The organism is Streptomyces sp. NPDC093598 (assembly GCF_044764825.1).
Classification (GTDB): domain Bacteria; phylum Actinomycetota; class Actinomycetes; order Streptomycetales; family Streptomycetaceae; genus Streptomyces.
On the sequence record NZ_JBIWIV010000001.1, the window covers coordinates 1 to 225037 of the forward strand.

The following is a 225037-nucleotide window of genomic DNA, read 5'->3' on the forward strand; positions in this document are numbered from 1 at the left end:
CGTGAATGTGTACCGGTAATCCGGTGCAACACCACGAGAGCGGAACAGTCAGGCGGAATAGGCCCGACCGTTCACAGCGTCCTCGCTGTGTTTTTCAAAGGAACCTCGACCATCGGTTGTCCGATGGACGGGGTATCAACATATCTGGCGTTGACTTTTGGCACGCTGTTGAGTTCTCAAGGAACGGTCGCTTCCTTTGTACTCACCCTCTCGGGCTTTCCTCCGGGCTTCCCTTCGGTCTTGCGTTTCCGACTCTATCAGATCCTTTTCGATCCGATTCCCTGTCGGCGGGATTTGCCGTTCGGCCCGGGCTTTCGCTCGTCGGCCTTTCGACATTCACTACGTTAGCCGATTCCCCGTCCAACTCATAATCGAGTCCGTCGGCGCCGAATTCAGGCATGCGGGCACGCCGAATTCGCCCCCGCTGAGGGGAGTCGCTAGGTAGTGGTTTGGCCGCTTCCGGTTGCTGGCGATCGCCATACCCGGCTCAGCGGCTCGGGCTACATTACGCACCTCGGTAGGGCGCGTCAACTTCGGCGGCGCCTCGGGACATGGGCTCGATAGGGGCTCACCGTCGGGTCGTTGGCCACCCAGAAGCGCCAGGGGTGCGCGGCCCCGTCGCCGCCGACACCGGTGCGGGGGCCGTTGAGTACCTGGTCGGAGGGCACGGGTGTGCCGGTCAGCATGCGCAGCGGGGTGTCCTCGGTCGTGCACGCGTCCGTGCCGTCCAGGGAGCGGTCGACGTTCAGGGCCGTGGCGAGACGGGCCGGGCCTTTGGCCAGTTCCTTGTCGTTACGGGCCGAGAGTCGACGGGTGCGGGCCAGTTCGGCGCCCTCGATGATCTCGCCGGCGCGGAGCAGGACCGCGCTCGCCTTTCCCTCGGGGCCGCAGACCAGGTTCATGCAGAACCACATCCCATAGGTGAAGTAGACGTACACGTGACCGGGCGGACCGAACATCACGCCGTTGCGGGCCGTACGGCCGCGATAGGCGTGGGAGCCGGGGTCGTCGGCACCGTCGTAGGCCTCGACCTCGGTGAGGCGGAGGGCGATCGGACCGTCCGGGGTGCTGCGTACCAGGATGCGGCCGAGCAGGTCGGGGGCGACATCGAGGACGGGCCGGTCGAAGAACTCCCTGGACAGGGGCGTACGGTCGGGGGTCGCGATCATGCCGTCCGAGGGTACTGGAGACGAGTGGTGCCGCGGGGTGGCCGTCGGGCACCGGTCTTGCCAGGGTGGGACATGGAACCGGCCACGGCCGGATCGCGTTTGTAGGGATCAAGGATCCACCCGTAGTGGGCGAGAGGGAGAGACATGGCGTTCAAGAAGCTGCTCGCGAGCCTGGGGGCCGGCGGGGCTTCGGTCGAGACCGTGCTGCACGAGGTCAACGTCGTCCCGGGCGGTGTCGTCCAGGGTGAGGTGCGGATCCAGGGCGGCTCCGTCAACCAGCAGATCGAGGGGCTCTCGGTCGGGCTGCAGGCCAAGGTCGAGGTGGAGAGCGGCGACCAGGAGTACAAGCAGGACATCGAATTCACGAAGTCGCGGCTGGGCGGGGCGTTCGAGCTTCAGGCGAACGCGGTGCACGCGGTGCAGTTCGGTCTCGAGATCCCGTGGGAGACGCCGATCACGACGATCGACGGTCAGACGCTGCGCGGCATGAACATCGGGGTCTCTACCGAGCTGGAGATCGCGCGTGCGGTGGACTCCGGTGACCTGGACCCGGTCAACGTGCACCCGCTGCCGGCGCAGAAGGCGATCCTCGACGCGTTCATCCAGCTGGGCTTCCGGTTCAAGAACGCGGACATGGAGCGCGGTGTGATCCGGGGTACGCGGCAGCGGCTGCCGTTCTACCAGGAGATCGAGTTCTACCCGCCGCAGCAGTACCGCGGGCTGAACCAGGTCGAGCTGAGCTTCGTGGCCGACGATCGGGCCATGGACGTGGTGCTGGAGATGGACAAGAAGCCCGGCCTGTTCAGCGAGGGCAGCGACACCTTCCGGTCCTTCCAGGTGGGTCTCAACGACTACCAGGGGACGGACTGGACCGCGTATCTGAACCAGTGGCTGTCGGAGGTCGGCAGCAAGCGCAACTGGTTCTAGGCTCGGGGGCGACTGCAAGAAACGATCAGGAGGTACCGAGGTGACCGAGCTCAAGCGGCGGCCGCTCCCCCACGACTTCCATCCGCCCGTCGCGTCGTTCACGGTGATGAGCAAGGACGTCGAGGAAGGTGCAACGCTCCAGGACGCTCAGGTCTACGCGGCCGGCAACACCTCGCCGCAGCTGCGGTGGGAGGGCTTCCCGCCCGAGACCAAGAGCTTCGCCGTGACCTGCTTCGACCCCGATGCTCCGACGGGCAGCGGGTTCTGGCACTGGGTGCTGTTCGACATCCCGGCGTCGGTGACCGAGCTGCCGGTGGGTGCGGGCAGCGGCAAGTTCGAGGGGCTGCCGGAAGGCGCGATCCACGCTCGTAACGACTACGGCGGCAAGGAGTTCGGCGGGGCCGCGCCGCCGCCCGGGGACGGGCCGCACCGGTATGTGTTCACGGTGTACGCCGTGGACCAGGAGAAGCTCGGCCCGGACGCGGACGCGTCGCCCGCCGCCGTCGGCTTCAACCTGCGGTTCCACACGATCGGGCGGGCCCAGCTGATCGGTGAGTACGAGGTGCCCGCCGAGGGCTGAGCCACCCGCCGGGCGATCCCGGCGTTCATGGAACGTTTGCCCGCTCCTGGTCTTGGAATTGATCAGGAGCGGGCATTTTTGTTGCCGGGGGTCGCGGGGGTCGCACCCCGTGGGAGCAGCAGATATTGCGTTGTCCATCTCGGCGTGCCCGGCCAGAGTTGATCCCAGCCCGCCAGGGGGTGGGCCGGTGCACACGGGAGGTGGGCTGGTATGCGGGACACGCTGGTGCTGAACGCGAGCTTCGAGCCGCTGTCGACGGTGACGTTGAACCGAGCCGTCGTTCTGGTGCTTCAGGACAAGGCCGTCGTCGAGCAGGCCCACCCCGAACTGCGGATGCGGGGAGCCGCGGTCGACATACCTGCGCCCCGTGTGATCAGGCTCTGCCAGTACGTACGGGTGCCGTTCCGAAGACGAGCGCCGTGGTCGCGGCGGGGTGTGCTGGTCAGGGACCGGCACCGGTGCGCGTACTGCGGGAGGCGGGCGACGACCGTCGACCACGTGGTGCCGCGGTCGCAGGGGGGCCAGGACACGTGGCTGAACACGGTGGCCTCGTGTGCGCAGGACAATCACCGTAAGGCGAACCGGACTCCGGAGGAGGCGGGGATGCCACTGCTGCGGCTGCCGTTCGAGCCGACGCCGGCGGACGCGATGCTGCTGGCGCTGGGGCAGGACGACTTCGACGCGCTGCCGGAGTGGCTGGGCCAGCCCGCGGCCTAGGGGGTGTCGTACGAAAGGGGCCCGCTTCCCTGGGAAGCGGGCCCCTTCGTGCGTGCCTGCCGGGTCAGTCGATGGACGGCTTCTCTCGGCGTTCCTGGGCGGGGACGCTGCCTCCGGACGTGCCGGAGTTGCCGCCGGAACCGCCGCCGATGCCACCGAAGTTGCCCATCGCGCCGGAGAGGCCCTTGAGGGCGTCGCCGATTTCGCTGGGGACGATCCAGAGCTTGTTGGCGTCGCCCTCGGCGATCTTGGGGAGCATCTGGAGGTACTGGTAGGAGAGGAGCTTCTGGTCCGGGTCGCCGGCGTGGATGGCTTCGAAGACCGTGCGGACGGCCTGGGCCTCGCCCTCGGCGCGCAGGGCGGCGGCCTTGGCCTCACCCTCGGCGCGCAGGATCTGGGACTGCTTCTCACCTTCGGCGCGCAGGATCTCGGACTGCCGGACACCTTCGGCCTGGAGGATCGCGGCGCGCTTGTCGCGGTCGGCGCGCATCTGCTTCTCCATCGAGTCCTGGATGGAGGTGGGTGGTTCGATCGCCTTGAGCTCGACGCGGTTGACGCGGATGCCCCACTTGCCGGTGGCCTCGTCGAGGACGCCGCGCAGGGCCGCGTTGATCTCCTCGCGGGAGGTCAGGGTCCGCTCCAGGTCCATGCCACCGATGATGTTGCGGAGGGTGGTGACGGTGAGCTGCTCGATCGCCTGGATGTAGCTGGCGACCTCGTACGTCGCGGCCCGCGCGTCGGTCACCTGGTAGTAGATGACGGTGTCGATGTTCACGACCAGGTTGTCCTGGGTGATCACCGGCTGCGGCGGGAAGGGCACGACCTGTTCACGCAGGTCGATGCGGTTGCGGATGGTGTCGATGAACGGGACGACGATGTTGAGGCCCGCGTTGAGTGTCCGTGTGTAGCGCCCGAAGCGCTCGACGATGGCCGCACTGGCCTGTGGGATGACTTGGATCGTCTTGATCAGGGCGATGAAGACCAACACCACCAGAATGATCAGGACGATGATGACCGGTTCCATCGTCGTTCCCCGTATCCCTTCTCCGCTTCGGCGCCTTCGGCAGATCTTATGGTTGTCGAAGATCGTGCTGGTCGAGTCTGACAGACCGTCGTGTGGCTGGCGAGGAGTTCACTCCAGTTACGTCCTGCGAGGTCACATGACGATCGCGGTGGCTCCCTCGATGTCCACGACATCCACTTCCTGGCCTACTTCGTAGGCACGGTCGGTGTCGAGGGCGCGGGCCGACCAGACCTCTCCGGCCAGCTTGATCCGGCCGCCGGAGGCGTCGACGCGTTCCAGGACGACGGCTTGTCTGCCCTTCAACGCGTCCACGCCGGTTGCGAATTGGGGGCGCTGGGCGCGATGCCGGTTCGCGATGGGCCGTACGACGGCGATGCCGGCGGTCGAGATGACGGCGAAGACCGCGACCTGGGCGACGGCTCCGCCGCCGAAGACGCCGGTGACCACCGCCGCGGCGATGGCGCCCACCGCCAGCATCGCGAGTTCGGGCATCGCGGTGACCACGAGCGCGATGCCGAGCGCTGCCGCGCCGATCAGCCACCACAGCCATGCGTCGATTTCCACATGGTCATGGTAGGTCCGCGGGCCCTGTCGCCGACAGGGCGCCCGTGTGTGAAATGCCGTTCTCGGTGGGGGATTTGTGCGGCGAGGGGCCGGGTCAGGAGAGCGGGAGACCCTGCGCGGTCCAGCGCTCGCCCGACTGTTCGACGACGAGCGGGAGGCCGAAGCAGAGGGAGAGGTTGCGGGAGGTGAGTTCGAGCTCCAGCGGGCCGGCGGCGAGGACCTTGCCCTGACGGATCATGAGGACGTGGGTGAAGCCCGGCGGGATCTCCTCGACGTGGTGGGTGACCATCAGCATCGAGGGGGCGATCGGGTCCAGGGCGAGGCGGCCGAGCCGGCGGACGAGGTCCTCGCGGCCGCCGAGGTCGAGGCCGGCGGCGGGCTCGTCGAGGAGGAGCAGCTCGGGGTCGGTCATCAGGGCGCGGGCGATCAGGGTGCGCTTGCGCTCGCCCTCGGAGAGCGTGCCGAACCTGCGCTCCAGGTACTCGCTCATACCGAGGCGGTCGAGGAAGGCGCGGGCGCGCTGCTCGTCGATGTCCTCGTAGTCCTCGTGCCAGGTGGCGGTCATGCCGTACGCGGCGGTCAGGACCGTCTCCAGGACCGTCTGGCGCTTGGGGAGCTTCTCGGTCATGGCGATGCCGGCCATGCCGATGCGCGGGCGCAGCTCGAAGACGTCGGTGCCGGGCCGGCCGAGGGTCTCGCCGAGGATGGCGGCGGTGCCCGAGCTGGGGAAGAGGTAGGTGGAAGCGAGGTTGAGGAGGGTGGTCTTGCCGGCGCCGTTCGGGCCGAGGATGACCCAGCGCTCGCCCTCCTTGACCGACCAGGAGACCTGGTCCACCAGAGCCCGGCCCTCACGGACCACGGATACGTCCTGAAGCTCCAGAACATCGCTCATGAGCGCGTTGTCTCCCCTTGCAGTGTGGCCGGTCTCGGCTGTCGCGTAAGCCTGTGGCTCGGTCCGCCGCGCCGGTGGGCGCAGCCCTCCATGAAATCTACGCCACCGGTCGGCCCGGACATTCCCTCGGTCCGGTCCTTGGAGGGTCCTAGGGTGGAGGCATGCTCTCGGAACCACGTGCTGGACGTCTCGCAGCTTGGGGAAATGCCCTTTTGGCCGGACATGTCTCGCCGGACGACGCGGTGCTCGCTGTCGTCGGCGAGGACGCGGTGCACCGGGTGGAGGGGCTGCCGGGTGAGTCGGGCCAGGTCGGTCTCACGCTCGCGCTGGGGCGGCTGCGGGCGCTCGGGGTGACCGGGCTGCGGGTCGCGCTGCCGGCGCCGGGGCATCCGCTGGGGCTGAGCGGACCGCCGGAGTTCAACGCGAGGGCGTTGGACGCCGAGCAGGCGGTGGTCTGCCACGGGGCCGCGTTGGGGCTGGTGCCGGAGGTGTCCGAGGCCGGGCCCGAGGGTGATGTGCACGTCGAGGTGGTGTGGAATGTGCTGCCCGTGCGGGAGGCGCCGCCCGCGGATGTGCCGTCGCTGGGCGAGGCGGAGCGGGAGCTGGCGGAGGCCCTGCGGGATGCCACGGAGGTGCTGACGCGGCTGGATGTGGCCGGGTCGGGGCCGATGGCTGAGGCGGCGATCGACGCGTACCGGGCGCGGGCCGAGCGGGGGCGGGAGGTGCTGGCGCCGGGGTATCCGCCGCGGGCGGTGCGGGTGCTGGAGCTGGCGCAGCGGGTGGGGACGCTGATCGCTGTGGCGACGGAGAGCGGGCACGGGGGCGCGGTGAGTTCGTCCGAGATCTTCGCGCGGCGGGAGGCGTTGCGGCCGGTGGAGCGGACGGCTCGGCGGGCGCAGGTCGCGGCGTACAACTCCGTTGTGGAGGAGCGGGAGCGGGGGGTTCGCTGACCGGGCCGTATATGACTGACCGGCCTCCCGGGCAGGACCGGGAGGCCGGTGTCACCTCCGGCTCGGAGACGGAGGTGGAGCGTCAGTGGTTGACGGCGGAGTTGCCGAAGGCCGGGTTCAGGATGCCCACGACGTTCACGCTGTTGCCGGACACGTTGACCGGGACGTGCACCGGGGCCTGGACGACGTTGCCCGAGCCGACGCCCGGGGAGCCCACGGCCTGGCCGTCGGCGTGCGCGCTGGTGGCGGAGGCCATGCCCGCGCCGGCGGCCAGCAGGCCACCCGTCACCATCGTCACGGCCGCTGCCTTCTTCAGGTTCTTCACTTCTGAGCCCTCCTTGCGATCGCCGCGGCAGGCGCCGCAGCACGCACTGGAGAACGGCGGAGATCCACTGAGGTTGCGCCATTCGGGGGACGTTCCCACGACAGTATGAATCTCGGTCCGGAACGCAACCTTCCGTGTTCCCGTGGGGTGAGCGTGTCAGCCGGTCACGCCATGGCGAACGGCCCACAGGGCGGCCTGCGTTCGGTCGGCCAGGTCGAGTTTCATGAGGATGTTCGAGACGTGGGTCTTGACGGTCTTCTCGGAGAGGACGAGCGCGCGGGCGATCTCCCGGTTCGAGCGGCCGTCCGCTATGAGCCCGAGGACCTCGCGCTCCCGCTCGGTGAGTGAACCGGCCCTTCCGGTACCCGAGTTGGTCTCCTCCTGCGCCAGCAGGGCGCCGGCGACCTCCGGCTGGAGGAGGATGTGCCCTGCGTGGACCGAGCGGATGGCTCCCGCGAGGGCGTCGGGGTCGACGTCCTTGTAGACGTAGCCGGCGGCGCCGGCGCGCAGGGCCGGGACCACCGTGCGCTGCTCGGTGAAGCTGGTGACGACCAGTACACGCGCGGGGTTGTCCAGCTCGCGGAGTCGGCGCAGGGCGTCCACGCCGTCCATGCCCGGCATCTTGACGTCCATGAGGATGACGTCGGGCTTCAGCTCCTGGGCGCGCTCGACTCCTTCGGCGCCGTCCGCCGCCTCGCCGACGACCTCGATGTCGTCCTGCACTTCGAGGAAGGTGCGCAGGCCCCGGCGGACGACCTGGTGGTCGTCGACGAGCAGCACCTTGATTGCGTCAGCCACCGGGGACCTCCATCTCGATCACGGTGCCCTTGCCGGGCGCCGATTCGACGGTCAGCGTGCCGCCGGCGCCGCTCGCCCGGTCCCGCATCGAGACCAGGCCGAGATGGCGTCCCGCGCGGCGGACCGCCTGCGGGTCGAAGCCGCCGCCGTCGTCCGTGACCCGCAGGACGGCTCCGCCGCCGCGGCGGTCCAGGGTCACGTCGACGTGGTCGGCGCCTGAGTGGCGCAGGGCGTTGTGCAGGGCCTCCTGGGCGACGCGCAGGAGGGCCTCCTCCTGGGAGGCGGGCAGGGCCTTCACGCCGTGGCCTGCGAAGGTGACGCGGGCGCTGTGGGCACGGTCGAGGACCTGGATCTGTGTCCGGAGCGTCGCCACGAGGCCGTCCTCGTCGAGGGCGGCGGGGCGCAACTCGACGACCGCCGCGCGCAGTTCGTCGGCGGCCTCGGCGGCGAGGGCCGCCACCTGCTGGAGTTCGCCCTTGGCGCGGGAGGGGTCCCGGTCCACCAGCCGGGCCGCGGCCTGGGCGGTCAGGCGCAGGGAGAACAGCTTCTGGCTGACCGCGTCGTGCAGTTCGTGGGCGAGGCGGGAGCGCTCCTCGGCGATCGTGAGTTCACGGCTGCGCTCGTAGAGGCGGGCGTTGGTGAGGGCGATCGCGGCGTGCTGGGCGAGGATGCCGAGCAGTTCCTCGTCGTCGGCCGTGAAGCCGCAACTGCCCTCCGCTCTCGGACAGTTCTTGTTGGCCAGGAAGAGGGCGCCGATGACCTCGTCGCCGTCGCGGATCGGCAGGCCCAGGAAGTCGACCAGGTCGGGGTGGGCCTTGGGCCAGCCCTCGAAGCGGGGGTCCTTGCGGACGTCCGCGAGGCGCTCGGCCCTGGCCTCGTGGAGCATCGCGGCGAGGACGCCGTGCTGGCGCGGGAGGGGGCCGATGGCCTTCCACTGCTCCTCGCTGACGCCGTCGACGACGAACTGGGCGAAGCCGCCGTGGTCATCCGGGACTCCGAGCGCGGCGTACTGCGCGTCGAGCAGCTCGCGGGCCGAGGCGACGATCGTCTTGAGGACGTCGCGCACCTCGAGATGCCTGCTCATGGCCAGCAACGCGGAGCTCACCGCGGCGAGGCCGGACCGGGGACCGTGACTCATGACCTCACGGTACCGGCGGGCTGTGACAGCGCGGATCGGACCGGTGGAGGCGGGTGCCCGGTCCGGTGGGCCTAGGTCGCGAGGCGGAGTCGGCCGGATGCCGAGGTGTAGGCCCGCGGGCGCCGGGCCCGCGGCGTAGGGCGAAGGGACCCGGCGGATTGCGGCCCGCGTCCGAGGCGGTGCCGGCGGCCCGTTTCTACGGTGAGGGCACTTCGATCACGTAGAGGGAGCTGATCATGGCCGTTGCGATCATCACCGGGGCCTCGAAGGGCCTGGGCCGGGCGCTGGCCGGGGCCCTGGCCGGGCGGGGCTGGGACCTGGTGCTCGACGCCAGGGGAGCCGAGGCGCTGGCGGACGCGGCCGCGGCGGCCTCCGTGCACGGCACGCGCGTGACCGCCCTGCCCGGGGACGTCACGGACGCCGCGCACCGGGCGGAGCTGGTGTCGGCGGCCTGGCGGCTGGGCGGCGTCGACCTGCTGGTGCACAACGCGAGTGCGCTGGGCGCCGAGCCGCTGGTGCGGCTGGAGGAGCTGTCCCTGGAGGGGCTGCGACGGGCGCTGGAGGTCAACCTGGTGGCCGGGCTGGGTCTGGTCCGGGAGGCGCTGCCGCTGCTGCGGGCCTCGCGGGCGGGCACCGTCGTCGCGGTCAGTTCGGACGCGGCCGCCGAGGCGTACGAGACCTGGGGCGGTTACGGGGCGTCCAAGGCGGCCCTGGACCAGCTGATGGCGGTGCTCGCCGTGGAGGAGCCGGGGCTGCGGGTCTGGGCGGTGGATCCCGGGGACATGGCCACGGACCTGTACGCGGCGGCCGTACCGGACGACCGGGAGCCGCGGCCCGAGCCGGCGGCCGTGGTGCCGGGATTCCTGAAGCTGCTGGACGAGCGTCCGGCGAGTGGGCGGTACGGCGCTCCGGCGCTGCTGGACGGGGCCCGATGACTCTGGCCGTGCGCGTACCGGAGGAGCTGTCCGCGCGGGTGCCCGTCGAGCAGCGGGGCCCGGGGCTGGAGCGGGACGCCGTACGGATGCTGGTGTCGCGGGGTGCCGAGGTGGCGCATCACACGTTCACGGAACTGCCGTCGCTGCTGCGGGCCGGGGATCTGCTCGTGGTCAACACCTCGGCCACGCTGGCGGCGGCGGTGGACGGGTGGACCGGGCACGCGCGCGTGGTGGTGCACTTCTCCACGCGCGGGGACGACGGTCGCTGGGCGGTGGAGCTGCGGGATCCCGACGGGCGGGGCACCACGCGCGCGCGTGCGGGCGGGCCTGCGGGGAGGGTGGTGTGCCTGCCGGGAGGCGTGCGGCTGGTGGTGGAGGAGCCGCTGAGCGGGCGGAGCGAGCGGCTGTGGTGGGCACGGGTGTCCGGGCCGGGGGTGCCGGGGCTGCTGCGGGAGCACGGGCGGCCCATCCGTTACGCCTACACGGAGCGGGACCAGCCGCTGTCCGTCTACCAGACGGTGTTCGCGCTGCCGTCGGCGGACGGGACGGGCAGTGCGGAGATGCCGAGCGCGGCGCGGCCCTTCACGGCACGCCTGGTGGCGGAGCTGGTGAGCCGCGGGGTGCAGTTCGCGCCGGTCACGCTGCACACGGGGGTGGCGTCGGTGGAGGCGCACGAGCCGCCGTACCCGGAGCGTTTCGCGGTGCCGGGGGCGTCCGCGCGGCTGATCAACGCCGCGAGGGCCGGTGGGGGCCGGGTCGTGGCGGTGGGGACGACGGCGGTGCGGGCGGTGGAGTCGGCCACGGGAGCCGACGGGGCCGTACGCGCGCGTGCAGGGTGGACGGATCTCGTCATCACGCCGGAGCGGGGCGTGCGGGTGGTGGACGGGCTGCTGACCGGGCTGCACGAGCCGGAGGCGTCGCATCTGCTGATGCTGGAGGCGGTCGCGGGGCGGGTGGCGATCGAGCGGGGGTACCAGGCCGCGCTGCAGGGCCGGTACCTGTGGCACGAGTTCGGGGATGTGCACCTCGTTCTGCCGTGAGCGCCCTCACATAGAGCATCGCTTGTGCAACGGGCGGTGAGATCGCCTGCCGCCCGGTGTGAGCCCGCGCATAGGGCGCACGTCACGTACGAAAGTGCGTAGGAGACAAAGCCCCACCTTTTGAGCGGCGAATACAGTCCAATCTGCCCCGATTTGCCCCTCCCTGATCCACTATCTCCTTTCGTACGTCACACCTTTGCCACGCCATTTTGCGGCCGCTAAGAATTGCTGACGTCGCTCAGCGCCGTGGGTTCACCTCCGCGGCGTTCGTGTCGGAAACACACCGAGTCCAACGCCGGACGCCGAGCGACTCCCGCGCTATTCGAAGAGGTCCACAGCAGCATGCCCAAGAACATCTTCAGCCGTGTTCAGAGTCGTAGCCTGACCCGTCACCACAAGATCGCCATGGCCGGTGTCGCCACCCTCGGCGCAGCCGCCATCGGGTTCTCCGCGGTGCCGAGCGGCGCCTCGACCAAGACCACGACCGAGGCCGCTCAGCCGGCTGCGGTGGCGTACAGCACCGAGCAGATCAAGGACGTCAAGGCGAGCGTCACGGACCAGATGGCCGGCGCCAGCCTGAAGGCCGAGCAGATCGCGGCGAAGAAGAAGGCCGACGCCGCGGCCGCCGCCAAGAAGAAGGCCGCCGCCGAGGCCGCGAAGAAGAAGGCCGAGGCCGCGCGCGAGGCGAAGGAGGCCGCGAGCCGCGCCGCCAAGCGCGCCGAGGCCAAGAAGGCCGCCAAGAAGACCTACCCGAACAACCTCGACGGCTGGATCCGCGAGTCGCTCGACGTCATGAAGAAGCACGGGATCCCCGGCTCCTACGACGGCATCAAGCGCAACATCATCCGCGAGTCCTCGGGTAACCCGAAGGCGATCAACAACTGGGACATCAACGCCATCAACGGCATCCCGTCGAAGGGTCTGCTGCAGGTCATCCCGCCGACCTTCAAGCACTGGCACGTCCCCGGCACCTCCTGGGACATCTACGACCCGGTAGCCAACATCACCGCCGCCTGCAACTACGCGGCCGACAAGTACGGCTCGATGGACAACGTCGACAGCGCGTACTGAGGCCGGCGCGGACCTCTGCTCGCTGCACGAACGCCGAAGGGCGGCACCCTCCTGACGAGGTGCCGCCCTTCGGGCGTCGTACAGCGGTGACTACTTGCGCATGACCTCGGGCTCGTGGCGGCGCAGGAAGCGGGCCACGAAGAAGCCGCAGATCACGCCGAGGACGAGGAGCGCGCCCATGTCCATGGCCCAGGCCCCGACCGTGTGCTCCCACAGCGGGTCGGTGTCGCCGGCCGTCTCGGGCGGGCTGATCTTGTTGAAGTCCAGCGTGGCACCGGAGGCGGCGACCGCCCAGCGCGACGGCATCAGGAACGAGAACTGGTTGACGCCGATCGAGCCGTGCAGCGTGAACAGGCAACCGGTGAAGACGACCTGGATGATCGCGAACATCACCAGCAGCGGCATGGTCTTCTCGGCGGTCTTCACCAGCGACGAGATGATCAGGCCGAACATCATCGACGTGAAGCCCAGCGCCATGATCGGCACGGACAGCTCCAGCAGCGTGGCACTGCCGAAGACCAGGCCCTCCTCGGGGATCTCCCGGCTGGAGAAGCCGATGACGCCGACCAGCAGGCCCTGGAGCACGGTGATCATGCCGAGCACGAACACCTTGGACATCAGGTACGCCGAGCGCGAGAGGCCGGTGGCGCGCTCCCGCTCGTAGATGACGCGTTCCTTGATCAGCTCCCGGACCGAGTTCGCCGCGCCCGCGAAGCAGGCGCCGACGGCGAGGATCAGCAGGACCGTGGTGGCCGTGCCGTTCGGGATGATCCGGCCGGTCTGCGGGTTGACGGGGTTCGGCAGCAGGCCCTTGTCGGCGTCGATGAGCAGGCTGACCGCGCCGAGCACGGCCGGCAGGATCACCATCAGGGCGAGGAAGCCCTTGTCGGACGCGATCACCGAGACGTAGCGCCGGACCAGCGTGACGAACTGGGACATCCAGCCCTGCGGCTTCGGCGGCTTCATCGCCTGCATGGGCGGAACCTGTACGGACTGCGGGGCGACCGCGTCGAGGTCCGCGGCGTACATCTGGTAGTGCTGCGAGCCCTTCCAGCGGCCCGCCCAGTCGTAGTCGCGGTAGTTCTCGAAGGCGGAGAAGACATCGGCCCAGGTGTCGTAGCCGAAGAAGTTCAGCGCCTCCTCGGGCGGACCGAAGTAGGCGACCGAGCCGCCCGGCGCCATCACCAGGAGCTTGTCGCAGATCGCCAGCTCGGCCACGGAGTGGGTGACGACGAGGACCGTGCGGCCGTCGTCGGCCAGGCCGCGCAGCAGCTGCATGACGTCGCGGTCCATGCCCGGGTCGAGGCCGGAGGTCGGCTCGTCCAGGAAGATCAGCGACGGCTTGGTGAGCAGCTCCAGGGCGACCGAGACGCGCTTGCGCTGGCCGCCGGAGAGGGACGTGACCTTCTTGTCCTTGTGGATGTCGAGCTTGAGCTCGCGCAGCACCTCGTCGATGCGGGCCTCGCGCTCGGCGCCCGTGGTGTCCGCCGGGAAGCGCAGCTTGGCCGCGTACTTGAGGGCCTTCTTGACGGTCAGCTCCTTGTGCAGGATGTCGTCCTGCGGGACCAGACCGATGCGCTGGCGCAGTTCGGCGAACTGCTTGTAGAGGTTCCGGTTGTCGTACAGCACCTCGCCCTGGTTGGCGGGGCGATAGCCCGTGAGCGCCTTGAGCAGGGTCGACTTGCCGGAGCCGGACGGGCCGATGACCGCGATCAGCGACTTCTCCGGGACGCCGAAGGAGACGTCCTTGAGGATCTGCTTGCCGCCGTCGACCGTGACGGTCAGGTGGCGGGCGGAGAAGGACACCTCACCGGTGTCGACGAACTCCTCGAGCCGGTCGCCGACGATGCGGAACGTCGAGTGACCGACGCCGACGACATCGGTCGGGCCGAGCAGCTGCGAACCGCCCTTGGCGATGGGCTGGCCGTTGACGTACGTGCCGTTGTGGGAGCCGAGGTCGCGGATCTCCATACGGCCGTCGGGCATGGCGTGGAACTCGGCGTGGTGCCGGGAGACCTGAAGGTCCGAGACGACCAGCTCGTTCTCCAGGGCACGGCCGATGCGCATCACGCGGCCGAGGGAGAACTGGTGGAACGTCGTCGGGCTGCGGTCGCCGTGGACCGGCGGTGCCCCCGCGACACCGCCGGGGCCCTGCTGCTGCGGGATGTGCGCCGCGGCCTGCTGCGGCTGCTGCCAGCCGGCCTGCGGGGCCTGCTGCTGTGGCGGCTGCTGGGCCGGGGCCTGCTGCCCCCAACCGGGGTTCGCGCCCTGCGCGGCGTACGGCTGCTGCTGGGGCTGGGCCTGCGGCGTGGCGACGGAGGCCGCGGCGCCGGACAGGTTCAGGCGCGGACCGTCGGTCGCGTTGCCCAGATTGACGGCCGAGCCGGGGCCGAGCTCCATCTGATGGATGCGCTGCCCCTGCACGAACGTGCCGTTGGTGCTGCCGTGGTCCTCGATGACCCAACTGCGGCCGTTGAAGCTGACCGTGGCGTGACGCCAGGAGACCCTGGCGTCGTCGAAGACGACGTCCCCCTGCGGATCACGTCCGAGGGTGTATGCCCTGGACGGATCGAGCGTCCAGGTACGTCCGTTTGATTCCAGTACGAGTTCCGGCACTCCATGCCCCACTGAGTTGTCCCCCGAGTTACCCCCGACATGGGGAGTCTAGGGATGTCGAACATCGGGGGGAACTATTTCAGGAGCGGCCCCCTGACCGAAAGTCGGGCCTTGTGATGACCGCGTCCGGACGCATCAGCCGATTCCGTTGACGGGGTTGAAACCGGGCCGGAGAGTGGTATTTCGACGCGAGGGGGACATGCGCGGTGTTCCCGCCGCGCAGCGGATCGGGGGGTCTGCCATGAGTGCTGCGACAGGTACCGAGGCCGCGAGGGACGATGCGCGCGTGCCGTGGGGGGACGTGCTGATGTCCGCCGTCGCCGCCGTGAGCTGGGCGTTGATCGGGATGGCGGGGACGGCGGCGCTGGGCCTGCGGCTGCTGGAGGCGGACAGGGCGGGGTCGTTGGGGCCGATGACCGCGGCGGTGGTGGCCCTCGGGGCGGGTGGTTCGGTCACGCCGTCCGGTGATGTGTCGGCGTTCGGCCTCACGGGCGCGGAGGCGGACACGGCCATCGAGATCACGCCACTGGGGGTGAGCCTGGTCGGGGCGGTGCTGCTGTCGTGGTTCTTCCTGCGGTCCTTGCGGGCGGCGGGAGTTGTGATCTCACCGGCCGAACTGCTCGCACGGGCGGGGACGGTGGTGGCGCTGTTCGTGGCGATGCTGGGCGGGCTGGCATGGGCGGGTCACGACGTCATCACGATCGACGGGGGCTCGCTCGGACTGGACGACGTGACCGGCGGGAGCGGGGGCGTCGAGATCCCCGGGCTCGGGGACATCGGGGGGCTGCTGCCGGACCGGCTCGGCGATTTGGTCGACGCGCAGGCCGCGGTCGGTTTCACGGTCGACACGGCGCCGACGCTGCTCGGCGGGCTCGGGTGGTCGGCCGGGATCCTCGTCATCGCCCTGCTGGCCTCGCGCCGTACGCCGTTGCCCCGGGGCTGGGAGGCGGTGCACCGGGTCGTACGGCCGGCCGTGTCCGCGGTGGTGACCGTGCTGCTGGTGGCGGTGGCGGCGGGGTTCGCCGCTGCGGCGTACGCGGCGACCGGCGACGACCATCCCCGGCGCATCGCCGGCGCGGCGCTGCTCGGGGCGCCCAACGGGGTGTGGCTGGGTGTGCCGATGGGCCTGTTCGTGCCGTGGGACGGGCGCGCGACGGGCGAACTGACCCGCTTCCTGCCGGACCCGCTGGACGACCTGCTCGGCGCCGGGTCCGGTCGGCCGGTGACGCTGGGCCGGCTGGCCGAGCTGGACGGGCGGGTGTGGCTGCTGGGGGTGGCGGTGGCGTTGCTGATGCTGCTGGCGGGGGTGTTGGCCGGGGTGCGGACGCCGGTCGGGGCGGCGGAAGGTGCGGTTCGTTTCGCGGGGCGGTGTGCGCTGCGGCTGGGGGCCGCGACCGCGCTCACCCTGCCGTCGCTGGTCTGGCTGACGGACGTCTCCGTGACCGCCTCCCTGTCCGTGCTCGGCTTCGACGCGTTCGGCGCGGGCATCGAACTGCACGGCCACGTCGGCACGGCCCTGCTGCTCGGCGCGGCGTGGGGCGCGGGGGCCGGGGCCGTGGGGGCGTCGCTCGCGTGGGCGTGCGGGGCGGCGGGGCGACGGGCTACGGCACCGGCCCGGGGGGATGCCCTGGCCGGGACCGGCGGGACAGAGGGCTTGGCGGGCGCCGGGTGGGCCGGGACCGTGGCGGGACGGTCCGGGCCCGGAACGGGTGCTTGGCGGGGCGGGTACGGGGCCGATGCCGGGCGGCAGGCCGGGACCCGGGGCGGCCCTGGCCCGGCGGGGTACGACGAGGGCAGCGGTCAGGCCTGGCCGGACACCGGCACCGAGCAGCCAGGGGGCAGCACCGGTGCCGGGCAGGCCGGGACCCGGGGCGGCCCAGGCCCGGCAGCGCACCACGAGGGCAGCGGACAGAACCGGCCTGACGCCGGCACCGAGCGGCCTGAGCGCGATGCCGGTCCCGGGCAGGCCCGGCCGGACGTGGGCACGGTGCGGCCACGGGGCGGCGCCGGTGTCGGGAGGTCCGGAGCTCAGGGCCGGGAGCGAGGCGCGTGGGCGTCGCGGGGTGAGGAAGCCGGGCCGTACGCACCGGGTAGGCCGTACCGGCCGCCGAACCCGGGCACCAACCCGTACCTCCGGGTGCCGGACGAACTGCGAGAGCCGGAGGACGCCCGGCCTGCGGGCGAGGAGCGGACATCGGACGGCCCACATGCGTACGGAGCGGGACGGCAGGGGGGCGGCGAGGAACAGCGGTCAGGGGGCCCGCGGCGGCGCCCCGGCAAGGAGCCCTGGCCGGACCAGCGTCACCCCGGCCCCGGCCACGCCCCGCGACCCGGGCCTCCACCGAGCAGCGGTGAACCCCACGAACCCTGCCCGCACCGCCCCGGCCAACCCCCGCAACCCGGCCGGCCGACGCCGCCGGACGACGAGCCCCCCGCCCCCGGTGACGTCTACGGCGCCCCCACCGTCGTGCGGCCGGTCGGGCCGCCCCCGCGTGGTCCCGGGCAGGCGCCCGGGCCGAGGAACGGGAACGGGCCGCCCGCGCGGCCGGACGACGGGCCACCGCCTCCGCCGCCGCCTCCCCCGCCGCCGCGGAAGCCGCGGGGCGGGAGGTGATCGGCGAGGGGCACGAGACGCCGTACCGGTACGCAATGTCCCCGCCACCGACGCGACATGCAGTGTTCGCTGTCCGCCAGACGGACCTCGAGGGCGGTATGCCCTGCCCGCCGGATACGGTGGAACCACCATGAGCGCTTCGCAGACCTCGTCTTCCGACGTCCCCACCCTCCTTGTGAAGATCTTCGGCAAGGACAGGCCGGGCATCACGGCCGGCCTCTTCGACACCCTCGCCGCCTACTCCGTCGACGTCGTCGACATCGAGCAGGTCGTCACCCGTGGCCGAATGGTGCTGTGCGCGCTCGTGACCGAGCCGCCCCCCGGGCTGGAGGGAGATCTGCGGGCGACGGTCCACAGCTGGGCCGAGTCGATGAAGATGCAGGCGGAGATCATCTCCGGCCTCGGCGACAACCGCCCGCGCGGGCTGGGCCGCTCCCTGGTCACCGTGCTCGGGCACCCGCTCACCGCCGAGGCGACAGCTGCGATCGCCGCGCGGATCACGAAGACCGGCGGCAACATCGACCGTATCTTCCGGCTCGCCAAGTACCCCGTGACCGCCGTCGAGTTCGCCGTCTCCGGCGTGGAGACCGAGCCGCTGCGCACCGCCCTGGTGACCGACGCGGCCAGGCTCGGCATCGATGTGGCGGTCGTCGGCGCCGGCCTGTACCGGCGTGCGCAGCGCCTGGTCGTCATGGACGTCGACTCGACGCTGATCCAGGACGAGGTCATCGAGCTGTTCGCCGCTCACGCGGGCTGCGAGGACAAGGTCGCCGAGGTGACGGCGGCCGCGATGCGCGGGGAGCTGGACTTCGAGCAGTCCCTGCACGCTCGCGTGGCGCTGCTGGAGGGGCTGGACGCCTCGGTCGTGGACAAGGTGCGCAGCGAGGTGCGGCTGACACCCGGCGCCCGCACGCTGATCCGTACGCTGAAGCGGCTCGGCTACCAAGTCGGTGTCGTCTCGGGCGGCTTCACCCAGGTCACCGACGATCTGAAGGAGCGGCTGGGGCTGGACTTCGCCCACGCCAACACCCTGGAGATCGTCGACGGCCGGCTGACGGGCAAGGTCACCGGCGAGATCGTCGACCGTGCGGGCAAGGCCCGGCTGCTGCGCCGGTTCGCCGCGGAGGCGGGTGTGCCGCTGTCGCAGACCGTGGCGATCGGTGACGGTGCGAACGATCTGGACATGCTGAACGCGGCCGGTCTCGGGGTCGCCTTCAACGCCAAGCCGGTGGTGCGCGAGGCCGCGCACGCCGCGGTGAACTTCCCCTTCCTGGACACCGTCCTGTACCTGCTGGGGATCACGCGTGAAGAGGTCGAGGCGGCGGACATCCTCGACATCGTCTGAACCGTGCGGGAGGGGCCCGGCACCGCACCGGCGCCGGGCCCCTGTCACACGGAGATCGTCACTCGGCCGGCGCCCAGTAGTCCCGCAGCGTGGCCACGCCCGGCTCCAGGCTCTTCCACGCGCCGCCGAACGACAGCACGGCGAAGGCCGCGGCCGGGAATCCACGGCGGGCCATTCGCTCCCGGGCCTCGTCCTCGCCCGAGCCCGCCAGGACTTCGGCGAGGCCCTGGATGCCCGGGTTGTGCCCGATCATGAGGACGTTCTGCGCGTCGTCGGGGGTCTCGTTCAGCAAGGCGATCAGCTCGCCCGGCGAGGCCTCGTAGATCCGCTCCTCGTAGACGGTTTTCGGCCGCTGCGGGAACTCCTGGACGGCGAGCTTCCAGGTTTCGCGAGTCCGGACCGCGGTGGAGCACAGGGCCAGGTCGAAGGCGATACCGGTGTCGGTCAGCCTGCGCCCGGCCTCCGCCGCGTCCATTCGGCCCCGGTCGGCGAGCGGACGCTCGTGATCGGTCACCTGCGGCCAGTCGGCTTTCGCATGGCGGAAGAGGACAATCCTGCGGGGTTCTGCGACGCTCATGAGATCCAGCTTCGCATGAAACACGCCATGGGGCGCAGGGAGTTGACCACGGGCTTCGGCCGTGATCAGTGGGCTATCAGCTGCTGCATGCGCTCGAAGAGGTGAGGGATGGCGGGGTCACCGGCGGCCGCGTGCGCGTCGGACGGGTTGAGGATCAGGGCGAGCAGCGCGGTGAAGGCGAGCACGGGCAGGGCGAGAGCCCACCAGGGCAGTCGGCCGGCGGCACCGGCCCGGGTCGCCGGGTGGGGCCGCGTGTGCGTAGGGGCCGACATGGGTGCCTCCGCTCTTCGAGTGGTCGGTGACCGTCTCGCGGTCACACACTCGAAGCTACGGAATCCGCGGCTGCCGACCCATCCGGTGATCCACCCACTTGACCCTGACCCTCACCCCCTAGGGGACAGGGGGGCTAACCCCACCATGGGCCGTGTGAGCGCCGGTCATGGCGAGGCGATGGTCGCGATGACGGCGATGACGATGAAGATCGCGAAGAAGGCGCCGAACACGAGCAGCATCTTCTTCTGACCGTGCTGGGGATTCGGGTCGAGCACTGGCATGGGGCAAGTCTCCCACCCGCCGCACGTGCCGGATGCCCCGGGGTGCCTGCCGGCCCCGGGGGCGGGTCTCAGCGGGCCGCCTCGTCCTCCACCGTGCGGTCGCGGCCGGCCAGGAAGCCGACGGCCATCTGCGGGATCATCAGGGCGCTCATCAGCGCGATCGGCAGGCCCCAGCCGCCGCTGTGCTGGTAGAGGACGCCCACCAGCAGCGGTCCGGGGATGGAGATCAGGTAGCCGGTGCTCTGCGCGAACGCCGACAGCTGGGCCACGCCCGGGCCGGTCCTGGCCCGCATGCCGACCAGGGTCAGGGCGAGCGGGAAGGCGCAGTTGGCGACGCCGAGCAGCAGGGCCCAGGCCCAGGCGCCGGCGGCGGGCGCGAGGTACAGCCCGGCGTAGCCGGCGAGGCCGCAGACGCCCAGGGCGAGCACGATCGGGCCCTGGTGGGGCAGCCGCGTGGCCACGCGGGGTATGACGAAGGCCAGGGGCACGCCCATCACCATGGTGACCGCCAGCAGCAGGCCCGCGGTGCCGGCGGGCACACCGGCGTCCCGGAAGATCTGCGCCATCCAGCCCATGGTGATGTAGGCGGCGGTGGCCTGGAGCCCGAAGAAGACGGCCAGGGCCCAGGCGGTACGGCTCCGGGCCATCCGCAGCCGAGGCGCCTCCACGCGCGCGTGCTCCGTCGAGGTCGAGGCCGGGCCCTGCGTCTGCGGCGCCGCGGCCTTGTCCCCCGCCCCGGGCGGCGTCGCGCGTCCCCGGACGAAGGGCAGCCACGGCAGGACGGCTGCCACGGCGAGCCCCGCCCACAGGGCCAGGCCCGTCTGCCAGCTGCCGCCTAGGGTGTCGGTCAGGGGCACCGTCACGGCGGCCGCGAGGGCCGTACCGAGGGCGAGGGCCATCGAGTACAGGCCGGTCATGGAACCCACGCGGTCGGGGAACCAGTGCTTGACGATGACCGGCATCAGGACGTTGCTGACCGCGATCCCCATGAGGGCGAGGGCGCTGCCGGCCAGGAAACCGGCCGTGCCGCCGGCGTAGGGCCGGACGAGCAGGCCGGTGGCGATGGCGGCCATGCCGGCGCACACCACGGCCCCGGCCCCGAAACGGCGGGCGAGCCGTGGAGCCATGACGCCGAAGACGGCGAAGCACAGCGGCGGCACGGAGGTGAGCAGCCCGGCCACGCTCCCGCTCATGCCCAGCCCGTCGCGGACCTCCTCCAGGAGGGCGCCGAGGCTGGTGATGGCGGGGCGGAGGTTCAGCGCGGCCAGCACGATGCCGAGGACGAGCAGCCGCATCGTCCACGCGCGCGTGGACGCGCCGCCCTCTTTCCCGGCGTCGTGCGCCGCTGCGCTGCGTACGGTCGGGGGCGTCATCGTCCGGGTTTCCTCACGGGGCATGAGGCCCATCATAGAATCATGGGATGATTGACTGTCCAGTCGTCGGCTGCCCTGCGGCGCCCCGGTCGTCGGAAGGTGAGCCATGCCCCTGAGCCATCCCCGTCGTTCGGCCCTGTCCGACCAGGTCATCGCCGCGCTGCGGGCCCAGATCACCTCGGGCGAGTGGCCGGTCGGCTCCCGGATCCCGACCGAGCCGGAACTGGTCGAGCAGCTGGGGGTCGCCCGCAACACGGTCCGTGAGGCCGTTCGCGCGCTGTCGCACAACGGCCTGCTGGACATCCGCCAGGGCTCCGGCACGTACGTCGTGGCGACCAGCGAGCTGGCGGGCGTGATGCAGCGCCGGTTCGCCGACGCCGATCCCCGGCACATCGCCGAGCTGCGCTCCACGCTGGAGTCGGCCGCCGCCCGGCTGGCCGCCGAGCGGCGTACGGAGAGGGACCTCAAGCAGCTCGACGCGCTGCTGCTGCGCCGCGAGGAGGCCTGGGAGTCGGGCGACAAGGAGGCGTTCGTGACCGCGGACGCCACCTTCCACCTGGCCGTCGTGTCCGCCTCCCACAACGACGTGATGACGGCCATGTACGCGGACCTGGGCGAGGTGCTGCGGGACTGGCTGCGCGAGGACGTCGGCGAGAAGCTGACCCCGGAGACGCACATGGACCACGGGCGGCTGCTCGAGGCGATCCGCGCGGGCGAGGCGGACGCGGCGGCGGCGGAGGCCGCCCGCTACCCGTTCCTGTGCCGGCTGGGCGGGATCAGCTCTCCCGCCGGTGACTGATCCACACGTGGCCGACCTCTTTCCAGCACCGGCCCGTCAGCCGCACGGTCTGCGCGGGCCCGGCCTCGACCGGTGAGCTGTCGGTGTCGATGTCCCACCAGCGGGCGCACTCCACGTGCAGGCTCACGCGGTCGGTCTCCGGGTAGGGGTTGTGGCAGTACACGGTCACCTTGGAGCCGGTCACGCTGATCCGGCAGGCGGCGCCGAAGGGATCGGCGGACTCGTGGTCGTCGGCGGGCACGCGCGCGCGGGGCACCGCCTCGTACGCCACGGTCAGGACGAGGGCGACGGCGAGGGACACTGAGGCCGTTCGGCGGGACAAGCGCACAAGGGGACCTCCTCGGCCGTGCTGGGGAGGGGCTCGCGTGGTGAACGCGTACTCCAGAGTGCCCAGTTGCGGGCCTCCCCCGCCCGGCCGGCTGAGCCGAACGGGTGACGCCCCGTTCCCCGCACGCCGCGGGGAACGGGGCGTCGAAGACGTAGCGGAGGTCAGGCTCCGATGGCGTGCAGACCGCCGTCCACGTGGACGATCTCGCCCGTGGTCTTCGGGAACCAGTCGCTCAGCAGCGCGACGACACCCCGGCCGGCCGGCTCGGGGTCCTTCAGGTCCCACTCCAGCGGGGAGCGGGAGTCCCACACGGACGCCAGCTCGCCGAAGCCCGGGATGGACTTGGCGGCCATGGAGCCGAGCGGACCGGCCGAGACCAGGTTGCAGCGGATGTTCTGCTTGCCCAGGTCGCGGGCCATGTAGCGGCTGGTGGCCTCCAGGGCGGCCTTGGCCGGGCCCATCCAGTCGTACTGCGGCCAGGCGAACTGCGCGTCGAACGTCAGACCGACGACGGAACCGCCGTTCTGCATCAGCGGCAGGCAGGCCATGGTGAGCGACTTCAGGGAGTACGCCGAGACGTGCATGGCCGTGGCGACCGACTCGAACGGCGTGTTCAGGAAGTTGCCGCCGAGAGCGTCCTGCGGGGCGAAGCCGATGGAGTGGACGACACCGTCGAGGCCCCCGAGCTCCTCGCCGACGATGTCGGCAAGGCGGCCGAGGTGCTCGTCGTTGGTGACGTCGAGCTCGATGACCTTGACGGGCTTCGGGAGCTTCTTGGCGATGCGCTCGGTCAGCGTGGGCCGCGGGAACGCCGTGAGGATGACCTCGGCGCCCTGCTCCTGGGCCAGTTTGGCCGTGTGGAAGGCGATGGAGGCCTCCGTCAGCACACCGGTGATCAGGACGCGCTTGCCCTCGAGAATTCCGCTCATGGTGATCAGTGACCCATTCCCAGTCCGCCGTCAACGGGAATGACGGCTCCAGTGATGTACGAGGCGTCGTCCGAGGCGAGGAACCGCACCGTCGCGGCGATCTCCTCCGGATGCGCGTACCGGCCGAGCGGCACCTGCTTCACGATGCCCTCGCGCTGCTCGTCGGTGAGCACCTTGGTCATGTCGGTGTCGACGAAGCCGGGCGCGACGACGTTGAAGGTGATGTTGCGCGAGCCCAGCTCACGGGCGAGGGAACGCGCGAAGCCGACCAGCGCGGCCTTGGAGGCGGCGTAGTTCGACTGACCGGGACCGCCGTACAGCCCGACGACCGACGAGATGAGCACCACGCGGCCCTTCTTGGCGCGCAGCATGCCGCGGTTGGAGCGCTTGACCACGCGGAAGGTGCCGGTGAGGTTGGTGTCGATGACCGAGGTGAAGTCCTCCTCGGACATGCGCATCAGGAGCTGGTCCTTGGTGATGCCGGCGTTGGCGACGAGGACCTCGACCGGGCCGTGGGCCTCCTCGATCTCCTTGTAGGCCTGCTCCACCTGCTCGGCGTCGGTGATGTCGCACTTGACGGCCAGGCAGCCCAATTCCGTCAGGGCGGCCGGCGGCTCACCCGAGCGGTATGTGATGGCGACCTTGTCGCCGGCATCGGCGAAAGCGCGGGCGATGGCGAGGCCGATGCCCCGGTTGCCTCCGGTGACGAGAACCGAGCGGCTCAACGGATCACCCTTTCGATAGCGGTCTGGTACCCCGCCCGGCACCTGGACGACAGGCGGCGATGACAGGCGGCTTCCTCGAAAACCTATCGGTCCGGGCAGCCCCTCGGACAATCGGGCACCCACAGTGGCGTACGGGACTCACTGTCGGATCCCTACAGAAAGCCGCGGGTCCGGCCCATCAAACTCATGGCCCGCGCGCGGGATGGGCGACATGATCGGAGCAGTCAGTCGCACGGCAACCACGGTCACCTCGACAGAAAGAGACGGCGGTGCCTCATACCATCGACGAGGCCTTCACGGCCCTCCCCCTACGCGCCCTCGCCGACGCGGCCCTCGCACGCGCGCGTGCGCTGGGCGCCGAGCACGCGGACTTCCGGTTCGAGCGGGTGCGGGGCGCCTCCTGGCGGTTCCGCGACGCCAAGCCCGCCGGGTCGTCGGACACCACCGACCTCGGGTACGCGGTGCGGGTGGTGCACGGCGGTGCATGGGGCTTCGCGTCCGGCGTCGACCTCAGCATGGACGCGGCCGCCAGGGTCGCCGGGCAGGCGGTGGCGATGGCCAAGCTGTCCGCCCAGGTGATCAGGGCGGCCGGCTCGGACGAGCGGGTGGAGCTGGCCGACGAGCCGGTGCACGCCGACAAGACGTGGATCTCGTCGTACGAGATCGACCCCTTCTCCGTGCCCGACGAGGAGAAGGCCGGTCTGATCGCGGAGTGGAGCGCGCGGCTGCTGGCGGCCGACGGGGTCGACCATGTCGATTCCTCGCTGCTCACGGTCCACGAGAACAAGTTCTACGCCGACACCGCGGGGACCGTGACCACCCAGCAGCGGGTGCGGCTGCACCCGGTGTTCAACGCGGTGTCGGTGGACGAGTCGAGTGGTGAGTTCGACTCGATGCGCACCCTCGCGCCGCCGGTGGGGCGCGGCTGGGAGTACCTGCGGGGCACCGGCTGGGACTGGGATGCCGAGCTGGAGCGGATCCCGGAGCTGCTCGCCGAGAAGATGCGCGCGCCGAGCGTCGAGCCGGGTCTGTACGACCTGGTCGTCGACCCGTCCAACCTGTGGCTGACCATCCACGAGTCCATCGGGCACGCCACCGAGCTCGACCGGGCACTCGGCTACGAGGCCGCCTACGCCGGCACGTCGTTCGCCACGTTCGACCAGTTGAACAGGCTGCGCTACGGCTCGGAGCTGATGAACGTCACCGGCGACCGCACCGCCGAGCACGGCCTGGCCACCATCGGGTACGACGACGAGGGCGTCGAGGGCCAGTCCTGGGACCTGGTCAGGGACGGCACGCTCGTCGGCTACCAGCTGGACCGGCGGATCGCGAAGCTGACCGGCTTCGAGCGGTCCAACGGCTGCGCCTACGCCGACTCCCCCGGGCACGTGCCGGTGCAGCGCATGGCCAACGTGTCGCTGCGGCCGGACCCTGCCGGGATGTCGACCGAGGACCTCATCGGGGGTGTGGAGCGCGGCATCTACGTCGTCGGCGACCGGTCCTGGTCGATCGACATGCAGCGCTACAACTTCCAGTTCACCGGTCAGCGCTTCTACCGCATCGAGAACGGGCGGCTCGCCGGGCAGCTGCGCGATGTCGCCTACCAGGCGACGACCACCGATTTCTGGGGCTCGATGTCGGCGGTGGGCGGCCCGCAGACCTATGTGCTCGGCGGCGCCTTCAACTGTGGCAAGGCCCAGCCGGGGCAGGTCGCGGCCGTCTCGCACGGCTGCCCTTCGGCCCTCTTCAAGGGCGTCAACATCCTCAACACGACCCAGGAGGCCGGTCGATGAGCGCGCGTTCCAGCAAGCCGCACGAGGTCGTCGAGCGCGCCCTCGAACTGTCCCGGGCGGACGGCTGTGTCGTCATCGCCGACGAGCAGTCCACCGCCAACCTGCGCTGGGCGGGCAACACGCTGACCACGAACGGCGTCACGCGCGGACGCACGCTCACCGTCGTCGCCACGGTCGACGGCAAGGAGGGCACGGCCTCGGGAGTCGTGTCGCGGTCCGCCGTGACCGCCGACGAACTGGAGCCCCTGGTGCGGGCCGCCGAGGCCGCCGCGCGCGGCGCCGGACCCGCCGAGGACGCGCAGCCGCTGGTCACGGGCGTGGAGCGGTCGCCGGAGTTCACGGAGGCGCCCGCCGAGACCTCCTCCACCGTGTTCGCCGACTTCGCTCCGGCGCTCGGCGAGGCCTTCGCACGCGCGCGTGCGGGCGGCCGCGAGCTGTACGGCTTCGCCAACCACGAGATGGTGTCGTCGTACGTCGGCACGTCCACGGGGCTGCGGCTGCGGCACGACCAGCCGAACGGGACGCTGGAGCTGAACGCCAAGTCCCCGGACCGGACCCGGTCCGCGTGGGCCGGGCGCTCCACGCGGGACTTCAAGGACGTCGACCCGGCGGCGCTGGACGCGGAGCTGGCCGTGCGCCTCGGGTGGGCCGAGCGGCGCGTGGAGCTGCCGGCGGGGCGCTACGAGACGCTGCTGCCGCCGACGGCCGTGGCGGACCTGCTGATCTACCAGATGTGGTCGGCGTCGGGCCGGGACGCGGTCGAGGGCCGCACGGTGTTCTCCAAGCCGGGCGGCGGCACGCGGGTCGGCGAGAAGCTGACCGGCCTGCCGCTGACCCTGCGCAGCGACCCGAACGAGCCGGGCCTGGAGTCGGCGCCCTTCGTGATCGCGCACTCCTCCGGGGGTGATCAGTCGGTGTTCGACAACGGGCTGCCGCTCGCGGCCACCGAGTGGATGCGCGAGGGCGAGCTGCGGCACCTGACGACCAGCAGGCACAGCGCGGGTCTGACCGGCCTGCCCGTCGCGCCGGGCATCGACAACATCGTCCTGGACGGCGGTGAGGACCGGTCCCTGGACGAGATGGTCGCGAACACCGGGCGCGGGCTGCTGCTGACCTGCCTGTGGTACATCCGCGAGGTCGATCCGGCGACGCTGCTGCTGACCGGCCTGACCCGGGACGGCGTCTACCTCGTCGAGAACGGCGAGGTGACGGGCGAGGTGAACAACTTCCGGTTCAACGAGTCGCCGGTCGGGGTGCTCGGCCGGGCCACGGAGGCGGGTCGGACCGAGAAGACGCTGCCGCGAGAATGGAGCGACTGGTTCACCAGGGCGGCGATGCCCCCGCTGCGCATCCCCGATTTCAACATGAGCTCTGTCAGTCAGGGCGTATAACCTCGTAGGCGGCTGTCACTCGACTGCCCGAAAGATCGTTCAAGGAGACACGAGAACCGTGACGGACATCGTCGACGAGCTGAAGTGGCGTGGGCTGTTCGCCCTGTCCACTGACGAGGACGCTTTGCGCAAGGCGCTCGCGGACGGTCCCGTCACGTTCTATTGCGGTTTCGACCCGACGGCGCCGTCGCTGCACGTGGGGCACCTGGTGCAGGTGCTCACCGTGCGCCGGCTCCAGCAGGCCGGTCACCGGCCGCTGGCGCTGGTCGGCGGTGCCACGGGCCTGATCGGCGACCCGCGCCCGACCGCCGAACGCACGCTGAACGACCCGGAGACGGTCACCGGCTGGGTCGCCAAGCTGCGCGCCCAGATCGAGCCGTTCCTGGACTTCCAGGGTGAGAACGCGGCCGTCATGGTCAACAACCTCGACTGGACGGAGAACCTCTCCGCGATCGAGTTCCTCCGGGACATCGGCAAGCACTTCCGCGTCAACAAGATGCTGACGAAGGACTCCGTGGCCCGCCGCCTGGAGTCCTCCGAGGGCATCAGCTACACGGAGTTCAGCTACCAGCTCCTGCAGGGCATGGACTTCCTCCAGCTCTACCGGCGCTACGGCTGCACGCTTCAGCAGGGCGGCAGCGACCAGTGGGGCAACCTCACCGCGGGCCTGGACCTGATCCACCGCCTGGAGCCCGACGCGACCGTGCACGCGCTGGCCACGCCGCTGATGACCAAGGCGGACGGCACCAAGTTCGGCAAGACCGAGGGCGGCGCCGTCTGGCTCGACCCGGAGATGACGACGCCGTACGCGTTCTACCAGTTCTGGCTGAACGTGGACGACCGGGACATCTCCCGGTACATGCGCATCCTGTCCTTCCGCTCCCGCGAGGAGCTGGAGGAGCTGGAGCGGCAGACGGAGGAGCGTCCGCAGGCCCGGGCCGCGCAGCGGGCCCTCGCCGAGGAGCTGACGACGCTGGTGCACGGCGCCGGCCAGACGGCCGCCGTGATCGCCGCGTCCAAGGCCCTCTTCGGGCAGGGCGAGCTGGCGGAGCTGGACGACAGGACGCTGGCCGCGGCCCTGTCCGAGGTGCCGCACATCCAGGTCGCCGAGCTCGGCCCGGCCGTCGACCTCTTCGCCGAGGTCGGCCTGGTGGCCAGCAAGTCGGCCGCGCGCCGCACGGTCAAGGAGGGCGGCGCCTACGTGAACAACGTCAAGGTCGCCGGCGAGGACGCCGTCCCCGCCGAGGAGGACTTGCTGCACGGCCGCTGGCTGGTGCTGCGCCGGGGCAAGAAGAACCTGGCGGCGGTCGAGGTCACGGGCGACTGAGCAGGCGTGGGAAGGGGGTGGTCTCCGGTGCGGAGACCACCCCCTTCGCCGTGCACCCCGTCATGCCCTGCGTCTGTCTCCCCTGGCCGCCGTCCAGGCCCTGTCGCCGAGGCCGACGAGGATGAGCGCGGCCACCAGCTGGAAGACATGCCGCCACCAGTCGATGCCCGATGTGGCGTCGACACCGGCCGCCCGGGCGATGGCGTTGCCGGCGATGCCGCCGATCATGCCCAGGATGACGGTCAGCCACAGGGGGATGTGCTGCTTGCCCGGAATGATGGCCTTGGCCAGCAGACCGAGTACCAGTCCCACGATGATCGCCCACAACCAGCCCATCGCTGCCTCCTCGTACGGCTCGACGTGAGCACTACGGCCAGTGTCGACCCAGACGCCCTGCGCCGCATGCCGACGAACGCCGTACGGGCTACGGCGCGGGCCGCTCGTGCGGGCAGGGGACGCAACCCGGTCTCGTGGCCGACGCGGACGCGGCGTAACGTGGGAGTTGTCCTGGCCTGGGTCCCCGGCCGGCCCGGGCGGCTACGGGGCGGGGAGAGTCCGATACGGGCGGATGGTGGAATGCGATGCGGAAGCAGCACGGCGGCGGCAACGTCCAGGTTTTCCGGATCACCGGCGCCCGGACGGGACTCCAGGAGGACGTACGCGGGCGGCAGCGCCGCTACGTGATCTCGATGACGGTCCGCACGATCTCCGTGATCCTCGCGGCCACGCTGTGGAACGTCGAACGGCATGTCGCCATCGTGGCGTTGGTGCTCGGGCTGGTGCTGCCGTACATCGCGGTGGTGATCGCGAACGCGGGGCGCGAGAACGCGCCGTCTCTGCCGTCGACGTTCGTGACGCCACCGGTGCGGCCGATGATCGCGCCGCCGGGGCCGCAGGACGGGCCGGCGGAATCCGTCGCGGAAGATGCCGTGTCGGGGACGGTGCCGGGGGCGCGGGCGGAGCCGCACGAGCGGTAGGGCACCCGGGAGGCGATCACAAACGGAAGTCAGCTTCCCGCCAAGCTCAAGAAAAGCTCAGATCAATCATGTTGTTCCAGTGCCGGGCCCGGGGTTACCCGTGACATACTTCGTACGCGCTCCGCATCCCCCGTCGGAGCGACGGACCGACGCCGGGCAGCTCCCCCCGTGGCTGCTCGGCGTCGCCTTTTCTGTGTGCAGTGGTGAGACGAGCCTGTGAGTGACGAGACGCCCATCTGTTCCGCCAAGGGCTGCCGTGTCGACGCGGTATGGGTGCTGGCGTGGAACAACCCGAAGGTGCATACGCCTGAGCGGCGCAAGACGTGGCTGGCCTGCGAGGAGCATCGCGAGCATCTGTCGCAGTTCCTCGGGGTGCGGGGGTTCTTGAAGGACGTGGTCCTTCTCCGGGAATGGGAAGAGACCGGCTAGTTCCTCAGCCGCCGATGGCCGACATCGGCCGGTCGGGCTGCACGAACGACGGGTCGTCCAGGCCCGCTCCCGCCTTCTTGCCCCACATCGCCAGACGCCAGATGCGGGCGATCTCCTCGTCCGGGGCGCCCGAGCGCAGGGCGGCGCGCAGGTCCGTCTCCTCCTGGGCGAACAGGCAGGTGCGGACCTGGCCGTCGGCCGTGAGGCGGGTGCGGTCGCAGGCCGAACAGAACGGGCGGGTGACGGAGGCGATGACGCCGACCACATGCGGGCCGCCGTCGACGAGCCAGCGCTCCGCGGGGGCCGAGCCGCGCTTCTCCTCGCCCTCGGCGGTCAGCTCGAAACGCGTGCGCAGGGAGGCCAGGATGTCGCCGGCCGTGATCATGCCGTCGCGCTTCCAGCCGTGCTGGGCGTCCAGGGGCATCTGCTCGATGAAGCGCAGCTCGTAGTCGTGCTCCACGGCCCAGGCCAGCAGGTCCGGGGCCTCGTCGTCGTTGAGCCCCGGCATCAGGACCGAGTTGACCTTGACCGGGGTCAGGCCCGCGTCGCGGGCGGCGTGCAGTCCCTCGATGACGTCCTTGTGGCGGTCGCGTCGGGTGAGGGTCTTGAAGACGTCCGGGCGGAGTGTGTCCAGGGAGACGTTGACGCGGTCCAGGCCCGCCTCCTTCAGAGCGGCCGCCGTGCGCTTGAGGCCGATGCCGTTGGTGGTCAACGACATCTGGGGGCGCGCGTCCAGGGCCGCGACGCGCTCGACGATGCCGACCAGGCCCGGGCGCAGCAGGGGCTCGCCGCCGGTGAAGCGGACCTCCTCGATCCCCAGGGAGGTGACCGCGATGTCGATCAGGCGGACGATCTCGTCGTCCGTGAGCAGGTCCGGCTTGGCCAGCCACTGCAAACCCTCCTCGGGCATGCAGTACGTACAGCGCAGGTTGCACCGGTCGGTCAGCGAGACCCTCAGGTCGGTGGCCACCCGGCCGTAGGTGTCGATGAGCACGTGGGCCCCCTCCCTCGTCGCGGATCGTGCGTGCGGCACTGTTTCTCCGACACCTGCGAGCCTACGTGACCGCGCCGACAACGCCACAGGCCCGATCCCACGACGCGGGACGCGGGCGCGCCGCAGGAACCTGGAGGTTCCTACGACGCGGCCGCGTGGAGAGGGTCGTGCTCAGTGGGCTCCGGTGCCGGTCAGGGACCGGACCTCCAGCTCAGCGAACTTCTTGGCGTCGGGCTCCTCCTTGGACAGGACCGTGCCGAGCCAGCCCATGAGGAAGCCGAACGGGATGGAGATGATGCCCGGGTTCTTCAGCGGGAACCAGGCGAAGTCGACCTCGGGGAACATCGCCTTGGGGTCGCCGGAGACCACGGGCGAGAACAGCACCAGGCCGACGGCGACGATCAGACCGCCGTAGATCGACCACAGCGCGCCCTGGGTGGTGAAGCGCTTCCAGAACAGGCTGTAGAGGATCGTCGGGAGGTTCGCGGAGGCGGCGACCGCGAAGGCGAGGGCGACCAGCCCGGCCACGTTCAGGTCGCGGGCGAGGGCGCCGAGGCCGATGGAGACGATGCCGATGGCGACGGTCGCCCAGCGGGCCGCGCGGACCTCCTCGGCGCCGGAGGCCTTCCCCTTGCGGATGACGTTGGCGTAGATGTCGTGCGCGAAGGAGGACGACGAGGCGAGGGTGAGGCCGGCGACGACGGCGAGGATCGTCGCGAAGGCCACCGCCGAGATCGTGGCGAGCAGGATCGCGCCCCAGGTCGAGTCGACGCCGCCCAGGTGCAGCGCGAGCAGGGGTGCCGCCGTGTTGCCGGAGGGGTTGGAGGCGATGATCTCTTCCTGCGAGATGAGCGCGGCGGCGCCGAAGCCGAGCGCGATCGTCATCAGGTAGAAGCCGCCGATGATGCCGATCGCCCAGTTCACGGACTTCCGGGCGGCCTTGGCGTCGGGCACCGTGTAGAAGCGGATCAGGATGTGCGGCAGACCGGCGGTGCCGAGCACCAGGGCGATGCCGAGGGAGATGAAGTCCAGCTTGGAGGTGCCGGTCGCGCCGTACTGGAGGCCGGGCTCCAGGAAGGCGGCGCCCTTGCCGCTGTTCTCGGCCGCCGTGCCGAGCAGGTCGGAGATGTTGAAGTTGAACTTCAGCAGCACCAGGAAGGTGATCAGGAGGGTGCCGCCGATGAGCAGCACGGCCTTGACCATCTGGACCCAGGTGGTGCCCTTCATGCCGCCGATGGAGACGTACACGATCATCAGGAGGCCGACCAGGGCGACGATGAGGATCTTGCCGGCGTCGGAGGTGATGCCGAGCAGCAGCGAGACGAGGACGCCCGCGCCGGCCATCTGCGCCAGCAGGTAGAAGATCGACACGACGATCGTGGAGGTGCCGGCGGCGGTACGGACCGGGCGCTGGCGCATGCGGTACGCGAGGACGTCGCCCATGGTGTAGCGGCCGGAGTTCCTGAGCGGCTCGGCGACCAGGAGCAGGGCGACCAGCCAGGCGACCAGGAAGCCGATGGAGTAGAGGAAGCCGTCGTAGCCGAAGATGGCGATCGCGCCGGCGATGCCGAGGAACGACGCGGCGGACATGTAGTCGCCGGAGACGGCGAGACCGTTCTGGAAGGCGCTGAACTGGCGGCCGCCGGCGTAGAAGTCGGCGGCGTCCTTGGTCTGGCGGCCCGCCCAGATGGTGATGCCGAGGGTCGCGAGGACGAACAGCGCGAACAGGGTGATGATCAGCGGGCGGTGCTCGCTGGCCTCGTTCGCGGCGAGGAAGGTCTGCTGTACGGGGCTCATGCGCCGCTCTCCATCCGGGTCTTGATGGCCTCGGCCTTGGGGTCGAGCTTCGCGGCGGCGTGCCGCGAGTACCACCAGGCGATGAGGAACGTGGTGACGAACTGGGCGACGCCGAGGACGAAGGCGACGTTGATGTTGCCGAACAGCTTGGTGCCCATGAAGCCGCCCGCGTAGTTCGAGAGCAGGACGTACAGCAGGTACCAGGTGATGAAGCCGACGGTCAGCGGAAAGGCGAAGGAGCGGTAGGAGCGGCGCAGTTCACCGAACTCCGCGCTCTCCTGCACCTCGGTGAACTCCTCCGGTGAGGGGAGCTTGTGTTGCTCTTTCGAGGGGGGCGGTGCGTCGGTGGCCACGGAGTCTCCTCGCAATGACGGAAGCGGTTGTGAACGGGGACGGGGGCGAGTGTCCTCGCGCTCCCTGTTCAACGTCACGGCGGCACGCGAGAACCGGTTCAACGGCCCGGCGTTCTTTCCGAAGTCGTTTCGACAAAGCGTTGCTGGCCAGCGAGAGGCCGGGATAACTTCACCCTGCACCACCACGTCATGTACCTGCCCGAGCACCACCTGTGCCTCGGGCCGGTTTCGTTTCCGGAGGATGTGGAGACCCCATGTCTCACTTGCGTTCCAGACGCCGGCTCGCCCTCGCCGTGCCCGTCGTGCTGTCCCTGACGGCCTCGCTGGGCTTCCTGCCGGCCGCCGCGTCGGCGGCCCCGCACACGGAGTCGGCCACCCGGACGGCGAACGCGCCGAAGCTGGCGTACGTCGTCAACACCAAGCTGGACCGCCACACGATCGCGTCGGTGAAGAAGGCGATCGGGAAGGCCGACGGATCGGTCGTGGCCACGTACGAGCGGATAGGCGTGATCGTCGTCCACTCCTCGAACCCCGACTTCGCCAAGACGATCCGCAAGGCCCGCGGGGTCCAGTCGGCGGGTGCGACGCGGACGGCGCCACTGACGGCCGCGGGGACGAAGGAGGAGGGCGCGGTCGAGTACCTGACGGCCGCCCAGGCGAAGCGCACCGAGGCCGCCTCGGCGAAGACGCCCGAGAGCGAGCCCCTCGAGGCGGACCAGTGGGACCTGCGCGCGATCGGCGCCGACCAGGCCGCGCGGATCAACCCGGGCAGCCGCAAGGTGACCGTCGCCGTGATCGACACCGGCGTGGACGACACCCACCCCGACATCGCCCCGAACTTCTCCGCGTCCCAGTCCGCCAACTGCGCCGGCGGCAAGCCCGACACCAGCGAGGGCGCCTGGCGGCCGTACACGCCCGAGGACTACCACGGCACGCATGTCGCGGGTGAGATAGCCGCCGCCCGCAACGGCGTGGGCGTCGCGGGCGTCGCTCCCGGTGTGAAGGTGTCCAGCATCAACGTGACCGACCGGGCGAACGGCCTCTTCTACCCGGAGAGCGTCGTCTGCGCGTTCGTGTTCGCCGCCGACCACGGCGTCGAGATCACCAACAACAGCTACTACGTCGACCCGTGGCTGTACAACTGCATGGACGACCCGGACCAGCGTGCCATCGTCGACGCGGTCAACCGGGCGCAGCTGTACGCCCAGAAGAAGGGCACGCTGAACGTCGCCGCGGCCGGCAACTCCAACCACGACCTGGACGCGGACGCGATCGTCGACGACTCCAGCCCGAACGACACGACGCCCGCCGAGCGCACCATCGACCCGCACGAGTGCTTCGACATACCGACCCAGCTGCCGGGTGTCGTCACGGTGAGCTCGACGGGCGTCGACAACGTCAAGTCGTACTTCTCGACGTACGGCAAGGGCGTCGTCGACGTCGCCGCGCCGGGTGGTGACCGCCGCTACCAGATCCCGGACACGCCCTCGAAGGACGGCCGCATCCTGTCCACCCTACCGAACGGCGCGTGGGGCTTCCTGCAAGGCACCTCCATGGCCTCGCCGCACGCCTCCGGGGTCGCCGCGCTGCTGAAGTCCAAGCACCCCTGGGCGTCCCCGGCCCAGCTCCAGGCGCTGCTGAAGGCGCAGGCCGACAAGACCGCCTGCCCCGCGTCCTACGACCAGGACGGCGACGGCACGCAGGACGCGGTCTGCGAGGGCGGCAAGCGCGTCAACGGCTTCTACGGGTACGGCATCGTCAACGCGCTGCGCGCGGTCAAGTGACCCGACCCGCCACCGAGACCCTCCGCAAGATCAGCTCGTACCGTGAACGAACTGGAGACACCATGACTGCGCCGTACGCGCGCTACCGTCGCGCCGTCGCGATCCCGGCCGGGATGGCCATGGCCACGGCCCTCGCGTTCCTGCCGAACACCGTGGCCACGGCCGCCGAGGACGCCCCGGCTCCCGCGGCGGCCCGCACCGACGCGACCCCGCTCAGCTATGTCGTCAACGTCAAGCCGGGGCACGGCACTTCGGCGTACGTGAAGAAGGCCGTCGTGAAGGCCGGCGGCACGATCGTGACGTCGTACGACCAGATCGGCGTCATCGTCGTCCACTCCTCGAACGCCGACTTCGCCAAGACCATCCGCACCGTGCGCGGCGTGCAGTCGGCGGGCGCCACCCGCACCGCGCCGCTGCCCTCGGCGTCGACGGGTGACCTGGGCGCGCCGAAGGTGCTGAGCGCGGCGGAGGTCGCCGAGGCCGAGGCTCCCGCCGGGCAGGACCCGCTGCAGCCCCAGCAGTGGGACCTGCCCGCCATCAAGGCGGACAAGGCGCACGAGAAGTCGCTGGGCAGCAAGAAGGTCACGGTCGCCGTGATCGACACCGGTGTCGACGACACGCATCCCGACATCGCGCCCAACTTCGACCGCGAGGCCTCGGTCAACTGCGTGTCGGGCAAGCCGGACACGGCCGACGGGGCCTGGCGGCCGAGCGCCGCGGAGAGCCCGCACGGCACGCACGTCGCCGGTGAGATCGCCGCCGCCAAGAACGGCGTCGGCATGACCGGTGTCGCGCCCGGGGTGAAGGTCTCCGGCATCAAGGTGTCCACCACGGCCGGCTTCTTCTACACGGAGGCCGTGGTGTGCGGCTTCGTGTGGGCGGCCGAGCACGGGGTCGACGTGACGAACAACAGCTATTACACCGACCCCTGGTACTTCAACTGCAAGAACGACCCGGACCAGAAGGCGCTCGTGGAGGCCGTCACCCGGGCCTCGCGGTACGCGGAGAAGAAGGGCGCGGTCAATGTCGCCGCGGCCGGCAACGAGAACTACGACCTCGCCGCCGACGAGATCACCGACCCGTCGTCCCCGAACGACACCACGCCGGGCGACCGGGTCGTCGACCCCTCGAAGTGCCTCGACATCCCGACCCAGCTGCCGGGTGTCGTCACGGTTGCCTCGACGGGCGCGAAGGGCATCAAGTCGTCCTTCTCCAACCACGGTCTGGGCGTCATAGACATAGCCGCCCCGGGCGGTGACTCGACCGCCTACCAGAAGCCGGACGCGCCGGCCACGAGCGGCCTCATCCTGGGCACGCTGCCGGGCGGCAAGTGGGGCTACATGGCCGGTACGTCGATGGCCTCCCCCCACGTCGCGGGCGTCGCCGCCCTCATCAAGTCGACGCACCCGTACGCCTCTCCGGCCCTGGTGAAGGCCCTGCTGTACGCGGAGGCCGACGCCACGCCGTGCACGGACCCGTACGACATCGACGCCGACGGCAAGATCGACGCGGTGTGCGAGGGCTCGAAGAACCGCAACGGTTTCTACGGCTGGGGCATCGCGGACGCGCTGGACGCGGTGACCAAGTAGAGCCCGTGTGATGGCGAAACGGGCCGGGCGGGGGTACCTGTCCGGCCCGTTCCGTGTCTTGAGTTCTGCCGACTTGCCCGGCCGTGTGGAGGTTGGTGAAGATCCTGGGGTGACTTTGACAAGACCCACACCCGGGGTGCCCGATCCGCAGGAGCCGGTGCCGCGCGCCGGTGCGGGGCGGGCCGTCGCCGTCCTGGTGCTGGTGGCACTGGCCGCGCTGATCCCGCTGCTCGGCCCGTCCGCCGCGCTGCACGGCACCGGGGAGGCCGGAGCGCCCGGCGCCGGTGGCACAGCCCTGCTGCGTACGGTGCTGTTCGCGGCGCTGTGCATACCCGTCGGTGAGCTGTTCGTGAACCGGCTGGCGCGTTCGCTGCCCGGCACGGAGGGGCACCCGGTGCCCCGCAGCTGGTCCCCCGTCGCGGCCGCCGCCGGTTTCGCCGCCGCCCTGGGGCTCGCCTCGGTCGTGGCCACCGGCAATCTCGTGCCGGACCACGTGGCGGACATCGACGCCGGCGGGCTCTACGCGTCCCGGGACGGCAAGCTCGCCCTGCTGGAGGTCAACGCGTTCCTCGTGGCGGGGCTGTGCACCCTGTCGCGCCGGCCGGTCACGCAGGTGTGGCCGCTGGCCGCCGTGGTCGTCGCCGAGGCCCTGCGCGCACACCCCCCGACCGAGCACGGCCCGCTGACCGGCTCCGCGCTGACGCTCGTCCATCTGACGTGCGCGGCGCTGTGGGCGGGCGGCCTGCTGCACGCCCTGCGCACCCTCCGGCTGTGGCCCCGCACGGCGGGCGCGGCCCTGCTGGGTCTCTACGCGCGCGTGGCGCTCGTGCTGCTCGCCGCCATCACCGCGACGGGCGTGTGGAGTTCGCTGCGCCGGATGCCGCCGGAGACGGTCCTGGAGCAGCTGACGGGGACGGCCTACGGGCGCGCACTGCTCGCCAAGGTGCTGCTCGTGGCGGTCGTCGCCGCACTCGCCGTGTGGGCCCGGCGGCGGCTGCGCCGGGCGGCCGACCCGCTGACCGCCTGTGCGCCGGCCCGGGCGGAGGTGGCCGTCCTGGGGCTGGCGGTCGCGGCGTCCGGACTGCTGACGGCGCTTCCGGTGCCCATCCGCTGGTGACAGCGGCGCGTCCCGTCCGGCCCGCAGCTCACCGGGCGGCCTCGGGTCCGTGGCGATCGACTGAGCATCGATCAGACGTACGCCCCGCGAACGGACAGACCGGACAACACGCCTGAGGGAGCATCGGAAGGGCGGGCGGGCACACCTGGCAGACGGTGGTGTCAGTCGTGGCCCGTATCCTCAGGGACCATGCTGGAAGACCTGACGACCGCAGTGTTCTCTGCCACGCCGTGGCCGACCGCGTATCCCAAGGGATACGCGGTCGTTGACGTGGAGACCACGGGCCTGGCCCGGGACGACCGCATCATCTCCGCGGCGGTCTACCGGCTGGACGAGCGCGGTGAGGTCGAGGACCACTGGTACACGACGGTCAACCCGGAGCGCGACCCGGGCCCGGTGTGGATCCACGGACTGACGAGCGAGGCGCTCGAGGGCGCGCCCCTCTTCCCGGACATCGCCGAGGAGTTCACCGCCCGGCTGGCGGGACGCGTGCTCGTCGCGCACAACGCCGTCTTCGACTGGCAGATGATCGCCCGGGAGTACGCGCGCGCCGAGCGCGAGGCGCCGGTGCGGCAGCGGCTGTGCACCATCGCGCTCTCCAAGGAGCTCGGGCTGCCGCTGCCCAACCACAAGCTGGAGTCCCTCGCCGCGCACTTCGGCGTCGTCCAGCAGCGGGCGCACCACGCGCTGGACGACGCGCGCGTGCTGGCGGAGGCGTTCCGGCCGAGCCTGCGGGCCGCTGCGGCGAACAACGTACGGCTGCCGCTGCACGAGTGCCGGCCGCTGACCGAGTGGGCGGACCGCCCCGCCGCGCCCCGCATCGGGCAGCAGGCGGGCCCCGGTGGGTATGGCAACTACCGGCCGAGCAGTTGGCGCCCCGCGCGCAAGCGCCCCGCCTGCCCCTACCCCAACCCCGGACGCTACGAGGCGGGCGGGCGGCTCAAGCAGGGCATGCGGGTCGCCTTCTCGGGTGACACCTCCATCGAGCGGGATCTGCTGGAGGACCGCGCGACCGAGGCCGGGCTGCACGTGGCCACGAGTCTGTCCCGGCTGACCAGCCTGCTCGTCACGAACGACCCGGAATCGGGCACGTCGAAGGTCGTCAAGGCCCGGCAGTTCGGTACGCCGGTCGTGGACGAGGCGGCGTTCGGGCAACTCCTCGCGGATGTGGAGCCGGCGTCGGAGGGATGACCGTACGGACGGGTGATTGCCGGGCGACTCGCCCGGCGACGGCTCGCCCGCACGCGGGCGACGGCTCACCCTGTGGCGCATGGCGACCTGTGAGGTATGTGGCAATCAGTACGGAATGACCTTCGAGGTGCACGCGCAGGGCGCGGTGCACGTCTTCGACTGCTTCTCCTGCGCGATCCACCGCATGGCCCCCATCTGCGAGCACTGCCGGGTGCAGATCATCGGCCAGGGCGTCGAGGTCGAGGGTCACTGGTACTGCGGCGCGCACTGCGCCCGCGCGGAGGGAAAGGTAGGAATTGTCGACAAGGTGTGAACCCGTACCCGCCTGAATGCACCCCACGACCGAGTTGTACGGTCGTGGGGTGTACCGCTTCCTGATGTCCCGGCAGTGGGTGATCCTCACGCTGATCGCCCTGCTCCTCATCCCCACGATGATCAGGCTGGGCATCTGGCAGATGCACCGCTACGAGGAGCGCACCGCCCGGAACCAGCTGGTCACCGACGCGCTGGCGGCCGAGCCGGTGCCCGTGGAGAAGCTGACCACGCCCGGGCACACCGTCACCAGCGCGGAGCGGTACCGCACGGTGACGGCGAAGGGCCGCTTCGACACGGAGGACGAGGTCGTCGTCCGCCGCCGCACCAACTCCGACGACGAGGTCGGCTACCACGTCCTGACCCCGTTCGTCCTCGACGACGGCAAGGTGCTGCTGGTCAACCGGGGCTGGATCCCCTCCGACGGCCCGAGCCAGACCGCGTTCCCGAAGGTTCCCGCACCGCCGGGCGGCGAGGTCACCGTCGAGGGGCGGCTGATGCCCGACGAGACGACCGCGGCGAGCGGCATCAAGAACCTCCAGGGCCTGCCGGACCGGCAGATCATGCTGATCAACAGCGAGCAGCAGGCCCGTCGCCTGGATGCCCGGGTGCTCGGCGGTTACATCGCCCAGACGGCTCCCGAGCCCAAGGGTGACGTCCCCGAGCTGCTGGGCGACCCCGGCAAGGAGGACGCCGCGCTGAACTACGCGTACGCCGTCCAGTGGTGGCTGTTCTCCGCGGCCGTCCCGGTCGGCTGGGTGGTCCTGGCCCGCCGCGAGGCCCGCGAGCGGGCCCAGGAGGCGGCAGCGGAAGCCGACACGACACCGAGCGAGCCGGCATCGGTGTAGACGCCACCGGCGGACCGATCCAGGGCCGGCGAGATCCGACCGACGCCGGCTGATCCGTCGGCGTCGAGACCCGACCGCCTGCGCTGAACCACGCGTCGCTGTCCGGCCGCCGGCGCTGAACCACACCCGTCGCAATCCGGCCGGTCGCGTCTGATCCGCTCCACCTCACCGCCCCGCCCCTGTCGGCAAGGACATATCACTCCCCCGGCCCCACCCGGATTGCCGCGCCGACTTGCCGGGAACCCGCACTCCGTGCACCCCCGCATCGAGGACTACGCGCTCATCGGCGACGAACAGACCGCGGCCCTGGTCGGCTCGGACGGATCCGTCGACTGGTTGTGTCTGCCCCGCTTCGACTCGGCCGCCTGCTTCGCCAGACTGCTCGGTGACGAGGACAACGGCCACTGGCGCATCGCCCCCGTGGGAGCGGACCGCTGCACCCGGCGCGCCTATCGACGCGACACCCTCGTCCTGGACACCGAGTGGGAGACCGAGCGGGGGGCGGTCCGGGTCACCGACCTGATGCCCCAACGCGACCGTGCCCCCGACCTCGTCCGCGTCGTCGAGGGCCTGGACGGCGAGGTGACGCTCCACAGCGTCCTCAAGCTGCGCTTCGACTACGGCTCGATCGTCCCCTGGATGCGCCGGTCCGACGGTCACCGCGTCGCCGTCGCCGGCCCGGACTCGACCTGGCTGCGCAGCGAGCCGGAGGTGCACAGCTGGGGCGAGGACTTCGGCACGCACGCGGAGTTCACCGTCAAGAAGGGGGAGAAGGTCGCGTTCGTCCTGACCTGGCACCCCTCCCACGAGGAGCGCCCGCCGCTCGTCGACCCGTACGACGCGCTGCGCCACAGCGTGGAGGACTGGCGGGCCTGGGTGTCACGCTGCCGCTACGACGGCCCGCACCGGGACGCCGTGGTCCGCTCCCTGATCACGCTCAAGGCGCTCACCTACGCCCCGACCGGCGGCATCGTCGCCGCCCCCACCACCTCGCTGCCGGAGGAGCCGGGCGGGGTGCGCAACTGGGACTACCGCTACTGCTGGCTGCGCGACTCCACCCTCACCCTGAACGCGCTGCTCGCGGCGGGCTACCAGGAGGAAGCCGAGGCCTGGCGGAACTGGCTGCTGCGCGCGGTCGCGGGCGACCCGGCCGACCTTCAGATCATGTACGGCCTGGCGGGTGAGCGACGGCTGCCCGAGTTCGAGCTGCCGTGGCTCTCCGGCTTCGACCGATCCGCCCCCGTACGCATCGGGAACGACGCCGTGAACCAGCTCCAGCTGGACGTCTACGGCGAGGTCATGGACTCCCTGTCGCTGGCCCGCGAGTCGGGCCTGTCCGCCCAGCCGGACGTGTGGGCGCTGCAGACGGCCCTGCTGGACTTCCTGCGGACCCATTGGCAGCAGCCGGACGAGGGACTGTGGGAGGTGCGCGGCGGCCGGCGCCAGTTCGTGCACTCGAAGGTGATGGTGTGGGTGGCCGCCGACCGTGCCGTACGCACCCTGGAGCGCCATCCGGACCTGCACGGCGACCTGGACGGCTGGCGCGCGCTGCGCGACGAGGTGCACCAGGAGGTGTGCGAGAAGGGCTACGACGCGGAACGCAACACCTTCACGCAGTCCTACGGCTCACGCGAACTGGACGCCGCGCTGCTGCTCATTCCGCGCGTCGGGTTCCTGCCGCCGGACGATCCGCGGGTGATCGGCACGATCGACGCGGTCCGCGAGGAGCTGGCCCACCGCGGCTTCCTGCGCCGCTACAGCACGGACGACGGTGAGGTCGACGGACTGCCCGGCGGTGAGGGCGCCTTCCTGGTGTGCTCGTTCTGGCTCGCGGACGCCCTGCACATGACGGGCCGCACGAAGGAAGCCCGTGAGCTGTTCGAGCGGCTGGCGGGGCTCGCCAACGACGTAGGGCTGCTGTCCGAGGAGTTCGACCCGGTGACCGGCCGGCATCTCGGCAACTTCCCGCAGGCGTTCAGCCACATCGGGCTGGTGAACACCGCCCTCGCCCTGTTCGGGGAGGACGGGGCAGGATAGGGACCATGGATCTTGGATTGAAGGACCGGGTGTACGTCGTCACCGGGGCCACACGCGGCCTCGGCAATGCCACCGCGCGTGAGCTCGTCGCGGACGGGGCGAAGGTGGTCGTCTCGGGTCGGGACGAGAAGAGTGTGGCCGAGGCGGCGGCCGAGCTGGGGCCGAACGCGGTCGGGGTCGCCGTCGACAACGCCGACCCGGAGGCGGCGGCCCGGCTGATCGGGGCCGCGCGGGAGCACTTCGGCCGTTTCAACGGTGTCCTCGTCAGCGTGGGCGGGCCGCCGGCCGGGTTCGTCGCGGACAACACGGACGAGCAGTGGCAGACGGCGTTCGAGTCGGTGTTCCTCGGTGCGGTACGGCTGGCCCGCGCCGCGGCCGCCGAGATGGAGGCCGGTGGTGTCATCGGGTTCGTGCTGTCCGGGTCGGTGTACGAGCCGATTCCGGGGCTGACCATCTCCAACGGGCTGCGGCCGGGGCTGGCGGGCTTCGCCAAGTCGCTCTCCGACGAGCTGGGGCCGCGGGGGATCCGGGTGGTCGGTGTACTGCCCGGGCGGATCGACACCGACCGGGTGCGGCAGCTGGATGCGCTGTCGGCGGACCCCGAGGCGACCCGGGCGGCTTCCGAGTCGCGCATTCCGCTGCGGCGGTACGGGGCGCCGGAGGAGTTCGGGCGGGTGGCGGCGTTCCTGATGTCGCCGGCGGCTTCCTATCTGACCGGGGTCATGGTGCCGGTCGACGGCGGAGCACGCCACGGGTTCTGAGGGACCCTGCTCAACTCACCCGTTCGGCTCCGTGTTTGACGCCCTTCAGCCTCACCTCCGCCGGAAGTGACGCAAGGCCCGCCGACGCCCTGGCGTGGGTGAGGGCGCCGGTCGTGAAGTCGTTCAGGACCGTTCCCGGGTCCACGTGTGGCTCCAGTGCGAGGCGGACGTGGGCCTCAGGGGTGCTGTGGCGGCCCCTCAGATGGGCGTGGGCCCCGTCCACGCCGTCGATGTGGGCCGCCTCCTGGGTGAGGACGTTCTCCAGGGCCCGGCCGCGCACCAGCGCGCCCTCGCCGTCTCCGGTGTCGACGAGGACCTCGGCGAGGCGGCGCCGGCGCAGTACGGCGACGAGCCACCACAGGGCGAGCAGCAGCAGGACCGCGAGGGCGGCGATGACGACCGGCCACCACCAGCCGTCGTCGCGCCAGCGGGTGCGCTCGGCGTCGCTCAGCAGCACGTCGTGCCTGTCGTCGTGGATCCACCACGAGGGCAGCGGGGCGCCGAGGCCGACGGCCAGGACGGAGCCGCCCAGCACCAGCAACACCAGGCCCACCAGGCCGAGGAACACGCGGTTGACGCTTCTGAGCACCGTTCTCACCCCTTCCGCCCGGGCCGCCGGACGCGCACCCGCAGCGACGGTGGCCTGGACAGCCCCAGCCCGTGGACCGCGTCGCCGAGCACGGCGTCCAGATCGGTTCGTACGTCGTCCAGTTCCCGGAAGTGCGACACGGCGCGGACGTCCGCCCGCCGCCGGCGCACCCGAACGCGTGACGACTGCACGCCGGGCACCTCCATGGCCCGGTCCCGCAGCGCGGTCGCGGCGGCGTCCCGGTGCAGTCCGGCACGTACGTCGGCGTGCGAGCGCCGCATCGGGAGGACGCTGCGCAGGCCGGGTGTGGCGGCCAGGGTCAGCAGCCAGAGGCCGAGGACGGCGGCGACCCCGGCGCCGACCAGCACCCAGATGTCGTCGAGCGGCCGTTCGGCGAGCTGCCGGGCCAGTTCCCGGCGCCAGTGCATTCCGGGCCGGCCGGCGCGCACGGAGACGATGTCGTAGAGGAACAGGCCGGTGAGGCCCAGGAGCAGCAGGGCGACGATGCCCGCGGGGATGCGGCGCGCCGACCAGAAGCGGCCCACGCGGCCGCCCTCGCCCTCGAGCTCCGGCGGCTGCCCCTCGGCGGCCGACGAATCGGACCGGTCGGGTCCGTTGCCGTTTCGCGCCCCCTGCTGGTCGAGGACGGGCAGACGCTGTGTGGTGCCCTCGGGGGGCTCTGTGCCCTGGGGTTCGCTCATCGCGTCCTCCCCTGTACCGCGCCGGGCGCCGCGATCAGGTGCAGCTGCTCCACCTGGACGACGACCTCCGGCACCTGCATGCCCACCAAGGCGCCCACCCGCTCGACGACTTGGTGACGCACCGTGCGGCAGCGGGCGCCGATGTCGCAGGGGTAGCCGAGTTCGAGGTGGACCCGGACGTGGGCGACCTCATGGTGGACGACGACGGACGCGGAGGGCCGGCCGGCGTCGGGCGGCAGCGTGCCGACGGCCTCGCGGGCCGCCTGCGAGGCGATCTTCGCGACGACCCGGTCGGCGATCCGGGTCGCGCCGCGCTCGCCCGGCGGGACGACGGTCAGGGGCTTGTCGAACTCAACGGCCCTCGTACTCACGGGCCTCACCGCCGCCGTTCACGTTCACGAGGACGGAAGAAGTCGCCGAACTCCCAGTCGCCGTCCAGGAACCAGCCGACGACGAAGCCGACGGCACCCAGTGCCGCCACCAGCAGGAAGGCACCGAATCCGCCGAAATACCCGGCGAAGGCCAGCGCCATGCCGGCGATCATGCCGACCACGGCCATGCTCATGCGCACCTCAGCTCCTCAGCAGCGTGTCGTTGTCCGATGGCCCGTGCCTCACTGGATTCGACGCTCCGGTTCTTCTTCCTCCTCGTCCGGCAGCTTCACGTCGCTCACCGCGATGTTGACCTCGACGACCTCGAGACCGGTCATCCGCTCCACGGCGGTGATGACGTTCTCCCGTACGTCACGGGCCACATCGGCGATCGACACGCCGTACTCGACCACGATCTCCAGGTCGAGGGCCGCCTGCACTTCGCCGACCTCGGCCTTCACGCCGCGTGACACCGACTTCGCACCGCCGGGCACACGGTCGCGCACTGCTCCGAACGTGCGGGACAGGCCACTGCCCATGGCGTGCACGCCGTCGACGTCGCGTGCGGCGAGGCCGGCGATCTTCTCCACGACTCCGTCGGCGATGGTCGTCCGCCCGCGGGAACCGGCGTCTCCCCCGCTGCGCTTGGCCAGCGGGCTCCTGCGCGCCGCCGACGTCTCGGTCTCCCCGCCCCGGTTCTCGTTCATGTCAGTCATCGCCGTACGTCCTTTTCGGTTGACGTCCTTGGACCACCGTAAGCACGGTTGCGTGGGAGCGCGCCTCTGATGCGGCAGGCTGGAGGAATGACAGCCGATCGATTGACGCAGGCAGTGAGACATCAGCTGAGAATCGGCAGGCTGCTGCCGCTGGGTGACGCGCGGGACGGCGCGTGGATCGCGGAACGGGCAGCCGAGGCGGTGCTGCGGAGCGCGGCGCGGGACGCGCCGGGCGTACGCCTCGCAGCGCTCCGGGTCGCGCTCTCCGACACGGGGGACACCGCGGAGCCGGCCGTACCGGCTCCGCCGAGTGCCCTGCCGCCCGGCCCGCTGCGGGTGACGGCGGAGTTCGCGGCGACGGCCTCGCAGCCCCTGCCGGCGACGGCGTCCCTGCTGCGGGCGACACTGGCGACCGCCGCCACCCAGCGACTCGGCCTGGCCGTGGCGGAGGTGGACCTGCGGGTGACGGGGCTGCTGGACGCTCAGGAGCCCGCGGAAGCCGGGACCTCCGCACCTCTTCCCGAGCTCCCGGAGGCCGCGCGGGCCGACGGCGGCGACGAGGCCCGCGTGGCCGCCGCCGCACTCGGGGTCCAGGGCGTACTCCACCTGACCGGCACACTGGGCCACCCCGTGCACATCGAGGAACTCCCTCGCGAGGACGCCGCGCTGGCGCATCGCCATGTCCGGCTGGAGCTGGCGGTGGGCGCGGACCAGCGGGCCCGGGACGTGGCCCGCGAGGTCCGGACGGTGGTCAGGAGGACGCTGCCGGATCACCCGACGGTGGCGGTCGTGGTGAGCGCGATCGGCTGACCGCGCTCCCGGCAGGGTGGGCGGTCCTCAGTCCCCTACGCCCGCGAGGTCCCGCAGCCTGCGCGCCTGGGACTGGCGCTCCGCCGAGCGCTGCTCCTCGTACGTGCGGTCCTGGGCGCCGCGCAGCAGGGCCTTGGTCTCGATGACCGCGTCACGGGGCGCGGCGAGCACGGCCGAGGCGAGGTCGCGTACGGTGCCGTCGAGCTGGTCGGCGGGCACGGCGAGGTTCGCCAGCCCGGTGTTCACGGCCTCCTCGGCCGCGACGAAGCGCCCGGTCACGCAGATCTCCAGCGCGCGGGCGTATCCGACGAGTCCCACCAGCGGATGCGTGCCCGTCAGGTCGGGCACGAGTCCGAGGCTGGTCTCACGCATGGCGAACTGCACGTCGTCGGCGACGACGCGCAGGTCGCAGGCGAGGGCGAGCTGGAAGCCCGCCCCGATGGCATGCCCCTGGACAGCGGCGACGGAGACGATGTCGCTGCGCCGCCACCAGGTGAACGCCTCCTGGTACTCGGCGATGGTCGCGTCCAGCTCGGCGTCGGCGCCGCGCGCGAGGTCGACGAACGACGGTTCGCCGTCGAAGCCCTCGGGCGTGAACGCCTGCCGGTCGAGCCCGGCCGAGAAGGACTTGCCCTCGGCCCGCAGCACCACGACGCGGACGGAGCCCGGCAGCTGCCGCCCGGCCTCGGTGAGCGCCCGCCACAGAGCGGGGCTCTGCGCGTTGCGCTTGGCCGGGTTGGTCAGCGTCACCGTGGCGATCGCGTCGTCGACGGTGAGCCGTACGCCGTCCTTGTCGAGTACGGGAACGAGGTCCTTGTCGGGCGAAGCCATGGGACGCCTCCGATGTGTGCGGTCGTCGTGCGTGTCCCTGCGACGGCTTGCGCCGTAGCAGGTCACGCTCAAGTGACTGCACAGTAACCACCCGGCCGATCAGTCGGTCGACCGGGTGGCCACCATCGAAGCCGAGGGGCCACCCGGGGTCAGGCCGTGGCCTTTTTGCCCCGGGTCGCCCCGCCACGCCCTCGCAGTGTGACGCCCGACTCACTGAGCATGCGGTGCACAAAGCCATACGAGCGGCCGGTTTCCTCGGCCAACGCCCGGATGCTCGCACCGGCGTCGTACTTCTTCTTCAGGTCTGCCGCGAGCTTGTCGCGCGCGGCGCCGGTCACCCGGCTGCCCTTCTTCAGAGTCTCGGCCACCCGTGCCTCCTCATGGGAAGTGCGCTCTGGTCTCCTCATGATCACCCCTCCGGGCCGTCCTGGCCACCCATTCGGCAAGGTCCGTGAGACAAGGTTGTGACGACGGGAGCACATCCCCACATGCGGAATGTGGAATTCCGAAGGGTGATGTCCGTACGGCCGAACGGACGGTGCCGGAAAATGCCAGGTCAGAAAGGCGGCGCGGCCGAGCCCCGAAGAATCGGGGACTCGGCCGCGAAATCGATGTAGGACACACCTCGGTACGAGGAGATCTCACACAGATGATGGATCACCGCTGGGCCGAATGATCCATACTCCGTTGATCACGTATTCGATCAAGCGCCACTGACACTCAGGCCAGGGCGACGAGGTCCGCGTAGTCGGCGCCCCACAGGTCCTCGACGCCGTCCGGCAGCAGGATGATCCGCTCCGGCTGGAGCGCCTCGACCGCGCCCTCGTCGTGCGTGACGAGGACGACCGCGCCCTTGTAGGTGCGCAGCGCGCCGAGGATCTCCTCGCGGCTGGCCGGGTCGAGGTTGTTGGTCGGCTCGTCGAGCAGCAGCACGTTCGCCGAGGACACCACGAGGGTGGCGAGGGCGAGGCGGGTCTTCTCACCGCCGGAGAGCACCCCGGCCGGCTTGTCGACGTCGTCGCCGGAGAACAGGAACGAGCCGAGCGTCTTGCGGACCTCCACCAGGTCCAGGTCGGGGGCGGCCGAGCGCATGTTCTCCAGGACCGTGCGCTCCGGGTCGAGGGTCTCGTGCTCCTGCGCGTAGTAGCCGAGCTTGAGGCCGTGGCCCTCGATGACCTTGCCGGTGTCGGGCTTCTCGGCCCCGCCGAGCAGGCGGAGCAGGGTCGTCTTGCCCGCGCCGTTGAGGCCGAGGATGACGACGCGCGAGCCCTTGTCGATGGCCAGGTCGACGTCAGTGAAGATCTCCAGCGATCCGTAGGACTTCGACAGGCCCTCGGCCATGAGCGGGGTCTTGCCGCACGGCGAGGGCTCGGGGAAGCGCAGCTTGGCGACCTTGTCGGACTTCCGCTCGGCCTCCAGGCCGGCCAGCAGCTTGTCCGCCCGGCGGGCCATGTTCTGCGCGGCGACCGTCTTGGTGGCCTTGGCCCGCATCTTGTCGGCCTGCGAATGCAGCGCGGAAGCCTTCTTCTCCGCGTTCTGGCGCTCGCGCTTGCGGCGCTTCTCGTCGGCCTCGCGCTGCTGCTGGTAGAGCTTCCAGCCCATGTTGTAGATGTCGATCTGGGCGCGGTTGGCGTCCAGGTAGAACACCTTGTTGACGACCGTCTCGACCAGGTCGACGTCGTGGGAGATCACGATGAAGCCGCCGCGGTAGGTCTTCAGGTAGTCGCGCAGCCAGATGATCGAGTCGGCGTCGAGGTGGTTCGTGGGCTCGTCGAGCAGCAGGGTGTCCGCGTCGGAGAACAGGATGCGGGCCAGCTCGATACGGCGGCGCTGACCGCCGGAGAGGGTGTGCAGAGGCTGGCCGAGCACCCGGTCGGGCAGGTTGAGCGCGGCGGCGATGGTGGCGGCCTCGGCCTCGGCGGCGTACCCGCCCTTGGTGAGGAATTCCGTCTCCTGGCGCTCGTACTGCTTGAGCGCCTTGTCGCGGGTGGCGCCCGTGCCGTTGGCGATGCGCTGTTCGTTGTCGCGCATCTTGCGGATCAGTACGTCCAGGCCGCGGGCGGACAGGATGCGGTCGCGGGCCAGGATGTCGAGGTCGCCGGTGCGGGGGTCCTGCGGGAGGTAGCCGACCTCGCCGGATCGGGTGATGGTGCCGCCGGCCGGGATGCCCTCGCCCGCCAGGCATTTGGTGAGGGTGGTCTTTCCCGCGCCGTTGCGGCCGACCAGGCCGATGCGGTCGCCCTTGGCGATGCGGAACGAGGCGTTTTCGATGAGGACGCGGGCACCGGCGCGCAGCTCGATACCGGAGGCGGAGATCACGGACAGACTCCAGGGCGGATACGGGGGCGGGATGGACGGCTGAGGACGTTCCCGCCGTCTAATGCGCGAGGAGAATGGCCATGAGGACAGTCTAACGGGGCCGTGCAACCACTTTTTCTGTGTGCGGGTGTTCGAGGCGGCCGCCGGCACGAAGGGCCGGTGTCGGTGGCCGGTGGAACACTGAGGGGGACAGCCCCGCGAGACACGAGGAAGTGATCGCCATGGCAGGCACGGCCGGCGGGCGTCCGAGCATCTATCCGACGCTGCTGTACGCGGACGCCAAGGCGGCGATCCGGCAGCTCACGGAGGCCTTCGGCTTCACGGAGCTGTCGGTGTACGAGGGCGAGGACGGCTCGGTGCTGCACGCGGAGCTGGCGCAGGGCAACGGCGCGGTGATGGTCGGCACCAAGGGCACGGGCGGCGTGTTCGACGCCGCCATGAAGAACGCGGGCACCACGGGGGTGTACGTGGTGGTGGACGACGTCGACGGGCACCACCGCCGCGCCGTGGACCACGGCGTGGAGGTCCTGATGCCCCCGACGGACCAGGACTACGGCTCGCGGGACTACATGGCCCGGGACCTCGAGGGCAACGTGTGGAGCTTCGGGACGTACGCGCCCGAGACAGCGGGCTGACAGCCCGCGGGGCGGGCCGCGGACGCTAGCTGCCGCCGGTGTGCACCTGGAAGGCGGCCCGGCGCACGGCCTTGGCCAGGGCCGGGTCGGGGTGGGCGGCGGCGAGGGCGACCAGGACCTGCACGGTGCGCGGGTGCCCCACGGCGCGTACCTCGTCCAGGAGCATCGGGATGGTCGGCTGCACCGCGGACTCCAGGTGGCGGACGAGCAGCGGCGCCTCCCCGTGGTCGGCGACGGCGGCGGCGGTGTCCACCCACAGCCAGGTCGCCTCCTCGCGGGTGAGGACCTCGTGGGCGTCCTCCGGGTCGGCCCCGTCGTGCTCGGCCAGCCACAGCAGCGCGTACGGCCTGAGCGTCGGCTCGGTCAGCACAGCGCGGACGTCCGGCTCGGCGGGGGCGCCGACCACGCGCAGGGCCTCGAAGGCGAGGCCGCGCAGCAGGGCGTCCTCGCCCCGGGCGGCGCCGAGGAGTTCGGTGACGGCGCTGCCGACGGGGCGGGCGGCGAGCCAGGCGCGGTACTCGGCGCGGGCCGCGTTCGGGCGCAGCTGGGCGCAGCCGCGGAGCATGTCGTCGGCGGCCTGCTCGATGTTCCCGGCGGGGCTCTGCGCGGCGACGCAGATCTGCTCCAGCTTGACCCAGACGGCCCAGCTGCCGAGCGGGGTGAGCGTGGCCTGGCCGTCGCCGTAGGTGAGGGCGCCGACGGCGGCGAGGGCGCGCAGGGCCCAGTCGAGCAGGGGGGCGAGCGGGGCGTCGGTGGGCTCCGGTTCGGCCGTCGGCTCGGGCTGGGGACCGTAGGGGATCTCGCAGCGGGCGGTGCGCAGCTCGGTGACGCGCTGCTCCAGGAGATCGAGGAGCTGCTCCACGGGGACGGGCCCGGCGGACAGCTGGAGGAAGGAGAGCGCCTGCGGCATGGCCGAGACGACCTCGGCGACGGCGGCGGGCTCGTGGTCCGCGGGCTCCGGATGGGCGAGGGACCAGGCGTCGAAGAGCGCGACCCAGCCGCGCAGCACGGCACTGTCGTCACGGTCCCAGGCGCGCAGCCGCCAGCCCGGGCGGGCGCTGTCGCCGTGCACCTCGACGAGGCCGGCGAGGCGGGCGGTGTCCCAGTCGGCCCTGACCTGAGCCGGGGTCAGACCCAGCTCGCGGGCGGCCCGTTCGGCGGTCGCGTCGGAGAGGGTGGCCTTGCCGTCGTCGGTGGCGCTGTCCCGGCCCGGGCCGAGCGCGGCGTCGGCCCAGCGGGCGACGCGGGCCGCGGCGGCGAGACCTGAGCGTGCCATTCTGGCCAGCTCGGCCGGTGCCGGGGTGCCCTCCGGGGGGCGCGGTGCGGGTCGGCGCGAGCGCCGCTGGTTCATCGCTGGTGGGGCGGCGGCCAGGGGTCGCGGGCGGACGAGTCGAAGCCTGGAGTCGCGCGGGATACGGGACGTCACGGGTGCAGTCTTCCGGTTGACGGTCCGAAAACCCAAACGGAATGTCACGGCGGGCGACGGGGATGGCCAACGCACCGGTTCCAGGGAGTGGTCGAGGGCCGGGAACAGGCCAGTGGTACGACGCTAAACGGAATCGTCGCGACCGGTCGGTGGAGAGCGGGACGCGACGTGGTTGCGGCGGGGCGACGGGGGCGTGAACGCAGGGTGTCGGCGGGACCGGCGACGGAGGCCGCACCCGCGGGTTTCTGTGAACGGGGTCACATGAGGGGCGTCAGGAAGCGCCGGAGCGCTTCCTCGTATGCCTTGGGGTCCGCGTTCCACATGGCTCCGTGGGGGGCGTTGCGGACGGTGTGGAGGGCGACCATGTCGGGGCGGGCGTCGGCGAGCCGGCGGGAGAGCTGCCAGGGGGCGACGGTGTCGTCCGGTCCGTGGATGACGAGCGCGGGGACCCGCAGTCCGTCGGCCGGAGCGGTGCCCGCGGCGCGGTCGCCGGACAGTCCGGTGCGGCCCTGGGCGGCGCGGACCGCGAGGGGCAGCAGCGCGCCTGGCGTGCGGCGGGCCGAGGCGAGGGCGCGCAGGGCGGTCTCCCAGCTGAGCACCGGGGAGTCCAGCACGAGGCCGGAGATCCTCTCGCGCAGCCCCGAGTGCGCGGCGGCGCGCAGGGCCATGGTGGCGCCGGTGGACCAGCCGTGCAGGACGACCTGCCGGGCTCCGTAGCGCACGGCGTAGCGGATGGCCGCGTCGAGGTCGCGCCACTCGGTCTCGCCGAGGTGGTTCAGGCCGTCGGGCGGGCGGGGTGCGCCCAGGTCGCCGCGGTAGGCGAGGGCGAGCACCGGGAACTGGCTGCGGTGCAGGAATTCCATGACGTTGAGGGCGAGTTCCCGGGTGGTGCCCAGGCCGTGCACGGCGATCACCCAGGTGTCCCGCCTGCCCGGCACGAACCACGCGGGCAGGGCGCCGAGTTCGCCGGGGACGTCGACGTCGGCATGTTCGAGCCCGAGGGCGGCGCTGGGGTTGCCGACGTACACGTTCGGCGTGAGCCAGGCTTTGTCGCCGGGGTTCAGGGTGCCGTGCGTGATCCTCTCCAGGCGGCGCACGACGGTGTCGGCGCTGTGCGGGGCGTCGGGCAGGACGGGGCCGACGACCGCGTGGGAGCCGTTGCCGGAGAGGCCGTAGCGGCCGGGGCGCAGGGCGGCGAGGTCCCGGGTGAGGCTGATCCGCCCGGCGGCGGTGCCGTGCACGGTGAGCCGCGGTTCGGTGGGCAGGGGCTTGCCGGGGGGCGCCTTGAGCGCGGCGTCGCTGGCGAGCCGGCCGGCGGCCACCGCGGCGGCACCGGCCCCGAGCACGGCGGTGACGGCAGCGGCCGTCGCTTTGACAGTGCGCACGGCTCCAGTGTCCTGGCGGATGCCGTGGGCGACCAGTGGAGGGCAACGGCGGGGTGACGTCCGCGGCGGCCGTACGGACGGCTCAGCCCCGCTGGCCGTAACCGCGCAGGCGCTCCTCCACGTCGGCGAGCTGTTCCCGGGACAGCAGGCTCGGGGTCAGACCCGGCACCGAGGAGGCGGTCAGCCACAGGCGGCACATCCACTCCAGCTGGGCGGTGCGGTCGTAGGCCTGGGCGAGGGTGGTGCCGTAGGCGACGGTGCCGTGATTGCGCAGGAGGCAGCCGGAGCGGTCGGCGAGGGCGCGGAGCATGTTCTCGGCCAACTCGTCGGTGCCGTACGTGGCATAAGGGGCGACTCGGACGGGGCCGCCGAGCGCCGCGGCCATGTAGTGGATCAGCGGGAGCTCGCTCACGAGCGTCGAGACGGCCGTCGCGTGCACGGCGTGGGTGTGGACGACGGCCAGGGCGCCGGTCGTGCGGTAGACGGCGAGATGCATGGGCAGCTCGCTGGTCGGGACGAGCGTGCCGAGGACCTGCCGGCCGTCGAGGTCCACCCCGGTCACGTCGTGCGGCGCCAGCCGGTCGTAGGGCACACCCGACGGCGTGACCAGCACCGTGTCGCCGACGCGCACCGACACGTTGCCGGACGTGCCGACGACGAGTCCGTCCGAGACCGTCCGGCGGGCCGTCACGACGAGGTCCTCCCAGGCGCGGGCCTCCTCGGGGCGCACGCGGCGCCGCGGCTCCCCCACGCCCGGTTCACCCTCCCGTACGTCCCCCGCGCCCCGCTCGTCGCCTCGCTGCTCAGCCATGCCGCGATCCTGCCAGGCAAGGGCTCGAGGCACCGCCGGGCGGGGCACTTCAGGCCGGAAACCGACCGGCCGTATGGCGTTTGTCGACACAAAGGCCGCATCCAGCCGGGTGACAAAAATCTCTTCGACGGGTCATTCGATGAGCTGAATCCCCGCGCGGGGCGCCTGGCCACCGGGGCGCCGGCGGGCCACCGTTCAGGGGCGGAGTCATGACCCCTCGTTGCGGTCACCCCTGCGCCCCTCCCAGTTCATCTTCCGTTCACTCAGGTTGCCTACGTTCGTCCAGCCAATGACCTCGAACGATTGCCTGGGTAAATGGAAAGCTTCTCGCTGATCCTCGCGATTGTGGTGGTAACCGCACTCGCGTTCGATTTCACGAACGGTTTCCACGACACCGCGAACGCCATGGCCACCACCATTTCCACGGGCGCCATGAGGCCCAAGGTTGCGGTGGCCATGTCCGCGGTCCTCAACCTGGTCGGCGCCTTCCTGTCCGTCGAAGTCGCCAACACGATCTCCAAGGGCCTCGTCGACGAGGCCGGCATCCGGCCCGAGGTCATCTTCGCCGCCCTGGTCGGCGCGATCCTCTGGAACCTGCTGACCTGGCTGGTCGGCCTGCCGTCCAGCTCCTCGCACGCCCTCATGGGCGGTCTCATCGGCGCCACGATCGCCTCGGCGGGCGTCGGCGCGGTGCACGGCGACGTGCTGGTCACCAAGGTGCTGATCCCGGCGATCGCCGCCCCGCTGGTCGCGGGCATCGCGGCGCTGCTCGCCACCCGGCTGACGTACTCCCTCGGCAGGAAGGCCGACGGAGAGGCGTCCAAGAAGGGCTACCGGGCCGGCCAGATCGCCTCCGCCGGCCTGGTCTCCCTGGCCCACGGCACCAACGACGCCCAGAAGACGATGGGCGTCATCACCCTCGCCCTGGTCGCCGGCGGCGCCGTCGCGCCCGACTCCGACCCGCCCATGTGGGTCATCCTGTCGGCGGGTCTCGCCATCGCGCTCGGCACGTACCTGGGTGGCTGGCGCATCATCCGCACCATGGGCAAGGGACTGACCGACCTCCAGCCGCAGCAGGGCTTCGCCGCCCAGACCTCCGCGGCCACGGTCATCCTTGCCTCCTCGCACCTCGGCTTCTCCCTCTCCACGACGCACTCCGTGTCCGGCTCGGTGATGGGCGCGGGGCTCGGCCGCAAGGGCGGCGTGGTGCGCTGGTCCACCGCGACGCGGATGTTCGTCGCGTGGGGCCTGACGCTGCCGGCGGCCGCTCTGGTGGGCGCGCTCGCCGAGTACGTCACCGGCTTCGGCGACTGGGGCACGGCCGTGGTGGCCGTCTTCCTCATCGCCTCCAGCGCGGCGATCTGGAAGCTCTCGCGGCGAGAGATCGTCGACCACACCAACGTCAACGACACCGACGACGCGGAGCCCGCGGGCGTGGTGACCACGGCGATGGCCGCGGTGACGCCGCCGCCGGTGGGTGGCACGGCGTCGGAGGAGCCGGTTCCCGCGTTCCCGGCGCAGGCCACCGCCGAACGGACGCCGACCACGACCACCTCGGTCTGACCCCGCCCACCGGTTACAAGGAAGAGTCTCCGATATGAAGATCGACTGGGCGGCCCTCGGCTCCGTCTTCGGCGTCAGCCTCGTGGTCACCGTGGCCCTCGTCGGCCTGTTCACCCTCGGCATCACCGGCCTGTCGCGCCGCGAGCGTGCGGTGGCTCAGGGCGGGTCCGCCGGGCTCGCGGTCACGGGAGCGTACGCGTGTTTCGCGGCGTGTGCGGCGGCTGTGGGCTACGGGATCTATCTGATCGTGGCCTGAGGGCCTGACTGCACGTCGTGTCGGCCGGGCGGCGCGGGACTTCTTCTCCCGCGCCGCCCGGCCGTCGTGTGTGCACAGGGAGCGGTGTGGGGTTCTCCACACTCTCCCCTCGCAGGTCAACGGCAAGTTGACGGCGGTTCCCGGCCGTGGTGGACTGCCGGGGCCAGTACGGCGGCAGGAGAGGAAGCCGGTGCAAGTCCGGCGCGGTCCCGCCACTGTCACCGGGGTAGCAAATCCCCGGGAGCCAGGAACTCTCACCGCCGGTCTCGTCGAACCAGGGCGTGGACACCCTGAGTGAGGACACACATCGCCATGCGCGGCTGCCGATCGAGGTTCAACTCCCCACCCCTGCCCGCCCTCCTGGCCGGCTGAGCCCATGGGTGCCGGTCGCGTCTTCGCGTACGGCGCCGCCGCCGGTCTGATCGGTGACCTGCTGCTCGGTGATCCTCGCCGGGGGCATCCGGTCGCCGCGTTCGGACGGGCCGCGGGTGCCGTGGAACGGGTGTTGTGGCGGGACCACCGCGGGTGGGGCGCGCTGCACACCGCCGTGTGCGCCGGAGGGGCCGTCGCCCTCGGGTCCGTCGCCGCGCGTGCCGTGCGGACGTCCGGCGTCGCCTCCGTCGCACTGACCGGCGCCGCCACCTGGGCGGTCGTCGGGGGGACTTCGCTCGCCCGGGAGGCGCAGGCCATCGGGCGTGCCCTGGAGGCCGGGGACGTCGAGGCGGCCCGGGCCCGGCTGCCGCATCTGTGCGGGCGGGACCCGCAGGCCCTCGACGCCGACGGGATCGCCCGGGCCGTGGTCGAGTCCGTCGCCGAGAACACCTCCGACGCGGTGGTGGGGGCGCTGGTGTGGGGGGCCGTCGGCGGGGTGCCGGGGCTGCTCGGGTTCCGGGCCGTCAACACCCTGGACGCCATGGTCGGGCACACGTCGGCCCGGTACCTCCGGTACGGGTGGGCCTCCGCGCGGCTGGACGACCTCGCGGGGTGGCCGGGAGCGCGGCTGACCGCGGTCCTCGCGGCCCTGGCCGGGCCGGATCCGCGGGGGGCCGTGCGGGCCTGGCGGGCCGATGCGGCGAAGCATCCGAGTCCCAACGCCGGGCCCGTGGAGGCCTCGTTCGCGGGGGCGCTCGGGGTGCGGCTGGGCGGGACGCTCTCGTACGGCGGGCGGGTGGAGCACCGGCCCGTGCTGAACACGCAAGGGCGTGCCGTCGGCACGCGCGACGTCGAACGGGCCGTGCGGCTGTCGCGGCGCGTCACCTGGCTCTCGCTCGGGGTGTGCGCCGGTGCGCGGTTGCTGCGGAGTGCGCGGTCGTTGAAGAGGGGGAAATGACATGAGCGGTGGTCTTCTCGTCGCCGGTACCACCTCCGACGCCGGCAAGAGCGTCGTGACCGCCGGGATCTGCCGGTGGCTGGTGCGGCAGGGCGTCAAGGTCGCGCCCTTCAAGGCGCAGAACATGTCCCTGAACTCCTTCGTGACCAAGGAGGGGGCCGAGATCGGGCGGGCGCAGGCCATGCAGGCGCAGGCCTGCCGGGTCGAGCCGACCGCGCTGATGAACCCCGTACTGCTCAAGCCCGGTGGCGAGCAGAGCAGTCAGGTCGTGCTGCTCGGCAAACCGGTCGGGGAGCTGAGTGCGCGCGGCTACCACGGCGGGCGGCAGCAGCAGTTGCTCGGGACGGTGCTGGACTGTCTGGAGCAGTTGCGGGGCACGTATGACGCGGTGATCTGCGAGGGGGCCGGTTCTCCCGCCGAGATCAATCTGCGGCGGACGGACATCGTGAACATGGGGATCGCCCGGAACGCCGGGCTGCCCGTGCTCGTCGTCGGCGACATCGACCGGGGCGGTGTGTTCGCCTCGTTCTTCGGGACGGTGGCGCTGCTGTCCCCCGAGGACCAGCGTTGCGTCGCCGGGTTCCTCGTCAACAAGTTCCGCGGGGACGTCTCCCTGCTGGAGCCGGGCCTGGACATGCTGCGCGACCTCACCGGGCGGCGTACGTACGGTGTGCTGCCGTTCCGGCACGGTCTCGGGATCGACGAGGAGGACGGTCTGCGGGTCTCGTTGCGGGGAGCGGTGCGGGAGTCCGTCGTGGCCCCGCCGCTCGGGGAGGACGTGCTGCGGGTCGCGGTCTGTGCCGTGCCGCTCATGTCCAACTTCACCGACGTGGACGCGCTGGCCGCCGAACCGGGCGTCGTGGTGCGGTTCGTGGACCGGCCGGAGGAACTGTCCGACGCCGACCTCGTCATCGTGCCCGGCACCCGGGGAACGGTCAGGGCGCTGGAGTGGCTGCGCGAGCGGGGGCTCGCCGACGCCCTGGCCCGCAGGGCCGCCGAGCAGCGGCCCGTCCTCGGCATCTGCGGCGGTTTCCAGATGCTCGGCGAGCACATCGAGGACGACGTCGAGAGCCGCCGGGGCCACGTCGACGGGCTCGGGATCCTGCCCGTGCGGGTACGGTTCGCCCGCGAGAAGACCCTCACGCGGCCTGCGGGCGAGGCCCTCGGGGAACGCGTCGAGGGCTACGAGATCCACCACGGGGTCGCCGACGTCACCGGAGGAGTTCCGTTCCTGGACGGCTGCCGGGTCGGCCAGACCTGGGGCACGCACTGGCACGGCTCACTGGAGTCGGACGGCTTCCGGCGGGCCTTTCTGCGCGAGGTGGCGGCCGCCGCGGGCCGCCGCTTCGTGCCGGCGCCGGACACCTCGTTCGCCGCGCTGCGCGAGGAGCAGCTCGACCGGCTCGGCGACCTGATCGAACAGCACGCGGACACCGACGCGCTGTGGCGGCTCATCGAGTCCGGCGCGCCGCAAGGACTGCCCTTCATTCCACCGGGAGCGCCCGCATGAGCACTGTGTTGTTGTTGTCGACCGCCGACACGGACCTGCTGGCGGCCCGGGCCGCCTCCGGTGCCGACTACCGGATCGGCAACCCGACCCGCGTGGACGTCCGGGAGGAGCTTCCGGCCCTGCTGGACGGGGCCGGCATCGCCGTCGTCCGGCTGCTCGGCGGCAAGCGGGCCTGGGAGGACGGGCTCGCCGCGCTGAAGGCTTCCGGCATCCCCACCGTGCTGCTCGGCGGCGAGGCCGTGCCGGACGCGGAGTTGATGGCCGAGTCGTCCGTCCCGGCCGGTGTCGTGGCGGAGGCGCTGAAGTACCTCGTGGAGGGCGGGCCGGAGAACCTCACCGAACTCGCCCGGTTCCTCTCCGACACCGTGCTGCTGACGGGTGAGGGGTTCGTCGAGCCGCGGAAGATGCCGGAGTACGGCGTCCACGGGGAGCGTCCGCACACCGAGGGCCGGCCGACCGTCGGCGTGCTCTTCTACCGGGCCCACGAGCTGAGCGGCAACACCGCCTTCGTCGACACCCTGTGCGACGCGATCGAGGCGCGGGGCGCCAACGCGCTGCCCGTCTACTGCGGTTCGCTGCGCGGGGCGGACGAGGGGCTGTACGAGATCCTCGGGCGGGCGGACGCTCTGGTCGCCACCGTCCTGGCCGCCGGTGGCACCCACGCCTCGCAGGCCTCGGCGGGCGGCGACGAGGAGGCCTGGGACATCGGCGCCCTCGCCGAGCTGAACATCCCCGTGCTTCAGGGTCTGTGCCTGACGTCCTCGCGGCAGGCCTGGGCGGAGTCGGACGCCGCCCTCTCCCCCATGGACGCCGCGATGCAGGTGGCGATCCCGGAGTTCGACGGGCGGCTGATCACCGTGCCGTTCTCCTTCAAGGAGCAGGGCGCGGACGACGTGCCCGTCTACGTCGCCGACCCGGAACGGGCCGCGCGCGTCGCCGGCATCGCCGTACGGCACGCGCAGCTCAGGCACAAGGAGAACGCCGAGAAGAAGCTGGCGCTGGTCTTCACCGCGTACCCGACCAAGCACTCCCGGGTCGGCAACGCGGTCGGGCTCGACACCCCGGCCTCGGCGGTGCGGGTGCTGGACGCGCTGCGGGACGCCGGGTACGTCGTCGAGGGACATCCGGACGAGGGTGACGAGCTGATCCACCGGCTCATCAACGCCGGCGGGCACGACGTGGAGTGGCTGACCGAGGAGCAGCTGGCCGCCGCGCCCGCGCGAGTACCGCTGGCGGACTACCGGGCGTGGTTCGAGAAGCTCGACCCGGAGCTGAAGGACGCGATGACCGAGGCGTGGGGCGAGCCGCCGGGCAGCCTCTACGTCGACGGCGACGACATCGTGCTGGCGTCCCTGCAGTTCGGGAACGTCGTCGTGATGATCCAGCCGCCGCGCGGCTTCGGCGAGAACCCCATCGCGATCTACCACGACCCGGACATGCCGCCGTCCCACCACTACATGGCCGCCTACCGGTGGCTGGAGAACAGCTTCGGCGCCGACGCCATCGTCCACATGGGCAAGCACGGCACCATGGAGTGGCTGCCGGGCAAGGGCCTCGGGCTCGGCGGGGGCTGCGCCCCGGACGCGGTCCTCGGGGACCTGCCGCTGATCTACCCGTTCATCGTCAACGACCCCGGCGAGGGCACCCAGGCCAAGCGACGGGGGCACGCCACGGTCGTCGACCACCTCGTGCCGCCGATGGCCCGCGCCGACACCTACGGCGACCTGGCCAAGCTGGAGCAGCTCCTCGACGAGTACGCGCTCGTCTCCGACCTGGACCCGGCGAAGGCCCCGACCGTGCGCGCCCAGATCTGGACGCTGGTCAAGGCGGCCGAACTCCACCACGACCTGCACGTCGACGAGCAGCCGGACGACGAGGCGTTCGACGAGTTCGTCATGCACATCGACGGCTATCTGTGCGAGATCAAGGACGTGCAGATCCGCGACGGCCTGCACATCCTGGGCGGCGGGCCGGTCGGTGAGCCGCGTGTCAACCTCGTGCTGGCCGTGCTGCGCGCCTCGCAGGTGTGGGGCGGGCAGGCCAACGCGCTGCCCGGGCTCAGGGCGTCGCTGGCGCGGCACTTCGGGCTGGTGGAGAAGGAGCTGCTGGCCGAGCCGGGCGCTCCGGTGAAGGTGCCCGTGGAGCTGACGGACCTGGTGGACGGGCCGTCGCGCAGTGCCGCCGACGCGATCGACCTGCTGGAGCAGCTGTGCCGGCGGATCGCGGAGGGCATGGAGGAGCGCGGCTGGGCGGTCGCCGAGAGCGCGCCGCTGATCCGGGAGGTCCTCGGCACCGAACTGCCCGAGGCCGTCGCCGTGCTGGAGTTCGCCTGCGCCGAGGTCGTGCCGCGGCTGGAGAAGACCACCGACGAGATCGGGCACATCCTGCGGGCGCTGGACGGCGGCTACGTCCCGGCCGGTCCCTCCGGTTCGCCGACGCGCGGACTCGTCAACGTCCTGCCGACCGGCCGGAACTTCTACTCCGTCGACCCCAAGGCCATTCCGTCCCGGCTGAGCTGGGAGGTCGGGCAGTCGCTCGCGGACTCGCTGGTGCAGCGGTACCTGCAGGACACCGGCGCGTACCCCACGTCCGTCGGGCTGACGGTGTGGGGCACCTCCGCCATGCGCACCCAGGGCGACGACATCGCCGAGATCCTGGCACTGCTGGGCTGCCGGCCGGTGTGGGACGACGCCTCGCGCCGGGTGACCGGGTTCGAGGTGATCCCCCTGGCCGAGCTCGGCCGGCCGCGCATCGACGTCACCGTCCGCATCTCGGGCTTCTTCCGGGACGCCTTCCCGCACGTGGTGGGCCTGATCGACGACGCGGTCCGCACGGTCGCCGAGCTGGACGAACCGGCGGAGTCCAACTACGTCCGGGCCCACGCCGACCAGGACACCGCAGAGCACGGCGACCGCCGCCGGGCCACGGCTCGCATCTTCGGCTCCAAGCCGGGGGCGTACGGGGCGGGTCTGCTGCCGCTGATCGACGCCCGCAACTGGCGCTCCGACGCGGACCTCGCCGAGGTGTACGCGGTGTGGGGCGGTTACGCCTACGGCCGGGGGCTCGACGGGCGGGCGGCGCGCGGGGACATGGAGACGGCGTTCAAGCGGATCGCCGTCGCCGCGAAGAACGTCGACACCCGTGAGCACGACCTCGTCGACGCCGACGACTACTTCCAGTACCACGGCGGCATGGTCGCCATGGTGCGGCACCTGACGGGCGCGAGTCCCGAGGCGTACGTCGGTGACTCGGCCACCCCGGACCAGGTGAAGACCCGCACGCTCGGCGAGGAGACGCACCGCGTCTTCCGCGCCCGGGTGGTCAACCCGCGCTGGATGGCGGCCATGCGGCGGCACGGCTACAAGGGCGCCTTCGAGATGGCGGCGACCGTGGACTACCTGTTCGGGTACGACGCCACGGCCGGGGTCGTGGACGACTGGATGTACGAGAAGCTCAGCGCCGAGTACGTCTTCGACCCGGAGAACCGGGACTTCATGAAGAAGTCCAACCCCTGGGCGCTGCGCGGCATCACCGAGCGGCTGCTGGAGGCCGCCGAGCGCGGACTGTGGGCCGAGCCCGACGCGGAGACGCTCGAGCGGCTGCGCGCCACCTACCTGGAACTCGAAGGCGACTTGGAGGGCGACGAGAAGTGACCACCCCCTTTCCGTTCACGGCCGTCGTGGGCCAGGACGACCTGCGGCTCGCGCTGCTGCTGAACGCGGTGTCACCGGCGGTCGGCGGTGTGCTGGTGCGCGGCGAGAAGGGCACGGCCAAGTCGACGGCGGTGCGGGCCCTGGCAGCGCTGCTGCCGGAGGTGGCGGTCGTCCCGGGCTGCCGCTTCTCCTGCGATCCGGCCTCCCCCGACCTGGCGTGCCCGGACGGGCCGCACGAGGCCGGCGCCGGCGCCGGGCGGCCCGCCCGGATGGTCGAACTGCCCGTCGGCGCCTCCGAGGACCGGCTGGTCGGCGCGCTGGACATCGAGCGGGCCCTGTCCGAGGGCGTGAAGGCCTTCGAGCCGGGCCTGCTCGCCGACGCGCACCGCGGGATCCTCTACGTCGACGAGGTCAACCTGCTCCACGACCACCTGGTCGACCTGCTGCTGGACGCCGCCGCGATGGGCGCCTCGTACGTCGAGCGCGAGGGCGTCTCCGTGCGGCACGCCGCCCGCTTCCTGCTCGTCGGCACCATGAACCCCGAAGAGGGCGAACTGCGCCCGCAGTTGCTCGACCGGTTCGGGCTGACCGTGGAGGTCGCGGCCTCGCGGGAGCCGGACCAGCGGGTGGAGGTCGTCCGGCGGCGGCTGGCGTACGACGACGACCCGGGCGGATTCGCCGCGCGCTGGGCCGAGGAGGAGGCCGCCGTGCGGGCGCGGATCATCGCCGCGCGGGAGCTGCTGCCGTCCGTGCGGCTGGGCGACGGGGCGCTGCGGCAGATCGCGGCGACCTGCGCTGCCTTCGAGGTCGACGGCATGCGCGCGGACATCGTGATGGCGCGGACCGCCACCGCGCTGGCGGCCTGGGCCGGGCGCACGGACGTGCTCGCGGAGGACGTCCGGCAGGCGGCGCTGCTCGCGCTGCCGCACCGGCGGCGGCGCAATCCCTTCGACGCGCCGGGGCTGGACGAGGACAAGCTCGACGAGACCCTGGAGGAGTTCGGCGGTTCGGACGACGACGATCCGGATCCGGACCCCGGGCCGGACGGGCCCGGCGGGGGCGGCGGACAGCCGGAACCCGACGACGCGCCCCAGGGCGACGGTGACACCGGGGCCCGGCCCGAGGCCGGGGAGGACGGGCAGCCGCAGCCCTCGGGGGCCGGCGAGCAGTCGGCCGTACGGGCTTCCGAACCGTTCCGGACGAAGGTGCTGAGCGTGCCCGGGGTCGGCGAGGGTGCCGCCGGGCGGCGTTCGCGGGCGCGGACCGAGCAGGGGCGGACGACCGGGGCCCGGCGGCCCCGGGGCGCGCTCACCAAGCTGCACCTGGCGGCGACCGTGCAGGCCGCGGCGCCGCACCAGCGGGCGCGTGGACGGTCCGGGCCGGGCCTGGTGGTGCGCCGGGACGATCTGCGGCAGGCCACCCGGGAGGGGCGCGAGGGCAATCTCGTGCTGTTCGTCGTGGACGCCTCCGGGTCGATGGCGGCACGGCAGCGGATGAGCGCCGTGAAGGGCGCCGTGCTGTCGCTGCTGCTGGACGCCTACCAGCGGCGCGACAAGGTGGGCCTGGTGACCTTCCGGGGCTCGGGCGCGGACGTCGCGCTGCCGCCGACCTCGTCCGTGGACGCGGCGGCGGCCCGGCTGGAGACGCTGCCGACCGGCGGGCGCACACCGCTCGCCGCCGGGCTGCTGCGCGCGCACGACGTGCTGCGCGTGGAGCGGCTGCGGGATCCGGCGCGGCGGCCGCTGGTCGTGGTGGTGACGGACGGGCGGGCCACCGGCGGCCCGGAGCCGGTCGCCCTGGCCGGGCGGGCGGCGCGGCTGTTCGCGGCCGACGGTGTCGCGTCGGTGGTCGTGGACTGCGAGTCGGGGCCGGTACGGCTGGGGCTCGCCGGGCAGCTCGCCGGTGACCTGGGCGGTACGGCCGTGACATTGGACGAGCTGCGGGCGGACAGCATCGCCGGGCTGGTGAAGGACGTGCAGAGGAGGGCCGCGTAATGCCGCAGGGACAGCCGAGTGTGGTGCCGGACGACGGACTGACCACACGGCAGCGCCGCAACCGGCCGCTGGTCGTCGTGCACACGGGCGTCGGCAAGGGCAAGTCCACCGCCGCCTTCGGGCTCGCGCTGCGGGCCTGGAACCAGGGGTGGCCGATCGGGGTGTTCCAGTTCGTCAAGTCGGCGAAGTGGAAGGTCGGCGAGGAGAACGCGCTGCGGGTGCTCGGGGCGTCCGGCGAGGGCGGCTCCGTCGACTGGCACAAGATGGGCGAGGGCTGGTCGTGGGTGCAGCGCGACGCCCAGATGGACAACGAGGAGAAGGCCCGGGAGGGCTGGGAGCAGGTCAAGCGGGACCTGGCGGCCGAGACGTACAAGCTGTACGTGCTGGATGAGTTCGCGTACCCGATGCACTGGGGCTGGGTGGACACGGACGAGGTGATCTCCGTGCTCCGGGACCGGCCCGGGACCCAGCATGTCGTCATCACCGGGCGGAACGCGCCTGACAAGCTCGTGGACTTCGCCGATCTCGTGACCGACATGTCCAAGGTCAAGCATCCGATGGACGTGGGCCAGAAGGGCCAGAGGGGCATCGAGTGGTGAATGCTTCCGTCCCTCGGCTGGTCATCGCCGCGCCCTCGTCGGGCAGCGGCAAGACCACCGTTGCCACGGGGTTGATGGCCGCGTTCGCCGCGCGGGGGCTCGCCGTGTCCCCGCACAAGGTCGGGCCGGACTACATCGACCCCGGGTATCACGCGCTCGCGACCGGGCGGGTGGGGCGGAACCTCGACGCGTACCTGTGCGGGCCCGAACTGGTGGCGCCGTTGTTCCTGCACGGGGCCCGGGGGTGTGACATCGCCGTCGTCGAGGGCGTGATGGGGCTGTACGACGGGGCCGCGGGTGAGGGTGAGCTGGCGTCGACGGCTCATGTCGCGAAGCTGCTGCGGGCGCCGGTGGTGCTGGTCGTCGACGCGTCGTCGCAGTCGCGGTCGGTGGCGGCGCTGGTGCACGGGTTCGCGTCCTGGGACCCGGAGGTGCGGGTCGGGGGCGTGATCCTGAACAAGGTCGCCTCGGACCGGCACGAGGAGCTGCTGCGGGAGGCGTTGGAGCAGGCGGGGGTGCCGGTCCTCGGGGTGCTGCGGCGCGTTCCGCAGGTGGACACGCCGTCGCGGCATCTGGGGCTGGTGCCGGTCGCCGAGCGGCAGGCCGCCGCCGTGGAGGCGGTGGCGGCGATGGCCGCGCAGGTCTTGGACGGTTGTGACCTGGGGGCGTTGGAAGCACTGGCGCGTGCTGCCGGTGCCGTACCAGGGGGATCCGCCCCCTGGACCCCCGCCTCGCCCACCCACCACCCGACGCGGTCGGACGAGCAGCGAGCGCCCGTCGTCGCCATCGCCGGTGGGCCTGCCTTCACCTTCTCCTACGCCGAACACACCGAGCTGCTCACCGCCGCCGGGGCAGAGGTCGTCACGTTCGACCCCCTGCGGGACGAGGAACTGCCCGAGGGGGCGGCGGGGTTGGTGATCGGGGGCGGGTTCCCCGAGGTGTACGCCGCCGAGCTGTCCGCCAACGAACCCCTGCGCATGGCGGTCGCCGCCCTGGCGGAGAGCGGCGCTCCCGTCGCCGCCGAGTGCGCGGGGCTGCTGTATCTGTGCCGGGAGCTGGACGGGCTGCCGATGTGCGGGGTGCTGGACGCCGGGGCGCGGATGACCGAGCGGCTCACCCTGGGCTACCGGGACGCCGTGGCCGTGGGCGACAGCGTGCTCGCGGCGGCCGGGACACGGATGCGGGGGCACGAGTTCCACCGGACCGTCGTGGAGCCCGGCTCGGGGACGGAGCCCGCCTGGGGGGTCCGCAGCCCCCGGCCGCGGGTCGAAGGTTTCGTACAGCGAGGTGTGCACGCGAGCTATCTGCACACGCACTGGGCGTCCGAGCCCGGTGTCGCCCGTCGGTTCGTGGAGAGGTGCCGGACGTCATGAGCAGCAGGCTGGTCGGAGTCGGGGTGGGCCCCGGGGATCCGGAGCTGGTGACCGTCAAGGGCGTGAACGCCCTGCGGGAAGCCGATGTCGTGGTGGTCCCCGTAATGGACAGCGGGGAGCGCGGGCGGGCCGAGGCGACCGTGCTGCACTACGTGCCCGAGGAGAAGGTCGTCCGGGTCGTGTTCGCGCTGAACGAGCGCAGCGACCGGGGGCGGCGCGAGGCGGCGTGGGACGCGGCCGGGGGGCGGGTCGTCGAGCTGCTGGAGGAGCACGGCAGCGTCGCCTTCGCGACCATCGGCGATCCCAATGTGTACTCGACCTTCACGTACCTCGCGCAGACCATCGTCGAGCTGGTGCCGGGCGTGGTCGTGGAGACCGTGCCCGGGATCACCGCCATGCAGGACCTCGCCGCCCGGTCGGGCGCCGTGCTGACCGAAGGCACCGAGCCGCTGACGCTCGTCCCCGTCACCGCGGGGGCGACGGTGCTCAAGGAGGCCCTGGCCGGGCCCGGGACCGTCGTCGCCTACAAGTTCGGGCGGCAGGCGCACGAGGTCGCCGGGGCGCTGCGGGAGACCGGGCGGCTCGGCGACGCCGTGTGGGGGTCGGCGCTCGGGCTGCCGGAGGAGTCCATCCGCCCGGCAGCCGAACTGGACGGCGCTCCCCTGCCGTACCTGTCGACGCTCATCGCGCCCGCGCGGCGCGACGGCGGACGCGGCGGCAAGTTGTGACACCCGTGAACCACGAGAGGACCCATCCCATGGCCGACGCCCCCGCCGGCAAAGTGACCTTCGTCGGCGCCGGCCCCGGCGCCGCCGACCTGCTGACGTTCCGCGCCGCGCGCGCCATCGCCGAGGCCGACGTCGTGATCTGGGCTGCCAGCCTGGTTCAGGCGGAGGTCCTGGAGCACGCGCGCGAGGACGCGGAGATCCTGGACTCGGCGACCATGTCCCTGGAGGACGTCGTCGCCGTGTACGAGCGGGCCCGCGGCGAGGGACTCAAGGTCGCCCGTATCCATTCCGGTGACCCGGCCCTGTGGGGCGGCACGCAGGAGCAGCTCGACCGGTGTGCCGAGGTCGGCATCGCCACCGAGATCGTGCCCGGGGTGTCCTCCTTCTCGGCCGTCGCGGCGCTCGCCCAGCGCGAGTTGACCATCCCGGAGGTCGCGCAGTCGGTCGTGCTGACCCGGCTCGGCGGCGGCAAGACGCCCATGCCTCCCGGGGAGGAGGTCCGGGAGTTCGCCAAGCACGGCACCACCATGGCGGTGTTCCTCTCCGCCGCCCGCAGCGGGCAGCTGGTGCGGGAGCTGCTGGAGGGCGGCTACCCGACGACGACCCCGGTCGTGGTGGCGTACCAGGCGACCTGGCCGGAGGAGCTGATCGTGAAGTGCACGATCGGCACGCTGGAGGAGACGGTCAAGGAGCACAAGCTCTGGAAGCACACCCTGTTCCTGGTCGGCCCGGCGCTCGACGCGCACGGCACGCGCTCGCACCTGTACCACCCGGGTCACTTCCACGGCTACCGCAAGGCCGACCCGGAGGCCCGCAGAGCCCTGCGTGAACGGGGTGCCAGTACATGATCACCGTGGTCGGGACGGGGACGGGCGCGGCGCCTTCCGAGAACGTCCTCGCCGGTGCGGAGCTGGTCGTGGGCGGGTGGCGGCATCTCGATGCCGTACGGCTGCCCGAGAGGGCGGAGCGGGTCGTGCTCGGGCCGCTCGCACCGGCCCTCGACACCATCGGGGAGTATGTCGCGAAGGACCGTCCCGTTGTGGTGCTGGCCTCCGGGGACCCCGGGTTCTTCGGGATCGTGCGGGTGCTGGCCGAGCGGTTCGGGCCCAAGCGGCTGGAGGTGCGGCCCGGGGTGTCGTCCGTGGCCGCCGCGTTCGCGCGGATCGGGCTGCCGTGGGACGACGCCGTGGTGGTGAGCGCCCACGGCCGGGAGTTGCGGACGGCCGTCAACGTGTGCCGGGCGCAGGCCAAGACGGCCGTGCTGACCGGGCCGGGCGCGGGTCCGGCGGAGCTGGGGGCCGCGTTGCGGGACGCGCCGCGGGTGCTGGTCGTCGCCTCCGGGCTGGGCTCGGAGGCGGAGCGCGTGGAGCGGGTGACGCCCGCCGAGGCCGCCGCTCGCGACTGGGGTACGGCGGTGAACGTGGTGCTGTGCCTGGACGAGACGCGGGCGCTCGGGGCCGTGCGGACCGTCGCGGGGTCCGGGGAGCGGCCCGCCGGCTGGGCTCTGGACGAGGCGGAGTTCGCCCACCGGGACTCGATGATCACCAAGTTCGAGGTACGGGCGCTGGCCCTGGCCCGGCTGGGACCGCGCCCGGGCGACCTGGTGTGGGACGTGGGCGCGGGCTCGGGCTCCGTGGCCGTGGAGTGCGCCCGGCTGGGCGCAGCCGTGACCGCCGTGGAGAAGACCGCGGACGGGGTGGAGCGGGTCCGCGCCAACGCCGTCGCGCACGGCGTGGACGTGCGGGTGGTGCGGGGCGCGGCACCGGACGCGCTGGCGGATCTCGCCGAGACCCCGGACGCCGTGTTCGTGGGGGGCGGCGGGCGCGAACTGCCCGACATCGTCGCCGCGTGTGCGCGGCGGGCCCGGCGCACGGTGGTCGTCGCCATGGCGGCGCTCGACCGGGTACCGGCCGCGCGCGAGGCCCTGAGGGGCGCCGGTCTCACCTGCGACGGCGTGCTGCTGCAGTCGTCGCGGCTCGCACCGCTGCCCGGGGACGTGACCCGGCTCGCGGCGACCAACCCCGTTTTCCTGCTGTGGGGCGTCCGGCCTCCGGCAGCTGTCGAAGAAGGAGTCGCTCAGTGATCGGCCTCATTTCCGCCACCGCGGCGGGAGCGGCTGCGCGGGACCGGCTGGCCGCGGCGTGGCCGGACCGCACGCGTGTGTACGAGGGTCCCGTCGGGGACGCCGTACGGGCCGCGTTCGCGCAGTGCGAGCAGCTCGTGTGCTTCCTGGCGACGGGGGCGGTGGTGCGGCTGGTGGCACCGCTGCTGTCCGGCAAGAGCGAGGACCCGGGTGTGGTGTGCGTCGACGAGGGCGGGCGGTTCGCCGTGTCCCTGCTGGGCGGGCACGCGGGCGGAGCCAACGAACTCGCCCGTGAGGTGGGTGACCTGCTGGGTGCCGAGCCGGTCGTGACGACGGCCACGGACGCCGTGGACCTGGCGGGCCTGGACACCCTCGGCCTGCCCGTGGAGGGCGATGTCGCCGGGGTGTCGCGGGCGCTGCTGGACGGCGAGGCGGTGGCGCTGCGGGCCGAGGTGGCCTGGCCGCTGCCGCCGCTGCCCGTGACGGACGAGGGGTCGTACACGATCCGGGTCACCGACCGGCTCGTGGAGGCGGCCGGGCGCGAGGTGGTGCTGCGGCCGCCGACGCTGGTCGTCGGGGTCGGGGCGTCCAGGGGCGCCCCCGTCGAGGAGGTTCTCGGGCTGGTCGAGGACGCCCTGCGGGAGGCCGGGCTGTCGGCGGCGTCCGTCGCCGAGCTGGCCACCGTCGACGCCAAGGCCGGGGAGCCCGGCATCGTCGAGGCCGCGGGACGGCTCGGGGTGCCCCTGGTGACGTACTCCGCCGAGGAGTTGGCCGGGGTCGACGTGCCCAATCCGTCCGACGCGCCGCTCGCGGCCGTCGGGACCCCGTCCGTGGCGGAGGCCTCCGCGCTCGTCGGCGGGGGCGAACTCCTCGTGCCCAAGCGGAAGTCGGCCGCGAGCCCGGCGATGGCGACCTGTGCCGTCGTACGGCGGCCGGGACGCGGGCGGCTCGCGGTGGTCGGGCTCGGGCCGGGCGCCCGGGACCTGCTGACGCCGCGCGCGAAGGCCGAACTCCGGCGGGCTTCCGTGCTCGTGGGGCTCGACCAGTACGTCGACCAGATCCGTGACCTGCTGCGGCCCGGCACCCGGATCCTGGAGTCGGGGCTCGGCGCCGAGGAGGAACGGGCGCGCACGGCGGTCGAGGAGGCCCGCAAGGGGCAGGCCGTCGCGCTGATCGGCAGCGGGGACGCCGGCGTCTACGCCATGGCCTCCCCCGCGCTGGCCGAGGCCTCCGACGACATCGACGTGGTCGGTGTGCCCGGGGTGACGGCGGCGCTCGCGGCCGGTGCGATCCTGGGTGCCCCGCTGGGCCACGACCACGTGTCGATCAGCCTGTCGGACCTGCACACGCCGTGGGAGGTCATCGAGCGGCGGGTGCGGGCCGCGGCCGAGGCGGACATCGTCGTCACCTTCTACAACCCGCGCTCACGCGGACGTGACTGGCAGCTCCCCAAGGCGCTGGGCATCCTCGCCGAGCACCGGACGCCGGCCACTCCGGTCGGCGTGGTGCGCAACGCCTCGCGGCCGGACGAGTCCAGCCGGCTCACGACGCTGGGCGCTCTCGACCCGGCGACGGTCGACATGATGACGGTCGTGACCGTGGGCAACACGGCGACCCGGGACATCGCGGGGCGCATGGTGACCCCGCGCGGCTACCGCTGGCAGTCGGCGCAGGAGGGGGCCGAGTGAACCGCGTCGTCCATCCGATCGAGGAGGAGTCCTACCGGCGGCTGCGCGCCCGGCTGGACACCTCGCACTTCCCGCCGCTGACCCGGGCGGTCGTGGAGCGGGTCATCCACTCCGCCGCCGACCTCGACTACGCCACCGACCTCGTCATGGACGAGGCCGACCTGGAGAAGGCGCACGCGGCGCTGCACGCCGGGGCGCCCGTGGTCGTGGACGTGGCGATGGTCGGCGCCGGCATCACCCGGCGTGAGACCGTCTGCCGTCTGAAGGACGCCGCGTCCGGGCCGGGGCTGACCCGTTCCGCGCACGCGATCCGGCTCGCCCACGAGCAGGTCGGCCCCGGTGCCCTCTGGGTGATCGGCAACGCGCCGACCGCGCTGGAGGAGCTGCTGACGCTCGACGCCGACCCCGCGCTCGTCATCGGACTGCCCGTCGGTTTCGTCGGAGCCGTCGAATCGAAGGCCGCGCTGCGCGAGAGCGGACTGCCCGCCGTGAGCAACGTGTCCGAGAAGGGCGGGTCGGCGGTCGCCGCCGCCGCGCTCAACGCCCTGCTTTATCACCCCACTTCCGCCGAGGAGAAACTGTGACCACCCCGCCCGCCCTGCTCATCGCCGGCCACGGCACCCGCGACGACGCCGGAGCCGAGGCGTTCCGCGACTTCGTACGGCAGCTGGGGGCCCGGCACCCCGAACTGCCCGTCGCGGGCGGCTTCATCGAGCTGTCCCCGCCGCCGCTGGGCGAGGCCGTCACCGAGCTGGTGGAGCAGGGCGTGCGCCGGTTCGCCGCCGTCCCGCTGATGCTGGTCTCCGCCGGGCACGCCAAGGGCGACATCCCGGCGGCCCTGGCCCGCGAGAAGGAGCGGCACCCGGGCATCTCGTACACGTACGGGCGTCCGCTCGGCCCGCATCCGGCGCTGCTGAACGTGCTGGAGCGGCGGCTGGACGAGGCCCTGGGGGCGGCGGGCCGCACGCCCGGGGACCGGGCCGACGTGACGGTGCTGCTGGTGGGGCGCGGGTCCACGGACCCGGACGCCAACGCCGAGGTGCACAAGGCGGCCCGGCTGCTGTGGGAGGGGCGCGGGTACGCGGGTGTCGAGACGGCGTTCGTGTCGCTGGCGGCGCCGGACGTGCCGAGCGGCCTCGACCGCTGTGTGCGGCTGGGCGCCCGCCGGGTCGTGGTCCTGCCCTACTTCCTGTTCACGGGCATCCTGCCGGACCGGGTGCGGCACCAGACGGAGGGCTGGGCGGCCGCGCACCCGGAGGTCGAGGTGCTCTCGGCCGACGTCATCGGGCCGGAGCCGGAGTTGTTGGACCTGGTGTGGGAGCGGTACGAGGAGGCCGTCAAGGGCGATCTGCGGATGAACTGCGACTCGTGCGTGTACCGCATCGCGCTGCCCGGTTTCGAGGACAAGGTGGGCATGCCGCAGCAGCCGCACTTCCACCCGGACGACGACGACCACCACCACGGGCACGGTCACCACCACCACGGCGCCCCCTCGCATGCGCACTGAGAGCGGGCACGATCTGCGTCACCACGGGGACGCGGAGGTGCGGGACGACGGCGGCTCGCTCGTCGACCTCGCCGTGAACGTCCGCGCGGACACGCCGCCGGTCTGGCTGCGGGAGCACATCGCCGCGTCGCTCGGCGGGCTCGCGGCCTACCCGGACGGGCGTGCCGCGCGGGCGGCGGTGGCTTCGCGGCACGGTCTGCCGGTGGAGCGGGTGCTGCTGACGGCGGGAGCGGCGGAGGCGTTCGTGCTGCTGGCGCGGGCGCTGAAGGTGCGCCGGCCGGTCGTCGTCCACCCCCAGTTCACGGAGCCGGAGGCGGCGCTGCGGGACGCGGGGCACACGGTCGGCCGGGTGCTGCTGCGGGAGGAGGACGGCTTCCGGCTGGACCCGGCGGCCGTCCCCGCGGACGCGGACCTGGTGGTGATCGGCAACCCGACGAACCCGACCTCGGTGCTGCACCCGGCGGACGCGATCGCCGAACTCGCCCGGCCCGGGCGGGTGCTGGTGGTGGACGAGGCGTTCATGGACGCGGTGCCGGGCGAGCGCGAGGCCCTGGCCGGCCGTGTCGACGTGCCGGGCCTGGTGGTGCTGCGCAGTCTGACCAAGACGTGGGGGCTGGCCGGGCTGCGGATCGGATACGTGCTGGCGGCGCCGGAGACCGTCGAGGACCTTCAGCGGGCGCAGCCGCTGTGGCCGGTGTCGACCCCGGCGCTGGCCGCGGCCGAGGCGTGTGTGGGGCCGCGGGCGCTGGCGGAGGCGGCCCACGCGGCCCACCGCATCGCGGCTGACCGCGCCCGTCTGGTGGCCGGTCTCGCCCGCTTCGCCCCGGCCGGGCTGCGGGTGGCCGGGCCCGCGCAGGGCCCCTTCGTCCTGGTCCGTATGGAGCGGGCGTCCGCCGTACGCCGGCGGCTGCGCGACCTCGGTTACGCCGTGCGCCGCGGGGACACCTTCCCCGGCCTGGACGAGGAGTGGCTGCGGCTGGCGGTGCGGGACCGCAGGACGACCGACGGGTTTCTGCGGGCGCTGGAGCAGGCTCTGACGGACTGACGCCTCACTTGCGTCCGGCCCGGCGGTCCGGGCCCGGACGGCCGGTGGGTCAGCCCCGGCGGCGGGCCGGGGCCACCGCTCCGCCGCCCGCCGCGAGCAGGGCGATCGCGCCGCCCACGAGGTAGGGCGTGGTCGAGCTGCCGCCCGTCTCGGCCAGGTCCGTCTCGGCGGGCTCTCCCTGCGGTTCGGCGTCGGCGGGCGGGGCGGAGGGCTCGGCCGGGGGCTGTGCCGCGACCTCGGTCCGGGGGGTTCCGCAGGTCGCCTCGGCCAGGGTGACGGTGCCGTCGACCTCCGCGACGTTCAGCTTCGACGGGTTGACGGACACCTCGAGTCCGAGGGCGGTGGCGGCGGCCGTACGGGCCGTGGTCCGGGTGCTGGAGAGGTCCAGGCGCACGTCGCCGACGCCCGGCACCTCGACGTCCGTCGGACCGTCGGCGGTCAGGGTCACGCGCTTGCCGAGCACGGTCACCGAGCCGGGCAGTGAGGTCGTGGCGACCGGCTTCTTCCCGGCCACGCACGTGGCCTTGGAGGTGACCTGCTCGACCTCGATCAGCGGCAGCAGGGGCAGGCCGGGGACGTGGAGGCGGGCGTGGGCCAGGGTGGTGGTCCCCTCGGCCTTCGTGGCGGTCGCCGAGGCTCTCGCCTCGGCCGCCTCCGCGCGCAGCACGCTGAAGGGCCGGCCGCCGTCCACCGCGTCGAGGGTGGTCGTCAGCGTGGTCTTCTCGGCGCTCCGCGGGGCCTGGACGTCGTTGAGGGAGACGGCGAGGAGGACGTTCACCGACTTGTTCAGCAGGGACACGTCCAGGCCGGTGCGCAGGACGGTGGCGCTCGCGCGGCCGTGGTGGCCGGTGGCGTGCGCCGGGCTCACACCGGTCAGTGCCACGGGCCCGGCGGCGTGGGCCGTGGCGGTCGCGACGGTCGCCAGACGGCGTGCGGGCATGCGAAAGAAGGGCTGTTCACGGTGGGGACTCCAGGCGAGACCGGCTCGGGACCCGCAAAGATGGATCCCTTCGAATCCCCGGGCACAGGCGTTCCCCGCCGTCACCCTCGCCGCTACCCGACCACGCGGCCGTTCAGCACCACCCGGCGCGGCGACGCCAGCACGCGCACGTCGGTCCGCGGGTCCTCGTCGTAGACGACGAGGTCGGCCGGGGCTCCCTCGTCCAGGCCGGGGCGGCCGAGCCAGGTGCGGGCCGTCCAGGTGCCCGCGGCGAGGGCCTCGACGGGCGGGATGCCGGCGGTGACCAGTTCGGCGACCTCGGCGGCGGCCAGCCCGTGGGCGAGGCCGCCACCGGCGTCGGTGCCGACGAAGACCGGGATCCCGGCGTCGTAGGCGCCCCGGACGGTGTCGTAGCGGCGTTCGTGGAGCCGGCGCATATGGGCCGACCAGCGCGGGAACCGGGCCTCGCCGCCGTCGGCGAGCTGCGGGAAGGTGGCGATGTTGACCAGGGTCGGGACGATGGCGACGCCCCGCTCGGCGAACAGCGGGATGAGGTCCTCGGTCAGGCCCGTCGCGTGTTCGATGCAGTCGATGCCGGCCTCGACCAGGTCCCTGAGGGAGTCCTCCGCGAAGCAGTGGGCGGTGACCCGGGCGCCCAGGTCGTGGGCCGCTGCGATCGCCGCCTCGACGGCCTCGCGGGGCCAGCAGGCCGACAGGTCGCCGAGGTCGCGGTCGATCCAGTCGCCGACCAGCTTGACCCAGCCGTCACCGCGCCGGGCCTCCTGGGCGACGTAGGCGACCAGGTCCTCCGGCTCGATCTCCCAGGCGTAGTTGCGGATGTAGCGGCGGGTGCGGGCGATGTGCCGCCCGGCGCGGATGATCTTCGGCAGGTCCTCGCGGTCGTCGATCCAGCGGGTGTCGGAGGGCGAGCCGGCGTCGCGGATGAGCAGTGTGCCCGCGTCCCGGTCGGTCAGGGCCTGCTTCTCGGCGACGTCCTCGGGGACGGGGCCGTGCCGGTCGAGTCCCACGTGGCAGTGCGCGTCGACGAGGCCGGGCAGGGCCCAGCCGACGACGGTGCGGACGTCGCGGGCGCCGGCGGGGCGGCCATAGGAGATGCGGCCGTCGACCACCCACAGCTCGTCCCGGACGTCCTCGGGCCCGACGAGCACCCGTCCCTTCACGTGCAGCACCGTGCGATCGCTCATGCACCGCACCTTAGTAAGCCGGCCGCCCGGCCTCTAAGGGGGCCGGTTACCCTCGATGCGATCGAATTCGCTGTGAGTAAAGAGGGCACTTCCGTGACGCATCCGTTCCTGGACCTGGCCCCGCTCGGCGCGGACCGCTTCGCCGCGATCGAGGACCGTGTGGCGCGGCTGCTGGACACCGGGCAGGACGTCGTGATCATGCAGGGCGAGGCGCTGCTGCCGCTGGAGGGCGCGATCCGTGCCGCGGCCGGTCCGGGCACGACGGCGCTGAACGTCATCACGGGGCCGTACGGGCAGACTTTCGGCGACTGGCTGCGGGACTGCGGTGCCACGGTGATCGACCTGGCGGTGCCCTTCCACACGGCGGTGACGGCCGAGCAGATCCGGCAGGCCTTCGCCGAGCACCCGGACATCGACTTCGTGTCCCTGGTGCACGCGGAGGCGGCGACCGGCAACACCAACCCGGTCGCGGAGATCGGCGAGGTCGTGCGGGCGCACGGGGCGCTGTTCTACCTGGACGCCGTGGCGTCGATCGGGGCCGAGCCGGTGCTGCCGGACGCCTGGGGAGTGGATCTGTGCGTGATCGGCGCGCAGAAGGCGATGGGCGGCCCGGCCGGGGTGTCGGCGGTGTCGGTCAGCGAGCGGGCCTGGGCCCGGATGGCGGCCAATCCGAACGCTCCGCGCCGGTCGTATCTGTCGCTGCTCGACTGGAAGGAGCGGTGGATCGACGGCGGCCGCACGGCGCTGCTGCACGCGCCGGCGCAGCTGGAGATGCTGGCGCTCGAGGCGTGCGTGGAGCGGATCGAGGCGGTGGGGCCGGAGGCCGTGATGGCCCGGCACGCGTCCGCCGCGGCGGCGACCCGGGCCGGGGCGGTCGCGCTCGGTGGCGGCCTGGAGCCGTACGTGTACGAGGCCCGGGACGCCGCGCCCGTCGCCACCACGCTGCGGGCGCCGTCCGGGCTGGTGGCGTCGGAGCTGGTCCGGCGGGCGCTGGCGGCGGATCCGGCGGTGCCGCTGGCCGCGGGCGGGGGTGCGCTGGCCAAGGAGATGATCCGGGTCAACCACTATGGGGCCGATGCGACGCCCGGGGCTGTGCGCGCGAGTCTGGCGGCGTTGGGGGCGGCGCTCTCCGAGCAGGGGCTGACGGTGGATGTGCAGGGGGCGCTGCGGGCCGCCGAGGAGGCGTGGCGGTAGTCCTCGGCCGAGATGCACCGGGGCAGTGTTGTCAGTGCCCCGTGCCATGCTCCGCGCATGACCGCCAACACGCCTGCTGACACCCCTGCCCTCCCCGACGGGCGCCCTGTCCCCCACCTGACCGGTGACGAGCGGGCCATGCTGGAGAGCTGGCTGGACTTCCACCGGGCCACGCTGGAGCTGAAGTGTGCCGGGCTGGACGACGCGCAGGTGCGGATCGCGGCGGCCGAGCCGTCGTCGCTGACGCTGCTCGGACTGGTGCAGCACCTCGCCGAGGTCGAGCGGAACTGGTTCCAGAGGGTGGCCGGCGGGCTCTCCGTGCCGCCCGTCTTCGAGGACCCGACCGGCTACGCGCTGGATCCGGCGCGGGGGCTCGACGAGGCGCTCGGGATCTGGCGGCGCGAGATCGCGCGGGGGCGGGAGCTGTGCGCCGGGCTGCCGCTGGACCACATCGGGCGGGTCGCCGAGGGGCCGGTGCCCGGCATGGAGGTGAGTCTGCGCTGGGTGCTCATCCACATGATCGAGGAGTACGCACGGCACAACGGTCACGCCGATCTCCTGCGGGAACGCCTCGACGGAGTGACCGGGGCTTGAATTCCACGTGTTTTCCGAGACGTCCCACATGTAAGCTGGCGCACAATTAAGAATTCTTTCAAGAATAGCTTCCCGTATTCTTCTGCCCGCTTTTCCCGGTCCTAAACGCGCAGATTTTGAGGACACTCGGCGGGGAAATTCTGGCCGGTCCCGTGCGACTTACACGGCTGTGACGCGTTACACACTGTGACCACTTTGCCCGGTAATTCCCGGACAATGTCAGGCATCTCGCCGTCTCGCGGCGTGAACCTTCGCGCTCGCGCGATAACACAGACGAGGTCCATATGTAACCCCCATCGGCGATGCAATTTCGAATTTCGCTGGGTAAGTTCAATTCGCATGACCGCCGTACAAGCAGATCCGCAAATCGACCGCCCCACGGTGGCTGACGGAGCCGCACTCTGGCGGATGGCGAAGGACTCGAAGGTTCTCGACCTGAACTCGTCCTACAGCTATCTGCTGTGGTGCCGCGACTTCGCCGCCACCTCGGCCGTGGCCCGTGACGAGCACGGCGAGCCGATGGGGTTCATCACCGGGTACGTGCGGCCGGACAGCCCGCGCACCCTGCTGGTCTGGCAGGTGGCGGTGGACGAGGCCCACCGCGGGCGCGGACTGGCCGCCGCGCTGCTCGACGGACTGGTCGCGCGGACCGTGACCGAGCGAGGGGTGACGACGGTGGAGACCACCATCACTCCGGGCAACACCGCCTCGGAGCGCCTGTTCACGTCGTTCGCCGAGCGTCACGGCGCGCGGCTGGAGCGCGAGGTGCTGTTCGACACGGGCCTGTTCCCCGACGGGCCGCACGACGCAGAGGTGCTGTACCGCATCGGCCCCCTGCCCCACTGAGACTTCCTTCCCCACCCCACTCCCGCAGACTTCCCCCACGTACCGAGGAGCGATTCGTCGTGACCATCACCCAGCCCGACCTGAGCGTCTTCGAGACCGTCGAGTCCGAGGTGCGCAGCTACTGCCGCGGCTGGCCCACCGTCTTCGACCGTGCGGTGGGCAGCCGCATGTACGACGAGGACGGCCATGAGTACCTCGACTTCTTCGCCGGAGCCGGGTCACTGAACTACGGGCACAACAACCCCGTCCTGAAACGCGCGCTGATCGACTACCTGGAGCGGGACGGCGTCACGCACGGGCTCGACATGTCGACCACCGCCAAGCGCACGTTCCTGGAGGCGTTCCAGAACCTGCTGCTGCGCCCGCGTGACCTGCCGTACAAGGTCATGTTCCCCGGCCCGACCGGCACCAACGCCGTGGAGGCCGCGCTGAAGCTGGCGCGCAAGGTGAAGGGCCGCGAGTCGATCGTGTCCTTCACCAACGCCTTCCACGGCATGTCGCTGGGCTCGCTGGCCGTGACCGGCAACGCCTTCAAGCGGGCCGGCGCCGGCATCCCGCTGGTCCACGGCACGCCGATGCCGTTCGACAACTACTTCGACGGCCAGGTCCCGGACTTCCTGTGGTTCGAGCGGCTCCTGGAGGACCAGGGCTCGGGCCTCAACAAGCCCGCCGCCGTGATCGTCGAGACCGTGCAGGGCGAGGGCGGCATCAACGTGGCCCGGCCCGAGTGGCTGCGTGCGCTGTCGGAGCTGTGCGAGCGGCAGGACATGCTGCTGATCGTCGACGACATCCAGATGGGCTGCGGCCGTACCGGCGCGTTCTTCTCCTTCGAGGAGGCGGGCATCACGCCGGACATCGTCACCGTCTCCAAGTCGATCAGCGGCTACGGCCTGCCCATGTCGCTGTGCCTGTTCAAGCCCGAGCTCGACGTCTGGGAGCCCGGCGAGCACAACGGCACGTTCCGCGGCAACAACCCCGCGTTCGTCACGGCCACCGCGGCCCTGGAGACGTACTGGGCCGACGGTTCCGCCATGGAGAAGCAGACCCGCACGCGCGGCGAGCAGGTCGAGCAGGCGCTGATCTCCATCACCGAGGAGAACCTGGCCGACGTGAAGGAGTACCGGGGCCGCGGCCTGGTGTGGGGCATGGAGTTCCACGACAAGGCCCGCGCCGGAAAGGTCGCCAAGCGCGCTTTCGAGCTCGGACTGCTCATCGAGACGTCCGGCCCGGAGAGCGAGGTCGTGAAGCTGCTTCCCGCCCTCACCATCACGCCGGAGGAACTGGACGAGGGCCTGAGCACGCTGGCCCGCGCCGTCCGAGAGACCGCCTGACCAACCGAGCATCACTCATCTAGGAGGCATCGCAGCACCGTGATTGTCCGTTCGTTCAAGGAGATCGAAGGTACCGACCGGCACGTGAAGGCCGCGTCCGGTACGTGGGAGAGCAAGCGCATCGTCCTCGCCAAGGAGAAGGTCGGTTTCTCCCTGCACGAGACGATCCTGTACGCGGGTACGGAGACGTCGATGTGGTACGCGAACCACATCGAGGCCGTCGTCTGCGTGGAGGGCGAGGCCGAGCTGACCGACCACGAGACCGGGCAGAAGCACACCATCACGCCCGGCACCATGTACCTCCTGGACGGGCACGAGAGGCACACGCTGCGGGTCAAGCAGGACTTCCGCTGCCTCTGCGTGTTCAACCCGCCCGTGACCGGACGGGAGGACCACGACGAGAACGGCGTCTACCCGCTGCTCACCGAGGAGGTGTGACGTTTCCATGACCGCCACCACCGAGACCACCACCACCGGTATCACCGACCTCTACCCCAGTCGCGGCGCCACCGAGGTGCTCACCCCCCGTCAGGACCCGGTCGTCTGGGGCGCCCCCGACGCCCCGGGCCCGGTCGCGCCGGCCGATCTGCTGTCCTTCGAGCGCGACGGCTTCCTGGCCATCGACGAGCTCATCGGCCCGGACGAGGTCGCCGTCTACCGGGACGAGCTCAACCGGCTGGTGACCGACCCGGACATCCGTGCGGACGAGCGGTCGATCGTCGAGCCGCAGTCCCAGGAGATCCGCTCGGTCTTCGAGGTGCACAAGATCAGCGAGGTGTTCGCCCGGCTGGTCCGCGACGAGCGGGTCGTCGGACGGGCGCGGCAGATCCTCGGTTCGGACGTGTACGTCCACCAGTCGCGGATCAACGTCAAGCCGGGGTTCGGCGCCAGTGGCTTCTACTGGCACTCGGACTTCGAGACGTGGCACGCCGAGGACGGTCTGCCGCGGATGCGCACGGTGTCGGTCTCGATCGCGCTGACCGAGAACTACGACACCAACGGCGGGCTCATGATCATGCCGGGGTCGCACAAGACGTTCCTCGGGTGCGCGGGGGCCACGCCGAAGGACAACTACAAGAAGTCGCTGCAGATGCAGGACGCGGGCACGCCCTCGGACGAGGCGCTGAGCCGGCTGGCGTCGCAGCACGGCATCAAGTTGTTCACGGGCAAGGCCGGTTCGGCGACCTGGTTCGACTGCAACTGCATGCACGGTTCCGGTGACAACATCACGCCGTTCCCGCGCAGCAACGTGTTCATCGTGTTCAACAGCGTGGAGAACACGGCGGTGGAACCGTTCGCGGCGCCCGTGCGGCGACCGGAGTTCATCGGGGCGCGGGACTTCACGCCGGTGCAGTGACCGCCGGTCAGCGGTGACGTGACCGTGTGACAGAGCTGCCGGGTGGGGCCTCCTCGTGTGGGACGGGAGGCCCCACCCGGTTTTTCATGCCTTCAAGGCGTCCAGGAGCCGGTCGACGTCCGCGGGCGTGTTGTAGAGGTGGAACGCGGCCCGCAGGTTCCCGGCCCGGTCGGAGACCTCGATGCCCGCCCGGCTCAGTTCGCCCTGCCGGTGGCCGAGCCCCGGCACCGACACGATCGCCGAGCCCGGCGCGGGCACCGGCTCGTGGCCCAGACCGGCGAGCCCGGCGCGGAAGCGGTCCGCGAGGCCGACGTCGTGGGCGTGCACGACGTCGATGCCGATCTCCTCGAGCAGCTCCAGTGAGGCGCGCAGCCCCGCGTAGGTGAAGAGGGCGGGGCTGACGTCGAACCGCCGCGCGGAGTGGGCGAGTTCCTCGACGGGGCCGTAGCAGCTGTCCCAGGGGCGTTCCCCGGCGACCCAGCCGGCGAGCAGCGGCGTGAGCCCGCCGAAGTCCTGCGGGGCGACGAAGAACGAGGCCCCGTGCGGGCCCAGGAGCCACTTGAAGCCGACGGCGGCGAGGAAGTCGTCGGCGTCGGCCCGCATCGGCAGCCAGCCGGCGGACTGGGAGGCGTCGACGTAGGTGCGGGCGCCGTGCGCCCGGGCCGCCTCGCGCACGGCCGGCAGGTCGGCGAGGCGGCCGTCGGCGGACTGGGCGGCGCTGACCGCGACGAGCGCGGTGCCGGGGCGGACGGACTCGGCGAGCCGCTCCAGCGGCACGGCGCGCACCTTGAGGTCGCCGCGCGTGTGGAACGGGTTGACCAGCGAGGAGAAGTCGCCCTCCGCCGTGAGGACTTCGGCACCGGCGGGCAGCGACGCGGCGATCAGTCCGCCGTACTCGGCGACCGAGGCACCGGTCGCGACGCGCTCGGCCGGAACGCCGGCCAGCCGGGCGAAGGAGGCGCGGGCGGCCTCCACGTCCTCGTACAGGGGACCCAGGGGCGTTCCCTCGGCACGCATCCGCACCGCCTGCTGGACGGCGCTGACGGTACGGGCGGGCAGGAGCCCGTTGCTCGCGGTGTTGAGGTAGGTGTGCTTCGGGGTGAACTCGGCACGGACGAGGTTCTCGAAGGTCTCCATGGGACCACTCTGCGTCCCCCGGATCTCCCCGTCCATTGCCGATTTCTGCGTGATGCCGCGAAGGAACGCTTATGGATGCGCTCCGAGCTGGGCTTTTCAGTGCTGGGGGACCGCGCAGCCGTCCGGGCCGCAGGCGTCCGCGCCGTCGGCATCCGCGCTCTCGACGATCTTCAGGGGCGAGCGCTCGCCGTACGCCTGGGTCAGGGCCTGGGCGAAGACCTCGGTGGGCTGGGCGCCGGAGACGCCGTACGTGCGGTCGAGGACGAAGAACGGCACGCCGTTCGCCCCGAGCTGCGCGGCCTCGCGCTCATCGGCACGTACCTCGTCGGCGTACGCGCCCGGGTCGGTGAGCACCGCGCGCACGGCCTCGGCGTCCAGCCCGGCGTCCGAGGCGAGCTCCACCAGCCGCTCGTCGTCGTTGAAGACGGAGCGCTCCTCGGCGAAGTTGGCCCGGTAGAGCGAATCGAGGAGCTGCTCCTGGCGGCCCTGCTCCTTGGCGAAGTGGAGCAGGCGGTGGATGTCGAAGGTGCTGCCGTGGTCGCGGCCCCGGGTGCGGTAGTCGAGCCCCTCGGCGGCGGCCTGGGCGCCCAGATTGTCCTCACCGGCCTCGGCCTGCGCGGCGCTCATCCCGTACTTCCTGGTGAGCATCGTGATCACGGGCTGGACGTCGTCCTTGGCGCGTCCCGGGTCCAGCTCGAAGGAGCGGTGCACCACCTCGACCTCGTCGCGGTACGGGAAGTCCCGCAGCGCCTTGTCGAAGCGGGCTTTGCCCACGTAGCACCAGGGGCAGGCGATGTCGCTCCAGATCTCGACGCGCATGTCTCGGCTCTCTCCAGGTCGTACGGTGCGAAGACTCCCTCCGCCGGGTGCATGAACGTTCAAGCAGCGGGGTTCATTCCCCGGGCAGGGCGAACCGCATCCGCAGATGGTGGCCCCCCGGCCCGGCCGGCTCCGGGACCCATCCCAGCCGCCGGTAGAACCCCTGGGCCCGCCGGTTGTCCACGTGCACTTCGAGAACGGCCTCCCGCCTGCCGTCGGCCTGCCACTCCTCCACGCAGGCCGCGTGCAGCGCGGTGCCGACGCCGCCGCGCCAGTGATCGGGGTCGACGTGGAACTGGAACAGCTTCACCGTGTCCGCGGGAGCGCCCTCGGGGACGCGGAAGGAGGCCAGGCCGATGATGCGGCCCGCCTCCACGACGCACAGCACACGGCCGTCCGGTCGCGTGAGGGCGCTGCGCCAGGAGGCGGACCAGTCGGTGCCGTCCTGCGGCATCCCTTCGGGGTAGTACGTCGCCCGGGCCCGGGCGTGCAGCGCGACGACGTCCGCCACCTCGGCGGGCAGGACGGTACGGATCACACGGTCTGACGTCACTCGGTCCCTGATCATGAAACGGAGGACGTGCCCGCCCGGGACACGGTTCCCGGCCCGGCCTCAGCTGCCGTCGCGCAGATCGTTCGGCCAGCTCGGCCGGAACTCGATGTGCTCGTACGTCACCACGCACCCCTCCCCCATCGGGGACTGGGTCATGAAGCCGACCAGGGCCGCGTCCGTCTCCTTCTCGTCGGCGAGGGTGAAGAGGCGGACGAAGGTCCAGCGTTCGCCGTCGCGCGAGGCGTGGAAGGCGAAGGCGCGGCCGGTGCGACTGACCCGGAGCCAGACGTGACTGCCGTCCACCGTGAAGGAGTTGGCGTCGTCGGAGTGGCCCCGGGTCACCACCGTGCAGACGGTGGGGACGTCCGGGGAGTACTCCAGGCAGAGCTTGGCCCAGGCCCGCTCCCCCACGTGGACGTAGAGCACCCCGGCGTCGAAGGCCGCGCCGAACCCGACGGTGACCTTGGCGATCAGCTGGAAGTCGCCCTCCGGTGCCCCGAGCAGCCGAGGCGCGTCGGAAGCGGGGTCAAGCCCCTCACCGGTGGGCGGGACGAACCGGTCCTGCCGCGGCCCGGCCCACCCGGTGAGCACGCCGCCCTCATAGGACCAATGACCGTCGGGCCCGTACGAACGCAGGCCGAAGGGAAGTTCGGAAAGTTGCAGATCCATTCGACCGAGTCTTTCAGCTCCGACCTGAAGGGGCGCGGGGAACTGCGCGATCAACCACGAACGACCCGCAGCCCGCAGCCCGCAGCCCGCCGCACCCCCCGCGGCGCTAACGCTCCAAACGCCCGTTGAACCGCCGCGGCAGCCCCAGCGGGTTCTCGTCCCGCAGTTCCGGCGGCAGCAACGCCTCGGGCGTGTTCTGATAAGCGACAGGCCGCATCCACCGCTCGATCGCCGTACCGCCCACCGACGTCGACGTGGACGTCGTGGCCGGGTACGGACCCCCGTGATGCTGAGCCGGCGCGACGGCGACCCCTGTCGGCCAGCCGTTCACCAGCACACGCCCCGCCAGCGGCGTCAGCTCGGCGAGGATCTCGGCGCCACGGCCCTGCCCCGCCGCCTCCTCCTCGGACAGCTGCACCGTCGCCGTCAGGTTGCCCGGCAGCCGCGACAGCACCGCCTTCACCTCGGCCTCGTCCTCGTAGCGGGCCACCACGGTGACCGGCCCGAAGCACTCCTCCAGGAGCAGGTCGTGCTCGCCCTCCGCGGCCAGCCTGCTCGCCGGCACCGTGAGGAAGCCCGCGCTGACGGTGTGCTCGCCGCCCGCGCCCGGGGTGACCGGGGAGTCGACGTCGGGCAGTTCGGCCCGCTCGGCGACGCCGGCCACGAAGTTGTCGCGCATGCGGTGGTCGAGCAGGACCCCGGCGTCGGTGTCGCTGACGGCGTCGGTCAGGGACTTCAGCAGGGCGTCACCGGCGGCTCCGGCCGGCGCGAGGACGAGGCCCGGCTTCACACAGAACTGGCCCACGCCCAGCGTCATCGAGCCGGCGAGCCCCGCACCGATCGCCTCGGCCCGCTCGGCGGCCGCGGCCTCCGTGACGACGACCGGGTTCAGCGAGCCCAGCTCGCCGTGGAAGGGGATCGGGACCGGGCGGGCGGCCGCCGCGTCGAAGAGGGCCCGGCCACCGCGTACGGAACCGGTGAAGCCGGCCGCCGCGACCAGCGGGTGCTTGATCAGCTCGACGCCCGCCTCGAAGCCGTGGACCAGGCCCACGACCCCCTCGGGGATGTCGTGCCGGGCCGCGGCGCGGCGCAGCATCTTGGCGACGTATTCGGACAGGGCCGGGTGGTCCGGGTGGGACTTGACGACGACCGGGCAGCCGGCCGCGAGGGCGCTCGCGGTGTCGCCGCCCGCGACGGAGAAGGCGAAGGGGAAGTTCGACGCCGAGTAGACGGCGACGACGCCGAGCGACACCTTGTAGCGGCGCAGGTCAGGGATCGGCGGGGTCGCGGTGTCGTCGGGGTGGTTGATGACGACGTCGAGGAAGGCGCCCTCGTCGACGATGTCCGCGAAGGCCCGCAGCTGGTAGCAGGTGCGGGCGAGCTCGCCGGTCAGCCGGACCGGGCCGAGCGCGGTCTCGGCGTCGGCGGTCTCGACGAGACCGTCCTTGGCCGCCTCCAGCTCCTCGGCGGCGCCGCGCAGGAAGGCCGCGCGCACCGTGCGGTCCGCGAGCGCGCCGCGCGCGTCGTGCGCGGCACGGACCGCGGCGTCCACCTCCTGGGCTGTGGCCTCCACCGCAACCTGTTCACGCTGCTTCCCGGTTCGGGGGTCGACACTCCAGACTGGTGCTGCTGCCACCGCGGGTCCCTCCACACATGTATTGCCGCAGTACTGGGTCATCCACCAGGGACGTTCGATATACTGAACGCTGTCTCTGATGATGAATATGCTGTGGAGACTATTTCCCGTCCAACGAAGGGGTCAAGGGCGATGTCGGCTGGCGAGACGGGCGGCGGGGCGCAGGTCAAGTCCGCGGTGAGAACGGTTGAACTGCTCGAATACTTCGCCGGACGCCCCGGCATGCACTCCCTCGCGGCGGTCCAGGAGGCCGTCGGGTATCCCAAGTCCAGCCTCTACATGCTGCTGCGCACCCTGGTCGAACTGGGCTGGGTGGAGACGGACGCGACGGGCACGCGGTACGGGATCGGGGTGCGGGCCCTGCTGGTCGGCACGTCGTACATCGACGGTGACGAGGTCGTGGCGGCGGCCCGCCCGACGCTGGACCGGCTCTCGGACGACACGACCGAGACGATCCACCTCGCCCGCCTCGACGGCACCAACGTCGTCTACCTGGCCACCCGCCAGTCGCAGCACTACCTGCGCCCCTTCACCCGGGTCGGCCGCCGGCTGCCCGCGCACTCCACGTCCCTCGGCAAGGCGCTGCTGAGCACGTACTCGGACGAGCAGGTCCGCAAGATGCTCCCGGAGACGCTGCCCGCGCTGACCGAGCACACGATCACCGACCGGGAGAAGCTCATCGAGGAGCTGCGCCAGGTGCGGGAGCAGGGCTTCGCCGTGGACCGCGAGGAGAACACGCTGGGGCTGCGCTGCTTCGGCGTGGCGATCCCGTACCGCACCCCGGCGCGGGACGCGATCAGCTGCTCCGTGCCGGTGGCCCGGCTGACCCCGGCGCACGAGCAGCTGGTGAAGGACGCCCTCTTCGACGCGCGGGACCGGCTGACACTGGCCACCCGTAGGCTCTGAGGCATGAACATCGAGTTGCGCCGGGTCCACGACAGCGATCTGCCGGTGTTCTTCCGGCAGATGAACGACCCCGAGTCCCTGCACATGGCGGCCTTCACCCCGGAGGATCCCGCCGACCGGGCCGCCTTCGACGCCCGGTGGTCCCGGATGCGCTCCTCGCCCGACGTCGTCGCCCGTACGGTCCTGGCCGAGGGTGACGTGGTCGGCAGCGCGGCGGTGTACGGGGTGCCGGGTGAGCGCGAGGTGACGTACTGGATCGACCGCGCGTACTGGGGCAAGGGCATCGCCACCGAGGCCCTGCGGGCGCTGCTCGCCGAGGTGCCCGAGCGCCCGCTGTACGCGCGGGCGGCGTCGGACAACGCGGGGTCGCTGCGCGTGCTGGAGAAGTGCGGGTTCCGTGCGGTGGCGGCGGCCCAGGGGTACGCCACGGCCCGGGGTGCCGAGATCGACGAGACGGTGCTCATCCTGGAAGGCTGAGCGGGCTCCAGACCTCTCCCCCGCCCGGCGGAGGCGGATCGTCGCCGGGCAGGACGTGCCGGCGGCCTTCCCCGCGGGAGCCTGATCGCATGACGCAGTCCATCGCTTCCCCCGCCGCTCCCCGCCCCGCCGCCGGTCCCGGCCGCACGCGGCGCATCCTCCGTGCCGTCGCCGTCGTCTCCTGTGTGCCGTACCTCGCGCTCAAGGCCGCCTGGATCGCCGGGAGTCACATCGGGATCCCCGAGGGGAGTTCGCTGCTCGACGACCGCCTCACCATGGCCGTCGTCAACGGTCTCTCGATGCTGCTGGACAGCGCGGTGATCGTGCTGGCGCTGGTGCTGACCCGGCCGTGGGGGCTGCGGGTGCCCGCGTGGTTGCTCGCGTTCCCCGTGTGGGTCGCGACCGGGCTGCTCGCGCCCATCATGGCCGGGTTCCCGGCGCAGCTGGTGGTGAAGGCGTTCGGCGGAGGCGGCGCCTCGTCCGCGGGCCGGGAGGCCTTCCTGGACGAGTGGGTGTTCGCCGTCGTGTACACGGGTTTCATCGCGCAGGGGCTCGCCCTCGGCGGCCTGTTCGCGCTCTACGCCCGGGACCGCTGGGGGCACCTGTGGCGCGGGCGGATGCGGGAGCTGCCCGTCGGCGCCGTCGGTCCGGCCCACCGGGCCCTCGCCGTGGCCGCCGCCGTGCTCGCCCTGCCACCGCTCGCACTCCACGCCCTGTGGGCCTGCGGCGTCTCCACCGGCCTCCGCGAGGGCCGGGCGGCGGAGCGGGGCGGGGAGTTCTACGTCCTGGAGGCCCTGTACGTCGTGTTCCTCGTCGCGGCGGTCGCCGGAGCCGTGCTTCTGGCCTTCCGGCGCGGCCGGGCCCTGCCCGTGTCGGTGCCGCTCGCTCTCGCCTGGGTCGGCTCCAGTGCCGTGACCTGCTGGGGCGGATGGCTGTCGCTGGCCTCTCTCGGCGGCGTGGCGGACCTCGCCGACCGCCCCACGCCGCTGATGCATCTCGCCTACGCTGGCCAGATGCTCGTGGGCCTCCTCGTCGCCTCCATCGGCGCCTACCACGTCGCGGAGCGCTCGGCCGGGGCCGCGCGGCGGGCGGCATGAGCGCTGTCGCCCGGTCGCTGTTCGGCCGACGGGCGCGCCTGCGCTGGATCCATCTGATCCTCGGCGGTGCGCTGGCCATGCCGTACGTCCTGGTCGGCTCAGTGATCATCGGCCCGGCCACCGGTGCCACGGACGTCTTCGGCTCCTTTCCCCTCCAGCTCGCCTCGTTCGGCGTGGGCCTGCCGCTCGCGGCCGTCACCTCGCTGTTCCCGCTGACCCGGCCGCTGGAGTCGGCCGCCGTGCACTGGCTGTGCGGTGTGGACGAGGACCGGCTCGCGTTCGGGCCCGCCCGGGCGCGCGGTGAGAAGGGCCGTACGGCCGCCTGGTTCACGCTGCATCTCGGGCTCGGCGGGATCATCGCCGGGATGTCGCTGGCGCTGCCGCCGTTCGCCGCCGTGCTGATCGTGCTGCCGGTCCTCGCGGGACTGCGCGACAGCCGGCTCGGACTGCCCGAGGCCTACGACCAGACCTGGGTCCTGGCGCTCGCCCCGGTCGCGGGCGTTCTCTCGCTCGTCGCCCTGGCCGGCTGCGCGGCCGGCTGCGGTGCGCTGCTGGCCCGCTGGGCGCCCCCGCTCCTCGGCCCCACGCCCCGGGAGCGGCTCGCCGCCGCCGAGGCCCGCGCCGCCGACCTGGCCGTACGCAACCGGCTGGCGCGGGAGCTGCACGACTCCGTCGGTCACGCCCTGAGCGCGGTCACCCTCCAGGCGAGCGCGGCCCGCCGGGTCCTCGGCTCCGACCCGGAGTTCGTCCGCGAGGCCCTCGCCGCGATCGAGGACACGACCCGGCGCACGGTCGGTGAACTCGACGCCGTGCTCGGTGTGCTGCGCGAGGGCGACGCCCCGGGCACGGCCCCGGCGCCCACCCTCGCCGCCGACCTCGACGGGCTGCTGCGGCGCACCCGGGCGGGCGGACAGCGCGTGACCGCCGCCGTGGACGCCGACCCGGAGGCGCTGCCCCCGCTGCTGTCCCGCGAGGCCTACCGCATCGTGCAGGAGGGGCTGAGCAACGCCCTCAAGCACGCCGGCGAGCGGGCCGCCGTCGAGATGCGGATCGCGGTGACGGGCGGCGATCTGGAGATCACCGTGGAGAACCCGGTGACCGGCCCCGCGCCCTCCCGCACCGGCGGCGGCCACGGGCTGCGCGGTATCGCGGACCGGGCCAGGCTGCTGGGCGGCACGGCGACGGCCGGACCGACCGCGGCCCAGACCTGGCGGCTGTACGCACGCCTGCCGATGAGAGGACCCGTATGACCCGCCCGGCCCCGATCCGTGTCGTCCTCGCCGACGACGAACGCATGGTGCGCACCGCGCTGCGCGCCATCCTCTCCGCCGAGCCGGACCTGGAGGTGGTGGGCGAGGCGGCCACCGGTGCCGAGGCGGTGTCGGCCGTCCGGGAGCTGCGGCCGGACGTCGTCCTCATGGACGTGCGGATGCCGGAGGTCGACGGGATCCGCGCCACCGAGCAGATCCTCGCCACGTTGGACGAGCCGCCCCGCGTCATCGTCGTGACGACCTTCGAGAACGACTCCTACGTGTACGACGCGCTGCGCGCCGGAGCCGCCGGGTTCCTGCTGAAGCGGGCGGACGCCGACGCGCTCGTGCAGGCGGTCCGGCTGGTCGCGCGCAGCGACAGCCTGCTGTTCCCGGCGGCCGTCCGCACCCTCGCGACCGAGCACGCCCGTGCACACCCGGCGCCGCCCGCGTGGGTGGCGAAGCTCACCGGACGCGAGCGGGAGGTGCTGCGGCACATGGCGCAGGGGCTGACCAACGCGGAGATCGCCCGCCGGATGGAGGTCGGCCCGGCCACGGTGAAGTCGCACGTCGCGGCGGTCCTGGCGAAGACCGGCACCCGGGACCGTACACAGGCGGTGATCGCCGCGTACGAGGCGGGCTTTCTGAACGGCGGATGAGAAAACCGGCCCGCGGATGAGAAACCAGGACGGACGGGAACGATCCGCCCGGTGTGGCTCGTCCTTCCGTTCGGAATGAACAAGACGATCAGGCGCGCTTCGGTCTTCGCACTGCTCCTGGTGTTGGCTCTGCTGGTCAGGGCGACCTGGGTGCAGTTCTACGAGGGCCAGGCGCTGGCAGACGACAAGGACAACCGGCGGAACGCGATCGAGACGTACTCGGCGCCGCTCGGGAACATCATCGTGGGCGGCCGGTCGGTCACCGGCTCGGCGCCGACGAAGACGGGCGACCTGAAGTACAAGCGGACATACACGGACGGTCCGCTGTACGCGGCGGTGACGGGATACGCGTCGCAGGCGTACGCCCCGACTCAGCTGGAGGGCATCTACACCGACCTGCTCAACGGCACGGACAGCCGGCTGAAGTCCGTGATGGACACGCTCACCAACCAGCGGGCCGAGCCGGGCAACGTGGTCACGACCATCGACCCGGACGTGCAGAAGGCGGCCTACGAGGCGCTCGGCGACAAGAAGGGCGGTGCCGTCGCCATCGACCCGAAGACCGGGAAGATCCTCGCGGTCGTGTCGACGCCGTCGTACAACCCTTCCTCGCTGACCGACGCCAACACGGCGGGGGCGGCCTGGAAGAAGCTCACGGCGGACCCGGAGAAGCCTCTGGTCAACCGCGCGCTGCGGCAGCCGCTGCCGCCGGGCTCGACGTTCAAGCTGGTCGTCGCGGCGGCCGCGCTGGAGGACGGGCTGTACTCGTCGGTGGACGAGAGGACGGACAGCCCCGATCCGTACACGCTGCCGGGCACCAGCCGGGAGCTGACGAACGAGAACCCGAACGCGCCCTGCACGAACGCCACGATCCGCACGGCGCTGGAGTACTCGTGCAACAACGTCTTCGCGAAGATGGCCGTGAAGCTGGGCCAGGACAAGGTGAAGGCGATGGCCGACAGGTTCGGCTTCAACGACGACAGGCTGGACGTGCCGGTCCGGGCCTACACGAGCGTGTACCCGTCGGACATGGACCCCTCGCAGACGGCCCTGACGGGTATCGGCCAGTTCGACGTCACCGCCACCCCGTTGCAGATGGCCATGGTGTCCGCGGCCATAGCCAACGGCGGCAAGTTGGTGTCCCCGCATATGGTTTCGCAGATCACCAACAGCGGCGGTGATGTGCTGCAGGACTACGACGACGACGCGGGCACGAAGGAGATCGTCAGCTCCTCGACCGCCGAGCAACTGCAGTCGGCGATGGAGACGGTCGTGAACAAGGGCACGGGCACGAACGCCCAGGTGCCGGGCGCGACCGTGGGCGGCAAGACGGGTACGGCCCAGCACGGGGAGAACAACAGCCAGGTGCCGTACGCCTGGTTCACCTCGTACGGCAAGTCCGACTCGTCGGGCAAGGAGGTCGCCGTGGCGGTGGTCGTCGAGCAGTCGGACGCGGCCCGCTCGGAGGTCAGCGGCAACGGCCTGGCGGCGCCGGTCGCCAAGGCGATGATGCAAGCGGCGCTCAAGGACTGAACCTCAGCCGTCGAAAAGCCGTCTGTAAGGACGAGACGGGCCGCCCCCTTCCCCCCGGGGGCGGCCCGTCCTCGCTACTTCGCTCCCAGGAGCTGCTCGATCGGGTCGATCGCGAAGTACACGAGGAACAGCGCCGAGGTCCCCCACAGCAGCCAGTGCACCTCCTTCGCCCTGCCGAGCACGGTCTTGATGACGACGTAGGCGAGGAAGCCGGCCCCGATGCCGTTGGTGATGGAGTAGGTGAACGGCATCACGGCGATGGTGAGGAACGCGGGGATGGCGATGTCGTAGCGGTCCCAGTCGATGTGCTTGACCTGGGTCATCATCAGGAAGCCCACGGCGACCAGGGCCGGGGCGGCCGCCTGGAGCGGGACGATGGTGAGCAGCGGGGTCAGGAACAGCGCGAGGCCGAACAGGCCACCGGTGACGAGGTTGGAGAAGCCGGTGCGCGAGCCCTCGCCGACACCGGCCGCGGACTCGATGTAGGAGGTCGCGGAGGAGGCGGAGGCCGCACCGCCCGCGACCGCGGCGGCACCGTCGATGAGCAGCACCCGGCCGAGGTTCGGGACCTTGCCGTCCTCGTCGAGCAGGCCGGCCTCGGCGCTGATGCCGACGACCGTGCCCATGGTGTCGAAGAAGTCGGACAGGATCAGCGTGAAGACCAGCAGGACGACGGTGATGACGCCGACGCCGGGGGCGCTGAAGGCGCCGAACAGGTCGAAGTCGCCGATGAGTCCGAAGTCGGGGGCGTCGACGAGCCGGTCCGGCCAGGAGGGTGTGGTCAGGCCCCAGGACTTGATGTCGGCCAGGGAGTTGATCAGGATCGCCAGCGCGGTCATGGTGACGATGCTGATCAGGATGGCGCCCTTGACCTTGCGGGCGAGCAGTCCGATCGTCAGCAGCACGCCGAGGCAGAAGACGAGCATCGGCCAGCCGGCGAGGGTGCCGGTGCCCCCCAGCTGAACGGGCACGGTGGTGTTCGCGGCGTCCGGGATGCGGCTGACGAACCCGGCGTCGACGAAGCCGATGAAGGCGATGAACAGGCCGATGCCGACGCTGATCGCCTGCTTGAGCGGCTGGGGTATCGCGTGCATGACGGCCTCGCGCAGACCGGTCACGACCAGCACGCAGATCAGCAGACCTTCGAGGACGATCAGGCCCATCGCGTCGTCCCAGCTCATCAGCGGGGCGATCTGGAAGGCGACCACGGCGTTCAGACCGAGTCCGGCGGCCAGCGCGAGGGGCAGGTTGCCGCCCACGCCCATGATGATCGTCATGACCGCGGCCACCAGGGCGGTGGCGGTGGTGAGTTGGACGGGGTCCAGCTGGTGCCCGAACTTGTCCTTCGCGCTGCCCAGGATGATGGGATTCAGGACAAGGATGTAGGCCATCGTGAAGAAGGTGGCGAAGCCGCCGCGGATCTCCCGGCCGAAGGTGGAACCCCGCTCGGAGATCCGGAAGAACCGGTCGACGCTGTTCGCCCCGGGTTCCTCGGTGGGTGGCCGGCCGGTGATCTGCTGCGGTTCGGACATGGCGCGTGCTCCTCGGTGCCTGGGTGATCGGTGTGCGGATGCTGGCCGGATTGTGCCCGCCTTGAACCCCGTTCAGGTTTTCTCCGTGTTACGGAATCAGAGTCCGGCCCGTCATACGCCGTTCGAAGCTCCGTACGAACCGTTCGACGATCGCTGCTACGCTTCCCGATCTCGTCCGGGTCTCCCCCGGATGATCACATGTCATCTGCATGACAGCCACAGGGTGCCCCGGACGGGAGCGCCCCCAGCCGCTGCGAGGAGAGGTCGCCCGTGGGCACAGTCGTCGACGACGCCGCCTCCGTGGAGTTCCACGCCTTCTTCGAGCGCCACTACGCCGAACTGTCCCGTCTCGCCCACCTCCTGACGGGCGAGGCGGACATCGCCGACGATCTGGCGGCGGACGCGTTGCTGGCGCTGTGGCACCGCTGGGACCGGGTGCGCGCGGCCGACCATCCGGTGGCGTACGCGCGCGGGGTGGTCGCCAACCTGGCCCGTACCCGCATCCGCAGCGCGGTGCGCGAGCGGCGGCGCATCGCCCTGTTCTGGTCCCAGCGCGAGGAGAACACCGAGAACCCGGACGTCGCGGGCGTGGTCGATGTGCAGGAGGCGTTGCGCAGGCTGCCGTTCCGCAAGCGCGCCTGTGTGGTGCTGCGGCACGCGTTCGACCTCTCGGAGAAGGACACCGCTTCGGCGCTGGGTGTGTCGGTCGGTACGGTGAAGAGCCAGACCTCGAAGGGAATGGCCGAACTCCAGCGGTTGCTGGGGACGCGGGGAGTGCCGCAGCGGATGCACGTGGCGCTGGGTGCTCGCCGCTGCTCGCCCGCCGTGGAGGGCGTGCGCACCGGTGAGGGCGGAGGGAGGGACCGATGACCATGCGGCGCGACGTGCACGAGGAGCTGCGCACCCGGCTGCACGAAGCGGCCGGGGTGCACGAGCCCGACCGGGAGCGCATGCTGGCCCGGATCGAGCGCGGCATGGCCGGTCCGGCCGGTTCCGGCCACCGGGCGACGCGTCCGCCGGTGTTCGGCTGGATGCGGGTGGCCGGTGCGACGGCCGCGGTCGCCGGCGTACTGGCGGTGGGCGGCTACGCGGTGGCGTCCGCGGTGAAGGAGGAGACCGCCCCGCGGCAGCAGGAGGTGGCGACCTCGCCGACGCCCACGCCGTCCCCGGAGGCCACGAGCCGGGCCCCCGTACCCCCACCTCCCGAGGAGCCGACGCCGAGCAGCCCGCCGGAGCGCCGCGAGTCCAGCCCGCCGCCGTCGAGGACGCCGAGCGCCCCGGCCACCGAGCGGCCGCCCGCGGCCCCCGAGGACGGCCCGCTGTGGTCGGACGGCTCGGTCGACCCGCACAGCAACGACTTCTGGGCGCAGAGCAACATCACCCTCAAGACCCGCGAGCAACTGACCGCGCTGACCGTGCGGTTGAAGGTCGCCCAGACCGGCGGGGTCTCCGACACGGGCGCGTGGCGCTCCCTGCCCGAGAGCGACTTCTCCCTCACGGTCGCCGAGCGGGACGGCTTCCTCGTCTACACCTGGACCCTCAAGGAGGGCCGTACGGTCCCGGCGGGCGAGTGGGTGTTCGCCGGTCAGTTCGACCACGCCCGCGGCGGTCGCGACGCGGGCGAGGACCGCTACTCGGTGACGGCCACCGCCGGTTCGCGGCAGCTGTCGGTGGGCGGCGGTTTCGCCGCCCTGAACGACGGCGACGGCGACTCGTGAAAAACGTCTGAGGACGCGGCAACCCTTTCCTCACCGGTGGCGACCATCAGGCGCAAGAGTCACCCAGCTGAGGAATCGGTACATGACTGCACCAGCAGAACAGCGCGTCCGCCACCGCCGCAGTGTCACCAAGCGGCGGGCGGTGATCGCGGCGGTGTCCGCGTTCGGCATCACGGGTGCGGCGATCGTCACCACGTCGATGCTGTCGACGGCGGGCGCCGCGTCCTCCTGGCCCACGGACAAGGGCAAGACACCCGTGTCCAAGACCATCCCCGTCTCCGGTGTGCGCGACGGCGGGATGAAGATGTTCTACGGCACCGGCGCGCTCGGCGGCGGCAGCCAGGACGAGGGCCAGGACCCGCTCTTCGAACTGGCCGACGGCGCGGTCCTCAAGAACGTCATCATCGGTACCCCGGCCGCGGACGGCGTGCACTGCAAGGGCAGTTGCACGCTCCAGAACGTGTGGTGGACGGACGTCGGCGAGGACGCGGCCAGCTTCAAGGGCAAGTCCGCGTCCGCGGTGTACAAGGTGATCGGCGGCGGCGCGAAGAACGCCGACGACAAGGTGCTCCAGTTCAACGGCGCCGGCACGCTGAACGTGTCGGGCTTCCAGGTGCACAACGCCGGCAAGCTGGTCCGCTCCTGCGGCAACTGCAAGACGCAGTACAAGCGCACGATCGTCCTCAGCGACATCGACGTGACGGCGCCGATGAACTCGATCGTCGGGGTGAACGCCAACTACGGCGACACGGCGACGCTGTCGAAGATCCGTATCCACGGCGACGGCAAGAAGAAGATCAAGACGTGTGTGCGCTTCGAGGGCAACAACACGGGCAAGGAGCCCAAGGAGCTGACGCCGTCCGGCCCGGACGGCAAGACCTGCACGTTCAAGGCCTCCGACATCAGCTACCAGTAGGGCCTGCTCCCCTGTGACTCCGGTTGGCCCTCGTCCCCCCTTGGGCCGGCCGGAATGCCGGGTGTCCGGCCCCCCAGTCGGACGTCCCGGCACCTCGGCCCTCCGGAGCCCCCCTCCGGACGGCCGGACGGTACCGGTCGAGCCCCCCTCGGCCGGTCGGCAGGGCGCCCCCGTCGCTTCGCACCGACGGGGGCGTCGCCGTTCGGACGAGCGGTCTCAGTCCATCGTCGAGCCGATGGTCGAGGAGCCGGTCCTCAGGAACGACGTCGTGGGCAGGGAGCCGTCCGCCCGACGGGCCCCGTACACGCCGGCCGCGTCCGTCGACCGGAAGGACGGGGTGGCGATGCCCCTGTCCCAGGTGTTGCCGGCGGAGACCGCCGAGGAGCCGAACTCGGCCGGACCGCCCTTGTCGCCGACGGCGATGTTCTTGCCGAGGCGAGCCGTGCCGGTCGCGAAGCGGAAGCCGTTCCCGGCGTTGGTCCAGGCGGTGTTGCGGTGCAGGGCGATGGCTCCGGTGTTGGAGCTCTCGGTGAAGCCGTGCAGCGCGTTGCGCCAGGCCGCGTTGTTGTCGACGACATGGGCGACGGACGCGCCCCCGCCGCCCAGCTCGAAGCCGTTGCCGCCGCCCTCGAAGGCCGTGTCGTTCCAGCGGTTCTCGCCGTTGCCGAAGGCCCAGGAGTGCTCGACGGTGACCGGCGAGGAGAACTGCCACAGGTCGAGGCCGTCGTCGGAGTTGTCGTACAGCCGGGCTCCGGTGATCCGGTTGCCGCTCCCGGAGCCGAACGTGACGGCGATGCCGTCGGCGTTCTGGCCGTGACCGGCCGGGTCGTGATTGCCGTGACTGTCCAGGTTCTGCACGAGGTTGCCGGTGGTGCCGTCGCCGCGCAGCGTGAAGCCGGAGCCGCCGTTGTCCGCGGTGACCAGGTTCCTGAAGATCCCGCCGACCGAGGACGTGGCGACGAAACCCTGGGCGGGGGAGTTGACGAACGCGAGGTCCTGGACGGTCCAGTGGTCACCCTTGATCCCGGCCAGCCAGGAGCCGGCGGGCAGCTCGGACCCGTCGATCCGCACCTTCTCATCGCCGTGGGCCCGAAGGGTGATGCGCGCGTGCCTCGTGCCATCGGCGGTGGACCTGAGGGTGGCGGACGGGTAGTAGGTGCCGCCGCGGACCTGGATCACCGTGCCGGCGGTGGCGTGCCTCACTGCCGCTTCGAGCTGGGCCGCGGTGGAGACGGTGACCGTCGTCGAGGCGGCCCGTGCGCCGCCGGTCGACAGCCCGAGGTAGACGCCGCCGGCCCCCGCGGCACAGGCCACGGCTGCGGCGATGGAGAGCGTACGGGTCCTGCGATGACGTCCGGTGCTCGGCAGCACGGAGCGTTCCTTTCCTGGGGGATCGGGGACGGAAACGGTTCGGAGGGGCCCGCCCCGGCCCGTTTCCCGTCCATCAGTCGTCGCCGCGCCGGAAAGGGTTGCCGCCGTCACGTGCGCCGGAGACCTCGACGTTCCGAAACTTTCGGAACCACCGGCCTCATGTCCACCCGTTGACGGCTCGCGTCCCTCCGGTGAAACTCCGAGGGCCGCTATCCAACAGAATCCCCCACACTCCGACAGGAAGTGTCATGCGCCCCCGCATCGCCCGCACGCTCCTGCTTCCCTTCCTGGCCCTGACCGGCCTGCTCCTGACCCTCCTCACGGCACCGCCCAGCACCGCAGACCCCGGAGCCCCACCCGTGAAGCACAGCAAGTACGCCGGCTATCTCTTCGCCTACTTCACCGGTGAGGGAACCGCCGACGGCGAGCAGATCCGCTACGCCCTCAGCCGCGGCAACGACCCGCTGCACTGGCGTGAGCTGAACGCCGGCAAGCCGGTACTGACGTCCACGATCGGCGAGAAGGGCCTGCGCGACCCGTTCGTCATCCGCTCCCCCGAGGGCGACAAGTTCTACCTGATCGCCACCGACCTGCGGATGTACCAGAACTCCAGCGGCAGCTGGGACCAGGTGCAGCGGCACGGCAGCAAGTCGATCATGGTCTGGGAGTCCACCGACCTGGTCCACTGGACCGACCAGCGTCTGGTGAAGGTCTCCCCGGACAGCGCGGGCAACACCTGGGCCCCGGAGGCCTACTGGGACGACGAGCAGGACGCGTACGTCGTCTTCTGGGCGTCGAAGCTGTACGCCGACGACGACCCGGACCACAAGGGCAACACGTACAACAAGATGCTGTACGCGACGACCAAGGACTTCCGCACCTTCAGCGAGCCGAAGGTCTGGAACGACCCGGGCTACTCGGTGATCGACTCCACGGTCGTGAAGTACAAGGACGAGTACTACCGCTACACCAAGGACGAGCGGGACCCCAGCTCCTCCAGCCTCTGCTCGAAGTTCATCACCGGGGAGAAGTCCACCTCCCTGACCTCGACGAGGTACGACTTCGTGGCCGACTGCATCGGCAAGGGCGCGATGGACCGCGGTGAGGGCCCGACGGTGTTCAAGTCGAACACCGAGAAGAAGTGGTACCTGTTCATCGACGAGTACGGCGGCCGCGGCTACCTCCCCTTCGAGACCACCGACCTCGCCTCCGGCAAGTGGACCCCCTCGGAGAACTACCAGCTCCCGGCGAGCCCCCGGCACGGCACGGTCCTGCCGGTGACGCAGAAGGAGTACGACCGTCTGCTGGCCGCCTACCCGGCCACGCCCACCTCGGTCGTGGACGCGACGGCGAAGCACCAGAAGGGCTACTCGATCGTCACGGACAGCGCCTCGAAGGTCGTCCTGCCGATGGAACCGGACGCCGATGTGCGGGGCCTCGCCCCCAGGCTGTGGGTCGGTGAAGGCGCCGAGTTGAGCCCGAAGTCCGGCACCCGCCGTGACTTCCGCAAGCCGCAGAAGTACACGGTCACCGCCGCCGACGGCACCCGGCGCACCTGGACGGTCGAGGCGGTCCGCACCCGCAGCCCGATCCTTCCGGGCCTGAACGCCGACCCCGACGTGCAGTACCTGAACGGCCGGTACTGGATCTACCCGACGACGGACGGCTTCCCGGGCTGGAGCGGCACCCAGTTCAAGGCGTACTCGTCGAAGGACCTGGTCCACTGGAAGGACCATGGCGTCATCCTCGACCTCGGGCCGGACGTGAGCTGGGCCGACAAGAACGCCTGGGCCCCCGCGATCGCCGAGCGGAACGGCAAGTACTACTTCTACTTCTGCGCCGAGCAGCAGATCGGCGTGGCGGTGGCGGACTCCCCCGCCGGCCCCTTCAAGGACGCGCTCGGCAAGCCGCTGGTCGCCAAGGGCGGATCGCTGAAGGGCCAGATGATCGACCCGGCGGTCTTCACCGACGACGACGGCCAGGCCTACCTGTACTGGGGCAACGGCCGCGGGTACGTGGTGCCGCTCCACGACGACATGGTGTCGTACGACGCGTCGAAGGTGCGGGACATCACCCCGGCGAACTTCCGCGAGGGCTCCTTCGTGATCAAGCGCAAGGGCACCTACTACTTCATGTGGTCGGAGGACGACACCCGCAGCGAGAACTACCACGTGGCGTACGCGACGGGACCGTCCCCGCTCGGCCCGTGGACCAAGCGCGGGACGATCCTCGAGAAGCGGCCCGAGTACGGCATCCTCGGCACCGGTCACCACTCGGCGGTGAACACCCCCGGCACCGACGACTGGTACGCCGTCTACCACCGCTTCGCCCTCAACGGCCCCGGCCGGCCCGGCGGTGACGGCATGCACCGCGAGACCACCGTCGACCGCATGGAGTTCGCGGCCGACGGCACCGTCAAGCCGGTGGTCCCGACGCTGGGGGGCATCCAGCCGGTACGTCGGTGAGCCTCACAGGACGTCGTCGAGCCAGCTGAAGACCTCGTCCTGCATCTGATCGGCGAAGACGTGGCCGAGCTCCGGCCACGTCTTCGTCCGCAGCCGCTCCTCGGCATGACGCGAACGCCAGACGGCACGCAGCTTGTCGTACGCGGCCCGCACGCCTTCGGCCGGGAACAGCGTGTCGAGTCCGCCGTCGAAGAACAGCATCGGCCTGGGGACGGCGATGCTCGCCACGTCGGGGATGTCGAGGTGCCGGGCGAGGCCGGGGTGGAGCATGTAGTACGCCGACTGCCCGCGCAGCGTGTTGTTGCCGGGCACCATCATCTCCGTCAGCCCGGTCATCCAGCACACGCTCGCGGCGGCCGCGACGTGGTCGCTGAGGGCGGCGGTCTGCCAGGCCCGGTAGGCGCCCATGGAGAAGCCGACGGCCGCGACCCGCCGGGCGTCCACCCGGTCGAGGCCCGCCAGGAACGCGGCGGCCCGCTGGTCCTCCCGGGCCATGAACCCGGCGAGCGAGGAGCCCAGGTGGTAGAAGTTGGACGCCAGCGCCTGCTGCTGGTCGTAGGCGAGGGGCCCGCGATCGCCCCATCCGAGCGCGTCCAGGCACAGCACCACATAGCCGCGCCGGGCCAGTTCGTCCCCGACGAACCGCCCGCTGAAGTGTTTGTCCGCCCAGGCCCGGGCGGAGGCGAGGCGCGTGTCGTCGTACCAGGGCCGGACGAGTTTCTCCTTCCCGATGTCGAACCCGCCGCCGTGGTCGTGCAGGAGCAGCACGGCGGGGAAGGGCCCGCGCCCGTGCGGGGTGAGCAGGGCGCCGCGGACCCGTTCGTAGCGGGTGAGGGAGACGGTCACCAGCTCGCGGGTGCAGTCCCGCGTCCGGGAAGGGCCGGTGAACTCCGGCGCGTACGGCGTCCCGTCCTGCCGCTCGACGAGGAGGTGTTCCTCGACGGTGGCGCGGGCGGCCCGCCGCCAGGCGCGGACGTCGCGGATCGGGGACCGTCCCCACGCCAGCGGGAAGGTCAGGGCGTCCTTCAGGGCCGGGTGGAAGCCGGGCAGCGGCCCGTCGACGACCGCCGCCTCCGCCCCGCTCACCGCTCCCCCGCCGGTGAGCAGGGCGCCGGTGCGCTCAGCACTCCCCCTTCCAGGGCTCCCAGTCGCCGAGCCAGGCGGCGCGAGTCGCGGACCGGGCCTGCACGGGGGTGAGTTGGGGCCGGTTGGCGGGGACGGAGATGTCCGCGCCCGGTCCGGTGTTGCGGTACTCGGCGAAGCGCTGGTTCTGCCACGGGTGGGCGTCCGACATGTCGGCGTAGGGAGCGACCGCGTCGATGCCCGGGCCGAGCCGGGTGTCCCGCACGGTGAGCATGGGGCGGGCGGTGGTGTCGGAGCTGGGCACCCAGGGCCGGGCCAGCTTGTAGTAGCCGTCGGGTGCCTCGCTGCTGACGCGGCTCCGGGTCACCAGGTAGCCGAGCGGATCGGCGGCGGCGGTCGACGGCGCGAAGACGAACCCGTACGGGGCGCCGGTCGGGTCGGTCCGTGTCAGGGTCCGGAAGTGGCACCGCTCGGGCTTGGGGGTTCCGGCCGCGTTGTCGTACACGATCACGACGTCACGGGGGTTCTCGCTCGCCCCGATCCAGGTCATCCCCGTACGGGCGCGGTCGACGGCGACCGTCTCCCGGTAGGTGTCCGGAGCGATGACCAGCGTCCAGCCGCTGCCGGCGGCGACGACGGCTTCCCGGACGGAGGTGTGGTCGCCGCGGCCGCGCGGATCGACGTACAGCGTCTTCGGGCTGAGGCGGGCGGCCGGTGAACCGTACCGGCCGAACGGGCGCTGTCGTCCGGTGGCCCGTGCGGGGACCGGCGCGAGGGCGAGTGCGGCGCCCGTCCCGGCGCTCGCGACGAGGAATCCTCTGCGGGGGATGGAACGGTGGAAGTGCGAGGACATGCGGCTGTCCCTTCGCGGTGCGGCTCGTGCCGGGTGATGGTCCGGGGAGGGGCCGGGCCGGGCGCACCTCGTGGCGTGCGCCCGGCCCGGCCGGTTCTCGGGAGCGTCAGCAGATGCGGCCGGCGCCCGCGCGGTGGTCGACGATTCCGGGCACGGCCTTCGCCGGGTCGACCTTGGTCCGCAGGGTCGGCGTCCAGCCGGCGCCCGACTGGAGGGTCTCGCCGGGGATCTCCGCGTTGTGGACGGCGATCAGGTCGGTCGGCTTGCCGTTGACGTAGTTGTTCGCGGCGGTGACCGGCGCCTCCATCCACTTCTTCAGGATCTTCGCCGGACTGAGCCCCTTGGGCAGCGTGAAGGCGTTGTGCTCGGCGACGAGCTGGGACTCCTTGCCGATGCCGAAGCTGTAGACGTAGTCCTGGCCGGCCACGAAGTGGTTGTTGTACGTGTCGACCTGTCCGAAGCGGACGCGCGGCGCGCGCTCGACCACGTCGCGGAACAGGTTGTGATGGAGCGTCACCTTGAGCTTGCCCCGGTCGCCCACGGCGGTCGACTCGCTGTCACTGTTGCCGATCATGAGCGTCTTGTCGTGGTCGGCGAACACGTTCCACGAGGCGGTGACGTAGTTGGATCCCCGGACGATGTCCAGCAGCCCGTCGTGCTGCTGGTACAGCGTGCCGAAGTACGTCGGTGCCTCGCTGTCGGGGTGGCTGCCGTCGGTGAAGGTGTTGTGGTCCATCCAGACATGGGTGGAGCCGTAGACGACGGCGGTGTCGTACTCGGAGTTCCAGGCGCCCGTGGAGGTGTCGGTCGGGTCCCACTGCGGGAAGCAGTCGAGAGGGCTCTCGAAGGTGAGGTTGCGGACGATGACGTTGTCGACGCCCTTGATCTGGAGGCTGGCGCCCTTGAAGCCCGCGTTCTTCCCGAGCCCGATGATGGTGGTGTTGGCGGGCACGCCGGCCTTGATGGCCTGGTCCTGGTTGTCGGCGGAGGCGCGGCGCAGCCCTTCCGGGCTGTCGGCGGGCTCCTGGCTCAGGTCCTTGTCCAGGCCCCACGTCTCGGGCGCGTACTTCTTCAGGTAGGCGTCGAAGTCGTATCCGGGCGCGGCGAAGGCGTCGCACCCCTCGGAGACCGCGTCGATGGTCCCCTTCACCTTGATGATCTTCGGTGCGCTGCCGCCCGCGGCGAGGGCGGCCTTGAACTGGGCCCAGGTGCTCACGGTGTAGACGTGCTCGGCGTCGGCGGCGGCGCCGCCGGTGGTCCCGGTGCCGTAGGACCCCCAGCCGTCCTTCGCCCCGAGCGTCTGCCGGGCGGGATCGCGGGAGTCGGCCCGGGCGGCGGCGGTGCCGGTGAGGGACAGCGCCAGCGCGGTGCAGCCGGCGAGGGCGGCAACCCTCATCGTCATGGCATGCCCATGCCATCTACGTGGGTGCATGGTGCGCATCTCCTTTTCGAGGGGCGGGGGTGTTACGCGGTGGCCTTCGGCCAGGTGATCCAGGACTCGGGGATCGTCTCGTCCAGCCGGCGCACGTCGCCCGGCGTGAGCACCCGGGTACGCAGCATCTCCCGTGCCACGAGCCGCGCCACCGCGATCGCGCCCGGCGGGTTGAAGTGCGTGTTGTCCTGCTCGGTCGCGGTCCAGTTGAAGTACTTCTTCGTCTCCTCGACGCCCAGCCTCTGCCACAGCGCGATCGACAGCGCCTGGATGTCGAGCAGAGTCACCTGCTCCTCCTTGGCGAGCGCCCGCATGGCCGCCGGGTAGTCGCCGTGCGTCGGCAGAGCCTTGCCGGCCGCGTCGAACTTGCGCCGCTCGACGGACGTGGCGAGCACGGGCCGCGCCCCACGCGCCCGGGCCCCGTCGATGTACATCCGCAGATGGTCCTGGTACGTCGTCCAGGGCTCGGTGTACCGGGCGGGGTCGTTCGCCTTCTCGTCGTTGTGACCGAACTGGATGAGCAGGAAGTCGCCCGGCCGGATCTGGCGGAGGATGACAGCGAGCCGTCCTTCATCGACGAAGCTCTTGGAACTACGTCCGTTGACCGCGTGATTGGCGACCGGCCGATCCTTGTGGAGGAAGAACGGAAGCGCCATTCCCCACCCGGTCTCGGGCGCCGCATCGGCGTACTTCTGTGCGGCGGTGGAATCACCGGCGATGTAGAGGGTCCGGGCGCGGCGGCCGGTGGCCTGCGCGGTACCGGTGGCGGCGAAGGTGAGAGGAACGGCGGCAACAGCGGCCGAGGTGACTTGTCTACGGCTCAGTGACACGACAAACCCTTCTTTCAGCGGGCACCCAGGGGCGCGGGGGTGTTTCCGTATGTGGCTCCACCGCGTGTACGCGACCAGCCCGGGACGGCCCGCAGCCTGCACACCGCAGGCCGTCCCAGGGCGAAACCCGGCAGCGTCAGCCCTTCTGCTGGTCCCACTCCGCCTGAGCCTCGTTCAGCTGATCGGCCATCTTGTCCAGGAACTCCTCGGCGCTCATGTCGCCGAGCAGGACCTTCTGGAAGCTGGGCTCGTTGTCGGCCTTGGAGATGGTGTTCCAGTCGGGCAGGTAGTACGGCAGCTGGACGATGGTGGTGGAGCCGTCGTTGAGGGCCCCGGCGGCGAGCTTGGTCGGCTCGGCCTTGGAGATCCAGGCGTCCTTGGCGGCGTCCGTGTTGGACGGGATGGCGCCGGCCGACTCGTTCCACTTGGAGTTGGACTCGTGCGAGGCGGCGAACTCGATGAACTTCCAGGCGGCCTCCTTGTTCTTGGAGCTCTTGAACAGGCCGAGACCGTCGACCGGGTTGGAGACCTGGACGCGCTTGCCGCCGGGACCGGTGGGCTGCGGGATGCCGCGGAACTTGCCGGGGCCGAGCGCCTTCACATGGTCCTGGTAGGAGCCCAGGTTGTGGTTGAGCATCCCGATCGTGCCGGAGTCCCACTGCGCGACCATCTTGGTGAAGTCGTTGTTGAGGTCGGCGGCCGGCGTGTACTTCTTGTACAGGCCGGCGTACTTCTGCAGCGCCTCGACGTTCTTCGGGTCGTTGACCGTGGTCTTCTTGCCGTCGGCGTCCCAGAAGGACGTGATGCCGGACTGCCCGTACATCGCGTCCAGCGCCTGTGCGATGGAGCCCGCGCCGCCGCGGATCGTGTAGCCGAACTCGTTCTTCTTGGCGTTGGTGAGCTTCTCTGCGGCCTCGTAGAACTTCTCCCAGGTGGTGGGCGCGTCCAGGCCCGCCTTCCGGAACAGGTCGGTGCGGTAGTAGAGGGTGCCGTTGTTCGCGGAGGTCGGGATCGAGTACAGCGCGTCCCCGCCACCGGCGGACTTCAGCGACTCGACCATGCCCTCGTTGAGCTTGTCCTTGAGCGTGGACTTGCCGAGTCGGCCGTCCAGGGGATCCAACGCGTTCTGGGCGGCGAACCCGGCGGCCATCGCCGCGCCGACACCGCCGACGTCCGGCAGACCGCCGCCCTGGATGGCGGTGTCGACCTTGGACTGGTACTCCGTGGCGGAGATACCGACGTAGTCGACCTTGATGGACGGGTTCGCCTTCTCGAAGTCGGCGATGATCTGCTTCCAGATGTCCGTGCGGACACCGCCGTTGTTGTCCCAGAAGACGATCTTGCCCTTGCCGCTGCCCTCGGCCCCCTTGTCGCCGCCGGCGCCGCTGCCGTCGTCACCACAGGCGGTCGCGGTCAGGGCGAGGACGGAGCCCAGGGCGACGGCGGTGGCCGCGTGCCTGCTTCTGCGGATGCTGCTCTTCATGGTCGGCTCTCTCTTCTGGATCAAACGGAGATATGAAGCTGTGGGGGTCAGTGGCGTGCGTGGGGCGCCCAGTTGTCGTTGCCCTCGAGGTAGGCGGTGACGGTGTGCGTCCTCGCGTCCTCGTCGCTCATCTGCGGCCGGTCCTGGGTGACAGCGGCCCCCGGCCCGTAGTTCCGGTACTCCGTGAAACGCGCGTCCTTCCACGAGAAGCCACTCATGTCCGTCCACGGCGAGGACTTGATCGCGGCGGGCAGCCGGGTGTCGCGGATCAGTACCTGGCCCACCGCGTTCGGCTCGCCGCCCGGGTGCCAGGGCCTGCCGAGGTGGAAGCTTGCGTCCGGCGCGTCGCTCACGATCTTCGAGCGGGTGATCAGGAACCCGTACGGGTTGCCCGTCCACGTCGAAGCGGCGGTGACCCACCCGTTGTTGGTCGTCGACCCGCGGCTGAGCGCCTTGATCACGGACCGCTCGATCACGGTCGTGGCACGCCCGTAGATGAAGTCGACGTCGCCCTCGATGTAGGAGTCGCGGACGTACACCCGGCTGATCACGTTCAGCTTGGGGCTGTCGGTCATCAGGGTGTCCTGGTTGCCCAGGAAGGCGGTGTCCTCGAAGACGATCCGGTCGCCGGTCGTCTTCATCGCCAGGGCCTGCTCGCCCTTCAGCTCGACCGAGGCCTCGTCGAAGTCGTTGCTGAAGGTGAGGTTGCGTGCGGTGACGTCGTTCGCCGCGATCCGCACGGTGGCACTGCCGGTCGAACCCCCGTACTCGGCGGGCGTGTTGTGGACGATGACGGTGTCGGAACGGTCACGGCCGGTCCCCCGGAGCAGGATCTTCGGCTTGGCCGCCGGGATGACCACCTTCTCCCGGTAGGTGCCCGGCGCGACCGCGATCGTCACCGGCACGTCGTTGCCGTCGGGCACGGCGTCCACGGCCGCCTGCACGGTCGGGTAGGCGCCCGGGACGTCGAGGGTCACACCGATCCGCTCCTGCGGACCGGAGAACTTCTTCACCAGGGCGGGGACGGCGCGGGCGGGGTCCAGCCGGTAGTCGTAGAAGTCGCGCGGGGTGAAGGCCGCACCCCATTCGTCGGTCCGCCCGGTGGTCTTCCTCAGGATCGACCCGCGCTCCACCAGCTCCGCGGTGGCGTCGGCCTGGTAGGGGTGCTGGACCCGGTCGTAGTAACCGTTCTCGATGACCATCTTGGTGCGGCCCCGGGACCAGTTCCCGTACGTCCACACGGGGTCGCCGTCGGCCACCTGTGCCGAGACGTAGTTGTTGTACAGGTGCGCGTAGGCGCAGTTGTCCGCCGAGGGATTGCGCTGCTTCGTGCCGGTGAACCAGTTGTGGTCGATGGTGATCTGGGTCTGGACGTTGTCCGTCCAGCCGATTCCGAACGCCTTGTTGTGATGGGTGAACTGGTTGTAGGAGACGGTGACGTACTGGCTGTCCTTGCGGATGTCGAGCAGGCCGTCGCCCATGTGGGTGAAGCGGTTGTGGTCGATCCAGACGTGGTGGACGGAGTCCATCTGGATGGCGTCGAAGTCGGTGGTCTTGCCGTCCCAGTCGCCCTCGACGTAGGAGTCGCGGATCGTCAGGTTGCGGATGATGACGTTGTGCGTGCCGGGGTTGAGGTGCAGTTCGCCGTGGACGATCTCACCGGTGTCGCCGACGCCGATGATCGTCTTGTTCGAGGCGACGACGATGTCCGAGCCGAAGGGCTGGACGGCGACCGCCCCCGCCACCCGGATGACGTACGGCTCCTCGGCGGCCGCGTACTTGGCCAGCGAGGCCTGGTCGGTGACCGTGACGACCTTGCCGCCGGCACCGCCCGTGGTGCCTCCGGCCAACGAGGCGAAGCCGTGGGCCCGGTCGGTCCAGCGGGCGGCCGCCGGTGCGGACTTCTCGGCGGAGACGGGTTCGGCGGCCCTCGCCTCCCCGGTCATTCCCAGTCCCAGGGCGGCGACCAGGCCCGCGACGGCGGCCAGGGCGACACCCGGTCTGGGCAAGCGCTTGCTACGGAGGTGCGTCATTGCGGCTCCCAACAGGCGAGAGGGGCGTACAGATGCGGTGGGTTACAGGGCGTTGATCCGGAAGTGCGTGAACGTGGCGGCGCCCGCGTGCCCCGACCCCACGGGCGCGAGGGCGAAGAGGCCGAGCAGGGCGCCGACCCAGCGCCAGGGGGTGGCGGCGAAAACGGGACCCGACGGGCACGGGCCGTCGCCGAGGTCGTAGGAGAAGCGGCAGCGGGCTCCGGCGCCGATCTCGATGCGGAGCCTGACGCGCCCCTCGGGTGCCAGGCGCGGGTGGGCCGCGTCGCGCTCCCGCTCGGCGACCCCCTCGGCGAACCGGTGCACGAGGTGGACCGAGCCGTCGGCCCCGCGCTGCAGGCCGATCCAGCCGAACGCGTCCCCGAGGACCGCGAGTCCGGCCCTCGCCCCCGGCTCCTCACTGTGCAGGCGCAGTTCCACCTCGACGGCGGACGGCGCGCCGGGCAGCCGCTGGGTGAGGAGGTTCGGGAGTTTGCGCAGGTCGTGGGCGTCGACCGAGCGGACGCAGGCCAGCCGCAGCCCGTCCGCGGAGTGCTGGGTGGCCCAGCCGTCGCGCGGATTGGCCGTCCACTGCCACTGTCGGCCGTACCGTCCGCCGGGGAAGTCGTCGTCGGTGGCGGGCGCGGCGGGCGGCTGTGGCGGCAGGGCGGGGCGGCGGTGTTCGGTGACAGGAGCGCCGTCGTCCCCGAGCACCGGCCAGCCGGCCGGACCCCAGCGCATCGGCTGGAGGTGCACAACCCTGCCGTAGGCGCCGCGCTGCTGGAAGTGCAGGAACCAGTCCTCGCCGGACGGGGTGCGCACCCAGCCGCCCTGGTGGGGGCCGTTGACGTCGGTGTCCTTCTGCTCCAGGACGATCCTCTCCTCGTACGGCCCGAAGAAGCCGCGCGAGCGGAAGGCGCCCTGCCAGCCGGTCTCCACTCCCCCGGCGGGGGCGAGGATCCAGAACCAGCCGTCGTGCCGGTAGAGCTTGGGACCTTCGAGGGTGAACCAGCCGGGTATGCGGTCCCCGTCGACGATCACCTTGCCCTCGTCGAGGAGTTCGGTGCCGTCGGGACGCATCCGGTGCCCGGTGAGGCGGTTCTTGACGCCGGAGCGGGACTTGGCCCAGGCGTGGACCAGATAGGCCTCGCCGGTCTCCTCGTCCCACAGGGGGCAGGGGTCGATCAGGCCCTTGCCGGCCTTCACCAGATGCGGCCGGGTCCAGGGACCCCTGATCTGCGGGGCGTTGACCTGGAAGATGCCCTGGTCGGGGTCGCCCCAGAAGATCCAGAAGCGTTCGTCGTGATACCTGAGGGAGGGGGCCCAGACTCCGCAGTCGTGCCGGGGCCTGTCGAATTCGGCGGCCGGTTCGAGCCGTTCGAGGGCGTGCCCGACCAGGGTCCAGTTGACCAGGTCCCGGGAGTGCAGCAGCGGCAGTCCGGGGGCGCGGCCGAAGCTGGAGGCGGTCAGGTAGAAGTCGTCGCCGACCCGGACGACGTCCGGGTCGGACCAGTCGGCGTCGAGGATGGGGTTGCGGTAGGTCTCGGAGGTCACAGGCTCACCGCCTTGCGGACGAGGGACGCCGCGTCGTCCCGGTCGAGACGGCCGTCGGCGACGACGGTGACCACCCGGCGCACGACGGTCTCGCCCGGCGGGATCGGCACCCGCTCGTCGTACGCCATGGAGGAGCCGACCCCCGGGTACTCCTCGGTGCGCACGAACCACGGGTCGCGGCGGGTCTGTTCGGTGGCGCCGGCGAAGACCAGCGTCCAGGTGCCGCCCCGCAGAGCGATCCAGTCGGCGGGACGGCCGTGGACCTTCTCCTCGCCGTCGGCCCCGGCCGTGAAGACCTCCGGCGCCGAGGACTCCTTGCGGGCCCGCCAGAAGAAGCCGCCGTAGGCCGCGCCCGGGCGCCCGTTGGTCGCGGGGCTGCCGACCGACAGCGGGCTCCTGGTGACGTTGGTGAGGGAGAACGTGAGGTCCAGCGCCCAGGCCCGGCCGGTGAGTTCGGTGGCCGCTACCGTACGGCGTTCGCGCAGCAGCTCGCCGCACGGGGCCACCCAGCGCAGCTCCTCCACGAAGCCGTCCGGGTCGCGCAGCTGGAAGGCGATGTGCCGCTGCGAGCCGTGGTTGTCGAGCTCGGTCGGGCCCTGGTCGCGGACGTAGGTGCGTCCGCCCCAGAAGTTGAACCCCTCGACGTCGGGAACGGCGACACCGACGCCGAGGTGGTGTGCGTGGTCGGCCGGGCCGACTTCGGTCACGGTCGTGCCGGCCAGGGTGGTGACTGGGTGCAGGTAGGGGCGCGGGGAGAGCCGGACGGGCAGCTCGGGCCGGGTGACGTACCGGCCGACCGGCCGGCCCGCGACGCGCAGGACCGCGGTGTCGTTGCTGGTCATCGGGTGCTCACCTCGTTCGACAGGTGCGCCCAGGGGGCGCCGAGCTCGGAGTAGAGGGAGAGGGTGTCGGCGGCGGCCGCGACGAGTCCGTCGATTCCGGGCACCACCCGGCGCCTCTCGCCGGGGACCCGGTGCCAGGCGGTGTCCGGCAGCGGCGCCGGGTCGGGAGCCGTGCGGATGGCCTCCACGACCTTCATGAAGGCGCCGGTCTCGTCCGGTGGGACCAGCAGGTCCGCGCCGGTGGTGAGGTGGTCGACGAGGTTCTCCAGCAGATCGGTGCGGCCGTGTTCGGACTCCTCCGGGCCGTGCCCCGCGCGCTGGAGCAGCACGCGGTCCTGCTTGTACCAGAAGGTGATCCGGCCGCTGCTGCCGTGCACCAGCACGTACGGCTCGTCCGCCTGCTCGGCGCACAGGGTCGCGGCGACGGTGACCGGGTGGCCCTGGGCGGTGGTGACGCGGACGCAGGAGGTGTCGTCGGACTCGATGGCGTTGGCGCGCAGCAGTTCGGTCTCGATGCCGGTGACGTCCTCGGCGTGGGTGCTGCCGCCCAGGGCGAGGGCGGTGGCGACGGCGTGGGCGAGGGGGTTGGTCAGCGCCCCGTCGATCACGTCGACGCCGTTCAGCCGCCGCTTGCCGGCCCAGGGCGCCCTCCGGAAGTAGTCCTCGTCGCGCACCCAGGCACCGGCTCCGCCGAGCCCGACCAGCTGCCCGATCGCGCCCTCCTCGACCAGCGCGCGGACGGCGGGCAGGGCGTGCGAGCCCAGCGACTGGAAGCCGATCTGGCAGACGACACCGGCCGCGGCCACCCCGTCGGCCATCCGGCGGAACTCGGAGTAGGAGGGGGCGGGCGGCTTCTCCAGGAGGAGGTGCACGCCGCGTTCGGCCGCCGTGAGGGCGAGGTCGGTGTGGGTCGGGATAGGGGTGCAGACCACGGCGATCCGGGCGCCGGTGGAGTCCAGCAGGGCACCGAAGTCTGCGGACTGCTCGGGCGTGCCCAGGTCGCCGAGCTCCTCCTCGGTCAGCGGCGTCAGCTCGCAGACGCCGACGAGCCGTACCGTGCCCTTGCGCTGGAGGCGGCGGATGTTCTCGACGTGCCAGCGGCCGTGACCGCGGGCGCCGGCGAGAACGAGGGGCAGGGGGGTGCTCAGCGGGCGGTCGCGGGCGCTGCTGTGGGTTTCGTCCATGGAGTCGATCATGCGACCGGTCATGGGATCCTCCCCGCTCCCGCACCGCGGGCCACCGCCCGGTCGGCCGCCCGGGCGCTGTCGATCCGCCCGTGCAGGGTGGGCGTCCAGCCGACGTCGGCCGTCAGGTCGCGCTCACTGCCCGAGTTGTAGGCGTTGTGGATCGCCAGCAGGTCGACCGGGAAGCCGTTGAAGAGCGTGCCGCTCTGGTGCAGGGCGCTGCCGTTCCAGCTCTTGACCAGGTCGGCGACCTCCACATGGCCGGGCGCGTGAAAGGCGTTGTTCTCGGCGTGGATCCTCGACTCGGTGGAGACGCCGAGGGAGTAGCGGTAGTCGTCGCCGGTGATGTCGTACCGGTTGTTGTAGACGTGCACCTGGCCGAAGCGGACACGCGGGGCGCGCTGGACGACCGACTCGAACGCGTTGTGGTGCAGGGTGACGCGGAGCTTGCCGCGGTCGCCGGTGGCCGTGTCGCCGTTGCCGATGAGCATCGCCTTGTCGTGGCCGGCGAACCGGCTCCAGGAGACGGTGACCAGGTCGGAGCCGCCTGTGATGTCCAGCAGGCCGTCGTGGCGCAGGTAGTTGCGGGCGAAGTGGGTGGGCTCGCCGGAGTCCGGGTGGCCCTTGTCGCTCAAGGTCACATGGTCCACCCACACATGGGTGGCTCCGGTCAGCCAGATGTTGTCGTACGCCGTCTTCCAGTCGCCGAGGCCGCCGGTGTTGGGCTGCCAGACGGGGAAGCAGTCGTAGGCGTCGCGCACGTCCAGGTTGCGCACGATGACGTTGTCCGCGTCCTTGACCCGGAGGCTCGCGCCCTTGAGGACGGCCGAGTCGCCGAGGCCGACGAGGGTGGTGTTGGAGCCGACGGGCAGCACGATCCGCTCGGCCTGCCGTGCGGCGGAGGCCTGGCGGGCCTCCTCCTGGGGGCCGCTGGGCTTGGCGGAGCCCCAGGTGCGGGGGTCGTAGGCGGCGAGGTACTTCTTCAGGCTGTAGCCGCCGGTGGCGTAGTCGGCGCAGTCCAGGCGGTCGCCGTCGTCGTCGGTGTTGGCGTCGATCGTGCCGGCGATCTTGATGATCTTCGGAGTGTCGCTGCCGCCGTCGAGGGCGCGGACGAGCCCGGCGCGGTCGGTCACCGTGTACACGTGCTCGGCGTCGGCGGCCGCTCCTCCGGTGGTCCCCGCTCCCTGGGCGGCCCAGCCGTCGTTCGCCGGGAGGGTGTCGCGGCCGATGTCCCGGGCATCGGCGTGCGCGGGCATGCAGAGCACCCCCGACAACCCTGCGGCAAGGGCGAGTCGTTTCGCTCTCATCCCTTCACCGCCCCCGCGCTGAACCCGGTGATCAGCCACTTCTGGATGAAGGCGAACACGATCACGACCGGCACGGCCGCGATGATGCCTCCCGCGGCGAGCGCGCCCAGGTCGACGCTGTCCGCGCTCATCAGGGAGTTGAGGCCGACGGGGATCGTCTGCTTGTCCTGGTTGTTCAGGAACATCAGGGCGAACAGGAAGTGGTTCCAGGAGTGGACGAAGGCGAACGAGCCGACGGCGATGAGCCCGGGGCGCAGCAGCGGGAGCACCACGATCCGGAAGGCCGTCATGCGGTTGCAGCCGTCCACCCAGGCCGCCTCCTCCAGGGAGTACGGCACGTTCTTGATGAAGTTGCTGATCAGGATCATCGACAACGGCAGCTGGAAGACCGTCTCGGCGAGGATGACGCTGCCGAGCGAGTTGATCATCTGCAGTTCGGCGAAGATCTCGAACAGCGGGACCAGCAGCAGCGCGCCCGGCACGAACTGGGAGCACAGCAGGGCCAGCATGAACGCCCGCTTGACCTTGAAGTCGAACCGGGCGAGGGCGTAGCCGCCGGCCAGCGCGACGAGCGTCGTCATGAGCAGGGTGGCGACGCCGACGAGGACGCTGTTGGTGAAGTAGGTGCCGAAGCTGCGCTCCGTCCAGACCTTCTCGAAGTGGTCGAAGGTCATCGGCCAGGGCACGAGCGAGGTCGAGCCGGCCGGGCGCAGCGAGAACAGCAGGATCCAGTAGAAGGGGACGAGGGTGAAGATCAGGTAGATGCCCAGGGGCAGGTAGATCTGCCAGCGGGGCGCCTCGTCCCAGGCCCGGTGGCCCTTGGCGGGCCGCGGCGGTTCGGGGGTGGCGCGCACGGGGGCGGGGACCGTCTTGGTGGCTTCCTCGACGCTCACTTGCTCTCGCCTCCGAACTTGCTCAGCCGCAGGTAGACCATCGAGCAGAAGAGCAGGATCACGAACGCCACCGTGGTCAGGGCCGACGCGTAGCCGAAGTTGTGGGCGTCGACGGATGTGTTGGCGATGTACAGCGGCAGCGTGGTCGTCTCGCCTGCGGGGCCGCCGCCGGTCAGGGTGTAGAGCAGGTCGACGTTGTTGAACTCCCACACCGCGCGCAGCAGCGTGGACAGGATGATGGCGTCCTTCAGGTGCGGCAGGGTGATGTGCCAGAACTGCTTCAGCCGGCTCGCGCCGTCGACCTCGGCGGCCTCGTAGAGGTCCTTCGAGACGGACTGGAGGTCGGCGAGGATGAGGATCGCGAAGAACGGCACCCCTCGCCACAGGTCGGCCACGATCGCCGCCGGGAACACGGTCGAGGTGTCCGACAGCCAGCTCGTCCCGTAGGAGCCGATGCCCATGTCGGCGAGGTAGCGGGTGATGCCCGTCTGGGAGTTGTAGAGCAGCACCCAGATCGCGGAGGTCAGCACGCCGGAGACGGCCCACGGGGAGAAGACCAGGGCGCGTCCCAGGCCCCGGCCCACGAAGGTCTGGTTGACGATCAGGGCGAGCGCGAGGCCGAACAGCAGCTGGAGGCCGACCTCGACGACGACCCACTTGGCGCTGAAGACCAGCGTGTCCCAGAAGACGGGGTCCTCGGTGAAGGCGTGGACGAAGTTGTCGAAGCCCGCGAAGCCGTTCCGCCACGGCTTGGTCGGGTTGTAGTTCTGAAGGCTGTAGTAGAAGACGCTGATGACCGGGTAGGCGATGAACCCCAGCATGAGCAGGGCGGCCGGCGCGATCAGCAGGTACGGGAGCCTGCGCGGCGTGGCGGAGGCCCGGCGCCGCCGGGGTGGCGCGGGCGGTTTCGCCACGGCTGCGGCTTGGGCCATGACTGTTCTCCGTTCTCAGTACGTCTGGTACGTCGTGCGTCGGTACGTGCGCGGGAAGCGCTTTCTTCCCGGGCATGGTCGTGCCGGGTCGTGCTGAGGAGCGCGGTTGGTGCCGTCGTGCGGTGGCGCTTGGCTCGTGCGGTGGTCAGCCCGCGTACGGGTCGGCGACCCGGCCCGGACGGGCGAGGAACTCGAAGTCGCAGCCGGTGTCGGCCTGCGTGATCTGCTCGTTGTAGAGCGCGCCGTAGCCGCGCTCGTAACGGGTCGGCGGCGGCGTCCAGTCCGCCCTGCGCCGCTCCAGCTCCTCGTCGTCCACGTGGAGGTGCAGCGTGCGTGCCTCGACGTCGAGGGTGATGGAGTCGCCGGTCCGCACGAGGGCGAGGGGTCCGCCGATGTACGACTCGGGCGCGACGTGCAGTACACACGCGCCGTAACTCGTGCCGCTCATCCGGGCGTCGGAGATCCGGACCATGTCCCGCACGCCCTGCTTGAGCAGGTAGTCGGGCAGCGGCAGCATCCCGTACTCGGGCATGCCCGGGCCGCCCTTGGGGCCGGCGCCCCGCAGCACGAGCACGTGCTCGGGGGTGATGCCGAGCGCCGGGTCGTTGATGGTGCGCTGCATCGTCCTGTAGTCGTCGAAGACGACGGCGGGGCCGGTGTGCTTGAGCAGGTGCGGCTCGGCGGCGATGTGCTTGATGACCGCGCCGTCCGGGCAGAGGTTGCCGCGCAGCACGGCGACTCCGCCCTCCGGCGCGACCGGGTCGTCCCGGGTCCGGATGACGTCGCCGTTGTGCACCTGCGCGCCGTCGATCTGCTCCCGCAGCGTGTCGTACGAGACGGTCGGCCGGTCCAGGTGGAGCAGGTCCGGGATCCGGGAGAGGAATCCGGGCAGGCCACCCGCGAAGTGGAAGTCCTCCATCAGGTACGTCCGTCCGCCCGGCCGTACGTTGGCCAGCACCGGGACCGTGCGGGCGATGCGGTCGAAGTCGTCGAGGGTGAGCCGGACGCCCGCCCGGCCCGCCATGGCGATCAGGTGGATCACGGCGTTGGTGGAGCCGCCGAGTCCGAGCACGGTCGTCACGGCGTCCTGGAAGGCCTCGGCGGTGAGGATGTCGCTCAGCTTCCGGTCCTTGTGGACCAGTTCGACGATCGTCATGCCCGCCTTGGCGGCCATCCGGTCGTGCCCGGAGTCGACGGCCGGGATGCTGGAGGCGCCCGGGACGGTGACGCCGAGGGCTTCGGCTGCGGCGGTCAGGGTGGAGGCCGTGCCCATCGTCATGCAGTGGCCGGGCGAACGGGCGAGACCGCTCTCCAGCTCCTGCATCTCGCAGTCGCCGATGACCCCGGCCCGCTTGTCGTCCCAGTACTTCCACATGTCGGTGCCGGAGCCGAGGACCTCGTTGCGCCAGTGGCCCGGCAGCATGGGCCCGGCCGGCACGAACACCGCCGGCAGGTCGACGCTGGCCGCCCCCATCAGAAGGGCGGGCGTCGACTTGTCGCAGCCGCCCATCAGCACGGCCCCGTCGACCGGGTAGGACCGCAGCAGCTCCTCCGTCTCCATGGCGAGCAGGTTGCGGTAGAGCATCGGGGTCGGCTTCTGGAAGGTCTCGCTGAGCGTGGAGACCGGGAACTCCAGCGGGAAACCACCGGCCTGCCACACCCCCCGCTTCACGGCCTGGGCTCGCTCGCGCAGATGGACGTGGCAGGGGTTGATGTCGGACCAGGTGTTGAGGATGGCGATGACCGGCTTGCCCAGGTGCTCCTCGGGCAGGTATCCGAGCTGGCGGGTGCGGGCCCGGTGGCTGAAGGTGCGCAGCCCCTCGGTGCCGTACCACTGGTGGCTGCGCAGCTCCTCGGGACGCTTGCCCCGCTGGTTCCCGCCGGTCACAGCGACCACCCGGCGGCTATGGCGGCGACCTCGGCCCGCTCGCTCTCCGGCAGCGGCTTGCTCGGCGGGCGGACCTCGCGCCGGCACAGCTCCAGGGAGGCGAGGGCCTCCTTGACGACGGTGACGTTGTCGGCGGAACCGTTGGCGGCGCGCAGCTCCTCGAAGCGGCGGATCTGCTCCCAGACCTTCATGGCGGCCGGGTAGTCGCCGGAGCGCAGCGCCTCGATCATGTTCAGGGACACGGCCGGGGCGACGTTCACCAGCCCCGAGGTGAAGCCGGTGGCGCCGGCGGAGAAGTAGGAGGGGGCGTACGGCTCGGCGAGCCCGGCGACCCACACGAATCGCTCCAGACCCGCGTCCCGGGCGAACGCGGCGAACCGGGCCGCGTCCGGGACGGCGTACTTCACGCCGATGACGTTCGGGCAGGCGTCGGCGAGTTCGGCGAGCCGGGCACCGGTGAGCTGCGCGTTGCGGATGTACGGGACGACGCCCAGCTCGGGCACGGCCTGGGCGATGGCCCGGTGGTAGTCGACCCAGCCGGCCTGGGAGACGTACGGGTGGACGGGCTGGTGGACCATCACCATCCGGGCGCCGAGGTCCCGGGCGTGCCGGGCGGAGGCGACGGCGGTCGGGATGTCGTGTCCGACGCCGACCAGGACGACGGCCCGATCCCCGGCCTCGTCGATCGTCAACTCGGTGACGAGCCGGCGCTCTTCGGGGGTCAGGGCGTAGAACTCACCGGTGTTGCCGTTCGGGGTGAGGGTGGTGATGCCGCCGTCGAGCAGACGGCGCAGCAGGGCCCGGTGGGTGTCCTGCGCGACGGAGCCGTCCTCGGCGAACGGGGTCACCGGGATCGCCACCACGTCGGCCAGGGCCGCCCGCTGGGTCTCGAACGCCACGCTGCTCATTCCTGACCTTCCTGTTCCAGTCCTGCCTGGGGGAAAGCGCGCTGCACGAAGGACGCGATGTGCGCGTGCAGGGCACGCGCCGCGCCGTCGGCGTCGCCGTCGAGGGCGAGCCGCAGGATCTCCCGGTGCTCGCCGGCCTCCCGGTCCCAGGAGGGCGAGGCGGCCCACGCGACGGCGGAGACGAGGGCGGCCTGGTCGCGGACCTCGTCGAGCATCCGGCCGAGCAGCGGGTTGCCGCACGGCAGGTACAGGGCGCGGTGGAACTCGCGGTTGGCGAGTGAGCGTTCGGCGGTGTCGGTGGCTGCGTCGGCCCGGGTCAGCGCCTCGCGGGCGACGTCCAGGGAGGCCCCGCGCCGCACGGCCCGCCGCAGCGCCTCGGGCTCCAGCAGCAGCCGTACGTCGTAGACCTCGCGCGCCATGTCCGCGTCCACCAGGCGCACTGTGACGCCCTTGTACTGGCTCATCACGACCAGGCCGGTGCCGGCGAGGGTCTTGAGCGCCTCGCGCACCGGGGTCTTGGACACCCCGAACTGCGCGGCGAGCTCGGTCTCGACCAGCGCCTGCCCGGGCGTCAACTGCCCGGTCAGGATGCGGTGTTTGATCCCCTCCAGCACGTACTGCGTGCGGGAGGGGATCGGCGTGGGCACAGAGGTCATGCGCGCCTCTCGGATCTCGCGTCTCGGTGGATCGCGTATCGGATCTCGCGTATCGCGTCTCATATATGACGTACGAAGTACGACGCGATGACGGTAGGAGGGCGCGTTCGCTGCGTCAATGCTTCCGGCAAAGAAACTGCAATCGCTTTCTATGGCATGGGCGCCCACCCCGGGTCCCGCCCGCTGAGTCCCACGGCCCGGGCCAGCAGGGATGCCTCCGGCTCGACGGAGACGACGGGGCCGAAGATGGCGCCGCGCTCGGGGTCGTCGACGGACGCGGCGAGGAAGTCGTGGCAGAACCCCAGCGCGGCCGGGTCGGGCGCGTACCGCTGACCGGTCGCGCGGGCCAGGTCCCAGCCGTGGACGACCAGTTCGTCGGTGACGACGAGGGCCGCGATCTCGCCGGGCAGGTCGACGCCCCCGGCCCGGGTCATGCCGCTCCAGGCCGCCGGGTCGCGCCAGGCACCGGCCAGTTCGGCGAGGACCTTGGGCAGTTCCTCGCGCCAGCCGGGCGCGATGTCCGGCAGCGCGGAGTCCGGGCTGGTGTCGGTGGTGACGCCGAGGTCCTTGCGGGCGGCGTCACGGAAGGCGGCGGCCAGTCCCGCCAGGTGGCCGAGCAGGTGGCGCACCTCGTACTCGGGGCAGGGCGTCGGGCCGGCCAGTTGTTCGTCGGTGACGCCGGCGACGAGTCGTGCCAGGACCTCCGTCTGGGGTCCGAGGTCGAGGGGCGTACCGGTCGTCCCGGTGGTGTCGGTCATGGGGCTGCTCCTCCGGAGGGTCGTCTCGGGAGGTAGACCGACCCCGGCCGGGAAACTCATCGCGCGCCCGGCCCGTTTCCGAGGAACCTGCCCGATCCGCCGCCCGGGGCCTCAGCCGCACGATGGCGAGACATGACGACCAAGACGACCCGGCCCCTCGTGCGCGTCCTGCGCGACCGCGACTCCCGCCTCTGCCTCTCCGGCGTGGTGGTATCCGGCTTCGGCACCTCGGCCCTGTGGCTGGCCTCGGGCGTGTGGGTGAAGGACCTGACCGGCTCGGACGGCCTGGCCGCGCTGTGCATGCTCGCCCTGTGGCTGCCGACCCTGGCAGGACCGCTGCTGGGCACGCTCGCCGACCGGGTCCGCCGCAAGCCGCTGCTGATCGGCGTCAACGTGCTCCTGGCCACCCTTCTGCTCACCCTCGTGGGCATCGACTCGCCGGGCGACCTGTGGCTGCTGTACGCGGTGCTGGTCGTGTACGGCGCGGCGGGCGTCGTCCACGACGCGGCCGAGTCGGCGCTCGTGGCCGGCGCGGTCGACCCGTCCCTGCTGGGCGACTTCAACGGCCTGCGCATGACCGCCACGGAGGGCATGAAACTCCTGGCCCCGCTGGCGGGCGCGGGCCTCTACGCGGCGTACGGCGGTGGGAGCGTCGCTCTGCTGGACGCGGCGACGTTCGTGCTGGCCACGGGTCTGTACGCGGCGCTGCGGGTGCGGGAGGACAAGCCCGCGCGGCCCACCGGCAGCCGTCGGCGGCGGACCGCCGAGGGCGTCCGGCACCTGTGGGCGCACCCCGTGCCGCGTTCCCTGGTTCTGGCGGGCGGCGCCACCATGCTGTGCGCCGGTGTGAACGGGGCGCTGGTGTACGCCGTCGTCGACGGCCTCGGGCACTCCCCCGCGTACACCGGCGTGCTGTACGCCGTGCAGGGCGCCGGTTCGGTCGCGACCGGCCTGCTCTCCGGCCCCGCCTTGCGCCGGCTGGGCGCCCGGCGCTTCGCGGCGTCCGGAATCGCCCTGCCGGCTGTCGCGGTGGCCCTGCGGGCGGTGCCGTCCGACCCGGTGGCGCTGGTGTGCAGCGCGGCGATCGGCGTGGGGCTGCCCGCGGTGCTGATCGCCGCGCTGACGTCCGTGCAGCGCGAGACGCCGGGTGCGCTGCTGGGCCGGGTCACGGCCACCGCGAACACCCTGGTGTACACACCGAACGTGGTCGGGCTGGCCGCCGGGGCGGCCCTGGTCGAGCTGGTGAGCCACCGGCCGGTGCTGGTGGCCCTGGGCGTGGCCCTGCTGATGACGGCGGCCGCGCTGGGTCAGAGCCCGGTGAGGGCGGAGCGGACCGTCTCCAGGTCGTCGTCGGACGCCAACCCGGCGTGATAGAGCCGCAGTTCGGTGGCACCGAGCTCCCGTGCCCCGGCGGCGTCGGCGGCGAGGGTGCCCGGGCTGCCGCCCATCCCCGAGACGACGGTGAAGTTGGCGGCGATGACGGCGCCCTGGCGGCCTTGCCGTGCGAACGGCGGGAGCGTGCTGGTGCCGCCCGCGCAGGGCACGACCACTCCGTCCGCGACGGACAGGATGTGCGCCGGGTCGACGCCGGGGTTGGCGCCGACGTGGTACGACACCGGGTCCGCGTGCAGGAGCACCTGGAAGCCCTCGGGCGCGGCCGCCCGGACCGCCGCGACGGCCTGCTCCTGGAGGGTGCGGGCGGTTTCGTCGCGGTAGGCGCGCGTGGTGTGCGCGAGGGTCTCTCCGAGCAGCTTCTCGATGCCCGTCCAGCCTCCGTCGGAGGGCGCGCCCTGCCACACCGGCTCCAGCGCCGTCCGTACGGCGGCCGCGAGCGCGTCGGCGTCCAGGCCGTGCCGGCCGTAGCCGTCCCGGCAGGACGGGCAGAAGCACAGCGCCATCAGGTACTGCCCGGCGTCCCCGAGGCCGATGCCGCCGGTCTTGTCGTGGGCGTGCAGATGCTGCAACCCGTACCAGCCGAGGGACTCCAGCTCGGTGCCGCGAGCCCCGGGCCGGACGGCCGCCTCGGCGGCCAGGTCGGTCAGGTAGGCGCGTGTGGCGGGCTGCGCGATGCACGGCGCCCAGGGGTAGCGGTCGCCGTAGGCGTTGACGACGGAGGTGTCCGGGTGCTCGGCGCCGAGGCGGGAGTTGTGCGCGAGGACGACCCAGGTGTGCACCTCGAGGCCGGCCTGCGTGAGCGCGGCGGCGGCCTCGCCGAAGGCGTCCCCGGGGGCCCAGGCGCCGGCCGGGTAGGGGCGCAGCTCGCGCCCGGCCCAGCGGTCGTCCGCCGGGTACAGCACGGCGGCGTGCTCGGCGGTGACGATGCGGTGGCGCGGGTGACGGGGCGTGAGCGCACGCGTGGAGTGGTAGGCGGCGGCGAGGGTCACCTGCTCCACGCCGAGCGCGGCGATCTGCGCGGGTGCCTCCGGGTCCCCGTTGACGTCCCAGGGGTAGACGAATGCCGACGCCTTCACTTGGCCTCCTCCAGCAGCGCGTAGCCCCGCTCGATCACTTCGGCGAGCCGCTTGACATGATCCCCGGCCGGCTCGTGCAGCGGGGGCCGCACCTCCCCGACGTCGAGGCCGCGCAGCCGTACACCTGCCTTGACCAGCGCGACGGCGTAACCGCGGCCCTGGGCGCGCAGCTCGACGAACGGGCGGTAGAAGCCGTCCAGCAGCATGTCCACGGCGTTGTCGTCGCCGTTCCTGAGGGCCTGGTGGAAGGCGAGGGCGATCTCCGGCGCGAAGCAGAACACGGCGGACGAGTAGAGCGTGACCCCGAGGGCGCGGTAGGCGAGCTGGGTCTGCTCGGCGGTCGGCAGGCCGTTGAAGTAGAGGAAGTCCCCCGGGGTCTCGGTGCGGACGGCGCTGACGATGCGCTGCATGAGGTCGAGGTCGCCGAGCCCGTCCTTGAGGCCGATGATCCCTTCCGTGCGGGCGAGTCCGACGACCGTCCCGGGGGTGAACACGGCGTTGTCGCGCTGGTAGACGATGACCGGCAGGGCGGTCGCGGCGGCCACCTCGCGGTAGTGCCGCAGCAGCCCCTCCTGCCCGGCGACGACGAGGTAGGGCGGCATGGCGAGCAGCCCGTCCGCCCCGGCGGCCTCGGCGAGGCGGGCGTAACGCACGGCGAGCGCGGTGCCGTACCCGGCGCCCGCGACGACCGGCACCCGCCCGTCGGCGGCCTCGACGGCGGCCCGCACGCAGGCCTCGAACTCCTCGGGCGTCAGCGCGTGGAACTCGCCGGTGCCGCAGCAGGCGAACACGGCGGCGGCCCCGGCCTCCACCCCGCGGCGGACGTGCGTGCGGTAAGTGTCGAGGTCCACGGAGCCGTCGGGTCCGAAGGCGGTGACCGGGAAGAACAGCGGCCCGCTGGGGACGTTGAGTCGAGCGGCGAGAGGGGCTGACGTCACGAGCTCTCCCGGTTCCATATTCATGATTGGCGTCTATATTTCTGAACGAGTCCACGCTAAGGCGCCGCCTCGGGGCCGGTCAAGCGCACGCACCCGCGACACACCTGCGGATTCGCCCCCTCCGGGCCCTACTTGACGGGGTCCGCCCCTGATCCTTAGCGTGTCCATGCATATGAATGCCGTGCGCTCATGTGCACGGTTGGCGATCAAGGAGACCGAGGATGCCCGCTCCCCGCACCGTCCTGCTCACCGGCGCCGCCGGCGGCCTCGGCACCCTGATGCGGGACCTGCTCCCGGACTACGGCTACGACCTGCGCCTGCTGGACATGCGCCCGATCGAGGGCGCGCCCGACGCGATCACCGCCGACCTCGCCGACCGGGACGCCGTGCGCGAGGCGGTCCGGGGCGTCGACGCGATCATCCACCTCGCGGGCATCTCCCTGGAAGCCCCCTTCGAGAAGATCCTCAAGGCGAACATCGAGGGCACCTACCACCTGTACGAGGCCGCCCGCGAGGAGGGCGTCGGCCGGATCGTCTTCGCCTCCTCCAACCACGCCGTCGGCTACACCCCGCGCCCCCGGGGCGATGACCCACTCATCCCGATCGACACCCCGCGCCGCCCGGACACCTTCTACGGCCTGTCCAAGTGCTTCGGCGAGGACCTCGCGCAGCTCTACTGGGACAAGCACGGCCTGGAGACGGTCTCGGTGCGCATCGGCTCCTGCTTCCCCGAGCCGACCAGCGTGCGCATGCTCTCGGTGTGGATGAGCCCCGCCGACGGCGCCCGTCTCTTCCACGCGGCACTGACCGCCGAGCACGTCGGCCACACCGTCGTCCACGGCTCCTCCGCCAACACCCGGCTGTGGTGGGACCTCACCAGTGCCCGGGCGCTCGGCTACGAGCCGCAGGACGACTCCGAGCCGTTCGCCGAGAAGCTCATCGCCGAGCAGGGCGAACTCCAGGACGGCAACGAGGCGCACGCCTACCTGGGCGGCCAGTTCGTGACGGACCCGCCGGTCTGGCCGTACTGACCGTCATCACCTCACCCACAGCAGCGGGCGGGCAGAGAACGGGCCCGCCCGCTCGGGCATCCGGGCACGGCCCGGAAGCAGTGGGGCAGCGCCGCCAGGGGCGCGGGGAAACGCGCGACCAGCCACAACGCACCTGCGGACGGCCACGGCCTCCCCCCGGCACACCGCGCAGCCCCACGACCGAACGGGCACAGACGGGCAGGATCGCACCCCCAGCAGACCTGGTCACCAGGGAACACCGGCTGTAGAACTTCCCCCATGGCCCGACCGAGGGCCCGAACGGGCAGCACAGCAGGAAGGCGGGTGACGGCCATGAACAGAACCGCGGAAGAACGCCAGCGCGAGATCGTGCTGGCCGCACGGCGTGACGGCTCGGTCGACGTCACCACCCTCGCCGCCGAGCTGGGCGTGGCCAAGGAGACCGTACGGCGGGACCTGCGCATCCTGGAGGACCACGGCCTGCTCCGCCGCACCCATGGCGGCGCCTACCCCGTGGAGAGCGCCGGCTTCGAGACGACGCTCGCGTTCCGGGCCACCAGCCACGTGCCCGAGAAGCGCCGGGTCGCGGCGGCCGCGGCCGAGCTGCTCGGCGACGCCGAGACCGTCTTCGTCGACGAGGGCTACACCCCGCAGCTCATCGCCGAGGCGCTCCCCCGGGACCGGCCGCTGACCGTGGTCACCGCGTCCCTGCCGGTCGCCGGCGTCCTCGCCGAGGCCGAGCACATCTCCGTGCTGCTGCTCGGCGGCCGGGTGCGGCGCGGCACCCTCGCCACCGTCGACCACTGGACGACGAAGATGCTGTCCGGCTTCGTCGTCGACCTGGCCTTCATCGGCGCCAACGGCATCTCCCGCGAACACGGCCTCACCACCCCCGACCCGGCCGTCAGCGAGGTCAAGGCCCAGGCGATCCGCGCCGCCCGCCGCGTGGTCTTCGCGGGCGTGCACACCAAGTTCGGAGCGGTCAGCTTCTGCCGGTTCGCCGAGGTCGCCGCGCTGGAGGCGATCGTGACGAGCACCCTGCTGCCGGCCGCCGAGGCCCACCGCTACTCGCTGCTCGGACCGCAGGTCATCCGCGTCTGACCCTGCCTCACCCACGTCCCCCAGGGCACCTCCACACCCTGCCATGCCCCTTATCTCCTCATACTCCCCATACATCCAGGAGCGATCCATGCGAACCCAGAGCCGACGACGGCCACCGCGAGCCACGCTCGCCCTGGCCGCCGCAGGGACGCTGCTCGCCCCGCTGCTCTCCGGCTGCTGGGTCGGCGCGGGCGGGGCCGGATCCGGCGGCGACGCCATCAACGTCCTGATGGTCAACAACCCGCAGATGGTCGAGCTGCAGAAGCTGACCCGCGCCCACTTCACCGAGGAGACGGGCATCAAGGTCAACTTCACCGTCCTGCCCGAGAACGACGTCCGCGACAAGATCAGCCAGGACTTCGCCAACCAGGCCGGCCAGTACGACGTCGCCACGCTGTCCAACTACGAGATACCGATCTACGCCCGCAACGGCTGGCTGCACGAGATGAACGGCTACGTCGCCAAGGACCCCGGCTACGACGAGCAGGACGTCCTGAAGCCGATGCGCCAGTCCCTCACCGGCGACGACGGCAAGCTCTACGGCCAGCCCTTCTACGGCGAGTCGTCGTTCCTCATGTACCGCAAGGACGTGTTCGAGAAGCAGGGCCTGACGATGCCCGCGCACCCCACCTGGCAGCAGGTGGCGGACCTCGCGGCGCGGGCCGACGGAGCCGAGCCCGGCATGAAGGGCATCTGCCTGCGCGGCCTGCCCGGCTGGGGCGAGGTGATGGCCCCGCTCACCACCGTCGTCAACACCTTCGGCGGCACCTGGTTCGACAAGGACTGGAAGGCACGACTCGACTCCCCCGCCTTCGAAAAGGCGACGAAGTTCTATGTCGACCTGGTGCGTGAACACGGCGAGTCCGGAGCGGCCCAGTCCGGCTTCGCGGAGTGCCTGAACAACATGACCCAGGGCAAGGTCGCCATGTGGTACGACGCCACCTCCGCGGCCGGATCCCTGGAGGCGGCGAACTCCCCCGTCAAGGGCAAGGTCGGCTACGCCCCCGCCCCCGTCGAGAAGACGAGGTCCTCCGGCTGGCTCTACACCTGGGCCTGGGGCATCCAGAAGGCCTCCCGCAACCCGGACAACGCCTGGAAGTTCGTCTCCTGGGCGTCCGGCAAGGGCTACGAGGAGCTGGTCGGGGACCAGGTCGGCTGGTCGAACGTCCCGGCCGGCAAGCGGGCGTCGACGTACGCCAACGCCGACTACCGCAAGGAGGCCGCCGCCTTCCAGGAGATGACCAGGAAGGCCATCGAGCAGGCCCGCCCGAACGATCCCGGCGTGCAGCCGCGCCCCGCGCCCGGCATCCAGTTCGTCGGCATCCCCGAGTTCACCGACCTCGGCACCAGGGTCTCCCAGGAGATCAGCGCGGCCATCGCCGGACGCCAGTCCGTCGAGTCGGCCCTGAGGAAGGCGCAAGCGCTCGCCGAGAAGATCGCCGAGGAGTACGAGGGACGATGACCGCCACGACAACGGCCCCCGTGGCCGCACCGGACACGCGCACCCCGGTCCGCCGCCCCTCCCCCCGGCTCCGCGCCTGGGCCACCCGGGCCCCGCTGCTGCCCGCCCTGATCTTCATGATCGTGGTCACCCAGCTGCCCTTCGTGGCCACGCTGGTGATCTCCTTCTTCGACTGGAACTCCCTCTATCCCGACGCCCGCCGCTTCACCGGCGTCGACAACTACCAGGAGGTCCTCACCGACCCGGACCTGCGCCACTCGGTGTGGACGACCGTGCTGCTGACGGTGGCGGTGGTCCTGGCCAGCCTGGTCCTGGGACTGCTCCTGGCGCTGCTCCTGGACCGGAGGTTCCGCGGCCGGGGCATCGTCCGGACGTTGCTGATAGCGCCCTTCCTGGTGGTGCCCGTCGCGGCGGCCCTGCTCTGGAAGCATGTGCTCTACAACCCTGAGTACGGCCTGTTCAACGGGTTGTTGCACTATGTGGGCGGTCCACAGCCCGACTGGATCTCCAGCACCCCGCTGCTCGCGGTCGAGGCGTCCCTCGTCTGGCAGTGGACGCCGTTCATGATGCTGATCCTGCTCGCCGGACTGCAGAGCCGTGACCACGAGCAGATCGAGGCGGCCCGCGTCGACGGCGCGAGCGACTGGCAGATCTTCGTCCATCTGACGCTTCCGCACCTGCGCCGCTACCTCGAACTGGGCGCCCTGCTGGGTTCGATCTACATCGTCCAGAACTTCGACGCGGTCTTCACGATCACGTCCGGCGGCCTGGGCACCGCCAACCTCCCCTACACCGTCTACCAGAGCTTCTACCAGGCCCATGAGAACGGCCTCGCCTCGGCCGCGGGCGTCCTGGTCGTCATCGGCTCGATCGTCATCGCGACCTTCGCCCTGCGCGTGGTGTCGTCCCTGTTCCGCGAGGAGGTGTCCCGCGCATGAGCACGACCGCACCGCGTGCCCGCCGTGTCCGTGGCAAGGGGGCGGGCATGGGCCTGCTGGCCTGGCTGCTCGGCGTCGCGTTCTTCCTGCCCATCGCGTGGATGGCGCTGACGTCCTTCCACTCGGAGGCGGACGCGGCGACCAACCCGCCGTCCTTCGCGGCCTCGCTGACCCTGGACGGCTACCGCGAGTTCTTCGGCGCGGGGGGCGGCGCGAGCCCCTGGCCTGCCCTGATCAACTCCCTGGTCGCGTCCGTGGCCTCGACGCTGCTCGTCCTGGTGCTGGCCTTCCCGGCCGCGTACGCGCTGTCCGTCAACCGGGTTCGCAAGTGGACGGACGTGCTGTTCTTCTTCCTCTCCACCAAGATGCTCCCGGCCGTGGCGGGCCTGCTGCCGATCTACCTGTTCGCGAAGAACGCCGGGATGCTCGACAACATCTGGCTGCTGGTCGTCCTCTACACCTCCATGAACCTGCCGATCGCGGTGTGGATGATGCAGTCGTTCCTCGCCGAGATCCCGGTCGCGGTGATCGAGGCGGCCCGGGTGGACGGGGCCAGGCTGCCGACGGTCCTCGCGCGCGTGGTGGCCCCCATCTCCCTCCCCGGTATCGCCGCCACCGCCCTGATCTGCTTCATCTTCAGCTGGAACGAGCTGCTGTTCGCCCGGGTGCTGACCGGTGTGGTCGCCGAGACCGCCCCCGTCTTCCTGACCGGCTTCATCACCAGCCAGGGCCTGTTCCTGGCGAAGGTGTGCGCCGCGTCGCTCGTCATCTCCCTGCCGGTGCTCGCCGCGGGGTTCGCCGCCCAGGACAAGCTGGTCCAGGGCCTGTCGTTGGGAGCCGTGAAATGAAGGCCGCCGTCATCGAGTCCGTGGGCAAGGCCGTCGTGGCCGAGGTCCCGGACCCGACGCCAGGGCCCCGTGAGGTCGTCGTCGAGGTCGCGGCCTGCGGGCTGTGCGGCACGGACCTGCACATCCTCCAGGGCGAGTTCGCCCCGAAGCTCCCGATCGTGCCCGGGCACGAGTTCGCCGGCGCGGTCGTCGGGGTCGGCACGCAGGTCACGGAGGTGTCGGTGGGCGACCGCGTCGCGGTCGATCCGTCCCTCTACTGCTACGAGTGCCGCTACTGCCGTACCGGCCACAACAACCTCTGCGAGCGCTGGGCGGCGATCGGCGTGACCACGGCCGGAGGCGCGGCACAGTACGCGGTCGCCCCGGTGGCGAACTGCGTGAAGCTCCCCGAGCACGTGCGCACCGAGGACGCGGCGCTCGTGGAGCCGCTGTCCTGCGCGGTGCGCGGCTACGACGTACTCCGGTCCCGCCTCGGCGCGCACGTCCTGATCTACGGCTCGGGCACGATGGGCCTGATGATGCTGGAGCTGGCCAAGCGCACGGGCGCGGCGAGCGTGGACGTCGTCGACGTGAACCCGGCCCGCCTGGAGACGGCCCGCCGCCTCGGCGTCTCGGCGGCGGCGGCGAACCCCGACGAACTGGACCGTCCGCAGGGCTGGGACCTGGTCGTCGACGCCACGGGCAACGCGGCGGCGATCCAGGACGGCCTGGACCGGGTGGCGAAGGCAGGCACGTTTCTGCAGTTCGGCGTGGCCGACTACGCGACCCGCGTGACGATCGACCCGTACCGCGTCTACAACCAGGAGATCACCATCACGGGCTCGATGGCGGTCCTGCACAGCTTCGAGCGGGCGGCGGAACTCTTCGCGAACGGCGTCCTCGACCCCGAGATCTTCATCAGCGACCGCATCCCGCTGGAGCGGTACCCGCAGGCGCTGGAGCAGTTCGCGGCGGGGGTCGGCCGCAAGATCGTGGTCGTGCCGTAGGGCAACCGGCCGCCGCGGGCGGGGCGGGCGAAATTCAGTGGGCCGTCCGTCCCCGCCCCCCTACGCTCGCGGCATGCCACGACCCCACGGATTCACCTACGAGCAGCACGCGGGCGGAACCGTCCGCATCAGCCACCACGGCCGCCCCGCCACCACCCTGAACGGCCCCCGTGCCGCGCAGTTCCTCGCCGAGGTCGAGGCCTCCGACCCGCAGCTGGTCATGGCCCGCTGGACCGGCAACTACAAGCGGGGCAACGAACGCGCCGCCCGCGATCACCTCCGCAATCGCCGGTGACCCGATTGGCCGCTTGGTAAGGGAACGGCAAAACCGCCTCGCTCGTTCACCCGGCATGACAGCTATGACCCCCGGCTCGAACATCCCCCTGTCCGCCGCCCGCGTGACGGTGGACGTCACCGCCCCGGTGCGGCTCGACGTATCGGGCCTGCTGCTCACCGCCGACGGCAAGGTGCGCTCCGACGACGACTTCATCTTCTACAACCAGCCGTCGGGCCCGGGCGTGACGCACCGCTCGGGCGGCGGCACCGCGCCCGACGCGATCGTGGTCGACACGGCGGCCGTGCCCCCGGGCATCGAGAAGATCGTCGTCACGGCGAGCCCGGACGCCGCGGGCCAGACCTTCCAGGGCATCGAGCCGACGGCCACGATCCGCAACGCCGACGACAGCTCCGTCCTGGCCACGTTCACGCCCCCGCAGCTCGGCAGCGAGACGGCCCTGGTCATCGTCGAGATCTACCTGCGCAACGGCCAGTGGAAGGCCCGAGCCGTCGGCCAGGGCTACGCCAACGGCCTCGCCGGCATCGCCACGGACTTCGGTGTCACGGTGGAGGAACCGGCCGCCCCGGCCCAGCCGGTGACCCCGCCCCAGCCGGTGGCGCCGCCGCCGGCCCCGGCGCAGCCGCCCGTGGCCCCGCCGGTCTCGACGCCCGCCGCGCCCCCGGCCGCCCCGGCCACGCCTCCGCCGCCCGCGCCCGGCGCCGGGAAGATCAACCTCGACAAGGGCCGCGTCAGCCTCCAGAAGAACCAGACCGTCTCCCTGATCAAGGGCGGCCGCCCCCTGCTCTCCCAGGTGAAGATGGGTCTCGGCTGGGAGCCGGCCTACCGGGGCAAGGACATCGACCTGGACGCCTCGGTGATCGCGTACGGGCCGCAGCGCAACCACATCGACAGCTGCTACTTCGGCAAGCTCCAGATCGTGGGCGGTTCGATCCGGCACTCCGGCGACAACCTCACAGGGGAGGGCGGCGGAGACGACGAGGTCATCACCGTCGACCTCGGCCGTCTCCCCCAGGAGGTCACCGGCCTGGTCTTCACGGTCAACTCCTTCTCCGGCCAGAAGTTCACGGAGGTCGCCAAGGCCTACTGCCGCCTCCTGGACGGCACGACCGGCGAGGAGCTGGTCCGCTTCGACCTCACCAGCGCCGAGGCGCAGACCGGCGTGATGATGGCCAAGCTGATCCGCCAGTTCTCCGGCGAGTGGGACATGACGGCCATGGGCGACTTCGTCAAGTCCCGCACGGTGAGGGGAATGGTGAAGCCGGCGGCACAGGCCCTGTAACCCACTGAACCGGCCTGCGGGGACGCCCCCTCACCCAGGGGGCGTCTCGGCGTCCGGCTCACCACCGTCAGGGGCGCCGCGCCCCAGCCCCTCCATCAGCAGCGTCAGATACCGCCGGATGTGCCGGCCCTCCCCGTCCGCCAGTTCCGACGCCGTCGCCACCCCGTGGGCCAGCCGCAGCACATCGACCGGCTCGACGTCCGCCCGGAGCGTGCCCTCCTCCTGCGCCGCCCGGACCAGCCGCTCTGCCGCGCCCTTCACCGAGTCGCCGCAGGCCGTGGCCACGGCCGAGCCGCTCTCGGTGACGGCCGGGCCGAGCAGGGCCTTCAGGCCGCGCATCCGGATCAATCCCGCGCCGAGCTCGTACAGCCACTCCCCCAGCGCCTCACGCGGCGGCAGTTCGGCCGCGAGCACATCGGCCCTCGCCGCGATCGCCTCGACCCGGTCGAGATACGCGGCCTCCAGCAGCGCCTGCCGGGTCGGGAAGTGCCGGTACAGCGTGCCGGAGCCGACCCCGGCACGCTTGGCGATGTCGTCGAGCGAGGCGCCTTCCCCGTGCTCGGCGAACGCCTCCGCGGCCACCGTCAGCAACCGCTCGTAGTTGCGCCGGGCATCCGCCCGCATGGGCCTGACCTGCGCCACGCGACCACTCCTCACCGACCGGGGACTCAGGGGTCCTTACTGCGCACCTTACCGAGAGCGGCCCGGTCCCCCTGCCGACCGGAGACCCCGCGAGACGGACACCGCGTCCGCTCCCGCGCCGCCGCCACGGGGCCACTCCTGCGAGGGCCGGGCGGCCGGAACGTCAGGCGGAGTCGCGCACCACGAGTTCGGGCGTCACCCACGCGTCCGCGCCCCGCAGCGGCTCCTCGCCCGCGCGCAGCCGGGCCACCTGCTCCACGGCCAGCCGTCCCAGCCGCCGCTTGTCGATGTGCAGGGTGGTCAGGGCGGGTTCGACCAGCTCGCCCAGGGAGAGGCCGTCGAAGCCGAGCACGGCCAGGTCGTCCGGAAGGGCCCGGCCACGGCGGCGGGCGGCGCGCATCGCCCCGACCGCTATCAGGTCGTTGAAGCCGAAGACCGCGGTGATCCCGGGCCGCTCGGTCAGCAGCCGGTCCATGCCGGCCTCGCCGCCCGCCACACTGTGCTCGGGGCACACCACGACCCAGTCCTCGCCGACCGGCAGGCCGAGGCGCCGCGCCTGCTCCAGGAAGGCCTGCCTGCGGGGGCCGGGGCCGTGCACGCCGTCCAGCATGCCGATCCTGCGGTGCCCCGCGCGGAACAGATGGCTCATGCCCTGCTCGACACCGCTGGCGGCGTCGATGCCCACGGCCGCGAACCGGGTCTGCTGCGGGCCGCGCTCCAGCAGCACCAGCGGCACGCCCCCGAGGTGCCGGGCGAGCACGTCGTCCGGGTCCTTGAAGTAGCCCACGACGGCGTCCGCCTGGTGGGAGAGCACGTCGAGCGCCTCCCGCTCCCTCGTCTCGTCGATCCGGGAGTCCCACACGACGACCTGCCAGCCGCGCTGCTCGGCCGCCTCCAGCACCCCGGCTGCCACCTCCGGGAAGAACGGATTGCGCAGGTCGGGGATGACCAGACCGGCGGTGACGGCCCCCTTCTGGACGAGTCCGCGCGCGAACCGGCTCGGGCGGTAGTCCAGGAGCCGCGCCGCCTCCAGGACCCGCTCCTTGGTGCCGGGGTCGATCTCACCCTTGTCGTTGACCGCCCGGGAGACCGTCTGGCGTGACACCCCGGCCAGGCGTGCGACGTCGTGGATCGTGGCCCGGCGCCGGGCACCGTCGGGCCGCTCGGCACTCGGCTCCGCACGCTGATTGTCCGTCCACACGCCCAGCACTGTATCCGGCACCGCAGCCTGCCCGGCAGGGGCAGCCGGACGGCCCCCCCCCCCTCCGGATGCGCAGCGGGACCGGCGCCCTGTGGTGCCTCAGTCGCCGAGCTCGGTGAACAGCGTCAGCTGGAGGGCGCCCGGGCCTTCGAGGCGGGAGTTCAGGGAGTTCCACGGGGTGCGCGTCGGCTCGGCGACGACTTCCGCTCCGGCTGCGGCGAGCTTCGCCGTGGTGGCGACGGAGTCGTCCACCTGGAAGGCGACCCGGATGTGCCCGGCCACCCGCCGCCCCACCTCGACCTCGTCGATGAACGCGGCGTGGTTGGGGTCGGTCAGCTCCAGGGTGGCCCGCCCGGCGTCGAGGATCGTGACCCGCCCGTCCTGCGAGGCGAACGCGGCCTGCTCGGTCAGGCCGAGCACGTCCCGGTAGAAGTGCAGCGCGGCGTCGTAGTCGTCGGCGGTCACGACCAGGCGGAGTTCGCGAACGGCTGGCTCGTCGGACATGGCGGCTCCTCCAAGGCATCGGCTGACCGCGACAACCCGACGGCCCGCCGGATGATTCCCCTACGCGTTCCCTCGCTCAAGCCACGGCCAGAGCCCTTCACTGCCACGCTCCAGCAAGGACACCATCCGGAACGCCGCGTCCGAGAGCCCCCCGAACGTGTGCCGGTCGCCCTTGCCCGACGGACCGTGGCCCGCCCGGTATCCGGCGAGGTTCCAGGTGTAGACCGGCACGTCGGCCGGGATCTGCTCGGTCGGGTCGCCCCGGTGGTGGTGCGTGTACTGCTCGTCGGTGACGATCAGCACCCGGTCGTGCTTCTTGTAGTGCCGGCGCACCGCCCCCGTGGTGTCGGTGCCGCCCAGGTCCCCGAAGCGGTCGAGGATCTTCAGCACCGACTCCCCGCCGCTGAACCTCACGCGGTCGCTCGTCGAGCCGAACTCGACCAGGTCCGCGCGCTCCGCCCGCAGCGCCAGCGCCGTACCGAAGATCGCCGCCGCGTCGGCGCGGGTGAGCTCCGAGCGGTCGGACAGCCGTGACCAGAACATCGAGCCGGAGCGGTCGACGAGCACCAGCGTCCGGCCGGGCAGCGCGGGCACGTTGGCCAGCGAGTGGCCGAGCGCCCGCTCCAGTGCGTACGACCAGCGCAGCGACGGCGCGTGCCGGTGCGCGGCGAGGTACCGGAACGGGAACTGCCGCGAGCGCGCGACCTCCGCCGGGTCGCTGATCCGCGCGGCGACCCGCTCGGCCACCTCGTCCGAGACCCCGGCCTCGTCGAAGTTCCGCAGGTTCCGCACGAGCGCCATGGTTCCCATGGAGGGGATCACGGCCTCCCAGGCCGCCTTGTCCATCGGCCCCTGCAGCCAGCCCGCCAGCGCCTCCCACGTCATCCCGGCCGCGGCCAGCCGCTCGGCACCGCCCTCGGCGGTCAGGACCGCACGCCGCTCCTCGACGGGCAGCGCCATCAGCTCGCGGTGCGCGGTGAGGACGTGGTCCGACGCGGGCGGTACGGCGGTGTCCGGGTGGTGCCGGCGGTCGAGGGCGTAGCGGAACAGCTCGCCCTGCCACGGCTTGTCCGGGTCCGGGGCCGCGTGCACGAGGTTGAGGATGTCACCGAAGCGGTAGCCCTTGGAGGCGGTGTCGTACTTCAGCAGCGCCTTGCCGTGGTAGAGCCGGCGCACGGCGTCGGCGATGCCGCGCTTGACCGGCTTCGGCACATTGCGGCCGTACATCGCGGTCCAGTACGCGAGCAGCTCGCCGGGCTCGTCGGGCCGCTGGAGGACGGAGGCGACGACCTGCCGGTTGGACGGGCCGTCGGTGGCGTCCGCGTCCAGGCGGGCCTTGACGTACTCGGCGGCGCCGACGACCGAGGCGGTGCGCAGGTTGCCCGCGCCGCGCAGCCAGCCGAGCAGGCCGGCCGTCCACTCCGGGTCGGTGACGGCGAGCTCGCGCACGAGCCGCTGGAACCGGTCGTCGCGGTCGGCGCCGGTCTCGTAGAAGGTCTGCTGGGAGACGAAGTGGGACACGGCGAGCAGGAAGAGCTCGGAGCGGGCGTCCCGCTCGCGGCCGCGGCCGCCCTCGTACGTGCGCAGCACACGCCCGGTGGACGTCACGCGCGAGACGGGACGCGCGCGGGCTGCTTTGGAATTGAATCGCGCCATGGTGAATTCCCCCGAATTCGTTCGTGTTTCGGGGAAGACGCTGCATGCGGAAAAGAGGTGGGTGCCCGAGGACAGAAGTCGGCGACGGACTAATTCAGATGCTCTACTCACTTGAGCTACAGCGACCCGAAGTCGCTGACGGGACTCGAACCCGCAACCCTCTGATCCCAGGAAGTAACCGTTGCCTTCGCACCGGGCACCCACCACATGCTGCGCCTCCCGAGATCAAGTCGGCGGCGGCGTCGGATTCTTTGGAAGAGAAGTAGCCGCTGCCATCGCACCGGGAGGTGCGTGACGTTGTGATCTCACTGTAGGAGGCGCGCCTTTGGAACTGCGAGCGAATTTATGACCGCTTCTGGCGCTTCCAGGGACCGGTGATGGCGAGCATGATGCCGGGCGTCTGGATGTTGGCGTAGAGGGTCCGGCCGTCGGGCGAGAAGGTGACACCGGCGAACTCGCTGTACTCCGGCTCCTCCTCGGTGCCGATGTTCAGTTCGTTGCGGGCGATGGGGTACGTACGCCCGCTGTCGGTGGCGCCGAACAGGTGCTGCACGCCTTCGCCGTCCTCGGCGATGACGAGGCCGCCGTAGGGGGAGACGGTGATGTTGTCGGGGCCGTCGAACGCGCCGTCCTTGGAGGGGTCGGGGTTCACGCCGAGCAGCACCTTGAGCGTCAGCGTGCGGCGCTTGGGGTCGTAGAACCAGACCTGGCCGTCGTGCTGGACGGGGCTTTCCTCACGGGCGTAGGAGGAGACGATGTAGGCGCCGCCGTCGCCCCACCACATGCCCTCCAGCTTGCGGGCGCGGGTGACCTGGTCGTCCTTGAACTGCTTGCGCACGGGGGTGGTGCGGGCGTCGCGGTCGGGCACGTCCACCCAGTCGACGCCGTAGACGGTGCCGATCTTCGTGGCGCGGGACAGGTCGTCGATGAACGTGCCACCGGAGTCGAAGCACTTGGGCGCCTGGAGGACACCGGCGTCGTCGGCGAGCTCGCGGAACTTCCCGGGGCCGTACGCGAAGCCCTTGGGCGGGGTCCAGCGGAAGAAGAGGCCGTTGGGGCCGGCGGCGTCCTCGGTGAGGTAGGCGTGGCCGCGCTTGGGGTCGATGACGACGGCCTCGTGGTCGTAGCGGCCGAAGAACTTCAGCGGCTTGGGGGCGCGGTTGGCGCGCCGGTCGCAGGGGTCGACCTCGAAGACGTAGCCGTGGTCCTTGGTCATGCCGTTGACGCCGGCCTTGTCGGAGTTCTCCTCGCAGGTGAGCCAGGTGCCCCAGGGGGTGCTGCCGCCGGCGCAGTTGGTGGAGGTGCCGGCGATGCCCACCCATTCCGCGACCCGTCCGTCGGGGCGCACCTCGACGACCGTGCAGCCGCCGGCCGCGGCCGGGTCGTAGACGAGGCCCTCGGTGAGCGGCACCGGGTACTTCCAGTTGGCGCGCGGGCCCTTCAGTTCGTGGTTGTTGACGAGCAGGGTGGTGCCGCGGGGGCCGTCGAAGGTGGCGGTGCCGTCGTGGTTGGACGGCGTGGGCTCACCGGACTCGAGCTTGGTCTTGCCGCTGTAGGTGATGATCCGGTACGTGAAGCCGGCGGGCAGGGCGAGGATGCCCTTGGGGTCGGGGACGAGCGGCCCGTAGCCGACTCCGTGCCGGGTGTCCGCCGCCCCGTCGCCCGCGCTGTCGGTGTCGGTGGACGCGAGGGCGTTCGGCGCGGTGGCGAGGGCGCCGACACTGCCCGCCAGCGCGACACCGGCACCGGTGATCGCGGAGTTTCTGGCGAAGTCCCTGCGGGTGAGCGACATGGTGTCTCCTGTGACGGTGAGGATGCCGTGGAGGGTGGCGGACCTCGTTCGGCGAAACCGTCCCGCTCATCCGTGAACGCCGGTTGAACAACACCCCAGGGGCGCGGGGAACTGCGCGACAAGCCGAGACGGCGCCGCATCCGTGAACCGGGATCAGCCCGCCTGCTGGGATCGCGCCTTGAACGCAGCCTTCCGGGCTTCCTTCGCCACCTTCTTGTCGGGATGCAACCGCCCCATGGCCTCCAGCACATCGGCCGTGGCCGGATGATCAACCCGCCACACAGCAGCGAAGAACCCGCCGTGCTGCCGCGCGAGCCCCTCCACCAGCGCCCGCAGCTCCTCGGAGTTCCCCTCCGCCGCGAGCTGCGCGGCCACCGTGTCGATGGTCAGCCAGTACACCATCGCCTCGGACGGCGCGGGCACGTCCACCGCGCCGTGCTCGGTCAGCCACACCCGCGCGAGCCCGCCCAGCTCGGCGTCGTCGAGCACCTCCCGCAAGGCGGGCTCGGCCGAGGCTCCGACGAGGGACAGGGCCTGCTGACACCGCAGCCGCCGCAACGGCGCCCCGGCATCGGAGCCCCGGGCCGCCGCCAGCAACTCCCGCGCGGCGGCGAGCGATTCCCGCCGCTGAAGCCACTGCTCGGTCTCCGCCTGCGCCGCACCCGGCGGGAACTCCGCCGTGCCGTCGAGCAGCGCGTCGGCCCCCTTGTCCGCGAGGTCGCCGACGGCCGGTGCGTCGAACCCGGCCTCCAGCAGCCGGGCGCGCATGCCGTACAGACCGAGCGGGGTGAGCCGGACCATGCCGTAGCGGGAGACGTCCGTGTCGTCGACGGGTGCCGCGGGCTCCTCGTCGGCGTCGGCCATGAGCGCCTCGTCCACGGGCTGGTACGCGACGAAGCCCACCGGCTCCAGCATCCGGAACTGGTCGTCCAGCCGCATCATCGCGTCGGAGACCTGCTCCAGGACGTCGTTGGTGGGCTCGCCCATGCCGCTGGGCACGATCACCGAGGCGGCCAGCGCCGGCAGCGGCACCGGGGCGCCGCCGGGGGCGTCCTCGCCGGCGGTCAGCAGATAGAGGTTGCCGAGCACGCCGTCGAGGAACTCGGCCTCGGCCTCCGGGTCCCAGTCGAGGGAGGAGAGGTCGACCACGCCGTCCTCGTCCATGAGCCCGTCCAGGTCGGGCACGCTCGCGTCGGCGAGCACGGTCTCCAGGGCGGCGAGCCACACGGCGAGCACGTCCTGCGGCGAGCCGGCGGTGAGCAGGGCCAGCTCCTCGCCGGCCGTCACGGTGCCCTCCTCCTCGTCGACGACCTCGACGAGCCCGGCGTCCACGGCGACCCGCCACGCCTCACTGGCGTCGGCGGCGGCGTCGTCCCCGCTCAGCCCGAGCGCCTCGGCGGCCGCGGGCAGCTGCTCGTCGACGAGCCCGCCCCCGGCATCGACTCGGGTGTCCGGCCCGGCCCAGCGGGCCAGCCGGGCGGCCCGGGACAGCAACGGCGTGGACAGTGCGTCGCGCGCCAGCTCCGCTTCGGGGTGCAGCCGCACCGGCGGCAGGGGGGAGCTGTCTGACATCGGCTGTTTCTCCTAGGGCGCCTTCATAGGACTCAGCCGCTCAGCCTAGACGGATTTCCACCCATGCCGCCCACTTCATCTCCCCGTCAGCTGCCGTACATGGCCGAAACCTTGACAAGTGACGTGACCAGGCTGGAGATTGACGCGCGTAGAAGTCGGCGGACACTTGTTCACCGGGCCGGCCCCACCAGGCCCACCCGTTCCCTGCGTCTACGCGCGTCACCGCATCCGCCCCACAGGTAGCGGCAGTCAGCCATTCCACGTTTCCGCCCTCGTCCCGGCGCCCTGTCACGTCCCCGGAGGGAATCCCGTTGCCGAGCAAGTCGTCCGCGCGTCTCGCCGCGCTCACCGTCGCCGCCGCGTGTTCCGCGGCATCCACGATCGTCCTCACCACCCCCGCGCACGCGGAGTCGGTCCGCATCCACGACATCCAGGGCAGCACCCGGATGTCCCCGTACGCCGGCAAGCAGGTCACGGACGTGGCCGGAATCGTCACCGGCATCCGGACCTACGGCTCCTCCCGCGGCTTCTGGATCCAGGACCCGAACCCGGACGCCGACCCGGCGACCAGCGAGGGCGTCTTCGTCTTCACCAGCTCCGCCCCGAAGGGTGTCGCCGTCGGTGACTCCGTCACGGTCAACGGCACGGTCTCGGAGTACGTCCCCGGCGGCACGACCTCCGGCAACCAGTCGCTGACGGAGATCACCAAGCCGACGACCACGGTCGTCTCCAGCGGCAACGCGCTGCCCGCCGCCACGGCGATCACCTCGCGCTCGGTCCCCGCCGCCTACGCCCCGGCCGGCGACCAAGCCGCGAACGGCTCGATCAACGCGCTCCCCCTCCAGCCCGCGACGTACGCCCTGGACTACTACGAGGCGCTGGAGGGCATGGCCGTGAAGGTCGCCGACACCCGCGTCGTCGGGGCCACCGACCCGTACACCGAGCTGTGGGTGACGGTGAAGCCGCACGAGAACCGCAACCGCCACGGCGGCACGGTCTACGGCTCCTACGACGACCAGAACACGGGCCGCCTCCAGATCCAGTCCCTCGGCGCGACGGCGGACTTCCCCAAGGCGAACGTGGGCGACACCCTCACGGGCACCACCGCGGGCCCTCTGGACTACAACCAGTTTGGCGGCTACACCCTGGTCGCGAGCGAACTGGGCACCCTGAAGAGCGCGGGCCTGGAGCGCGAGACGACCCGTAAGCAGCGCTCCTCCGAGCTCGCGGTCGCCACCTACAACGTCGAGAACCTCGACCCGACCGACGACACGTTCGCCGCCCACGCCTCCGCGATCGTGAACAATCTGAAGTCGCCCGACATCGTGTCCCTGGAGGAGATCCAGGACAACAACGGCGCGAAGAACGACGGCACGGTCGCGGCCGACCAGACGCTGACCAAGCTGATCGACGCGATCGTCGCGGCCGGCGGCCCGACGTACGACTGGCGCTCGATCGACCCGGCCGACGGCACCGACGGCGGTGAGCCGGGCGGCAACATCCGCCAGGCATTCCTGTTCAACCCGGAGCGGGTCTCCTTCGCGGACCGCGCGGGCGGTGACGCCACGACGGCCACCGGCGTGACGAAGATCCGCGGCAAGGCGCATCTGACGCTCAGCCCCGGCCGTATCGCCCCCGCCGACGAGGCCTGGAAGAACAGCCGCAAGCCGCTGGCCGGCGAGTTCGTCTTCCGCGGCCGCTCGGTCTTCGTGATCGCCAACCACTTCAACTCCAAGGGCGGCGACCAGGGCCTGACCTCCCAGTACCAGCCGCCGTCCCGCAGCTCCGAGACGCAGCGCCACCAGCAGGCCACCCTGGTGAACGCCTTCGTCAAGGACATCCTCGACACCCAGAAGAACGCGGACGTCATCACCCTGGGCGACATCAACGACTTCGAGTTCTCGAAGACCGCGCAGCTCCTCGAGGGCCGCGGCGAACTGTGGTCGGCGATCAAGTCGCTCCCGCGCAGCGAGCGTTACTCGTACGTCTACCAGGGCAACAGCCAGGTCCTCGACCAGATCCTGATCAGCCCGTCGATCCGCCGCGACTGCGACTTCGAGTACGACAGCGTGCACGTCAACGCGGAGTTCAACGACCAGATCAGCGACCACGACCCGCAGATCCTGCGCTTCCGCCCGTAACACCCCGTGGGGCCGGCCGGACCTTCCGCCCGGCCGGCCCTCACAAGCCGATCAGCCCGGCACCAACCCCAGAGCGTGCTCGTACCGGCTGCCGGTGCTTCCCTTCACCCCCGGATACGTCCGCACCCGCTCCCACACCTCGCTCGTCGGGGCGGCCAGCGCCCGGTCATAGGCTTCGGCGCTCTCCCACTCCGCGTAGTTCAGTACGTGCGTGCCATCCGTACTGAGATGGAAGTGAGCGGAGAGCAGCCCGGCGTTCCCCGCCGGGTCGTCGTCCACGGCCTTCACCACGAGGTCGACCCACTCCTCGCGGCGCCCCTGCGCCCCGCTCTCGAAGTCGACCCGCACGGTGACGATCAGACCCGGCACCCGCGTGTCCCCGGCAGCGCGCTCCCGGCTCCGATACCGCCGGTACCGCCCGAGCCCGACCCGTTCGATCCCCGGCACGGCGGTGTCGATCTCGTCCACGCGTTCCTGCCGGTGAGCCTTGACGAAGGACTCGTAGGCCTGCTCGCCGGTCCACTGCGAGTAGTGCATCAGGGTGGACCCGTCGTGCCCCGTGTACACGTGATACGCCAGCAGATCCCCGGCGGGCCAGGGGCGCCGCGCCCAGGTGCTCCCTATGGCCTCCACGGTCTGCCGCTGCCGCTCGGGGGTGCCCACCCGCCAGGTACTGAAGAAGGGGGCACCGATGCGGGGGTCGGTGAGATCGGGGTGCTGCTCGGTTCGACGGCTCATGAACACTCCAGTCGTAGCGCCGGTCGCGAACACACCCCACCTTCCGACCTCGACCAAGCTTGAGGTCAAGAGGGGGGGCGGTGCGACTCGGCGTCGTCACTGGAGCCGGGTGACTCCCCAGCCCGGCGGCGCGGGTTGCCGCCGCACCGCGAAGCCACAGCGCTCCCGCACCCCCGTACGGCGAGAAGGGGACGTGTCGGGGGTCCGCCCGCAGCGGTCGTCGGCGCGTCGACGAACAGTCAGTCGGCGCCCGGCCCCCTCGCGCCGTTCCGAGGACGGACACCCGGCGCGGCCCCGACCCGCCCCCGGAGGCAGGCGAAGCGGACGCCCACTCCCACCGGGGCAAGGACTCGACGCTCACCGATGCCCGTGCGCATGCCTCCACCGCAGCACCCCGACAGCCACAACGGCCCCCGCCGCCCCGGCCACCAGCACCGGCCCCGGATGCCGCATGCCCGCCTGGACAACGGTCCGCACCGGACGAGGCCCGGCATGCGTCGCCTTGTCGTGCACCGTGTGCCCCGCCTGCGCGGCACTGCTGCGCAACTGCACAGTCATCGCCCCGGCCTTGTCCCGCAGATCGGCCGCCCGCGCCCGAGCACGGCCCTTCACATCCGCCTTCCCCGCCAACTCCTCCACCGTGTTGCCGAGTTCACTGCGGGTTCGCTCGATCTGCCGCCGCAGCTCGTCGGGCCCCTTGGCCCCACCCGTCGCGTCCGTCATCGATGCGCCCTCTCCTTGATCTCCTCCACGTCGGCCCTGACGCTGCCGAGAGTCTTCTCCGGCGTGGGTGGCGCGGCCTTGCGCAGCTGCCCCCGCCCGGTCGCCGCCAGCACACCGGCGATCAGGAACAGCACGCCCGTCACGATCAGCGCCGCGGCCCACACGGGCAGCGCCAACGAGAGCGCGGCGACACCCGCTCCGGCCAGCACGAGCAGCCCGGCGTACGCGACGGCACCCGCCGCCCCGAGCAGCCCGCCGCCACGCCCCGCACGCCGCCCCTTCTCGGCCAGCTCCTCCTTGGCGAGAGCCACTTCCTGCCGTGCGAGCGTGGAGAGCTGCTCTGCGGCCTGCCCGACGAGCTCGCCCACGGAGTGACGCTCGTCGTGCACGGTCCGATGATCCATGGTTCCGGTCACGTGTTCCGCCTCCTCCCGAAGTCAGGAACACCCGGGTACCCGGACGGCCCGGCTGCTACCCCTGCCTCTCGCCCACCCGGCCCACCGAGCGCCTCCCCGAGATTGAAGCAACGCTAACGAAAATCTGTAAGCAGAATTAAGTGGAGCTACACGATCAACGGGCCGACACTACCCCCATGACTCCACCGCCCGCACCACCCGTCCTCGGCCGCGCCCTCTGCGCCATGATCACTCCCTTCACGCCCTCCGGAACCCTGGACCTCGACGGAGCCCAGCACCTCGCCACCCACCTGGTGGCGAACGGCTGCGACGGCCTGGTCCTCTCCGGCACCACGGGCGAGTCCCCCACGACCACGGACGCCGAGAAGTCGGCCCTCGTCGCTGCCGTCCGGGAGGCGGTGGGCGACCGGGCCAAGGTCGTCACCGGCATCGGCACCCCCGACACCCGCCACACCAGCGAACTGGCCCGGGAGGCCGAAAAGGCGGGCGCGGACGGCCTGTTGGTGGTGTCTCCGTACTACAGCCGCCCCCCGCAGGACGCGATCGAGGCCCACTTCCGAGAGGTCGCGGACGCCTCCGGACTCCCGCTCATGCTCTACGACATCCCGGCCCGCACCGGCTCCCGCATCGAACCGGAGACGGTCCTGCGCCTCGCCGAACACCCCAGGATCGTCGCGGTCAAGGACTGCTCCCACGACTTCCTGGGCACCCAGAAGGTCCTGGCCCGCACAGACCTGGCGTACTACGCGGGCTGCGACGAACACAACCTCGCGCTGTACGCCGTCGGCGGCACGGGTTACGTCAGCACGGTCGCGAACGTGGTCCCGGCCCACCTGCGGGCCGTCCTGGACGCGTTCGACGCGGGTGACACGGCTCGGGCGGCCCGCCTCCAGCAACGGGCGACACCCCTCATCGAGGCGATCATGTCGGCCGGCCTGCCGGGCACCGTCACGGTCAAGGCACTCCTGACCGCCCTGGCCCTCCCCGCGGGCCCGGTCCGCGCCCCGCTCCGGGCCGCCGACCGGGCCACGACCGACACCCTGTTCTCGCTCCACGCGGACCTCGCCAAGACCTGATCACCGCACTGCGAACACCGGCTCCCACCGCCCCTTGGTGTTGTCCTTGGGCGACCGGAAGTCGCTGAGCGGGGTGGTCTTCTCGCCGCCGATGGTCACCAGTACCAGCCTCTGGTGGTACTCGTTCCCGTCCGGCCCGATGTCCCAGGCCACGAGCGAGTTCCCGTCCGCCCAGGCCAGCAACTGCTGCCCGCGCACCTCGCGCTGCTTCCCGGTGCGGGCGTCGAGGACGAAGGACGACGTCTTCCACTTCCGCCCCGCGAACTGACCGGCGACGAGCCGCCCGTCCGGCGACACCCCCGCGTCGACGAACCAGTCCCGGTACCGTTCCAGCGCCGGCGCGGGGACTTCCTTGCCGGTGACGTCGTAGAACTTCTTACCCGGTTCGGTGGGCATCCCGGACCAGACGAGACGGCCGTCGCGGGTGAACGCGAAGTCCTGGCGGGAGTTGAGGAACGCGGCGGGGTTGTGCGCACCCCCGCCGATCTCCACCCCGGCCCAGGAACTGCTCCCGGAGGCCACGTCGATGACGTGGAACCCGGTCCGGTCCGACTCCATGAACGGGGCGTCCCAGTCCTCCGACCCGTCCATCTTCACCCGGCGGTCGGGATTCTTGCTGTACGCCGTCGCGACGAGCTTCCTGCCGTCGGTGGAGAACTCCACCCCCGCCACCGGCCGGTCGACCGGGATCCACCTCTTGACCTGGCCGCTCGCCAGATCGAGCAGCCCGATGCGCTTCACCGGCAGGTTCCGCTCCAGAACGGCGGCGGTCCTCAGCCCCGGCGCGACCGCGACGTACGACCACCGGTCGTCCTTCGCGTACTTCTTCGTGCCGGGGTTCAGCAGCCAATACGTACGCTCCGAGACGGCTCGGTCGGCGGACTGCTCGACGGTCCTGGTGGTGTAGTACGCGGCCAGCGCGACCCGCCCGGCCGCGATCATGTCGCGCGGCGGCGACTGGTCCGGGTGGGCGGTGAGGCCGGTCTGCTCGACCCCGCCCGAGGGGCGCACGTCCTGCTTGCCGGAGTCCAGCACCGGCACGGCCACGGCGACGGCGACCACGGCGGCGGCCGCCGCAGCGAGGGACGCGATCCGCCGGCTGCGGCGGCGCCGCCGGACGGCCAGCACCCGGTCGGCGAAGCCGGGGGCCGCGGGCGGCTGTCCTTCGGCCTGGTCGCGCAGTGCGTCACGCACGAGCTCGTCGACGTTCACTGACGCACCTCCACGGGCGAGTAGTCACGGGAGGGCCGCTGCTCGGCGGCGGCCGGGCCGAGGGCGGCCAGCTCGGGTGCGACGGCGCGCAGCCGGGCGAGGGAACGATGGGTGGCGGACCGTACGGTGCCGACGGAGCAGCCCAGGATGCGGGCCACCTCGCCCTCGGGCAGGTCCTCGAAATAGCGCAGCACGAGCACGGTGCGCTGCCGCGCGGTCAGCCGGGCGAGCGCGCCGCGCATCACCAGACGCAGCTCGGCGGCCCCGGAGGCATCCGGATCGATGCCGGTCTCCGGCAGTTGGGCGACGCTCAGTTCACGCCTCGGCCACTTCAGCCGCCAGCGGCTGACCTGCTGCCGGTAGAGGACCTGCCGGACGTAGGCCTCGGGTTCGTCGATGCGGTGCCAGCGGCCCGCCGCCTTGATCAGCGCGTTCTGGAGCAGGTCCTCGCCCGCGTGCCGGTCGCCGCCGCTGAGCAGGACGGCGGTCTTCAGCAGCGCGGACGACCGGTTCGCCACGAACTCCCGGAAACTCTCCTGCGCTTCGGCATCCATCGTCACCTTCGCTCTCCCCCGGGGCGAACCCTGTGCCCGCCCCCCGTACTCCCTGTGACGCGTGCGGACACGCCCCGCTATGCCACCGGCCAGGAAGAAAGACGGGACGGCCCGTGCCGCAGTCGCCTGCGGCACGGGCCGTCCCGTCTGCTCTGCCCGTTCAGTTCCAGGCGTACCCGTCCCCGAACAGCAGCGTGTGCTCCAGCACGTCCTCCGCCGGGTCGTCGATCTGACCGGTGTTGACGTTGATCAGACCGACCCGATGGCCGTTGTGCGAGCCCGTGTTGGTCTCGTCGGCGTGCGCGGCTCCCGCCGGCAGCCAGCACACCGCCAGCGCCGCGACCACCCCGGCCAGCCGGCGCGCCACGGCCCGCCCCCGCTCGTTCCTCATGCCCCGGTCCTCATTTCGTCGGTTCTGCGGCTGATCGGACACTGCGTCCACCCGTTCATCTGCCAGAACCACCGCGAGGTCACGCCGGGTCATCCGTACGGGATCGTCAGTTGTGGCTGTGCAGGATCTCGTTCAGGCCGCCCCACACCGCGTTGTTCGGCCGGGCCTCGACCGTGCCGGTGACCGAGTTGCGGCGGAAGAGGATGTTGGAGGCGCCGGACAGCTCGCGGGCCTTGACGATCTGGCCGTCGGGCATGGTGACGCGGGTGCCGGCGGTGACGTAGAGGCCGGCCTCCACCACGCACTCGTCGCCGAGGGCGATGCCCACGCCCGCCTCGGCGCCGATCAGGCAGCGCTCGCCGACGGAGATGATGACGTTGCCGCCGCCGGAGAGGGTGCCCATCGTGGAGGCACCGCCGCCGATGTCCGAGCCGTCGCCGATCACGACACCGGCGGAGATGCGGCCCTCGACCATCGAGGTGCCGAGCGTGCCGGCGTTGAAGTTGACGAAGCCCTCGTGCATGACGGTGGTGCCCTCGGCGAGGTGGGCGCCGAGGCGGACCCGGTCGGCGTCGGCGATCCGGACGCCCTTGGGGGCCACGTAGTCCGTCATGCGCGGGAACTTGTCGACAGAGGTCACCTGGAGGTGCAGGCCCTCGGCGCGGGCGTTGAGCCGCACCTTCTCGAGGTCGTCGACGGCGACCGGGCCGAGCGAGGTCCAGGCGACGTTGGCGAGGAAGCCGAAGATGCCGTCCAGGCTCTGGCCGTGCGGCTTGACCAGGCGGTGGGAGAGCAGGTGCAGACGCAGGTAGGCGTCGTGCGCGTCGATCGGCTTCTCGTCGAGCGAGGCGATGACCGTGCGGACCGCGACCACCTCGACGCCCCGGCGGGCGTCCGGGCCGATCGCCGCGGTCGCGCCACCGCCGAGCAGCTCCGCGGCACGCTCGGCGGACAGCCGCTCGGTGCCGGACGGGCCGGGCTGGTCGGCCAGCTCAGGGGCGGGGAACCAGGTGTCGAGAACGGTGCCGTCGGCGGCGATCGTGGCGAGGCCGGCGGCCACGGCGCCGGTGGTGCGAGAAGCAGTCGTGTCGGTCATGAGGGCAACCTAACCGGCGGACGCCGATGGATGCGAACCGGTGCGGGGGCGTCTCACGGGACGGGCGGTATCCACCCCGCGAAGGCCCCCCTCAGCAGCCCGGACACCCCGCCGACGCCCCCGGCGGGGCGCACGGACCCGCCGCCGCACGCAACCTCGCCGACGGGCCGCCGTGGCCGCACGGGCGCTCCCCCACGAACGCGCCCAACGGACCGGCCGCGCCCACGAACGCTCCCACCGGACCGGCCCCCGTCATGAACGCCCGCACGCAGCCGGCCCCCCACTCCCCCCTCCCTCAGACCCCCGCCCACCGGCCTCATCCAGCTGCCCCCGCGAGCACCCGCCCCAGCACCTCCCGCGCGTACTCCTCGTCGTACGGCACCCCCGTCAGCAGCACCTGCAGACAGATGCCGTCGACGACCGCCACCAGCGCCCGCGCGGTCACCGGATCCGTGCGCCGGGACAGCAGTTCGGCGACGCCTTCGGCCCACTCGGCGGCGACGGGCCGCAGGGCGGGCCGGCGCAGGGCGGCCAGGTACAGCTCGTACTCCAGCTCCACCCCCGTACGGTCACCCGCGAGCCACTCCCCCACCCAGGCGGCGAGTTCGGCGGCCAGATCGGTACGCGGGTCCTCCAGGCCGCCGCGCGAGGCGACCACCTTGGCGAAGCCCTCGTTGGCCTGCCGCAGTGCGGCGACGAGCAGTTCGTCGAGGGTCTGGAAGTGGTACGTCGTCGAGCCGAGCGGCACATCGGCCTCGGCGGCGGCACTGCGGTGGCTCAGCCCGGCGATCCCCTTCGCCCCGACGACCCGGATCGCCGCGTCGATGATCCGCTGCCGCCGCTCGGGGTCGTAGCGCCTGGGCATCAGTGAGCACCTCCCAGGTTCAGCACCACGACCCCGACGATGATCAGCGCGATGCCGGCGGCCTTGGCGACGGTCATGCCCTCCCCCAGGAAGACGATCCCGATCGTGGCGATGGCGGCGGTGCCGACCCCTGCCCAGATCGCGTAGGCCGTGCCGACCGACACCGTCCTCAGGGTCTGCGCGAGCAGCGCGAAGGAGACGAGGTATCCGAGGACCGTGAGCAGCGACGGCCCGAGCCTGCTGAGACCGTCGCTGTACTTCATGGCCGTGGTCGCGCCCACTTCGGCGGCTATGGCCCCGGCCAGCAGCAGATATCCCATATGTACGAGCGTACACACCACCTGTACACCCGTACGCAACGGAAGCCTGAATATCGGAGTGGAATCGGAGAGAAACCGCTCTCATAAAACGCGCCACACCTGCCCCAGGCGTCCACTACGGTGTCACGATCACACACCGGGCCACCACAACTGCGCCGCCGTCAAGGGTGCCCGGCCGGAGGAAGAGCGCATGTCAGTTGAGAAGTCCCGGCCGCCGCAGGACCGCCCCTGGGAGAGCGGCTGGGCCCCGGACACCACCCGGGCACCGGGCACCCGACGGCTCTGGCTGGCGGGCGCGCTGGCCCTGGCGACGATCACCGCGTGCGTCACGGCCATCACCGTGATGAACAGCGAGTCGGGCGAGCCGGAACACCGGGCGGCGGAGCCGACCACCCTCAGCAGTTCGGCCCCGGGCGGCCTGATCTCCTTCGCGACGCCTTCCAAGGGCGGCAGCCCGAAGCCCGGCACGGACCGCGCCCACCCGTCCCCCACCCCCACCACCAGCGCTCCCACGGCCACGCCGAGTCCGAAGCCCCGGAAGAAGGCTCCGAAGCCACCGAAGGCGTCCGCCGCCCCGTCGAAACCCCCGAAGGCCCCGTCCTCGCACGGCATGTCCATACGCTCGGTCAACTTCCCCGACCGCTACTGGCGGGTGCGCGACGGATACGTGGGCCTGGACCAGATCGGCTCTGGCCCCGAGCAGCGCGAGGACGCCACCTTCCAGCGCGTCACCGGCCTCGCCGACTCCTCCTGCTACTCCTTCACCACTGCCGACGGCCGCTATCTGCGCCACCGCAGCTTCGTCCTGGTCGCCAACACGAACGACGGCTCGTCGCTCTTCCGCAAGGACGCCACGTTCTGCCCCCACTACTGGTCCCCGTCGGGCACGCTCAGCCTGGAGTCGGTCAACTACCCGGGCCGCTTCCTGCGCCACCGCGACTTCCAGATCCGCCTGGACCCCTACGAGAACAGCCACCAGTACCATTCGGACGCGTCGTTCCAGATGGTCGCCGGGCCGGCCTGAGCATACGCGAGGGCGGCACCCCGGAAGGTGCCGCCCTTGCGTCAGTCACCGGATCTCAGACGTTGAACCCGAGCGCCCGAAGCTGCTCCCGGCCATCGTCCGTGATCTTGTCGGGGCCCCACGGCGGCATCCACACCCAGTTGATGCGCAACTCGCTGACGAGACCGTCCGTCGCGGACTTGGCCTGGTCCTCGATGACGTCCGTCAGCGGGCAGGCCGCCGAGGTCAGGGTCATGTCGAGGGTCGCGATGTTCGCGTCGTCGATGTGGATGCCGTAGATCAGGCCGAGGTTGACGACGTCGATGCCCAACTCGGGGTCCACCACGTCGTACAGCGCCTCACGGACCTCTTCCTCCGAGGCCGGCTTCATCTCAACGGTCTCGCTCATGCCGTCGTCTCCTTCTCGGCGTCGGCTCCGCCCAGCACCTGGGCCGTCGCGTCCTTCCAGGCCATCCAGCTCAGCAGGGCGCACTTCACCCGCGCCGGGTACTTGGACACCCCGGCGAACGCGACCGCGTCCTCCAGGATGTCCTCCATCGCATCGTCGGGTTCGAGCTTCCCCTTGGACTGCATCAGCTCCAGGAAGGTCTCCTGGATCTTCCGCGCGTCGGAGAGGTCCTTGCCGACGAGGAGTTCGTTCAGTACGGACGCGCTCGCCTGGCTGATCGAACAGCCCTGGCCCTCGTACGAGACGTCCTCGATCGTGGTGCCGTCGTACTTCACGCGCAGCGTGATCTCGTCACCGCACGTCGGGTTGACGTGGTGCACCTCGGCGTCGCCATCCCGCAAGCCCCGCCCGTGCGGGTTCTTGTAGTGGTCCAGGATGACTTCCTGGTACATGGAGTCCAGTTTCACCGTTCAGCACGCCCCTCAGCCGAAGAAGTTCCGTACGTGCTCCAGGCCGTCGACCAGCGCGTCGATCTCGGTCGGCGTGGAGTACAGATAGAACGACGCTCGCGTGGTCGCAGGAATTCCGTAGCGGAGGCAGACCGGTCGTGCGCAGTGGTGGCCGACCCGGACCGCGATGCCCTGCTCGTCGAGGACCTGGCCCACGTCGTGCGGGTGGATGTCGCCGAGGGTGAAGCTGATCGCCGCGCCGCGGTCCTCGGCCGTGGTCGGGCCGATGATCCGCAGGTCGGGGACCTCCGCCAGCCGCTTCACCGCGTACTCGGTGAGCGCGTGCTCGTGGGCGAGGATCTTGTCCATGCCGATCGAGTCGAGGTAGTCGATCGCCGCGCCGAGTCCGACCGCCTGGGCGATCGGGGGCGTGCCCGCCTCGAACTTGTGCGGCGCGGGGGCGTAGGTCGAGGAGTGCATCGACACCGTCTCGATCATCTCGCCGCCGCCGAGGAACGGAGGCAGGTCCTCCAGCAGCTCCTGGCGGCCCCAGAGGACGCCGATGCCGGTCGGGGCGCACATCTTGTGGCCGGTGAAGGCCACGAAGTCGGCCTGCAGGGCCTGTACGTCCAGCGGCATGTGCGGCGCGGCCTGGGAGGCGTCGATGCACACCAGCGCACCGACCTCCTGGGCGCGGCGCACGATCGCCTCGACCGGGTTCTGCGTGCCGAGGATGTTGGAGACCAGCACGAAGGAGACGATCTTCGTCTTCTCGGTGATGACCTCGTCTATGTTCGACAGGTCGAGGCGGCCGTCGTCGGTCAGGCCGAACCACTTCAGCTTCGCGCCCGTGCGCTGCGCGAGCAGCTGCCACGGCACGATGTTGGAGTGGTGCTCCATCTCCGTGATGACGATCTCGGTCTCGGAGTCCACGCGGTAGGGCTCGTCGGCCCAGCCCAGCATGTTCGCCACGAGGTTGAGCGACTCGGAGGCGTTCTTGGTGAAGATCACCTCGTTGCGGCTGGGCGCGTTGATGAACTCCGCGACCTTGTCGCGCGCGCCCTCGTACAGCGCCGTGGCCTCCTCGGCGAGCACATGCACACCGCGGTGGACGTTGGCGTTGTAGCGCTCGTAGTACTCGCTGAGTGCGTCCAGTACCTGGCGCGGCTTCTGGCTGGTCGCCGCGTTGTCCAGGTACACGAGCTTCCGGCCGTCGTGGACCTGGCGGTCCAGGATGGGGAAGTCCTTGCGGATCGCCTCGGTGTCGAGGAGGCCCGGCAGCTGTGTCACGCGGATGCGCCACCCTTCGTGTATGCCTCGTAGCCCTCGTTCTCCAGCTTGTCGGCGAGCTCGGCGCCGCCGGACTCGACGATCCGGCCGCCGGAGAAGACGTGCACGTGATCGGGCTTGATGTAGCGGAGGATGCGCGTGTAGTGCGTGATCAGCAGGGTGCCGACCTCGCCCGTCTCGCGGACCCGGTTCACACCCTCCGACACGACGCGCAGGGCGTCGACGTCGAGGCCGGAGTCGGTCTCGTCGAGAACCGCGACCTTCGGCTTGAGGAGCTCCAGCTGAAGGATCTCGTGGCGCTTCTTCTCACCGCCGGAGAAGCCCTCGTTGACGTTGCGCTCGGCGAAGGACGGGTCGATGTTGAGGCGCTCCATGGCCTCCTTGACCTCCTTCACCCAGGTGCGCAGCTTGGGGGCCTCGCCGCGGATGGCGGTGGCGGAGGTGCGCAGGAAGTTCGACACGGAGACGCCCGGAACCTCGACCGGGTACTGCATCGCGAGGAACAGGCCGGCGCGGGCGCGCTCGTCGACGGACATCTCCAGGACGTCCTCGCCGTCGAGGGTGACGGTGCCGCCGGTGATCGTGTACTTCGGGTGACCCGCGAGGGAGTAGGCGAGGGTCGACTTGCCGGAGCCGTTGGGGCCCATGATGGCGTGCGTCTCGCCCTGCTTCACGGTGAGGTCGACGCCCTTGAGGATCTCCTTCGTGGCGTTGTCGGCCTCGACGGTGACGTGCAGGTCTCGGATTTCAAGCGTTGCCATGGATGCCTCAGGACTCCTGGGTGAGGGAGACGAGCACGTCGTCCCCATCGATCTTTACGGGGTAAACGGGGACGGGGCGCGTCGCCGGGAGGGCGTCGGGCTTGCCGGAACGGAGGTCGAAGCGCGAGCCGTGCAGCCAGCACTCGATGTGGCAGTCGTCGACCTCGCCCTCCGCCAGGGAGACGTTCGCGTGCGAGCAGATGTCGTGGATCGCGAACACCTCGCCCTCGGTCTGCACGATGGACACGGGCGTGCCGTCGAGTTCCACCCGCTTCGGGGTGTCCTCCTCCAGCTCGCCCAGTCCACAGGCGCGTACGAAGGTCATGCGACCGCCGCCTCCAGCTCCTGCTCGATCCTGGCGATCAGGCGCTCCTCGATGTCGGGGAGGCCGATCTGCTGGACCAGCTCGGCGAAGAAGCCGCGGACCACCAGTCGGCGGGCCTCGTGCTCCGGGATGCCGCGGGCCATGAGGTAGAAGAGCTGCTCGTCGTCGAAGCGGCCGGTCGCCGAGGCGTGGCCGGCGCCGACGATCTCGCCGGTCTCGATCTCGAGGTTCGGTACGGAGTCCACCCGCGCCCCGTCCGTGAGGACCAGGTTGCGGTTCATCTCGTACGTGTCGGTGCCCTCGGCCTTGGCCTCGATGAGCACGTCGCCGATCCACACCGCGTGCGCGTCCTCGCCCTGGAGGGCGCCCTTGTAGACGACGTTCGACTTGCAGTGCGGGACGTTGTGGTCGACCAGGAGGCGGTGCTCCTGGTGCTGGCCCTGGTCGGTGAAGTAGAGGCCGAACAGTTCGGCCTCGCCGCCGGGACCGGCGTACTGCACGCGCGGGTGCAGCCGGACGACGTCGCCGCCGAAGGTGACGACGACGGACTTGAAGGAGGCGTCGCGGCCGACGAGCGCGTTGTGCTGGGCGACGTGGACGGCCTTCTCGGCCCAGTCCTGGACGGAGACGACGGTGAGCTTGGCGCCGTCGCCCAGGAGGTAGTCGACGTTGGCGGCGAGCACCGCGTCACCGGTGTGGTCGATGACCACGACGGCCTCGGCGAAGGCGCCCAGTTCGATCACCTGGTGGCCGAAGGCGGTGCCGCCCTCGCCGTGCACCGCGATGCGGATGGGCTCGGTGAGGACGGTCTCCTTGGGGACGGTCACGACCGAGGCCTTCTCGAAGGCCGAGTAGGCCTGGGCGGCGACACGGTCCGCCGGGATGCCGGCCTTGCCGAGCCGCGCGTCGTCGCGGCCGACGGTCTCGACCGTGACGCCCTCGGGGGCCTGGACGTCGACCTTCACGCCGTTGCCGTCGGCGACGGCGGTGCCGTCGTGCAGGCCGCGCAGGCGCTCCAGCGGAGTGAACCGCCACTCCTCCTCACGGCCGTGCGGGACGGGGAAGTCCGCGACGTCGAAGGAGGGGGGCGCGCTCATGCGCGTGGCGACGGTCGACTCCGCGGCAACCGCGATCGAGCCGGCGGTGGTGGAGCCCACCGGGATGTTCTGGGCCTCAGCCATGGCTGTCGTAGTGCTCTCTTTCCTGAGTAGGACGTCGTCTGCTGTCGAGGGGGCGGGTCAGCCGACCGCGCCCTCCATCTGCAGCTCGATCAGCCGGTTGAGCTCCAGCGCGTACTCCATGGGGAGTTCCTTGGCGATGGGCTCGACGAAGCCGCGCACGATCATCGCCATCGCCTCGAACTCGCTCAGACCCCGGCTCATCAGGTAGAAGAGCTGGTCCTCGGAGACCTTGGAGACGGTCGCCTCGTGCCCCATGGACACGTCGTCCTCGCGGACGTCCACGTAGGGGTAGGTGTCGGAGCGCGAGATGGTGTCGACGAGCAGCGCGTCGCACAGCACGTTGGACTTCGAGCCGTGGGCACCCTCGCCGATCTCGACGAGACCGCGGTAGGAGGTGCGGCCGCCGCCGCGCGCCACGGACTTCGACACGATGTTCGACGACGTGTTCGGCGCCATGTGGACCATCTTGGAGCCCGCGTCCTGGTGCTGGCCCTCGCCCGCGAAGGCGATGGACAGGGTCTCGCCCTTGGCGTGCTCGCCCATCAGGTAGACGGCCGGGTACTTCATCGTCACCTTGGAGCCGATGTTGCCGTCGATCCACTCCATGGTCGCGCCCTCGTAGGCGACAGCGCGCTTGGTGACCAGGTTGTAGACGTTGTTCGACCAGTTCTGGATGGTCGTGTAGCGGCAGCGGGCGTTCTTCTTGACGATGATCTCGACGACCGCGGAGTGCAGCGAGTCCGACTTGTAGATCGGGGCCGTACAACCCTCGACGTAGTGCACGTAGGCGCCCTCGTCGACGATGATCAGGGTCCGCTCGAACTGGCCCATGTTCTCCGTGTTGATGCGGAAGTAGGCCTGGAGCGGGATCTCCACGTGCACGCCCGGCGGCACGTAGATGAAGGAGCCGCCCGACCACACGGCCGAGTTCAGCGACGCGAACTTGTTGTCGCCGACGGGGATGACCGTCCCGAAGTACTCCTTGAAGAGCTCCGGGTGCTCCTTCAGCGCGGTGTCGGTGTCGAGGAAGATGACGCCCTGCTCCTCCAGGTCCTCGCGGATCTGGTGGTAGACGACCTCCGACTCGTACTGGGCGGCGACACCGGCGACGAGGCGCTGCTTCTCCGCCTCCGGGATGCCGAGCTTGTCGTACGTGTTCTTGATGTCCTCGGGCAGGTCCTCCCAGGACTCCGCCTGCTTCTCCGTGGAGCGCACGAAGTACTTGATGTTGTCGAAGTCGATGCCCGAGAGGTCGGAGCCCCAGTTCGGCATGGGCTTCTTCTCGAACAGGCGCAGGCCCTTGAGGCGGAGCTTGGTCATCCACTCCGGCTCGCTCTTCTTGGTGGAGATGTCCCGGACGACGTCCTCGTTGATGCCGCGCTTGGCAGAGGCGCCGGCCGTGTCGGAGTCGGCCCAGCCGTACTCGTACTTGCCCAGGCCCTCCAGCTCGGGGTGGGCAGTCTCCGTGGGGAGAGTCATGCGGGGTTCCTCCCGGCCGTGCTTGCAGATGCGTTGTGGGAAATCTTGGGGATGAACGTCGTGCAGACGCCGTCGCCGTGCGCGATGGTGGCGAGCCGCTGTACGTGCGTACCGAGCAGCTCGGCGAAAAATTCCGTCTCCGCCTCGCACAGTTGCGGGAACTGCTCGGCGACGTGGGCGACCGGGCAGTGGTGCTGGCAGAGCTGCTCACCCTTCTGCGGGTGGGGCGCGTTGCGCGCCGTAGCAGCGTACCCGTCGGCGCTCAAGGCCTTGGCCAGCGCTTCGGTCCGCTGCTCGGGCGGGGCGGTCTCGACCGCCCGGCGGTAGGCGCCCGCCTGCGCGGCGATCCTGGCGCGGGCGAAGGCGGCGATCGCCTCGTTGCCGCCCTCGCGGTCGGCGATCCAGCGCAGGGCGTCCGCCGCGAGCTTGTCGTACGACTGGTCGAAGGCGTCCCGGCCACAGTCCGTCAGGGCGAACACCTTGGCCGGGCGGCCGCGGGTCCGCGCGCCGTACACCCGCTGCTCGCGCGCCTCCACGACACCGTCGCCCGTGAGGGCGTCGAGGTGCCGGCGCACGGCCGCCTGGGTGAGGCCCAGCCGCTCGGCGAGCTCGGCGACGGTCGAGGGGCCGTGGTCCAGGATGGACCGCGCGACTCGGTTGCGGGTGGACCGCTCCCCGGTCGCCAGCTCCTCGTGAGGTGCCTCGCCGACGTTTTTCACAACGCCATTGTTGCGTAATTCTTCGGGACCGGGCAAGCCGCGCGGATGCACTGGACGGTGCCCTGCGTCACTTAGGTTTACCTAATCTGACCTGCGGAAACGATCTCTGATCGATCAAACCGGTGGCATGCGGCAGCGGCTTCGGGGACACTCCGGAACCATGCCCACACCCCCTCCGACCGGCCCTCTTGTCACCCGCGAGACGCTCCGGACGCAGCTCGGCGAGCTCGGCGTACGCCCCGGGGAGACCCTTCTCGTGCACTCATCCCTCAGCGCCCTCGGCTGGGTCAACGGCGGCGCGGTCGCGGTGGTGCACGGACTGCTCGACGCGCTCGGCCCGCAGGGCACGCTGGTCGTCCCCACCCAGACCGGCGACCTCTCCGACCCGGCCCTGTGGAGCAACCCGCCCGTGCCACCGGAATGGTGGGCGGCCATCCGGGCCACCATGCCCGCGTACGACCCGCGGATCACGCCCGCCCGCGGGGTCGGGGTCGTCCCGGAGACCGTGCGGACCTGGCCCGGCGCACTGCGCAGCGCGCATCCGCAGACCTCGTTCGCGGCACTCGGCCCGCGTGCGGCGGAGGTGCTCGACGGGCACGCACCCGACTGCCGGCTCGGCGAGCGGAGCCCGCTGGCGAAACTCGAGGCCATGGGCGCCCGCGTGCTGCTGCTGGGTGCCGGCTACGCCTCCTGCACGAGCTTCCACCTCGCCGAGTACCGGATACCGTCCCCGCGCGTCGCGGTGGGCCGGCCCGGTCCGGAGGGCTGGGAGACCGTGACCGAGGTGTCGATCAGCTCGGACCGTTTCGACGAGCTGGGCTACGACTTCGAACGGGACCGTCCCGTCGTCCGCGGAAAGGTGGGCGCGGCCGAGGCGCGGCTGTTCCCGGTGGCCGACGCGGTGGCCTTCGCCGAGCGGTGGCTGGCGGTCCACCGGCCTCGTGAGGAGGAGTTCCAGCACCCGCCGCTCTGAGGCCCCGCGCACCTACCTAGACTCTGGACCCATGCGAAGTGAGCCCGTGGTCCAGGTCCAGGCCCTGGTGAAGCGGTACGGCCCGAAGACCGCGGTGGACGGGCTCGACCTGGTGGCCCGGGTGGGTGTGACCGCCGTGCTCGGCCCCAACGGGGCGGGCAAGACGACCACGGTCGAGACCTGCGAGGGGTACCGGAAGCCGGACTCCGGCACGGTGCGCGTCCTGGGCCTCGACCCGGTGCGGCAGTCCGCCGACCTTCGGCCCCGCATCGGCGTGATGCTCCAGTCCGGCGGCGTCTACTCCGGCTCCCGGGCCGACGAGATGCTCCGCCACGTCGCCAAGCTGCACGCGCACCCGCTGGACGTCGACGCGCTCATCGAGCGGCTGGGTCTCGGCTCCTGCGGGCGTACGACGTACCGGCGGCTGTCGGGCGGGCAGCAGCAGCGGCTCGCGCTGGCCATGGCCGTGGTGGGGCGCCCGGAGCTGGTCTTCCTCGACGAGCCGACCGCCGGGCTCGACCCGCAGGCCCGCCGCGCCACCTGGGAGCTCGTGCGGGACCTGCGCGCCGACGGCGTCTCCGTGATCCTCACCACGCACTACATGGACGAGGCCGAGCAGCTCGCCGACGACGTGGCGATCATCGACGCGGGCCGGGTCATCGCCCAGGGCTCCCCGGAGGAGCTGTGCCGGGGCGGCGCGGAGAACACGCTCCGCTTCTCGGGCCGACCCGGCCTGGACGTGGGCTCGCTGCTGAAGGCCCTGCCCGCCGACTGCTCGGCCGCCGAGCTGACGCCGGGTTCCTACCGGGTCGTCGGCAAGGTCGACCCCCAGCTGCTCGCGACGGTCACCTCCTGGTGCGCCCAGCACGGCGTGATGCCGGAGAAGATCTCGGTCGAGCGGCACACCCTGGAGGACGTCTTCCTGGAGCTCACGGGTAAGGAGCTGCGTTCGTGACCGCCACCGGCACCTACACGCCGAAGCCGGGGGCCGCGCCCCTCCCCTGCATGATCGCGGCCCAGGCCGCGCTCGAGACGAAGATGCTGCTGCGCAACGGCGAGCAACTGCTGCTGACGGTGGTGATCCCGACCCTGCTGCTGGCGCTGTTCAGCACCGTGGACATCGTCGACACCGGCGCCGGCGAGGCGGTCGACTTCCTCGCGCCCGGCGTCCTCGCGCTCGCCGTGATGTCGACGGCGTTCACGGGGCAGGCCATCGCGACCGGCTTCGAGCGCCGCTACGGCGTGCTGAAGCGGCTGGCCTCCTCGCCCCTGCCCCGCTGGGGTCTGATGACGGCGAAGACCCTGTCCGTCCTGGTCACCGAGGTGCTCCAGGTGGTCCTGCTGACGGTGATCGCCTTCGCGCTCGGCTGGTCGCCGCAGGGCAACCCGTTCGCCGTCCTGCCGCTCCTGGTCCTCGGCACGGCGGCCTTCTCGGGCCTGGGCCTGCTGATGGCCGGGACGCTGAAGGCCGAGGCGACGCTGGCCGCGGCCAACCTGGTGTTCCTGCTGCTGCTCGTCGGCGGCGGGGTCGTGGTGCCGCTGGACAAGTTCCCCTCCGGCGCGCAGGACGTGCTCGGCCTGCTGCCCATCTCGGCCCTGTCCGACGGGCTGCGGGACGTGCTCCAGCACGGCGCCGGGATGCCCTGGGGCGACCTGGGGATCCTGGGCGTGTGGGCGGTGGCGGGGCTGGCTGCGGCCGGGAAGTTCTTCCGCTGGGAGTAGGGACGGTGTCCTGTGACGGACCCTCGTGAAAGCGTGCACAAGCGGCGGCCTACGATGGTTCGCGTGCCAAACGTGACTCGCGCCGACGCCAAGGCCGCCCTGCGCAACCCGCTCGCCTTCATCGCCGAGCGCTGGACCCCGGAACCCCGGACGGTCCGGCGCGCGGCTCTCTCCGCGCTCCTGATGTCGGTTCTCATCGTCGTCACCGGTGGCGCCGTACGGCTGACGGGTTCGGGCCTGGGCTGCCCGACCTGGCCCAAGTGCACCGACGACTCGCTCACGGCCACCAGCGCGATGGGCTTCCACGGCGCCATCGAGTTCGGCAACCGCATGCTGACGTACGTGCTGTGCGCCGCCGTCGGCTGGGCGATCATCGCCGCGCGCTCGCAGAAGCCGTACCGGCGCGGCCTGGTCCGGCTGGGCTGGGCACAGTTCTGGATCGTGATGAGCAACGCGGTGCTCGGCGGCATCGTGGTGCTGGTCGGGCTCAACCCGTACACGGTGGCGGCACACTTCGTGGCGACGTCCGCGCTCATCGCGGTGGCCACGGTGATGTGGCAGCGCACCCGTGAGGGCGACACGGCCCCGCGCCCGCTGGTCGGCAAGGCGGTGCAGCAACTGGTGTGGTTCCTGGTCGCGGCCGCCGTCCTGCTCATCCTGGTCGGCACGGTCGTCACCGGCGCGGGCCCGCACGCGGGCGACTCCAGCGAGGTCGAGCGGATGCCCATCGACTGGGAGACGGTGAGCAAGCTGCACGCCGTGCTGGCGTGGATCGTGGTGACCCTGACGTTCGCCCTGTGGTTCGTCCTCAAGGCGGTCGACGCGCCCAAGAGCCCGCTGAACCGTACCCGCGAGCTGTTCCTGATCCTGCTCGCGCAGGGGGTCATCGGCTACGTCCAGTACTTCACGGACCTGCCCGAGGTCCTGGTCGGCCTGCACATGCTGGGCTCGGCCGTGATGTGGATCTGGGTGCTGCGGGTGGTGCTGTCGCTGCGCGAGCGGCCGCAGGCCGTGGCCGACCTGCCCGAGCCCACGGCCGAGGCCACCCTGACCAAGGCCTAGTCCAGCCCGTACACCCTGCGTGCGTTCCCCGACGCCAGCATGCCCGCCACCCGCTGCGCGTCGGCCAGGGACCACGCCCCTTCGGCGACCCAGGTGCCGAGGACCCGCCCCAGGGCCTCGCGGAACAGACGGGCGCCCACGACGTGCAGTTCGGGCAGTCCCTGTGCGCCGGTGGAGAAGAGGATCTTGCCGAAGGGCGCCGGCTCCAGGATCTCCGCGAGGACGGTCGCGGCCCGGGCGCCCGTGCGGACCAGGGCGGCGCCGCAGTCGACGTGCACGTGCGGGAAGACGCCGGCGAGATGGGCGGCGTGCCGGTGGTACGGGTAGCCGTGCAGCAGGACGAGGTCCGTGCCGAGCCCGGCCGTGGCTCGCACGAAGTCTGTCAACAGCACCGGGTCCGTACGGTCGATCCGCAGGCCCGGGGCGCCCAGCCCCGCGTGCAGCTGGAGCGGCAGCCCCGAGGCGACCGCGCTCCACAGCAGATGCCGTAGCAGCACCGGGTCGCTCAGTTCCCCGCCGACGCCGCGCCCGGCGAGCCAGCGGCCGGCCGCCCCGCGCACCTCCCCCGGCCCGGGCGGCTCCGGCGCGAGCGCGAGGCCGTGCCGTACGCCCGCGACCGAGGTGAAGGCGACGGCGTTCGCGGCGGCCGCGTGCACCGACTCGGCGAGGTTGGCGAGGAAGGACTCGACGGTTCCGGAGGTGTCGGCGACCTGCTCGGCGAGGAGTTCCAGCCGCACGATCTCGCGGGCCTCGGCGGCTCCCGCGGCGGCCAGTTCGCCGGGTTCCGTCAGATCGCCGGGGAGGCCGGTGTCGACCAGGTACGTGGTGATGCCGCTGCCGCGCAGGAGCCGGCGGCCGGACTCCAGGACGCCCAGTTCCCGGCGTCGGGCCAGGTAACGGGCGGGCGTGCAGTGCGGTTCGAGGCCGAGCAGGGGTGGGCACCAGCGCCTGACGGCGAAGCCGGTCTGGGTGTCGAAGAGGGTGGTGCCGGGGGCGGGTGGGCCCTCGGTGCGGCTGAGGTGGGCCTCGAAGGTGCCGAGGCCCAGCTCCGTGCGGAGCACTCCGTGGCAGTACTGGTCCACCAGTGACGGCGTTTCGATCATCCGGGCCTCCCGGTGTGGACCCTGTTGTCCTCAAGGGTCCTAACGGGTGAACCGGGGTGAAGGTCGCGGTCCCGGAGGGGTGCGGGTCAGCGGGCGGCTGCGGACCGGATGCGGTCGCTCGCGCCCACGCGGCGGAGCCGCCCATCGGTACAGCCCCGCGCCCCTGGACCGGCTGCTCAACTGTTCCTGGGACCGCCCACCTGGATGCCCGCCATCCGCGACCACTCGTAGCGGCCCGTCTTCACCTTCGCCGCGAATTCGCCGTCGAAGGACTCGTGGGCGGTGATGCCCGACTTCTCCACGGCCTGCTCGGCGATCTCGTAGGAGGGGGCGACCAGGTCTCCCCAGGTGCCGTCCTCGCCGACCAGGACGATGCGGGCGCCGCGCTCGCCGAGGTAGGCGACCTGGCCCTCGGCGCCGCCGTGGGCCTGGGAGAAGGAGGAGATCTGCTTGGCCAGCCGGGCCACCTTGCGCTCGGCCTTCGGGTCAACCTGCTGCGTGTCTGCCATGGCCAGGATGCTACTCACGGGTAGATCGTCTCGCGAGGGCAGGGCGGTGTGACGTACGTCAGCGCAGGAACGGGTCGACCGCGACGGCCACGAACAGCAGCGAGACGTAGGTGATCGACCAGTGGAACAGGCGCATCTCCTTCAGCTTCGCGCCCGTCACCTCCGCCTTCGCGCGGTTCTGCAGGCCGTGCGCCTCCCAGAGCCAGAAGCCGCCGGCCAGCAGGGCGACCGAGGTGTAGAACCAGCCGGTGTAGCCGAGCGGCTGCAGCAGGAGCGACACGCCGACCATGACCCAGCTGTAGAGCACGATCTGCTTGGCGACGACCTTGTTGGAGGCCACCACCGGCAGCATCGGCACGCCCACGCGCGCGTAGTCCTCCCTCACCTTCATGGACAGCGGCCAGTAGTGCGGCGGCGTCCAGAAGAACATGACGAGGAAGAGGATGACCGGCGCCCACGACATGGAGTTCGTGACCGAGGACCAGCCGATCAGCACGGGCAGACAGCCGGCGATGCCACCCCACACGATGTTCTGCGAGGTACGGCGCTTGAGGATCATCGTGTAGACGACGACGTAGAAGAGGAGCGCGCCGAGAGCGAGCCACGCGCTCAGCCAGTTCACCGTGAGGCCGAACAGCAGCGTCGAGGCGACGGCCAGCGTGATGCCGAAGACGAGGCACTCGCGCGGGCTGACCATGCCGGTGACCAGGGGCCGCTGCGAGGTGCGGTCCATCAGCGCGTCGATGTCGCGGTCGATGTACATGTTGAGCGCGTTGGCGCCGCCCGCGGACATGTAGCCGCCCAGGCACGTCAGCAGCACCAGCGTCAGGTCGGGCACGCCCTGCTGCGCCAGGAACATCACCGGCACCGTGGTGATCAGCAGCAGCTCGATGATCCGCGGCTTGGTGAGAGCCACGAACGCCTTGACACGGGCCCCGAACGGCCGGTGGGCCGGGCTCTGGTCCGCCCCGATCATCCCCGCTGGACGGGATTCAACGGCCGTCACGCACACCCCTACAGAGACATCCCAGCAAGCCTCACCCCTGTGAAGTCCCGGTAAAGGCTCGCGCGTACCACGCCACTTTAGACGTTGCCCAGACTCGGACATTCGCGGGGGTCGGCTCGTGTTGGCAGGCACCTTCCGAAGGGCGCGTCGAAGCTCGATTGAGCACCCGGATGAGCGGCTCCGTATTCACCTGTCGAATGCGGTACGCCCCAGTCAGGAGGCGGATCGGGATCAGTCCCGGCACTCTGGAGTGACTCGAAAAAACGCACGTCCCACGGGGGTAGGCTCGACTGCGGCCGGTGGGCGCCCCGATACACCGGCATCCGACATGTGGAGAGGAGCCCTGACCCAGGGTGAGCACCAAGCCGACCACCACAGACCTCGAGTGGACCGAGTTGGACCAGCGGGCCGTCGACACCGCGCGTGTCCTGGCCGCCGATGCCGTACAGAAGGTCGGTAACGGCCATCCGGGTACGGCGATGAGCCTGGCGCCTGCCGCCTACACCCTCTTCCAGAAGGTGATGCGGCACGACCCGGCGGACGCCGACTGGGTCGGGCGGGACCGCTTCGTGCTGTCCGCCGGCCACTCGTCCCTGACCCTCTACACCCAGCTGTACCTGGCCGGCTTCGGCCTGGAGCTGGACGACCTGAAGTCCTTCCGCACCTGGGGCTCGAAGACCCCCGGCCACCCCGAGTACGGGCACACGACCGGTGTGGAGACGACGACCGGCCCGCTCGGCCAGGGTGTCGCCAACGCGGTGGGCATGGCGATGGCCGCCCGCTACGAGCGCGGTCTGTTCGACCCGGAGGCCGCCGAGGGCGAGTCCCCCTTCGACCACTTCATCTACTGCATCGCCGGCGACGGCTGCCTCCAGGAGGGCATCAGCGCCGAGGCGTCCTCCCTCGCGGGCCACCAGAAGCTCGGCAACCTGATCCTGCTGTGGGACGACAACCACATCTCGATCGAGGGTGACACCGAGACGGCCGTGTCCGAGGACACGGCTCTGCGGTACGAGGCGTACGGCTGGCACGTGCAGCGGGTCGAGCCGCAGGCCAACGGCGACCTGGACCCGGCCGCGATCTTCGAGGCGATCCAGAAGGCCAAGGCCGTCACGGACCGGCCGTCGTTCATCGCGATGCGCTCGATCATCGCCTGGCCGGCCCCGAACGCGCAGAACACCGAGGCCGCGCACGGCTCGGCGCTCGGCGACGACGAGGTCGCGGCCACCAAGCGGGTCCTGGGCTTCGACCCGGAGCAGACCTTCGAGGTCTCCGACGAGGTCATCACGCACACCCGCCGGGCGCTGGAGCGGGGCCGGGCGGCCCGCGCGGTGTGGGAGAAGGCGTACCAGCAGTGGCGGGACAACAACCCCGAGCGCGCCGCGGAGTACGACCGCGTCGCCAAGGGTGAGCTGCCCACCGGCTGGGAGGAGAAGATCCCGGTCTTCGAGGTCGGCAAGGGCGTGGCCACGCGTGCCGCCTCCGGCAAGATCCTCCAGGCCCTCGGCGGGGTCATCCCCGAGCTGTGGGGCGGCTCGGCCGACCTGGCCGGCTCCAACAACACCACGATCGACAAGACCAGCTCCTTCCTCCCGGCGGACAACCCGCTGCCTGAGGCGGACCCGTACGGCCGCACGATCCACTTCGGTATCCGCGAGCACGCGATGGCCGCCGAGATGAACGGCATCGCCCTGCACGGCAACACCCGGATCTACGGCGGCACGTTCCTGGTCTTCTCCGACTACATGCGCAACGCGGTGCGGCTGTCGGCGCTGATGCACCTGCCGGTGACGTACGTGTGGACGCACGACTCCATCGGTCTGGGTGAGGACGGCCCGACGCACCAGCCGGTCGAGCACCTGGCGTCGCTGCGGGCGATCCCGGGCCTGAACGTCGTGCGCCCGGCGGACGCCAACGAGACCGCGATCGCCTGGCGCGAGATCCTGCGCCGTTGGACGAAGGAGTTCGGCAAGGGACAGCCGCACGGTCTGGCGCTGACCCGTCAGGGCGTGCCGACGTACGAACCCAACGAGGACGCGGCCAAGGGTGGTTACGTCCTGTTCGAGGCCGAGGGCGGCGACGCCGAGGTGATCCTCATCGCCACCGGCTCGGAGGTGCACGTCGCTGTCGAGGCGCGCGAGCAGCTCCAGGGCGCCGGCGTGCCCACACGCGTCGTGTCCATGCCGTCGGTGGAGTGGTTCGAGCAGCAGGACCAGGGGTACCGGGACAGCGTCCTGCCGCCGTCCGTCCGGGCCCGTGTCGCGGTGGAGGCCGGGATCGGTCTCACGTGGCACAAGTACGTGGGGGACGCCGGCCGCATCGTTTCCCTGGAGCACTTCGGTGCTTCGGCCGACGGCAAGGTGCTCTTCCGCGAGTTCGGTTTCACTGCCGAGAACGTGGCCGCCGCCGCGCGGGAATCGATCGCCGCAGCCCAGCGCTGACGCTCATATACGACACGTAGGAGATGGAATTTCCATGACAGACGCACTCAAGCGCCTCTCCGAGGAAGGCGTGGCGATCTGGCTGGACGACCTGTCGCGCAAGCGGATCACGTCCGGCAACCTCGCCGAGCTGATCGACCAGCAGCACGTCGTGGGCGTCACCACCAACCCGTCGATCTTCCAGAAGGCGATCTCGCAGGGCGACGGCTACGACACGCAGCTGACCGACCTCGCCGCCCGCAGGGTCACCGTCGAAGAGGCCATCCGCATGATCACCACGGCGGACGTCCGCGACGCCGCCGATGTCCTGCGGCCCGTGTTCGACGCCACGGGTGGCCAGGACGGCCGGGTCTCGATCGAGGTCGACCCGCGTCTGGCGCACAACACGCGGGCGACGGTCGCCGAGGCCAAGCAGCTCGCCTGGCTGGTGGACCGGCCGAACACGCTCATCAAGATCCCGGCGACCGAGGCGGGCATCCCGGCCATCGCCGAGACCATCGGCCTGGGCATCAGCGTCAACGTCACGCTGATCTTCTCGCTGGAGCGCTACCGCCTGGTCATGGACGCGTTCCTGACCGGCCTGGAGAAGGCCAAGGAGCGCGGCCTGGACCTGTCGCAGATCCACTCCGTGGCGTCGTTCTTCGTCTCCCGCGTGGACACCGAGATCGACAAGCGGATCGACGCGCTGGGCACCGACGAGGCCAAGGCGCTGCGCGGCAAGGCCGCCCTCGCCAACGCCCGTCTGGCCTACCAGGCGTACGAGGAGGTCTTCTCCTCGGACCGCTGGAACGCCCTGGAGAAGGCCGGCGCCAACAAGCAGCGTCCGCTGTGGGCGTCGACCGGTGTGAAGGACAAGGCGTACAAGCCCACCCTGTACGTCGACGACCTGGTCGCGCCCAACACGGTGAACACCATGCCGGAGGCGACCCTGTACGCCACCGAGGAGCACGGCGAGATCACCGGCAACACGATCGCCGGCACGTACGAGCAGGCCCGCGCCGACCTCGACGCGGTCGAGCGGCTCGGGATCAAGTACGACGACGTGGTCCGGCTGCTGGAGGAGGAGGGCGTCGAGAAGTTCGAGGCGTCCTGGACCGATCTGCTGAAGTCGACCGAGGCCGAGCTCAAGCGCCTCGCCCCCTCGGAGGGCTGAACAGGTGTCGAGCAGCAACCCGCTGCGTGACCCCGCGGACCGACGGCTCCCGCGTATCGCGGGGCCGTCGGGCCTGGTCATCTTCGGCGTCACGGGCGACCTGTCCCGGAAGAAGCTCATGCCCGCCGTGTACGACCTCGCCAACCGGGGTCTGCTGCCGCCGGGCTTCTCGCTGGTGGGCTTCGCCCGCCGCGAGTGGGCGCACGAGGACTTCGCGCAGGAGGTCCACGACGCGGTCAAGGAGCACGCCCGCACGCCCTTCCGCGAGGAGGTCTGGCAGCAGCTCATCCAGGGCATGCGCTTCGTGCAGGGCACCTTCGACGACGACGACGCGTTCGAGCGGCTGCGCTCCACGATCGAGGAGCTCGACAAGGCGCAGGGCACGGGCGGCAACTTCGCCTTCTACCTGTCGGTTCCGCCGTCGGCCTTCCCCGTCGTCATCCAGCAGCTGAAGAAGCACCAACTGGCCGACCAGACGGGCGGCTCCTGGCGGCGCGCGGTCATCGAGAAGCCGTTCGGCCACAACCTCGCCTCGGCCGAGGAGCTCAACAAGGTCGTCCACGAGGTCTTCGCCCCGGACCAGGTCTTCCGCATCGACCACTACCTGGGCAAGGAGACCGTCCAGAACATCCTGGCGCTGCGCTTCGCCAACACGATGTTCGAGCCGATCTGGAACCGGTCCTTCGTGGACCACGTACAGATCACCATGGCCGAGGACATCGGCATCGGTGGCCGCGCCGGCTACTACGACGGCATCGGCGCCGCCCGTGACGTCATCCAGAACCACCTGCTCCAGCTCATGGCCCTGACCGCCATGGAGGAGCCGGCCTCCTTCGACGCGGACGCGCTGGCCGCCGAGAAGACCAAGGTGCTCGGTGCCGTGAAGCTGCCGAAGGACATGGGCCGGGACACCGTGCGCGGCCAGTACTCCGCGGGCTGGCAGGGCGGCGCGAAGGTGATCGGCTACCTCGACGAGGACGGCATCGACGCCTCGTCGAAGACCGACACGTACGCCGCGATCAAGCTGGAGATCGACAACCGCCGCTGGGCGGGCGTCCCCTTCTACCTGCGCACCGGCAAGCGCCTGGGCCGCCGGGTGACGGAGATCGCGGTCGTCTTCCAGCGGGCCCCGCACTCCCCCTTCGACTCCACGGCCACCGAGGAACTCGGCTCCAACGCGATCGTCATCCGCGTCCAGCCGGACGAGGGCGTCACGGTCCGCTTCGGTTCGAAGGTGCCGGGCACGTCGATGGAGATCCGGGACGTGTCGATGGACTTCGCCTACGGCGAGTCCTTCACGGAGTCCAGCCCGGAGGCGTACGAGCGTCTCATCCTGGACGTTCTGCTCGGTGACTCAAACCTCTTCCCGCGCACCGAGGAGGTCGAGCTGTCCTGGGAGATCCTCGACCCGATCGAGGAGTACTGGGACAAGAACGGCAAGCCCGCCCAGTACCAGGCCGGTACCTGGGGGCCCGTCGAGGCGGACGAAATGCTCGAGCGACACGGACGGAGCTGGCGCCGGCCATGAAGATAGACCTGACGGACACCACGGCCAGCAAGGTCAACAAGGCGCTGGTGCAGGGCCGCCGGGCGATCGGCACCCCCGCGGTCGGCATGGTGCTCACGCTGGTCATCGTGACGGACGAGGAGAACGCCTACGACGCGCTGAAGGCCGCGAGCGACGCCGCGCACGAGCATCCCTCGCGCACGCTCGTGGTCATCAAGCGCGTCTCCCGCTCGCCCCGCGACCGCACGCAGTCCCGCCTCGACGCGGAGGTCCGGGTCGGTGCGGACGCCGGCTCCGGCGAGACGGTCGTGCTCCGGCTGTACGGCGAGGTCGCGGACCACGCCCAGTCGGTGGTGCTGCCGCTGCTGCTGCCGGACGCCCCGGTGGTGGTGTGGTGGCCGGTGAACGCGCCGCTCGACCCGGCGAAGGACCCCTTGGGCGCCCTCGCGCAGCGCCGCGTCACCGACACGTACGCCTCCGAGCAGCCGGTACGGGACCTGGCCACCCGGTCCGGAACCTACACCCCGGGCGACACGGACCTGTCCTGGACCCGCATCACGCCGTGGCGCTCCATGCTGGCCGCGGCCCTTGACCAGGTGACCTGCGAGGTCCGGGCCGTCGAGGTGGAGGGCGAGGAGTTCAACCCGAGCTGTGAACTGCTGGCGATGTGGCTCGCGGACCGGCTGGACGTCCCCGTGAAGCGCTCGCTGTCCGGCGGCCCCGGCCTGACGGCGGTCCGGATGGACACCAACTGCGGCCCGATCAAGCTGGACCGGGCAGACGGCTCCCTGGCGACGCTCTCCATCGAGGGCCAGCCGGACCGGGCGGTGGCGCTCAAGCGCCGCGACACGGCCGAGCTGATGGCGGAGGAGCTGCGGCGGCTGGACCCGGACGACACGTACGCGTCCGCCCTGCGGTACGGGGTGGACCGGCTGACGTCCTCGTCGTCGGTGCCGTCGGTGCCCAAAAGTGGGGGGCGGGCAGGACTCGCCCTCCCCGCTCCCGTTGAAGCGGCTGCGAAAGCACCCGCTGCGGAAGCGACGGCGCAGGCACCGGTGAAGCGGGAACCGCCCGAGCTGGAACCGGTACGGAAGGCGACGACGAAGTGAGTACGGCACCGCAGCTGGTCGTGCACCGCGACAAGGAGCTGATGGCGCAGGCCGCGGCGGCCCGGCTGATCACCAAGATCGTGGACGCGCAGGCCTCCCGGGGTTCGGCGTCCGTGGTCCTGACGGGCGGCCGCAACGGCAACGGCCTGCTGGCCGCCCTGGCGGCGGCGCCCGCCCGGGACGCGGTGGACTGGAGCCGGCTCGACCTCTGGTGGGGCGACGAGCGGTTCCTGCCCGAGGGTGATCCGGAGCGCAACGTCACGCAGGCGCGTCAGGCTCTTCTCGACTCGGTGCCGCTCGATCCGAAGCGGGTGCACGCGATGCCCGCGTCGGACGGCCCCCACGGGACCGACGTGGACGCGGCGGCGGCCGCGTACGCGGAGGAGCTGGCGCAGGCGGCGGGCCCGGAGAACCACGGTCCCGTGCCGACGTTCGACGTACTGATGCTGGGTGTCGGCCCGGACACCCATGTCGCGTCCCTGTTCCCGGAGTTGCCGGCGGTCAGGGAGACCGACCGCACGGTGGTCGGTGTCCACGGCGCGCCCAAGCCGCCACCGACCCGGGTGACGCTGACACTGCCGGCGATCCGTGCGGCCCGCGAGGTGTGGCTGCTGGCCGCGGGCGAGGACAAGGCTCAGGCGGCGGCGATCGCCCTCTCGGGCGCGGGCGAGATCCAGGCACCGGCGGCGGGGGCGTACGGCCGCAGCCGGACCCTGTGGCTCCTGGACGGGGCGGCGGCTTCCCGACTGCCGCGTTCGCTGTATCCACCAGCGTCGGCGTGAACGCCTTCGGGCCCCCACCTCGTAGCGAAGTGGGGGCCCGAAACGCATGCGCTACTTCACCGACCCCGCCATCACGCCCTGTACGAAGTGCCGCTGGAACGCGAAGAACACGACGACCGGGACGACCAGGGAGACGAACGCTCCGGGCGCCAGGACGTCGATGTTGCTGCCGAACTGGCGGATCTGGGACTGAAGTTCCACGGTCAGCGGCTGTGACGCGCTGTCCGCGAACAGCAGTGCCACCAGCATGTCGTTCCACACCCACAGGAACTGGAAGATGGCCAGGGAGGCGATGGCGGGCCGCCCCACGGGCAGGACGAGCCGCGTGAAGATGCGCCACTCGCTGCCGCCGTCCATGCGCGCGGCCTCCAGCATCTCCTTCGGCATCTCGGCGAAGTAGTTGCGCAGCAGGAACACCGCGAACGGCAGACCGTAGGCCACGTGGAAGAGCACGACGCCGGGGATCGTGCCGAACAGGCCGAGCTGCCCGAAGAGTTTGGCGACCGGCAGCAGGCCGATCTGCACGGGCACCACCAGCAGCGCGACCACGACCAGGAAGACCGCCTCCCGCCCGGGGAAGTCCAGCCACGCGAAGGCGTATCCGGCGAGCGCCGCGATCACCACGACCAGCACGGTCGTCGGCACCGATATCAGCACCGTGTTCCAGAACGCCTGCGTGATCCCGGCGTTCCCCAGCAGCGACGAGTAGTTGTCGAGGGACAGCTGCCCGGGGCTGGAGAACACCGTCCACCAGCCGCCCTTCGCCGTGTCCTCGGCGGACCGCAGCGAGGACAGGAACAGCCCGGCCAGAGGCGTCATCCACACCAGGCCGACCACCACGAGGAAGGCCTGGACGACCCCGTTGCCCAACCCGCGCCGAACCGCGTTCATCGGTTACTCCTTCGGAAGCGGCGGACGTTGAACACCATGGCCGGGACCACCAGCAGCAGGAGCAGCACACCCAGCGCGCTGCCGAGCCCCTGGTTGTTGCCGCCGCCGAACGACACCAGCCACATCTGCGTCGCGAGCACGGTCGCGTCCTCCTGCACGGGCCCGGGCGCGATGATGTAGACGAGGTCGAAGACCTTCATCACGTTGATGACGAGGGTGATGAAGACGACCGACAGGACGGGTGCCAGCAGCGGGACCGTGATCCGCCGGAAGATCTGCCACTCGTTCGCGCCGTCCATCCGCGCCGCCTCCAGGGCGTCCCGCGGCAGCGTCGACAGACCCGCGCCGATCAGCACCATGGCGAAGCCGGTCCAGATCCACAGGTAGGCGCCGATGATCGCCGGGGTGACCAGCGCCGGCCCGAGCCAGGAGACACCCTCGTAGGGCTGGGCGAAGTTCGACGACGGCAGTTCCACCTGGTAGGAACCCGATGCGAGGCCCTGGAAGCGAAAGGAACCGTCGGCGGCCGTGGTGGTCGTGGCGATCGTCTCACCGTCGCGGACCGCCTCGACCTTCATCCGGGGCAGTCCGTTCTCCCCCCGATCGACCTTGCCCTGCTCCCCTCCCCCGCCGGGCACGAAGTCCAGGTAGACGACCCCGCGCAGTTCGTCGGGGCCGGCCTTCTGCCCCGCCGCCGCGGAGGCGGGCCGGGCGCCGCCGGGCAGGTCGGCGGGCTGTACGCCGACCAGGCCCAGCGTCACCGCGTCCCCGGGGGACACGCTCGTACTCGTGCGGTACGAACCGTCCTTGTCCTTGGTCAGGCCCTGGCCGTCACGCGCCCGGGCCGTCGGGTACGAGGACTCCCCCTTGAAGGCGTCGTGGACGGAGACCACCGCGGCGTTGAGCACGCCCTTGTCGGGGTCCTCGTCGTAGGCCAGCCGGAAGATGATGCCGGCGGCGAGGAAGGAGACCGCCATCGGCATGAAGAGGAGCAGTTTGAAGGCCGTCGCCCAGCGGACCTTCTCCACCAGCACGGCGAGGATCAGCCCGAGGCCGGTGAGCAGGGCCGGGGCGACGACCACCCAGACGGCCGTGTTGCGGACGGCCTTGAGGGTCGCCGGGTCACGGAACATCTCGGCGTAGTTGTCGCCGCCGACGAAGCTCGTCCCGGAGGCGTCGAAGAAGCTGCGGCCGATGCTGAACAGCACGGGGTAGACGACGAGCGCCCCGAGCAGCAGCAACGCGGGCAGCACGAACAGCAGGGCGATGATCTTCCCGCGCCGGCGCAGTCGCCGGGTGCGGTCGGCGACCGGGCCGGGCGGTGGGGAACTCGTCTCTTTCACGAGGGTCGCTGTCATGGCGTATCAGTCCTGGTACGCCTTGGCCGCCGCGGCCTCCAGCTTCGCCGCGGTGCCCTTCGGGTCGGACGGGTCGCGCAGGAAGTCCTGGAGCAGCTTCCACTCGCCGGTGCCCTTGGTGCCGCCGAAGGCCGCCGGGGCCTGGTCGGACATGTCGAAGCGGACCGAATCCCCGGCCTCGACGAGGGACTTGGCGGTGGCGCGGGTGACGTCGTCGCCGTAGGAGGCGAGGTCGAGCTTCTTGTTCGGGGAGAGGAAGCCGCCCGCCTCGGCCCACACGGCCGAGGCCTCGGGGGTCGCGAGGTACTCCAGGAGGGCCTGGGCGGCCTTCTGGTTCTTGCCGTCCTTGAGGACGACGGCGGCGTCACCGCCGCTGACGACCGGAGCCTCGCCGCCGCCGACCGCCGGGAACGGGAAGAAGTTGGCGTCCTGGCCGACCTTCTTGCCGAACTGGTCCTTGGCGACACCGGCGACGAAGTCGCCCTCGTAGACCATGCCGGCCTCGGGTTCGGGGCCGAACACCTTTTCCACTGAGCCCGGGAAGTCGGTGTTCAGGGCGCCCTTCTGGCCGCCCGCGATGAGCTGCTTGTCCTTGAAGAGCTTGCCGAGCGTGGTGAGGGCGTCGACGACGGACGCGTCGGTCCACTTCAGCTTGTGTGCGGCGAGGGCGTCGTACTTCTCGGGCCCGGCCTGGGAGAGGTAGACGTTCTCGAACCAGTCGGTGAGGGTCCAGCCGTCCTGCCCGGCGACGGAGAACGCGGCGAGACCGGAGTCGGACACGGTCTGCCCGGCCTTCAGCATGTCGTCGTAGGACTTCGGGGGCTTCACGCCGGCCTGCTCGAGGGCGTCGGGGCTGTACCAGACGGTCGACTTGTGGGCGGCCTTGAAGTACAGGCCGTAGAGGGTGCCGTCGACGCTGCCGTACTCCTTCCACACCGGGGCGTACCCCGCGTCCACGGCCTGCTCGGTCTTCTTCGACAGCGGCTTGAGCCAGCCCTTCTGCGCGAACTGCTTGAGCACGCCGACCTGCGGGACCATCACGACGTCGGGGGCGTTGCCGCCCTCGATCTTGCTGCCGACGACGGTGGAGACGTTGTCGCCGGTGGACACGAACTGCGTCTTGGCGCCGGTCTTCTCGGTGAAGGCGTCCAGCACCTTCTGGAAGTTCTTCTGCTCGGTGCCGGACCAGACGCCGGCCACGGTGATCGACTGGCCGCCGAGCGCCTTGTCGCCGCCCCCGGCCGAGACGGGGCCGCCGCCGCAGGCGGTCGCGCCGAGTGCCAGGGCGAGGGCGGTGCAGCTCGTGAGCAGGGTGGTACGTCGCATCATCGTTGATGTCCCTTCGGAGGGTTCGCTTGCGGGGAGTTCGCTCGCGCGGATGTTGCTTACGCGGATTTCGCTTACGGGATGTCGCTGGCTGTGCGGTCAGGAACGGATCCACCAGGCGGCCGTCGACCCGGAGAGCACTCCGGGCGGGCAGGTGCCGCTGGCGAGCAGGGGGGAGCCGGGAACCGGCGCCGGTGTGGGGGCGGTACCGAAGTTGACGGCACACACCAGGTCGCCGCGTTCGAAGGCCAGGACACCGGGCGAGACGTCGAGCCAGCGCAGCGTGCCCTCGCCCAACTGGGGCAGGGCGGCGCGCAGTTGGAGGCCGTCGCGGTACAGGTGCCAGAAGGAGCGGGTGTCGGCGAGGGCGCGGTCGGTGGCGTACTCGGCGAAGTACTCGGGCTGCGGCAGCCACGGCTTGGCGCTCTCCACGCCGGGGGTGAAGCCGAACGGTGAGGCCTGGCCCGACCAGGGCAGCGGGACCCGGCAGCCGTCGCGGATGCGGGCCCGGCTGCCGGTGCGGCGGAAGATCGGGTCGGTGAGCACGTCGTCGGGCAGGTCCACGACCTCCGGCAGACCGAGCTCCTCGCCCTGGTAGATGTAGGCGGCGCCGGGCAGGGCCAGCATCAGCAGCGCGGCGGCGCGGGCGCGGGCGGCGCCGAGGCCGCTGCCCTCGGTGGCGGGTTCGCCGTAGCGGGTGACGGTGCGGACCTGGTCGTGGTTGTTGAGCACCCAGGTGACCGTCGATCCGGTGCCGGCGATGTCCTGCATGGCCTCGGAGATGACCTTGCGGAAGGCGTCGGCGTCCCAGGAGGCGCTGAGCAGATCGAAGAAGAAGGCCTGGTGCAGTTCGTCGGGGCGGACGTACTGGGCGTGCTCGCGGGCGGTCGGGACGGAGACCTCGCCGACGAGCAGGCGTTCGCAGCCGTCGCGCTCGGTGTACTCCTCGCATATGGAGCGCCAGCGCCGCCACACCTCGTGCACCTCGGGCTGGTTCCAGGCGAGCGGGTTGACCGAGTCGCGGGTGCGGGCGTCGGCCTCCGGGTCGTCGGAGTCGGGCAGCTCCGGGTGCTTGAAGAGCCCGGCGGCGACGTCGATACGGAAGCCGTCGATGCCCCGGTCCAGCCAGAAGCGCAGGACCCGGTCGAACTCGGCGCCGATCTCGGGGTTGCGCCAGTTCCAGTCGGGCTGCTCGGGCGCGAACATGTGCAGGTACCACTGGCCGGGCCGGCCGTCGGGCTCGGTGACCCGGGTCCAGGCGGGGCCGCCGAACATCGAGTGCCAGTTGTTGGGCGGCTCGGATCCGTCCGGGCCGCGGCCGTCGGCGAAGTGGAAGCGGGCCCGGGCGGGGCTGCCGGCGGGCGCGGCGAGCGCTTCGCGGAACCAGGGGTGCTCGCTGGAGCAGTGGTTCGGGACGATGTCGAGCAGCACCTTGACGCCGAGCCGCCGCGCGGAACCCACCAGCAGGTCGAACTCGCCGAGGTCGCCGAAGAGCGGGTCGACGTCGCAGTAGTCGGCCACGTCGTAGCCGTGGTCGTGCTGCGGCGAGGGATAGAAGGGGCTCAGCCAGATCCCGTCGACGCCGAGCTTCTTGAGGTACGGCAGTCCGGCCCGGACGCCGGCGAGGTCGCCGATGCCGTCGCCGGTGCTGTCGAGGAAGCTGCGGACATAGACCTGATAGATCACTGCGTCACGCCACCAGTGGTGCCTGTTCAACCCATCGACCTGTCTCTGAGGAGGGCAGCGGTTATGCATGCATGTTAAGTAGGCGTGTCGAGAGGGTGTCAATGAAAAGGTCAGAGACTCCTGGCAAGTTGGGCCTCGAAACCTGGACTTATTGGGGCATCACGCAGCGAGATGAGACGTCCGCGTTACCTAACAGGTAACTAGAGGGGTCTAGCGGCGGGAGATCGCGGCCAGCTCCCGCGCCAGTCGCCGCACCGCCGCCGCGGGCGTCTGGTGCCCGGCCATCGCGTCGTGCACGACCGCCTGTACGACCAGGCTGACCTGGTCGTAGCGCGGGCTCTTGGGGCGCGGCTCGGCCGCGAGCACACTCGTCCGCAGGGTCGGCAGGTAGGGGAACCTGCGGATGAGCGCGGGGTCCTCGTAGAGATCGGCCCGTACCGGGGGCAGCGCGCCGCGGGTGAGGACCTGGCGCTGGACGCGCTCACTGGTGAGGTAGGCGATCAGGCGGGCCGCCGAGTCGGGGTGCCGCGTGTGCGCGCTGACGGCCAGGTTGGAGCCGCCGAGAACGCTCGTCCCCGGCCCGTCGGGCCCGGGCAGGGGTACCGCGCCGACCTTCCCGGCGACCTTCGAACCGGGGGCGGAGGCGCCGACGTAGGCGTACGGCCAGTTCCGCAGGAAGAGCAGCCGTCCGTCCTGGAAGGCCTGCTTGGACTCCTCCTCCTTGTACGTCAGCGCTTCCCTGGGGATCCAGCCCTCGCGCACTCCGCGGGCCAGGAAACCGATGCCCCGGCGGGCCGCCGCCGAGTCGACGGTGACCCGTTCCCCCTCGTCGCCGAGGATCGAGCCGCCCGCCGAGTAGACGGCCTCGGCCGCGTTCACGGTGAGGCCCTCGTACGGCAGGAACTGTCCGGCGTAGCCGCCGAGGCCGTGCTTCGGGGCGATGGTCTTCGCGTACCGCTCCAGCTCCGCCCAGGTGCGCGGCGGCTCGACGCCCTCCTTCGCGAGGACGTCCTTGCGGTAGAGGAGCAGGCCGGCGTTGGTGACGTACGGGACGGCGTAGAGCTGCCCGTCGTAGGTCGCCGTGTCCACGACCGGCTGGAGGAAGGTCTTCAGGGGGAAGCGGTCCCGGGGCAGGGGCCTGATCCAGCCCGCCGCGGCGAACTCCGAGGTCCAGTTGACGTCGATGTTGAGCACGTCGAACCGGCTGCGGTCGCCGTCGCGCAGGTCGGTGGCCATCTGGGCCTGGGTCTCGTCGGCCGAGTCCGGCAGCTCGACCAGGGTGACCTTCTCGCCGGGGTGCGTACGATTCCAGCCCTCGAGCAGGGGGCCGAGGTAGCCGGTGAGGTCTCCGGCGGTGGCCACCGTGAGCGGCCCCCGAGCCCCCTCGGAGGGCTCGCCCGCCCGCGCTCCGGCGGCGACGTAGCCTGTCAGGACCACGACGAGAACGAGAAGGCCCCTACCCGCGGCATGGATCCACCGCATAGGTTCCTCCCTGTACACCGGCGCTGGGCACCCTTGCCCGGAACAGAGGCCATGTATACCTGTTAGGTATGGGCGATACTAGGGCCTGGAGCACATTGGACCGGACAGGAGGACTGCACGCGTGCGCCTGCCCCTCCTGGCCCTCCTCGCCCGCGGACCCGCCCACGGCTACGAGCTCAAGCAGGACCTTGAGCAACTGCTGGGCTCCGCGTACCCTCAGCCGAACGTCGGCCAGATCTATGTGACCCTCGGCCGCCTCGAGAAGTCGGGACTGATCGAGGGCGAGGACGTGGCGCAGTCCAGCCGGCCCAACAAAAAGGTCTACCACCTCACCGAGGCCGGGCGGGAGGCGCTGCGCGCCTGGTTCGAGGAGCCCGAGGACGAGCCGCGGGTGCGGGACGAGTTCTTCATGAAGCTGGCGCTCGCTCCGCAGACCGGTCTCGCCGAGCAGATCACCCTGATCAACCAGCAGCGGCGCCAGTACCTGAACACCATGCGGCAGCTGTCGAGGCTGGCCGCCGCCGAAGACCGCGACAACCGCATCGCGCATCTGCTGATCGAGGGTGCGATGCTGCACCTGCAGGCCGACCTCGACTGGCTGGAACGGTGCCAGGAAGAGCTGGAGGAGCTGGAGTGAGCGACGACCGTCCCGCTCCTGTGCTGCGCGCCGAGGGGCTGGTGAAGACGCATCACGGCGAGGGCGCGCCCGCCCATGCCGTACGCGGGGTCGACCTGTGCGTGCGGCAGGGCGAGTTCGTGGCGATCACCGGCCCGTCCGGCGCCGGCAAGTCGACGCTGCTGCATCTGCTCGGCGGGCTCCAGCGGCCGGACGCCGGCCGCATCTGGCTCGACGGCGAGTCCACCGACACCTACAGCGAGGCCCGCTGGGCGGTGGAGCGCAGAAAGCGGATCGGGATCGTCTTCCAGTTCTTCAACCTCGTGTCGAACCTGTCCGTCGCCGACAACGTGGAGCTGCCCGCCCTGCTCGCCGGGACCCCGCCGAAGCAGGCGCGCGCCGAGCGGGAGGCGCTGCTGGCCGAGCTGGGCCTCACCGGCAAGGAGCGCAGCATGCCGGGCGAGCTGTCCGGCGGTGAGCAGCAGCGCGTCGCCCTGGCCCGGGCCCTGGTCAACCACCCGCCGCTGCTGCTGGCGGACGAGCCGGCGGGCAGCCTCGACAGCAAGGGCACCCGCGAGGTGATGCGGCTGCTGTCCCGCTTCCACCAGCGCGGCCAGACGATCGTCCTGGTCACGCATGACGCCCGGCTGGCGAGCGCGGCGGACCGGGTGATCAGCTTCTTCGACGGCCGGATCGCCGACGACGCGGAACTCGACGGCGGCACCACCCCGCCGCGCCGCTCCGGGATATCCGGTGTGCTGGAGCTCAAGGACTGACATGCGGGTCCACGACCACTGCCCGGTGTCCGGGCCGAGGGGCTGAGGCCCGTGCGAGCCGCCCTGCGCTGGGCACACTCCGATCTGCGCACGCACCGGGGCGAGGCACTGTTCCTCGTCCTCGCCACCGCGGGCATCGTCGCCTCCCTGCTGCTGGCCACGGCCCTGTTCGGCTACGCCACCAACCCCTGGCAGCGCGTCTTCACGCAGTCGCACGGCGCACATGTGTGGCTGCACACCGACAGGTCGGCCGACACCGGCAAGCTGGCCGCGCTGGACGGCGTCGACTCCGTCACGGGTCCCTACCCCACCGCCTCCACCACGGTCTCCTCCCGCGGCAGCCGCGCCTCCGTCGAACTGCGCGCCACCCCCGAACGGCCCTCCGTCGGCCGCCCGCCCATCGTCTCCGGCCACTGGCTGGACCCCTCGGCCCCGAACGGGGTGGTCCTGGAGAGCCGCCTCGCCCGCGCGCTGCTGGCCGAGCCCGGCGACACCCTCACCGTGCCCGGCACCGCCCGTGAGCTGACCGTCGTGGGCCTCGCCGACAGCGCCGAGCCGCGCTACCGGCCGGGCGAGCAGCCGGGCCTGGTGTGGGCCCTGCCGCAGGCCGTACCGGATCCCGGCGGCCAGGTGATCGGGCTGCGGCTGACCGACCCCGGCGACACCTCCTACGTCGTCCAGCGCGCCGTGACCGTGCTGGGGGCCGGGGCGATCGGTGAAGTGTCCACCTGGCAGCAGGCTCGGGCCGAGGCGCAGGGCGACAACCGGCTGCTCGGCCAGGTGCTGGGCCTGTTCGGGCTGGGCGCGCTGGTCGCGGCCGGGCTCGCCGTGCACGGGGCGATCGGCACCCGCATCCGCGGACACCTGCGCGACCTCTCCGTCCTGAAGGCCATCGGCTTCACCCCCGGCCAGGTGGTCCGGATCTTCCTGCTCCAGCACCTCGCCTACGCCCTGCTGGGGGCCGTGGCCGCCGCCGGTCTCGCCGAGGCCCTGGGCAGCCGGATCCCGGGGCGGCTCGGGGACGCGGTCGGCGTGTGGCAGGGACTGCCCGGGCACACCGTGGCGCTGTTCGTGGTCCCGGTGGGCGCGGTGCTGTTCATCGGCGCGACCACCGGGCTGGCCGCCTGGCGGGCCGGACGCGTGCCGCCGGTGCCGGTGCCGAGACCCGCCGCGACCTCGGGCGGACGGTTGTCCGGCGTGGCGCGCCGGGCCCTCGGCGTGCGCATTCCCCCGGCGCTGGTGCTGGGCTGGCACAAGGCGTTCACCCGCCGCCCCCGGTCCCTGGCCACCGTCGCCCGCCTGGCGCTGCCGCTGCTGCTGATGGTGGTGGCGATGAGCGCCTGGACCACCATCGACCGCTTCCACAGCGAGCCCGAGCAGATCGGCCTGCCCACCACGCTCAGCGTCCGCTCCGACGCCGGCCGGAGCGAGGAGCAGACCCGCGCGCTGCTGGAACGCGACCCGCAGGTGACCGCCGCCTACCCGGGCGTCGAGACGGCCGCCCTGGTCCCGGGCCAGACGGCGACCATCGCGCTGCGCGGCCTCGGCACCCACCAGGACCCCTACCCGTACACCCTCGCCGAGGGCCGCCCCGCCCGCGGCGCCGACGAGGCCGTGGCCGGGCAGGGGCTGCTCGACCTGCTGGACGTGCGGGTCGGCGACTGGGTCCGGATGACCGTCGGCGACCAGCCGCAGATCCTGCACATCGTGGGCCGCAGCATCGAGCCGGAGAACGCCGGCCGGGTCATCTCCACGTCCCTCGACACCCTCCGCGCGAACGATCCCGGACTCCGCCCGACCCTCTACGAGCTTCGCCTGGACCCCGGAGCCGACCCGCGGGAGGTGGCCGACCGGCTCGCCACGGCCGGGCGCGGCCACCTCGACGTGCACACGGTGACCAACCCGGCGGACGGACTGTCCCCGCTGCGCGCGGTCGTGGCCGGGCTGATCGCCGTGCTCGCCCTCATCGGGCTCATCGAGCTGCTGACCGCGATCGGCGGCACCGTCCGCGAGAGCGAACGGGACCTGCTGGCCCTGAAGGCCATCGGCCTGTCTCCCCGGCAGATCACCGCGATCACCGTCACGGCCACGGGTCTCACGGCTCTGGCGGCCGTCCTCGCCGCCACGGCCCTGGGGCTGCCGCTCGCCCACTGGCTGATCGACGCCCAGGGCAGATCCAGCGGTATCGGCACCGGGATCGCCCAGGGCCCGTCCGCCGTGCTCATGGTGCTGCTCGGCGCGGCAGCGGTGCTCTGCGCGGCGGCCCTGGCGGCCGTCCCCGCGGCCCGGGCGGCACGGCGGCGGCTCGCGGACACGCTCAGCGCCGTGGCCTGACCTCGCCGACGGTCAGCCGCCGTGGGGGTGCCGCGAGCTGTACGGCGGCTGCGGGTGCGGGGCGTACGGGTGCTGGCCGCCCGGTGCGTAGGGATGGCCGTACGGGTTCCCCTGCGGCGGCAGATACGGAGCTCCCGCCGGAGGCATCGGCGGAGGCATCGGCGGGACCGGCCCGGGCGCCGGTGCCAGGGTCGCGGGATGAGCCTTCAGGCGGATCCCGTACCGCCGCTCGAGCCGCCCCATCTCCAGCAGCGCGATGGCGGTGACGGTCACCGGAGCGCCCAGGATGAAGATGATCCCCAGGGTGAGGCTGAGCCCGTGCAGATCACCGGTGACGAGGTCCGGGACGGCCACCAGCCAGCTGGTCACCAGGGCGAGCAGCGGCGGCAGGCAGCGGTGCACGGCGGCCGTGCCGAAGAAGTTGCCGGAGACCCGCAGAGCCCCGTAGGCCGTGAAGATCAGCATCCACATCATCGTCAGGCCGACCCCGATGATCACGGCGGGGTTCGCCGACCCGTTCACGGTCTGCACCAGCAGCAGCAAGGCCGCCACGCATCCGACGAACAGCAGAAGCAGCAGGAAGGAGTTGAGCAGGGGCACCCGCAGCTGCCGCACCGTGCCGCCGCGCCGCCAGACCCACAGCATCGCCCCGACCGTCAGCGGCGTCAGGAAGAGCAGGACGACGGAGGCCGTCATCGCGTTCTCCAGCAGCTCCGTGAAGTCGAAGCCGCCCTCGATGAAGGTGAAGACCCCGAGGGACGCCACCGCCCCGGCGATGACGCGGAATCTCTTGAGCCGCTCCACCGACGGATCGAGCGGCTGCGGTATCCACGCGGGGTGGAACACCGCCCGCGCCACGTCCTGGGGTTTGAGCAGGGACCGGGCCGTCAGGGTGCCACCGGTCCAACGTCCGCGTGTGCGTGCCACTTCGCGCTCCCCCGAGCACTCGCCGTGATGATCGACCGGAGTCCACGGGAAGCGGACGGCGCGCTGCCGCCCGCTTCCCGTCCGGCGACGGTCACTGCCGGCCGCGCAGCTCCCGGTACGTGGCGACCAGGGCCTTGGTCGAGGCGTCCAGGCCCTCGACCTCGGCGCCCTCGGTCAGCGCGGGCTCGACGCGCTTGGCGAGGACCTTGCCCAGCTCCACGCCCCACTGGTCGAAGGAGTCGATGTTCCACACCGCGCCCTGCACGAACACCTTGTGCTCGTAGAGGGCGACCAACTGACCGAGGACGGACGGCGTCAGCTCGGGTGCGAGGATCGTGGTCGTCGGGTGGTCGCCCAGGAACGTCTTGTGCGGCACCAGTTCCTCCGGCACGCCCTCGGCCCGCACCTCGTCCGGGGTCTTGCCGAAGGCGAGCGCCTGCGTCTGGGCGAAGAAGTTGGCCATCAGCAGGTCGTGCTGCGCCTTGAGCTCGTCGCTCAGCTCGCCGACCGGCCGGGCGAAGCCGATGAAGTCCGCCGGGATCAGCTTCGTGCCCTGGTGGATCAACTGGTAGTAGGCGTGCTGCCCGTTGGTGCCCGGCGTGCCCCACACGACCGGGCCGGTCTGCCACTCCACCTCGCGCCCGTCCCGGCCGACGTACTTGCCGTTGGACTCCATGTCGAGCTGCTGGAGGTAGGCGGTGAACTTGGACAGGTAGTGGCTGTAGGGCAGCACCGCGTGCGACTGGGCGTCGTGGAAGTTGCCGTACCAGATGCCCAGCAGGCCCAGCAGCAACGGCACATTGGACTCGGCGGGAGCGGTCCTGAAGTGCTCGTCGACGATGCGGAAGCCGTCGAGCATCTCCCGGAAGCGGTCCGGTCCGATGGCGATCATCAGGGACAGGCCGATCGCTGAGTCGTACGAGTAGCGGCCGCCGACCCAGTCCCAGAACTCGAACATGTTGGCCGTGTCGATGCCGAAGTCGGCGACCTTCTCGGCGTTGGTCGACAGCGCGACGAAGTGCTTGGCGACGGCGGCGTCGTCACCGAGCGCGTCCAGCAGCCAGGAGCGCGCGGACGTGGCGTTGGTGACCGTCTCGATGGTGGTGAAGGTCTTGGAGGCGATGACGAACAGCGTCTGCGCCGGGTCCAGGTCCCGGATCGCCTCGTGCAGGTCGGCGCCGTCCACGTTCGACACGAAACGCACCGTCAGCGAGCGGTCCGTGAAGGCGCGCAGCACCTCGTACGCCATCGCGGGGCCGAGGTCGGAGCCGCCGATGCCGACGTTGACGATGTTCCGGATCCGCCGGCCGGTGTGACCGGTCCACTCGCCCGAACGCACCCGGTCGGCGAAGTCCGCCATCTTGTCGAGCACCGCGTGCACATCGGGCACCACGTTCTCGCCGTCGACCTCGATCACCGCGTCCCGCGGGGCGCGCAGCGCGGTGTGCAGCACGGCCCGGTTCTCGGTGGTGTTGATCTTCTCGCCGCGGAACATGGCGTCCCGGAGCCCGAACACGTCGGTGGCGGCGGCCAGTTCGCGCAGCAGCCGCAGGGTGTCGTCGGTGACGAGGTGCTTGGAGTAGTCGACGTACAGGTCGCCGACCCGAAGGGTGTACGCGGTGCCGCGGCCGGAGTCGGCGGCGAACAGCTCGCGCAGCCCGACGTCGCCCAGCTCCTCGCGGTGCTTGGCCAGTGCCGTCCACTCGGACGTCTGGTTGAGCCTGGTACGGCCGTCTGCGTTCATCTGGGACTTCAGCCTTCTTTCCTGTCCTGCCTGCGTACCTTGCCCCGCTGCCGGTCCCAACCTAATGGAGCAGCGCGTGACATCGGCTGTCGTGGCGCCGTCCTCCGGCTCGACACCAGATACGTTCACCTTGACCACGGGTATCAGCGCGATGACGGCGAGGGCGAAGAAGGCGGCCGTGAGCAGGGGCGGGGTGTGCGGCCCCCAGGCGGCCGCGACGGCTCCGCCCAGCAGGGCCCCGAGGGGAACCCCGGCGAACGCCAGGGTCCGGAAGGCCGAACTGACCCGGCCCAGGAGCCCGGCGGGGCTGCGCTCCTGCATGAGCGTCGTCGTGTTGACGTTCCACACCATACCCAGGAGCCCGAACGCGGCCAGGGCGCCCACCAGCACGGCCAGGCTGCGTACGGTGCCCATGACGACGAGGAGCGCGGTCTGCGCCGAGCCGGCGAGCAGCACCGACCGCAGCCGGCCGAGCCGCGCCACCAGCCGGCCGTTCACCACTCCCCCGGCCAGGCTGCCCAGGGTGAAGGCGGTGCCCGCCGCCGCATAGCCCGCCGGGCCCGCCCGGAGCCAGTCGGTGACGACGACGACCAGCAGGGCGACCTGGGTGCCCATGCCGATGTTGCACAGGGCCGTGGCGGCGCACAGGGCGCGCAGGGCACGGTCGCGCCAGAGGGTGCGCAGTCCCTCCCCGATGTCCCGGCGCAGCGTGCTGCCCGCCGGTCTCGGCTCGCGGTCGGGGCCGGCGGCCGGCAGGGCGGCGATCAGCGCGGCGGCCACGAGGAAGGTCACGGCATCGGCCGCGAAGGGCACGGCCGTACCGGCTGCCAGCAGCAGGGGCACGACCGGACCGCCGAGCAGGCCGCCCGCGATGCGCTGACCGGTCATCAACCGGGCGTTGGCACTGCCGAGCGCGTCCCGGTGGACCAGGGCGGGCAGCAGCGCCGTGGCAGCGTTGTCGAAGAGCGTCTGGAGGGTGGTGAGGGCGACGGCCAGCACGATGAGCAGGCCGATAGAAGCGTGTCCGAGCGCGACGGCCAGCGCGAAGGCGGCGACCAGCAGACCGCGCGCGGCGTCCACCATCCACATGGCCCGCCGCTGGTCCACACGGTCGGCGACGGCCCCGCCGAGCAGGCCGAAGACGATCCAGGGCAGATAGCCGCAGGCCGTGACGGAGGCGATGAGCAGCGGATCGTCGGTCAGGGTGACGGCCAGCAGGGGCAGCGCGGCCGTCCGCAGTGCGTCGCCGAAGCTGGACAGCACGGCGGCGCTCCACAGCCGCCCGAAGCCCCCGCTCCACGCGGGCGCGCGCACTTTCCCCGCCTCGACCGTCGACACTGCTTCCCCCTCACGGTTCGCCCGATGCACAAACCGTAGAGGGCACCACTGACAATCGGTCGGCGGCGAGGTCGGGAGGCAGCTCCGGCCGGGCACCTGCTGGTGTCCGGCCGGTCTCGACTTCTAGATCTCGCCCCGCAGTTTGGCGAGGGCCTCGGCGAGGATCGCCTCGCCGTCCGCGTCGCTGCGCCGCTCCCGCACATACGCCAGGTGCGTCTTGTAGGGCTCGGTGCGCGGCGGGTCCGGGGGGTTGTCCCGGTCCTGGCCGGCCGGGAAGCCACAGCGCGGGCAGTCCCAGGTGTCGGGCACCTGCGCGTCGCTGGCGAAGCTCGGCTGGGTCTCGTGTCCGTTGGAGCACCAGAAGGAGATGCGCAGCCGCGGCGCGGACTCGCCGCGCTCGGCCTCGCCCATCGGCCCCGCCCCGACCCGGCTTCCCCGGATCGCGTTGCCACTTGCCACGGTCGTAACTCCCTGCGTGATGGTGCCGCGAAGCGAGTCGGCGTTCCGCTTCGCCGCGAGCGCCTCAGTCTACGTAAGGCCCAACGCGCGTCCAGTGATTGGAGTTACAACCCTCACACCTAGACGCAAGCCCCATGATAGGCCGCGCTCAGCTGCGCGTACCGAACATGGGGCCTTACGTACGGGTCCGTGCGGATTGCGGCTCGGTCAGTTGTTCACCTTCATCAGGATGCCGAGCACGACGATGCACGCGAACCACAGCAGACCGATCACGACGGTGATCCGGTCGAGGTTGCGCTCGGCGACCGAGGAGCCGCCGACGGAGGACTGCATGCCGCCACCGAACATGTCGGAGAGGCCGCCGCCCTTCCCCTTGTGCATCAGCACCAGCAGCATCAGCAGCAGGCTGAAGACGATCAGGGCGATGGAGAACCCCAGAACCACGACTGGACCAACTTCCTCGGATGCGGATGGACGACGCGGGGCCCAGCACAGTGCTGGACCCCGCAAGGGTACGACGGAACGCCGCTACCGCCTACTCACTGGTCGCGGAAGCGCACGATCTTGACGAACTCGTCGGCGTCCAGCGAGGCGCCGCCGACCAGGGCGCCGTCGATGTCGGCCTGGGCCATGATCTCCGCGACGTTGCCGGCCTTGACCGAGCCGCCGTACTGGATGCGGATCTTGTCGGCCAGGTCCTGCGAGTACAGCTCGGCGATCTTGCCGCGGATCGCCGCGCAGACCTCCTGGGCGTCCTCGGCGCCGCAGACCTTGCCGGTGCCGATGGCCCAGACGGGCTCGTAGGCGATCACGACGGTCTCGGCCTGCTCGGCGGGGAGGTCCTTCAGACCGCCCTCGACCTGGGCGAGGGTGTGGGAGACGTGGTTGCCCGCCTCGCGGACCTCCAGCTCCTCGCCGACGCACAGGATGGGGGTCAGGCCGTGCTTGTAGGCGGCCTTGACCTTGGCGTTGACCAGCTCGTCGGTCTCGGCGTGGTACTGGCGGCGCTCGCTGTGGCCGATGGCGACGTACGTGCACTTCAGCTTGGCCAGCATGGGGCCGGAGATCTCGCCGGTGAAGGCCCCGCCGTCGTGCGCCGAGATGTCCTGGGCGCCGTACTTGATCTTGAGCTTGTCGCCGTCGACCAGGGTCTGCACGGAGCGCAGGTCGGTGAAGGGCGGCAGGACGGCGACCTCGACGGCCTCGTAGTCCTTGTCGGCGAGGGCGAAGGCGAGCTTCTGGACGTGGGCGATGGCCTCGAGGTGGTTGAGGTTCATCTTCCAGTTGCCCGCCATCAGCGGCGTGCGCGTGCTCATCAGGGTCAGTCCTCCAGTGCGGCGAGGCCGGGGAGCGTCTTGCCCTCGAGGTATTCGAGGGAGGCGCCGCCACCGGTCGAGATGTGGCCGAATGCGTTCTCGTCGAAGCCCAGGATGCGGACGGCCGCGGCGGAGTCGCCACCACCGACCACCGTGAAGGCCTGGGAGTCGAGGAGGGCCTGGGCGACCGCCTTGGTGCCCTCGGCGAAATCGGGGTGCTCGAAGACGCCCATGGGGCCGTTCCAGAAGACGGTGGCGGCGTCGGCGATCTTCGAGGTGTACAGCTTGCGGGACTCGGGGCCGATGTCCAGGCCCATCTGGCCGGACGGCATGGCGTCCGCGGCGACCGTGCTGGGCCGGGCCGGAGCCTTGGTCTTGAGGTCCGGGAACTCCGGCGCGACCACGACGTCCACGGGCAGGACCAGCTCGACGCCGTTCTTCTCGGCGCGCTCGATGTACTCCCGGACGGCCGGGAGCTGGTCCTCCTGGACCAGGGACGTGCCGATCTCGTGGCCCTTGGCCTTAAGGAAGGTGAAGACCATGCCGCCGCCGATGAGCAGGCGGTCGGCCTTGCCGAGCAGCTGGTCGATGACGGCGAGCTTGTCGGACACCTTGGCGCCGCCCAGGACGACGGCGTAAGGCCGCTCCACGTCGTCGGTCAGCTTCCTCAGGACGCCGACCTCGGTGGCGATGAGGTATCCGGCGTAGTGCGGCAGGCGGGCCGGGAGGTCGAAGACCGAGGCGTGCCCCCGGTGCACCGCGCCGAAGCCGTCACCGACGTAGACGTCCGCGAGGGCGGCGAGCTCGTCGGCGAAGGCGCCGCGCTCGGCGTCGTCCTTGCTCGTCTCGCCGGCGTTGAAGCGCAGGTTCTCGACGACCGCGACCCGGCCGTCGGCGAGGCCGTCGACGGTGGCGCGGGCGGACTCGCCGACCGTGTCGGTCGCGAAGGCCACGTCCGCCCCGAGGAGTTCGCCGAGGCGCGCGGCGGCCGGGGCGAGGGAGAAGGCCGGGTCCGGGGCGCCCTTGGGGCGGCCCAGGTGAGAGGCGACGACCACCCGGGCGCCCGCCTCGGCGAGGGCCTTGACCGTGGGCAGCACGGCGCGGATGCGGCCGTCGTCGGTGATGCGCGTGCCGTCCAGCGGCACGTTCAGGTCGGCGCGGACGAAGACCCGCTTGCCCGCGACCCCTTCGGTGAGGAGTTCGTCGATCGTCTTCATGAGGGGACTCTCCTGAAAGAGCTCGTGATCGCTCGTAAGCGCTCGTGATCGAACAGCTCTGATCTGTACGTGAGTCAGGGCTCGGGCGGCGCGTCCTCGCGCCGCCCGAGCCCTGTTCTCACATGGACGTGCCTGCTGGGTTGATCAGAGCTGGTTGCCGACGAAGACCGTAAGGTCCACGAGGCGGTTGGAGTAGCCCCACTCGTTGTCGTACCAGCCGATGACCTTCACGTTCTTGCCCTCCTGGACCATGGTCAGGGAGGAGTCGAAGGTGCAGGACGCCGGGGCGTTGACGATGTCGGACGAGACGATGGGGTCCTCCGTGTACTCGAGGATGCCCTTCAGCTCGCCCTCGGCCGCCTTCTGGAAGGCGGCGTTGACCTCTTCCTTGGTGACCTCGCGGCCGAGCTCGAGGACCAGGTCGGTGACCGAGCCCGTCGGGACCGGGACGCGCATCGCGATGCCGTCCAGCTTGCCCTTCAGCTGGGGCAGGACCAGCGCGGTGGCCTTGGCGGCACCGGTCGTGGTCGGAATGATGTTCTCGGCGGCGGCACGCGCGCGACGCAGGTCCTTGTGCGGGAAGTCCAGGATCCGCTGGTCGTTCGTGTACGCGTGCACCGTCGTCATCAGGCCCTTGACGATGCCGAAGTTCTCGTCGAGGACCTTCGCCATCGGCGCCACGCAGTTGGTGGTGCAGGAGGCGTTGGAGATGACGTGGTGGTTCGCCGGGTCGTACGTGTCCTGGTTGACGCCCATCACGATGGTGACGTCCTCGTCCTTGGCCGGAGCCGAGATGAGGACCTTCTTCGCGCCACCGGCGATGTGCTTCTCGGCGTCGGCCTTCTTGGTGAAGATGCCGGTCGACTCGATGACGATGTCGACACCCAGCTCGCCCCACGGGATGTCGGCGGGATTGCGCTCGGCGAGGACCTTGACGGTCTTGTCGCCGACGGTGATGGTGTCCTCGGTGTGCGAGACCTCCTGCTTGAGGCGCCCGAGGATCGTGTCGTACTTCAGCAGGTGAGCGGTGGTCGCGGTGTCACCCAGGTCGTTGACAGCCACGATCTCGATGTCTGCACCCTGCTCCAGCAGCGCGCGGAAGTAGTTACGACCGATGCGGCCGAAGCCGTTGATGCCTACGCGGATCGTCACGAACCGATCTCCTCGTTGGTACGCCGGCCATGAAGAGCCGGCGAGCTCTGTTTGGGATGTCCCCGACCGCCTACGACCCTACCTCTCTGAGGCGGCTGTGGTGACATCCAGATGCCCCATACACGGCAGGGCGGTCCGTACCCGCCAGTAGGGGTACGGACCGCCCACCGCCGAGAGCAAGATCACTCGATTTCGCTACCGGGCGGGTTCCCCGTTGACCAGCGATGTCACCCGTCCAGGGACGCGAGTGCCTTCCTCATCAGTGCCGCCCGGTGGGAGGCGGCCGTGACGTGCTCAAGGCCGAAGCCCAGCAGTGCGGTGTCGTCCGTGGTGATCGCCCCGTAGGTCTGGAACAGGGCGCCGGTGCGTGCCCAGTCCTTGAGGACGGCCGGGCTGCCCTCGGGCGGTCCGGCCACCTTCCAGGCGCCCAGCGAGGTCTCGAAGCCCTCGGTCTCCTTCGCCGTGCCGCCGACGACGAGCGAGGCGTCGTCGGCGAGGACGCCGTGACCGCCGCTGCCCGGGTCGGTGACGTAGCTGATCGACACCTCGACCGTCTTGCCCGCGTAGGCGCTCAGGTCGAAGTTCACCTGCTGCCAGCCGCTGGAGGCGCCGGTGAGGCTGTTCCACGTGCCGCTGGTACCGGTCGCGGTGCAGCCGTCGGCCGCCACGGTCAGGTAGTGCTTCAGCCAGGGGTGCTCGTTGACGTAGAACCCGCCCTCGCACTCCGTCGGCACGGCGTTCCTGGTGGCGCCGCCCGCCTCGGGAAGGGTCGTCCAGTCGTCGGCGCCCGCGGTGTGGGCCTCGACGACGGCATGGTCGTAACCGGACTCCGTGTCCCACAGCAGCTGGGTGCGCAGGGTGGGCTTGTCGGACGCCGCGATACCGGTGAGGTCCACGGTGCGGGTGAGGCGCTTGTAGGCGTCGTCGGTGTGGACGGCGGCCGCCATCGAGGAGCCCGCGTACGGGCCGTACGGGTTGACGGTGCCGGCGAACTGTCCGGCGCCCTTGCTCGCGAACTGCGGGAACTCGTCGATCCCCAGTTCGTCGGAGGTGACGCTGTAGGTGCCCGCCCTGTCCAGCGGGTTGCCGGGGGCAGCGCCCAGCGGGCTGTTGACGCCGCCCAGCTCGCCGGAGCCGGTGAAACCGGTGGCCCCGGGGGTGGCGGTGCGGGTGTAGGCGCCCAGGTAGTACTGGCTGAAGTCGTTCGACAGCGCGCCGCCGCCGAGGTCGACGCTGCCACCGGCCTGCTCACCGGCCGCGATCAGCCGGCCGCCCTCGTTGAGGAAGGCCCGCAGCTGGAGCTGGGTGGCGACGCCCGGAACGCTCGCACCCGTGTAGTGGACGACGGTGTCGAAGTGGCCCAGCACCCCCAGCGCGTCCGGCGCGCCCTGCTTGGCGACGTCCCAGACGACCGCCTTGCGGCCGCTCGCCTCGAGCGCGTCCACGTACGTCTGCGCCTGCGTGGCGGCCGCGCCCTCCTCGGCGACGACGAGGGTGTTGGCCCGTGCCCGCTCGGCGACGGTGTAGGTGAAGTGCTCGCTGGTGACCTTCTTGCCGTTCTTCGCCTCGCCGGTGAACCACACCTCGACCTTGTCGCCCGGCTCGCCGTCCTTGACCTTCGCCCGGTACTCGTCGAAGTAGAGGTTGTCCTCACCGCCGTAGGTCTCGCCGCCCTTCCACGGCTTGAGCGCCATGTCCTCGGTGCGGCCGCCGTTGACGCGGTACTTGAGCTCCTTGTCGCGCACCGACTTCCGTACGACGACGGAGACCTCCTGGTCGGCGCCGCGGGAGTACGACGTGCCGAACGCGGCCGGGGTGAAGTCGGCGGCGGTCAGGCCGACCGATGAGGACGGCCGGTCGGGGTGGGCGGCGGACTCGGCGACGGAGAGCGCGAACGGGATGTTCTTGGCGACCTCCTGCCGGATCAGCTTCTCGTCGTCCGGGAAGGTGAAGACCGACTGGCAGTCGGCCGCCTTCCACTCGTCGTTCGGGTCGAGGTTCGAGGCGGTCTGGCAGGTCGACATCTCGGGGGTGAACATCGCCAGCCCGTTGACGTTCGCCGCGTGGCCGTCCGCCTCACCGTTGGTGGTGTACAGCTCCGAGGAGAGCTGCGGGTGGTAACCGGGGATCGCGGAGTTGTCGGGCGTACCGGCGAGCGCCTTGTACAGGACGTCGTCCGGGGTGTGCGTGGCCACCTGCCAGCCGACTCCGTAGAGGAGGAGTTCGGCGGCGGAGTGGTAGTTGATGCCGTAGGTGAAGCCGATCCGCTTCTGGAAGGCGTCCAGGGCCTGGGTCTCCGGCTCGGAGTTCGGGCCCGCGCCGCGGTAGGTCTGGCTGGTGGGGTTGGGGGACGAACCCTCGTCGTCGTAGCCCCACTTGTACGCGAAGTTGCGGTTGAGGTCGACGCCGTCACCGGTGGTGATGGTGCCGTCGCCGTTGACGTCCCGCAGGTTCTTGCGCCACTGCCGGTTGCCGGGATCCGCGAAGGTGTAGTCGTAGCCGTCCGGGTTGGCCGACAGCAGGAACCACAGTTCGGTGGAGTCGACGATCTTCTTGACGCGCCGGTCCTTCTTGTAGTTGTCCACGTAGTGGTGCATCAGGCGCCGGGTCATCTCCGGCGTGATCCACTCCCGCGCGTGCTGGTTGGACATGTAGAGGACGGCGGGCTTGGAGCCGTCCTTCGTCTTCTTCGCGCCCTTGGTGAGCTTCAGCGCGAGGATGTCCTGCCCCTTGATGGTCTTGCCGATGGAGACGACCTTGGTGAGGTCCGGGTTCTCCTGAGCGGTCCGCAGGAGTTCCTCCCGCAGGCCGCCCTTGCCGCTGTACGGGCGGAACACGCCCTCCGCGGCGTCCTCGACACGGGCCGCGGCCCGGGCGGAGAGTTCGTGCTCGGTGAGGTCGACGCCCTGCTTCGCCAGCTTCTTCGCCTGCCGGTCCGTCAGATAGGCCTCGACGGTCGCGGTGCCCTTCTCGGGCACCCGCTCACTCAGTTCGTGGCCGTCCTGGCCGGCCGCCAGCAGCAGGGGTACCTGCTTCTGGGTGACGTTGGCACGGAAGACCTTGACTTCGTCCGGGTCGGACGGGTTCGAACTCCCCGGTTCTGCCTGGGCAATGGGTGCGAAGCTCGCTCCGCCGATCAGGAGCGCGCCGACAGCGAGGATCGATCTCGCTCTTCGTCTCATGAACCCCCCTAGCGTGGGTCCGCCACAGCAGCGAACAGATGCCAGGCTCATGACAGACCATGATCGAGTCAAGGGCGCCTCACCGACACGCGAACACCGGTGCCGACCACCCAAATGGGCGTCGGCACCGGTGTGATGACGGTCTGTGGGGTCAACCCACGAGGTTGTCGGCCAGTTCGTCGCTGAGGTTGGCCTCCGTGCTCGGGATGCCGAGGTCGGAGGCGCGCTTGTCGGCCATGGCGAGCAGACGGCGGATCCGGCCGGCGACGGCGTCCTTGGTCAGCGGCGGGTCGGCGAGTGCGCCCAGCTCCTCCAGGGAGGCCTGCTTGTGCTCCATGCGCAGCCGGCCGGCGGCGGCCAGGTGCTCGGGCACGTCGTCGCCGAGGATCTCCAGGGCGCGCTGCACCCGGGCGCCCGCGGCGACGGCCGCGCGGGCCGAGCGGCGCAGGTTGGCGTCGTCGAAGTTGGCGAGCCGGTTCGCCGTGGCGCGCACCTCGCGGCGCATCCGGCGCTCCTCCCAGGCCAGCACCGACTCGTGCGCGCCCAGGCGGGTCAGCAGGGCGCCGATCGCGTCACCGTCCCGGACGACGACCCGGTCCACGCCGCGCACCTCGCGGGCCTTGGCGCCGATCGACAGCCGACGGGCGGCGCCGACCAGGGCGAGTGCCGCCTCGGGGCCCGGGCAGGTCACCTCCAGGGAGGAGGAGCGGCCGGGCTCGGTGAGCGAGCCGTGTGCCAGGAACGCGCCACGCCAGGCGGCCTCGGCGTCGCAGGTGGCCCCCGAGACCACCTGCGGGGGCAGGCCGCGGATCGGGCGGCCCCGCCCGTCGACCAGGCCGGTCTGGCGGGCGAGCTGGTCGCCGCCCGCCACCACCCGCACCACGTAGCGCGAGCCGCGGCGCAGCCCGCCCGGGGCCATCACGATCAGCTCGGAGCTGTGGCCGAAGATCTCCAGGATGTCCCGCTTGAGCCGGCGGGCCGCCATCGCCGTGTCCAGCTCCGCCTCGATCACGATCCGACCGCTCACCAGGTGGAGGCCGCCGGCGAACCGCAGAATGGCGGAGACCTCCGCCTTTCTGCAGCAGGTCCGGGTGACGGGGAGCCGAGAGATCTCGTCCTTCACCGCTGCCGTCATCGCCATGGGCCGATCCTTCCATGCATCCGAAAAATACGGTCGTACGCGGCGGCCAACAGCTCCGGGTCGTGCCTCGGGGTGCCGTCGGGCCGGGCCACCGGCGCCAGCTCGACCGCGGCCCCGAACCGCTTGGCGGCATCGGTCAGGGAGTCACGGTCGGGCACGGCGGCCTCGTCGGCCAGCACCACGTCCAGGGCGAGTTTAGGGGCGTGTCGTCCCAAAACCTCCAAATGACGCTGCGGGGAGAAGCCCTCGGTTTCTCCGGGCTGCGGCGCGAGGTTCAGGGAGAGTACCCGGCGGGCCTTCGTCTGTGTGAGCGCGTCCAGCAGCTCGGGCACGAGCAGGTGCGGAATGACCGAGGAGAACCAGGAGCCGGGGCCGAGCACCACCCAGTCCGCGTCCAGGACGGCCTCGACCGCCTCGGGCACGGCCGGCGGGTCGTTCGGCACGAGGTGCACGGACTGCACCTCGCCCGGGGTGAGGGCGACGGTCGCCTGACCGCGGACCGTGTCGACCTCCTCCGGGCGCGCCGGGTCGTGGCCCCTGACCAGGGCCTGGAGCTCCAGCGGCACGGCGGACATCGGCAGCACGCGCCCCTGGGCGCCCAGCAGCCGCCCGACCAGGTCGAGGGCCTGGACATGGTCGCCGAGCTGCTCCCACAGGGCGACGATCAGCAGGTTGCCGACCGCGTGCTCGTGCAGGTCGCCCTTGGACTGGAAGCGGTGCTGGATGACCCGGGCCCAGGTCTGGCCCCAGTCGTCGTCACCGCACAACGCGGCCAGCGCCTTGCGCAGGTCGCCGGGCGGCAGCACCCCCAGCTCGTCGCGCAGGCGCCCGCTGGAGCCGCCGTCGTCGGCCACGGTGACGACGGCGGTGAGATCGCCGGTGATCCGGCGCAGCGCGGCGAGCGAGGCCGACAGGCCCATGCCGCCGCCGAGGGCGACGACCTTGGGCTGGGTGCCGCGGCGGCGCGCTCTGCCGCCCCGGGCCTCGACGGGCCGGCCGCCCTTGGCGCCCGTGCTGCCCTCGGGCACCACCCCGCGCAGCCGGCTCAGCCGCGGAGTACGTCGTGTCATTCGCGTCCCATGTCCCGGTGTACGACCACCGTCTCCACGCCCTCGGCCGCGAGCCGGGCAGCGAGCTTCTCCGACATGGCGACCGAGCGGTGCTTGCCGCCCGTGCAGCCCACGGCGATGGTCACATAGCGCTTGCCCTCACGGCGGTAGCCGGTGGCGACCAGCTGGAGGAGCTCCGTGTAGCGGTCGAGGAACTCCTTGGCGCCGGGCTGGTTGAAGACGTACCCGGCGACCTCGTCGTTGAGGCCGGTGTACGGGCGCAGCTCCGGGACCCAGTGCGGGTTCGGCAGGAAGCGGCAGTCGACGACGAGGTCGGCGTCGACCGGGAGGCCGTACTTGTAGCCGAACGACATGACCGTGGCCCGCAGCTCCGGCTCCTCCTCGCCGGCGAACTGGGCGTCCATCTTGGCGCGCAGCTCGTGCACGTTCAGGCTGGAGGTGTCGATCACCAGGTCGGCGTCGCCGCGCAGCTCGCGCAGCAGCTCGCGCTCGGCGGCGATGCCGTCGACGATGCGGCCGTCGCCCTGTAGCGGGTGCGGGCGGCGCACCGACTCGAAGCGGCGCACCAGGGCCTCGTCGGAGGACTCCAGGAAGACGATCCTCCGGGTGACGTTCTTCGCCTCCAGGTCGGCCAGGGACTCGCGGAGGTTGTCGAAGAAGCGGCGGCCGCGGACGTCGACGACGACGGCGATGCGGGCCACGTTGCCCTGGGAGCGGGCGCCGAGCTCCACCATGGTGGGGATCAGCGCGGGCGGCAGGTTGTCGACGACGAACCAGCCGAGGTCCTCCAGGCACTTCGCCGCCGTGGAGCGCCCGGCTCCGGACATGCCGGAGATGATCACCAACTCGGGGATGGCCGCGTCCGGGACCGGGGCCTTCTCGTTGGGCGTGCCCGTACTCACCTGTGCTCCGTCTCCGGCTTGCTCTGTGTAGCCGTCGTGCTCGTTCACATTCATGTCTCCTGCCCCCGTCGTTCGTCCGGGGCGCCCGCTGCCACGGGTTCCCCACTGGAACCCATGGTGCCCGGTTCCTCTTCCATGATCTCTCCGGTGGCCGTGTTGACGGCGGGTGCGGCCGGGGCCGAGCGGGCGAGGGCCACGGCGATCGTCTCGGCCGTCTTGCGGCCTATGCCGGGGACCTCGCAGATCTGGTCGATGGTGGCGGATCGCAATTTCTTCAACGAACCGAAGTGCTTCAGAAGTGCCTGCTTGCGCGTGTCCCCGAGGCCGGGGACGTCGTCCAGGGGGCTGGAGCGGAAGCGCTTGGACCGCTTCGTGCGCTGGTACGTGATCGCGAACCTGTGGGCCTCGTCACGGACGCGCTGGAGCAGATACAGGCCCTCGCTGGTGCGCGGCAGGACCACCGGGTCGTCGTCGCCGGGCAGCCAGACCTCCTCCAGGCGCTTGGCGAGGCCGCACACGGCGATGTCGTCGATACCGAGCTCGTCCAGGGCGCGCCGGGCGGCGGCGACCTGGGGGGCGCCGCCGTCGACGACCACGAGCTGGGGCGGGTAGGCGAACTTCTTCGGGCGGCCGTCGTCCTCGGTGAGGGTGTTCGTACTGGCGAGGGGGCTCTCACCGTTCCCGGCGGTCTCGGCGATCCCGGCGCTTTCTCCGATCTCGGCGCTGTCGGCGTTCTCGCCGTCCGTCCACTCGCCCGTCTTCTCCTTCTCGGCGAGATAGCGCCGGAAACGGCGGGTGATCACCTCGTGCATCGAGCGGACGTCGTCCTGCCCGGCGAAGCCTTTGATCTGGAAGCGGCGGTACTCGCTCTTGCGGGCGAGCCCGTCCTCGAAGACGACCATGGACGCCACGACGTCGTCACCCTGGAGGTGGGAGATGTCGTAGCACTCGATCCGGAGCGGGGCGCTGTCCAGGTCGAGGGCGTCGGCGATCTCCTCCAGGGCGCGCGAGCGCGTGGTCAGGTCGGAGGCGCGCTTGGTCTTGTGCAGCACCAGCGCCTGCTGGGCGTTGCGCTGCACGGTCTCCATGAGGGCCTTCTTGTCGCCGCGCTGCGGTATGCGCAGGGAGACGCCCGAGCCACGCCGCGCGGTGAGCCACTCCTGGACGGGCTCGACAGGGTCGGGCAGGGCCGGGACCAGGACCTCCTTGGGGACGGCGTCGCCCGTCTCCTCGCCGTACAGCTGCTGCAGGGCGTGCTCCACGAGGGCGCCGGTGGTGATCTCCTCCACCTTGTCGGTGACCCAGCCGCGCTGGCCGCGCACGCGTCCGCCGCGCACGTGGAAGATCTGGACGGCCGCCTCCAGCTCGTCCTCGGCGACCGCGATCAGGTCGGCGTCGGTCGCGTCGGCGAGTACGACCGCGTTCTTCTCCATGGCCTTCTTCAGGGCCCCGATGTCGTCACGCAGCCGGGCGGCCCGCTCGTACTCCATCTCCTCGGCCGCCTCGCCCATCTGCTTCTCCAGGCGGCGGATGTAGGTGTTCGTACGGCCGGTCATGAAGTCGCAGAACTCGTCGGCCAGTTCGCGGTGCTCCTCGGCGGAGACGCGCTCCACGCAGGGGGCGGAGCACTTGCCGATGTAGCCGAGGAGGCAGGGGCGGCCGGTGCGGGCGGCGTTCTTGAACACGCCCGCCGAGCAGGTGCGCACGGGGAAGACGCGCAACAGCAGGTCGACGGTGTCGCGAATCGCCCACGCGTGCGCGTACGGCCCGAAGTAGCGCACGCCCTTCTTCTTGTGACCGCGCATCACCTGCACGCGCGGGAACTCCTCGTTCATCGTCACCGCGAGGTACGGGTAGCTCTTGTCGTCGCGGTACTTGACGTTGAACCGGGGGTCGTACTCCTTGATCCACGAGTACTCCAGCTGGAGCGCCTCGACCTCCGTGGACACCACCGTCCACTCCACGGACGCGGCCGTGGTGACCATGGAACGGGTGCGCGGGTGCAGGCCCGCCAGGTCCTGGAAGTAGTTCGCCAGGCGCTGGCGCAGGCTTTTCGCCTTTCCGACGTAGATCACCCGGCGGTGCTCGTCACGGAACCTGTAGACCCCCGGCGAGTCGGGGATCTCACCCGGTTTGGGGCGGTAGCTGGAGGGGTCGGCCATGTCTCACACCCTACTGGCGAGCACCGACAGTCCGACGCGGCAGCGGGACACGATCAGGGGCTCCGGCGGGGGGCAGTTTCCAACGGCATGCCCGCCCCGGGGTTACGGCCCACCAGGAGCGGGAATGGGGCTCACCCACGGGACACGGCGACGTCCGACGGGCGGAGTCCGTGTCGGTGCAGGCACAGGTTGTCGGTGCGGACCGGCCGTTTCCGGTACGGAGCGGGCGGGCCACGGGTCGGAGGGCTGCGCAGATGAAGCGGATGCGGATCGAGAAAACCCGGCGGACGGTCCGTGCCCGCCGGTACGCGGACGAGCCGTTCGCGCTGCCCGACGCCCTGGACCCGCGCGATCCCGACATCGTGCGGGCCAAGCGCCTGGCCCTGGAGGAACGGGGCGGAAGCGACCGCTCCTAGAAGTTCACGTCCACCGCGAACGCCCGGGGCGCACGCCCCGGGCGTTCGCATGTCCGGACGGAATCGGCCGGGAGCGCGTACGTCACTGTCCGGCATCAGGTGTTGTCGGGACCAGGTCAACACGCTTCAATGCGGGGGAACTCGGGGCCCTGAACGACGGCGTACGGATGTGAAGACTCCCCTGCGTGCCGGCGGGACGGCCCCGGGCGGCCCGCGCCGACGGTCTGACCAGCCGTCGCCGACTCACAGAGAGGCCCCTGCATGCCGCACGCCCCACAGCACGCGGACGTCGCCACCGCGGAACTGGACTCGGCCCTGCGAGGCGGCCCCTTCCACGTCGCCCTGCGGGCCGCGATCGCCGCCCGCGGGCTGCCCCTGCAACGCGTGCAGCACCATCTGTCCCGCCACGGGGTGAAGGTCGGCGTGACGAGCCTGAGTTACTGGCAGCAGGGGGCCCGGCGCCCACAGCGCCCGGAGTCGCTGCGGGCCGTGCGCGCGCTGGAGGAGATCCTGGAGCTTCCCGAGGAGTCGCTGATCCGGCTGCTCGCCGAGTCCGGGCAGAGCCCCTCGGGACCGCGGTCAGCCGCCCGCTCCTACCGCTCCCTCGTCGAGGCCTCCGGGGTCCTGGACCAGTTGCTGGCCGAGCTGGACTGCTCGCCGGACGGGGGCCTGCACACCCTCGGCCACCACGAACGGCTCCGGATCGGGGCGCGGCGCGAACTGGCCGAGCGCGAGTCGCACCACATCGTGCGCGCCCACCGGGACGGCATCGACCGCTTCGTGGCCGTCCACCACGGCGACCGGGGAGCCGCGCCGGAGCGCATGCGGGTACACGCCCTGGAGAACTGCCGTACCGGGCGCGTCCGTTGGCACCGCGACACGGGCGTGCTCGCGGCCGAGCTGCTCTTCGACACCCGGCTGCGGGCCGGGGACACCTTCCTGTTCCGCTATCGAGTCGAGGACGGCACGGCGAGTGTGTCCCGCGAGTACGTCCGGGGCTTCGACTCCCCCGGCGGCCAGTACGCCCTCCAGGTGTGCTTCGACGCGGCGGCCCTCCCGGCGCGCTGCCACCGCTTCACCCAGCACTCGGCGGCGGCGCCGCGCAGCGGAGGCCAGGGCCTGGCGCTGAGCGGCCGGCACCGCTCGGTGCATCTGGTCGAGCCGCGGGTGCGGACGGGGTTCCTGGGGATCGGCTGGGACTGGGAGTAGCCCCGCGGTCGCGGACGTAAGCGATTGCGCAAACGTTTACGTCTGCCGCCTGATGCGATACGTTCCCCGCCTGGACCTGACAGAGGAGGCGGGGAACGGCATGGCGACCATGGCCGACGTCGCACGGAGCGCCGGTGTCTCCGTGGCGACCGTCTCGCACGTGCTGAACGGCACCCGGCCGGTGCTGCCGCACACCCGCCAGGCGGTCCTGGACGCCGTGGAGGAACTCGGCTACACCACGAACACGCTGGCACGTTCCCTGGTGACGGCCCGCACCCGGTCCATCGGGCTGGCGGTGTCGGCGATCAGCAACCCGTACTTCACGGAGATCCTCCAGGGAGTCGAGGCCGCCGCACTGGAAGCCGGCTACAGCCTGCTGATCGCCGATCCGCACGACGACCCGGAGCACGAGCGCAAGGTCGTCCAGCTGCTGCACGAGCGCCGGGTGGACGGCATGATCGTCGCGCCCTCCGCCGATCCGCGCGGACTGCTCGCCTACCTGGAGCGGCACGCCGTACCGGCCGTGTTCCTGGACCGGCTGGTGGACGCGCCGGGAGCGGACGGCGGTCCGCGGTTCGACCAGGTGTGCGCCGACAACGCCGAACCGACGTCCCGGCTGGTCACCCATCTCGCCGAGCTCGGTCACCGGCGGATCGGGCTGGTGGCGGGGCGGCCGGGGCTCAGCACCACGAGCGAGCGGATCATCGGCTACCGCAGCGGTCTGGCGTTCGCGGGGCTGGCGTACGACGAGCGGCTGCTGGTGCACGGCGACTCGGAGTCGGCCGGCGCCGAGCAGGCCACCGAGGCCCTGCTGTCCCTGGGTGTGCCGCCCACCGCGCTGGTCACCGGCAACAACGCCATGACCATCGGGGTGCTGCGCGCCCTGAGCGCGCACGGCCTGTCCGTGCCGGGCGACATCGCACTGTGCTGCTTCGACGACTTCGCCTGGGCGGACCTGTTCTCGCCCCGGCTCACCGCGATCGCCCAACCCGGCAAGGACAGCGGTGCCCGGGCCGTGCGCGTGCTCCTGGAGCGTCTCGCCGAGCCGGACCGGCCCGCCCGGACCCTGCGCCTGCCCTGCACCTTCGTCCACCGCACATCGTGCGGCTGCCCCAGCCCGTCCGAGAAAGGAAGCCTGTCGTGATCGTCGTCGCCGGTGAGGCACTGATCGACCTGGTACCGCAGGGCACGGGTGCCCTGGCGGCGTTGCAGCCGGCGCTCGGCGGCGGCCCGTTCAACACAGCCGTGGCGCTGGGCCGACTCGGCTCCCCCGCCGCCTTCTGCTCCCGGGTGTCGTCCGACGCCTTCGGGGCGGCCCTGCTGGACCGACTCCGCGAAACCGGGGTCGACGTGTCCGCGGTGCAGCAGGGCACCGAGCCGACGACCCTCGCCGTCGCCACGGTCGGCGCGGACGGCTCGGCGGCGTACTCCTTCTACGTGGACGGGACGGCGGACCGGCTGTTCGCGGCGCCCTCCGCTCTGCCGTCCGGGACCCGGGCGATCTCCTTCGGCACCTGCTCGCTGGTGCTGGAGCCGGGCGCGAGCGCGTACGAGGGGCTGATGCGCCGGGCTGCCGGGCAGGGCGTGTTCACCGCGCTGGACCCGAACATCAGGGCCGGGCTGATCCCGGACGCGGACGCCTACCGGGCGCGGTTCAAGAGCTGGCTGCCGTCGGTGTCCCTGCTGAAGCTGTCGGCGGAGGACGCCGAGTGGCTCGGCGGGACGCCCCGCGAGTGGCTGTCGGCCGGGCCGGCCGCGGTCGTGATCACCCGGGGCGGTGACGGGCTGACCGCCTTCACCGCCGACGGCGGCACATACACGGTGCCGGGTGAACGCGTGGAGGTCGTGGACACGATCGGCGCGGGCGACACGGTCAACGCCGCCCTGTTGCACGGGCTCGCGGTACGCGATGCCCTCAGCGCCCGTGCGCTCGCCGCCCTGGGCCCCGACGGCTGGACGGAACTGCTGGGCTTCGCGGCCCGCGCGGCGGCGATCACCTGCTCACGGGCCGGGGCGGAACCGCCGTACGCGCACGAGCTGGAGGGCTGACACGGGCAGGCTCCCCCGAGTTCGTGGAGCCGAAGCCGGCCTGACCGCGCTCCGAACGCGCCGTGCCCCACAGGGCTTGCCTGTGGGGCACGGCGCGTCGCGGGAGACGTCAGTCCTTGCTGGTCCGGGTCGTCTTCTTCGCGGCGGCCTTGGTGGTCTTGGCCGCGGTCTTCCTGGCGGCCGTGTCGCTGACCGTCTTGGTGGCGGTCTTGCGGGTCGAGGCCGTCTTGGCCGCGACCGTCTTTCGGGCCGTCGTCTTGCGCGGAGCCTTCACCGAGGACGCGTCGCTGACGCGGTCGGCGCCGAGGATCTCCCGCAGGAACTTGCCGGTGTGGCTGGCCGGGATCCCCGCCACCTGCTCGGGCGTGCCCTCGGCGACGACCAGACCGCCGCCGGCGCCGCCTTCGGGGCCCATGTCGACGACCCAGTCGGCCGTCTTGATCACGTCGAGGTTGTGCTCGATGACGATGACCGTGTTGCCCTTGTCGACCAGCCCGGACAGGACCGTCAGCAGCTTGCTGATGTCCTCGAAGTGCAGACCGGTGGTCGGCTCGTCCAGGACGTAGACCGTGCGGCCGGTGGAGCGGCGCTGGAGCTCGCTGGCGAGCTTGACGCGCTGGGCCTCACCGCCGGACAGGGTGGTCGCGGACTGGCCGAGCCGGACGTAGCCGAGGCCGACGTCCTTCAGGGTCTTCATGTGGCGGGAGATCGCGGGGACCGCCTCGAAGAACTCCGTGGCCTCCTCGATCGGCATGTTCAGGACGTCGGCGATGGACTTGCCCTTGTAGTGGACCTCCAGGGTCTCCCGGTTGTACCGGGCACCGTGGCAGACCTCGCACGGGACGTAGACGTCCGGGAGGAAGTTCATCTCGATCTTGATGGTGCCGTCGCCCGCGCAGTTCTCGCAGCGGCCGCCCTTGACGTTGAAGGAGAAGCGGCCGGGCAGGTAGCCGCGGACCTTCGCCTCGGTGGTCTCGGCGAACAGCTTGCGGATGTGGTCGAAGACGCCGGTGTACGTGGCCGGGTTGGACCGCGGGGTGCGGCCGATGGGCGACTGGTCGACGTGCACGACCTTGTCGACGAGGTCGTCGCCGTCCACGCGCGTGTGCCGCCCGGGCACGCTCCGCGCGCCGTTCAGCTCGCGGGCCAGGTGCGTGTACAGGATGTCGTTGACCAGCGTCGACTTGCCGGATCCGGAGACGCCGGTGACGGCGGTGAACACGCCCAGGGGGAACGAGACGTCGATGTCCTGGAGGTTGTTCTCCCGGGCGCCGTGCACGGTGAGCTGCCGGGACGGGTCCAGCGGGCGCCGGATGTCGGGCAGCGGGATGGCCTTCTTGCCCGACAGGTACTGACCGGTCTGCGACTCGTCGTTGGCTAGGAGCTCCTTCAGGGAGCCGCTGTGCACGACCTTGCCGCCGTGCTCACCGGCGCCGGGGCCGATGTCGACGACCCAGTCGGCGGTCTTGATGGTGTCCTCGTCGTGCTCGACGACGATGAGCGTGTTGCCCATGTCGCGCAGCCGGACCAGGGTCTCGATCAGCCGGTGGTTGTCGCGCTGGTGCAGACCGATGGACGGCTCGTCGAGGACGTACAGGACGCCGACGAGGCCGGAACCGATCTGGGTGGCCAGGCGGATGCGCTGGGCCTCGCCGCCGGAGAGGGTGCCGGCCGCGCGGTTCAGCGAGAGGTAGTCCAGGCCGACGTCGACGAGGAACCGCAGCCGTTCGTTGACCTCCTTCAGGACGCGCTCGGCGATCTTCTTGTCGCGGGCGCTGAGCTTCAGCTCCCTCAGGAAGTCCGCGCAGTCGCTGATCGACATCGCGGAGACCTCCGCGATGGACTTGTCCATGATCGTGACCGCGAGGACGATCGGCTTCAGGCGCGTGCCCTCACAGGTCGGGCAGGGCACCTCGCGCATGTAGCCCTCGAAGCGCTCGCGGCTGGCGTCGCTCTCGGCCTCGCTGTGCCGGCGCTTGACGAACGGGACGGCACCCTCGAAGGCCGTGGTGTACCGGCGCTCGCGTCCGTAGCGGTTGCGGTAGCGGACCTCGACCTGGGTCTTGTGGCCGTGGAGCAGGGCCTTCCTGGCGCGCTGCGGCAGGCCCGCGAAGGGGATGTCCGTGCGGAAGCCCAGTGCGTCGGCGAGGGCGCCGATCAGGCGGCCGAAGTAGTCCTTGGTGTGGCCGTGCGACCAGGGGTGGATGGCCCCCTCGTCGAGGCTCTTGTCCGGGTCCGGGACGATGAGCTCCGCGTCGACCTCCATGCGCGTGCCGATGCCGGAGCAGTCCGGGCAGGCGCCGAAGGGCGAGTTGAAGGAGAAGGAGCGCGGCTCCAGCTCCTCGAAGGACAGGTCGTCGTACGCGCAGTACAGATGCTCCGAGTACATGCGCTCGCGCTCGGGGTCGTCCTCCGGGAGGTCGACGAAGTCGAGCACGACCATGCCGCCGGACAGACCGAGGGCGGTCTCGACGGAGTCGGTGAGGCGGCGCTTCGCGGAGTCCTTCACCGTGAGGCGGTCGACGACCACCTCGATGGTGTGCTTCTCCTGCTTCTTCAGCGTGGGCGGGGTCGACAGCTGGATCGTCTCGCCGTCCACCCGCGCGCGGGAGTAGCCCTTGGTCTGGAGATCGGCGAAGAGGTCGGCGAACTCGCCCTTGCGCTCGCGCACCAGCGGCGACAGCACCTGGAAGCGGCTGCCCTCCGGCAGCTCCAGGACCTTGTCGACGATGGCCTGGGGCGACTGGCGCGAGATCGGTCGGCCGCACTCGGGGCAGTGCGGCTTGCCGATGCGCGCGAAGAGCAGCCGCAAGTAGTCGTAGACCTCGGTGATGGTGCCGACCGTGGAACGCGGGTTGCGCGAGGTCGACTTCTGGTCGATGGAGACGGCCGGGGACAGGCCCTCGATGAAGTCGACGTCCGGCTTGTCCATCTGGCCGAGGAACTGCCGGGCGTACGAGGAGAGGGACTCCACGTAGCGCCGCTGCCCCTCCGCGAAGATGGTGTCGAAGGCCAGCGAGGACTTGCCCGACCCCGACAGGCCCGTGAAGACGATGAGCGAGTCGCGCGGGAGGTCGAGCGAGACGTTCTTGAGGTTGTGCTCGCGCGCTCCACGAACGATGAGACGGTCGGCCACGCCGGTCCGCACCTTTCTTGAGAGAAGTGACAGGGGCGGGGCCCCCGTCCTTCTCAGACTAGGGGGAGCCACTGACAACGCCGGTCGGATTCACGGGTTGCCAACAAACCCCGGCTCTCCAGCATGCCCGACGCCACGTCCGACCATATAGCACGTGCTTTCGAATTCCGGCACTCCTTCACCACCTTCACCCGAAGGAGTGGCGCAGTTAAGGTCAGCACCATGATTGATCACGCTCATGACCTGGCGTCTGTACGTGACGCGACGGAGCGGCTGCTGAGCGCAGTCGGCAAACTGGACAACGCGGCTGTGACCCACCCGTCACGACTGCCCGGCTGGAGCCGCGGCCATGTCCTGGCCCATCTCGCCCGCAACGCGGACGCCCTCGTGAACGTGCTCGAGGGCCGCCCCATGTACGTCTCCGGCGAGGCCCGGGACGCCGACATCGAGCGGGACGCCCCGCGCGCACTCGACGTCCAGCTCGCCGACCTGCGCGCGAGCGCGGCCCGCTTCCAGGAGGCCGGGGACGCCCCGGCGGACTGGGCGCGCACCGTGGAGCTGCGCAACGGGGTCACGGACTCCGCGTCCCGGGTGCCGTTCCGGCGGTGGGTCGAAGTGGAACTGCATCACGTGGACCTGGGGATCGGGTACGAGCTGGAGGATCTTCCGGCGGAGTTCACCGAGCGCGAGATCGACTTCCTCGCCGACCGGTTCGCCGGGCACCCGGACGTGCCGCCCACACGCCTCACGGACGGCACGCGCGCGTGGAGCACGGGACGGGAGGCACCGGACGGACCGGAGGTGACCGTCACGGGCTCCCCGGCGGAACTGCTGGGCTGGCTCGCCGGCCGCCGCACCGGGACCGCACTGAGGGTGGACGGGGGCCCGCTTCCGGCACTGCCCCCGCTGTAGGGCCGCTTGCGGCCGCGGGACCGTGGCCACTCCCCCGCTATAGGCTGGCGGGCATGACGTACAGCGGACAGGTGACGGTCGGCGGACCTGCCGACGTGCACGAACTCAAGGACCTGATGATCACCAAGATCGCGGTGGGTCCGATGAACAACAACGCCTATCTGCTGCGCTGCCGGTCCACGGACGAGCAATTGCTGATCGACGCCGCGAACGAGGCGGACACGCTGCTCGGCATGATCGGTGGCGACGGCATCGCGTCGGTCGTCACGACCCACCGGCACGGCGACCACTGGCAGGCGCTCGCCGCGGTCGTGGCGGCCACCGGCGCCCGCACCTACGCGGGCCGGGAGGACGCCGAGGGCATCCCCGTGCGGACCGACGTGCTGGTCGACGACGGCGACACCATCCGGGTGGGGCGCGTGGAACTCACCGCGCGCCACCTGGTCGGGCACACGCCCGGTTCGATCGCCCTCGTGTACGACGACCCGCACGGGCATCCCCATGTGTTCACAGGGGACTGCCTCTTCCCCGGCGGTGTGGGCAACACCCACAAGGACCCGAAGGCGTTCGCCAGTCTCCTCCACGACGTCGAGACCAAGATCTTCAGCGCCCTCCCGGACGAGACCTGGGTCTACCCGGGACACGGCAACGACACGTCCCTGGGCGCGGAGCGCCCGCACCTGCCGGAGTGGCACGCGCGCGGGTGGTGAGAGACGCGTGCGGGTGGTGAGGCACGCGCACGAGCGGTGAGTCACGCGCGCGGTTGGTGAACGACTGCGCGGAACGCGAACGCGTGAGCTGGTGAGCCGCGCACGCGCCCCGTGTGAATCGTTCACACACACCGGCGTCGCACATGCGCTCCCTTCCTCCTTTGTTGCGCAGTCAACTGGTATCAGCCCCGCGCAGGATGACGGCTCCTGGGCGGATGGGCCGCCGGCCTGTCGATCCCCGCCCTCGGCCGGCGGCCCCGGCGCATGCCGAACACGGCGGATCCCGCAGCCTGTTCACATGATTGCAACGCCCGTTCCCACGATCCGGACAGGTGTTGCCGTGACCTCGACAAACGGGACCGTCGGCTGTCACTCTCCCGCCATGCATCCTGCCCCGCGTGCCCTGCGCCGCGCTGCCGCCGCTGTCGTTCTCCTCGCCGCCGCCGTGAGCTGCGCTCCGCAACCGGAGGCGTCGGGCGGATCCTCGGCATCGGCCGGAAGCACCTGCGACAAGGGCAAGTTGGCGACCCGGACGTCGGGCAAGCTGACCATCGCCACCGACCAGCCCGCCTACGAGCCCTGGTTCAAGGACGACGACCCCGCGAGCGGCAAGGGCTTCGAGTCGGCGGTCGCCTACGCCGTCGCCGAACAGCTCGGCTACGGCAAGGACAAGGTCACCTGGCAGACCGTCCCCTTCAACAAGGCCTTCGCACCCGGCGAGAAGACCTTCGACTTCGACATCAACCAGGTGTCCATCAGCGAGGAACGCAAGAAGGCCGTGGACTTCTCCTCCGGCTACTACGACGTACGCCAGGCCGTCGTCGCGCTGAAGGGCTCCAAGGCCGCGAAGGCCAAGAGCATCGCGGACCTGAAGGGCGTGCTGCTGGGCGCGCAGGTCGGCACCACCAGCCTCGACTACATCAACGACGTGGTCCGCCCCACGCGGGCCGCGGCCGCGTACGGCAAGAACGACCAGGCCAAGTCCGCACTGAAGAACGGCCAGGTCGACGCGATCGTCGTGGACCTGCCGACCGCGTTCTACATCACCGGAGCCGAGGTCACCGACGCGAGGATCGTCGGCCAGTTCGAGAACCAGGGCGCTACGCCGGAGCAGTTCGGTCTCGTGCTCGACAAGGGCAGCGCGCTCACGTCCTGCGTCTCGCGGGCCGTGGACGCGCTGCGCGAGGACGGCACGCTCGCGAAGATCGAGCAGCAGTGGCTGTCGGACGCCGTCGACGCGCCGGTGCTCAAGTGACGGTGCACAAGGACGAACCGGGCTCCGGCGAGCACGATCCGGCAGGTGGCTACGTCCCGTCGCCGCGGCGCCTGGAGCGCGAGCGCTACAGACGTGCCCGCGCCCGGCGCGCGACGGCGATCGGCGCACTCTCGACCCTCGTCACCGCGGCCGTCCTCTACGTGGTCGTCGTCAGCGCCCCGGGCTGGCCGCGCACCAAGGAGACCTTCTTCGACCGGAAGTTCGCGAGCGAGGCGTTCCCGAAGGTTCTCGAAGGGTTGTGGCTGAACGTCCGGCTGCTGCTGATCTGCGGGGCCGCGGTGCTCGTCCTCGGCATGCTGATCGCCGTCGCCCGTACGCTGCGCGGCCCGGTGTTCTTCCCGCTGCGCTTCCTGGCCGCCGCGTACACGGACTTCTTCCGGGGTCTGCCGCTCATCATCAACCTGATGATCGTGGTCTTCGGTGTCCCGGCGCTGCGGCTCCAGGGGGTGACCGTCGACCCGGTGCTCCTCGGCGGCACCGCGCTGACGCTGACGTACTCGGCCTACGTCGCCGAGGTGTTCCGCGCCGGCATCGAGTCCGTGCACCCCTCGCAGCGCGCCGCGGCCCGCTCACTGGGGCTGAGCAACCGGCAGGCGCTGCGGTACGTGGTGCTGCCCCAGGCGGTGCGCCGCCAGGTGCCACCGCTGCTGAACGACCTGGTGTCCCTGCAGAAGGACACCGGGCTCGTCTCGATCGGCGGTGCGGTGGACGCCGTACGGGCCGCCGACATCATCGTGGGCCGCAGCCTCAACTACACGCCGTACATCGTCGCGGGTCTGGTCTTCGTCGCGCTGACCATCCCCATGACCCGCTTCACGGACTGGGTGACGGCCCGGATGGACCGCCGGCAGGCCCAGGGAGGAGCCATATGAGGAAGACGCCCGTGCTGCGCATGGAGTCCGTCCGCAAGACCTTCGGCGACTCCGTCGTCCTGCGGGCCGTCGACCTGGAGGTCGCCCCGCACACGGTCACCGCGCTGATCGGCGCCTCCGGCTCCGGCAAGTCCACGCTGCTGCGGTGCGCGAACCTGCTGGAGGAGATCGACGACGGGGCGATCTGGCTGGACGACGAGGAGATCACCGACCCGCGCGCCGACCAGGACGCCGTGCGCCGGCGGATCGGCGTGGTCTTCCAGGCGTACAACCTGTTCCCCCACATGACGGTCCTGGAGAACATCACACTCGCCCCCCGCCGTGTGCACGGGGTGCCGCGGGCCGAGGCCGAGGCACGCGCGCGTGAGCTGCTGGAGCGGCTGGGGCTCGGCGGGAAGGCGGGCGAGTACCCGGACCGGCTGAGCGGTGGGCAGCAGCAGCGCGTGGCGATCGTCCGCGCCCTGGCCGTACGCCCCCGGCTGCTGCTGCTCGACGAGATCACCGCCGCCCTCGATCCTGAGCTGGTGGGCGAGGTGCTCACCGTCGTCCGCGGCCTGAAGGACGAGGGCATGACCATGGTGCTGGCCACTCACGAGATGGGCTTCGCGCGGGAGGTCGCCGACCAGGTGTGCTTTCTGGAGGGCGGCGTGGTGCTGGAGCGCGGCACCGCCGAGCAGGTCTTCGGGGATCCGCAGCAGGAGCGCACGCGACGCTTCCTGCGGCGGATCGTGGAGGCGGGGCGGCTGTAGGGAGCCGGACTGTAAGGGGCACCCACCATGGTCGGCGGGACTTACCGGTCGGCGGGGCTCGACGGCAGCACCTCACGCGTCCGCCGTGCCCGCCCCGGCCAGCGCCGCGACGCGCTCCACGCCGAACACGTACCCCTGCACGCCGCAGCCCGCGATGACCCCGTCGGCGCGCAGCGAGACATAGGAGTGGTGCCGGAACGCCTCGCGCTGGTGGATGTTGGAGATGTGGACCTCCAGCACCGGCAGGCCGTCACAGGTGTTGAGGGCGTCCAGGATGGCGACGGAGGTGTGCGAGTAGGCACCGGGGTTGATCACGATGCCGCAGTGATTCAGCCGTGCCTCGTGGATCCAGTCGACCAACTCGCCCTCGTGGTTGGACTGGCGGAAGTCGACCGTGCCCCCGTGCGCGGCCGCCGCCTTGGCGCACAGGGCCTCGACGTCGGCGAGGGTGTCGGAGCCGTAGATCTCCGGCTGGCGCTGGCCGAGCAGATTCAGGTTGGGGCCGTTGAGGATCATGATCGGGGCGTGGGCCAGGGTGCGGGGCACGGTTCCTCCGGTCCGTTCAGGGTCGGGCGGCCCGAGGCGGACCGCTGCTCACAGCCGGTCTATCACGGTGCGCACGCCGCTCTCCCTCAGTGCGCACGGCCGGTTTATCACCGTGCGCCGGCAGCCCGCCGGGCCGTAGCCTCCCGCCATGACGAGCCTGACCAGCCCGACCTGTCCGCCGAAGCCCTCCCCCGGTGACCGCATCGCCGTGATCTCGCCCTCCTCCGGCCTGCCGGGGCTCTTCCCGCTCCCCTACGAGCTCGGCCTGGAGCGGCTACGCAAGGATTTCGGGCTTGAGCCGGTCGAGTATCCGGCGACCCGCACGATGGGCTCCACACCCCGGGAGCGGGCCGACGACATCCACGCCGCCTTCGCCGACCCGGACATCAAGGCGGTCATCGCGTCGATCGGCGGGGACGACCAAATCACCGTGCTGCCCTGTCTTGACCGGGAGTTGATCCGGGCGAACCCGAAGCCGTTCTTCGGGATGAGCGACAACACGAACCTGCTCGCGTTTCTGCGCACCTGCGGCATCGTCGGCTTCCACGGCGGGAGCGTGATGTGCGAGCTGGGCCGCCCCGGGGCCATGCACCCGCAGACCGCCGAGTCCCTGCGCGCGGCCCTGTTCACCTCGGGACCGTACGAGCTGAGGCCCGCCGAGCGGTGGCGCGACATCGACCGGGACTGGGCCGACCCGGCGACCTTCGACGCGGAGCCGGAGACCCGGCCCGGGACGGGCTGGACCTGGGTGAACGCCGACCAAGTGGTCGAGGGCCGCAGTTGGGGCGGCTGCCTGGAGATCGTCGGGTGGCTGCTGATGGCCGACCGGGAGATCGCGCGTGACCTGTCCGAGTACGACGGCGGCGTGCTGCTCCTGGAGACCTCCGAGGACATGCCGAGCGCCACGGAGGTCTTCCACACCCTGCGCAGCATGGGCGAGCGCGGGCTGCTGGGGCGCTTTCCGGCCCTGTTGATGGGCCGGCCGAAGACATGGTCCTTCGAGCGGCCCAACACCCCTGATGAAGCGGCTCGTTACGCGGCCGACCAGCGCGAGGCCGTCCTGCGCGCCATGCGGACCTACGCCCCCGACACCACGGTCGTCTTCGACGTGGACTTCGGGCACACCGATCCGCAACTGGTGATCCCGTACGGGGGAACCGTGCGCGTGGACGGACCGGCCCGGCGCATCACGGTCATGTACTGAGGGCCCCCAAGCCCTCCGCACGCCCCCGTAACCGGCGATCACGGTGGGTAGTTGACGCGGCATGCACGACGTACGCACCGTAAGGGCACCCTCCATGCCGCGCCTCGCGGCCGCCTCGCTCGCCGGCACCGCCATCGAGTTCTACGACTTCTTCGTCTACGGCACCGCGGCGGCCCTGATCCTGGGGCCGCTGTTCTTCCCGACCTTCTCACCGGTGGCCGGGACGCTGGCCGCCTTCGCCACCTTCGGTGTCGGCTTCGTGGCCCGGCCCCTCGGATCGGTGCTGTTCGGGCACATCGGGGACCGGCGTGGGCGTCGGCCGGTCCTCGTCGCCTCCCTGCTGCTGACCGGGGCCTCCACGGTCGCGGTCGGCTGCGTGCCGACGTACGAGACGATCGGCGTGGCCGCTCCCCTGCTGCTCCTGGTGCTGCGCTTCCTCCAGGGGCTGGGGCTCGGCGGCGAGTGGGGCGGGGCGGTACTGCTGGCCGTGGAGCACGCGCCGGCCGAACGGCGTGCCCTGTGGTCGAGCTTCCCGCAGGTCGGGCCCGCGCTGGGGTTCCTGCTCGCCAACGGTGTGGTGCTGGGGCTGTCCTCGACCTTGACGGAGGCGCAGTTCGCCGCGTGGGGATGGCGGGTGCCGTTCTGGGCGGCGGGAGTGCTGGCCGTCGTGGGGTTGTGGCTGCGGTCGTCGCTCACCGAGAGCCCCAGCTTCCTGAAGATCGACGACCACGCGCGCGTGCCCCTCGCCGAGGTCGTCCGCAACCACTGGCGGCTCCTCCTGCTGACCGGCGGAGGACTCGCGATCGGCTACGCGATCTTCTACGCCGTGACGACCTGGTCCCTCGCCTACGGCACGGAGCGGCTCGGCGTGAGCCGCAACGTCATGCTGACCTGCATCATGGGCGCGGTGCTGGTGAAGGGCGCGCTCACCCCGCTGATGGCACTGCTCGGGGACCGCTACGGCCGGCGGCCGCTGTGCCTGATCGGGTGCGCTGCCGCCGCCCTGTGGATGTTCCCGATGGTCGCGCTCCTGGCCACCGGGGCGCCGCTGCCGATGTTCCTGGGCTTCCTCGGGGCGATGCTGGCGTTCATCACGATGTTCGCCGTGATCGCCGCGTATCTGCCGGAGTTGTACGAGCCGCGGGTGCGCTGCACCGGCGCCGCCGTCGGCTACAACCTCGGCGGGGTCGTCGGGGGCGCCCTCACACCGATCGTGGCGACGGCCCTGGCCGAGCAGGGCGGGCGGGTGCCGTGGGGCGTGGCCGCCTATCTGACGGTGATCGCACTGTTCAGCCTCGGGTGCTTCGCGTTGCTGCCGGAGACGCGTCCGGTGCGGACGGGGGCGGCTGCGGAGGCCGCTGCGGGGTGAGTCGGGGCGGTGCCAGTGCGGTGCGCGTAAGCGTTTGCGCGAGCGTTTGCGCGCACGCCAGCCCGGCGCGGCTTGCCTGAGCGTTTGCGCGCCCCTACGGGTTGATCGCCAGCTCCAGGTACGCCGCGAACAGCACCAGGTGGACCCCGCCCTGGAGCGGTGTGGCCCGGCCCGGCACCACGGTCAGCGAGGCCACCACCACGGTCAGGGCGAGCAGCACCATGTGCGTGGAGCCGAGGCCGAGGACGAGCGGGCCCGAGAGCCAGAGGGAGGCGAGTGCGACGGCGGGGATGGTCAGGCCGATGCTGGCCATGGCCGAGCCGAGGGCGAGGTTCAGGCTGGTCTGCACGCGGTCGCGACGAGCGGACCGCAGCGCGGCGATGGTCTCCGGGAGCAGCACCAGCAGCGCGATGATCACACCGACGACGGCATGGTGGAGCCCCGCGGCCTCCACTCCGGACTCGATGGTGGGCGAGACGCCCTTGGCCAGGCCGACCACGCCGATCAGGGCGAGGCCCAGCAAGGCCAGGCTGATCCGGGCGGTGAGGGCGGTCGGCGCCTCGGCGTGCTCCTCGGTGGTGATCACCTCGCCGTGCCGCGTGATCGGCAGGAAGTAGTCCCGGTGCCGCACGGTCTGCGTGGTGACGAACAGGCCGTACAGGATGAGCGAGGACAGCGCCGCGAAGGTCAGCTGGACGGTGGAGAACTCGGGTCCGGGTTTGCTGGTGGTGAACGTCGGCAGGACCAGGCTGAGCGTGGCCAGGGTCGCGACGGTGGCGAGTGCGGCACCGGTGCCCTCCGGGTTGAAGACGGCCGTGCCGTGCCGCAGCGAAGCCACCATGAGGCACAGGCCGACGATGCCGTTGCAGGTGATCATCACGGCTGCGAAGACCGTGTCCCGTGCCAGTGTCGAGCTCTTGTCCCCGCCGTCGGCCATCAGGGTGACGATGAGGGCGACCTCGATGATCGTGACGGCGACGGCGAGCACGAGCGAACCGAACGGTTCGCCCACGCGGTGGGCCACCACTTCGGCGTGGTGCACGGCGGCCAGGACGGCTCCCGCGAGGACCAGGGTCACCAGCGCGACGACCGCGACGGGCAGATCCTGTCCCCAGGTCAGGATCAGCAGCACGGCCGCGAGCAAGGGCACCAGCGTCGTCCACCGTGCCGCGAGCCGCATGAGCCGAGCGATCATGAAGTGATCGTCGCAGACGTCCAGGGGCCCCGCACTCCGTCGTGCCGGGCCCCCAAGGCGGCGCAGTCGGGCTACTTGAGGTCCCGCACGTCCAGGAGGTCGCAGTTGGTGTACACCCGATCGCCGATGCTGAGCGCGTTCAGCCGCTCCGCCATCCTGCTCGTCTCGGGGTCGTCGCTGTTGCGCATGGCCTCCTCGAACGACTCGAACTCGATCAGCGCCAGGTAGCGGCTGGGCTTGTCCCGGTCCTTCAGCAGCATGCTGCGGGTGGGGCCGTCCGTACGGCCGGCGCTGCGCTGCCCCGCCTCGTCGAGCACCTGCTGCATCTCTTCCAGACGCTCGGTCTCGAACTCGATGATCTGCACGAACTTCATGGCACCTCCAGCCGCCTCGGCGCCCCCGGGGCGGGGAACGCGTTCAGGAACAAGCAAGCACCGGGACCGGTGGTCGGCAATTCGCCGGCCACCGGTCCCGGTGATGGTTGTTCCTCGAGTCCGACGCGGTCAGACGTCGATGCTGTCCTTCGGAGCGCCTTCGCTCTTGCCCTGCGCCGCCTCGGCCGCCGCCTGCTTCTTGGAAGCTCGCAGGCTGGTGATCGTGGTGACGATCAGGACGGAGCAGATCACGCCGAGCGAGACCGGAATGCTGATCTCGGGGACATGCACCCCGGACTCGTGCAGCGCGTGCAGCACCAACTTCACGCCGATGAAGCCCAGGATGATCGACAGTCCGTAGCTCAGGTGGACCAGCTTCTTCAGCAGGCCGCCGATGAGGAAGTACAGCTGGCGCAGACCCATCAGGGCGAACGCGTTGGCCGTGAAGACGATGTACGGGTCCTGCGTCAGGCCGAAGATCGCGGGGATGGAGTCGAGGGCGAAGAGCACATCGGTGGTGCCGATGGCCAGCATCACGACCAGCATCGGGGTCATGACCCGCTTGCCGTTCTCCTCGATCCACAGCTTGGTGCCGTGGTACCGGTCCGCCACGCCGAAGCGGCGCTCGGCGGCCTTGAGCAGCTTGTTCTCCTCGAACTCCTCGTCCTCCTCGTCGGCCCGGGCCTCCTGGATGAGCTTCCACGCGGTCCAGATCAGGAAGGCGCCGAAGAGGTAGAAGACCCAGGAGAAGCTGGCGAGGATCGCCGCACCGGCGGCGATGAAGATGGCCCGCAGGACCAGGGCGATGAGGACACCGATCAGCAGCACCCGCTGCTGGTACTGCGACGGCACCGCGAACTTCGCCATGATCAGGACGAAGACGAAGAGGTTGTCGACGCTGAGTGACTTCTCGGTGATGAAGCCGGCGAAGAACTCACCGGCGGGCTGGCCACCGGCGAAGAGGAGCAGGCCGAACCCGAAGAGGGCGGCCAGAACGATCCAGACGACCGTCCAGATCCCGGCTTCCTTGATCGACACGTCGTGCGGCTTGCGGCCGATGAAGAAGTCGACCGCGATGAGGGCGGCAAGGCCCACGATCGTCAGGACCCATAGGGTCACGGAAACATCCACTGCGCCTCCGGCAGTCGTAACGGCAAATGTCAGCGTCGTCGCTGCCGGAGGTCTCTTCCACCCAACGATGGGCCGACGCCCCGGGATCTGGCCTGATCCGTATTGACGGGTACGCCGCAGCAGACAGGGAGTACTCCCCTCCGTGCCGTCAACAGTACCCAATCACCAAGAACAGGTAAAGCGCTTGGCAAAAGAAAGGCCAAAACTCCTGGTCAGAGGCTTTACAGGAACTTGGTGCGGGCGGTGGCGACCTGGGTGAGCACCTCTTGGAGGACATGGCTGCCAGGCGGTACGAGCGACGGCTCGTACGTCCAGGCATGACCGACCCACGGGTCGGCGAGGTGATCGTCGGCCACCGGTGTCAGTCGCAGCAGCGAACGCCACAGCGGGTCGAGCAAAGGCCCGTACCCGGAGGACTGCTCCCGGTCGGCCACCATCATCAGGTGGACGCCGAAGGCGGGGCCCTCGTCGGCGAGGTAGCGCAGCTGGTTCACGGCCCGGTCGTCGAATCCGTGCGGGAAGTCGTTGACGATCAGGAGCTGCTGGGAGGTGTCGAAGCCGGGCGGGAGGGAGTCGGCGGCGCCGCCCCGGACCGCCATCTGCACCAGGTCGACGCGCTGGGTGAGCCGGCCCAGCACGTCCGCCACCCCGGCGGCGCCGAGCGCGGGCGGGGCCGCGAGCACGCCGGTCTGCACGAGGGGCGCCAGCGGCTGTGCCCCCGAGCCGGCCGGGTCGATGACATGGACGGTGAAGTCGCCCGCGGGATAGACGGCCAGCAGCCGGGCCGCGTGCGCGACCGCCGTCTCCATGCCGAGACGGCTCATGGCGTGGGAGTCGGTGAACGATCCGTCGGACGATCCGGCCGCTCCGCTGTCGATCCACAGGCCGCGCTCCAGCGGCAGCCGGACCAGCATCGGAATGCGGATCCGGTCGGCCTCGGGGAGATGGAGGTCGCCCAGGCGCAGGGCCATCGGAATCTCCATCGGCACCCGGTAGGCGTGCCAGACGGGGTTGTCCCAGCGGGCGTACGCCGGTGGCAGGGCCGGTTCGACGACGTCGGCCTCGGCCGCGAGCTGGGTGAGGTCCCGGTCGAGGGCCTCCTGGGCCTGGGCGACGAGCTGGGCGTGCCGGGCCCGGGCCGTCTCACGGGCGGCGTCGCCCTGCCCGCCGATCCGGCTGCGCGGGTCGGAGAGGACCTGTTCCAGCTCCTTGTCCATGCGTGACTCGGCGAAGTCGACGGCGCTGCGATAGGCGGCGGTGGTGCGGGCCAGGTCCTCGAACATGCCCCACACCTGGTTGTAGAGCCGCTCCTCCATGGACCAGCCGGTCGCGTCACCCGCGACGGGCTGTGCGGGCTGCCCGGGTGCGGCCGGGGCCGCGGTCGGCGGAGGCGGGGGCGGAGCGGCGTTCTGGCGGCGCGGGTGGCTGTAGTCGATCGGACCGCCGGCCGTGGGTGCGGACGGCTGGGTGACGGCGTGGGGATCGGGCGCGGCGCCGGGGTACGACGGCTGCTGCGGGGCGGGCTGCCCCGGGCCGCCGGGCGTCTGGGCCCCGTACGGTGACATCGGCGGTACGGGACCGGACTGAGGCGCCGTGCCGCCCTGGTCCGGGCCGAGGGCCGGGGCGGCCGCCTGCCGGGAGCGGTCGCCGTCCGCTGTGCGCGGCGGGGGCGCCTGCACCGAGCGGGCCAGCCCCTGGGCCACCGCGTCGTTGATGCTGCCGGCCAGCTGGTGGGCCTGCGGCAGCCCCTGGTCGGTGAGGAGGTCGGCGAGGCCGCCCGCGTAGCCCTGGCCGACGGCGCGCACCTTCCAGGCGCCCTGCCGGCGGTAGAGCTCCAGGGCGACGACGGCCGACTCGGCCTCCAGGCCGGTGATGGTGTAGCTGGCGACCTCGTGGCCGTCGAGGCCGGTGACGGCGACGAAGGGGGCCGCCACCGCACCGAAACGGACCGGGCCCGTCCCCCCGGCGGGCAGGGCGAGCAGCACGCTGACACGGTGGACGGCCTCCGGCACGGCGTCCAGGTCCACCGCGAGGCGGTGGTCGGCGGCGGCCTGCCGGGAGACCTCGAGACCCGGCTGGGTGGGTGCGCCCGGGTGGGCCACCCACTCCGCGCCGTGGATCCGGCCGTTCTCGTCACCGAGCGCGGCCACGGCCACGATCGGCGTACCGGCCGAGATCCGGATCTCGAGACGGGCCTGGGAGAGCGGGTGGTTCTGCCCCCGCACCAGCTCGGCCGTCATCGCCTGCGTCCCCCTGTGTCGTTGTGTGGTGTCGTGTGCTGCTCGCCGGGCCCGCCGTCCGAATCCTGCCGCGGCCCGGGGTGCGTCAGAGCACCGGCAGGATCGCCGGCATCAGGTCCTGGAAGGTGCGGCCGTTGGCGGGGTTGCCGAGGGCCGTCATCGTCCAGCCCGGGCCCGAGCGGTGGACCTTGGCCATGATCTGGGCCGTGTACTGGCCGCCGCCGGCGAGCGTGTAGCGGGCGAGCTCCTGGCCGTTGGTCTCGTCGACGAGGCGGCAGAACGCGTTCTGCACCTCCTGGAAGGTCTGGCCCGTGAAGGAGTTCACGGTGAAGACGATCTGGTCGATGTGGACCGGGACCCGCGCGAGGTCGACGAGGATCGCCTCGTCGTCGCCGCCCTGGCCGACACCGCCGACGAGGTTGTCACCGGTGTGGCGCACCGAGCCGTCGTCGCTCACCAGGTGGCGGAAGAAGACGACGTCGACCGGCTGCTTGTCCGCGAACAGGACGGCGGAGGCGTCGAGGTCGACCTCGCGCGTACGCGAGCCGAACAGGCCGCGCCGGGGAGCCGCCTGCCAGCCGAGACCCATGCGCACCGCAGTCAGGCTGCCACCGTCGTTCTTCTGCAGACTGATGGCCTGACCCTTGGTCATGTTGACGGTCACGCGCTGATTCCCCTCTCGAACGTCCCCTGTTGCCGCGTGGTCGCGGTTGAGCAGAACCCTACGCAGGGGCACTGACAGTGACGTACCCCGGTCCGCACTTTGTGTCGGTCTTGCAACACTGCGCGTACGCGGCACGCTGTCAGGCCAGGCCGGCCTCCTTCATCTGGCGCAGCTCCTTCTTCATCTCGGAGACCTCGTCGCGCAGCCGGGCCGCGATCTCGAACTGAAGCTCCGCGGCGGCGGCCCGCATCCGCGCGGTCAGTTCCTCGATCTGCCCGGCCAGTTCGGCCGCGGGGCGGTCGGTCGGCACCGTCTCCTTGGCCTTGGCCTTACCCTTGGCGGTCTTGGCCGTCCCGGCGGCCTTGCCGAGGGAGGGCACGGGCGCCTTGGTGCCCCCGCCGTCCTTCTTCGCCTTGCGGTAGCCCGAGCCGAGCAGCTGCTCGGTGTCGATGTCCTCGCGGGCGATCTGGGCGACGATGTCGTTGATCTTCTTGCGGAGCGGCTGGGGGTCGATGCCCCGCTCCGTGTTGTACGCGATCTGCTTCTCGCGGCGCCGGTTGGTCTCGTCGATGGCCTTCTCCATCGCGGGGGTGATCTTGTCGGCGTACATGTGGACCTGACCGGAGACGTTGCGCGCGGCGCGGCCGATGGTCTGGATCAGGGACGTGCCGGAGCGCAGGAAGCCCTCCTTGTCGGCGTCCAGGATCGCCACCAGGGACACCTCGGGCAGGTCGAGGCCCTCGCGCAGGAGGTTGATGCCGACCAGCACGTCGTACTCGCCGGCGCGCAGTTCACGCAGCAGTTCGACACGGCGCAGGGTGTCGACGTCGCTGTGCAGATAGCGCACCTGGATGCCCAGCTCGAGGAAGTAGTCCGTGAGGTCCTCGGCCATCTTCTTGGTGAGCGTGGTGACCAGGACGCGCTCGTCCTTCTCCGTGCGCTGCCGGATCTCGTGCACCAGGTCGTCGATCTGGCCCTCGGTGGGCTTGACGACGACTTCCGGGTCGACGAGGCCGGTGGGGCGGATGATCTGCTCGACGAAGCCGTCCGCGCGGGACATCTCGTAAGTGCCGGGGGTGGCCGACAGATAGACCGTCTGGCCGATGCGCTCCTGGAACTCCTCCCACTTCAGGGGGCGGTTGTCCAGGGCGGAGGGCAGCCGGAAGCCGTGGTCGACGAGGGTGCGCTTGCGGGAGGCGTCACCCTCGTACATGGCGCCGATCTGCGGGACGGTGACGTGCGACTCGTCGATGACGAGGAGGAAGTCGTCCGGGAAGTAGTCCAGGAGGGTGTTGGGCGGGGAGCCGGGCGAGCGGCCGTCGAAGTGCATCGAGTAGTTCTCGACGCCGGAGCAGCTGCCGATCTGGCGCAGCATCTCGATGTCGTACGTGGTCCGCATGCGCAGGCGCTGGGCCTCCAGCAGCTTGCCCTGCTTCTCCAGCTCCGTCAGGCGCTCGGCCAGCTCCTTCTCGATGTCGTTGACGGCCCGCTCCAGGCGCTCGGGTCCCGCGACGTAGTGGGAGGCGGGGAAGACGTAGAGGTGCTCGTCGTCGCTGATGATCTCGCCGGTGAGCGGGTGCAGGGTGGACAGCGCCTCGATCTCGTCGCCGAACATCTCGATGCGGACGGCCAGCTCCTCGTACACCGGGAAGATTTCGATCGTGTCGCCGCGGACGCGGAAGGTGCCGCGGGTGAAGGCCATGTCGTTGCGCGTGTACTGGATGTCCACGAAGCGGCGCAGCAGCTCGTCGCGGTCGATCTCCTCGCCGACGCGGAGGGGGACCATGCGGTCCACGTACTCCTGCGGGGTGCCGAGTCCGTAGATGCAGGAGACCGAGGCGACCACGACGACGTCGCGGCGGGTGAGCAGCGAGTTGGTCGCGGAGTGGCGCAGCCGCTCGACCTCCTCGTTGATCGACGAGTCCTTCTCGATGTAGGTGTCCGACTGCGGGACGTACGCCTCGGGCTGGTAGTAGTCGTAGTACGAGACGAAGTACTCGACGGCGTTGTTCGGGAGCAGCTCGCGGAACTCGTTCGCCAGCTGTGCGGCCAGCGTCTTGTTCGGCGCCATCACGAGCGTGGGGCGCTGGAGCTTCTCGATCATCCACGCGGTGGTGGCGGACTTGCCGGTGCCGGTCGCGCCGAGCAGCACGACGTCCTTCTCGCCCGCCTCGATACGCCGGGCGAGATCGGCGATGGCCGTCGGCTGGTCGCCGTTCGGCTGGTAGGGGCTGACGACCTCGAAGGGCGCCACCGTGCGTTCGATCTTTGAAACGGGCCGCATGGGTTCCACCGTACGACCCCGCACTGACAACGGGTTCTGATCAGCGGTTCTGCGGGGTGCGGGACCCTCGGTGCTCCACGGTGCGGCGGGGGCGGAACCGCAGGCGGTGGGCGGAGTGCCGGACGCGGGTGTGGGCGGGGATGCCGGGCTTCTGCTCGGCGGGGACGACGGTCGGCTTCCCCATGACCATCAGTGGGTCGAACATGACGACGACGCCCGCGAGGAGCAGGAAGGCGAGCGGGCCGACCAGCATGGGGGCGAGCAGGGTGGCGGGCGACTCTCCCGTGGTGGGTTCGGCCGTGCCGTGCAGGTGGACGCTGAGGGCGGCCATGCCGGTGTAGTGCATGCCGCTGACCGCGAGTCCCATGACGAGGCCGGCGCCCACGCTCCACAGGAAACCCCTGACCTGGCCGGCGGCCCACAGGGCGGCGGTGGCGGCGCCCATGGCGATCGCGACGGAGATGCCGACGGTGACGGTGTTGTACTGAAGCTTCCCGTCCAGGCTCATGCTGGCCATGCCGAGGTAGTGCATCGACGCTATGCCCAGGCCGGTGATGGTGCCGCCGGTGAACAGGGCCGTTCCGCGGGCTCCCTTGTAGCCGACGATGAAGATCCCGATGCCCACCATGATGATCGCGACGGCGAGACTCGCGAAGGTCATCGCCTTGTCGTAGTGGATGGGGGTTCCCCGGACCGTGAACCCCATCATCGCGACGAAGTGCATGGTCCATATGCCGGAGCCGATCGCCGCCGAGCCGAGGGCGAGCCAGCCGGGGCGCCAGGACTGGGCGACGAGCATGGATCTCGTGGTGCAGCGCAGTCCCAGCGCGCCGCCGAGGCAGGCCATGAAGTAGGCCACCAGGGGTGTGACCAGGCCGTAGCTGAATCCGTCGACCGTGCCCTGCATGCGCGGCTGCCCTTCCCGCCCTCGTACGTCCCGGAATTCCTGATGTGCGCCCCCTCCCAGGACCGCACGAGCGGTCAGGGTCGACGCAGAGAGTATGACCCCCACCGGAATGGTCGAACGACTTTCCGGCAAAGAATCACGGCCCTGCCCCAGTTGTGCGGTACCAGTGAGCGGAGTTGGGCCGGCCCCGTTCAACGTGTGGCCATCCTGTACCCCTCTCGCGTTGACCCTCTGCTGTCAGAGTTGTGCTGTCTGTGATTGTCCGACCACTCGTCGCGAGGAGTACGCATGCACGCGCGCGCTGTCGCCGCTTCGACCACCGCACTCCTGGGGACCGCCGCTCTCCTGTTCCCCGTCTCCCCCGCGCGGGCCGCGGGGGGCGGCACGCCCCCGCTGGTCATCGGGCATCGGGGCGCCTCCGCGTACGCGCCCGAGAACACCCTGGCCTCGGTCGACAGAGCGGCGGGGCTGGGCATCCTCTGGGTGGAGAACGACGTGCAGCGGACCAGGGACGGAGAGCTGGTCGTCATCCACGACGACAACCTGCGGCGCACCACCGACGCCGAGGAGGTGTTCCCCGGCCGGGCCCCCTGGAAGGTGAAGGACTTCACCGCCGCGGAGATCGCCCGTCTGGACGCGGGCAGCTGGTTCGGGCCCGCGTACGCCGGCGCGCGCGTGCCGACGCTGGAGCAGTTCGTGCACCGCCTGGAGCGCCATCACCAGAAGCTTCTCCTCGAGATCAAGAACCCGGAGCTGTACCCGGGCATCGAGCAGCAGACGCTGAAGGTCCTCAGCAACGAGGGCTGGCTCGACCGGTCGCATCTGACGGACCGGCTGATCGTGCAGAGCTTCAGCGCGGAGAGCGTGCGGACGGTCCACGAGCTGAAGCCCGGCGTGAAGACGGGCCTTCTGGGGACACCGCCGGTGTCGGACCTGCTCGACTGCGCCGAGTTCGCCGACCAGATCAACCCCTCGTACAGCTCGCTCTCCCCGGCGTACGTGTCCTCCGTGCAGGCGTTCGACGGACCGCACGGCAGGCCGATGGAGGTCTTCGCCTGGACGGTCGACGACGCCAGGACGGCCCAGCGGGTCGCCGGGTACGGGGTCGACGGGATCATCACGAACAAGCCGGACGTGGTGCGCAAGGCCGTGGGCGGCTGATCCGGCGTTCCACCCGTGCGGCGTTGTCAGTGGCGGGTCCTACTGTGGGCGCATGGACAGCCAAGGGCAGGTCGGGCCGCGGGTCGTGTGGGCGGTCGTCGAGAGCGGGATCGGGCCGTTGCTGCTGGCCGCGAGCCGGGACGGCCTGGTCAACGTCGTGTTCCACGCCACGGACGCGGTGCGGGACCGGGCGGTCGAGCGGCTGGCGTCGAGGCTGGGCGCCGAGCCCGTCGAGGCACCCGGCTCCCCGCTGCTGGCCGAGGCGATACGCCAGGTCGAGGCGTACTTCGCAGGTGCGCGACGCGACTTCGACCTGCCGCTGGACTGGTCGCTGATCTCCGGCTTCAACCGGGAGGTCCTGCGCGAACTGGCCTCGGGCGTGCCGTACGGCACGGTCGTCGGATACGGCGACCTGGCCGGGCGGGTCGGTCAGCCGGGCGCCGCCCAGGCCGTGGGCATGGCGATGGGCGCCAATCCGCTCCCGGTGGTGGTGCCCTGCCACCGGGTCGTCGAGAGCGGCGGCGGCATCGGCGGCTTCGGGGGCGGCCTGGAGACCAAGCGGAGGCTGCTCGCCCTGGAGGGGGTCCTCCCCGAGCCGCTCTTCTGAGACCCGGGCCTGTTCAGTCGTAGTGCCGGGCCTCGAAGACGTTGCCGTCAAGGTCGCGGAAGTAGAAGCTGCGGGTGGCCTTGCCCCGGGCTCCGAAGGAGTCGTGGGAGAGGTCCGACATCGGTACGGAGCGTTCCTCAAGGCGGTTGAGGAGGGCGTCGAAGTCGCCACGGGACAGCGCCAGGCAGACGTGGTTGACCGGGTGCCCCGCGCTGTCGGCGGAGCCGGGCAGCATCCTCATGCGCTCCGCGAAGGTCAGCGGCATGAGGTCGAGGATGGTCTCGTCGTTGACGCGCACGGACGGGAACGGCACCTCACCCGACGTGAACTCCGCGAGCCTGACCGCCTCCATGCCGACGGCCTTCTCGTAGAAGTCGGCGGCGGCGAGCGGGTCGCGCACCCAGAGGACGACGTGGTCGAGACGTGGTATGTGGTCCGTCATGCACCCCAGGCTCGTGACAACTCCGGCAGGCCGCAAGGGTTTGGCCCGGCGCGCCGCCCGCCAGAGATGAGGGAAGACCGACTGACCGACTGACAGGAGGCAGGCGCGTGGTGCTGGTGGTGTCCGACGAAGTGCGGGAGGCGATCGACGCGCGCCGACCCGTCGTGGCCCTGGAGTCCACGATCATCGCCCACGGGCTGCCACGCCCGCGCAACCTCCAGGTGGCACTGGAGCTGGAGACGGCCGTCAGACGGGAAGGCGCGGTCCCCGCCACGATCGCCGTCCTGGACGGGCGGCCCCACGTCGGCTTGGACAAGGAGCAGCTGGAGCGGGTCGCGAACGAGGACGGGATCCGCAAGCTCGGCCACCGTGACCTGCCGCTCGCGGTGGCGTCCGGGGCGAGCGGGGCGACCACGGTGTCGGCCACGGCGCTGCTGGCGGCGCTGGCCGGCGTGCGGGTCTTCGCGACGGGTGGGCTCGGCGGGGTGCACCGGGAGTGGACGGTGACGCAGGACGAGTCGGCCGACCTGGGGCTGCTGGCGCGCACGCGCATCACCGTGGTGTGTGCCGGGGTGAAGTCGATCCTGGACGTGCCGGCGACCCTGCAGCGGCTGGAGACGCTGGGGGTCGCCGTGGCCGGCTACGGCACCGGCCGGTTCCCCGGCTTCTACCTCTCCGACTCGGGGCATCCGGTGGACTGGACGCTGGGGACGCCGGAGCAGGTGGCGGACGTCATGCGGGCCCAAGACGCGCTCGACGGGCCGCAGTCGGCGCTGATCGTCGCCAACCCGGTCCCCGAGGAGGAGCAGCTCGATCCGGAGCTGCACGCGCGCGTGCTCGCGGACGCGCTGCACGCGTGCGAGGAGGAGGGGATCACCGGCCAGGCGGTCACGCCGTTCCTGCTCGACCATCTGGTCCGGCACACGGACGGCGCCTCCCTCAGCGCCAACCTGGCGGCGGTCCGCGGCAACGTACGCCTGGCGGCCCGGATAGCGGCGGCCTGGACCCGGGGATGACGGCGGCCGGCGGCGCCGGGCGGGGAGCGGAACCGGGCGCCGGGGTCGCGGGTTCGGCAGGGGACCGCGGGCTGCTGGTCGTCGGGGATGTCATCACCGATGTCGTCGCCCGGCACCGGGGACCGCTCGCGGCCGGCACGGACACGCCTGCCTCGATCCGGACGGTGGCGGGCGGGGCGGGCGCCAATGTGGCGTGCTGGGCTGCCCACCGGGGAGCGTCGGACGTGCGGCTGCTCGGGCGCGTGGGGACGGAGGCGGCCGGCTGGCACGAGCGGGAGCTGGTCGCGCAGGGCGTGCGCCCGCAGCTCGTCGTCGACCCGCTGGTGCCGACCGGCACGGTGATCTGCATGGTCGACGGGGGCGCTGCGGCGGAGCGGACGTTCCTCACCGACAGCGGCGCGTCGTTGCGGCTCGAACCCGCCGACTGGTCGGACGCGCTGCTCGACGGCGTGGCCCGGCTGCATCTGTCGGGCTACCTCCTGTTCTCCGAGCCGAGCCGGGCCCTGGTGACGGTGGCCCTCGCAGCCGCACGCGCGCGTGGCGTGCCGGTGAGTCTGGACCCGGCATCGGCCGGCTTCCTCGCGGAGCTGGGCTCCGAGCGGTTCCTGGCGCTCGTCGAGGGCGTGGACGTCCTGCTGCCCAGCCGGGACGAGGCGTGCCTGCTGACAGGGCTGGCGGACGCGGCCGAGGCGGCGGCCGAGCTGAGCCTTCGCGTGCCGCTGGTCGTCGCCAAGCAGGGCCACGAGGGGGCTGTCGTGGCCCGCTCGGGGAAGGTGCGCGCTCGTGTTCCGGCCGTGCGGGCGACACCACGGGACACCACCGGTGCCGGTGACGCCTTCACCGGCGCGTTCCTCGCCGCCCTGCTCGCGGGCGCCGGGCCGGAGGACGCTGCGGCGGAGGGCTGCCGGGCGGGCGCGCGAGCGGTGGAGAAGGTGGGCGGCAGACCGCCTCTGCCCAGCTGACACCCCTCACCGAGGCCTTCGCCCCGCTGCTCCCCGACCCCGCATCCCGAACCCTCGGCACCGCCGGCTACTGCTTGCGCCCCCATGCCGAGATCATCGGTGCCGTCGTCAGATCGAGCACGCCCGACGTGACGTTCACGAGGTGCCGGTCGATGTCCTGGTCCGTGGCGAGGCCCGCGGTGACGAGCTGGTCGCGGATCTGGCGGATCGTGACGGACTCCAGGGCCGCACAGGCCGGCGAGGCGAGGGGGAAGTAGGCGTCGGCGTGAACCCGGGTGAGTCCGGCCTCCCGGAGCAGCCGCGGCAGGGTGCGGCCGCAGGGGAGGTCGGTCCCGCGGTCGGCGAGCAGGCTGCGGAAGCCCTGCCGCAGCCGGTTCGCGAGCTGCTGCTCGGGGCCGTACTCGTCGGGGCAGAGCAGGGGCTGCAGAGCGGGGTCGGCGTCCTCGACGAGGAGGCGCCCGCCAGGGCGCAGGGACTCGACCATGGACCGCAACGCCCGTTCCCGGTCGCTCACGTGGACGAGGGCGAGGCGGGCGTGGACCAGGTCGAAGCCCTCCCCCGGCGGCTCCTGCGCGCCGAGGTCGTGGACCCGCACCTCGACGGGTGGCCGGGCGGCGGAGACGAGCCGTGAGGTGTCGGTGTCGGTCGCGACGACGCGTCCGGTCGGGCCGACCTTCTTCGCCAGCCAGGACACCACGGTGGTGCCGGCGCCGACCTCCCAGCACCGCCAGCCGGAACCGACCCCGAGCGCGTCGAGATGCCGGAACGTCGTGGGGTCGAAGAGAACGGCGAAGGCCCTGAAGTGCTCCGCCGCCTCGGTCTGCCGGTTGTCGAGGAGGTACCCATCGGTTCGCATCATGCCGCGATCATCCCAGTTGTCCGACTTATCCGTACTCGTCGACGCTCCGGCACGGAGAACCGCGTCGGACGCTGCCGTACGCCAGAACCGCCCGGCTCGGGCATGCGTCGATGAGTCAGAGTCCCCACGTCTGCGCGTCCTTCGTCCACAGCCGGGAACCAAGCGGAATGGGTCGTTTCCACAGGCTTACCCGCAGCTCACGCAGGCCTGGCAGACTGACGCGCCAAGGCGCAGGAGCGGCGCGAGGAGTTCCACGCAAGGAGATCCGGATGTCCATGGCAGGGAATCTGCGGAAGGTCACGAGCCTCGGCGGGGTCGACGGCCTTCGCAAGGTGGCTCGGCTGGCCAGGCGGCGCCCCCGCGTCGACCTGAGTCACCCGGCCCGGTCCCCGCTGGGCTCCTCGGTGGTGAACTGCGTGACGTACCGGGACGGCGTCCGCACCCCCGCGCGCGGCGATCTGGTGGACACCGTGGAGCGGGTGCGCAAGAACCGGGAGGGCTTCGTCTGGCTCGGTCTGCACGAGCCCACGGACCAGGAGTTCGCCGGCATCGCCGAGCTCTTCGACCTGCACCCGCTGGCCGTCGAGGACGCGATCGAAGCTCATCAGCGCCCCAAGCTGGAGCGCTACGGCGAGACGCTCTTCGCGGTGTTCAAGACGGTCTGCTACGTCGAGCACGAGGAACTCACGGCCACCAGCGAGGTGGTGAACACCGGCGAGATCATGGTGTTCGTCGGCGCGGACTTCGTGATCACCGTGCGGCACGGCCGGCACGGCTCGCTGGGCCCGCTGCGCGAGGAGCTGGAGTCCGATCCCGGCCAGCTCGCCAAGGGCCCGTCGGCGGTGCTGCACGCGCTCGCGGACCACGTGGTCGACGACTACCTGACGGTCACGGACGCGGTGCAGGCGGACATCGACCAGGTCGAGACCGACGTGTTCTCGGAGACCGGCGCGCGGGCCGACCCGGGGCGCATCTACCAGCTCAAGCGTGAACTGCTCGAACTGAAGCGGGCGGTGGTACCGCTCAGCCGGCCGCTGGAGGATCTCGCCACCCGGCCGATCCGGGCGGTCGACCCGGAGATACAGGCGTACTTCCGGGACGTCTCGGACCATCTGCTGCGGGCGAAGGAGCAGATCGCCGCCTTCGACGAACTGCTCAACTCCATCCTTCAGGCACACCTCGCGCAGGTCACGGTGGCGCAGAACGAGGACATGCGGAAGATCACGGCGTGGGCCGCGATCGTCGCCGTGCCGACGATGGTGTGCGGGGTGTACGGCATGAACTTCGACCACATGCCGGAGCTGCACTGGCGGTACGGCTACGGCATGGTCATCGGCGTGATATCCGTCGTGTGTCTCGCGCTGTACCGGGGGTTCCGGCGCAGCGGCTGGCTCTGAAGCGGGCCGTGACCCGCGGAGGGGCTACGGGATGCCCGCGCCGTGAGCAGCGGGTCAGTGCATCGCGGTCGTCGCGTAGACGCTCTCCGCCCAGGAGGCGATCTGGTCCTTCGCGAGATGCCGGGCCAGGTCGGCTTCGCTGATCATGCCGACCAGTCGCTTGTCCTGGATCACGGGCAGCCGGCGGATCTGGTGCTCCCGCATCTCGCGGAGCACCTCGCCGACATCGGCGTCGGCGTCGATCCAGCGGGGTGTGCCCTTGGCCATCTCGCCCGCGGTGACCCTGGCGGGGTCGTGGCCCATGGCGATGCAGCCGACGACGATGTCGCGGTCGGTGAGGATGCCGCAGAGCCGCTCGTTCTCGTCGCTGATGGGCAGGGCGCCGACGTTCAGCTCGCGCATGAGCTGGGCGGCGCGGTCGAGGGTTTCGTGGGCGGGGATCCACTGGGCGCCGCGGTGCATGATGTCTCCGGCGGTGGTCATGGAGTACCTCCCGGTGCCGGACGGCCGGCGCGGTGCCGGACGCACCGCGAGTCCCGGCGCCCTTCATTCTCGCCGCGCCGCCGGATGCCCGCACACGGAAAACCCGTCCCCACCCCCCTGGCGCCGGAGCCCGGCCGGCTCAGCCGCTCCAGGCGGGATGGCGGGGGTCATCGGCCCGCACCAGGACGTCGGCCGTGCCCACCGGGTCCGTCTCCTGCTCGTAGCGCTCGAAGGCCGGGAGGGTCCAGTGCTCGGCCTCGGGTGTGCGGCGGCGCAGGGCGCCCGGGGAGAGGAGGACGTGGACGCTCAGATCGAAGGGGAACCAGTGCCGAAGGAGGAAGGGTCCGTGCAGCAACAGCACGCCGCCGGGCGGGAGTTCGACGTAGGGGCTGCGGGTGGCGCGATCGGCGGCCGGGTCCCACAGGTCGGGCAGGACACGGCCGTCGCCGTCGGCTTCGAGCGGGCCGAACACCTCGCGCCACAGGGCGCCGGTGTCGTACCAGCCGCTGTAGTAGGCCTCCACGTCCCGGTGGCCGTACTCCAGCCGTACGGAGGCGGGACGCAGGAAGCCCTCCGTGCCCACGACGAGCGAGGAGCGGCCGCGGACGCGCAGCGCCTCGGAGACCCGGTCGGCGAGGTCTCCGGGGCGGGCGGCCGGGGCGCCGTCGAGGGCGATGCGAAGCCGGGGGGAGCCGTCGGCGGGCTTCAGCTCGAGCAGGCGCTCGGCGAGCAGGTCGCCGAGCCGTTCCCAGGTGATCGCTTCGAGTCGCACACGGCCCATGATGCGTCAGGCCGGGGCCGGAGGCGTCCCGCCCGCGGGTGCCGCGCAGGGGCGGCGACCGGATCGCCAGGGTCTGTCATGGCGTGCGTAGTTCGCACCGCCGTCAGGGGGAATGAACCCTCTATGATCCCCCGCGCGACGCTCCCGCCCCTCACCGGACTTCTCGTCTTCCAGCCCCTCAAGGGGCGCTACTGCGCCGAGTGCCGGCGGGGGCCGCTGCCGCTGCTCGTCCTCGAGGACGGCGCCCCGCGGTGCCTCGACTGCGCCGACCTCGGGCATCTGGTGTTCCTGCCGAGCGGCGACACCGCGCTGACCCGCAGATCGCGGGAGGAGAGCACGCTGT

Annotated in this window: 210 protein-coding genes, 1 pseudogene and 1 riboswitch (1 of these 212 cut by a window edge); of the genes and pseudogenes, 97 read left to right on the top strand and 114 right to left on the bottom strand. The window is 71.3% G+C overall.

The window, feature by feature from the left end; all coding sequences use genetic code 11:
• Positions 1 to 527: 527 nt before the first annotated feature.
• On the bottom strand, positions 528 to 1169 hold the full coding sequence (locus ACIRDU_RS00005) for a DNA-3-methyladenine glycosylase (RefSeq protein WP_403572074.1): 642 nt from the start codon (positions 1167 to 1169) through the stop codon (positions 528 to 530).
• 144 nt (positions 1170 to 1313) lie between these two features.
• On the opposite strand from ACIRDU_RS00005, the gene ACIRDU_RS00010 reads away from it, so the two are divergent.
• The 3 genes from ACIRDU_RS00010 (at position 1314) to ACIRDU_RS00020 (ending at position 3393) form a co-directional block, all read left to right on the top strand.
• Positions 1314 to 2096 carry a sporulation protein gene (locus tag ACIRDU_RS00010; protein ID WP_403572076.1) on the top strand — a complete coding sequence of 261 codons (783 nt, stop codon included), beginning with the start codon at positions 1314 to 1316 and terminating at the stop codon, positions 2094 to 2096.
• 40 nt (positions 2097 to 2136) lie between these two features.
• Complete coding sequence (locus ACIRDU_RS00015) at positions 2137 to 2676, top strand: YbhB/YbcL family Raf kinase inhibitor-like protein (protein ID WP_403572079.1); 540 nt, start codon at positions 2137 to 2139, stop codon at positions 2674 to 2676.
• Between the two features lie 210 nt (positions 2677 to 2886).
• A complete protein-coding gene (locus tag ACIRDU_RS00020; RefSeq protein ID WP_403572082.1) occupies positions 2887 to 3393 on the top strand; it encodes an HNH endonuclease in 507 nt (168 codons plus the stop codon).
• Positions 3394 to 3457: 64 nt separating this feature from the next.
• On the opposite strand, the gene ACIRDU_RS00025 is transcribed toward ACIRDU_RS00020, so the two are convergent.
• The 3 genes from ACIRDU_RS00025 to ACIRDU_RS00035 form a co-directional block, all read right to left on the bottom strand.
• On the bottom strand, positions 3458 to 4417 hold the full coding sequence (locus tag ACIRDU_RS00025; protein WP_403572084.1) for an SPFH domain-containing protein: 960 nt from the start codon (positions 4415 to 4417) through the stop codon (positions 3458 to 3460).
• 132 nt (positions 4418 to 4549) lie between these two features.
• Positions 4550 to 4981, bottom strand: coding sequence for an NfeD family protein (locus ACIRDU_RS00030; RefSeq protein WP_403572087.1), 432 nt, complete (start codon positions 4979 to 4981; stop codon positions 4550 to 4552).
• 94 nt (positions 4982 to 5075) lie between these two features.
• Positions 5076 to 5873, bottom strand: a complete 798-nt coding sequence (locus ACIRDU_RS00035; RefSeq protein ID WP_403572090.1) for an ABC transporter ATP-binding protein — start codon at positions 5871 to 5873, stop codon at positions 5076 to 5078.
• A gap of 161 nt (positions 5874 to 6034) precedes the next feature.
• Between ACIRDU_RS00035 and ACIRDU_RS00040 the strand changes: the two genes are divergently transcribed.
• Positions 6035 to 6823, top strand: coding sequence for a hypothetical protein (locus ACIRDU_RS00040; RefSeq protein ID WP_403572091.1), 789 nt, complete (start codon positions 6035 to 6037; stop codon positions 6821 to 6823).
• Positions 6824 to 6905: 82 nt separating this feature from the next.
• Here the strand turns inward: ACIRDU_RS00040 and ACIRDU_RS00045 are convergent, their stop codons facing one another.
• From ACIRDU_RS00045 to ACIRDU_RS00055, 3 genes are all read right to left on the bottom strand, one after another.
• Entirely contained in the window at positions 6906 to 7148 is a 243-nt protein-coding gene (locus ACIRDU_RS00045) for a chaplin (protein ID WP_031118966.1), read from the bottom strand.
• Positions 7149 to 7304: 156 nt separating this feature from the next.
• Positions 7305 to 7946 carry a response regulator gene (locus tag ACIRDU_RS00050; RefSeq protein WP_403572094.1) on the bottom strand — a complete coding sequence of 214 codons (642 nt, stop codon included), beginning with the start codon at positions 7944 to 7946 and terminating at the stop codon, positions 7305 to 7307.
• Positions 7939 to 9084: a GAF domain-containing sensor histidine kinase gene (locus ACIRDU_RS00055; protein ID WP_403572096.1), complete on the bottom strand. Its 1146-nt coding sequence runs from the start codon at positions 9082 to 9084 to the stop codon at positions 7939 to 7941. Before ACIRDU_RS00055 ends, ACIRDU_RS00050 begins: the two co-directional genes overlap by 8 nt.
• A gap of 236 nt (positions 9085 to 9320) precedes the next feature.
• On the opposite strand from ACIRDU_RS00055, the gene ACIRDU_RS00060 reads away from it, so the two are divergent.
• The 3 genes from ACIRDU_RS00060 (at position 9321) to ACIRDU_RS00070 (ending at position 12130) form a co-directional block, all read left to right on the top strand.
• A complete protein-coding gene (locus tag ACIRDU_RS00060; RefSeq protein WP_403572099.1) occupies positions 9321 to 10019 on the top strand; it encodes an SDR family NAD(P)-dependent oxidoreductase in 699 nt (232 codons plus the stop codon).
• Complete coding sequence (locus ACIRDU_RS00065; protein WP_403572101.1) at positions 10016 to 11059, top strand: S-adenosylmethionine:tRNA ribosyltransferase-isomerase; 1044 nt, start codon at positions 10016 to 10018, stop codon at positions 11057 to 11059. Before ACIRDU_RS00060 ends, ACIRDU_RS00065 begins: the two co-directional genes overlap by 4 nt.
• A 342-nt stretch (positions 11060 to 11401) precedes the next feature.
• Positions 11402 to 12130, top strand: a complete 729-nt coding sequence (locus ACIRDU_RS00070) for a transglycosylase SLT domain-containing protein (RefSeq protein ID WP_403572104.1) — start codon at positions 11402 to 11404, stop codon at positions 12128 to 12130.
• A gap of 90 nt (positions 12131 to 12220) precedes the next feature.
• On the opposite strand, the gene ACIRDU_RS00075 is transcribed toward ACIRDU_RS00070, so the two are convergent.
• On the bottom strand, positions 12221 to 14746 hold the full coding sequence (locus ACIRDU_RS00075) for an FHA domain-containing protein (protein WP_403572107.1): 2526 nt from the start codon (positions 14744 to 14746) through the stop codon (positions 12221 to 12223).
• A gap of 286 nt (positions 14747 to 15032) precedes the next feature.
• Here ACIRDU_RS00075 and ACIRDU_RS00080 point away from each other — a divergent pair, with 286 nt between their 5' ends.
• Both ACIRDU_RS00080 and serB read left to right on the top strand, forming a co-directional pair.
• Positions 15033 to 17360 carry a streptophobe family protein gene (locus ACIRDU_RS00080; protein ID WP_403572109.1) on the top strand — a complete coding sequence of 776 codons (2328 nt, stop codon included), beginning with the start codon at positions 15033 to 15035 and terminating at the stop codon, positions 17358 to 17360.
• Between the two features lie 130 nt (positions 17361 to 17490).
• Positions 17491 to 18705 carry a phosphoserine phosphatase SerB gene (serB, locus tag ACIRDU_RS00085; protein WP_403572112.1) on the top strand — a complete coding sequence of 405 codons (1215 nt, stop codon included), beginning with the start codon at positions 17491 to 17493 and terminating at the stop codon, positions 18703 to 18705.
• 58 nt (positions 18706 to 18763) lie between these two features.
• On the opposite strand, the gene ACIRDU_RS00090 is transcribed toward serB, so the two are convergent.
• The 4 genes from ACIRDU_RS00090 to ACIRDU_RS00105 all read right to left on the bottom strand — a co-directional run bounded on the left by ACIRDU_RS00090 (position 18764) and on the right by ACIRDU_RS00105 (position 21245).
• Complete coding sequence (locus tag ACIRDU_RS00090; protein ID WP_403572115.1) at positions 18764 to 19282, bottom strand: SixA phosphatase family protein; 519 nt, start codon at positions 19280 to 19282, stop codon at positions 18764 to 18766.
• Between the two features lie 65 nt (positions 19283 to 19347).
• A complete protein-coding gene (locus ACIRDU_RS00095; protein ID WP_403572118.1) occupies positions 19348 to 19554 on the bottom strand; it encodes a hypothetical protein in 207 nt (68 codons plus the stop codon).
• Between the two features lie 165 nt (positions 19555 to 19719).
• Positions 19720 to 19836 (bottom strand): SGM_5486 family transporter-associated protein, encoded by a 117-nt coding sequence (locus tag ACIRDU_RS00100; RefSeq protein ID WP_097215821.1) that lies wholly within the window; start codon positions 19834 to 19836, stop codon positions 19720 to 19722.
• A gap of 68 nt (positions 19837 to 19904) precedes the next feature.
• The gene (locus tag ACIRDU_RS00105) at positions 19905 to 21245 is read right to left on the bottom strand and encodes a CynX/NimT family MFS transporter (protein ID WP_403572122.1); all 1341 of its coding nucleotides are present in this window, start codon (positions 21243 to 21245) and stop codon (positions 19905 to 19907) included.
• A gap of 70 nt (positions 21246 to 21315) precedes the next feature.
• Here ACIRDU_RS00105 and ACIRDU_RS00110 point away from each other — a divergent pair, with 70 nt between their 5' ends.
• The gene (locus tag ACIRDU_RS00110; protein ID WP_403572125.1) at positions 21316 to 22008 is read left to right on the top strand and encodes a FadR/GntR family transcriptional regulator; all 693 of its coding nucleotides are present in this window, start codon (positions 21316 to 21318) and stop codon (positions 22006 to 22008) included.
• On the opposite strand, the gene ACIRDU_RS00115 is transcribed toward ACIRDU_RS00110, so the two are convergent.
• The 3 genes from ACIRDU_RS00115 to fabG all read right to left on the bottom strand — a co-directional run bounded on the left by ACIRDU_RS00115 (position 21986) and on the right by fabG (position 23990).
• Positions 21986 to 22336: a hypothetical protein gene (locus ACIRDU_RS00115; protein WP_403572128.1), complete on the bottom strand. Its 351-nt coding sequence runs from the start codon at positions 22334 to 22336 to the stop codon at positions 21986 to 21988. The genes ACIRDU_RS00110 and ACIRDU_RS00115 overlap by 23 nt on opposite strands.
• Positions 22337 to 22497: 161 nt before the next feature.
• On the bottom strand, positions 22498 to 23265 hold the full coding sequence (gene fabI / locus ACIRDU_RS00120; protein WP_403572131.1) for an enoyl-ACP reductase FabI: 768 nt from the start codon (positions 23263 to 23265) through the stop codon (positions 22498 to 22500).
• 5 nt (positions 23266 to 23270) lie between these two features.
• Complete coding sequence (gene fabG, locus ACIRDU_RS00125) at positions 23271 to 23990, bottom strand: 3-oxoacyl-[acyl-carrier-protein] reductase (RefSeq protein WP_403572133.1); 720 nt, start codon at positions 23988 to 23990, stop codon at positions 23271 to 23273.
• Positions 23991 to 24259: 269 nt separating this feature from the next.
• On the opposite strand from fabG, the gene ACIRDU_RS00130 reads away from it, so the two are divergent.
• The 3 genes from ACIRDU_RS00130 to tyrS are packed head-to-tail and all read left to right on the top strand — an operon-like array spanning position 24260 to position 28501.
• Positions 24260 to 25783, top strand: a complete 1524-nt coding sequence (locus tag ACIRDU_RS00130; protein ID WP_403572136.1) for a TldD/PmbA family protein — start codon at positions 24260 to 24262, stop codon at positions 25781 to 25783.
• Positions 25780 to 27174 carry a metallopeptidase TldD-related protein gene (locus ACIRDU_RS00135; protein WP_403572138.1) on the top strand — a complete coding sequence of 465 codons (1395 nt, stop codon included), beginning with the start codon at positions 25780 to 25782 and terminating at the stop codon, positions 27172 to 27174. The genes ACIRDU_RS00130 and ACIRDU_RS00135 overlap by 4 nt, the downstream gene beginning before the upstream one ends.
• A gap of 58 nt (positions 27175 to 27232) precedes the next feature.
• Positions 27233 to 28501 (top strand): tyrosine--tRNA ligase, encoded by a 1269-nt coding sequence (tyrS, locus tag ACIRDU_RS00140; RefSeq protein ID WP_403572141.1) that lies wholly within the window; start codon positions 27233 to 27235, stop codon positions 28499 to 28501.
• 60 nt (positions 28502 to 28561) lie between these two features.
• On the opposite strand, the gene ACIRDU_RS00145 is transcribed toward tyrS, so the two are convergent.
• On the bottom strand, positions 28562 to 28837 hold the full coding sequence (locus ACIRDU_RS00145) for a GlsB/YeaQ/YmgE family stress response membrane protein (RefSeq protein ID WP_355832078.1): 276 nt from the start codon (positions 28835 to 28837) through the stop codon (positions 28562 to 28564).
• A gap of 245 nt (positions 28838 to 29082) precedes the next feature.
• On the opposite strand from ACIRDU_RS00145, the gene ACIRDU_RS00150 reads away from it, so the two are divergent.
• The gene (locus ACIRDU_RS00150; protein WP_403572144.1) at positions 29083 to 29478 is read left to right on the top strand and encodes a DUF3099 domain-containing protein; all 396 of its coding nucleotides are present in this window, start codon (positions 29083 to 29085) and stop codon (positions 29476 to 29478) included.
• Positions 29479 to 29694: 216 nt separating this feature from the next.
• Positions 29695 to 29907 (top strand): hypothetical protein, encoded by a 213-nt coding sequence (locus ACIRDU_RS00155; RefSeq protein WP_403572147.1) that lies wholly within the window; start codon positions 29695 to 29697, stop codon positions 29905 to 29907.
• Between the two features lie 4 nt (positions 29908 to 29911).
• Here the strand turns inward: ACIRDU_RS00155 and moaA are convergent, their stop codons facing one another.
• From moaA to ACIRDU_RS00170, 3 genes are all read right to left on the bottom strand, one after another.
• The gene (moaA, locus tag ACIRDU_RS00160; protein WP_403572150.1) at positions 29912 to 30901 is read right to left on the bottom strand and encodes a GTP 3',8-cyclase MoaA; all 990 of its coding nucleotides are present in this window, start codon (positions 30899 to 30901) and stop codon (positions 29912 to 29914) included.
• Positions 30902 to 31072: 171 nt separating this feature from the next.
• The gene (locus ACIRDU_RS00165; RefSeq protein WP_403572153.1) at positions 31073 to 32698 is read right to left on the bottom strand and encodes a cation acetate symporter; all 1626 of its coding nucleotides are present in this window, start codon (positions 32696 to 32698) and stop codon (positions 31073 to 31075) included.
• Positions 32695 to 33051: a DUF485 domain-containing protein gene (locus ACIRDU_RS00170; RefSeq protein WP_402610553.1), complete on the bottom strand. Its 357-nt coding sequence runs from the start codon at positions 33049 to 33051 to the stop codon at positions 32695 to 32697. Before ACIRDU_RS00170 ends, ACIRDU_RS00165 begins: the two co-directional genes overlap by 4 nt.
• Before the next feature lie 254 nt (positions 33052 to 33305).
• Between ACIRDU_RS00170 and ACIRDU_RS00175 the strand changes: the two genes are divergently transcribed.
• From ACIRDU_RS00175 to ACIRDU_RS00210, 8 genes are all read left to right on the top strand, one after another.
• The gene (locus ACIRDU_RS00175) at positions 33306 to 34835 is read left to right on the top strand and encodes a S8 family serine peptidase (RefSeq protein WP_403572156.1); all 1530 of its coding nucleotides are present in this window, start codon (positions 33306 to 33308) and stop codon (positions 34833 to 34835) included.
• Positions 34836 to 34897: 62 nt separating this feature from the next.
• Positions 34898 to 36424 (top strand): S8 family peptidase, encoded by a 1527-nt coding sequence (locus tag ACIRDU_RS00180; RefSeq protein WP_403572159.1) that lies wholly within the window; start codon positions 34898 to 34900, stop codon positions 36422 to 36424.
• Positions 36425 to 36533: 109 nt separating this feature from the next.
• Positions 36534 to 37541, top strand: a complete 1008-nt coding sequence (locus ACIRDU_RS00185) for a CopD family protein (protein ID WP_403572162.1) — start codon at positions 36534 to 36536, stop codon at positions 37539 to 37541.
• Between the two features lie 189 nt (positions 37542 to 37730).
• Positions 37731 to 38732 carry a DEDDh family exonuclease gene (locus tag ACIRDU_RS00190; RefSeq protein WP_403572165.1) on the top strand — a complete coding sequence of 334 codons (1002 nt, stop codon included), beginning with the start codon at positions 37731 to 37733 and terminating at the stop codon, positions 38730 to 38732.
• A gap of 79 nt (positions 38733 to 38811) precedes the next feature.
• Positions 38812 to 39045 (top strand): hypothetical protein, encoded by a 234-nt coding sequence (locus ACIRDU_RS00195; RefSeq protein ID WP_078625432.1) that lies wholly within the window; start codon positions 38812 to 38814, stop codon positions 39043 to 39045.
• Between the two features lie 49 nt (positions 39046 to 39094).
• Complete coding sequence (locus ACIRDU_RS00200; RefSeq protein ID WP_403572168.1) at positions 39095 to 39892, top strand: SURF1 family protein; 798 nt, start codon at positions 39095 to 39097, stop codon at positions 39890 to 39892.
• 252 nt (positions 39893 to 40144) lie between these two features.
• On the top strand, positions 40145 to 41929 hold the full coding sequence (locus ACIRDU_RS00205) for a glycoside hydrolase family 15 protein (RefSeq protein ID WP_403572171.1): 1785 nt from the start codon (positions 40145 to 40147) through the stop codon (positions 41927 to 41929).
• A gap of 5 nt (positions 41930 to 41934) precedes the next feature.
• Complete coding sequence (locus tag ACIRDU_RS00210) at positions 41935 to 42690, top strand: SDR family oxidoreductase (RefSeq protein ID WP_389969850.1); 756 nt, start codon at positions 41935 to 41937, stop codon at positions 42688 to 42690.
• Positions 42691 to 42700: 10 nt separating this feature from the next.
• On the opposite strand, the gene amaP is transcribed toward ACIRDU_RS00210, so the two are convergent.
• The 5 genes from amaP to ACIRDU_RS00235 are packed head-to-tail and all read right to left on the bottom strand — an operon-like array spanning position 42701 to position 45067.
• Positions 42701 to 43288 (bottom strand): alkaline shock response membrane anchor protein AmaP, encoded by a 588-nt coding sequence (gene amaP / locus ACIRDU_RS00215; protein WP_403572175.1) that lies wholly within the window; start codon positions 43286 to 43288, stop codon positions 42701 to 42703.
• Positions 43285 to 43980 carry a DUF6286 domain-containing protein gene (locus tag ACIRDU_RS00220; protein ID WP_403572178.1) on the bottom strand — a complete coding sequence of 232 codons (696 nt, stop codon included), beginning with the start codon at positions 43978 to 43980 and terminating at the stop codon, positions 43285 to 43287. The genes amaP and ACIRDU_RS00220 overlap by 4 nt, the downstream gene beginning before the upstream one ends.
• On the bottom strand, positions 43977 to 44351 hold the full coding sequence (locus tag ACIRDU_RS00225) for a hypothetical protein (protein ID WP_403572181.1): 375 nt from the start codon (positions 44349 to 44351) through the stop codon (positions 43977 to 43979). The genes ACIRDU_RS00220 and ACIRDU_RS00225 overlap by 4 nt, the downstream gene beginning before the upstream one ends.
• 5 nt (positions 44352 to 44356) lie before the next feature.
• A complete protein-coding gene (locus tag ACIRDU_RS00230; protein WP_403572184.1) occupies positions 44357 to 44545 on the bottom strand; it encodes a hypothetical protein in 189 nt (62 codons plus the stop codon).
• A gap of 48 nt (positions 44546 to 44593) precedes the next feature.
• The gene (locus ACIRDU_RS00235) at positions 44594 to 45067 is read right to left on the bottom strand and encodes an Asp23/Gls24 family envelope stress response protein (RefSeq protein WP_403572187.1); all 474 of its coding nucleotides are present in this window, start codon (positions 45065 to 45067) and stop codon (positions 44594 to 44596) included.
• Between the two features lie 87 nt (positions 45068 to 45154).
• Here ACIRDU_RS00235 and ACIRDU_RS00240 point away from each other — a divergent pair, with 87 nt between their 5' ends.
• Positions 45155 to 45877, top strand: coding sequence for a nucleopolyhedrovirus P10 family protein (locus ACIRDU_RS00240; RefSeq protein WP_403572190.1), 723 nt, complete (start codon positions 45155 to 45157; stop codon positions 45875 to 45877).
• A 27-nt stretch (positions 45878 to 45904) separates the two neighbouring features.
• Here ACIRDU_RS00240 and ACIRDU_RS00245 read toward each other — a convergent pair whose 3' ends face one another.
• From ACIRDU_RS00245 to ACIRDU_RS00255, 3 genes are all read right to left on the bottom strand, one after another.
• Complete coding sequence (locus ACIRDU_RS00245) at positions 45905 to 46708, bottom strand: enoyl-CoA hydratase/isomerase family protein (RefSeq protein ID WP_403572192.1); 804 nt, start codon at positions 46706 to 46708, stop codon at positions 45905 to 45907.
• A 149-nt stretch (positions 46709 to 46857) separates the two neighbouring features.
• Entirely contained in the window at positions 46858 to 47076 is a 219-nt protein-coding gene (locus ACIRDU_RS00250) for a helix-turn-helix domain-containing protein (RefSeq protein ID WP_010037790.1), read from the bottom strand.
• Between the two features lie 352 nt (positions 47077 to 47428).
• Positions 47429 to 49027 carry an ABC-F family ATP-binding cassette domain-containing protein gene (locus ACIRDU_RS00255; RefSeq protein ID WP_403572195.1) on the bottom strand — a complete coding sequence of 533 codons (1599 nt, stop codon included), beginning with the start codon at positions 49025 to 49027 and terminating at the stop codon, positions 47429 to 47431.
• Between the two features lie 221 nt (positions 49028 to 49248).
• Here ACIRDU_RS00255 and ACIRDU_RS00260 point away from each other — a divergent pair, with 221 nt between their 5' ends.
• Positions 49249 to 49662, top strand: coding sequence for a VOC family protein (locus tag ACIRDU_RS00260; RefSeq protein ID WP_403572198.1), 414 nt, complete (start codon positions 49249 to 49251; stop codon positions 49660 to 49662).
• A gap of 25 nt (positions 49663 to 49687) precedes the next feature.
• On the opposite strand, the gene ACIRDU_RS00265 is transcribed toward ACIRDU_RS00260, so the two are convergent.
• The 3 genes from ACIRDU_RS00265 to ACIRDU_RS00275 form a co-directional block, all read right to left on the bottom strand.
• On the bottom strand, positions 49688 to 51088 hold the full coding sequence (locus tag ACIRDU_RS00265) for a hypothetical protein (protein ID WP_403572201.1): 1401 nt from the start codon (positions 51086 to 51088) through the stop codon (positions 49688 to 49690).
• 257 nt (positions 51089 to 51345) lie between these two features.
• A complete protein-coding gene (locus ACIRDU_RS00270; protein WP_403572203.1) occupies positions 51346 to 52473 on the bottom strand; it encodes an alpha/beta hydrolase in 1128 nt (375 codons plus the stop codon).
• A gap of 82 nt (positions 52474 to 52555) precedes the next feature.
• On the bottom strand, positions 52556 to 53284 hold the full coding sequence (locus tag ACIRDU_RS00275; protein WP_403572206.1) for a class II aldolase/adducin family protein: 729 nt from the start codon (positions 53282 to 53284) through the stop codon (positions 52556 to 52558).
• A gap of 315 nt (positions 53285 to 53599) precedes the next feature.
• Here ACIRDU_RS00275 and ACIRDU_RS00280 point away from each other — a divergent pair, with 315 nt between their 5' ends.
• The 15 genes from ACIRDU_RS00280 (at position 53600) to cobC (ending at position 72613) form a co-directional block, all read left to right on the top strand.
• A complete protein-coding gene (locus ACIRDU_RS00280) occupies positions 53600 to 54847 on the top strand; it encodes an anion permease (protein WP_403572209.1) in 1248 nt (415 codons plus the stop codon).
• 34 nt (positions 54848 to 54881) lie between these two features.
• Complete coding sequence (locus ACIRDU_RS00285; RefSeq protein ID WP_059422310.1) at positions 54882 to 55103, top strand: hypothetical protein; 222 nt, start codon at positions 54882 to 54884, stop codon at positions 55101 to 55103.
• Between the two features lie 117 nt (positions 55104 to 55220).
• A riboswitch (cobalamin riboswitch) is annotated at positions 55221 to 55380 on the top strand.
• A 99-nt stretch (positions 55381 to 55479) separates the two neighbouring features.
• Positions 55480 to 56433 carry a cobalamin biosynthesis protein gene (locus ACIRDU_RS00290; protein ID WP_403572212.1) on the top strand — a complete coding sequence of 318 codons (954 nt, stop codon included), beginning with the start codon at positions 55480 to 55482 and terminating at the stop codon, positions 56431 to 56433.
• 1 nt (position 56434) lies between these two features.
• Complete coding sequence (locus ACIRDU_RS00295) at positions 56435 to 57943, top strand: cobyric acid synthase (protein WP_403572215.1); 1509 nt, start codon at positions 56435 to 56437, stop codon at positions 57941 to 57943.
• A complete protein-coding gene (cobN, locus tag ACIRDU_RS00300) occupies positions 57940 to 61596 on the top strand; it encodes a cobaltochelatase subunit CobN (protein ID WP_403572218.1) in 3657 nt (1218 codons plus the stop codon). Before ACIRDU_RS00295 ends, cobN begins: the two co-directional genes overlap by 4 nt.
• Positions 61593 to 63590: a putative cobaltochelatase gene (locus ACIRDU_RS00305; protein WP_403572221.1), complete on the top strand. Its 1998-nt coding sequence runs from the start codon at positions 61593 to 61595 to the stop codon at positions 63588 to 63590. The genes cobN and ACIRDU_RS00305 overlap by 4 nt, the downstream gene beginning before the upstream one ends.
• Positions 63590 to 64189, top strand: a complete 600-nt coding sequence (gene cobO / locus ACIRDU_RS00310) for a cob(I)yrinic acid a,c-diamide adenosyltransferase (RefSeq protein WP_184563831.1) — start codon at positions 63590 to 63592, stop codon at positions 64187 to 64189. The genes ACIRDU_RS00305 and cobO overlap by 1 nt, the downstream gene beginning before the upstream one ends.
• A complete protein-coding gene (locus ACIRDU_RS00315; RefSeq protein ID WP_403572224.1) occupies positions 64186 to 65562 on the top strand; it encodes a cobyrinate a,c-diamide synthase in 1377 nt (458 codons plus the stop codon). Before cobO ends, ACIRDU_RS00315 begins: the two co-directional genes overlap by 4 nt.
• Positions 65559 to 66290 carry a precorrin-2 C(20)-methyltransferase gene (cobI, locus tag ACIRDU_RS00320; protein ID WP_403572227.1) on the top strand — a complete coding sequence of 244 codons (732 nt, stop codon included), beginning with the start codon at positions 65559 to 65561 and terminating at the stop codon, positions 66288 to 66290. The genes ACIRDU_RS00315 and cobI overlap by 4 nt, the downstream gene beginning before the upstream one ends.
• 29 nt (positions 66291 to 66319) lie before the next feature.
• Entirely contained in the window at positions 66320 to 67138 is an 819-nt protein-coding gene (cobM, locus tag ACIRDU_RS00325) for a precorrin-4 C(11)-methyltransferase (protein WP_403572230.1), read from the top strand.
• Positions 67135 to 68373, top strand: coding sequence for a precorrin-6y C5,15-methyltransferase (decarboxylating) subunit CbiE (gene cbiE, locus ACIRDU_RS00330; protein ID WP_403572233.1), 1239 nt, complete (start codon positions 67135 to 67137; stop codon positions 68371 to 68373). Before cobM ends, cbiE begins: the two co-directional genes overlap by 4 nt.
• The gene (cobJ, locus tag ACIRDU_RS00335; protein ID WP_403572236.1) at positions 68370 to 70061 is read left to right on the top strand and encodes a precorrin-3B C(17)-methyltransferase; all 1692 of its coding nucleotides are present in this window, start codon (positions 68370 to 68372) and stop codon (positions 70059 to 70061) included. Before cbiE ends, cobJ begins: the two co-directional genes overlap by 4 nt.
• The gene (locus tag ACIRDU_RS00340) at positions 70058 to 70645 is read left to right on the top strand and encodes a precorrin-8X methylmutase (protein WP_403572239.1); all 588 of its coding nucleotides are present in this window, start codon (positions 70058 to 70060) and stop codon (positions 70643 to 70645) included. The genes cobJ and ACIRDU_RS00340 overlap by 4 nt, the downstream gene beginning before the upstream one ends.
• Positions 70642 to 71568, top strand: a complete 927-nt coding sequence (locus ACIRDU_RS00345; protein ID WP_403572242.1) for a sirohydrochlorin chelatase — start codon at positions 70642 to 70644, stop codon at positions 71566 to 71568. Before ACIRDU_RS00340 ends, ACIRDU_RS00345 begins: the two co-directional genes overlap by 4 nt.
• A complete protein-coding gene (gene cobC / locus ACIRDU_RS00350; RefSeq protein ID WP_403572245.1) occupies positions 71558 to 72613 on the top strand; it encodes an Rv2231c family pyridoxal phosphate-dependent protein CobC in 1056 nt (351 codons plus the stop codon). The genes ACIRDU_RS00345 and cobC overlap by 11 nt, the downstream gene beginning before the upstream one ends.
• A 49-nt stretch (positions 72614 to 72662) precedes the next feature.
• Here the strand turns inward: cobC and ACIRDU_RS00355 are convergent, their stop codons facing one another.
• Positions 72663 to 73553 carry an SCO1860 family LAETG-anchored protein gene (locus ACIRDU_RS00355; RefSeq protein WP_403572248.1) on the bottom strand — a complete coding sequence of 297 codons (891 nt, stop codon included), beginning with the start codon at positions 73551 to 73553 and terminating at the stop codon, positions 72663 to 72665.
• Between the two features lie 113 nt (positions 73554 to 73666).
• On the bottom strand, positions 73667 to 74758 hold the full coding sequence (locus ACIRDU_RS00360; protein WP_403572251.1) for an amidohydrolase family protein: 1092 nt from the start codon (positions 74756 to 74758) through the stop codon (positions 73667 to 73669).
• Between the two features lie 93 nt (positions 74759 to 74851).
• Here ACIRDU_RS00360 and ACIRDU_RS00365 point away from each other — a divergent pair, with 93 nt between their 5' ends.
• The 6 genes from ACIRDU_RS00365 to thpD all read left to right on the top strand — a co-directional run bounded on the left by ACIRDU_RS00365 (position 74852) and on the right by thpD (position 80080).
• Positions 74852 to 75952 carry a pyridoxal-phosphate-dependent aminotransferase family protein gene (locus ACIRDU_RS00365; RefSeq protein WP_403572254.1) on the top strand — a complete coding sequence of 367 codons (1101 nt, stop codon included), beginning with the start codon at positions 74852 to 74854 and terminating at the stop codon, positions 75950 to 75952.
• Between the two features lie 57 nt (positions 75953 to 76009).
• A complete protein-coding gene (locus ACIRDU_RS00370) occupies positions 76010 to 76546 on the top strand; it encodes a DinB family protein (protein ID WP_403572257.1) in 537 nt (178 codons plus the stop codon).
• Positions 76547 to 76885: 339 nt separating this feature from the next.
• Positions 76886 to 77392 (top strand): diaminobutyrate acetyltransferase, encoded by a 507-nt coding sequence (ectA, locus tag ACIRDU_RS00375; RefSeq protein ID WP_403572259.1) that lies wholly within the window; start codon positions 76886 to 76888, stop codon positions 77390 to 77392.
• Positions 77393 to 77451: 59 nt separating this feature from the next.
• Positions 77452 to 78723, top strand: coding sequence for a diaminobutyrate--2-oxoglutarate transaminase (ectB, locus tag ACIRDU_RS00380; protein WP_403572262.1), 1272 nt, complete (start codon positions 77452 to 77454; stop codon positions 78721 to 78723).
• 39 nt (positions 78724 to 78762) lie between these two features.
• A complete protein-coding gene (locus ACIRDU_RS00385) occupies positions 78763 to 79161 on the top strand; it encodes an ectoine synthase (RefSeq protein ID WP_033310882.1) in 399 nt (132 codons plus the stop codon).
• A 7-nt stretch (positions 79162 to 79168) separates the two neighbouring features.
• A complete protein-coding gene (thpD, locus tag ACIRDU_RS00390; RefSeq protein ID WP_403572266.1) occupies positions 79169 to 80080 on the top strand; it encodes an ectoine hydroxylase in 912 nt (303 codons plus the stop codon).
• 84 nt (positions 80081 to 80164) lie between these two features.
• On the opposite strand, the gene ACIRDU_RS00395 is transcribed toward thpD, so the two are convergent.
• The 5 genes from ACIRDU_RS00395 to ACIRDU_RS00415 form a co-directional block, all read right to left on the bottom strand.
• Positions 80165 to 81217 (bottom strand): aminotransferase class V-fold PLP-dependent enzyme, encoded by a 1053-nt coding sequence (locus tag ACIRDU_RS00395; RefSeq protein ID WP_403572269.1) that lies wholly within the window; start codon positions 81215 to 81217, stop codon positions 80165 to 80167.
• A 96-nt stretch (positions 81218 to 81313) separates the two neighbouring features.
• A complete protein-coding gene (locus tag ACIRDU_RS00400; protein WP_403572272.1) occupies positions 81314 to 82036 on the bottom strand; it encodes a DsbA family oxidoreductase in 723 nt (240 codons plus the stop codon).
• 73 nt (positions 82037 to 82109) lie between these two features.
• Entirely contained in the window at positions 82110 to 82604 is a 495-nt protein-coding gene (locus ACIRDU_RS00405) for a GNAT family N-acetyltransferase (protein WP_403572275.1), read from the bottom strand.
• Between the two features lie 45 nt (positions 82605 to 82649).
• Positions 82650 to 83258, bottom strand: a complete 609-nt coding sequence (locus ACIRDU_RS00410) for a DUF1349 domain-containing protein (protein ID WP_403572278.1) — start codon at positions 83256 to 83258, stop codon at positions 82650 to 82652.
• Between the two features lie 106 nt (positions 83259 to 83364).
• Complete coding sequence (locus ACIRDU_RS00415; protein ID WP_403572281.1) at positions 83365 to 84894, bottom strand: aldehyde dehydrogenase (NADP(+)); 1530 nt, start codon at positions 84892 to 84894, stop codon at positions 83365 to 83367.
• Between the two features lie 132 nt (positions 84895 to 85026).
• Between ACIRDU_RS00415 and ACIRDU_RS00420 the strand changes: the two genes are divergently transcribed.
• The 6 genes from ACIRDU_RS00420 (at position 85027) to ACIRDU_RS00445 (ending at position 90816) form a co-directional block, all read left to right on the top strand.
• Positions 85027 to 85800, top strand: a complete 774-nt coding sequence (locus ACIRDU_RS00420; RefSeq protein WP_031109054.1) for an IclR family transcriptional regulator — start codon at positions 85027 to 85029, stop codon at positions 85798 to 85800.
• 3 nt (positions 85801 to 85803) lie between these two features.
• Positions 85804 to 86277 (top strand): GNAT family N-acetyltransferase, encoded by a 474-nt coding sequence (locus ACIRDU_RS00425; protein ID WP_403572284.1) that lies wholly within the window; start codon positions 85804 to 85806, stop codon positions 86275 to 86277.
• Positions 86278 to 86366: 89 nt separating this feature from the next.
• On the top strand, positions 86367 to 87374 hold the full coding sequence (locus ACIRDU_RS00430) for a hypothetical protein (protein ID WP_403572287.1): 1008 nt from the start codon (positions 86367 to 86369) through the stop codon (positions 87372 to 87374).
• Entirely contained in the window at positions 87371 to 88624 is a 1254-nt protein-coding gene (locus tag ACIRDU_RS00435; protein WP_403572290.1) for a sensor histidine kinase, read from the top strand. Before ACIRDU_RS00430 ends, ACIRDU_RS00435 begins: the two co-directional genes overlap by 4 nt.
• The gene (locus ACIRDU_RS00440; RefSeq protein WP_403572293.1) at positions 88621 to 89283 is read left to right on the top strand and encodes a response regulator; all 663 of its coding nucleotides are present in this window, start codon (positions 88621 to 88623) and stop codon (positions 89281 to 89283) included. The genes ACIRDU_RS00435 and ACIRDU_RS00440 overlap by 4 nt, the downstream gene beginning before the upstream one ends.
• A gap of 75 nt (positions 89284 to 89358) precedes the next feature.
• Positions 89359 to 90816, top strand: a complete 1458-nt coding sequence (locus ACIRDU_RS00445) for a peptidoglycan D,D-transpeptidase FtsI family protein (protein WP_403572296.1) — start codon at positions 89359 to 89361, stop codon at positions 90814 to 90816.
• Between the two features lie 74 nt (positions 90817 to 90890).
• On the opposite strand, the gene ACIRDU_RS00450 is transcribed toward ACIRDU_RS00445, so the two are convergent.
• On the bottom strand, positions 90891 to 92348 hold the full coding sequence (locus tag ACIRDU_RS00450; RefSeq protein ID WP_403572299.1) for an NCS2 family permease: 1458 nt from the start codon (positions 92346 to 92348) through the stop codon (positions 90891 to 90893).
• 270 nt (positions 92349 to 92618) lie between these two features.
• Between ACIRDU_RS00450 and ACIRDU_RS00455 the strand changes: the two genes are divergently transcribed.
• From ACIRDU_RS00455 to ACIRDU_RS00465, 3 genes are all read left to right on the top strand, one after another.
• Entirely contained in the window at positions 92619 to 93218 is a 600-nt protein-coding gene (locus ACIRDU_RS00455; protein WP_403572302.1) for a SigE family RNA polymerase sigma factor, read from the top strand.
• Positions 93215 to 94066 (top strand): hypothetical protein, encoded by an 852-nt coding sequence (locus ACIRDU_RS00460; RefSeq protein WP_403572305.1) that lies wholly within the window; start codon positions 93215 to 93217, stop codon positions 94064 to 94066. Before ACIRDU_RS00455 ends, ACIRDU_RS00460 begins: the two co-directional genes overlap by 4 nt.
• A gap of 82 nt (positions 94067 to 94148) precedes the next feature.
• A complete protein-coding gene (locus ACIRDU_RS00465; RefSeq protein WP_403572308.1) occupies positions 94149 to 94982 on the top strand; it encodes a pectate lyase in 834 nt (277 codons plus the stop codon).
• Positions 94983 to 95198: 216 nt separating this feature from the next.
• Here the strand turns inward: ACIRDU_RS00465 and ACIRDU_RS00470 are convergent, their stop codons facing one another.
• Complete coding sequence (locus tag ACIRDU_RS00470) at positions 95199 to 96353, bottom strand: right-handed parallel beta-helix repeat-containing protein (protein ID WP_403572311.1); 1155 nt, start codon at positions 96351 to 96353, stop codon at positions 95199 to 95201.
• A 248-nt stretch (positions 96354 to 96601) separates the two neighbouring features.
• Here ACIRDU_RS00470 and ACIRDU_RS00475 point away from each other — a divergent pair, with 248 nt between their 5' ends.
• Positions 96602 to 98818 (top strand): family 43 glycosylhydrolase, encoded by a 2217-nt coding sequence (locus tag ACIRDU_RS00475; RefSeq protein WP_403572314.1) that lies wholly within the window; start codon positions 96602 to 96604, stop codon positions 98816 to 98818.
• A gap of 3 nt (positions 98819 to 98821) precedes the next feature.
• Here the strand turns inward: ACIRDU_RS00475 and ACIRDU_RS00480 are convergent, their stop codons facing one another.
• The 16 genes from ACIRDU_RS00480 to ACIRDU_RS00555 form a co-directional block, all read right to left on the bottom strand.
• Complete coding sequence (locus ACIRDU_RS00480; protein WP_403575056.1) at positions 98822 to 99925, bottom strand: dienelactone hydrolase family protein; 1104 nt, start codon at positions 99923 to 99925, stop codon at positions 98822 to 98824.
• Positions 99926 to 99938: 13 nt separating this feature from the next.
• Positions 99939 to 100754 (bottom strand): hypothetical protein, encoded by an 816-nt coding sequence (locus tag ACIRDU_RS00485; protein WP_403572317.1) that lies wholly within the window; start codon positions 100752 to 100754, stop codon positions 99939 to 99941.
• Between the two features lie 106 nt (positions 100755 to 100860).
• On the bottom strand, positions 100861 to 102186 hold the full coding sequence (locus ACIRDU_RS00490) for a polysaccharide lyase family 1 protein (RefSeq protein ID WP_403572320.1): 1326 nt from the start codon (positions 102184 to 102186) through the stop codon (positions 100861 to 100863).
• A 32-nt stretch (positions 102187 to 102218) separates the two neighbouring features.
• On the bottom strand, positions 102219 to 103016 hold the full coding sequence (locus ACIRDU_RS00495) for a rhamnogalacturonan acetylesterase (RefSeq protein WP_403572323.1): 798 nt from the start codon (positions 103014 to 103016) through the stop codon (positions 102219 to 102221).
• 136 nt (positions 103017 to 103152) lie between these two features.
• Positions 103153 to 104499: an ABC transporter substrate-binding protein gene (locus ACIRDU_RS00500; RefSeq protein ID WP_403572326.1), complete on the bottom strand. Its 1347-nt coding sequence runs from the start codon at positions 104497 to 104499 to the stop codon at positions 103153 to 103155.
• A 47-nt stretch (positions 104500 to 104546) separates the two neighbouring features.
• Entirely contained in the window at positions 104547 to 106532 is a 1986-nt protein-coding gene (locus ACIRDU_RS00505) for a pectinesterase family protein (RefSeq protein WP_403572328.1), read from the bottom strand.
• Positions 106533 to 106574: 42 nt separating this feature from the next.
• Positions 106575 to 108083: a family 43 glycosylhydrolase gene (locus ACIRDU_RS00510; protein ID WP_403572331.1), complete on the bottom strand. Its 1509-nt coding sequence runs from the start codon at positions 108081 to 108083 to the stop codon at positions 106575 to 106577.
• Positions 108080 to 108925, bottom strand: coding sequence for a PmoA family protein (locus ACIRDU_RS00515; protein ID WP_403572334.1), 846 nt, complete (start codon positions 108923 to 108925; stop codon positions 108080 to 108082). Before ACIRDU_RS00515 ends, ACIRDU_RS00510 begins: the two co-directional genes overlap by 4 nt.
• On the bottom strand, positions 108922 to 110121 hold the full coding sequence (locus tag ACIRDU_RS00520; RefSeq protein WP_403575059.1) for a Gfo/Idh/MocA family protein: 1200 nt from the start codon (positions 110119 to 110121) through the stop codon (positions 108922 to 108924). Before ACIRDU_RS00520 ends, ACIRDU_RS00515 begins: the two co-directional genes overlap by 4 nt.
• 8 nt (positions 110122 to 110129) lie before the next feature.
• A complete protein-coding gene (locus tag ACIRDU_RS00525) occupies positions 110130 to 111365 on the bottom strand; it encodes a polysaccharide lyase family 1 protein (RefSeq protein ID WP_403572337.1) in 1236 nt (411 codons plus the stop codon).
• A 47-nt stretch (positions 111366 to 111412) separates the two neighbouring features.
• Entirely contained in the window at positions 111413 to 112309 is an 897-nt protein-coding gene (locus tag ACIRDU_RS00530) for a carbohydrate ABC transporter permease (protein ID WP_403572340.1), read from the bottom strand.
• The gene (locus tag ACIRDU_RS00535; RefSeq protein WP_403572343.1) at positions 112306 to 113241 is read right to left on the bottom strand and encodes a carbohydrate ABC transporter permease; all 936 of its coding nucleotides are present in this window, start codon (positions 113239 to 113241) and stop codon (positions 112306 to 112308) included. Before ACIRDU_RS00535 ends, ACIRDU_RS00530 begins: the two co-directional genes overlap by 4 nt.
• Before the next feature lie 145 nt (positions 113242 to 113386).
• Positions 113387 to 115129, bottom strand: a complete 1743-nt coding sequence (gene araD / locus ACIRDU_RS00540) for an L-arabinonate dehydratase (RefSeq protein ID WP_403575062.1) — start codon at positions 115127 to 115129, stop codon at positions 113387 to 113389.
• Entirely contained in the window at positions 115126 to 116037 is a 912-nt protein-coding gene (locus ACIRDU_RS00545) for a dihydrodipicolinate synthase family protein (RefSeq protein ID WP_403572346.1), read from the bottom strand. Before ACIRDU_RS00545 ends, araD begins: the two co-directional genes overlap by 4 nt.
• On the bottom strand, positions 116034 to 116693 hold the full coding sequence (locus tag ACIRDU_RS00550) for a GntR family transcriptional regulator (protein ID WP_403572349.1): 660 nt from the start codon (positions 116691 to 116693) through the stop codon (positions 116034 to 116036). Before ACIRDU_RS00550 ends, ACIRDU_RS00545 begins: the two co-directional genes overlap by 4 nt.
• Before the next feature lie 149 nt (positions 116694 to 116842).
• Positions 116843 to 117451 (bottom strand): TIGR03086 family metal-binding protein, encoded by a 609-nt coding sequence (locus tag ACIRDU_RS00555; protein ID WP_403572352.1) that lies wholly within the window; start codon positions 117449 to 117451, stop codon positions 116843 to 116845.
• A 132-nt stretch (positions 117452 to 117583) separates the two neighbouring features.
• Here ACIRDU_RS00555 and ACIRDU_RS00560 point away from each other — a divergent pair, with 132 nt between their 5' ends.
• Positions 117584 to 118822, top strand: a complete 1239-nt coding sequence (locus tag ACIRDU_RS00560) for an MFS transporter (protein WP_403572355.1) — start codon at positions 117584 to 117586, stop codon at positions 118820 to 118822.
• Here ACIRDU_RS00560 and ACIRDU_RS00565 read toward each other — a convergent pair.
• Both ACIRDU_RS00565 and ACIRDU_RS00570 read right to left on the bottom strand, forming a co-directional pair.
• Positions 118759 to 119922, bottom strand: coding sequence for a hypothetical protein (locus ACIRDU_RS00565; protein ID WP_403572358.1), 1164 nt, complete (start codon positions 119920 to 119922; stop codon positions 118759 to 118761). The genes ACIRDU_RS00560 and ACIRDU_RS00565 overlap by 64 nt on opposite strands.
• The gene (locus ACIRDU_RS00570; RefSeq protein ID WP_403575065.1) at positions 119919 to 120878 is read right to left on the bottom strand and encodes a 5-dehydro-4-deoxyglucarate dehydratase; all 960 of its coding nucleotides are present in this window, start codon (positions 120876 to 120878) and stop codon (positions 119919 to 119921) included. The genes ACIRDU_RS00565 and ACIRDU_RS00570 overlap by 4 nt, the downstream gene beginning before the upstream one ends.
• Before the next feature lie 203 nt (positions 120879 to 121081).
• Between ACIRDU_RS00570 and ACIRDU_RS00575 the strand changes: the two genes are divergently transcribed.
• From ACIRDU_RS00575 to ACIRDU_RS00610, 8 genes are all read left to right on the top strand, one after another.
• Positions 121082 to 121891, top strand: a complete 810-nt coding sequence (locus ACIRDU_RS00575; protein WP_403572360.1) for an NAD-dependent epimerase/dehydratase family protein — start codon at positions 121082 to 121084, stop codon at positions 121889 to 121891.
• Between the two features lie 312 nt (positions 121892 to 122203).
• Positions 122204 to 122971 carry a DeoR/GlpR family DNA-binding transcription regulator gene (locus ACIRDU_RS00580; protein ID WP_403572363.1) on the top strand — a complete coding sequence of 256 codons (768 nt, stop codon included), beginning with the start codon at positions 122204 to 122206 and terminating at the stop codon, positions 122969 to 122971.
• A gap of 88 nt (positions 122972 to 123059) precedes the next feature.
• A complete protein-coding gene (locus tag ACIRDU_RS00585; protein ID WP_403572366.1) occupies positions 123060 to 124433 on the top strand; it encodes an ABC transporter substrate-binding protein in 1374 nt (457 codons plus the stop codon).
• Positions 124430 to 125371 carry a carbohydrate ABC transporter permease gene (locus ACIRDU_RS00590; protein WP_403572369.1) on the top strand — a complete coding sequence of 314 codons (942 nt, stop codon included), beginning with the start codon at positions 124430 to 124432 and terminating at the stop codon, positions 125369 to 125371. The genes ACIRDU_RS00585 and ACIRDU_RS00590 overlap by 4 nt, the downstream gene beginning before the upstream one ends.
• The gene (locus ACIRDU_RS00595; RefSeq protein WP_403572372.1) at positions 125368 to 126219 is read left to right on the top strand and encodes a carbohydrate ABC transporter permease; all 852 of its coding nucleotides are present in this window, start codon (positions 125368 to 125370) and stop codon (positions 126217 to 126219) included. The genes ACIRDU_RS00590 and ACIRDU_RS00595 overlap by 4 nt, the downstream gene beginning before the upstream one ends.
• Positions 126216 to 127205: a zinc-dependent alcohol dehydrogenase family protein gene (locus ACIRDU_RS00600; RefSeq protein ID WP_403572375.1), complete on the top strand. Its 990-nt coding sequence runs from the start codon at positions 126216 to 126218 to the stop codon at positions 127203 to 127205. Before ACIRDU_RS00595 ends, ACIRDU_RS00600 begins: the two co-directional genes overlap by 4 nt.
• A gap of 73 nt (positions 127206 to 127278) precedes the next feature.
• A complete protein-coding gene (locus tag ACIRDU_RS00605) occupies positions 127279 to 127500 on the top strand; it encodes a hypothetical protein (protein WP_403572378.1) in 222 nt (73 codons plus the stop codon).
• Between the two features lie 64 nt (positions 127501 to 127564).
• Positions 127565 to 128782: a TerD family protein gene (locus tag ACIRDU_RS00610; protein ID WP_403575068.1), complete on the top strand. Its 1218-nt coding sequence runs from the start codon at positions 127565 to 127567 to the stop codon at positions 128780 to 128782.
• Between the two features lie 30 nt (positions 128783 to 128812).
• Here the strand turns inward: ACIRDU_RS00610 and ACIRDU_RS00615 are convergent, their stop codons facing one another.
• The 6 genes from ACIRDU_RS00615 to ACIRDU_RS00640 all read right to left on the bottom strand — a co-directional run bounded on the left by ACIRDU_RS00615 (position 128813) and on the right by ACIRDU_RS00640 (position 136149).
• Positions 128813 to 129424, bottom strand: a complete 612-nt coding sequence (locus ACIRDU_RS00615; RefSeq protein ID WP_403572381.1) for a TetR/AcrR family transcriptional regulator — start codon at positions 129422 to 129424, stop codon at positions 128813 to 128815.
• A gap of 163 nt (positions 129425 to 129587) precedes the next feature.
• On the bottom strand, positions 129588 to 130625 hold the full coding sequence (locus ACIRDU_RS00620; protein ID WP_403572384.1) for a LacI family DNA-binding transcriptional regulator: 1038 nt from the start codon (positions 130623 to 130625) through the stop codon (positions 129588 to 129590).
• Between the two features lie 99 nt (positions 130626 to 130724).
• Positions 130725 to 131129, bottom strand: coding sequence for a VOC family protein (locus ACIRDU_RS00625; protein ID WP_403572386.1), 405 nt, complete (start codon positions 131127 to 131129; stop codon positions 130725 to 130727).
• A 60-nt stretch (positions 131130 to 131189) separates the two neighbouring features.
• On the bottom strand, positions 131190 to 132785 hold the full coding sequence (locus ACIRDU_RS00630) for a TROVE domain-containing protein (RefSeq protein WP_403572389.1): 1596 nt from the start codon (positions 132783 to 132785) through the stop codon (positions 131190 to 131192).
• A 343-nt stretch (positions 132786 to 133128) separates the two neighbouring features.
• On the bottom strand, positions 133129 to 134577 hold the full coding sequence (locus tag ACIRDU_RS00635) for an alkaline phosphatase PhoX (protein ID WP_403572392.1): 1449 nt from the start codon (positions 134575 to 134577) through the stop codon (positions 133129 to 133131).
• A gap of 153 nt (positions 134578 to 134730) precedes the next feature.
• Complete coding sequence (locus tag ACIRDU_RS00640) at positions 134731 to 136149, bottom strand: hypothetical protein (RefSeq protein WP_403572395.1); 1419 nt, start codon at positions 136147 to 136149, stop codon at positions 134731 to 134733.
• Between the two features lie 311 nt (positions 136150 to 136460).
• On the opposite strand from ACIRDU_RS00640, the gene ACIRDU_RS00645 reads away from it, so the two are divergent.
• The gene (locus tag ACIRDU_RS00645; RefSeq protein WP_403572398.1) at positions 136461 to 138290 is read left to right on the top strand and encodes an endonuclease/exonuclease/phosphatase family protein; all 1830 of its coding nucleotides are present in this window, start codon (positions 136461 to 136463) and stop codon (positions 138288 to 138290) included.
• Positions 138291 to 138341: 51 nt separating this feature from the next.
• Here ACIRDU_RS00645 and ACIRDU_RS00650 read toward each other — a convergent pair whose 3' ends face one another.
• The 3 genes from ACIRDU_RS00650 to ACIRDU_RS00660 all read right to left on the bottom strand — a co-directional run bounded on the left by ACIRDU_RS00650 (position 138342) and on the right by ACIRDU_RS00660 (position 140167).
• A complete protein-coding gene (locus ACIRDU_RS00650; RefSeq protein WP_403572400.1) occupies positions 138342 to 139028 on the bottom strand; it encodes an antibiotic biosynthesis monooxygenase in 687 nt (228 codons plus the stop codon).
• A 357-nt stretch (positions 139029 to 139385) separates the two neighbouring features.
• Complete coding sequence (locus ACIRDU_RS00655; RefSeq protein ID WP_403572403.1) at positions 139386 to 139751, bottom strand: DUF3618 domain-containing protein; 366 nt, start codon at positions 139749 to 139751, stop codon at positions 139386 to 139388.
• The gene (locus tag ACIRDU_RS00660; RefSeq protein ID WP_403572406.1) at positions 139748 to 140167 is read right to left on the bottom strand and encodes a phage holin family protein; all 420 of its coding nucleotides are present in this window, start codon (positions 140165 to 140167) and stop codon (positions 139748 to 139750) included. The genes ACIRDU_RS00655 and ACIRDU_RS00660 overlap by 4 nt, the downstream gene beginning before the upstream one ends.
• A 176-nt stretch (positions 140168 to 140343) precedes the next feature.
• On the opposite strand from ACIRDU_RS00660, the gene dapA reads away from it, so the two are divergent.
• Positions 140344 to 141243, top strand: a complete 900-nt coding sequence (dapA, locus tag ACIRDU_RS00665; RefSeq protein WP_403572409.1) for a 4-hydroxy-tetrahydrodipicolinate synthase — start codon at positions 140344 to 140346, stop codon at positions 141241 to 141243.
• On the opposite strand, the gene ACIRDU_RS00670 is transcribed toward dapA, so the two are convergent.
• The 6 genes from ACIRDU_RS00670 to ACIRDU_RS00695 form a co-directional block, all read right to left on the bottom strand.
• Positions 141244 to 142455 carry a WD40 repeat domain-containing protein gene (locus tag ACIRDU_RS00670; protein ID WP_403572412.1) on the bottom strand — a complete coding sequence of 404 codons (1212 nt, stop codon included), beginning with the start codon at positions 142453 to 142455 and terminating at the stop codon, positions 141244 to 141246. It abuts the gene before it with no gap.
• Positions 142452 to 143009, bottom strand: coding sequence for a SigE family RNA polymerase sigma factor (locus ACIRDU_RS00675; protein ID WP_403572415.1), 558 nt, complete (start codon positions 143007 to 143009; stop codon positions 142452 to 142454). Before ACIRDU_RS00675 ends, ACIRDU_RS00670 begins: the two co-directional genes overlap by 4 nt.
• A 160-nt stretch (positions 143010 to 143169) precedes the next feature.
• Positions 143170 to 143400, bottom strand: a complete 231-nt coding sequence (locus ACIRDU_RS00680; RefSeq protein ID WP_403572419.1) for a hypothetical protein — start codon at positions 143398 to 143400, stop codon at positions 143170 to 143172.
• Between the two features lie 106 nt (positions 143401 to 143506).
• Positions 143507 to 144496 carry a 2,3,4,5-tetrahydropyridine-2,6-dicarboxylate N-succinyltransferase gene (gene dapD / locus ACIRDU_RS00685; RefSeq protein ID WP_403572422.1) on the bottom strand — a complete coding sequence of 330 codons (990 nt, stop codon included), beginning with the start codon at positions 144494 to 144496 and terminating at the stop codon, positions 143507 to 143509.
• A gap of 316 nt (positions 144497 to 144812) precedes the next feature.
• On the bottom strand, positions 144813 to 145361 hold the full coding sequence (locus tag ACIRDU_RS00690; RefSeq protein ID WP_403572425.1) for a TetR/AcrR family transcriptional regulator: 549 nt from the start codon (positions 145359 to 145361) through the stop codon (positions 144813 to 144815).
• Complete coding sequence (locus ACIRDU_RS00695) at positions 145361 to 145681, bottom strand: DMT family transporter (protein ID WP_403572428.1); 321 nt, start codon at positions 145679 to 145681, stop codon at positions 145361 to 145363. The genes ACIRDU_RS00690 and ACIRDU_RS00695 overlap by 1 nt, the downstream gene beginning before the upstream one ends.
• 190 nt (positions 145682 to 145871) lie before the next feature.
• On the opposite strand from ACIRDU_RS00695, the gene ACIRDU_RS00700 reads away from it, so the two are divergent.
• Positions 145872 to 146705: an AbfB domain-containing protein gene (locus ACIRDU_RS00700; RefSeq protein WP_403572431.1), complete on the top strand. Its 834-nt coding sequence runs from the start codon at positions 145872 to 145874 to the stop codon at positions 146703 to 146705.
• Between the two features lie 55 nt (positions 146706 to 146760).
• On the opposite strand, the gene ACIRDU_RS00705 is transcribed toward ACIRDU_RS00700, so the two are convergent.
• From ACIRDU_RS00705 to ACIRDU_RS00740, 8 genes are read right to left on the bottom strand one after another with little or no spacing between them, the layout of a single operon-like run.
• A complete protein-coding gene (locus ACIRDU_RS00705) occupies positions 146761 to 147093 on the bottom strand; it encodes a metal-sulfur cluster assembly factor (protein ID WP_028809645.1) in 333 nt (110 codons plus the stop codon).
• Positions 147090 to 147560: a Fe-S cluster assembly sulfur transfer protein SufU gene (gene sufU / locus ACIRDU_RS00710; RefSeq protein WP_031143574.1), complete on the bottom strand. Its 471-nt coding sequence runs from the start codon at positions 147558 to 147560 to the stop codon at positions 147090 to 147092. The genes ACIRDU_RS00705 and sufU overlap by 4 nt, the downstream gene beginning before the upstream one ends.
• A gap of 15 nt (positions 147561 to 147575) precedes the next feature.
• A complete protein-coding gene (locus tag ACIRDU_RS00715; protein WP_403572435.1) occupies positions 147576 to 148832 on the bottom strand; it encodes a cysteine desulfurase in 1257 nt (418 codons plus the stop codon).
• Positions 148829 to 149593: a Fe-S cluster assembly ATPase SufC gene (sufC, locus tag ACIRDU_RS00720; RefSeq protein ID WP_403572438.1), complete on the bottom strand. Its 765-nt coding sequence runs from the start codon at positions 149591 to 149593 to the stop codon at positions 148829 to 148831. The genes ACIRDU_RS00715 and sufC overlap by 4 nt, the downstream gene beginning before the upstream one ends.
• A 7-nt stretch (positions 149594 to 149600) precedes the next feature.
• A complete protein-coding gene (locus tag ACIRDU_RS00725) occupies positions 149601 to 149918 on the bottom strand; it encodes a non-heme iron oxygenase ferredoxin subunit (RefSeq protein ID WP_142164656.1) in 318 nt (105 codons plus the stop codon).
• Positions 149915 to 151099, bottom strand: a complete 1185-nt coding sequence (sufD, locus tag ACIRDU_RS00730; protein WP_403572441.1) for a Fe-S cluster assembly protein SufD — start codon at positions 151097 to 151099, stop codon at positions 149915 to 149917. The genes ACIRDU_RS00725 and sufD overlap by 4 nt, the downstream gene beginning before the upstream one ends.
• 57 nt (positions 151100 to 151156) lie before the next feature.
• Positions 151157 to 152578, bottom strand: a complete 1422-nt coding sequence (sufB, locus tag ACIRDU_RS00735) for a Fe-S cluster assembly protein SufB (RefSeq protein ID WP_403572443.1) — start codon at positions 152576 to 152578, stop codon at positions 151157 to 151159.
• A complete protein-coding gene (locus tag ACIRDU_RS00740; protein WP_403572446.1) occupies positions 152575 to 153297 on the bottom strand; it encodes a helix-turn-helix transcriptional regulator in 723 nt (240 codons plus the stop codon). Before ACIRDU_RS00740 ends, sufB begins: the two co-directional genes overlap by 4 nt.
• A 160-nt stretch (positions 153298 to 153457) precedes the next feature.
• Here ACIRDU_RS00740 and ACIRDU_RS00745 point away from each other — a divergent pair, with 160 nt between their 5' ends.
• From ACIRDU_RS00745 to ACIRDU_RS00760, 4 genes are read left to right on the top strand one after another with little or no spacing between them, the layout of a single operon-like run.
• Positions 153458 to 154270 (top strand): aminoglycoside N(3)-acetyltransferase, encoded by an 813-nt coding sequence (locus tag ACIRDU_RS00745; protein ID WP_403572449.1) that lies wholly within the window; start codon positions 153458 to 153460, stop codon positions 154268 to 154270.
• 31 nt (positions 154271 to 154301) lie between these two features.
• Positions 154302 to 155225, top strand: coding sequence for an ABC transporter ATP-binding protein (locus ACIRDU_RS00750; RefSeq protein ID WP_403572452.1), 924 nt, complete (start codon positions 154302 to 154304; stop codon positions 155223 to 155225).
• Between the two features lie 50 nt (positions 155226 to 155275).
• On the top strand, positions 155276 to 155992 hold the full coding sequence (locus ACIRDU_RS00755) for an ABC transporter permease (protein ID WP_403575071.1): 717 nt from the start codon (positions 155276 to 155278) through the stop codon (positions 155990 to 155992).
• 54 nt (positions 155993 to 156046) lie between these two features.
• Positions 156047 to 157054 (top strand): heme A synthase, encoded by a 1008-nt coding sequence (locus ACIRDU_RS00760; protein ID WP_403572455.1) that lies wholly within the window; start codon positions 156047 to 156049, stop codon positions 157052 to 157054.
• Here ACIRDU_RS00760 and ACIRDU_RS00765 read toward each other — a convergent pair.
• The 3 genes from ACIRDU_RS00765 to ACIRDU_RS00775 all read right to left on the bottom strand — a co-directional run bounded on the left by ACIRDU_RS00765 (position 157051) and on the right by ACIRDU_RS00775 (position 159642).
• Complete coding sequence (locus ACIRDU_RS00765) at positions 157051 to 158157, bottom strand: amidohydrolase family protein (protein ID WP_403572458.1); 1107 nt, start codon at positions 158155 to 158157, stop codon at positions 157051 to 157053. The genes ACIRDU_RS00760 and ACIRDU_RS00765 overlap by 4 nt on opposite strands.
• 176 nt (positions 158158 to 158333) lie before the next feature.
• Positions 158334 to 158666 (bottom strand): hypothetical protein, encoded by a 333-nt coding sequence (locus ACIRDU_RS00770; protein ID WP_403572460.1) that lies wholly within the window; start codon positions 158664 to 158666, stop codon positions 158334 to 158336.
• A gap of 58 nt (positions 158667 to 158724) precedes the next feature.
• The gene (locus ACIRDU_RS00775; protein ID WP_403575074.1) at positions 158725 to 159642 is read right to left on the bottom strand and encodes a heme o synthase; all 918 of its coding nucleotides are present in this window, start codon (positions 159640 to 159642) and stop codon (positions 158725 to 158727) included.
• A 383-nt stretch (positions 159643 to 160025) separates the two neighbouring features.
• Here ACIRDU_RS00775 and tkt point away from each other — a divergent pair, with 383 nt between their 5' ends.
• The 5 genes from tkt to pgl are packed head-to-tail and all read left to right on the top strand — an operon-like array spanning position 160026 to position 166664.
• Entirely contained in the window at positions 160026 to 162113 is a 2088-nt protein-coding gene (tkt, locus tag ACIRDU_RS00780; protein WP_403572463.1) for a transketolase, read from the top strand.
• A gap of 34 nt (positions 162114 to 162147) precedes the next feature.
• The gene (gene tal / locus ACIRDU_RS00785) at positions 162148 to 163266 is read left to right on the top strand and encodes a transaldolase (RefSeq protein WP_403572466.1); all 1119 of its coding nucleotides are present in this window, start codon (positions 162148 to 162150) and stop codon (positions 163264 to 163266) included.
• A gap of 4 nt (positions 163267 to 163270) precedes the next feature.
• Positions 163271 to 164794 carry a glucose-6-phosphate dehydrogenase gene (gene zwf / locus ACIRDU_RS00790; protein WP_403572469.1) on the top strand — a complete coding sequence of 508 codons (1524 nt, stop codon included), beginning with the start codon at positions 163271 to 163273 and terminating at the stop codon, positions 164792 to 164794.
• Positions 164791 to 165882, top strand: coding sequence for a glucose-6-phosphate dehydrogenase assembly protein OpcA (gene opcA / locus ACIRDU_RS00795; protein WP_403572472.1), 1092 nt, complete (start codon positions 164791 to 164793; stop codon positions 165880 to 165882). Before zwf ends, opcA begins: the two co-directional genes overlap by 4 nt.
• Positions 165879 to 166664, top strand: a complete 786-nt coding sequence (gene pgl, locus ACIRDU_RS00800) for a 6-phosphogluconolactonase (RefSeq protein ID WP_403572475.1) — start codon at positions 165879 to 165881, stop codon at positions 166662 to 166664. The genes opcA and pgl overlap by 4 nt, the downstream gene beginning before the upstream one ends.
• A 51-nt stretch (positions 166665 to 166715) precedes the next feature.
• Here the strand turns inward: pgl and ACIRDU_RS00805 are convergent, their stop codons facing one another.
• The 5 genes from ACIRDU_RS00805 to ACIRDU_RS00825 all read right to left on the bottom strand — a co-directional run bounded on the left by ACIRDU_RS00805 (position 166716) and on the right by ACIRDU_RS00825 (position 173407).
• Complete coding sequence (locus ACIRDU_RS00805; RefSeq protein WP_403572478.1) at positions 166716 to 167555, bottom strand: carbohydrate ABC transporter permease; 840 nt, start codon at positions 167553 to 167555, stop codon at positions 166716 to 166718.
• Positions 167552 to 168913: a carbohydrate ABC transporter permease gene (locus ACIRDU_RS00810; RefSeq protein ID WP_403572481.1), complete on the bottom strand. Its 1362-nt coding sequence runs from the start codon at positions 168911 to 168913 to the stop codon at positions 167552 to 167554. The genes ACIRDU_RS00805 and ACIRDU_RS00810 overlap by 4 nt, the downstream gene beginning before the upstream one ends.
• Positions 168914 to 168919: 6 nt before the next feature.
• Positions 168920 to 170242: an ABC transporter substrate-binding protein gene (locus ACIRDU_RS00815; protein ID WP_403572484.1), complete on the bottom strand. Its 1323-nt coding sequence runs from the start codon at positions 170240 to 170242 to the stop codon at positions 168920 to 168922.
• 96 nt (positions 170243 to 170338) lie between these two features.
• Entirely contained in the window at positions 170339 to 171994 is a 1656-nt protein-coding gene (locus ACIRDU_RS00820) for a glycoside hydrolase family 13 protein (RefSeq protein WP_403572487.1), read from the bottom strand.
• A 141-nt stretch (positions 171995 to 172135) separates the two neighbouring features.
• A complete protein-coding gene (locus ACIRDU_RS00825; protein ID WP_403572490.1) occupies positions 172136 to 173407 on the bottom strand; it encodes an ABC transporter substrate-binding protein in 1272 nt (423 codons plus the stop codon).
• 121 nt (positions 173408 to 173528) lie between these two features.
• On the opposite strand from ACIRDU_RS00825, the gene ACIRDU_RS00830 reads away from it, so the two are divergent.
• Genes ACIRDU_RS00830 through ACIRDU_RS00840 form a run of 3 tightly spaced genes read left to right on the top strand, consistent with a single transcriptional unit; the run spans position 173529 to position 177133 of the window.
• Complete coding sequence (locus ACIRDU_RS00830; RefSeq protein ID WP_403572493.1) at positions 173529 to 174044, top strand: PadR family transcriptional regulator; 516 nt, start codon at positions 173529 to 173531, stop codon at positions 174042 to 174044.
• A complete protein-coding gene (locus ACIRDU_RS00835) occupies positions 174041 to 174799 on the top strand; it encodes an ABC transporter ATP-binding protein (protein WP_403572496.1) in 759 nt (252 codons plus the stop codon). The genes ACIRDU_RS00830 and ACIRDU_RS00835 overlap by 4 nt, the downstream gene beginning before the upstream one ends.
• A 51-nt stretch (positions 174800 to 174850) precedes the next feature.
• A complete protein-coding gene (locus ACIRDU_RS00840; protein WP_403572499.1) occupies positions 174851 to 177133 on the top strand; it encodes an FtsX-like permease family protein in 2283 nt (760 codons plus the stop codon).
• A gap of 12 nt (positions 177134 to 177145) precedes the next feature.
• Here ACIRDU_RS00840 and ACIRDU_RS00845 read toward each other — a convergent pair whose 3' ends face one another.
• From ACIRDU_RS00845 to uvrC, 13 genes and pseudogenes are all read right to left on the bottom strand, one after another.
• On the bottom strand, positions 177146 to 178060 hold the full coding sequence (locus ACIRDU_RS00845; protein ID WP_403572502.1) for a hypothetical protein: 915 nt from the start codon (positions 178058 to 178060) through the stop codon (positions 177146 to 177148).
• 91 nt (positions 178061 to 178151) lie between these two features.
• Positions 178152 to 179804: a glucose-6-phosphate isomerase gene (gene pgi, locus ACIRDU_RS00850; protein WP_403575077.1), complete on the bottom strand. Its 1653-nt coding sequence runs from the start codon at positions 179802 to 179804 to the stop codon at positions 178152 to 178154.
• Between the two features lie 108 nt (positions 179805 to 179912).
• A pseudogene (locus ACIRDU_RS00855) lies at positions 179913 to 181238 on the bottom strand (MFS transporter); the annotation flags it as partial.
• Positions 181239 to 181265: 27 nt separating this feature from the next.
• Positions 181266 to 181601, bottom strand: a complete 336-nt coding sequence (locus tag ACIRDU_RS00860; RefSeq protein WP_003957010.1) for an RNA polymerase-binding protein RbpA — start codon at positions 181599 to 181601, stop codon at positions 181266 to 181268.
• A 207-nt stretch (positions 181602 to 181808) separates the two neighbouring features.
• Positions 181809 to 182045 carry a preprotein translocase subunit SecG gene (secG, locus tag ACIRDU_RS00865; protein ID WP_094052663.1) on the bottom strand — a complete coding sequence of 79 codons (237 nt, stop codon included), beginning with the start codon at positions 182043 to 182045 and terminating at the stop codon, positions 181809 to 181811.
• A 95-nt stretch (positions 182046 to 182140) separates the two neighbouring features.
• On the bottom strand, positions 182141 to 182917 hold the full coding sequence (tpiA, locus tag ACIRDU_RS00870) for a triose-phosphate isomerase (RefSeq protein ID WP_403572505.1): 777 nt from the start codon (positions 182915 to 182917) through the stop codon (positions 182141 to 182143).
• A gap of 5 nt (positions 182918 to 182922) precedes the next feature.
• Positions 182923 to 184134 (bottom strand): phosphoglycerate kinase, encoded by a 1212-nt coding sequence (locus ACIRDU_RS00875; RefSeq protein ID WP_403572508.1) that lies wholly within the window; start codon positions 184132 to 184134, stop codon positions 182923 to 182925.
• Between the two features lie 144 nt (positions 184135 to 184278).
• Complete coding sequence (gene gap, locus ACIRDU_RS00880; protein WP_403572511.1) at positions 184279 to 185286, bottom strand: type I glyceraldehyde-3-phosphate dehydrogenase; 1008 nt, start codon at positions 185284 to 185286, stop codon at positions 184279 to 184281.
• A gap of 227 nt (positions 185287 to 185513) precedes the next feature.
• Positions 185514 to 188468, bottom strand: a complete 2955-nt coding sequence (locus tag ACIRDU_RS00885; RefSeq protein WP_403572514.1) for a M14 family zinc carboxypeptidase — start codon at positions 188466 to 188468, stop codon at positions 185514 to 185516.
• 151 nt (positions 188469 to 188619) lie between these two features.
• A complete protein-coding gene (gene whiA, locus ACIRDU_RS00890) occupies positions 188620 to 189609 on the bottom strand; it encodes a DNA-binding protein WhiA (RefSeq protein ID WP_403572517.1) in 990 nt (329 codons plus the stop codon).
• Entirely contained in the window at positions 189600 to 190679 is a 1080-nt protein-coding gene (yvcK, locus tag ACIRDU_RS00895; protein ID WP_403572519.1) for a uridine diphosphate-N-acetylglucosamine-binding protein YvcK, read from the bottom strand. The genes whiA and yvcK overlap by 10 nt, the downstream gene beginning before the upstream one ends.
• Positions 190676 to 191635, bottom strand: coding sequence for an RNase adapter RapZ (gene rapZ / locus ACIRDU_RS00900; protein ID WP_403572521.1), 960 nt, complete (start codon positions 191633 to 191635; stop codon positions 190676 to 190678). Before rapZ ends, yvcK begins: the two co-directional genes overlap by 4 nt.
• Positions 191632 to 193743, bottom strand: coding sequence for an excinuclease ABC subunit UvrC (gene uvrC / locus ACIRDU_RS00905; RefSeq protein WP_403572524.1), 2112 nt, complete (start codon positions 193741 to 193743; stop codon positions 191632 to 191634). The genes rapZ and uvrC overlap by 4 nt, the downstream gene beginning before the upstream one ends.
• Before the next feature lie 263 nt (positions 193744 to 194006).
• On the opposite strand from uvrC, the gene ACIRDU_RS00910 reads away from it, so the two are divergent.
• The 4 genes from ACIRDU_RS00910 (at position 194007) to ACIRDU_RS00925 (ending at position 197417) form a co-directional block, all read left to right on the top strand.
• Positions 194007 to 194159, top strand: a complete 153-nt coding sequence (locus tag ACIRDU_RS00910; RefSeq protein WP_403572527.1) for a hypothetical protein — start codon at positions 194007 to 194009, stop codon at positions 194157 to 194159.
• Between the two features lie 261 nt (positions 194160 to 194420).
• Positions 194421 to 195368 (top strand): hypothetical protein, encoded by a 948-nt coding sequence (locus tag ACIRDU_RS00915; protein ID WP_403572530.1) that lies wholly within the window; start codon positions 194421 to 194423, stop codon positions 195366 to 195368.
• 100 nt (positions 195369 to 195468) lie between these two features.
• Complete coding sequence (locus ACIRDU_RS00920) at positions 195469 to 196512, top strand: LacI family DNA-binding transcriptional regulator (protein WP_403572533.1); 1044 nt, start codon at positions 195469 to 195471, stop codon at positions 196510 to 196512.
• Positions 196509 to 197417, top strand: coding sequence for a carbohydrate kinase (locus ACIRDU_RS00925; protein WP_403572536.1), 909 nt, complete (start codon positions 196509 to 196511; stop codon positions 197415 to 197417). The genes ACIRDU_RS00920 and ACIRDU_RS00925 overlap by 4 nt, the downstream gene beginning before the upstream one ends.
• A 109-nt stretch (positions 197418 to 197526) precedes the next feature.
• Here ACIRDU_RS00925 and uvrA read toward each other — a convergent pair whose 3' ends face one another.
• Complete coding sequence (gene uvrA, locus ACIRDU_RS00930; RefSeq protein ID WP_403572539.1) at positions 197527 to 200553, bottom strand: excinuclease ABC subunit UvrA; 3027 nt, start codon at positions 200551 to 200553, stop codon at positions 197527 to 197529.
• Between the two features lie 222 nt (positions 200554 to 200775).
• Here uvrA and ACIRDU_RS00935 point away from each other — a divergent pair, with 222 nt between their 5' ends.
• The 5 genes from ACIRDU_RS00935 (at position 200776) to ACIRDU_RS00955 (ending at position 205072) form a co-directional block, all read left to right on the top strand.
• A complete protein-coding gene (locus ACIRDU_RS00935; protein WP_403572542.1) occupies positions 200776 to 201465 on the top strand; it encodes a maleylpyruvate isomerase family mycothiol-dependent enzyme in 690 nt (229 codons plus the stop codon).
• A gap of 53 nt (positions 201466 to 201518) precedes the next feature.
• On the top strand, positions 201519 to 202175 hold the full coding sequence (locus ACIRDU_RS00940) for an MBL fold metallo-hydrolase (RefSeq protein ID WP_403572545.1): 657 nt from the start codon (positions 201519 to 201521) through the stop codon (positions 202173 to 202175).
• Positions 202176 to 202557: 382 nt separating this feature from the next.
• Entirely contained in the window at positions 202558 to 203430 is an 873-nt protein-coding gene (locus tag ACIRDU_RS00945; RefSeq protein WP_403572548.1) for an ABC transporter substrate-binding protein, read from the top strand.
• The gene (locus ACIRDU_RS00950) at positions 203427 to 204323 is read left to right on the top strand and encodes an amino acid ABC transporter permease (RefSeq protein ID WP_403572551.1); all 897 of its coding nucleotides are present in this window, start codon (positions 203427 to 203429) and stop codon (positions 204321 to 204323) included. Before ACIRDU_RS00945 ends, ACIRDU_RS00950 begins: the two co-directional genes overlap by 4 nt.
• Positions 204320 to 205072, top strand: coding sequence for an amino acid ABC transporter ATP-binding protein (locus tag ACIRDU_RS00955; RefSeq protein ID WP_403572554.1), 753 nt, complete (start codon positions 204320 to 204322; stop codon positions 205070 to 205072). Before ACIRDU_RS00950 ends, ACIRDU_RS00955 begins: the two co-directional genes overlap by 4 nt.
• A gap of 72 nt (positions 205073 to 205144) precedes the next feature.
• Here the strand turns inward: ACIRDU_RS00955 and aroQ are convergent, their stop codons facing one another.
• Positions 205145 to 205618, bottom strand: a complete 474-nt coding sequence (aroQ, locus tag ACIRDU_RS00960; protein ID WP_403572557.1) for a type II 3-dehydroquinate dehydratase — start codon at positions 205616 to 205618, stop codon at positions 205145 to 205147.
• A gap of 148 nt (positions 205619 to 205766) precedes the next feature.
• Between aroQ and ACIRDU_RS00965 the strand changes: the two genes are divergently transcribed.
• Both ACIRDU_RS00965 and ACIRDU_RS00970 read left to right on the top strand, forming a co-directional pair.
• Positions 205767 to 206822: a S66 peptidase family protein gene (locus tag ACIRDU_RS00965; RefSeq protein ID WP_403572560.1), complete on the top strand. Its 1056-nt coding sequence runs from the start codon at positions 205767 to 205769 to the stop codon at positions 206820 to 206822.
• 94 nt (positions 206823 to 206916) lie between these two features.
• On the top strand, positions 206917 to 208191 hold the full coding sequence (locus tag ACIRDU_RS00970) for an MFS transporter (RefSeq protein ID WP_403572562.1): 1275 nt from the start codon (positions 206917 to 206919) through the stop codon (positions 208189 to 208191).
• Positions 208192 to 208285: 94 nt separating this feature from the next.
• Here the strand turns inward: ACIRDU_RS00970 and ACIRDU_RS00975 are convergent, their stop codons facing one another.
• The 7 genes from ACIRDU_RS00975 to ACIRDU_RS01005 form a co-directional block, all read right to left on the bottom strand.
• On the bottom strand, positions 208286 to 209386 hold the full coding sequence (locus tag ACIRDU_RS00975; protein WP_403572565.1) for a calcium:proton antiporter: 1101 nt from the start codon (positions 209384 to 209386) through the stop codon (positions 208286 to 208288).
• 71 nt (positions 209387 to 209457) lie between these two features.
• A complete protein-coding gene (locus ACIRDU_RS00980) occupies positions 209458 to 209760 on the bottom strand; it encodes a hypothetical protein (protein ID WP_403572568.1) in 303 nt (100 codons plus the stop codon).
• Positions 209761 to 209889: 129 nt separating this feature from the next.
• Positions 209890 to 210891 (bottom strand): TerC family protein, encoded by a 1002-nt coding sequence (locus ACIRDU_RS00985; protein WP_403572571.1) that lies wholly within the window; start codon positions 210889 to 210891, stop codon positions 209890 to 209892.
• 221 nt (positions 210892 to 211112) lie between these two features.
• Positions 211113 to 213131 (bottom strand): TerD family protein, encoded by a 2019-nt coding sequence (locus tag ACIRDU_RS00990; protein ID WP_403572574.1) that lies wholly within the window; start codon positions 213129 to 213131, stop codon positions 211113 to 211115.
• An 85-nt stretch (positions 213132 to 213216) separates the two neighbouring features.
• Positions 213217 to 213795, bottom strand: a complete 579-nt coding sequence (locus tag ACIRDU_RS00995) for a TerD family protein (RefSeq protein ID WP_403572577.1) — start codon at positions 213793 to 213795, stop codon at positions 213217 to 213219.
• 139 nt (positions 213796 to 213934) lie between these two features.
• On the bottom strand, positions 213935 to 216079 hold the full coding sequence (uvrB, locus tag ACIRDU_RS01000; protein WP_403572580.1) for an excinuclease ABC subunit UvrB: 2145 nt from the start codon (positions 216077 to 216079) through the stop codon (positions 213935 to 213937).
• 40 nt (positions 216080 to 216119) lie between these two features.
• Entirely contained in the window at positions 216120 to 216986 is an 867-nt protein-coding gene (locus ACIRDU_RS01005) for an MHYT domain-containing protein (protein WP_403572583.1), read from the bottom strand.
• A 288-nt stretch (positions 216987 to 217274) separates the two neighbouring features.
• Here ACIRDU_RS01005 and ACIRDU_RS01010 point away from each other — a divergent pair, with 288 nt between their 5' ends.
• The gene (locus ACIRDU_RS01010) at positions 217275 to 218147 is read left to right on the top strand and encodes a glycerophosphodiester phosphodiesterase (protein WP_403572586.1); all 873 of its coding nucleotides are present in this window, start codon (positions 217275 to 217277) and stop codon (positions 218145 to 218147) included.
• Between the two features lie 52 nt (positions 218148 to 218199).
• Positions 218200 to 218754 carry a methylated-DNA--[protein]-cysteine S-methyltransferase gene (locus tag ACIRDU_RS01015; RefSeq protein WP_403572589.1) on the top strand — a complete coding sequence of 185 codons (555 nt, stop codon included), beginning with the start codon at positions 218200 to 218202 and terminating at the stop codon, positions 218752 to 218754.
• A 13-nt stretch (positions 218755 to 218767) separates the two neighbouring features.
• On the opposite strand, the gene ACIRDU_RS01020 is transcribed toward ACIRDU_RS01015, so the two are convergent.
• Positions 218768 to 219196: a VOC family protein gene (locus ACIRDU_RS01020; protein ID WP_403572592.1), complete on the bottom strand. Its 429-nt coding sequence runs from the start codon at positions 219194 to 219196 to the stop codon at positions 218768 to 218770.
• Positions 219197 to 219303: 107 nt separating this feature from the next.
• On the opposite strand from ACIRDU_RS01020, the gene ACIRDU_RS01025 reads away from it, so the two are divergent.
• Entirely contained in the window at positions 219304 to 220212 is a 909-nt protein-coding gene (locus tag ACIRDU_RS01025) for a pseudouridine-5'-phosphate glycosidase (RefSeq protein WP_403572595.1), read from the top strand.
• The gene (locus ACIRDU_RS01030; RefSeq protein WP_403572598.1) at positions 220209 to 221174 is read left to right on the top strand and encodes a carbohydrate kinase family protein; all 966 of its coding nucleotides are present in this window, start codon (positions 220209 to 220211) and stop codon (positions 221172 to 221174) included. Before ACIRDU_RS01025 ends, ACIRDU_RS01030 begins: the two co-directional genes overlap by 4 nt.
• 67 nt (positions 221175 to 221241) lie before the next feature.
• Here the strand turns inward: ACIRDU_RS01030 and ACIRDU_RS01035 are convergent, their stop codons facing one another.
• On the bottom strand, positions 221242 to 222033 hold the full coding sequence (locus ACIRDU_RS01035; RefSeq protein WP_403572600.1) for a methyltransferase: 792 nt from the start codon (positions 222031 to 222033) through the stop codon (positions 221242 to 221244).
• Positions 222034 to 222302: 269 nt separating this feature from the next.
• Between ACIRDU_RS01035 and ACIRDU_RS01040 the strand changes: the two genes are divergently transcribed.
• Positions 222303 to 223430: a magnesium and cobalt transport protein CorA gene (locus tag ACIRDU_RS01040; protein ID WP_403572603.1), complete on the top strand. Its 1128-nt coding sequence runs from the start codon at positions 222303 to 222305 to the stop codon at positions 223428 to 223430.
• 54 nt (positions 223431 to 223484) lie between these two features.
• Here ACIRDU_RS01040 and ACIRDU_RS01045 read toward each other — a convergent pair whose 3' ends face one another.
• Both ACIRDU_RS01045 and ACIRDU_RS01050 read right to left on the bottom strand, forming a co-directional pair.
• The gene (locus ACIRDU_RS01045) at positions 223485 to 223913 is read right to left on the bottom strand and encodes a CBS domain-containing protein (protein WP_403572606.1); all 429 of its coding nucleotides are present in this window, start codon (positions 223911 to 223913) and stop codon (positions 223485 to 223487) included.
• A gap of 139 nt (positions 223914 to 224052) precedes the next feature.
• Positions 224053 to 224685 carry a uridine kinase gene (locus ACIRDU_RS01050; protein ID WP_403572608.1) on the bottom strand — a complete coding sequence of 211 codons (633 nt, stop codon included), beginning with the start codon at positions 224683 to 224685 and terminating at the stop codon, positions 224053 to 224055.
• Between the two features lie 132 nt (positions 224686 to 224817).
• Here ACIRDU_RS01050 and ACIRDU_RS01055 point away from each other — a divergent pair, with 132 nt between their 5' ends.
• Positions 224818 to 225037 carry the 5' end (the start) of a DUF2293 domain-containing protein gene (locus tag ACIRDU_RS01055; protein WP_403572611.1) on the top strand. It continues 479 nt past the right edge of the window, so only the first 220 of its 699 coding nucleotides appear in the window; the start codon lies at positions 224818 to 224820; the stop codon falls past the right edge of the window.

Excerpts from the sequence above, each read along its gene's own strand:
- ACIRDU_RS00005 (WP_403572074.1), bottom strand. The coding sequence starts at position 1,169 with ATGATCGCGACCCCCGACCGTACGCCCCTGTCCAGGGAGTTCTTCGAC.
- ACIRDU_RS00010 (WP_403572076.1), top strand. The coding sequence starts at position 1,314 with ATGGCGTTCAAGAAGCTGCTCGCGAGCCTGGGGGCCGGCGGGGCTTCG.
- ACIRDU_RS00020 (WP_403572082.1), top strand. The coding sequence starts at position 2,887 with ATGCGGGACACGCTGGTGCTGAACGCGAGCTTCGAGCCGCTGTCGACG.
- ACIRDU_RS00025 (WP_403572084.1), bottom strand. The coding sequence starts at position 4,417 with ATGGAACCGGTCATCATCGTCCTGATCATTCTGGTGGTGTTGGTCTTC.
- ACIRDU_RS00035 (WP_403572090.1), bottom strand. The coding sequence starts at position 5,873 with ATGAGCGATGTTCTGGAGCTTCAGGACGTATCCGTGGTCCGTGAGGGC.
- ACIRDU_RS00040 (WP_403572091.1), top strand. The coding sequence starts at position 6,035 with ATGCTCTCGGAACCACGTGCTGGACGTCTCGCAGCTTGGGGAAATGCC.
- ACIRDU_RS00055 (WP_403572096.1), bottom strand. The coding sequence starts at position 9,084 with ATGAGTCACGGTCCCCGGTCCGGCCTCGCCGCGGTGAGCTCCGCGTTG.
- ACIRDU_RS00060 (WP_403572099.1), top strand. The coding sequence starts at position 9,321 with ATGGCCGTTGCGATCATCACCGGGGCCTCGAAGGGCCTGGGCCGGGCG.
- ACIRDU_RS00065 (WP_403572101.1), top strand. The coding sequence starts at position 10,016 with ATGACTCTGGCCGTGCGCGTACCGGAGGAGCTGTCCGCGCGGGTGCCC.
- ACIRDU_RS00070 (WP_403572104.1), top strand. The coding sequence starts at position 11,402 with ATGCCCAAGAACATCTTCAGCCGTGTTCAGAGTCGTAGCCTGACCCGT.
- serB (WP_403572112.1), top strand. The coding sequence starts at position 17,491 with ATGAGCGCTTCGCAGACCTCGTCTTCCGACGTCCCCACCCTCCTTGTG.
- ACIRDU_RS00090 (WP_403572115.1), bottom strand. The coding sequence starts at position 19,282 with ATGAGCGTCGCAGAACCCCGCAGGATTGTCCTCTTCCGCCATGCGAAA.
- ACIRDU_RS00095 (WP_403572118.1), bottom strand. The coding sequence starts at position 19,554 with ATGTCGGCCCCTACGCACACGCGGCCCCACCCGGCGACCCGGGCCGGT.
- ACIRDU_RS00100 (WP_097215821.1), bottom strand. The coding sequence starts at position 19,836 with ATGCCAGTGCTCGACCCGAATCCCCAGCACGGTCAGAAGAAGATGCTG.
- ACIRDU_RS00105 (WP_403572122.1), bottom strand. The coding sequence starts at position 21,245 with ATGATGGGCCTCATGCCCCGTGAGGAAACCCGGACGATGACGCCCCCG.
- ACIRDU_RS00110 (WP_403572125.1), top strand. The coding sequence starts at position 21,316 with ATGCCCCTGAGCCATCCCCGTCGTTCGGCCCTGTCCGACCAGGTCATC.
- fabI (WP_403572131.1), bottom strand. The coding sequence starts at position 23,265 with ATGAGCGGAATTCTCGAGGGCAAGCGCGTCCTGATCACCGGTGTGCTG.
- ACIRDU_RS00135 (WP_403572138.1), top strand. The coding sequence starts at position 25,780 with ATGAGCGCGCGTTCCAGCAAGCCGCACGAGGTCGTCGAGCGCGCCCTC.
- ACIRDU_RS00145 (WP_355832078.1), bottom strand. The coding sequence starts at position 28,837 with ATGGGCTGGTTGTGGGCGATCATCGTGGGACTGGTACTCGGTCTGCTG.
- ACIRDU_RS00150 (WP_403572144.1), top strand. The coding sequence starts at position 29,083 with ATGCGGAAGCAGCACGGCGGCGGCAACGTCCAGGTTTTCCGGATCACC.
- ACIRDU_RS00165 (WP_403572153.1), bottom strand. The coding sequence starts at position 32,698 with ATGAGCCCCGTACAGCAGACCTTCCTCGCCGCGAACGAGGCCAGCGAG.
- ACIRDU_RS00175 (WP_403572156.1), top strand. The coding sequence starts at position 33,306 with ATGTCTCACTTGCGTTCCAGACGCCGGCTCGCCCTCGCCGTGCCCGTC.
- ACIRDU_RS00180 (WP_403572159.1), top strand. The coding sequence starts at position 34,898 with ATGACTGCGCCGTACGCGCGCTACCGTCGCGCCGTCGCGATCCCGGCC.
- ACIRDU_RS00190 (WP_403572165.1), top strand. The coding sequence starts at position 37,731 with ATGCTGGAAGACCTGACGACCGCAGTGTTCTCTGCCACGCCGTGGCCG.
- ACIRDU_RS00195 (WP_078625432.1), top strand. The coding sequence starts at position 38,812 with ATGGCGACCTGTGAGGTATGTGGCAATCAGTACGGAATGACCTTCGAG.
- ACIRDU_RS00210 (WP_389969850.1), top strand. The coding sequence starts at position 41,935 with ATGGATCTTGGATTGAAGGACCGGGTGTACGTCGTCACCGGGGCCACA.
- ACIRDU_RS00220 (WP_403572178.1), bottom strand. The coding sequence starts at position 43,980 with ATGAGCGAACCCCAGGGCACAGAGCCCCCCGAGGGCACCACACAGCGT.
- ACIRDU_RS00230 (WP_403572184.1), bottom strand. The coding sequence starts at position 44,545 with ATGAGCATGGCCGTGGTCGGCATGATCGCCGGCATGGCGCTGGCCTTC.
- ACIRDU_RS00235 (WP_403572187.1), bottom strand. The coding sequence starts at position 45,067 with ATGACTGACATGAACGAGAACCGGGGCGGGGAGACCGAGACGTCGGCG.
- ACIRDU_RS00240 (WP_403572190.1), top strand. The coding sequence starts at position 45,155 with ATGACAGCCGATCGATTGACGCAGGCAGTGAGACATCAGCTGAGAATC.
- ACIRDU_RS00245 (WP_403572192.1), bottom strand. The coding sequence starts at position 46,708 with ATGGCTTCGCCCGACAAGGACCTCGTTCCCGTACTCGACAAGGACGGC.
- ACIRDU_RS00260 (WP_403572198.1), top strand. The coding sequence starts at position 49,249 with ATGGCAGGCACGGCCGGCGGGCGTCCGAGCATCTATCCGACGCTGCTG.
- ACIRDU_RS00275 (WP_403572206.1), bottom strand. The coding sequence starts at position 53,284 with ATGGCTGAGCAGCGAGGCGACGAGCGGGGCGCGGGGGACGTACGGGAG.
- ACIRDU_RS00280 (WP_403572209.1), top strand. The coding sequence starts at position 53,600 with ATGGAAAGCTTCTCGCTGATCCTCGCGATTGTGGTGGTAACCGCACTC.
- ACIRDU_RS00285 (WP_059422310.1), top strand. The coding sequence starts at position 54,882 with ATGAAGATCGACTGGGCGGCCCTCGGCTCCGTCTTCGGCGTCAGCCTC.
- ACIRDU_RS00290 (WP_403572212.1), top strand. The coding sequence starts at position 55,480 with ATGGGTGCCGGTCGCGTCTTCGCGTACGGCGCCGCCGCCGGTCTGATC.
- ACIRDU_RS00295 (WP_403572215.1), top strand. The coding sequence starts at position 56,435 with ATGAGCGGTGGTCTTCTCGTCGCCGGTACCACCTCCGACGCCGGCAAG.
- cobN (WP_403572218.1), top strand. The coding sequence starts at position 57,940 with ATGAGCACTGTGTTGTTGTTGTCGACCGCCGACACGGACCTGCTGGCG.
- cobO (WP_184563831.1), top strand. The coding sequence starts at position 63,590 with ATGCCGCAGGGACAGCCGAGTGTGGTGCCGGACGACGGACTGACCACA.
- cobI (WP_403572227.1), top strand. The coding sequence starts at position 65,559 with ATGAGCAGCAGGCTGGTCGGAGTCGGGGTGGGCCCCGGGGATCCGGAG.
- cobM (WP_403572230.1), top strand. The coding sequence starts at position 66,320 with ATGGCCGACGCCCCCGCCGGCAAAGTGACCTTCGTCGGCGCCGGCCCC.
- cbiE (WP_403572233.1), top strand. The coding sequence starts at position 67,135 with ATGATCACCGTGGTCGGGACGGGGACGGGCGCGGCGCCTTCCGAGAAC.
- cobC (WP_403572245.1), top strand. The coding sequence starts at position 71,558 with ATGCGCACTGAGAGCGGGCACGATCTGCGTCACCACGGGGACGCGGAG.
- ACIRDU_RS00355 (WP_403572248.1), bottom strand. The coding sequence starts at position 73,553 with ATGCCCGCACGCCGTCTGGCGACCGTCGCGACCGCCACGGCCCACGCC.
- ACIRDU_RS00360 (WP_403572251.1), bottom strand. The coding sequence starts at position 74,758 with ATGAGCGATCGCACGGTGCTGCACGTGAAGGGACGGGTGCTCGTCGGG.
- ACIRDU_RS00370 (WP_403572257.1), top strand. The coding sequence starts at position 76,010 with ATGACCGCCAACACGCCTGCTGACACCCCTGCCCTCCCCGACGGGCGC.
- ectA (WP_403572259.1), top strand. The coding sequence starts at position 76,886 with ATGACCGCCGTACAAGCAGATCCGCAAATCGACCGCCCCACGGTGGCT.
- thpD (WP_403572266.1), top strand. The coding sequence starts at position 79,169 with ATGACCGCCACCACCGAGACCACCACCACCGGTATCACCGACCTCTAC.
- ACIRDU_RS00395 (WP_403572269.1), bottom strand. The coding sequence starts at position 81,217 with ATGGAGACCTTCGAGAACCTCGTCCGTGCCGAGTTCACCCCGAAGCAC.
- ACIRDU_RS00400 (WP_403572272.1), bottom strand. The coding sequence starts at position 82,036 with ATGCGCGTCGAGATCTGGAGCGACATCGCCTGCCCCTGGTGCTACGTG.
- ACIRDU_RS00405 (WP_403572275.1), bottom strand. The coding sequence starts at position 82,604 with ATGATCAGGGACCGAGTGACGTCAGACCGTGTGATCCGTACCGTCCTG.
- ACIRDU_RS00410 (WP_403572278.1), bottom strand. The coding sequence starts at position 83,258 with ATGGATCTGCAACTTTCCGAACTTCCCTTCGGCCTGCGTTCGTACGGG.
- ACIRDU_RS00420 (WP_031109054.1), top strand. The coding sequence starts at position 85,027 with ATGTCGGCTGGCGAGACGGGCGGCGGGGCGCAGGTCAAGTCCGCGGTG.
- ACIRDU_RS00425 (WP_403572284.1), top strand. The coding sequence starts at position 85,804 with ATGAACATCGAGTTGCGCCGGGTCCACGACAGCGATCTGCCGGTGTTC.
- ACIRDU_RS00430 (WP_403572287.1), top strand. The coding sequence starts at position 86,367 with ATGACGCAGTCCATCGCTTCCCCCGCCGCTCCCCGCCCCGCCGCCGGT.
- ACIRDU_RS00435 (WP_403572290.1), top strand. The coding sequence starts at position 87,371 with ATGAGCGCTGTCGCCCGGTCGCTGTTCGGCCGACGGGCGCGCCTGCGC.
- ACIRDU_RS00440 (WP_403572293.1), top strand. The coding sequence starts at position 88,621 with ATGACCCGCCCGGCCCCGATCCGTGTCGTCCTCGCCGACGACGAACGC.
- ACIRDU_RS00445 (WP_403572296.1), top strand. The coding sequence starts at position 89,359 with ATGAACAAGACGATCAGGCGCGCTTCGGTCTTCGCACTGCTCCTGGTG.
- ACIRDU_RS00450 (WP_403572299.1), bottom strand. The coding sequence starts at position 92,348 with ATGTCCGAACCGCAGCAGATCACCGGCCGGCCACCCACCGAGGAACCC.
- ACIRDU_RS00460 (WP_403572305.1), top strand. The coding sequence starts at position 93,215 with ATGACCATGCGGCGCGACGTGCACGAGGAGCTGCGCACCCGGCTGCAC.
- ACIRDU_RS00465 (WP_403572308.1), top strand. The coding sequence starts at position 94,149 with ATGACTGCACCAGCAGAACAGCGCGTCCGCCACCGCCGCAGTGTCACC.
- ACIRDU_RS00475 (WP_403572314.1), top strand. The coding sequence starts at position 96,602 with ATGCGCCCCCGCATCGCCCGCACGCTCCTGCTTCCCTTCCTGGCCCTG.
- ACIRDU_RS00485 (WP_403572317.1), bottom strand. The coding sequence starts at position 100,754 with ATGTCCTCGCACTTCCACCGTTCCATCCCCCGCAGAGGATTCCTCGTC.
- ACIRDU_RS00490 (WP_403572320.1), bottom strand. The coding sequence starts at position 102,186 with ATGCACCCACGTAGATGGCATGGGCATGCCATGACGATGAGGGTTGCC.
- ACIRDU_RS00500 (WP_403572326.1), bottom strand. The coding sequence starts at position 104,499 with ATGAAGAGCAGCATCCGCAGAAGCAGGCACGCGGCCACCGCCGTCGCC.
- ACIRDU_RS00505 (WP_403572328.1), bottom strand. The coding sequence starts at position 106,532 with ATGACGCACCTCCGTAGCAAGCGCTTGCCCAGACCGGGTGTCGCCCTG.
- ACIRDU_RS00515 (WP_403572334.1), bottom strand. The coding sequence starts at position 108,925 with ATGACCAGCAACGACACCGCGGTCCTGCGCGTCGCGGGCCGGCCGGTC.
- ACIRDU_RS00520 (WP_403575059.1), bottom strand. The coding sequence starts at position 110,121 with ATGATCGACTCCATGGACGAAACCCACAGCAGCGCCCGCGACCGCCCG.
- ACIRDU_RS00525 (WP_403572337.1), bottom strand. The coding sequence starts at position 111,365 with ATGCCCGCGCACGCCGATGCCCGGGACATCGGCCGCGACACCCTCCCG.
- ACIRDU_RS00535 (WP_403572343.1), bottom strand. The coding sequence starts at position 113,241 with ATGGCCCAAGCCGCAGCCGTGGCGAAACCGCCCGCGCCACCCCGGCGG.
- ACIRDU_RS00545 (WP_403572346.1), bottom strand. The coding sequence starts at position 116,037 with ATGAGCAGCGTGGCGTTCGAGACCCAGCGGGCGGCCCTGGCCGACGTG.
- ACIRDU_RS00550 (WP_403572349.1), bottom strand. The coding sequence starts at position 116,693 with ATGACCTCTGTGCCCACGCCGATCCCCTCCCGCACGCAGTACGTGCTG.
- ACIRDU_RS00555 (WP_403572352.1), bottom strand. The coding sequence starts at position 117,451 with ATGACCGACACCACCGGGACGACCGGTACGCCCCTCGACCTCGGACCC.
- ACIRDU_RS00560 (WP_403572355.1), top strand. The coding sequence starts at position 117,584 with ATGACGACCAAGACGACCCGGCCCCTCGTGCGCGTCCTGCGCGACCGC.
- ACIRDU_RS00570 (WP_403575065.1), bottom strand. The coding sequence starts at position 120,878 with ATGGAACCGGGAGAGCTCGTGACGTCAGCCCCTCTCGCCGCTCGACTC.
- ACIRDU_RS00575 (WP_403572360.1), top strand. The coding sequence starts at position 121,082 with ATGCCCGCTCCCCGCACCGTCCTGCTCACCGGCGCCGCCGGCGGCCTC.
- ACIRDU_RS00580 (WP_403572363.1), top strand. The coding sequence starts at position 122,204 with ATGAACAGAACCGCGGAAGAACGCCAGCGCGAGATCGTGCTGGCCGCA.
- ACIRDU_RS00585 (WP_403572366.1), top strand. The coding sequence starts at position 123,060 with ATGCGAACCCAGAGCCGACGACGGCCACCGCGAGCCACGCTCGCCCTG.
- ACIRDU_RS00590 (WP_403572369.1), top strand. The coding sequence starts at position 124,430 with ATGACCGCCACGACAACGGCCCCCGTGGCCGCACCGGACACGCGCACC.
- ACIRDU_RS00595 (WP_403572372.1), top strand. The coding sequence starts at position 125,368 with ATGAGCACGACCGCACCGCGTGCCCGCCGTGTCCGTGGCAAGGGGGCG.
- ACIRDU_RS00600 (WP_403572375.1), top strand. The coding sequence starts at position 126,216 with ATGAAGGCCGCCGTCATCGAGTCCGTGGGCAAGGCCGTCGTGGCCGAG.
- ACIRDU_RS00605 (WP_403572378.1), top strand. The coding sequence starts at position 127,279 with ATGCCACGACCCCACGGATTCACCTACGAGCAGCACGCGGGCGGAACC.
- ACIRDU_RS00610 (WP_403575068.1), top strand. The coding sequence starts at position 127,565 with ATGACCCCCGGCTCGAACATCCCCCTGTCCGCCGCCCGCGTGACGGTG.
- ACIRDU_RS00625 (WP_403572386.1), bottom strand. The coding sequence starts at position 131,129 with ATGTCCGACGAGCCAGCCGTTCGCGAACTCCGCCTGGTCGTGACCGCC.
- ACIRDU_RS00630 (WP_403572389.1), bottom strand. The coding sequence starts at position 132,785 with ATGGCGCGATTCAATTCCAAAGCAGCCCGCGCGCGTCCCGTCTCGCGC.
- ACIRDU_RS00635 (WP_403572392.1), bottom strand. The coding sequence starts at position 134,577 with ATGTCGCTCACCCGCAGGGACTTCGCCAGAAACTCCGCGATCACCGGT.
- ACIRDU_RS00640 (WP_403572395.1), bottom strand. The coding sequence starts at position 136,149 with ATGTCAGACAGCTCCCCCCTGCCGCCGGTGCGGCTGCACCCCGAAGCG.
- ACIRDU_RS00650 (WP_403572400.1), bottom strand. The coding sequence starts at position 139,028 with ATGAGCCGTCGAACCGAGCAGCACCCCGATCTCACCGACCCCCGCATC.
- ACIRDU_RS00655 (WP_403572403.1), bottom strand. The coding sequence starts at position 139,751 with ATGACGGACGCGACGGGTGGGGCCAAGGGGCCCGACGAGCTGCGGCGG.
- dapA (WP_403572409.1), top strand. The coding sequence starts at position 140,344 with ATGACTCCACCGCCCGCACCACCCGTCCTCGGCCGCGCCCTCTGCGCC.
- ACIRDU_RS00675 (WP_403572415.1), bottom strand. The coding sequence starts at position 143,009 with ATGGATGCCGAAGCGCAGGAGAGTTTCCGGGAGTTCGTGGCGAACCGG.
- ACIRDU_RS00680 (WP_403572419.1), bottom strand. The coding sequence starts at position 143,400 with ATGAGGAACGAGCGGGGGCGGGCCGTGGCGCGCCGGCTGGCCGGGGTG.
- dapD (WP_403572422.1), bottom strand. The coding sequence starts at position 144,496 with ATGACCGACACGACTGCTTCTCGCACCACCGGCGCCGTGGCCGCCGGC.
- ACIRDU_RS00690 (WP_403572425.1), bottom strand. The coding sequence starts at position 145,361 with ATGCCCAGGCGCTACGACCCCGAGCGGCGGCAGCGGATCATCGACGCG.
- ACIRDU_RS00695 (WP_403572428.1), bottom strand. The coding sequence starts at position 145,681 with ATGGGATATCTGCTGCTGGCCGGGGCCATAGCCGCCGAAGTGGGCGCG.
- ACIRDU_RS00700 (WP_403572431.1), top strand. The coding sequence starts at position 145,872 with ATGTCAGTTGAGAAGTCCCGGCCGCCGCAGGACCGCCCCTGGGAGAGC.
- ACIRDU_RS00705 (WP_028809645.1), bottom strand. The coding sequence starts at position 147,093 with ATGAGCGAGACCGTTGAGATGAAGCCGGCCTCGGAGGAAGAGGTCCGT.
- sufC (WP_403572438.1), bottom strand. The coding sequence starts at position 149,593 with ATGGCAACGCTTGAAATCCGAGACCTGCACGTCACCGTCGAGGCCGAC.
- ACIRDU_RS00725 (WP_142164656.1), bottom strand. The coding sequence starts at position 149,918 with ATGACCTTCGTACGCGCCTGTGGACTGGGCGAGCTGGAGGAGGACACC.
- sufD (WP_403572441.1), bottom strand. The coding sequence starts at position 151,099 with ATGGCTGAGGCCCAGAACATCCCGGTGGGCTCCACCACCGCCGGCTCG.
- sufB (WP_403572443.1), bottom strand. The coding sequence starts at position 152,578 with ATGACTCTCCCCACGGAGACTGCCCACCCCGAGCTGGAGGGCCTGGGC.
- ACIRDU_RS00745 (WP_403572449.1), top strand. The coding sequence starts at position 153,458 with ATGCCCACACCCCCTCCGACCGGCCCTCTTGTCACCCGCGAGACGCTC.
- ACIRDU_RS00750 (WP_403572452.1), top strand. The coding sequence starts at position 154,302 with ATGCGAAGTGAGCCCGTGGTCCAGGTCCAGGCCCTGGTGAAGCGGTAC.
- ACIRDU_RS00755 (WP_403575071.1), top strand. The coding sequence starts at position 155,276 with ATGATCGCGGCCCAGGCCGCGCTCGAGACGAAGATGCTGCTGCGCAAC.
- ACIRDU_RS00760 (WP_403572455.1), top strand. The coding sequence starts at position 156,047 with ATGGTTCGCGTGCCAAACGTGACTCGCGCCGACGCCAAGGCCGCCCTG.
- ACIRDU_RS00765 (WP_403572458.1), bottom strand. The coding sequence starts at position 158,157 with ATGATCGAAACGCCGTCACTGGTGGACCAGTACTGCCACGGAGTGCTC.
- ACIRDU_RS00770 (WP_403572460.1), bottom strand. The coding sequence starts at position 158,666 with ATGGCAGACACGCAGCAGGTTGACCCGAAGGCCGAGCGCAAGGTGGCC.
- ACIRDU_RS00775 (WP_403575074.1), bottom strand. The coding sequence starts at position 159,642 with ATGATCGGGGCGGACCAGAGCCCGGCCCACCGGCCGTTCGGGGCCCGT.
- tal (WP_403572466.1), top strand. The coding sequence starts at position 162,148 with ATGACAGACGCACTCAAGCGCCTCTCCGAGGAAGGCGTGGCGATCTGG.
- opcA (WP_403572472.1), top strand. The coding sequence starts at position 164,791 with ATGAAGATAGACCTGACGGACACCACGGCCAGCAAGGTCAACAAGGCG.
- ACIRDU_RS00805 (WP_403572478.1), bottom strand. The coding sequence starts at position 167,555 with ATGAACGCGGTTCGGCGCGGGTTGGGCAACGGGGTCGTCCAGGCCTTC.
- ACIRDU_RS00810 (WP_403572481.1), bottom strand. The coding sequence starts at position 168,913 with ATGACAGCGACCCTCGTGAAAGAGACGAGTTCCCCACCGCCCGGCCCG.
- ACIRDU_RS00815 (WP_403572484.1), bottom strand. The coding sequence starts at position 170,242 with ATGATGCGACGTACCACCCTGCTCACGAGCTGCACCGCCCTCGCCCTG.
- ACIRDU_RS00820 (WP_403572487.1), bottom strand. The coding sequence starts at position 171,994 with ATGCATAACCGCTGCCCTCCTCAGAGACAGGTCGATGGGTTGAACAGG.
- ACIRDU_RS00825 (WP_403572490.1), bottom strand. The coding sequence starts at position 173,407 with ATGCGGTGGATCCATGCCGCGGGTAGGGGCCTTCTCGTTCTCGTCGTG.
- pgi (WP_403575077.1), bottom strand. The coding sequence starts at position 179,804 with ATGAACGCAGACGGCCGTACCAGGCTCAACCAGACGTCCGAGTGGACG.
- tpiA (WP_403572505.1), bottom strand. The coding sequence starts at position 182,917 with ATGAGCACGCGCACGCCGCTGATGGCGGGCAACTGGAAGATGAACCTC.
- ACIRDU_RS00875 (WP_403572508.1), bottom strand. The coding sequence starts at position 184,134 with ATGAAGACGATCGACGAACTCCTCACCGAAGGGGTCGCGGGCAAGCGG.
- ACIRDU_RS00885 (WP_403572514.1), bottom strand. The coding sequence starts at position 188,468 with ATGAGACGAAGAGCGAGATCGATCCTCGCTGTCGGCGCGCTCCTGATC.
- whiA (WP_403572517.1), bottom strand. The coding sequence starts at position 189,609 with ATGGCGATGACGGCAGCGGTGAAGGACGAGATCTCTCGGCTCCCCGTC.
- yvcK (WP_403572519.1), bottom strand. The coding sequence starts at position 190,679 with ATGACACGACGTACTCCGCGGCTGAGCCGGCTGCGCGGGGTGGTGCCC.
- rapZ (WP_403572521.1), bottom strand. The coding sequence starts at position 191,635 with ATGAATGTGAACGAGCACGACGGCTACACAGAGCAAGCCGGAGACGGA.
- uvrC (WP_403572524.1), bottom strand. The coding sequence starts at position 193,743 with ATGGCCGACCCCTCCAGCTACCGCCCCAAACCGGGTGAGATCCCCGAC.
- ACIRDU_RS00910 (WP_403572527.1), top strand. The coding sequence starts at position 194,007 with ATGCGGATCGAGAAAACCCGGCGGACGGTCCGTGCCCGCCGGTACGCG.
- ACIRDU_RS00915 (WP_403572530.1), top strand. The coding sequence starts at position 194,421 with ATGCCGCACGCCCCACAGCACGCGGACGTCGCCACCGCGGAACTGGAC.
- ACIRDU_RS00920 (WP_403572533.1), top strand. The coding sequence starts at position 195,469 with ATGGCGACCATGGCCGACGTCGCACGGAGCGCCGGTGTCTCCGTGGCG.
- ACIRDU_RS00935 (WP_403572542.1), top strand. The coding sequence starts at position 200,776 with ATGATTGATCACGCTCATGACCTGGCGTCTGTACGTGACGCGACGGAG.
- ACIRDU_RS00940 (WP_403572545.1), top strand. The coding sequence starts at position 201,519 with ATGACGTACAGCGGACAGGTGACGGTCGGCGGACCTGCCGACGTGCAC.
- ACIRDU_RS00945 (WP_403572548.1), top strand. The coding sequence starts at position 202,558 with ATGCATCCTGCCCCGCGTGCCCTGCGCCGCGCTGCCGCCGCTGTCGTT.
- ACIRDU_RS00955 (WP_403572554.1), top strand. The coding sequence starts at position 204,320 with ATGAGGAAGACGCCCGTGCTGCGCATGGAGTCCGTCCGCAAGACCTTC.
- ACIRDU_RS00965 (WP_403572560.1), top strand. The coding sequence starts at position 205,767 with ATGACGAGCCTGACCAGCCCGACCTGTCCGCCGAAGCCCTCCCCCGGT.
- ACIRDU_RS00970 (WP_403572562.1), top strand. The coding sequence starts at position 206,917 with ATGCCGCGCCTCGCGGCCGCCTCGCTCGCCGGCACCGCCATCGAGTTC.
- ACIRDU_RS00975 (WP_403572565.1), bottom strand. The coding sequence starts at position 209,386 with ATGATCGCTCGGCTCATGCGGCTCGCGGCACGGTGGACGACGCTGGTG.
- ACIRDU_RS00980 (WP_403572568.1), bottom strand. The coding sequence starts at position 209,760 with ATGAAGTTCGTGCAGATCATCGAGTTCGAGACCGAGCGTCTGGAAGAG.
- ACIRDU_RS00990 (WP_403572574.1), bottom strand. The coding sequence starts at position 213,131 with ATGACGGCCGAGCTGGTGCGGGGGCAGAACCACCCGCTCTCCCAGGCC.
- uvrB (WP_403572580.1), bottom strand. The coding sequence starts at position 216,079 with ATGCGGCCCGTTTCAAAGATCGAACGCACGGTGGCGCCCTTCGAGGTC.
- ACIRDU_RS01005 (WP_403572583.1), bottom strand. The coding sequence starts at position 216,986 with ATGCAGGGCACGGTCGACGGATTCAGCTACGGCCTGGTCACACCCCTG.
- ACIRDU_RS01010 (WP_403572586.1), top strand. The coding sequence starts at position 217,275 with ATGCACGCGCGCGCTGTCGCCGCTTCGACCACCGCACTCCTGGGGACC.
- ACIRDU_RS01015 (WP_403572589.1), top strand. The coding sequence starts at position 218,200 with ATGGACAGCCAAGGGCAGGTCGGGCCGCGGGTCGTGTGGGCGGTCGTC.
- ACIRDU_RS01020 (WP_403572592.1), bottom strand. The coding sequence starts at position 219,196 with ATGACGGACCACATACCACGTCTCGACCACGTCGTCCTCTGGGTGCGC.
- ACIRDU_RS01030 (WP_403572598.1), top strand. The coding sequence starts at position 220,209 with ATGACGGCGGCCGGCGGCGCCGGGCGGGGAGCGGAACCGGGCGCCGGG.
- ACIRDU_RS01035 (WP_403572600.1), bottom strand. The coding sequence starts at position 222,033 with ATGATGCGAACCGATGGGTACCTCCTCGACAACCGGCAGACCGAGGCG.
- ACIRDU_RS01040 (WP_403572603.1), top strand. The coding sequence starts at position 222,303 with ATGTCCATGGCAGGGAATCTGCGGAAGGTCACGAGCCTCGGCGGGGTC.
- ACIRDU_RS01045 (WP_403572606.1), bottom strand. The coding sequence starts at position 223,913 with ATGACCACCGCCGGAGACATCATGCACCGCGGCGCCCAGTGGATCCCC.